Origin of the sequence: Streptomyces luteosporeus, from assembly GCF_039532865.1 — a bacterium.
GTDB classification, from domain to species: domain Bacteria; phylum Actinomycetota; class Actinomycetes; order Streptomycetales; family Streptomycetaceae; genus Streptomyces; species Streptomyces luteosporeus.
Genome location: NZ_BAAASL010000008.1, coordinates 113,889 through 335,333 on the forward strand (window position 1 = coordinate 113,889; position 221,445 = coordinate 335,333).

At 71.6% G+C, this 221,445-nt stretch carries 223 protein-coding genes, 4 tRNA genes and 1 pseudogene (1 of these 228 cut by a window edge); 71 read left to right on the forward strand and 157 right to left on the reverse strand.

All coding sequences use genetic code 11. The features are described from left to right. On the reverse strand, nt 1-132 hold the beginning of the coding sequence (locus ABD361_RS12315) for an LLM class flavin-dependent oxidoreductase (RefSeq protein WP_344435317.1). The gene continues 999 nt to the left of window position 1, outside the view; only the first 132 of its 1,131 coding nucleotides appear in the window; it begins with the start codon at nt 130-132; its stop codon lies beyond the left edge, outside the window. Between the two features lie 183 nt (nt 133-315). Then, a complete protein-coding gene (locus ABD361_RS12320) occupies nt 316-1,536 on the reverse strand; it encodes an amidohydrolase family protein (RefSeq protein WP_344435075.1) in 1,221 nt (406 codons plus the stop codon). Between the two features lie 155 nt (nt 1,537-1,691). On the opposite strand from ABD361_RS12320, the gene afsR reads away from it, so the two are divergent. The 3 genes from afsR (at nt 1,692) to ABD361_RS12335 (ending at nt 5,772) form a co-directional block, all read left to right on the forward strand. Beyond that, nucleotides 1,692-4,625, forward strand: coding sequence for an SARP-family global regulator AfsR (afsR, locus tag ABD361_RS12325; RefSeq protein ID WP_344435076.1), 2,934 nt, complete (start codon nt 1,692-1,694; stop codon nt 4,623-4,625). A 276-nt stretch (nt 4,626-4,901) separates the two neighbouring features. After that, nucleotides 4,902-5,183 (forward strand): hypothetical protein, encoded by a 282-nt coding sequence (locus ABD361_RS12330; protein ID WP_344435077.1) that lies wholly within the window; start codon nt 4,902-4,904, stop codon nt 5,181-5,183. 343 nt (nt 5,184-5,526) lie between these two features. Then, nucleotides 5,527-5,772: a hypothetical protein gene (locus tag ABD361_RS12335; RefSeq protein ID WP_344435078.1), complete on the forward strand. Its 246-nt coding sequence runs from the start codon at nt 5,527-5,529 to the stop codon at nt 5,770-5,772. A gap of 65 nt (nt 5,773-5,837) precedes the next feature. Here the strand turns inward: ABD361_RS12335 and ABD361_RS12340 are convergent, their stop codons facing one another. Then, on the reverse strand, nt 5,838-7,517 hold the full coding sequence (locus ABD361_RS12340) for an AMP-binding protein (protein WP_344435079.1): 1,680 nt from the start codon (nt 7,515-7,517) through the stop codon (nt 5,838-5,840). Between the two features lie 114 nt (nt 7,518-7,631). Between ABD361_RS12340 and ABD361_RS12345 the strand changes: the two genes are divergently transcribed. The 3 genes from ABD361_RS12345 to ABD361_RS12355 are packed head-to-tail and all read left to right on the forward strand — an operon-like array spanning nt 7,632 to nt 10,016. Continuing rightward, nucleotides 7,632-8,783, forward strand: coding sequence for a lipid-transfer protein (locus tag ABD361_RS12345; protein ID WP_344435080.1), 1,152 nt, complete (start codon nt 7,632-7,634; stop codon nt 8,781-8,783). Between the two features lie 4 nt (nt 8,784-8,787). After that, a complete protein-coding gene (locus ABD361_RS12350; RefSeq protein ID WP_344435081.1) occupies nt 8,788-9,252 on the forward strand; it encodes a Zn-ribbon domain-containing OB-fold protein in 465 nt (154 codons plus the stop codon). Continuing rightward, nucleotides 9,249-10,016 carry an enoyl-CoA hydratase/isomerase family protein gene (locus ABD361_RS12355; protein WP_344435082.1) on the forward strand — a complete coding sequence of 256 codons (768 nt, stop codon included), beginning with the start codon at nt 9,249-9,251 and terminating at the stop codon, nt 10,014-10,016. Before ABD361_RS12350 ends, ABD361_RS12355 begins: the two co-directional genes overlap by 4 nt. Before the next feature lie 123 nt (nt 10,017-10,139). Here ABD361_RS12355 and afsK read toward each other — a convergent pair whose 3' ends face one another. Together afsK and ABD361_RS12365 are read right to left on the reverse strand one after the other, a co-directional pair. Further along, complete coding sequence (afsK, locus tag ABD361_RS12360) at nt 10,140-12,686, reverse strand: protein serine/threonine kinase AfsK (RefSeq protein ID WP_425583202.1); 2,547 nt, start codon at nt 12,684-12,686, stop codon at nt 10,140-10,142. A gap of 225 nt (nt 12,687-12,911) precedes the next feature. Further along, nucleotides 12,912-13,715, reverse strand: a complete 804-nt coding sequence (locus tag ABD361_RS12365) for a VOC family protein (protein ID WP_344435083.1) — start codon at nt 13,713-13,715, stop codon at nt 12,912-12,914. A gap of 262 nt (nt 13,716-13,977) precedes the next feature. Between ABD361_RS12365 and ABD361_RS12370 the strand changes: the two genes are divergently transcribed. Further along, nucleotides 13,978-14,625 (forward strand): TetR family transcriptional regulator, encoded by a 648-nt coding sequence (locus ABD361_RS12370; RefSeq protein WP_344435084.1) that lies wholly within the window; start codon nt 13,978-13,980, stop codon nt 14,623-14,625. A 148-nt stretch (nt 14,626-14,773) separates the two neighbouring features. Here ABD361_RS12370 and ABD361_RS12375 read toward each other — a convergent pair whose 3' ends face one another. Together ABD361_RS12375 and ABD361_RS12380 are read right to left on the reverse strand one after the other, a co-directional pair. Further along, nucleotides 14,774-15,307: a nitroreductase family deazaflavin-dependent oxidoreductase gene (locus tag ABD361_RS12375; RefSeq protein ID WP_344435085.1), complete on the reverse strand. Its 534-nt coding sequence runs from the start codon at nt 15,305-15,307 to the stop codon at nt 14,774-14,776. Beyond that, on the reverse strand, nt 15,304-16,494 hold the full coding sequence (locus ABD361_RS12380; RefSeq protein ID WP_344435086.1) for an acyl-CoA dehydrogenase family protein: 1,191 nt from the start codon (nt 16,492-16,494) through the stop codon (nt 15,304-15,306). Before ABD361_RS12380 ends, ABD361_RS12375 begins: the two co-directional genes overlap by 4 nt. Nucleotides 16,495-16,580: 86 nt before the next feature. Here ABD361_RS12380 and ABD361_RS12385 point away from each other — a divergent pair, with 86 nt between their 5' ends. Beyond that, nucleotides 16,581-17,753, forward strand: coding sequence for a thiolase C-terminal domain-containing protein (locus tag ABD361_RS12385; protein ID WP_344435087.1), 1,173 nt, complete (start codon nt 16,581-16,583; stop codon nt 17,751-17,753). A gap of 34 nt (nt 17,754-17,787) precedes the next feature. Here ABD361_RS12385 and ABD361_RS12390 read toward each other — a convergent pair whose 3' ends face one another. After that, nucleotides 17,788-18,228: a Zn-ribbon domain-containing OB-fold protein gene (locus tag ABD361_RS12390; protein WP_344435089.1), complete on the reverse strand. Its 441-nt coding sequence runs from the start codon at nt 18,226-18,228 to the stop codon at nt 17,788-17,790. A 172-nt stretch (nt 18,229-18,400) separates the two neighbouring features. Between ABD361_RS12390 and ABD361_RS12395 the strand changes: the two genes are divergently transcribed. The 3 genes from ABD361_RS12395 to ABD361_RS12405 all read left to right on the forward strand — a co-directional run bounded on the left by ABD361_RS12395 (nt 18,401) and on the right by ABD361_RS12405 (nt 22,187). Then, on the forward strand, nt 18,401-20,626 hold the full coding sequence (locus ABD361_RS12395) for an acetate--CoA ligase family protein (protein WP_344435091.1): 2,226 nt from the start codon (nt 18,401-18,403) through the stop codon (nt 20,624-20,626). Nucleotides 20,627-20,651: 25 nt separating this feature from the next. Next, nucleotides 20,652-21,476: an enoyl-CoA hydratase/isomerase family protein gene (locus tag ABD361_RS12400; protein ID WP_344435092.1), complete on the forward strand. Its 825-nt coding sequence runs from the start codon at nt 20,652-20,654 to the stop codon at nt 21,474-21,476. Between the two features lie 75 nt (nt 21,477-21,551). Further along, complete coding sequence (locus ABD361_RS12405) at nt 21,552-22,187, forward strand: flavin reductase family protein (RefSeq protein WP_344435320.1); 636 nt, start codon at nt 21,552-21,554, stop codon at nt 22,185-22,187. 9 nt (nt 22,188-22,196) lie between these two features. Here ABD361_RS12405 and ABD361_RS12410 read toward each other — a convergent pair whose 3' ends face one another. The 5 genes from ABD361_RS12410 to ABD361_RS12430 form a co-directional block, all read right to left on the reverse strand. Further along, nucleotides 22,197-23,231, reverse strand: coding sequence for a hypothetical protein (locus tag ABD361_RS12410; protein ID WP_344435093.1), 1,035 nt, complete (start codon nt 23,229-23,231; stop codon nt 22,197-22,199). Nucleotides 23,232-23,533: 302 nt separating this feature from the next. Next, nucleotides 23,534-24,649 (reverse strand): alcohol dehydrogenase catalytic domain-containing protein, encoded by a 1,116-nt coding sequence (locus ABD361_RS12415; RefSeq protein ID WP_344435094.1) that lies wholly within the window; start codon nt 24,647-24,649, stop codon nt 23,534-23,536. A gap of 52 nt (nt 24,650-24,701) precedes the next feature. Further along, nucleotides 24,702-26,165, reverse strand: a complete 1,464-nt coding sequence (locus tag ABD361_RS12420; protein ID WP_344435095.1) for an aldehyde dehydrogenase family protein — start codon at nt 26,163-26,165, stop codon at nt 24,702-24,704. Further along, nucleotides 26,162-27,325, reverse strand: coding sequence for an acyl-CoA dehydrogenase family protein (locus ABD361_RS12425; RefSeq protein WP_344435096.1), 1,164 nt, complete (start codon nt 27,323-27,325; stop codon nt 26,162-26,164). The genes ABD361_RS12420 and ABD361_RS12425 overlap by 4 nt, the downstream gene beginning before the upstream one ends. Before the next feature lie 49 nt (nt 27,326-27,374). Continuing rightward, nucleotides 27,375-28,286 carry an SDR family NAD(P)-dependent oxidoreductase gene (locus ABD361_RS12430; protein ID WP_344435097.1) on the reverse strand — a complete coding sequence of 304 codons (912 nt, stop codon included), beginning with the start codon at nt 28,284-28,286 and terminating at the stop codon, nt 27,375-27,377. Nucleotides 28,287-28,410: 124 nt separating this feature from the next. Here ABD361_RS12430 and ABD361_RS12435 point away from each other — a divergent pair, with 124 nt between their 5' ends. Continuing rightward, entirely contained in the window at nt 28,411-29,337 is a 927-nt protein-coding gene (locus tag ABD361_RS12435) for a cyclase family protein (protein ID WP_344435099.1), read from the forward strand. A gap of 277 nt (nt 29,338-29,614) precedes the next feature. On the opposite strand, the gene ABD361_RS12440 is transcribed toward ABD361_RS12435, so the two are convergent. The 4 genes from ABD361_RS12440 to ABD361_RS12455 form a co-directional block, all read right to left on the reverse strand. Next, on the reverse strand, nt 29,615-30,058 hold the full coding sequence (locus ABD361_RS12440) for an ATP-binding protein (RefSeq protein WP_344435100.1): 444 nt from the start codon (nt 30,056-30,058) through the stop codon (nt 29,615-29,617). 412 nt (nt 30,059-30,470) lie between these two features. Next, nucleotides 30,471-31,496 carry an acyl-CoA dehydrogenase family protein gene (locus ABD361_RS12445; RefSeq protein WP_344435102.1) on the reverse strand — a complete coding sequence of 342 codons (1,026 nt, stop codon included), beginning with the start codon at nt 31,494-31,496 and terminating at the stop codon, nt 30,471-30,473. A 6-nt stretch (nt 31,497-31,502) separates the two neighbouring features. Continuing rightward, nucleotides 31,503-32,672 (reverse strand): acyl-CoA dehydrogenase family protein, encoded by a 1,170-nt coding sequence (locus ABD361_RS12450; RefSeq protein ID WP_344435103.1) that lies wholly within the window; start codon nt 32,670-32,672, stop codon nt 31,503-31,505. A 5-nt stretch (nt 32,673-32,677) separates the two neighbouring features. Beyond that, nucleotides 32,678-33,889, reverse strand: a complete 1,212-nt coding sequence (locus ABD361_RS12455) for an amidohydrolase family protein (protein WP_344435105.1) — start codon at nt 33,887-33,889, stop codon at nt 32,678-32,680. Nucleotides 33,890-34,030: 141 nt separating this feature from the next. Between ABD361_RS12455 and ABD361_RS12460 the strand changes: the two genes are divergently transcribed. Further along, nucleotides 34,031-35,644, forward strand: a complete 1,614-nt coding sequence (locus ABD361_RS12460; protein ID WP_344435106.1) for a class I adenylate-forming enzyme family protein — start codon at nt 34,031-34,033, stop codon at nt 35,642-35,644. Here ABD361_RS12460 and ABD361_RS12465 read toward each other — a convergent pair. The 3 genes and pseudogenes from ABD361_RS12465 to ABD361_RS12475 all read right to left on the reverse strand — a co-directional run bounded on the left by ABD361_RS12465 (nt 35,626) and on the right by ABD361_RS12475 (nt 41,570). Next, complete coding sequence (locus tag ABD361_RS12465) at nt 35,626-37,953, reverse strand: protein kinase (protein ID WP_344435107.1); 2,328 nt, start codon at nt 37,951-37,953, stop codon at nt 35,626-35,628. The genes ABD361_RS12460 and ABD361_RS12465 overlap by 19 nt on opposite strands. A 193-nt stretch (nt 37,954-38,146) precedes the next feature. Then, nucleotides 38,147-39,631: pseudogene (locus ABD361_RS12470) on the reverse strand (serine/threonine-protein kinase); the annotation flags it as partial. Between the two features lie 232 nt (nt 39,632-39,863). After that, entirely contained in the window at nt 39,864-41,570 is a 1,707-nt protein-coding gene (locus tag ABD361_RS12475; protein WP_344435108.1) for a glycerol-3-phosphate dehydrogenase/oxidase, read from the reverse strand. A gap of 248 nt (nt 41,571-41,818) precedes the next feature. Here ABD361_RS12475 and ABD361_RS12480 point away from each other — a divergent pair, with 248 nt between their 5' ends. Further along, nucleotides 41,819-43,090, forward strand: coding sequence for a nucleotide sugar dehydrogenase (locus tag ABD361_RS12480; protein WP_344435321.1), 1,272 nt, complete (start codon nt 41,819-41,821; stop codon nt 43,088-43,090). Nucleotides 43,091-43,291: 201 nt separating this feature from the next. Here the strand turns inward: ABD361_RS12480 and ABD361_RS12485 are convergent, their stop codons facing one another. The 5 genes from ABD361_RS12485 to ABD361_RS12505 all read right to left on the reverse strand — a co-directional run bounded on the left by ABD361_RS12485 (nt 43,292) and on the right by ABD361_RS12505 (nt 48,956). Further along, nucleotides 43,292-44,395, reverse strand: a complete 1,104-nt coding sequence (locus ABD361_RS12485) for a rod shape-determining protein (protein ID WP_344435109.1) — start codon at nt 44,393-44,395, stop codon at nt 43,292-43,294. Nucleotides 44,396-44,522: 127 nt separating this feature from the next. After that, nucleotides 44,523-45,650: a GuaB3 family IMP dehydrogenase-related protein gene (locus ABD361_RS12490; RefSeq protein ID WP_344435110.1), complete on the reverse strand. Its 1,128-nt coding sequence runs from the start codon at nt 45,648-45,650 to the stop codon at nt 44,523-44,525. Nucleotides 45,651-45,859: 209 nt separating this feature from the next. Continuing rightward, complete coding sequence (gene guaB, locus ABD361_RS12495; protein ID WP_344435111.1) at nt 45,860-47,362, reverse strand: IMP dehydrogenase; 1,503 nt, start codon at nt 47,360-47,362, stop codon at nt 45,860-45,862. 145 nt (nt 47,363-47,507) lie between these two features. Further along, nucleotides 47,508-48,083: a sigma-70 family RNA polymerase sigma factor gene (locus ABD361_RS12500; protein WP_344435112.1), complete on the reverse strand. Its 576-nt coding sequence runs from the start codon at nt 48,081-48,083 to the stop codon at nt 47,508-47,510. A 261-nt stretch (nt 48,084-48,344) separates the two neighbouring features. Continuing rightward, a complete protein-coding gene (locus tag ABD361_RS12505) occupies nt 48,345-48,956 on the reverse strand; it encodes a response regulator transcription factor (RefSeq protein WP_003948568.1) in 612 nt (203 codons plus the stop codon). Between the two features lie 421 nt (nt 48,957-49,377). On the opposite strand from ABD361_RS12505, the gene ABD361_RS12510 reads away from it, so the two are divergent. Beyond that, nucleotides 49,378-49,704, forward strand: a complete 327-nt coding sequence (locus ABD361_RS12510; protein ID WP_344435113.1) for a WhiB family transcriptional regulator — start codon at nt 49,378-49,380, stop codon at nt 49,702-49,704. 109 nt (nt 49,705-49,813) lie between these two features. Here the strand turns inward: ABD361_RS12510 and ABD361_RS12515 are convergent, their stop codons facing one another. Beyond that, entirely contained in the window at nt 49,814-50,725 is a 912-nt protein-coding gene (locus ABD361_RS12515; RefSeq protein ID WP_344435114.1) for a LysR family transcriptional regulator, read from the reverse strand. A gap of 79 nt (nt 50,726-50,804) precedes the next feature. Between ABD361_RS12515 and ABD361_RS12520 the strand changes: the two genes are divergently transcribed. From ABD361_RS12520 to ABD361_RS12530, 3 genes are all read left to right on the forward strand, one after another. Next, nucleotides 50,805-51,542 carry an MOSC domain-containing protein gene (locus ABD361_RS12520; RefSeq protein WP_344435115.1) on the forward strand — a complete coding sequence of 246 codons (738 nt, stop codon included), beginning with the start codon at nt 50,805-50,807 and terminating at the stop codon, nt 51,540-51,542. Between the two features lie 98 nt (nt 51,543-51,640). Beyond that, entirely contained in the window at nt 51,641-52,414 is a 774-nt protein-coding gene (locus tag ABD361_RS12525) for an SDR family NAD(P)-dependent oxidoreductase (protein ID WP_344435116.1), read from the forward strand. Nucleotides 52,415-52,496: 82 nt separating this feature from the next. After that, the gene (locus tag ABD361_RS12530; protein WP_344435117.1) at nt 52,497-53,216 is read left to right on the forward strand and encodes an ester cyclase; all 720 of its coding nucleotides are present in this window, start codon (nt 52,497-52,499) and stop codon (nt 53,214-53,216) included. A gap of 102 nt (nt 53,217-53,318) precedes the next feature. Here ABD361_RS12530 and groL read toward each other — a convergent pair whose 3' ends face one another. The 3 genes from groL to ABD361_RS12545 all read right to left on the reverse strand — a co-directional run bounded on the left by groL (nt 53,319) and on the right by ABD361_RS12545 (nt 56,260). Beyond that, nucleotides 53,319-54,941 (reverse strand): chaperonin GroEL, encoded by a 1,623-nt coding sequence (gene groL / locus ABD361_RS12535; RefSeq protein WP_344435119.1) that lies wholly within the window; start codon nt 54,939-54,941, stop codon nt 53,319-53,321. Nucleotides 54,942-55,036: 95 nt separating this feature from the next. Further along, complete coding sequence (gene groES, locus ABD361_RS12540; RefSeq protein ID WP_004955293.1) at nt 55,037-55,345, reverse strand: co-chaperone GroES; 309 nt, start codon at nt 55,343-55,345, stop codon at nt 55,037-55,039. Between the two features lie 291 nt (nt 55,346-55,636). Beyond that, nucleotides 55,637-56,260 carry a polysaccharide deacetylase family protein gene (locus tag ABD361_RS12545; protein WP_344435120.1) on the reverse strand — a complete coding sequence of 208 codons (624 nt, stop codon included), beginning with the start codon at nt 56,258-56,260 and terminating at the stop codon, nt 55,637-55,639. Nucleotides 56,261-56,676: 416 nt separating this feature from the next. On the opposite strand from ABD361_RS12545, the gene ABD361_RS12550 reads away from it, so the two are divergent. The 5 genes from ABD361_RS12550 to ABD361_RS12570 all read left to right on the forward strand — a co-directional run bounded on the left by ABD361_RS12550 (nt 56,677) and on the right by ABD361_RS12570 (nt 61,370). Next, nucleotides 56,677-57,891: a class I SAM-dependent methyltransferase gene (locus ABD361_RS12550; RefSeq protein ID WP_344435122.1), complete on the forward strand. Its 1,215-nt coding sequence runs from the start codon at nt 56,677-56,679 to the stop codon at nt 57,889-57,891. Between the two features lie 202 nt (nt 57,892-58,093). Beyond that, the gene (locus ABD361_RS12555) at nt 58,094-58,612 is read left to right on the forward strand and encodes a hypothetical protein (RefSeq protein ID WP_344435123.1); all 519 of its coding nucleotides are present in this window, start codon (nt 58,094-58,096) and stop codon (nt 58,610-58,612) included. A 77-nt stretch (nt 58,613-58,689) separates the two neighbouring features. Beyond that, complete coding sequence (locus ABD361_RS12560) at nt 58,690-59,535, forward strand: DUF4097 family beta strand repeat-containing protein (protein ID WP_344435124.1); 846 nt, start codon at nt 58,690-58,692, stop codon at nt 59,533-59,535. A gap of 69 nt (nt 59,536-59,604) precedes the next feature. Continuing rightward, entirely contained in the window at nt 59,605-60,582 is a 978-nt protein-coding gene (locus ABD361_RS12565) for an ATP-binding cassette domain-containing protein (protein WP_344435126.1), read from the forward strand. Next, a complete protein-coding gene (locus ABD361_RS12570; RefSeq protein ID WP_344435127.1) occupies nt 60,579-61,370 on the forward strand; it encodes an ABC transporter permease in 792 nt (263 codons plus the stop codon). Before ABD361_RS12565 ends, ABD361_RS12570 begins: the two co-directional genes overlap by 4 nt. Here the strand turns inward: ABD361_RS12570 and ABD361_RS12575 are convergent. Next, a complete protein-coding gene (locus tag ABD361_RS12575; RefSeq protein WP_344435128.1) occupies nt 61,351-61,785 on the reverse strand; it encodes a MarR family winged helix-turn-helix transcriptional regulator in 435 nt (144 codons plus the stop codon). The genes ABD361_RS12570 and ABD361_RS12575 overlap by 20 nt on opposite strands. Before the next feature lie 141 nt (nt 61,786-61,926). On the opposite strand from ABD361_RS12575, the gene ABD361_RS12580 reads away from it, so the two are divergent. Beyond that, nucleotides 61,927-62,790: an MBL fold metallo-hydrolase gene (locus ABD361_RS12580; RefSeq protein ID WP_344435129.1), complete on the forward strand. Its 864-nt coding sequence runs from the start codon at nt 61,927-61,929 to the stop codon at nt 62,788-62,790. A gap of 31 nt (nt 62,791-62,821) precedes the next feature. On the opposite strand, the gene ABD361_RS12585 is transcribed toward ABD361_RS12580, so the two are convergent. Both ABD361_RS12585 and ABD361_RS12590 read right to left on the reverse strand, forming a co-directional pair. After that, nucleotides 62,822-63,322: an anthrone oxygenase family protein gene (locus tag ABD361_RS12585; RefSeq protein ID WP_344435130.1), complete on the reverse strand. Its 501-nt coding sequence runs from the start codon at nt 63,320-63,322 to the stop codon at nt 62,822-62,824. A gap of 5 nt (nt 63,323-63,327) precedes the next feature. Beyond that, on the reverse strand, nt 63,328-63,972 hold the full coding sequence (locus ABD361_RS12590; protein WP_344435131.1) for a maleylpyruvate isomerase family mycothiol-dependent enzyme: 645 nt from the start codon (nt 63,970-63,972) through the stop codon (nt 63,328-63,330). 71 nt (nt 63,973-64,043) lie between these two features. Here ABD361_RS12590 and ABD361_RS12595 point away from each other — a divergent pair, with 71 nt between their 5' ends. Together ABD361_RS12595 and ABD361_RS12600 are read left to right on the forward strand one after the other, a co-directional pair. Further along, the gene (locus ABD361_RS12595; RefSeq protein ID WP_344435132.1) at nt 64,044-65,006 is read left to right on the forward strand and encodes a LysR family transcriptional regulator; all 963 of its coding nucleotides are present in this window, start codon (nt 64,044-64,046) and stop codon (nt 65,004-65,006) included. A gap of 307 nt (nt 65,007-65,313) precedes the next feature. Next, nucleotides 65,314-66,579 carry an alpha/beta hydrolase family protein gene (locus ABD361_RS12600; protein ID WP_344435133.1) on the forward strand — a complete coding sequence of 422 codons (1,266 nt, stop codon included), beginning with the start codon at nt 65,314-65,316 and terminating at the stop codon, nt 66,577-66,579. Between the two features lie 30 nt (nt 66,580-66,609). Here the strand turns inward: ABD361_RS12600 and ABD361_RS12605 are convergent, their stop codons facing one another. Together ABD361_RS12605 and ABD361_RS12610 are read right to left on the reverse strand one after the other, a co-directional pair. Further along, nucleotides 66,610-67,050: a hypothetical protein gene (locus ABD361_RS12605; protein ID WP_344435134.1), complete on the reverse strand. Its 441-nt coding sequence runs from the start codon at nt 67,048-67,050 to the stop codon at nt 66,610-66,612. A 272-nt stretch (nt 67,051-67,322) separates the two neighbouring features. Continuing rightward, nucleotides 67,323-68,282, reverse strand: a complete 960-nt coding sequence (locus ABD361_RS12610) for an AraC family transcriptional regulator (RefSeq protein WP_344435135.1) — start codon at nt 68,280-68,282, stop codon at nt 67,323-67,325. A 147-nt stretch (nt 68,283-68,429) separates the two neighbouring features. Between ABD361_RS12610 and ABD361_RS12615 the strand changes: the two genes are divergently transcribed. Both ABD361_RS12615 and ABD361_RS12620 read left to right on the forward strand, forming a co-directional pair. Further along, nucleotides 68,430-68,729: a DUF1330 domain-containing protein gene (locus ABD361_RS12615; protein ID WP_344435137.1), complete on the forward strand. Its 300-nt coding sequence runs from the start codon at nt 68,430-68,432 to the stop codon at nt 68,727-68,729. A 181-nt stretch (nt 68,730-68,910) separates the two neighbouring features. Continuing rightward, a complete protein-coding gene (locus ABD361_RS12620) occupies nt 68,911-69,048 on the forward strand; it encodes a DUF6191 domain-containing protein (RefSeq protein WP_344435138.1) in 138 nt (45 codons plus the stop codon). 129 nt (nt 69,049-69,177) lie between these two features. On the opposite strand, the gene ABD361_RS12625 is transcribed toward ABD361_RS12620, so the two are convergent. The 3 genes from ABD361_RS12625 to ABD361_RS12635 all read right to left on the reverse strand — a co-directional run bounded on the left by ABD361_RS12625 (nt 69,178) and on the right by ABD361_RS12635 (nt 72,451). After that, on the reverse strand, nt 69,178-69,735 hold the full coding sequence (locus ABD361_RS12625; protein ID WP_344435139.1) for a DUF3291 domain-containing protein: 558 nt from the start codon (nt 69,733-69,735) through the stop codon (nt 69,178-69,180). A 769-nt stretch (nt 69,736-70,504) separates the two neighbouring features. Beyond that, nucleotides 70,505-71,308 (reverse strand): helix-turn-helix domain-containing protein, encoded by an 804-nt coding sequence (locus ABD361_RS12630; RefSeq protein ID WP_344435141.1) that lies wholly within the window; start codon nt 71,306-71,308, stop codon nt 70,505-70,507. 435 nt (nt 71,309-71,743) lie between these two features. Then, on the reverse strand, nt 71,744-72,451 hold the full coding sequence (locus ABD361_RS12635) for a flavodoxin family protein (RefSeq protein WP_344435143.1): 708 nt from the start codon (nt 72,449-72,451) through the stop codon (nt 71,744-71,746). 133 nt (nt 72,452-72,584) lie between these two features. Between ABD361_RS12635 and ABD361_RS12640 the strand changes: the two genes are divergently transcribed. Further along, nucleotides 72,585-73,490: a LysR family transcriptional regulator gene (locus ABD361_RS12640; RefSeq protein ID WP_344435144.1), complete on the forward strand. Its 906-nt coding sequence runs from the start codon at nt 72,585-72,587 to the stop codon at nt 73,488-73,490. Between the two features lie 17 nt (nt 73,491-73,507). Here the strand turns inward: ABD361_RS12640 and ABD361_RS12645 are convergent, their stop codons facing one another. Beyond that, nucleotides 73,508-74,449, reverse strand: coding sequence for an NADP-dependent oxidoreductase (locus ABD361_RS12645; protein WP_344435145.1), 942 nt, complete (start codon nt 74,447-74,449; stop codon nt 73,508-73,510). An 81-nt stretch (nt 74,450-74,530) separates the two neighbouring features. Here ABD361_RS12645 and ABD361_RS12650 point away from each other — a divergent pair, with 81 nt between their 5' ends. Then, complete coding sequence (locus tag ABD361_RS12650; protein WP_344435146.1) at nt 74,531-74,941, forward strand: winged helix-turn-helix transcriptional regulator; 411 nt, start codon at nt 74,531-74,533, stop codon at nt 74,939-74,941. A gap of 38 nt (nt 74,942-74,979) precedes the next feature. Next, a complete protein-coding gene (locus ABD361_RS12655) occupies nt 74,980-75,687 on the forward strand; it encodes a GOLPH3/VPS74 family protein (RefSeq protein WP_344435147.1) in 708 nt (235 codons plus the stop codon). A 3-nt stretch (nt 75,688-75,690) separates the two neighbouring features. Here the strand turns inward: ABD361_RS12655 and ABD361_RS12660 are convergent, their stop codons facing one another. From ABD361_RS12660 to tsaB, 6 genes are read right to left on the reverse strand one after another with little or no spacing between them, the layout of a single operon-like run. Further along, nucleotides 75,691-76,500: a PIG-L deacetylase family protein gene (locus ABD361_RS12660; protein WP_344435148.1), complete on the reverse strand. Its 810-nt coding sequence runs from the start codon at nt 76,498-76,500 to the stop codon at nt 75,691-75,693. A gap of 37 nt (nt 76,501-76,537) precedes the next feature. Continuing rightward, the gene (locus ABD361_RS12665; RefSeq protein WP_344435149.1) at nt 76,538-76,996 is read right to left on the reverse strand and encodes a hypothetical protein; all 459 of its coding nucleotides are present in this window, start codon (nt 76,994-76,996) and stop codon (nt 76,538-76,540) included. Between the two features lie 30 nt (nt 76,997-77,026). Next, nucleotides 77,027-77,380 (reverse strand): hypothetical protein, encoded by a 354-nt coding sequence (locus ABD361_RS12670; RefSeq protein ID WP_344435150.1) that lies wholly within the window; start codon nt 77,378-77,380, stop codon nt 77,027-77,029. 47 nt (nt 77,381-77,427) lie between these two features. Further along, entirely contained in the window at nt 77,428-78,591 is a 1,164-nt protein-coding gene (gene tsaD, locus ABD361_RS12675; protein ID WP_344435151.1) for a tRNA (adenosine(37)-N6)-threonylcarbamoyltransferase complex transferase subunit TsaD, read from the reverse strand. After that, the gene (gene rimI, locus ABD361_RS12680) at nt 78,575-79,072 is read right to left on the reverse strand and encodes a ribosomal protein S18-alanine N-acetyltransferase (protein WP_344435322.1); all 498 of its coding nucleotides are present in this window, start codon (nt 79,070-79,072) and stop codon (nt 78,575-78,577) included. Before rimI ends, tsaD begins: the two co-directional genes overlap by 17 nt. A 26-nt stretch (nt 79,073-79,098) precedes the next feature. Further along, nucleotides 79,099-79,767 (reverse strand): tRNA (adenosine(37)-N6)-threonylcarbamoyltransferase complex dimerization subunit type 1 TsaB, encoded by a 669-nt coding sequence (tsaB, locus tag ABD361_RS12685; RefSeq protein WP_344435152.1) that lies wholly within the window; start codon nt 79,765-79,767, stop codon nt 79,099-79,101. 165 nt (nt 79,768-79,932) lie between these two features. Here tsaB and ABD361_RS12690 point away from each other — a divergent pair, with 165 nt between their 5' ends. After that, nucleotides 79,933-80,535: a hypothetical protein gene (locus ABD361_RS12690; RefSeq protein WP_344435153.1), complete on the forward strand. Its 603-nt coding sequence runs from the start codon at nt 79,933-79,935 to the stop codon at nt 80,533-80,535. A 52-nt stretch (nt 80,536-80,587) separates the two neighbouring features. Here ABD361_RS12690 and ABD361_RS12695 read toward each other — a convergent pair whose 3' ends face one another. From ABD361_RS12695 to alr, 4 genes are all read right to left on the reverse strand, one after another. Further along, nucleotides 80,588-80,773 (reverse strand): hypothetical protein, encoded by a 186-nt coding sequence (locus ABD361_RS12695; RefSeq protein WP_344435154.1) that lies wholly within the window; start codon nt 80,771-80,773, stop codon nt 80,588-80,590. Between the two features lie 142 nt (nt 80,774-80,915). After that, entirely contained in the window at nt 80,916-81,434 is a 519-nt protein-coding gene (gene tsaE, locus ABD361_RS12700) for a tRNA (adenosine(37)-N6)-threonylcarbamoyltransferase complex ATPase subunit type 1 TsaE (protein ID WP_344435155.1), read from the reverse strand. Nucleotides 81,435-81,515: 81 nt separating this feature from the next. After that, a complete protein-coding gene (locus tag ABD361_RS12705; protein WP_425583203.1) occupies nt 81,516-82,748 on the reverse strand; it encodes an alpha/beta fold hydrolase in 1,233 nt (410 codons plus the stop codon). 1 nt (nt 82,749) lies between these two features. Beyond that, complete coding sequence (gene alr / locus ABD361_RS12710) at nt 82,750-83,967, reverse strand: alanine racemase (RefSeq protein ID WP_344435157.1); 1,218 nt, start codon at nt 83,965-83,967, stop codon at nt 82,750-82,752. Between the two features lie 83 nt (nt 83,968-84,050). Here alr and ABD361_RS12715 point away from each other — a divergent pair, with 83 nt between their 5' ends. Both ABD361_RS12715 and ABD361_RS12720 read left to right on the forward strand, forming a co-directional pair. After that, entirely contained in the window at nt 84,051-85,490 is a 1,440-nt protein-coding gene (locus ABD361_RS12715; protein ID WP_344435158.1) for an NAD(P)H-hydrate dehydratase, read from the forward strand. Nucleotides 85,491-85,531: 41 nt separating this feature from the next. Continuing rightward, the gene (locus ABD361_RS12720) at nt 85,532-85,711 is read left to right on the forward strand and encodes a hypothetical protein (protein WP_344435159.1); all 180 of its coding nucleotides are present in this window, start codon (nt 85,532-85,534) and stop codon (nt 85,709-85,711) included. 2 nt (nt 85,712-85,713) lie between these two features. On the opposite strand, the gene ABD361_RS12725 is transcribed toward ABD361_RS12720, so the two are convergent. Together ABD361_RS12725 and ABD361_RS12730 are read right to left on the reverse strand one after the other, a co-directional pair. Further along, a complete protein-coding gene (locus ABD361_RS12725; protein ID WP_344435160.1) occupies nt 85,714-89,022 on the reverse strand; it encodes an NACHT domain-containing protein in 3,309 nt (1,102 codons plus the stop codon). 87 nt (nt 89,023-89,109) lie between these two features. After that, entirely contained in the window at nt 89,110-90,054 is a 945-nt protein-coding gene (locus tag ABD361_RS12730) for a MerR family transcriptional regulator (protein ID WP_344435161.1), read from the reverse strand. A 172-nt stretch (nt 90,055-90,226) separates the two neighbouring features. Here ABD361_RS12730 and ABD361_RS12735 point away from each other — a divergent pair, with 172 nt between their 5' ends. Further along, entirely contained in the window at nt 90,227-90,631 is a 405-nt protein-coding gene (locus tag ABD361_RS12735) for a hypothetical protein (RefSeq protein WP_344435162.1), read from the forward strand. Between the two features lie 23 nt (nt 90,632-90,654). Here ABD361_RS12735 and ABD361_RS12740 read toward each other — a convergent pair whose 3' ends face one another. Further along, complete coding sequence (locus tag ABD361_RS12740; protein WP_344435163.1) at nt 90,655-91,035, reverse strand: hypothetical protein; 381 nt, start codon at nt 91,033-91,035, stop codon at nt 90,655-90,657. A gap of 639 nt (nt 91,036-91,674) precedes the next feature. Between ABD361_RS12740 and ABD361_RS12745 the strand changes: the two genes are divergently transcribed. Then, nucleotides 91,675-92,199, forward strand: a complete 525-nt coding sequence (locus tag ABD361_RS12745) for a DUF6624 domain-containing protein (RefSeq protein ID WP_344435164.1) — start codon at nt 91,675-91,677, stop codon at nt 92,197-92,199. An 8-nt stretch (nt 92,200-92,207) separates the two neighbouring features. Here ABD361_RS12745 and ABD361_RS12750 read toward each other — a convergent pair whose 3' ends face one another. Genes ABD361_RS12750 through ABD361_RS12760 form a run of 3 tightly spaced genes read right to left on the reverse strand, consistent with a single transcriptional unit; the run spans nt 92,208 to nt 94,735 of the window. Continuing rightward, nucleotides 92,208-92,576, reverse strand: coding sequence for a holo-ACP synthase (locus tag ABD361_RS12750; RefSeq protein ID WP_344435165.1), 369 nt, complete (start codon nt 92,574-92,576; stop codon nt 92,208-92,210). Then, nucleotides 92,573-94,426, reverse strand: coding sequence for a glutamine--fructose-6-phosphate transaminase (isomerizing) (glmS, locus tag ABD361_RS12755; protein ID WP_344435166.1), 1,854 nt, complete (start codon nt 94,424-94,426; stop codon nt 92,573-92,575). Before glmS ends, ABD361_RS12750 begins: the two co-directional genes overlap by 4 nt. 24 nt (nt 94,427-94,450) lie before the next feature. Then, complete coding sequence (locus ABD361_RS12760; RefSeq protein WP_344435167.1) at nt 94,451-94,735, reverse strand: hypothetical protein; 285 nt, start codon at nt 94,733-94,735, stop codon at nt 94,451-94,453. Between the two features lie 176 nt (nt 94,736-94,911). Here ABD361_RS12760 and coaA point away from each other — a divergent pair, with 176 nt between their 5' ends. Next, nucleotides 94,912-95,910: a type I pantothenate kinase gene (gene coaA / locus ABD361_RS12765; protein WP_344435169.1), complete on the forward strand. Its 999-nt coding sequence runs from the start codon at nt 94,912-94,914 to the stop codon at nt 95,908-95,910. Nucleotides 95,911-96,059: 149 nt separating this feature from the next. Here the strand turns inward: coaA and glmM are convergent, their stop codons facing one another. From glmM to rplM, 3 genes are all read right to left on the reverse strand, one after another. Beyond that, the gene (glmM, locus tag ABD361_RS12770; RefSeq protein WP_344435170.1) at nt 96,060-97,418 is read right to left on the reverse strand and encodes a phosphoglucosamine mutase; all 1,359 of its coding nucleotides are present in this window, start codon (nt 97,416-97,418) and stop codon (nt 96,060-96,062) included. 184 nt (nt 97,419-97,602) lie between these two features. Beyond that, complete coding sequence (rpsI, locus tag ABD361_RS12775) at nt 97,603-98,106, reverse strand: 30S ribosomal protein S9 (protein WP_344435171.1); 504 nt, start codon at nt 98,104-98,106, stop codon at nt 97,603-97,605. A 39-nt stretch (nt 98,107-98,145) separates the two neighbouring features. Then, nucleotides 98,146-98,592 (reverse strand): 50S ribosomal protein L13, encoded by a 447-nt coding sequence (rplM, locus tag ABD361_RS12780; RefSeq protein ID WP_344435172.1) that lies wholly within the window; start codon nt 98,590-98,592, stop codon nt 98,146-98,148. 300 nt (nt 98,593-98,892) lie between these two features. Between rplM and ABD361_RS12785 the strand changes: the two genes are divergently transcribed. Then, nucleotides 98,893-99,942 carry a hypothetical protein gene (locus tag ABD361_RS12785; protein ID WP_344435173.1) on the forward strand — a complete coding sequence of 350 codons (1,050 nt, stop codon included), beginning with the start codon at nt 98,893-98,895 and terminating at the stop codon, nt 99,940-99,942. Nucleotides 99,943-99,966: 24 nt separating this feature from the next. On the opposite strand, the gene ABD361_RS12790 is transcribed toward ABD361_RS12785, so the two are convergent. Next, nucleotides 99,967-100,770 (reverse strand): hypothetical protein, encoded by an 804-nt coding sequence (locus ABD361_RS12790; RefSeq protein ID WP_344435174.1) that lies wholly within the window; start codon nt 100,768-100,770, stop codon nt 99,967-99,969. A gap of 138 nt (nt 100,771-100,908) precedes the next feature. Between ABD361_RS12790 and ABD361_RS12795 the strand changes: the two genes are divergently transcribed. Next, entirely contained in the window at nt 100,909-102,981 is a 2,073-nt protein-coding gene (locus tag ABD361_RS12795) for a glycosyltransferase family 4 protein (protein ID WP_344435175.1), read from the forward strand. 39 nt (nt 102,982-103,020) lie between these two features. Here ABD361_RS12795 and truA read toward each other — a convergent pair whose 3' ends face one another. The 31 genes from truA to rpsJ form a co-directional block, all read right to left on the reverse strand. Continuing rightward, the gene (gene truA, locus ABD361_RS12800) at nt 103,021-103,884 is read right to left on the reverse strand and encodes a tRNA pseudouridine(38-40) synthase TruA (RefSeq protein ID WP_344435176.1); all 864 of its coding nucleotides are present in this window, start codon (nt 103,882-103,884) and stop codon (nt 103,021-103,023) included. 77 nt (nt 103,885-103,961) lie between these two features. Continuing rightward, on the reverse strand, nt 103,962-104,426 hold the full coding sequence (gene rplQ / locus ABD361_RS12805) for a 50S ribosomal protein L17 (protein ID WP_190131333.1): 465 nt from the start codon (nt 104,424-104,426) through the stop codon (nt 103,962-103,964). 187 nt (nt 104,427-104,613) lie between these two features. Further along, nucleotides 104,614-105,636: a DNA-directed RNA polymerase subunit alpha gene (locus tag ABD361_RS12810; RefSeq protein WP_004946635.1), complete on the reverse strand. Its 1,023-nt coding sequence runs from the start codon at nt 105,634-105,636 to the stop codon at nt 104,614-104,616. 119 nt (nt 105,637-105,755) lie between these two features. Continuing rightward, nucleotides 105,756-106,160: a 30S ribosomal protein S11 gene (rpsK, locus tag ABD361_RS12815; protein WP_003948617.1), complete on the reverse strand. Its 405-nt coding sequence runs from the start codon at nt 106,158-106,160 to the stop codon at nt 105,756-105,758. A 72-nt stretch (nt 106,161-106,232) separates the two neighbouring features. Then, a complete protein-coding gene (rpsM, locus tag ABD361_RS12820; protein WP_344435179.1) occupies nt 106,233-106,613 on the reverse strand; it encodes a 30S ribosomal protein S13 in 381 nt (126 codons plus the stop codon). Between the two features lie 184 nt (nt 106,614-106,797). Next, on the reverse strand, nt 106,798-106,911 hold the full coding sequence (rpmJ, locus tag ABD361_RS12825; protein WP_003956441.1) for a 50S ribosomal protein L36: 114 nt from the start codon (nt 106,909-106,911) through the stop codon (nt 106,798-106,800). A 63-nt stretch (nt 106,912-106,974) separates the two neighbouring features. Further along, entirely contained in the window at nt 106,975-107,196 is a 222-nt protein-coding gene (gene infA, locus ABD361_RS12830; protein WP_003956442.1) for a translation initiation factor IF-1, read from the reverse strand. 359 nt (nt 107,197-107,555) lie between these two features. Further along, nucleotides 107,556-108,392, reverse strand: a complete 837-nt coding sequence (map, locus tag ABD361_RS12835; protein WP_344435180.1) for a type I methionyl aminopeptidase — start codon at nt 108,390-108,392, stop codon at nt 107,556-107,558. 108 nt (nt 108,393-108,500) lie between these two features. Then, entirely contained in the window at nt 108,501-109,157 is a 657-nt protein-coding gene (locus tag ABD361_RS12840) for an adenylate kinase (protein ID WP_344435181.1), read from the reverse strand. Beyond that, a complete protein-coding gene (gene secY, locus ABD361_RS12845; protein ID WP_344435182.1) occupies nt 109,157-110,470 on the reverse strand; it encodes a preprotein translocase subunit SecY in 1,314 nt (437 codons plus the stop codon). Before secY ends, ABD361_RS12840 begins: the two co-directional genes overlap by 1 nt. 215 nt (nt 110,471-110,685) lie before the next feature. Then, on the reverse strand, nt 110,686-111,141 hold the full coding sequence (rplO, locus tag ABD361_RS12850; RefSeq protein WP_066930849.1) for a 50S ribosomal protein L15: 456 nt from the start codon (nt 111,139-111,141) through the stop codon (nt 110,686-110,688). A gap of 1 nt (nt 111,142) precedes the next feature. After that, the gene (gene rpmD, locus ABD361_RS12855; RefSeq protein WP_004946653.1) at nt 111,143-111,325 is read right to left on the reverse strand and encodes a 50S ribosomal protein L30; all 183 of its coding nucleotides are present in this window, start codon (nt 111,323-111,325) and stop codon (nt 111,143-111,145) included. After that, nucleotides 111,325-111,927 carry a 30S ribosomal protein S5 gene (gene rpsE / locus ABD361_RS12860; protein WP_344435183.1) on the reverse strand — a complete coding sequence of 201 codons (603 nt, stop codon included), beginning with the start codon at nt 111,925-111,927 and terminating at the stop codon, nt 111,325-111,327. The genes rpmD and rpsE overlap by 1 nt, the downstream gene beginning before the upstream one ends. A gap of 47 nt (nt 111,928-111,974) precedes the next feature. Then, nucleotides 111,975-112,358 carry a 50S ribosomal protein L18 gene (gene rplR, locus ABD361_RS12865; protein ID WP_344435184.1) on the reverse strand — a complete coding sequence of 128 codons (384 nt, stop codon included), beginning with the start codon at nt 112,356-112,358 and terminating at the stop codon, nt 111,975-111,977. Nucleotides 112,359-112,361: 3 nt separating this feature from the next. Next, the gene (gene rplF / locus ABD361_RS12870; protein WP_344435185.1) at nt 112,362-112,901 is read right to left on the reverse strand and encodes a 50S ribosomal protein L6; all 540 of its coding nucleotides are present in this window, start codon (nt 112,899-112,901) and stop codon (nt 112,362-112,364) included. A gap of 21 nt (nt 112,902-112,922) precedes the next feature. Next, the gene (gene rpsH / locus ABD361_RS12875; RefSeq protein ID WP_049718674.1) at nt 112,923-113,321 is read right to left on the reverse strand and encodes a 30S ribosomal protein S8; all 399 of its coding nucleotides are present in this window, start codon (nt 113,319-113,321) and stop codon (nt 112,923-112,925) included. A 211-nt stretch (nt 113,322-113,532) separates the two neighbouring features. Continuing rightward, nucleotides 113,533-113,718: a type Z 30S ribosomal protein S14 gene (locus ABD361_RS12880; RefSeq protein ID WP_344435187.1), complete on the reverse strand. Its 186-nt coding sequence runs from the start codon at nt 113,716-113,718 to the stop codon at nt 113,533-113,535. A gap of 2 nt (nt 113,719-113,720) precedes the next feature. Then, nucleotides 113,721-114,272: a 50S ribosomal protein L5 gene (gene rplE, locus ABD361_RS12885; protein WP_344435188.1), complete on the reverse strand. Its 552-nt coding sequence runs from the start codon at nt 114,270-114,272 to the stop codon at nt 113,721-113,723. After that, nucleotides 114,272-114,595 (reverse strand): 50S ribosomal protein L24, encoded by a 324-nt coding sequence (rplX, locus tag ABD361_RS12890; protein ID WP_344435189.1) that lies wholly within the window; start codon nt 114,593-114,595, stop codon nt 114,272-114,274. The genes rplE and rplX overlap by 1 nt, the downstream gene beginning before the upstream one ends. Before the next feature lie 2 nt (nt 114,596-114,597). Beyond that, the gene (gene rplN / locus ABD361_RS12895) at nt 114,598-114,966 is read right to left on the reverse strand and encodes a 50S ribosomal protein L14 (RefSeq protein ID WP_004946682.1); all 369 of its coding nucleotides are present in this window, start codon (nt 114,964-114,966) and stop codon (nt 114,598-114,600) included. Nucleotides 114,967-115,064: 98 nt separating this feature from the next. Continuing rightward, on the reverse strand, nt 115,065-115,346 hold the full coding sequence (rpsQ, locus tag ABD361_RS12900; RefSeq protein WP_004950457.1) for a 30S ribosomal protein S17: 282 nt from the start codon (nt 115,344-115,346) through the stop codon (nt 115,065-115,067). Further along, nucleotides 115,346-115,570, reverse strand: a complete 225-nt coding sequence (gene rpmC / locus ABD361_RS12905; RefSeq protein ID WP_004950453.1) for a 50S ribosomal protein L29 — start codon at nt 115,568-115,570, stop codon at nt 115,346-115,348. The genes rpsQ and rpmC overlap by 1 nt, the downstream gene beginning before the upstream one ends. Beyond that, nucleotides 115,570-115,989: a 50S ribosomal protein L16 gene (rplP, locus tag ABD361_RS12910; RefSeq protein WP_106677952.1), complete on the reverse strand. Its 420-nt coding sequence runs from the start codon at nt 115,987-115,989 to the stop codon at nt 115,570-115,572. The genes rpmC and rplP overlap by 1 nt, the downstream gene beginning before the upstream one ends. Nucleotides 115,990-115,994: 5 nt before the next feature. Next, entirely contained in the window at nt 115,995-116,813 is an 819-nt protein-coding gene (gene rpsC, locus ABD361_RS12915; protein ID WP_344435191.1) for a 30S ribosomal protein S3, read from the reverse strand. Beyond that, entirely contained in the window at nt 116,813-117,160 is a 348-nt protein-coding gene (gene rplV / locus ABD361_RS12920; protein WP_030685471.1) for a 50S ribosomal protein L22, read from the reverse strand. The genes rpsC and rplV overlap by 1 nt, the downstream gene beginning before the upstream one ends. A 43-nt stretch (nt 117,161-117,203) precedes the next feature. Next, on the reverse strand, nt 117,204-117,485 hold the full coding sequence (rpsS, locus tag ABD361_RS12925; RefSeq protein WP_344435192.1) for a 30S ribosomal protein S19: 282 nt from the start codon (nt 117,483-117,485) through the stop codon (nt 117,204-117,206). A 12-nt stretch (nt 117,486-117,497) separates the two neighbouring features. Further along, a complete protein-coding gene (gene rplB / locus ABD361_RS12930; RefSeq protein ID WP_004950440.1) occupies nt 117,498-118,334 on the reverse strand; it encodes a 50S ribosomal protein L2 in 837 nt (278 codons plus the stop codon). Nucleotides 118,335-118,375: 41 nt separating this feature from the next. Further along, nucleotides 118,376-118,699: a 50S ribosomal protein L23 gene (rplW, locus tag ABD361_RS12935; RefSeq protein WP_344435194.1), complete on the reverse strand. Its 324-nt coding sequence runs from the start codon at nt 118,697-118,699 to the stop codon at nt 118,376-118,378. After that, complete coding sequence (gene rplD, locus ABD361_RS12940; protein ID WP_344435195.1) at nt 118,699-119,349, reverse strand: 50S ribosomal protein L4; 651 nt, start codon at nt 119,347-119,349, stop codon at nt 118,699-118,701. Before rplD ends, rplW begins: the two co-directional genes overlap by 1 nt. A gap of 8 nt (nt 119,350-119,357) precedes the next feature. Next, nucleotides 119,358-120,002, reverse strand: a complete 645-nt coding sequence (gene rplC / locus ABD361_RS12945) for a 50S ribosomal protein L3 (RefSeq protein ID WP_344435197.1) — start codon at nt 120,000-120,002, stop codon at nt 119,358-119,360. Between the two features lie 13 nt (nt 120,003-120,015). Then, nucleotides 120,016-120,324 (reverse strand): 30S ribosomal protein S10, encoded by a 309-nt coding sequence (gene rpsJ / locus ABD361_RS12950; protein WP_003948644.1) that lies wholly within the window; start codon nt 120,322-120,324, stop codon nt 120,016-120,018. 576 nt (nt 120,325-120,900) lie between these two features. Here rpsJ and ABD361_RS12955 point away from each other — a divergent pair. The 3 genes from ABD361_RS12955 to ABD361_RS12965 all read left to right on the forward strand — a co-directional run bounded on the left by ABD361_RS12955 (nt 120,901) and on the right by ABD361_RS12965 (nt 125,104). Beyond that, entirely contained in the window at nt 120,901-122,991 is a 2,091-nt protein-coding gene (locus ABD361_RS12955; RefSeq protein ID WP_344435198.1) for a PIG-L family deacetylase, read from the forward strand. Nucleotides 122,992-123,145: 154 nt separating this feature from the next. Continuing rightward, a complete protein-coding gene (locus ABD361_RS12960) occupies nt 123,146-124,147 on the forward strand; it encodes an ArsR/SmtB family transcription factor (RefSeq protein ID WP_344435199.1) in 1,002 nt (333 codons plus the stop codon). Nucleotides 124,148-124,240: 93 nt separating this feature from the next. Next, entirely contained in the window at nt 124,241-125,104 is an 864-nt protein-coding gene (locus ABD361_RS12965) for a metallophosphoesterase family protein (RefSeq protein WP_344435200.1), read from the forward strand. Between the two features lie 211 nt (nt 125,105-125,315). Here ABD361_RS12965 and tuf read toward each other — a convergent pair whose 3' ends face one another. The 5 genes from tuf to ABD361_RS12990 all read right to left on the reverse strand — a co-directional run bounded on the left by tuf (nt 125,316) and on the right by ABD361_RS12990 (nt 130,530). Beyond that, entirely contained in the window at nt 125,316-126,509 is a 1,194-nt protein-coding gene (gene tuf, locus ABD361_RS12970) for an elongation factor Tu (RefSeq protein ID WP_344435201.1), read from the reverse strand. Nucleotides 126,510-126,688: 179 nt separating this feature from the next. After that, nucleotides 126,689-128,812: an elongation factor G gene (gene fusA / locus ABD361_RS12975; RefSeq protein WP_344435203.1), complete on the reverse strand. Its 2,124-nt coding sequence runs from the start codon at nt 128,810-128,812 to the stop codon at nt 126,689-126,691. 39 nt (nt 128,813-128,851) lie between these two features. Continuing rightward, nucleotides 128,852-129,322: a 30S ribosomal protein S7 gene (rpsG, locus tag ABD361_RS12980; protein WP_344435204.1), complete on the reverse strand. Its 471-nt coding sequence runs from the start codon at nt 129,320-129,322 to the stop codon at nt 128,852-128,854. A gap of 2 nt (nt 129,323-129,324) precedes the next feature. Next, nucleotides 129,325-129,696, reverse strand: a complete 372-nt coding sequence (gene rpsL / locus ABD361_RS12985) for a 30S ribosomal protein S12 (RefSeq protein WP_003948652.1) — start codon at nt 129,694-129,696, stop codon at nt 129,325-129,327. A 363-nt stretch (nt 129,697-130,059) separates the two neighbouring features. Then, nucleotides 130,060-130,530, reverse strand: a complete 471-nt coding sequence (locus tag ABD361_RS12990; RefSeq protein ID WP_344435205.1) for a helix-turn-helix domain-containing protein — start codon at nt 130,528-130,530, stop codon at nt 130,060-130,062. Between the two features lie 342 nt (nt 130,531-130,872). Here ABD361_RS12990 and ABD361_RS12995 point away from each other — a divergent pair, with 342 nt between their 5' ends. The 3 genes from ABD361_RS12995 to ABD361_RS13005 are packed head-to-tail and all read left to right on the forward strand — an operon-like array spanning nt 130,873 to nt 131,986. Next, complete coding sequence (locus ABD361_RS12995) at nt 130,873-131,151, forward strand: hypothetical protein (RefSeq protein WP_344435206.1); 279 nt, start codon at nt 130,873-130,875, stop codon at nt 131,149-131,151. Next, on the forward strand, nt 131,148-131,795 hold the full coding sequence (locus ABD361_RS13000; RefSeq protein WP_344435207.1) for a hypothetical protein: 648 nt from the start codon (nt 131,148-131,150) through the stop codon (nt 131,793-131,795). Before ABD361_RS12995 ends, ABD361_RS13000 begins: the two co-directional genes overlap by 4 nt. After that, nucleotides 131,792-131,986 carry a hypothetical protein gene (locus ABD361_RS13005; RefSeq protein WP_344435208.1) on the forward strand — a complete coding sequence of 65 codons (195 nt, stop codon included), beginning with the start codon at nt 131,792-131,794 and terminating at the stop codon, nt 131,984-131,986. The genes ABD361_RS13000 and ABD361_RS13005 overlap by 4 nt, the downstream gene beginning before the upstream one ends. Nucleotides 131,987-132,101: 115 nt before the next feature. Here ABD361_RS13005 and ABD361_RS13010 read toward each other — a convergent pair whose 3' ends face one another. Further along, nucleotides 132,102-132,401, reverse strand: a complete 300-nt coding sequence (locus ABD361_RS13010; protein ID WP_344435209.1) for a hypothetical protein — start codon at nt 132,399-132,401, stop codon at nt 132,102-132,104. Between the two features lie 433 nt (nt 132,402-132,834). On the opposite strand from ABD361_RS13010, the gene ABD361_RS13015 reads away from it, so the two are divergent. The 5 genes from ABD361_RS13015 to ABD361_RS13035 all read left to right on the forward strand — a co-directional run bounded on the left by ABD361_RS13015 (nt 132,835) and on the right by ABD361_RS13035 (nt 136,158). Further along, the gene (locus ABD361_RS13015; protein WP_344435210.1) at nt 132,835-133,716 is read left to right on the forward strand and encodes a CHAP domain-containing protein; all 882 of its coding nucleotides are present in this window, start codon (nt 132,835-132,837) and stop codon (nt 133,714-133,716) included. Between the two features lie 112 nt (nt 133,717-133,828). Then, nucleotides 133,829-134,719, forward strand: coding sequence for a hypothetical protein (locus ABD361_RS13020; RefSeq protein ID WP_344435211.1), 891 nt, complete (start codon nt 133,829-133,831; stop codon nt 134,717-134,719). A gap of 13 nt (nt 134,720-134,732) precedes the next feature. Beyond that, entirely contained in the window at nt 134,733-135,611 is an 879-nt protein-coding gene (locus ABD361_RS13025; RefSeq protein WP_344435212.1) for a peptidoglycan-binding protein, read from the forward strand. Nucleotides 135,612-135,640: 29 nt separating this feature from the next. After that, a complete protein-coding gene (locus ABD361_RS13030) occupies nt 135,641-135,892 on the forward strand; it encodes a hypothetical protein (RefSeq protein ID WP_344435213.1) in 252 nt (83 codons plus the stop codon). Beyond that, the gene (locus ABD361_RS13035) at nt 135,889-136,158 is read left to right on the forward strand and encodes a hypothetical protein (protein ID WP_344435214.1); all 270 of its coding nucleotides are present in this window, start codon (nt 135,889-135,891) and stop codon (nt 136,156-136,158) included. The genes ABD361_RS13030 and ABD361_RS13035 overlap by 4 nt, the downstream gene beginning before the upstream one ends. Before the next feature lie 64 nt (nt 136,159-136,222). On the opposite strand, the gene ABD361_RS13040 is transcribed toward ABD361_RS13035, so the two are convergent. The 9 genes from ABD361_RS13040 to ABD361_RS13080 all read right to left on the reverse strand — a co-directional run bounded on the left by ABD361_RS13040 (nt 136,223) and on the right by ABD361_RS13080 (nt 148,642). Continuing rightward, a complete protein-coding gene (locus ABD361_RS13040) occupies nt 136,223-140,122 on the reverse strand; it encodes a DNA-directed RNA polymerase subunit beta' (protein WP_344435216.1) in 3,900 nt (1,299 codons plus the stop codon). Between the two features lie 126 nt (nt 140,123-140,248). Further along, complete coding sequence (rpoB, locus tag ABD361_RS13045) at nt 140,249-143,731, reverse strand: DNA-directed RNA polymerase subunit beta (RefSeq protein WP_344435218.1); 3,483 nt, start codon at nt 143,729-143,731, stop codon at nt 140,249-140,251. A gap of 630 nt (nt 143,732-144,361) precedes the next feature. Beyond that, a complete protein-coding gene (gene rplL, locus ABD361_RS13050; RefSeq protein WP_344435219.1) occupies nt 144,362-144,751 on the reverse strand; it encodes a 50S ribosomal protein L7/L12 in 390 nt (129 codons plus the stop codon). Between the two features lie 134 nt (nt 144,752-144,885). Further along, on the reverse strand, nt 144,886-145,413 hold the full coding sequence (gene rplJ, locus ABD361_RS13055; RefSeq protein WP_344435221.1) for a 50S ribosomal protein L10: 528 nt from the start codon (nt 145,411-145,413) through the stop codon (nt 144,886-144,888). Between the two features lie 374 nt (nt 145,414-145,787). Continuing rightward, nucleotides 145,788-146,504: a 50S ribosomal protein L1 gene (rplA, locus tag ABD361_RS13060; RefSeq protein WP_344435223.1), complete on the reverse strand. Its 717-nt coding sequence runs from the start codon at nt 146,502-146,504 to the stop codon at nt 145,788-145,790. Nucleotides 146,505-146,584: 80 nt separating this feature from the next. After that, a complete protein-coding gene (rplK, locus tag ABD361_RS13065) occupies nt 146,585-147,019 on the reverse strand; it encodes a 50S ribosomal protein L11 (RefSeq protein ID WP_344435224.1) in 435 nt (144 codons plus the stop codon). Between the two features lie 186 nt (nt 147,020-147,205). Further along, a complete protein-coding gene (nusG, locus tag ABD361_RS13070) occupies nt 147,206-148,090 on the reverse strand; it encodes a transcription termination/antitermination protein NusG (RefSeq protein ID WP_344435225.1) in 885 nt (294 codons plus the stop codon). 80 nt (nt 148,091-148,170) lie between these two features. Continuing rightward, the gene (gene secE, locus ABD361_RS13075; RefSeq protein ID WP_344435324.1) at nt 148,171-148,461 is read right to left on the reverse strand and encodes a preprotein translocase subunit SecE; all 291 of its coding nucleotides are present in this window, start codon (nt 148,459-148,461) and stop codon (nt 148,171-148,173) included. Between the two features lie 108 nt (nt 148,462-148,569). Further along, nucleotides 148,570-148,642, reverse strand: a tRNA-Trp gene (locus ABD361_RS13080). A 216-nt stretch (nt 148,643-148,858) separates the two neighbouring features. Between ABD361_RS13080 and ABD361_RS13085 the strand changes: the two genes are divergently transcribed. Continuing rightward, nucleotides 148,859-150,106 carry a pyridoxal phosphate-dependent aminotransferase gene (locus ABD361_RS13085; protein WP_344435226.1) on the forward strand — a complete coding sequence of 416 codons (1,248 nt, stop codon included), beginning with the start codon at nt 148,859-148,861 and terminating at the stop codon, nt 150,104-150,106. A gap of 91 nt (nt 150,107-150,197) precedes the next feature. After that, entirely contained in the window at nt 150,198-151,217 is a 1,020-nt protein-coding gene (locus ABD361_RS13090) for an adenosine deaminase (protein WP_344435227.1), read from the forward strand. A gap of 136 nt (nt 151,218-151,353) precedes the next feature. On the opposite strand, the gene ABD361_RS13095 is transcribed toward ABD361_RS13090, so the two are convergent. The 8 genes from ABD361_RS13095 to ABD361_RS13130 all read right to left on the reverse strand — a co-directional run bounded on the left by ABD361_RS13095 (nt 151,354) and on the right by ABD361_RS13130 (nt 156,082). After that, entirely contained in the window at nt 151,354-152,415 is a 1,062-nt protein-coding gene (locus ABD361_RS13095) for a UDP-N-acetylmuramate dehydrogenase (RefSeq protein WP_344435228.1), read from the reverse strand. 19 nt (nt 152,416-152,434) lie between these two features. Next, the gene (locus ABD361_RS13100; RefSeq protein ID WP_344435229.1) at nt 152,435-153,868 is read right to left on the reverse strand and encodes a DHA2 family efflux MFS transporter permease subunit; all 1,434 of its coding nucleotides are present in this window, start codon (nt 153,866-153,868) and stop codon (nt 152,435-152,437) included. 134 nt (nt 153,869-154,002) lie between these two features. Further along, on the reverse strand, nt 154,003-154,551 hold the full coding sequence (locus tag ABD361_RS13105; RefSeq protein WP_344435230.1) for a TetR/AcrR family transcriptional regulator: 549 nt from the start codon (nt 154,549-154,551) through the stop codon (nt 154,003-154,005). A gap of 98 nt (nt 154,552-154,649) precedes the next feature. Then, nucleotides 154,650-155,084 (reverse strand): MaoC family dehydratase, encoded by a 435-nt coding sequence (locus ABD361_RS13110; RefSeq protein WP_344435232.1) that lies wholly within the window; start codon nt 155,082-155,084, stop codon nt 154,650-154,652. A gap of 1 nt (nt 155,085) precedes the next feature. Further along, nucleotides 155,086-155,538 (reverse strand): FAS1-like dehydratase domain-containing protein, encoded by a 453-nt coding sequence (locus ABD361_RS13115; protein ID WP_344435233.1) that lies wholly within the window; start codon nt 155,536-155,538, stop codon nt 155,086-155,088. Nucleotides 155,539-155,636: 98 nt separating this feature from the next. Next, on the reverse strand, nt 155,637-155,801 hold the full coding sequence (rpmG, locus tag ABD361_RS13120; RefSeq protein ID WP_004571794.1) for a 50S ribosomal protein L33: 165 nt from the start codon (nt 155,799-155,801) through the stop codon (nt 155,637-155,639). An 85-nt stretch (nt 155,802-155,886) separates the two neighbouring features. Continuing rightward, nucleotides 155,887-155,959: transfer RNA gene (locus ABD361_RS13125), tRNA-Met, on the reverse strand. Between the two features lie 50 nt (nt 155,960-156,009). Beyond that, nucleotides 156,010-156,082: transfer RNA gene (locus ABD361_RS13130), tRNA-Thr, on the reverse strand. Between the two features lie 297 nt (nt 156,083-156,379). Here ABD361_RS13130 and ABD361_RS13135 point away from each other — a divergent pair. Together ABD361_RS13135 and ABD361_RS13140 are read left to right on the forward strand one after the other, a co-directional pair. After that, entirely contained in the window at nt 156,380-157,765 is a 1,386-nt protein-coding gene (locus ABD361_RS13135) for an amidohydrolase family protein (protein ID WP_344435234.1), read from the forward strand. 56 nt (nt 157,766-157,821) lie between these two features. Then, nucleotides 157,822-158,487 carry an SDR family oxidoreductase gene (locus ABD361_RS13140; protein WP_344435236.1) on the forward strand — a complete coding sequence of 222 codons (666 nt, stop codon included), beginning with the start codon at nt 157,822-157,824 and terminating at the stop codon, nt 158,485-158,487. Between the two features lie 81 nt (nt 158,488-158,568). On the opposite strand, the gene ABD361_RS13145 is transcribed toward ABD361_RS13140, so the two are convergent. Then, a tRNA-Tyr gene (locus tag ABD361_RS13145) sits at nt 158,569-158,650 on the reverse strand. A 188-nt stretch (nt 158,651-158,838) separates the two neighbouring features. Between ABD361_RS13145 and ABD361_RS13150 the strand changes: the two genes are divergently transcribed. Next, nucleotides 158,839-159,327 carry a YajQ family cyclic di-GMP-binding protein gene (locus tag ABD361_RS13150; protein ID WP_344435237.1) on the forward strand — a complete coding sequence of 163 codons (489 nt, stop codon included), beginning with the start codon at nt 158,839-158,841 and terminating at the stop codon, nt 159,325-159,327. A 252-nt stretch (nt 159,328-159,579) separates the two neighbouring features. Here the strand turns inward: ABD361_RS13150 and ABD361_RS13155 are convergent, their stop codons facing one another. Together ABD361_RS13155 and ABD361_RS13160 are read right to left on the reverse strand one after the other, a co-directional pair. Beyond that, entirely contained in the window at nt 159,580-159,948 is a 369-nt protein-coding gene (locus ABD361_RS13155; RefSeq protein ID WP_344435238.1) for a hypothetical protein, read from the reverse strand. A gap of 69 nt (nt 159,949-160,017) precedes the next feature. Further along, entirely contained in the window at nt 160,018-160,797 is a 780-nt protein-coding gene (locus ABD361_RS13160; protein ID WP_344435239.1) for a hypothetical protein, read from the reverse strand. Nucleotides 160,798-161,611: 814 nt separating this feature from the next. On the opposite strand from ABD361_RS13160, the gene ABD361_RS13165 reads away from it, so the two are divergent. Beyond that, a complete protein-coding gene (locus ABD361_RS13165) occupies nt 161,612-162,205 on the forward strand; it encodes a hypothetical protein (RefSeq protein WP_344435240.1) in 594 nt (197 codons plus the stop codon). A 118-nt stretch (nt 162,206-162,323) separates the two neighbouring features. Here ABD361_RS13165 and ABD361_RS13170 read toward each other — a convergent pair whose 3' ends face one another. From ABD361_RS13170 to ABD361_RS13190, 5 genes are all read right to left on the reverse strand, one after another. Continuing rightward, complete coding sequence (locus ABD361_RS13170; protein WP_344435242.1) at nt 162,324-162,716, reverse strand: YccF domain-containing protein; 393 nt, start codon at nt 162,714-162,716, stop codon at nt 162,324-162,326. A 109-nt stretch (nt 162,717-162,825) separates the two neighbouring features. After that, nucleotides 162,826-162,963, reverse strand: a complete 138-nt coding sequence (locus ABD361_RS13175; RefSeq protein ID WP_344435244.1) for a SapB/AmfS family lanthipeptide — start codon at nt 162,961-162,963, stop codon at nt 162,826-162,828. Nucleotides 162,964-163,320: 357 nt separating this feature from the next. Further along, nucleotides 163,321-163,482 (reverse strand): hypothetical protein, encoded by a 162-nt coding sequence (locus ABD361_RS13180; RefSeq protein WP_344435245.1) that lies wholly within the window; start codon nt 163,480-163,482, stop codon nt 163,321-163,323. 9 nt (nt 163,483-163,491) lie between these two features. Continuing rightward, the gene (locus ABD361_RS13185) at nt 163,492-163,680 is read right to left on the reverse strand and encodes a hypothetical protein (protein WP_344435246.1); all 189 of its coding nucleotides are present in this window, start codon (nt 163,678-163,680) and stop codon (nt 163,492-163,494) included. Further along, entirely contained in the window at nt 163,677-164,060 is a 384-nt protein-coding gene (locus tag ABD361_RS13190; protein ID WP_344435248.1) for an ATP-binding protein, read from the reverse strand. Before ABD361_RS13190 ends, ABD361_RS13185 begins: the two co-directional genes overlap by 4 nt. Before the next feature lie 101 nt (nt 164,061-164,161). Here ABD361_RS13190 and ABD361_RS13195 point away from each other — a divergent pair, with 101 nt between their 5' ends. Both ABD361_RS13195 and ABD361_RS13200 read left to right on the forward strand, forming a co-directional pair. Next, nucleotides 164,162-165,367, forward strand: a complete 1,206-nt coding sequence (locus ABD361_RS13195; RefSeq protein ID WP_344435249.1) for an NsdA family TPR-like regulatory protein — start codon at nt 164,162-164,164, stop codon at nt 165,365-165,367. Then, nucleotides 165,364-165,873, forward strand: coding sequence for an NUDIX domain-containing protein (locus tag ABD361_RS13200; protein WP_344435251.1), 510 nt, complete (start codon nt 165,364-165,366; stop codon nt 165,871-165,873). The genes ABD361_RS13195 and ABD361_RS13200 overlap by 4 nt, the downstream gene beginning before the upstream one ends. 194 nt (nt 165,874-166,067) lie before the next feature. Here the strand turns inward: ABD361_RS13200 and ABD361_RS13205 are convergent, their stop codons facing one another. Beyond that, entirely contained in the window at nt 166,068-167,336 is a 1,269-nt protein-coding gene (locus ABD361_RS13205; RefSeq protein WP_344435252.1) for a ricin-type beta-trefoil lectin domain protein, read from the reverse strand. A 140-nt stretch (nt 167,337-167,476) separates the two neighbouring features. Between ABD361_RS13205 and ABD361_RS13210 the strand changes: the two genes are divergently transcribed. Continuing rightward, on the forward strand, nt 167,477-167,698 hold the full coding sequence (locus ABD361_RS13210; RefSeq protein ID WP_344435253.1) for a hypothetical protein: 222 nt from the start codon (nt 167,477-167,479) through the stop codon (nt 167,696-167,698). Here ABD361_RS13210 and htpX read toward each other — a convergent pair. From htpX to ABD361_RS13265, 11 genes are all read right to left on the reverse strand, one after another. After that, nucleotides 167,691-168,563: a zinc metalloprotease HtpX gene (gene htpX / locus ABD361_RS13215; RefSeq protein WP_344435254.1), complete on the reverse strand. Its 873-nt coding sequence runs from the start codon at nt 168,561-168,563 to the stop codon at nt 167,691-167,693. The two genes, ABD361_RS13210 and htpX, sit on opposite strands and share 8 nt — an antisense overlap. A 133-nt stretch (nt 168,564-168,696) precedes the next feature. Next, entirely contained in the window at nt 168,697-170,193 is a 1,497-nt protein-coding gene (locus ABD361_RS13220; protein ID WP_344435255.1) for an NADH-quinone oxidoreductase subunit N, read from the reverse strand. Then, complete coding sequence (locus ABD361_RS13225; protein ID WP_344435325.1) at nt 170,193-171,740, reverse strand: complex I subunit 4 family protein; 1,548 nt, start codon at nt 171,738-171,740, stop codon at nt 170,193-170,195. The genes ABD361_RS13220 and ABD361_RS13225 overlap by 1 nt, the downstream gene beginning before the upstream one ends. Before the next feature lie 25 nt (nt 171,741-171,765). Next, nucleotides 171,766-173,781 carry an NADH-quinone oxidoreductase subunit 5 family protein gene (locus tag ABD361_RS13230; RefSeq protein ID WP_344435256.1) on the reverse strand — a complete coding sequence of 672 codons (2,016 nt, stop codon included), beginning with the start codon at nt 173,779-173,781 and terminating at the stop codon, nt 171,766-171,768. Then, complete coding sequence (nuoK, locus tag ABD361_RS13235) at nt 173,778-174,143, reverse strand: NADH-quinone oxidoreductase subunit NuoK (RefSeq protein WP_344435257.1); 366 nt, start codon at nt 174,141-174,143, stop codon at nt 173,778-173,780. The genes ABD361_RS13230 and nuoK (ABD361_RS13235) overlap by 4 nt, the downstream gene beginning before the upstream one ends. Next, nucleotides 174,143-174,688: an NADH-quinone oxidoreductase subunit J family protein gene (locus ABD361_RS13240; protein ID WP_344435258.1), complete on the reverse strand. Its 546-nt coding sequence runs from the start codon at nt 174,686-174,688 to the stop codon at nt 174,143-174,145. The genes nuoK (ABD361_RS13235) and ABD361_RS13240 overlap by 1 nt, the downstream gene beginning before the upstream one ends. Further along, a complete protein-coding gene (locus ABD361_RS13245; RefSeq protein ID WP_344435259.1) occupies nt 174,685-175,242 on the reverse strand; it encodes a NuoI/complex I 23 kDa subunit family protein in 558 nt (185 codons plus the stop codon). Before ABD361_RS13245 ends, ABD361_RS13240 begins: the two co-directional genes overlap by 4 nt. After that, nucleotides 175,239-176,207, reverse strand: a complete 969-nt coding sequence (locus ABD361_RS13250) for a complex I subunit 1/NuoH family protein (RefSeq protein ID WP_344435260.1) — start codon at nt 176,205-176,207, stop codon at nt 175,239-175,241. The genes ABD361_RS13245 and ABD361_RS13250 overlap by 4 nt, the downstream gene beginning before the upstream one ends. Continuing rightward, entirely contained in the window at nt 176,204-177,487 is a 1,284-nt protein-coding gene (locus ABD361_RS13255; RefSeq protein ID WP_344435262.1) for an NADH-quinone oxidoreductase subunit C, read from the reverse strand. Before ABD361_RS13255 ends, ABD361_RS13250 begins: the two co-directional genes overlap by 4 nt. Further along, nucleotides 177,484-178,047: an NADH-quinone oxidoreductase subunit B gene (locus ABD361_RS13260; protein WP_486387906.1), complete on the reverse strand. Its 564-nt coding sequence runs from the start codon at nt 178,045-178,047 to the stop codon at nt 177,484-177,486. The genes ABD361_RS13255 and ABD361_RS13260 overlap by 4 nt, the downstream gene beginning before the upstream one ends. Beyond that, nucleotides 178,044-178,460 (reverse strand): NADH-quinone oxidoreductase subunit A, encoded by a 417-nt coding sequence (locus tag ABD361_RS13265; protein WP_344435265.1) that lies wholly within the window; start codon nt 178,458-178,460, stop codon nt 178,044-178,046. Before ABD361_RS13265 ends, ABD361_RS13260 begins: the two co-directional genes overlap by 4 nt. 198 nt (nt 178,461-178,658) lie before the next feature. On the opposite strand from ABD361_RS13265, the gene ABD361_RS13270 reads away from it, so the two are divergent. The 5 genes from ABD361_RS13270 (at nt 178,659) to ABD361_RS13290 (ending at nt 185,223) form a co-directional block, all read left to right on the forward strand. Next, nucleotides 178,659-179,828, forward strand: coding sequence for a sensor histidine kinase (locus ABD361_RS13270; protein ID WP_344435267.1), 1,170 nt, complete (start codon nt 178,659-178,661; stop codon nt 179,826-179,828). Between the two features lie 139 nt (nt 179,829-179,967). Next, entirely contained in the window at nt 179,968-181,320 is a 1,353-nt protein-coding gene (locus ABD361_RS13275) for a sensor histidine kinase (protein ID WP_344435268.1), read from the forward strand. A gap of 113 nt (nt 181,321-181,433) precedes the next feature. After that, complete coding sequence (locus ABD361_RS13280) at nt 181,434-182,093, forward strand: LuxR C-terminal-related transcriptional regulator (protein ID WP_344435326.1); 660 nt, start codon at nt 181,434-181,436, stop codon at nt 182,091-182,093. A 176-nt stretch (nt 182,094-182,269) separates the two neighbouring features. Next, nucleotides 182,270-184,174: a 2-oxoacid:acceptor oxidoreductase subunit alpha gene (locus ABD361_RS13285; protein WP_344435270.1), complete on the forward strand. Its 1,905-nt coding sequence runs from the start codon at nt 182,270-182,272 to the stop codon at nt 184,172-184,174. Next, on the forward strand, nt 184,171-185,223 hold the full coding sequence (locus ABD361_RS13290) for a 2-oxoacid:ferredoxin oxidoreductase subunit beta (protein WP_344435271.1): 1,053 nt from the start codon (nt 184,171-184,173) through the stop codon (nt 185,221-185,223). Before ABD361_RS13285 ends, ABD361_RS13290 begins: the two co-directional genes overlap by 4 nt. 154 nt (nt 185,224-185,377) lie before the next feature. Here ABD361_RS13290 and ABD361_RS13295 read toward each other — a convergent pair whose 3' ends face one another. From ABD361_RS13295 to ABD361_RS13335, 9 genes are all read right to left on the reverse strand, one after another. Then, nucleotides 185,378-186,751 carry a M20/M25/M40 family metallo-hydrolase gene (locus tag ABD361_RS13295; protein ID WP_344435272.1) on the reverse strand — a complete coding sequence of 458 codons (1,374 nt, stop codon included), beginning with the start codon at nt 186,749-186,751 and terminating at the stop codon, nt 185,378-185,380. A gap of 111 nt (nt 186,752-186,862) precedes the next feature. Further along, nucleotides 186,863-187,873: an EamA family transporter RarD gene (rarD, locus tag ABD361_RS13300; RefSeq protein ID WP_344435273.1), complete on the reverse strand. Its 1,011-nt coding sequence runs from the start codon at nt 187,871-187,873 to the stop codon at nt 186,863-186,865. Between the two features lie 82 nt (nt 187,874-187,955). Next, nucleotides 187,956-189,950, reverse strand: a complete 1,995-nt coding sequence (locus tag ABD361_RS13305; protein WP_425583204.1) for an APC family permease — start codon at nt 189,948-189,950, stop codon at nt 187,956-187,958. 98 nt (nt 189,951-190,048) lie between these two features. After that, a complete protein-coding gene (locus ABD361_RS13310) occupies nt 190,049-190,885 on the reverse strand; it encodes an ABC transporter permease (RefSeq protein WP_344435275.1) in 837 nt (278 codons plus the stop codon). After that, nucleotides 190,872-191,858, reverse strand: a complete 987-nt coding sequence (locus ABD361_RS13315; protein ID WP_425583205.1) for an ABC transporter ATP-binding protein — start codon at nt 191,856-191,858, stop codon at nt 190,872-190,874. Before ABD361_RS13315 ends, ABD361_RS13310 begins: the two co-directional genes overlap by 14 nt. Continuing rightward, complete coding sequence (locus ABD361_RS13320; RefSeq protein WP_344435276.1) at nt 191,855-193,147, reverse strand: LolA family protein; 1,293 nt, start codon at nt 193,145-193,147, stop codon at nt 191,855-191,857. Before ABD361_RS13320 ends, ABD361_RS13315 begins: the two co-directional genes overlap by 4 nt. Before the next feature lie 170 nt (nt 193,148-193,317). Then, nucleotides 193,318-194,328, reverse strand: a complete 1,011-nt coding sequence (locus ABD361_RS13325; protein ID WP_344435277.1) for a polyprenyl synthetase family protein — start codon at nt 194,326-194,328, stop codon at nt 193,318-193,320. Nucleotides 194,329-194,503: 175 nt separating this feature from the next. Continuing rightward, the gene (locus ABD361_RS13330; protein ID WP_344435278.1) at nt 194,504-195,709 is read right to left on the reverse strand and encodes an FAD-dependent oxidoreductase; all 1,206 of its coding nucleotides are present in this window, start codon (nt 195,707-195,709) and stop codon (nt 194,504-194,506) included. A 352-nt stretch (nt 195,710-196,061) separates the two neighbouring features. Then, nucleotides 196,062-197,321: a carboxylate--amine ligase gene (locus tag ABD361_RS13335; RefSeq protein WP_344435279.1), complete on the reverse strand. Its 1,260-nt coding sequence runs from the start codon at nt 197,319-197,321 to the stop codon at nt 196,062-196,064. A 243-nt stretch (nt 197,322-197,564) separates the two neighbouring features. Here ABD361_RS13335 and fahA point away from each other — a divergent pair, with 243 nt between their 5' ends. After that, complete coding sequence (gene fahA / locus ABD361_RS13340; protein ID WP_344435281.1) at nt 197,565-198,764, forward strand: fumarylacetoacetase; 1,200 nt, start codon at nt 197,565-197,567, stop codon at nt 198,762-198,764. A gap of 48 nt (nt 198,765-198,812) precedes the next feature. Then, nucleotides 198,813-199,322, forward strand: coding sequence for a hypothetical protein (locus ABD361_RS13345; RefSeq protein WP_344435283.1), 510 nt, complete (start codon nt 198,813-198,815; stop codon nt 199,320-199,322). Between the two features lie 144 nt (nt 199,323-199,466). Here the strand turns inward: ABD361_RS13345 and nuoN are convergent, their stop codons facing one another. The 14 genes from nuoN to ABD361_RS13415 are packed head-to-tail and all read right to left on the reverse strand — an operon-like array spanning nt 199,467 to nt 215,553. Next, nucleotides 199,467-201,131 carry an NADH-quinone oxidoreductase subunit NuoN gene (nuoN, locus tag ABD361_RS13350; protein WP_344435284.1) on the reverse strand — a complete coding sequence of 555 codons (1,665 nt, stop codon included), beginning with the start codon at nt 201,129-201,131 and terminating at the stop codon, nt 199,467-199,469. Next, complete coding sequence (locus tag ABD361_RS13355) at nt 201,128-202,750, reverse strand: NADH-quinone oxidoreductase subunit M (protein WP_344435285.1); 1,623 nt, start codon at nt 202,748-202,750, stop codon at nt 201,128-201,130. Before ABD361_RS13355 ends, nuoN begins: the two co-directional genes overlap by 4 nt. Nucleotides 202,751-202,752: 2 nt before the next feature. Then, the gene (nuoL, locus tag ABD361_RS13360; RefSeq protein ID WP_344435287.1) at nt 202,753-204,693 is read right to left on the reverse strand and encodes an NADH-quinone oxidoreductase subunit L; all 1,941 of its coding nucleotides are present in this window, start codon (nt 204,691-204,693) and stop codon (nt 202,753-202,755) included. 13 nt (nt 204,694-204,706) lie between these two features. Next, the gene (gene nuoK, locus ABD361_RS13365) at nt 204,707-205,006 is read right to left on the reverse strand and encodes an NADH-quinone oxidoreductase subunit NuoK (RefSeq protein ID WP_344435289.1); all 300 of its coding nucleotides are present in this window, start codon (nt 205,004-205,006) and stop codon (nt 204,707-204,709) included. After that, nucleotides 205,003-205,836 (reverse strand): NADH-quinone oxidoreductase subunit J, encoded by an 834-nt coding sequence (locus tag ABD361_RS13370; RefSeq protein WP_344435290.1) that lies wholly within the window; start codon nt 205,834-205,836, stop codon nt 205,003-205,005. Before ABD361_RS13370 ends, nuoK (ABD361_RS13365) begins: the two co-directional genes overlap by 4 nt. Further along, complete coding sequence (gene nuoI, locus ABD361_RS13375) at nt 205,833-206,453, reverse strand: NADH-quinone oxidoreductase subunit NuoI (protein ID WP_344435291.1); 621 nt, start codon at nt 206,451-206,453, stop codon at nt 205,833-205,835. Before nuoI ends, ABD361_RS13370 begins: the two co-directional genes overlap by 4 nt. Further along, nucleotides 206,446-207,831, reverse strand: coding sequence for an NADH-quinone oxidoreductase subunit NuoH (gene nuoH, locus ABD361_RS13380; protein ID WP_344435292.1), 1,386 nt, complete (start codon nt 207,829-207,831; stop codon nt 206,446-206,448). Before nuoH ends, nuoI begins: the two co-directional genes overlap by 8 nt. Continuing rightward, complete coding sequence (locus tag ABD361_RS13385) at nt 207,828-210,338, reverse strand: NADH-quinone oxidoreductase subunit G (RefSeq protein WP_344435293.1); 2,511 nt, start codon at nt 210,336-210,338, stop codon at nt 207,828-207,830. The genes nuoH and ABD361_RS13385 overlap by 4 nt, the downstream gene beginning before the upstream one ends. Continuing rightward, nucleotides 210,335-211,705 (reverse strand): NADH-quinone oxidoreductase subunit NuoF, encoded by a 1,371-nt coding sequence (gene nuoF / locus ABD361_RS13390; RefSeq protein WP_344435294.1) that lies wholly within the window; start codon nt 211,703-211,705, stop codon nt 210,335-210,337. Before nuoF ends, ABD361_RS13385 begins: the two co-directional genes overlap by 4 nt. Continuing rightward, nucleotides 211,702-212,514: an NADH-quinone oxidoreductase subunit NuoE gene (gene nuoE, locus ABD361_RS13395; protein WP_344435329.1), complete on the reverse strand. Its 813-nt coding sequence runs from the start codon at nt 212,512-212,514 to the stop codon at nt 211,702-211,704. Before nuoE ends, nuoF begins: the two co-directional genes overlap by 4 nt. Nucleotides 212,515-212,531: 17 nt before the next feature. Next, on the reverse strand, nt 212,532-213,851 hold the full coding sequence (locus tag ABD361_RS13400) for an NADH-quinone oxidoreductase subunit D (RefSeq protein WP_344435295.1): 1,320 nt from the start codon (nt 213,849-213,851) through the stop codon (nt 212,532-212,534). Then, nucleotides 213,851-214,630 (reverse strand): NADH-quinone oxidoreductase subunit C, encoded by a 780-nt coding sequence (locus ABD361_RS13405; RefSeq protein WP_344435296.1) that lies wholly within the window; start codon nt 214,628-214,630, stop codon nt 213,851-213,853. Before ABD361_RS13405 ends, ABD361_RS13400 begins: the two co-directional genes overlap by 1 nt. After that, nucleotides 214,627-215,181 carry a NuoB/complex I 20 kDa subunit family protein gene (locus ABD361_RS13410; RefSeq protein WP_344435297.1) on the reverse strand — a complete coding sequence of 185 codons (555 nt, stop codon included), beginning with the start codon at nt 215,179-215,181 and terminating at the stop codon, nt 214,627-214,629. Before ABD361_RS13410 ends, ABD361_RS13405 begins: the two co-directional genes overlap by 4 nt. A 12-nt stretch (nt 215,182-215,193) precedes the next feature. After that, on the reverse strand, nt 215,194-215,553 hold the full coding sequence (locus ABD361_RS13415; protein ID WP_344435298.1) for an NADH-quinone oxidoreductase subunit A: 360 nt from the start codon (nt 215,551-215,553) through the stop codon (nt 215,194-215,196). A gap of 873 nt (nt 215,554-216,426) precedes the next feature. Here ABD361_RS13415 and ABD361_RS13420 point away from each other — a divergent pair. Further along, nucleotides 216,427-217,242: a C40 family peptidase gene (locus ABD361_RS13420; RefSeq protein ID WP_344435299.1), complete on the forward strand. Its 816-nt coding sequence runs from the start codon at nt 216,427-216,429 to the stop codon at nt 217,240-217,242. Between the two features lie 200 nt (nt 217,243-217,442). On the opposite strand, the gene ABD361_RS13425 is transcribed toward ABD361_RS13420, so the two are convergent. Continuing rightward, entirely contained in the window at nt 217,443-218,696 is a 1,254-nt protein-coding gene (locus ABD361_RS13425; RefSeq protein ID WP_344435300.1) for a hypothetical protein, read from the reverse strand. A gap of 105 nt (nt 218,697-218,801) precedes the next feature. On the opposite strand from ABD361_RS13425, the gene ABD361_RS13430 reads away from it, so the two are divergent. After that, nucleotides 218,802-218,954, forward strand: coding sequence for a hypothetical protein (locus ABD361_RS13430; RefSeq protein ID WP_344435301.1), 153 nt, complete (start codon nt 218,802-218,804; stop codon nt 218,952-218,954). On the opposite strand, the gene ABD361_RS13435 is transcribed toward ABD361_RS13430, so the two are convergent. Next, complete coding sequence (locus ABD361_RS13435) at nt 218,955-219,371, reverse strand: ATP-binding protein (protein WP_344435302.1); 417 nt, start codon at nt 219,369-219,371, stop codon at nt 218,955-218,957. A 250-nt stretch (nt 219,372-219,621) separates the two neighbouring features. On the opposite strand from ABD361_RS13435, the gene ABD361_RS13440 reads away from it, so the two are divergent. Genes ABD361_RS13440 through ABD361_RS13450 form a run of 3 tightly spaced genes read left to right on the forward strand, consistent with a single transcriptional unit; the run spans nt 219,622 to nt 220,852 of the window. Beyond that, entirely contained in the window at nt 219,622-220,473 is an 852-nt protein-coding gene (locus tag ABD361_RS13440) for a helix-turn-helix domain-containing protein (RefSeq protein WP_344435303.1), read from the forward strand. Between the two features lie 11 nt (nt 220,474-220,484). Further along, nucleotides 220,485-220,682 carry a DUF397 domain-containing protein gene (locus ABD361_RS13445; RefSeq protein ID WP_344435304.1) on the forward strand — a complete coding sequence of 66 codons (198 nt, stop codon included), beginning with the start codon at nt 220,485-220,487 and terminating at the stop codon, nt 220,680-220,682. Then, nucleotides 220,679-220,852: a DUF397 domain-containing protein gene (locus tag ABD361_RS13450; protein ID WP_344435305.1), complete on the forward strand. Its 174-nt coding sequence runs from the start codon at nt 220,679-220,681 to the stop codon at nt 220,850-220,852. The genes ABD361_RS13445 and ABD361_RS13450 overlap by 4 nt, the downstream gene beginning before the upstream one ends. Nucleotides 220,853-221,445 lie beyond the last annotated feature (593 nt).

Here is a 221,445-nt window from a genome sequence, read left to right on the forward strand (position 1 = left end):
GTACTTGAAGCCCGACCTGTCCGCCTGGATGACGTATTCGGTCTCTTCCATCAGCGCGTGGTGCTCGGCCTGCGGGTCGGTGCGCGAGCGGCTCGCGGGTACGTAGCCCTGCACGAAGATCCCGAATTCCACGGAGGTCACCGCCTGTCTTCAGGTTTCCCTGTCTACGTATGTGACGTGCCGGACGCACCCGATGTGACGCGCCTGACATGCCGTCAGATGCGCCCCGACTGTGGCACCGGTCACATCGACCGTCAAGGGTGACCGGAGCCCCCTCCTCGGCCGGCTCCCGCCCCTCGGCCGGCCCCGTGTCCCTCAGCCCCCGGCCCACAGCCCCTCGGGGGTCAGCCCCAGCAGCTCGATCGCGTTGCCCCGCACCAGGCGCCGGACCGTCTCCTGCGGCAGGTGCGCCATCTGTTCCTCGGCCACCTCGCGGGAGCGCGGCCAGGTGGAGTCGGAGTGCGGGTAGTCGGTCTCGTACAGGACGTTGGGCTCGCCGATCGCCGCGAGGTTGCGCAGCCCGAAGGCGTCGTCGAAGAAGCAGCCGTACACGTGCCGGGCGAACTGCTCGGACGGCGGGGTGAGCACCTTCTCCGCGACTCCGCCCCAGCCCCGGTTCTCCTCCCAGACGGTGTCCGCCCGCTCCAGGATGTAGGGGATCCACCCGATCTGCCCCTCGGCGTACATGACGCGCAGGCCCGGGAAGCGGTCGAACTTCCCGGACATCAGCCAGTCGACCAGGGAGAAGCAACAGTTGGCGAAGGTGAGCGCCGAGCCGACGGCCGGCGGGGCGTCGGCGGAGGTGGAGGGCATCCGCGAGGAGGAGCCGATGTGCATGGCGACGACCGTGCCGGTCTCGTCGCAGGCGCGCAGGAAGGGGTCCCAGCCGTCGCCGTGGACGGACGGCAGGCCCAGGTGCGGCGGTATCTCGGAGAAGCACACGGCCCGCACGCCCCGGGCGGCGTTGCGCCGCACCTCCTCGGCGGCGAGCTCCGCGTCCCACAGGGGGACGAGAGTCAGCGGGATCAGCCGGCCGGCGGCCGCGGGGCCGCACCATTCCTCGACCATCCAGTCGTTGTAGGCGCGCACGCACGCGAGCGCCAGCTCGCGGTCGGCGGCCTCGGCGAAGGTCTGGCCGCAAAAGCGCGGGAAGGTGGGGAAGCACAGCGAGGACTGGACATGATTCGCGTCCATGTCGGCCAGCCGTTCGGCGACGGCGTACGAGCCCGGCCGCATGTCCTCGTAGGTGATCCCCTCCAGCTTCACCTCGTCCCTGGAGCATCCGACGGCGGAATCCAGCCGCGTCAGAGGGCGGCACAAATCCTCATAGACCCACCAGTCCGCCGGCGGCCCCTCGCCCCCCGGAGCGCCCATCACGGGCGCGAACCGGCCACCGCGGAAGGTCATCCCCTCGACCGGCGCCCGGACGACGCGCGGCCCGGCGCCCCGGAATTTCGCCGGTAGCCGGTCCCGCCAGACGTCGGGGGGCTCGACCACATGGTCGTCCACCGAGATTATCTTGGGGAAGCTCGCCATGGCCGACACGTTAGCGCCGATCTGACGAACCGTCAGTAACCCGGTGCTCCGGTCCACGGCGGGCCGTGTGCAGAGGGCCGGACGCCTTCTGACGCCGAGCCGCGGAACAAGGCAGACTGGCCGGTGCGACCGAGCAGGACAGGCAGGGGGTCACGATGGCCGGCGACACAGGGCACGGGCAGCAGCTGCGCTTCACCGTGCTCGGCCCCGTCCGCGCCTGGCGCGGCGAGGAACCGCTCCACACCGGGTCACCCCAGCAGCGCGCGCTGCTCGCCGCGCTGCTGCTGCGCGGCGGCCGCACCGCCACCGCGCCCGAGCTCGTCGACGCCCTGTGGGGCGAGGAGCCCCCGCACGCCGCCCTCGCCGCGCTGCGCACCTACGCCTCCCGGCTGCGCAAGGCCTTCGGCCCCGACGCGGACGCCCTGGTCAGCGAGGCCGGCGGCTACGCGATACGGGTCCGGCCCGGCGGGCTGGACATCGACCGCGCCGAGCGGCTGGCGGCCGAGGCCGACAAGGCGCGCGGCAACGGCGAGCGCTCCCGCGCCCGCGACCTGATCAACCAGGCCCTCGCCCTGTGGGACGGCGAACCGCTGGCCGGCCTGGCCGGCCCGTACGCCGAGACCCAGCGCGCCCGCCTGGAGGAGTGGCAGCTGACGCTGCTGGAGACCCGCCTCGACCTCGACCTCGAAGTCGGCGGGCACGCGGACGCCGTCTCCGAGCTCACCGCCCTGACCGCCGCCCACCCGCTGCGCGAGCGGCTGCGCGAGCTGCTGATGCTCGCCCTGTACCGCAGCGGCCGCCAGGCCGAGGCCCTGGCCGTCTACGCCGACACCCGCCGCCTGCTGGCCGACGAGCTGGGCGTGGACCCCTGCCAGGAGCTCTCCGAGCTCCAGCAGCGCATCCTCAACGCCGACAGCGCCCTGAACGTGCAGCTCGCGACCGGTGACCGCACCGGCGCCGGGCCCGCCTTCGTACGGCCCGCGCAGCTGCCGGCGACCGTGCCCGACTTCACCGGCCGCACCTCCTTCGTCGACGAGCTCAGCGACCAGCTGGCGACGGCCGACGGCAGCATCATGGCCGTCTCCGCCGTCGCCGGCATCGGCGGCGTGGGCAAGACGACGCTGGCCGTGCACGTCGCCCACGCGGCCCGCAACCACTTCCCCGACGGCCAGCTCTACGTCGACCTGCAGGGCACCGGGCCCGTACCGGCCGAGCCCGAGGCGGTGCTGGGCTCCTTCCTGCGCGCCCTCGGCATCCCGGACTCCGCCATCCCCGAGGGCGTCGACGAGCGCGCCGCCCTCTTCCGCTCCACCCTCGACGGCCGCCGCGTGCTCACCCTGCTCGACAACGCCCGCGACGCCGCCCAGATACGCCCGCTGCTGCCCGGCAACGAGGGCTGCGCCGCCCTCGTCACCAGCCGCAGCCGCATGGTCGACCTCGCCGGCGCCCACCTGGTCGACCTCGACGTGATGAGCCCCGACGAGGCGCTCGTGCTCTTCACCCGCATCGTCGGCCCCGAGCGCGTGGAGTCCGAGCGCGACGCCGCCATGGACGTCGTGGCCGCCTGCGGCTTCCTGCCCCTGGCCATCCGCATCGCCGCCTCCCGCCTCGCCGCCCGGCGCACCTGGACCGTCTCCGTCCTCGCCCGCAAGCTCGCCGACGAACGCCGCCGCCTGGACGAGCTGCGCGCCGGCGACCTCGCCGTCAAGGCCACCTTCGAACTCGGCTACGGCCAGCTCGAACCCGCCCAGGCCCGCGCCTTCCGCCTGCTCGGCCTCGCCGACGGGCCCGACATCTCGCTGGCCGCCGCGGCCGCCGTGCTCGACCTCGGCCACGAGGAGACCGAGGAGCTCCTGGAGTCCCTCGTCGACACCTCCCTGCTGGAGTCCGCCGCCCCCGGCCGCTACCGCTTCCACGACCTCGTCCGCCTCTACGCGCGCTCCTGCGCCGAGCGCGACGAGCACCCGCCGGCCGAGCGGGCCGCCGCCCTCTCCCGCCTGCTCGACTTCTACCTGGCCACCGCCGCCGGCGTGTACGTCCTCGAACGCCCCGGCGACCGCCTGCTGAGCCACCTGACGCCGACCACCCACCCGGGGCTGTCCTTCAGCGACCGCAGCGCCGCGACCGACTGGCTCTTCTCGGAGGCCGGCTGCCTGCTGGCCTGCGCGCGCCAGCACGCGCACAGCGGGGGCGAGACCCTGCGCCGCGCCGTCGACCTGCTGCTGGCCGCCAAGGACCTGGCCGAGTCCGGCGCCGACTCCCGGCAGTACGAACAGGCCGCCAGGGCCCTGCTGGCCGCCACCCGCGCCACCGGCGACAGCCGCGCCGAGGGACGGGCGCGCACCGTCCTCACGCACGTGCTCAACTGGTCCGGCCAGTTCGACCCGGCCGAGGAGGAGGCCCGCCTCGCCGTCCTGCTCGGCCGCTCGAACGGCGATCCCATCCCCTGCTGCTACGCCTCCAACAACCGCGGCATCACCGCCATCTACCAGCACCGCCACGAGGACGCCGAGGCGTACATCAGCGAGGCGCTCGCCGCCTTCCGCGCCGACGGCAACCGGCCCGGCGAGGCCAGCGCCCTGAGCAACCTCTCCCGCGTCCACCAGGACACCGGGCGCGTGCAGTCCGCGGTGCGCCTGGCCGAGCAGGCGCTCACCATCTACCGCGAGGTCAACGTCTCCTGGCGGATGGCCAACGGCCTGTACGCGTACGGGCTGGCCCTCACCCACGTCGGACGGCACCAGGAGGCACTGGACCGCCTCAACGAGGCGCTGACCGTCTTCCGCGACAACCGGCAGCGGCTGTGGGTGGGCCTCACGCTCTTCCGGACGGCCGAGATCTACCTGGCCGCCGGCAAGCCCGCCCAGGGGGCGGCCCAGGCCGAACAGGCCCTGGCCGAGCTGCGCGGCATAGGCGGCGACTGGCGGCGCGGCAACGTGCTGACGGTGCTGGGACGGTGCCTGGACCGGCTGGGGCAGCCCGGCCGCGCCCACGCGTGCTGGACGGAGGCGCTGGCCGCCTTCGAGCGCCTGGACGCCCCGGAGGCGGCCGAGGTGCGCGGGCTGCTCGCGGTCGCCACGGCGGCGTGAGCGCGCCAGGAGTGCCGTCGAAGGGCCGTCGAAGGGCTGCCGAAGGGTCGTGAAAAGCCCTGGACGTGCCCGTTCATCGATCGTTTATCGTGACGCGTCAATCTAAGGGATGTCGATCCGTCGCGTCGGGGGGCAGGCGGGTCGTGGGTGAGGCCTCACCTCAGGGCGTCACAACCCTGAAGATGCCCGTCCGGCGGTTCTCGGGGGAGTCGCCGGGCGGGTCCGCACAACCTCCCCAGAGCCCGTAACGACTCGCACTGCACGGAGTAGATGAAGATGAGCGACGACAACGTACGCAAGGCGCCCGTAGCGGCAACGCCGCAGGACGACCAGGCAACGGGCGCACCGATCAGCACCGCCGCGCAGGCCGCCACGGCGTCCGCGGCGTCCACGGGGGAGACGCCGCAGGACGACCACGCGGGCGGCACCCGCGCGTTCACCATGGCGGACGACCACGCGGGCAGCCCGCCCGTCCTCAAGCTGATGGACGACCACGCGGGCAGCCCGCCGGCCTTCAAGCTGATGGACGACCACGCAGGGTCGGAGAAGCCCTTCTGACCTGAGAGCGGGGCTGCTTCCGGTCGGGGGGCCGGAAGCAGCCTGCACGACCCGGGAGCAGGGGATTCCTGCCGGCCGGCCCGTGGGAGCAACGGGGGGATCCACGGGGGGAACACGGGGGAACACGGGGGGACCCGCGGGCCGGCCGGCAGGAAGAACCGGCGACCGGTGAACGGTAAGGGGAAAACCGCAGGGGCCTGCGTCGGCGGCAGGGAGGGGGAGCCGTCGGCGCCGGCCCCTGCGGCCGCTTCACGCACAGCGTGAGACGAGACAGACCAACGCACGGACAACCGACCCACACGCGTACGCACCGCAGCGCGACCCCCGGACAGAGGAGAGGCCGATGCACCGCACCCCCAAGACCATTCGCACCCTGACGCACGGCAGGAAGGGCCTGGCCGTGCTCGGCCTCGCCGCTGCCGCGGCGGTCCTCGCCACGGTGCCGGCCGCCGCCGACGACCACAGCACCGGGCAGACGCAGGTGAGCACCTTCGTAGCGCCCGTCGCCCCGGACGACCACGCCATGGGCGGCGCCGACGACCACGCGATGGGCGGCGCGGACGACCACGCGAACCTGCCGCCGCAGTAACCGGCTGCCGCAGTAGCCGGCTGCCGTCGTACGACCAGCCCGCCGCCCGGCACGGGCGGCGGGCGTCATCGTGTCCGCTCGCGCAGCCTGCCCTTGAGCACCTTGCCGGCGGCGTTGCGCGGCAGCTCCGACACGAACTCCACGTCGCGCGGCACCTTGTAGTTCGCCATCTCCCGCCGTGCCCAGGCGATCAGCGCCTCGGCAGTGACCGGCTCGGGCAGGCCCGGACGGCGCACGGCGAAGGCCTTGCCGACCTCGCCCAGCCGCGCGTCCGGCACGCCGACGACGGCGACGTCGGCGATGCCCGGGTGCCGGGCCAGCACCTGCTCGATCTCTGCGGGGTAGGCGTTGAAGCCGCCGACGATGAACATGTCCTTCACCCGGTCGGTGACCCGGAGATTGCCGCCGGCGTCCAGGACGCCCACGTCACCGGTGTGCAGCCAGCCTTCGGCGTCCACTGCGCGGGCGGTGGCCCCGGCGTCCTCGAAGTAGCCGGACATCACCTGGGGCCCGCGCACGAGGATCTCCCCGGGCCGGCCGGGCGGCAGGCGCCGCCCGTCGGCGCCGGTCACCTTGACCTCCGTGCCCGGCAGGGGCCGGCCGGACGAACCGGCGACGACCTCCACCGGATCGCCGCGCCGGCACATGGTGACCACGCCCGTGGCCTCGCTCATGCCGTAGGCGGTGAGCACGGTGGCCACGCCCAGCTCGTCGTGGAGCCGCTCGACCAGGCGCCGGGGCACCACGGCGGCACCCGTCACCACCACCCGCAGGGACGACAGGTCGTAGGCGCCGCGCGCCGGATGGTCCAGCAGCGTCTGCAGGACCGTCGGCGGACCGGGCAGCACGGTGACGCGCTCGGCCGCGACGGCGGCCAGCACCGCCTCCGGGGAGAAGACCGGGTGCGGCACCATGGTCGCACCGCGCATCAGGCAGGCGATGACCCCCGCCTTGTAACCGAAGGTGTGGAAGAACGGGTTGACGATGAGGTAGCGGTCTCCTTCCCGCAGCCCGGCCAGCTCGCTCCAGGCGGCGAACGTGCGCAGCGTCTGCCCGTGCGTGATGACGGCGCCCTTGGGCTCGCCCGTGGTGCCCGAGGTGAACAGGATGTCCGAGGGCGCGCCGGCCCCGACGGCGTCGGCCCGGGCCCGTACGGCGGCGGCGGGCACGGTGTGCCCGGCGGCGAGGAACTCCCGCCAGGTGCGCAGGTCCGCCGGTGCGGTGCCGGCCAGGACGACCACGTCGCGCAGGTGCGGCAGCCCGGGCAGCGGCGCGCCCGCCGGCGCGGGGCCGCCCTCGGTGGCACGGCGGCGCGGTGGCCCGGCGGCGGTGGGCGGGCCGGGCGGCTCGCCGGCAGCGCTGCGCAGGGCGGCCACGTAGGAGGTGCCCAGGAAGGTGCCGGTGACGAAGAGCAGCCGGGCCCGGGTCCGCGCCAGCACCTGGGTGGCCTCGGCGCCCTTGAAGCGGGTGTTGACGGGGACGAGCACGGCGCCGGCCGAGACGGCGCCGAGGGCGGCGACGATCCAGTGCAGGCTGTTCGGAGCCCACACGGCGACCCGGTCACCCGGCTCGATCCCGGCGGCGGCGCAGGCGGCGGCCGCCTCCTCCACCCGCTCGCCGAGCTCGCGGTAGGTGATCCGGGTGCGGCCGTCGACGACGGCCTCGTGTGCGGCGTACCGCGCGGCTGCGCCTCGAACGAGCCGGGGTATCGCGTCGGTCTCGTCGGTCTCCAGGTCATCGTGCATCGCACGCCCTCCCCGGTCGGCCGCGGGCGGTACGCTCCGCGCACCACTAGCTGACTGACCGTCAGATTAGCGATAGCCTTCCGCGCTGTCAGCATCGACAGCACGGAGGCGGCGATGACGGCAACGCTCAAGGACACCACCGCGATCGTCGGCATTGGTCAGACCCCCTTCGCCCGGCAACTCCCCGAATCCGAGAAAACACTGGCCTGCCGCGCCATCCTCGCCGCGCTGGACGACGCGGGCATTCCCCCTTCCCAGGTCGACGCCTTCGCCTCCTACACCATGGAGAACACCGACGAGGTCGAAATCGCCAAGGCCATCGGCGCCGGCGACGTCACCTTCTTCTCGCGCGTCGGCTACGGCGGGGGCGGCTCGTGCGCGACCGTCGCCCACCTCGCCGCCGCCATCGCCACCGGGCAGGCGACCGTCGGCGTCGCCTGGCGCTCGCGCAAGCGCGGCTCGGGACCGCGCCCCTGGCGCGACACCGTCAACCAGCTGCCGACCCCGGCACAGTGGACCCGCCCCTACGGCCTACTGCGGCCCGTCGACGAGATCGCCATGCTGGCCCGCCGGTATCTCCACGAGTACGGCGCCACCCGCGACCACCTCTTCAACGTCGCCCTGGCCTGCCGCAACCGCGCCAACCAGAACCCGGCCGCGGTGATGTACGACCGGCCGCTGACCCGCGAGATGTACATGACCTCGCGCTGGATCAGCGAGCCCCTCTGCCTGTTCGACAACTGCCTGGAGACCGACGGAGCCCTGGCCTGCGTCGTCGTCTCCGCCGAACGCGCCCGCGACTGCCGCCGGCGACCCGTCCTCGTGCACGCCGCCGCCCAGGGGCTGCCCGCCCAGCACCACGGCATGGTCAACTACTGGACCGACGACCCCCTGGCCGGCCCCTCCTGGACGGCCGCCCGGCAGCTGTGGAAGAACGCCGACTTCGGCCCGGCGGACGTCCATGTCGCCCAGATCTACGACGCGTTCACCGTGCTCATCCCGCTCTCCCTGGAGGGCTATGGCTTCTGCGGACGCGGCGAGGGCGCGGCCTTCGGCGAAGGCGGTGCGCTCGAACTCGGCGGCCGGCTGCCCCTGAACACCAGCGGGGGCGGCCTGAGCGAGGCGTACGTCCACGGCTTCAACCTCATCAACGAAGGCGTCAGACAACTCCGCGGCACCTCCACCGCGCAGGTGCCCGGCGCCGCGACCTGCCTGGTCACGGCGGGCGAGGGCGTCCCCACGTCGGCTCTGCTGCTGAGGAGTTGAGCTCATGCCCTCCATGATGAGGGGCACCACTGACAACGGCCTGCTGCTGCCCGTGCCGGACGACGACGGCCGCCCGTTCTGGGAGTTCGCGGCGCGCGGCGAACTGCGCGTCCAGTCCTGCGCCGCCTGCCACCGGCTGCGCTTCCCGCCCCGGCCCTGCTGCCCGCACTGCCACTCCTTCGCCGGCGAGTGGCGCCGGATGTCGGGGCGCGGACGCATCTGGTCCTACGTCCTGGCGCACCCTCCCCTGCTGCCCGGCTACGCCGAGCACGCCCCGTACGACGTCGTCCTCGTCGAACTGAGCGACGCCCCCGGCATCCGGCTGGCCGGCAACCTCGTCGCCTCCCCCACCGCCCCGCTCGGCTCCGTCGACCGCTCCCGGCTGCGCATCGGCGCCCCCGTGAAGGTGGTCTTCGCGGAGATCGCCCCGGGGGTGCACCTGCCGCGCTGGCAGCTGGAGCACTCATGACCCTGCGCGTCGAGCGGCGCGACGACGGCGTCGCCCTGGTCACCCTGGACCGCCCCGAGCGGCACAACGCCATCGACCCGGCCACGGCCGAGGAGCTGACCGCCACCTGGCACGGCTTCCGGTACGACGACTCCGTACGGGCGGTGGTCCTCACCGGCGCCGGCGACCGGGCCTTCTGCACCGGCTTCGACCGCTCGGCCGACGTCCCCCAACCGGCCTCGCCCTACTCGGTGGACGATCCGCTGCGCTCGATCGGCCCGAAGTCCTGCGACCTGTGGAAACCGGTGGTTGCCGCGGTCGGCGGCATGGCCTGCGGGGGAGCGTTCTACCTGCTGGGCGAGGCCGAGTTCGTCATCGCCTCGGAGAACGCCTCCTTCTTCGACCCGCACACCACCTACGGCATGGTCAGCGCCTACGAGTCGGTGTACATGGCGCAGCGCATGCCCTTCGGCGAGGCCGCTCGCATGGCGCTGATGGGCACGGCCGAGCGCCTGTCCGCCCGGCGGGCGTACGAGACGGGGCTGGTCACGGAGGTCACCGCGCCGGGCGGGGCCACGACCGCGGCCCTGCGCGCGGCGGCGGTCATCGCCTCGTACCCGACGGAACCGGTGCAGGGCACCGTACGGGCGCTGTGGGCGGCCCAGGAGGCCACCCGGGCACACGCCCTGTCCTTGGCGCCCCACCTGATCGCCCCGGGCAACCTGCCCCCGACCGCCCAGGCCCACAGGTTCGCCTCCCGCACCAACGAACACCGAATGCGCTAGGGCGCCCCGTAGGGGCGCGGGGCAGTGTCGATCTGCGGCTGCCGCCGCGTGGGCGCGATCAACCACCGACGGCCCGCAGCCGACGCACCACCCGCCGCCAGCAGGCCCTGGCCCGCAGGCCCGTCAGCGCCGGGTCTGCCCGGTGCCCTTGGCCGCGTCCAGCGCATAGACGCAGCGGTCCTTGCTGCACGCGTACACCACTCCCCCGGCAGCCACGGGCGAGCCCGTGATCTCCCCGCCGGTGGCCAGCTTCCAGCGCAGCTGACCGCCCGTGGCGTCCAGCGTGTACAGGCAGTGGTCGGCGGAGCCGAAGTGCACGCGGCCGTCGGCGACGACGGGCGTGCCGACGATCTCGCCGCCGGCGGCGAAGCGCCACTTGGGGGTGCCGGTGACGGCGTCCAGCGTGTACAGCGCGCTGCCGCTGCCCAGGTGCACCGCCCCGCCGGTGACGAGCACCGGCTCGGTGGACTGGCGGGCCTCGGTGGCGATGCGCCAGCGGTCGCGGCCGGTGGCGGCGTCGAGGGCGTAGACGGTGCCGAGGTAGTCGGCGATGTACACACCGCCGCCGGTGACGGCGGAGCCGGGGGCGTGGGCGGGCAGGCAGAGGAAGACCGCCGGTGCCTCGAACCGCCAGCGCACGTCGCCGCGGGCCGCGTCGATGGCGAGCACGCGGGTGCCCGCCGCCACGTACACGACGCCGTCGGGCGCGCACAGCAGCCGTACGGGCACACCGCCGCAGGCCGCCGCGTCGCCCACGGGGTAGGACCAGCGCTCGGCGCCGGTGCGGGCCTCCAGGGCGCGCAGCCGGGCGTCGGCCCACACGTAGACCGTGCCGTCGTGGATCTGGGGCCCGCAGTCGGGGGTCTCGAAGTCGGTCTGGGCTCCGCCCATCTCCCACAGCAGCTCGCCGCTGGCCGCCTCCCACGCCTGCACGCCGCCGCCGCGGGTGCCGGTGACGACGGTGCCACGGTCGGCCTTGAGGGAGTAGACCCAGCCGTCGGTGGCCAGCCGCCAGCGCTCGGCGCCGTCGGCCGCGTCCAGCGCGTACAGGGTGGGGCCGTCGGAGGCGTGTATGCGGCCCTCGGTCACCGCCATCGCCCAGGCGACGTCCCGGGTCTTGAACTGCCGCCGTCCGCTGGCCACGTCCAGGGCGTGCACCTCGAAGGAGGTGACGTACAGCAGGTCGCCGGCGACCACGGGCGTGCCCCACACGTCGTTGGACATGCGGAACCTCCAGGGCCGCCACCGCCCCGGCTCGGCCTGCCCGTTGGCGGCGGCCTCGGCGGCCGGGGCGGGGGCCTGTGCGGGCAGGGAGGGGGCCGGAGCGCCGGACGTGGGCAGGCCGGAGGGCGGGCGCACCCAGCCGGTGGCCTGGCCGGTGCCGGCGAGCGCGTGCGGCTCGCGCGCGTCGGCGACGCGCAGCCCGGGACCGATGGGCACCTGAGAGCCGGCCAGGCGCACGACGCCGTCGGGCGCGGGGGCCGGGGCGGCCGCGTGCCGCCCGGAGGCGGCCGCGGGGCCGCTCCCGAGGCCGTGCGGCCCGCTCAGTCCGCTGCGCGGGTCGGGGGTGCCGGCCCGGCCGGGGCCCTGGGCGGGCGGCCGGCCGGCGGCCCAGCCGGTGCCGCCGTGGGCGCCGTGGGCGCCGTGGGCGCCGGAGGGCTCGTACCCCGCGGCGGGCTCGGGGGCCGGCGGCCGGGTCGGGCGGGGCGGCACGGCGGAGCGGCTGCCGCCGCTGCGGCCGCCGGTCGCGGTGCCGGAGGAGGTGGGGCGGTGCCCGGCCCGGCGCTGCTCGATCAGGGTGACGGCGTTGGGGGGCAGCCAGGCGGAGGCCGTACCGCTGTCGTCGTCCCCGTTCGCGGCGAACAGGTGGGGGGCGAGCTGGGACTGCAGGTCGGCCGGGCTGGGCCGGTTCTCCGCGGCGGTCTGCATGCAGGAGTCGATCAGGGGGCGCAGCTCGTCCGGCAGCCCGCCGAGGTCGGGGCCCTCGCGCAGCAGCTGGAAGACCGTCTCGACGGGGTTGGCGCCGTGGTAGGGGGCGTGCCCGGTCGCGGCGAAGACGAGGGTGGAGCCGAGCGAGAAGACGTCGCTGGCGCCGGTGACGCTGCGGGAGTCGCGCGCCTGTTCGGGCGACATGTATGCGGGCGTGCCGACGGCGACGTTGGTCATGGTCAGCCGGGTGTTGGAGACTCCGGAGGCGATGCCGAAGTCGATGACGCGGGGGCCGTCCTCCACGACGAGCACGTTGGAGGGCTTGAGGTCCCGGTGGACCAGGCCGGCGCCGTGGATCGACTGGAGGGCCTCGGCCACGCCGGCGGCGAGCCAGCGCACGGCCTGGGCCGGCAGGGGCCCGCACTCGTTGACGATCTCCTCGAGCGAGGGGGCCGGGACGTACGCGGTGGCCAGCCAGGGCACGGCCGCCCGGGGGTCGGCGTCGACGACGGCGGCGGTGTAGAAGCCGCTGACGGCCCGGGCCGCTTCCACCTCACGGGTGAAGCGGACACGGAAGAGCTGGTCCTCCGCCAGCTCCGTGCGCACCGTCTTGATCGCCACGCGCCGGCCGGACGCCGAGCGGGCGAGATAGACCAGCCCCATGCCGCCGGCGCCGAGACGGCCGAGCACCTCGAACGGGCCGATCCGTCTCGGGTCGTGCTGCGTAAGCTGCTCCACCACTGACCTGCCACCTCCCCGTGGGGCTTGAAAGGTTTTCCAGCCCCGTGCAGCGTCTCACCGCGAAATTATCCCGGGGTACGCACCCTGATTCTTCCTGGCGAAGCCCCCGGTTGCGAACCCGGGGCACGCTTCGCCGTGTCTCCGTCATATGGGGCGAAATCCCGCCATCCGCGACGCCCCGCCCCTCCGGGCCCTTCTCCGTGCCTGTCACTTACTCCTCGGTGTTCACTCCCGTCCCGGAGTGGAGACGTCGATGACGGCGAAGTCGGCTCCCTGGTCGTCGGCGAGCACCGCGAACCGGCCATAGGGGGTGTCCTGGGTCTCCAGGCGCACCCGTCCGTGCAGGCCGAGCGTCCGGCGCACGACCTCGTCGCAGTCGTCGACCACGAAGTAGACGAGGAAGTGGGCGGGCATCTCCCTCGGATAGCGGTCGTCCATGACCACCCGGCCGCCCACCGCCCGGTCGGGCGTCCCCGGCGCCCCGGTGGGCGTCCACAGCGCGAAGTCGGTCGCGGCCTCCTCGCTGACGTCGTGCGTGGTGAAGCCGAAGACCGACTCGTAGAAGGGGTCGACGGCCGCGGCGTCCCACGTCCACACCTCCGTCCAGCCGAAGGAGCCGGGCCCCCCACGCTTCTCGAAGCCTTTGTGGGCGGCCGCCTGCCAGACGCCGAAGACGGCCCCGCCGGGGTCGGCGGCCATGAGCATCGTGCCGAAGGGGCCGATCGCCATGGGCCCCATGACGATCTGGCCGCCGGCGGCGCGGATCCGGTCGCCGGTGGCGGCGGCGTCGGGCGAGGCGAAGTAGACGGACCAGGCCGTCGGCATGCGCCCGTCCGGCTTGGGGGCGAGCGCCGCGACGTTCTTCCCGCCGTGGAAGGCCTGCGTGTAGTGCCCGTACTCGCCGCCGCTGTCCTCGAAGGTCCAGCCGAGGATCTCGCCGTAGAAGCGCTTGCCCGCCTCGACGTCGGCCAGCATGACGTCGGCCCAGCACGGGGTGCCTTCCGGGAATCCGTCCGGTGCTGTGCTCATGTCCCAGCTCCTCTCCTGGTGCCACCGTAGAGCCGGATCACGGATCCCGCGCGGCCTGTGGACAACCGCTCGGCAGGGGCTGTGGACGAGGGGGTCCACAGCGTGTTGATAGGACAATTCACCGGTACGGGCCAATCCGCTTCAACTGTCTCCCCACCCCCGCACACCCCTCCTGACCTGCACTTTCACCCCACTTGGCACCCCCGCCCCCATTTGCATGCGGCCGAATCGCGCTCCGATCACCCCTCGGTAAGCTGACGGCATGACAGGACAAGTACGCACCGTCGACGGCCGGGTGGCCGGCCGCCGCGGGCAGGCGACGCGGCAGAAGTTGCTCGACTGCCTCGGCGAAATGCTCAGCTCGTCGCCGTACCGCGACGTCAAGGTCATCGATGTCGCCCGCCGGGCCGGTACCTCGCCCGCGACCTTCTACCAGTACTTCCCCGACGTCGAGGGCGCCGTCCTCGAGATCGCCGAGGAGATGGCCAAGGAGGGCGCGAGCCTGACCGAGCTGGTGGCCGGGCGCAGCTGGGTCGGGAAGGCCGGATGGCAGGCCGCCGAGGAACTGGTCGACGGCTTCCTCGGCTTCTGGCGCCGGCACGACGCGATCCTGCGCGTCATCGACCTCGGGGCCGCCGAGGGCGACAAGCGGTTCTACAAGATCCGCATGAAGATCCTCAACGCGGTGACCAACTCCCTCACCGACTCGATCAAGGAGCTGCAGACCAAGCGCAAGGTGGACGCGGACGTCAACCCCGCCGCCGTCGCCGGCTCGCTGGTCGCGATGCTCGCCGCCGTGGCCTCCCACCAGAAGGGCTTCCAGAGCTGGGGCGTCAAGCAGGCCGAGCTCAAGCCGAACCTGGCACTCCTGGTGCACCTGGGCGTCACCGGCAAGAAGCCGACGAAGTGACGTCCCGCGGGCGGCACGTCCCGCAGTAACGCTCCGCCACCTGGTACGGCGGACGGTCGAACACCCCTGCGCGTCCTGTCATCACGGCGGCGGGTGGTCCGGGCCGGGCCCCGGACCACCCGCCGCCGGCGCAGTTCGGCCGCCGGCCTCAGGCCCCGCCTTCCGCACCTCCGGTGTCCTGCGCGCCCTCCCCGGCACGCTCGTCCAGGCGGAAGAGCCTGATCTGCCGCTCCACCCGCGCCTGGTAGCGCGCGTACGGCGGCCAGAACCGCAGCACCGCCGCCCAGACCTCCTCGCGTTCCGCGCCGCGCAGCAGGCGCGCCCGGACGGGGACGTCCCGGCCCCGCCAGCTGATCTCGGCCTCCGGGTGGGCGAGGAGGTTCGCCGTCCAGGCCGGATGTCCGGGCCGGCCGAAGTTGCTGCCGATCAGCACCCAGGCGCGCCGTCCGGCCCCCGTCTCCTCGCAGGGCATGCAGGCCAGCGGCGTCCTGCGCGGCAGGCCGCTGCGCGCGCCGGTGGAGGTCAGCACGCAGCCGGGCAGCATGCGGGTGCTCAGCAGCACCCTGCCGCCGGTGATGCGGTGCACCGCGCGGTCCACGGCGGGCACGACGTACGGGGCGATCTTGGCGAAGGTGCGGGTCGAGGAGACCTTCTGCACCAGTTGTTCGACGACAGCCGTCACAGAACCACCGCTTCCCGGTCGTTTTGCGGGTCGAAGAGGCCGGCCAGCTCCGCGGCACAGGCCCGCAGGCCATGAACGGGGCCGAAGAGGAGTTCGTCGGAGCTCACCCGTTTGAAGTACAGCTGCACATCGTGTTCCCAGGTCACTCCGATACCACCGTGCAGCTGCACGCCCTCGGCGGCCACCGTGCGGGCCGTCTCCAGCGCCTGTGCGAGCGCCAGCGCACCGGCTGCGGCCCGCCCGGACCACGCCGCGTAGTACGCCGCCGAGCGGGCGGCGCACACGGCCACGTACAGGTCCGCCAGCCGGTGCTTGATCGCCTGGAACGAGCCGATCGGCCTGCCGAACTGTTCGCGCATGCGCGCGTACTCCACCGTCAGCTCCAGCACGCGCTCCGCCGCCCCCACTGCCTCCGCCGCCAGGGCGGCCGTCACACCGCCGGCGAGCGCCACCAGTGGGGCCCGGGCATCGGCCGCGTCCGGGCCCAGCGGCTCGGCCTCGGCGTCGCGGAACTCCAGCCGCGCCTGGGGCCGCGTCTGGTCCATGGTGACCAGCCGGGTGCGGCGCACCCTGCTCTGCTCCGGGTCGACGGCGAACAGCAGCACGCACGGACGTACGGGGCCGCCGGCGCGTGCGGCGACCAGCAGCAGGCCGGCGCTGTGGCCGTCGAGCACCTGCGGTGCCTCGCCGTACAGCCGCCAGCCGGTGGGGGTACGGCGTGCCTGCACTCCGCCGGAGCGGGCGCCGCCGGCCCACTCGCCGTCCTGCGGGCCGGTCAGGCCCAGGGCGGCGGGCAGGGTGCCGCAGGGCACCACGAGCGTCCCGGTGAGGTCGCCGCCGGCGAGGCGCGGCAGCAGTGCGTCCCGCTGCCGGGACGTACCGAGCGCGGCGACGAGCGGCGCCGCGAGCGCGCACGTGGCGAGCAGCGGCGAGGGCAGCAGCGCCCGCCCGGTCTCCTCGAAGGCCAGGGCCAGCTCGACGGGCCCGCAGCCGGCGCCGCCGTGCTGCCGCTCCACCACGAGGCCGGCCAGGCCCACCTCCTTCGCGAGCCGCCGCCACAGGTCCTCGTCGTACCCGGCCGGGGCCTCGGCCGCCGCTCTGACCTTGGGTGGGGGCGCGTGCCCGGCGAGCAGGTCGCGCAAGGTGCGCTTGATCTGGTGTTGTTCCTCGCTGAGTGCGGCGTCCATGGACAGCACCCCTCCGCGGGCTAGATCTGACGTCTCGTCACATCACGCCGTCATGCTAGGCGTTCACCTGATGTACCGTCAGCTGCATGACTCGGGGCACGCGCAAGGTCGCCGTCGCCGGCGTCGCTCTGTCCGACTGCGGCCGCCTCGACGCGGTCACCCCCTACGCCCTGCACGCGCAGGCCGCCCGCCGCGCGGTGCGCGACGCCGGACTGGACCGCTCGCTGATCGACGGCTTCGCCTCCGCCGGCCTGGGCACCCTGGCCCCGGTGGAGGTGGCGGAGTACCTGGGACTGCGCCCCAGGTGGGTGGACTCGACCTCCGTCGGCGGCGCGACCTGGGAGGTCATGGCGGCCCACGCGGCCGACGCCATCGCCCAGGGGCACGCCAACGCCGTCCTGCTGGTGTACGGCTCGACGGCGCGCGCCGACATCAAGGCGGGCCGTCGCACGTCCGACCTGTCCTTCGGCGCACGCGGTCCGGCGCAGTTCGAGGTGCCGTACGGGCACACGCTCATCGCCAAGTACGCGATGGCCGCCCGCCGTCACATGCACCAGTACGGCACGACGATCGAGCAACTGGCCGACATCGCGGTGCAGGCCCGCGCGAACGCCGCCCACAATCCGTACGCGCTGCACCGCGCCCCCCTCACCATCGACGACGTCCTCGGCAGCCGGATGATCGCCGATCCCTTCACCGCCCTCCACTGCTGCATACGCTCCGACGGCGGCTGTGCGGTCCTGCTGGCCGCCGAGGAGTACGCAGCGGACGCGGCGAAGCCACCGGTATGGGTCCTGGGCAGCGGTACGGCGGTCTCGCACGCGGCCATGTCGCAGTGGGAGGACTTCACCGTCAGCCCGGCGGCCGTCGCGGGACGGCAGGCCTTCGAGCGGGCGGGCGTGAGCCCCCACGAGATCGAGGTGGCGGAGCTGTACGACGCCTTCACGTACATGACGCTGGTGACGCTGGAAGACCTGGGCTTCTGCGCCAAGGGCGAGGGCGGCGCCTTCGCCGCCGGGGGCCGGCTGACGACCGGCGGCGCACTGCCGGTCAACACCGACGGCGGCGGGCTGTCCGCCTGCCACCCGGGCATGCGAGGCCTCTTCCTGCTGGTGGAGGCGGTACGGCAGCTGCGCGGCGAGGCGGAGGAGGGCAGGCAGGTGCGCCGGCCGGACGGCCGCCCGCCGCGGCTCGCCGTCGCCTCGGGGACGGGCGGCTGGTTCTGCTCGGCGGGCACCCTGGTCCTGGGCCGCGACTGAGCCCTGGGTCGTCGGCAGGGGCTGGGGCAGCCGCTCAGCCCGCCGCGTCCGGGCGGAACACCGGCACTGCCACCGGCGCCGTCACCGGGACGTCCGCCTCACGCCGGAAGGCGACCCTCAGGCGCATGCCGATGGCCAACCGGTCCTCCGGGCAGTCCACCACCTCGGTCATCATGCGCGGGCCCTCCGCGAGCACCACCACCGCCGCCGTGTACGGCAGGCGCGCCCCGAAGGGAGCGAGATCGTTGCGGTGGACGACGGACCAGGTGTAGAGCTCCGCCAGGCCGCAGGCCTCCTCCCAGACCACGTCCTCGCTCCAGCAGTGGGGGCAGAACTCCCGGGGGTAGTGGTGAGCCCTGCCGCATGCGGCCGCACAGCAGCGCCGTACGAGCAACCGGCCCTCGGCGGCGGCGTCCCAGTAGGGGCGCGTGAAGTCGTCGATCTCGGGTATGTCGTGGCGTGCCGGACGGTCCACCACCGGGCCCTCCCCTTGTAATGCGGGTATGTGTCGCCGGTCGCTCGCGCCTCTCCTGCCCCGTTCCCCGGAGCCTGCCCGGATCGCTAATCTGACAGGGCATCAGTTTGAACACCACCTTAGCCAACGCTTCGTCGGCATACCCGGCACTGAGCAGGAGTGGGCGAGAACGATGCTCGGATCGACTCACGGCAGCCTCACCACCACCTCCCGTCCCGCCCGCGTAGCGGCCTGCGGCCTGCACCCGGGACCGGCCGTGCACGGCACGGCCACCGACACCGAGGAGGACCTCGACGTCAGCGGTCGCCCCCTGACGCGCGACGTCCCCGACCTGGACCGGCTCTTCCGGCCCGAGACCGTGGCCGTCATCGGCGCCTCCGACAGCGAGGGACGCCCCAACACCGCCATCACCCGGCAGCTCGTCGACTGGGCGGGCCGTGTCGGCGCACGCATCCACCCCGTGCACCCCACGCGCACCACCGTCTTCGGCATCCCCTGCCGTCCCGGCGTCCGCGACCTGCCGGAACCGATCGACCTCGCCGTCGTGCTCGTCGGCGACCCGGCACCGGTGCTGGAGGATCTCGCCCGGCAGCAGGTGAAGTTCGCCGTCGTCTTCGCCTCCGGGTTCGCCGAGACCGGTGCCGAGGGCGCGGCGGCCCAGCGGCGGCTCGCCGCCGCCGTCCGCGGCACCGCCACCCGCCTGCTCGGCCCGAACACCAACCTCAACGCCTTCGAGCGCTTCCGCGACGACCTCACGGGACCCGCCATCGCCCTGATCACCCAGTCGGGCCACCAGGGACGGCCGGTCTTCGCCCTGCAGGAGCTCGGCGTCCGCGTCTCGCACTGGGCCCCGACCGGCAACGAGGCCGACCTGGAGTGCGCGGACTTCGTCTCCTACTTCGCCACCCGGCCCGAGGTCGGGGCCATCGCCGCCTATGTGGAAGGGATCGCCGACGGTCGCTCCTTCCTCCTGGCCGCCGACCGGGCCGCCCGGCACAAGGTGCCCCTGGTGACGGTCAAGGTCGGCCGCACCGAGACGGGCGCCCGGACCGCCGCCACCCACACCGGCAAGCTCACCGGCGCGGACGACGTGGTGGACGCCGCCATGCGGCAGTTCGGCGTCATCCGCGTGGACGGCCTCGACGAGCTGCAGGACACCGCGACGCTCCTCGCCCGTGCCCGCCCCCCGCGAGCCACCGGCGTCGCTGTGTATTCGATCTCCGGAGGCACCGGGGCGCACTTCGCCGATCTGGCCACGGCAGCCGGGCTGGAACTGCCGGCCCTCTCCCCCGCCAAGCAGGCCGAGCTCCATCAGTGGATCCCCGAGTATCTGAGCGTGGCCAACCCCGTCGACAACGGCGGCCACCCGGTCGGCGACTGGCGGGGCCGCAAAATCATCGACGCCCTGCTCGCGGACCCGTCCGTCGGCGTCCTCGTCTGCCCGATCACCGGTCCCTTCCCGCCGCTGAGCGACAAGCTCGCGCAGGACCTGGTGGACGCGGCCGAGAAGACCGACAAGCCGGTGTGCTTGGTGTGGGGCTCGCCCGTGGGCACCGAGGCCGCCTATCGCTCCACCTTGCTGGGCTCCTCGCGCGTGACCACCTTCCGTACCTTCGCCAACTGCGTCGGCGCCATCCGCGCCTACTTCGCCCACCACCGCTTCACCGCCGACTACCGCTCGCCCTTCGAGGACGCGCCCCGCTCGCCGTCCCCCGCCGCGCGCAAGGCCGAGCAACTGCTGCGCCCGGGCGAGCAGCTCAGCGAGCACGCGGCGAAGCAGCTCCTGCGCGCGTACGGCATACGGGTGCCGCGCGAGCAGCTGGTGACCAGCGCCGCGGCGGCCGTGCGGGCCGCCGGCCAGGTCGGCTACCCGGTGGTCATGAAGGCGTCCGGCCCGCGGCTGGCCCACAAGACGGAGCTGGGGCTGGTCAGGCTCGGGCTCGGCTCCGCGAGCCAAGTGCGCGACACCTACCGGGAGCTGTGCGACATCGCCCGCTACGAGAGGCTCCCGCTGGACGGCGTCCTCGTGGGCCAACTGGTGCCGCCGGGAGTCGAGATGGCCGTCGGCATCACCCACGACCGCCTCTTCGGCCCCACGGTGACCGTGGGCATCGGCGGCGTCCTGATGGAAGTCCTCGACGACACCGCCGTCCGCGTACCGCCGTTCCGCGAGGAGCACGCCCGCGAGATGCTCGGCGAACTGCGCGGGCGCGCCCTGCTGGAGGGTGTCCGCGGGGCTCCCCCGGCCGACGTGGACGCCCTCGTCGAGACCGTCCTGCGCGTCCAGCGCATGGCGCTGGAACTCGGCGGCCTCGCCGAGCTGGACGTCAATCCGCTCGTGGTGCTGGAGCGCGGCCAGGGCGCCGTGGCCCTCGACGCGCTCGCCCTCTGCCGCTGAGCCCACGGACCCAAGGAGTCCGCTCATGAGTCCCTCCCCCCAGGAGATCCCCTCCGCTGGTTCATTGGTAGCGCACACCACTGACAACGGGGTGGTCCGGCTGACCCTCAACCGCCCCGAATCCCTCAACGCCATCACGCCCGACCTGCGCGAACAGCTGATTTCCGGCTTCGCCCGGGCCTCGGCCGACCCGGCCGTGCGGGCCGTCGTCCTCACCGGCGCCGGCAAGGGGTTCTGTGCGGGTGCCGACCTGCGTACGGGCGCCGGGGCGCCCCCGCCGGAGCGGGTGCCCGGCGACGTGGCGCGCCTGCTCCGGGAGGGGGCGCAGGGGCTGGTCGGCGCGGTGCTGGACTGCGAGAAGCCCGTGATCGCCGCCGTCAACGGCACGGCCGCCGGTCTTGGGGTGCACCTGGCGCTGGCCTGCGACCTGGTCCTGGCCGCGGAGGGCGCGCGGTTCATGGAGGTCTTCGTCCGGCGCGGGCTGGTGCCCGACGGCGGCGGCGCGTACCTGCTGGCCCGGCTCGTCGGCCCGCAACGCGCCAAGGAGCTGATGTTCTTCGGCGACGCGGTGCCCGCGCCGGAGGCGCAACGGATGGGGCTGGTGAACCGCGTGGTGCCGGACGACGAGCTGGCCGCTGCCGCAATGGCGTGGGCGTCGCGGCTGGCGGGCGGTCCGACCCGGGCCCTGGCGCTGACGAAGCAGTTGGTCAACGCGTCCTTGGAGACCGGTCGTGCGGCCGCGTTCGCGGCCGAGGCGACGGCTCAGGAGATCAACATGACCACGGCGGACGCGGCCGAGGGCATCGCCTCCTTCCGGGAGCGCCGGAACGCCGTCTTCCGGGGGCGCTGACCGCAGGCGCCGCGCGCGAGCCTTCCGATCTCACGGGGCTTCGGATTCAATGTGCGCATGATGGGACACGCCGGTATGGCGGCCGTCGCCATACGCTTCCTGCGGTCGGAGGGGAACACTGCCCCGGTCGCCCCGTATCCCGCCCCGCGAGCCCGCCCGGTCCTGCGGGCCGTCGGACCGGACGAGCGTCCTCCACCGTCGCCGGAGGTGTTCCGCGCCGTTCTGGGGCACTTCGCCAGCGGCGTCACGGTGATCACCGCCCCCGGTACGGACGGGGAGCCTCCGGCCGGCTTCGCCTGTCAGTCGTTCTCGTCCCTCTCCCTAGACCCGCCGCTGGTCGTCTTCATGGTGGCCCGTACCTCCACGACATGGCCCCGCATCGCCCGCGCGGGCGTCTTCTGCGTGAACGTCCTGGGATCCGGACACGGCACCCTGTGCAGGGCTTTCGCCGTCAGTGGCGCGCGAACTGCCGACAAGTTCGACGGAGTTCCCTACGACGCCGCGCCGGTGTCCGGCTCGCCGCGGCTGCGGGACGTGCCGGCGTGGATCGACTGCGCAGTGCACGCGGTGCACACCGCCGGGGACCACCTGGTGGTCGTGGGGCGCGTGGCGGCACTGGGAGCGAACGAGGCCGCGGCGAGCGCCGGCCCCCTGCTCTTCCACCGCGGAGCCTTCGGCACGTTCGACGCCTTCGGCAGCTACGACGGGTAAACGTTTCCGCTAGTGCTTCCCGTGCTTGTCCCTGCTGCCGCCCTTGCCGTGCTTGACGACCTTGGTGAGCACGTAGCGCTTGCCCGAACCCGGCTTGCCGATCTCGTGGTAGATCCGCGGCTCCCGCTTCGTACCGATGAGGCTCCAGTCGCGGGACAGCTCGCACGCGTCGATGCGCAGGGAGACGCCCTGGACGCGCCCGCTGTCCTTGACCGGCGTCCAGGTGCCCGAGCCGTCGCAGTCCCGGGCCCGGTCCTTGCCCGTGCCGTCCCAGGTGAAGTTGTCCAGGCCGTCGGCGACGGCGGCGCCGTCGTCGGCGAGCCGGACGGTGCCGCCCCTGCCGTCGCTCCAGGTGCCGGCGAGGTCCTGCTTGGTCAGCCGCGGCGGCTGGTACACGCTCACCAGACCGGAGGCGTACGCCCCCGTGCCGAGGGCGCCGACGACGAGCCAGGCGACCAGGCCGTCGCGCACGACGCGGCGGGTCACACTGCCGGCGCGACCGGTGCGCACGCGGCGTGCCGCCGCCCGGCCGGCCAGTGCGGCGGGCAGCAGTCCGACGGTGAGACCGCCCCACCAGATGAGGTAGTTGAGCGGGTTCGCGAAGCTGTGACTGCCGAGCGCGGCCACCGCGCCGAAGACGAGGACCGCGGCCGCGGAGACCACGGGCACGGCTGCCGCCGTCCACCAGGCACGGTCCTCGCGGTAGCGGCGGAGGGCGGCCCGCCGCCCCAGCGCCAGCGCGGGCATCACGGCGGCCGCGGTGACGAAGCCACTGATCAGTACGGTGAGGAGCAGGGCGGCCAGCGCGGCCACGGCGGCGAGCAACGGTGACTTGGGCAGGCCGTCGTGCTCGCGGGCGAGCAGGACGAACACCCCGGTGGTGACGGCGACGACCGTCTCCGCGCACAGCGCCGCCATGGAGGCACAGAACGCGGCACCGAAGCCGTCATCGCGCGCCGGACGCTGCGACGCGGCGCAGCACGGCGCGGACGAGGCATCCGTCGCCCCGTCCGGTATCGCGTGCGGCTCAGCCTGCTGTGTCATATCAGCCCCTCTCACCATGAGAGATTCCCCCGAAGGCCGAGAGGTTGCGTCTGATCGGCCCAAGATTTCACCGATTCATCCCGCTTGATCCGCGTGGGGCCCGGGCGCGGTCCGGTTGGACCGCAGGAAGGCCGGACCGGAAGGCCGGACCGAGAAAGGCGGACCAGGAAGGACGCACCCACCTCACACGGACATGCCCGGCGGCGCAAGACCTTCCGTCCAGAACGCACGACAGATCACAGGGCGGCCGTGAGCGGCTCACGATGCGGACCGATCGGACCGATCAGACCGATCGGGCCGGATCAGTCTCCGGATCGTTCAGGTGACTGTGACTCGGAGGACCCGCAGGAGCCGAAGGAGAGGACGCCGCGCGCGACCTTACGGTTGTTCGCGTCGGCCACGGCCCGCTCGAAGTCCTCAACGGGATAGACCTCGGTGACCAGTTCGTCGAGCAGCAGCCGGCCCTCCTCGTACAGCCGCGCGTAGAGGGCCACGTCGTGCTGGGGCCGCGAGGAGCCGTACCGGCAGCCGAGCACTGACTTGTCCATGTACAAGGACGCGACCGGGATCGCGGCCTCGGCCCCGGCGGGCGGCACGCCGAGCAGTACGGCTCGGCCGTGCCGGCCCAGCGCGTCCACCGCCTGCCGGACGAGCCCGGTGTCACCGACGCACTCGAAGGCATGGTCGACCCCTGCAGGAACGATCCTGCGCACCGCGGCCGGCACCTCGTCGGCGGCGGGGACGTGGACGAAGTGGGTGGCCCCGAAGGTGCGTGCCACGGCCTCCTTCTCCGGGTTGGCGTCGGCGGCCACGACGACGGAGGCACCGGCGAGCCGGGCCCCCTGCAGGACGTTGAGCCCGACGCCGCCGGCTCCGATGACCAGGACGGATTCGCCGTGCGCGACGCGGGCGCGGTTGAGGACCGCCCCGACGCCGGTGACGACGCCGCACCCGAGAAGTGCGGCGGAGGCCGGCGGGATGCCGGGCGGGATCCTGACGGCCTGGACGGCCGTGACCACGGTCCGCTCGGCGAAGGCCGAGGTGGACGCGAACTGGAAGAGGGGCGCTCCGCGGCGGGAGAAGGGCCGGCCCGGCCGGCCGATGGAGGTGCGGCACATCGCCGGCCTGCCCAGCGCACAGTCGGGGCAGGTGCCACAGCTGGCCAGGGCGGCCAGGGCGACATGATCGCCTGGTGAGACATGGGTGACGCCGGGGCCCGCACTGCGGACGATGCCGGTGCCCTCGTGTCCCAGGACCAGGGGGACGGGGTGGGCGATGGTGCCGTCGATGACCGAGAGGTCGCTGTGGCACAGGCCGGCGGCCGTGACCTCGACGAGGACCTCGCCGGGCCCCGGGTCCCGGACGTCGAGGTCGTCCACGAACCGGGGGCGCTTGCCGTCGAAGATGACGCCTCTCATGGGTGGTTGTCCTCTCGGCAGCGCGTGTGGGGCCGGCAGGTGTGGGTGACGGTCAGGAGGGCCAGACGACCGACTGCAGTTCGCTGTACGCGGCGAGGCCGAAGGAACCGCCGTCGCGGCCGGTCCCGCTCTCCTTGAAACCGCCGAAAGGCGTCTCGGGGTGGCGCTGGACGGTGTTGATGCCGACGTTGCCGCTGCGCAGCCGGGCGGCCAGGGCCCAGGCCCGGGCGGTGTCGCCGCTGAAGACGTAGTCGTACAGGCCGTACGCGGTGCCGTTGGCGATGCGGACGGCCTCGTCGTCGGTGTCGAAGGGCATGGCCACCACGACCGGGCCGAACAGCTCCTCGCGCGCGACGATCATCGACGGAGTGGCGTCGGCGATGAGCGTGGGGGCGACGTAGAAGCCGGGACGGACGGGGGGACGGGTACCGCCCGTGACGATACGGGCCCCCTCGGCGCGGGCCGCGGCCACGTGCGCCTCGACGCGGTCGCGCTGCGCCGCGGAGATCACCGGGCCGACGATCGTGGAGTTATCCACAGGGTCCCCGACCGTCAGTGACTCGGCGTAGTGTTTCAACCCGGCGACGACCCGCTCGTACAGCGATCGATGGACGAGCACACGGGTCGGAGCCGTGCAAACCTGCCCGCTGTGGAAGGACCAGACCGAACCGACCGCCCCGATCGCCGACCTGATCACCTTGTCGTCGGCGTCCTCGAGAATGACGGCCGCTCCCTTGCCACCCAGCTCCATCAGGGTGCGCTTGAGCGACCTCCCCGCGGTTTCGGCGATCTTCTTTCCCACGGCAGAGGACCCGGTGAAGCTGACCATGTCGACGCCGGGGTGGGTCACCAGTGCCTCCCCGGCCGCCGGGCCCGAACCGGTCACCACGTTGAACACCCCGTCGGGCAGCCCGGCCTCGCGCAGGATCGGGCCCAGTTCCAGGCAGCAGAGGGGGTCCTGCGGGGCCGGCTTGGCCACGACCGTGTTGCCCATGGCCAGGGCGGGGGCGACCTTGCCGGCGAGATTGACGATCGGGAAGTTGTAGGAGGTGATGCACGCGACGACACCCACAGGACGACGAACGGCCGCGGCGCCGAGCAGGCCGCCCGGGGCGAGCGCGCTCGCCCCGACGGCCCGCGGGGCCAGGGGAATGACGTCCGGTTCCACCGCGCCGCGCGCGTAGCGCCGGAAGCGGTCCGCGGCCACCGGCACCTGCATCGTCGAGGCGACGCGCATCGTCGCGCCCGTCTCGGCCTGGAGGAGGGGCACGAGCTCCTTCCCGCGTTCCACGAGGAGATCAGCGATCCGGTCCAGTACGGCCGCGCGCTCGCGCCGAGCCGTACGGGACCAGCCGTCCTGCGCGGCCCGCGCGGCGGCCACGGCGTCGGCCACTTCGGCGGGAGTCGACTCCGGGGCCTCCCCGACGACCTCTTCGGTCGCCGGATTGACAACTGGATAGTGCCCCTTTTCCGGCGCGCGCCAGGCGCCGGCGATCCAGTGGCCGTACGCCGTCATGGCCGGGCCTCCTTCGGCAGACCGAGCACGCGCTCGGCTATGAGGTTGCGCTGGATCTCGTCCGAGCCGCCGTAGACGGTGTCGGCTCGGCTGAAAAGGAACAGGTGTTGCAGGGCGTCCAGCCGGTACGGGCGGCCGGCGCGCCAGTCGTCCGGTCCCAGGGCGGCAGGCGCGCCGCGCACCTGCATCGCCAGTTCGCCGAGCCGCTTGTGCCAGCTGCCCCACAGCAGCTTGGCGACGCTGGGCGCCCCGGGGTCCGCGGCGTCCCCCAGGGTGCGCAGGGCGTTCCAGCGCATGACCTGCAGGTCGGCCCACTGCCGTACGAGCCGGTCCCGTACCACCGGCTCCGCTGCGGCTCCGGTCCGCTGGGCCAGGCGGATCACCCGGCCCAGCTCGGCCGCGAACCCGGTCTGCAGGGCGAGGGTGGCCACGCCGCGTTCCCGGGCGAGCAGGCTCATGGCGACCCGCCAGCCGGCGCCCTCGCCTCCCACGAGGTGCTCGGCCCGGGCCTTCGCGCCGTCGAAGAAGACCTCGTTGAACTCGGCGGCGCCCGTCAGTTGCCGGATGGGGCGGACCTCGATCCGGCCCGGCTGGTCCATCGGCACGAGGAGGAAGGAGAGACCGTGATGGCGCCGGGAGCCCTCGGTGGTGCGGGCCAGCAGGAAGCACCAGTCGGCCTCGTGGGCGTGGGAGGTCCACACCTTCTGCCCGCTGACCCGGTACGTGCGGCCGCCGTCGGCACGGACGGCGGTGGTGCGCAGGGCGGCGAGGTCGGAGCCGGCACCGGGTTCGCTGTAGCCCTGGCACCAGATCTCCTCACCCCGGGCGACGGCGGGCAGGAAGCGGGCGCACTGCGCGTCGTCGCCGTGGGCGAGCAGGGTGGGCGCAAGGAGGTGCTCCCCCATGTGCCCCAGGCGCGGTGGGCCGCCCGCCCGGGCGTACTCCTCGGCCCACACGACCTGTCCGGTCGGGCTCGCCGTGCGGTTGCCGTACGTGCCGCGTGCGGTGCTCCAGCCGAGGCCGATCCAGCCTCCCGCGCCCAGTTCCCGTTCCCAGGCGCGGCCGGCGGGCCGGGGGGTGCCGTCCGTGAGGTGTTCGGTCAGCCAGGCGCGGGCGCGGTGGCGCAGTTCCTCGTCGTCGGGGCCGAATGCGAAGTCCATGCCGTGCGCCTTTCCTCGTGGCGGCTTCCTCGTGGCGGCGCGCTGTCCTTCAGGCGTTGGGCCGGCGGCCGGCGGCGGCAGCGTCGGCCATGGCCTGCACCTGGCCGAGCAGCGGCATGGGGTCGGTGCCGACGGTGCCCGGGAAGAGGTCCGCAATGCGCTGGGGCGTCCAGGGCTCCTCGGCGTACGCGGCGCGCACCTCCCGCGGCTGCGCCCACAGGGCGATCTTCCGGCCGGCGACGGTGTAGACCTGCCCGGTGACGCCCTCGTGGCGGGCGTGGTCGCTGAGAAGGTAGACCACGAAGGCGGCCACGTCCTCGGGGTCGCCGAGGTCCTTGAGCTCCATGGGGACGTTGGCGGACATCCTGGTGCGGGCCACCGGGGCCACACAGTTGGCGGTGACACCGTACTTGTGCAGGCCGAGGGCGGCGCTGCGGACGAGGGAGATGACGCCTCCCTTGGCGGCGGCGTAGTTGGCCTGGGCGACGCTTCCTTGGTGGTTGCCGCTGGTGAAGCCGATGAGCGTGCCGCTGCCCTGCCGGCGCATCACGCCGGAGGCGGCGCGGAAGACGGTGAAGGTGCCCTTGAGGTGGGTGGCGACGACCGAGTCCCACTCCTCCTCGGTCATGTTGAAGATCATGCGCTCGCGCAGGATGCCGGCGCCGCACACGACGCCGTCGAGCCGGCCGTAGCGGGCGAGCGCGGTGTCGACGATCCGTTGCCCGCCGGCCATCGTCGAGACGTCGTCCGCGACGGCGGTGGCCTCCCCGCCCGCCGCCTCGATCTCCTTGGCCACGGCGGTGGCGATCTCGCTCGTGGGCTCGTCTCCGGCGACGGAGACCCCGTAGTCGTTCACCACGACCTTGGCGCCCTCGGCAGCGCAGGCCAGGGCGACGGCTCTGCCGATGCCCCGCCCGGCCCCGGTGACCGCGACCACCTTGTCGTTGAGGAAGTTCGCCACGGCACTGCCCCTTCCCGCAGTTCCTGACGGTCCGTTAGATTTTTGGGCAGCGCGGGCACGAGCACAAGACCCGGCACCGCACCCTCCGGGCGGGGATGCGCGGCCGCGATCAGGAGGGGAACCCATGCCGCTGCCGAGCGAGTTCCACGAGCTGGCCAAGCGCGTGAACAACTGGGGACGCTGGGGCGGAGACGACGAGATCGGAACCCTCAACCTCATCACGGACGCCGTCGTGCGCGAGGCGGCCGAGACCGTCACCAGCGGGCGCCGCATCCCGCTGGCCCTGCCCCTGCAGCAGGACGGGGTGCAGACGGGGGTCATACCGGGCCGCGTCAACCCGCTGCACACCATGGTGGCCATCAACGTCGAGTTCTTCGGCCCGGGGACCGTCGCCACCAGCGACGACGTGGTCACCATGGGCCTGCAGGCGGGCACCCACTGGGACGGGCTCGCGCACGTCTCCCACAGCGGGCGGCTGTACAACGGCCGTCCGGCGGACTCGGTGACCGCCCACGGCCGCGCCGCGTTCAGCGGCGTGGAGAAGGCCGGCCACATCGTCTCGCGGGGCGTCCTGCTGGACGTGGCCCGCGCCCTGGGGGTGGACCGGCTCGACGGTGGGCACGCGGTGACGCCGGAGGACCTGGAGGCCGCGGAGGAGCTTGCCGGGGTCCGGGTGCGATCCGGCGACATCGCGCTGGTGCGCACTGGCCAGATCCAGCTCTACCTCGGCGGCGACAAGCAGGCGTACGCCTATCCCTCGCCCGGCTTTTCGATCCGCGCGCCCGAATGGTTCCACGCCCGCGACGTCGCCGCCGTCGCCAACGACACCCTGACCTTCGAGATCTTCCCGCCCGAGATCGAGAACCTGTGGATGCCGGTGCACGCCCTGGACCTGGTGGAGATGGGCATGCCGCAAGGCCAGAACTGGAATCTGGAGGCACTGTCGGAGGCCTGCGCCGAGCAACGTCGTTACGCGTTCCTGCTGGCAGCGATGCCGGAACCGTTCGTGGGCGGGACGGGCACGCCGGTGGCTCCGGTTGCCGTCCTGTGAGCGCGGGCACGCGGCGCCGGGCGGGCACGGGCATCGAAGCGCGGCACGCGAAGGAACGGGCGGGCGGCGGCGCACCGATGCGCACCCCGAGCACGGCACCTGTGCGCCGCCACCCAGCTCCGGCGCCTTAAGCCCTGTCGTCGCGCCGGCCGCGACCCGCACTCGCCAAGGCAGCCCCGCACAGCCGGGCCTCTCGACGTCCCCTCGCAGCGAATCGCTGCATCCAAGGGTGATCACCCGAACACTTCACGTCAACACCTGGTCTGGACTTTGTCGACTACGCCCGATTTGTCGCGGCGTGTTGTGGCTCGAAAGCACCAGTCCAGCAGGCGGCGCGGCGGTCCACCTCGCACCAGATGCGCTTGCCGGCCCCGTCCCGCTGCCAGCCCCAGCGATCGGCGAGGCCGTCGACCAGCTCCAGCCCCCTGCCGCCGGTGTCCTCACCCTCGGCGTGCCGGCGCCTGGGCGGGCGGGCACTGACATCGGCCACCTCGACCCGCACCGGCCCCGCGCCGGGCAGGAGCATCCGCAGGACCGCCGGACACCCCGTGTGCACCACGGCATTGGTGACCAGCTCCGAGATCAGCAGGATCAGCGTCTCGGCCAGGGGCTCGTCGGCCCCTATCCCCGATCCCGCGAGCCGCGACCGCGCCCACCTGCGAGCCCGTCCCACTTCCGCAGGATCGGCCCCGACCTCCATCTGCACCTGAAGCACCTGCACCGCTCACACCACCCGAACCGGCGGACCCAACGCCTCACGCCTCGACGAGATCACGGACAGTGACCCCCCGTCGACACAGCATGGTTGACGTACGGTTACCTCAACAAGCGCTTCCGGCATATTCCGACGCAACGGCGTATGCGTCCGGCATACTGTGCGGCGCACATGATGAGGGGTCGAACATCGAGGCGCCTTCCGCCCCGGAACGCACGGCGCGAAGGGCACTCCGGCGCCGGTCGTCACCCCTGCGGCGACACCGTTTTTATTGCGCCTCTGAACCACTCGCACCTCACGGAGAGTACCCGAGAGTTGCAACGACTCCACACAGTGACGAGTTACTGGAAGAAAACGAGTCGATATCGACGCTGAGTGACCGTTGATCGGGTCAAGAGCAACAATTCACCCACATCCTTCACAAGGAATCATTTGGGTCATTCGCGATTTCCTGCCCGCAATTCCCGGACTCGTCGAGGAGTGCGCATGCCAGCAGTTCCTCGGCATCACGGGCCGGCTGCCACTGGGCGGCCCGCAGCCAGGCCCGTTTCAGGTACGGATGGACGTCCGCCTCCCAGGTGAACCCGATACCGCCATGCAGTTGCAAACAGTCACGGGCATTGCGGACAGCAGCCTCGTCGGCGAGCAATTTGGCCGCGGCGACCTCACTGTGAGTAGCTGTCAGGGAGGCTGCATAGACGCTACTGCGTGCGATTTCCGTACGCACGAGCATCTGTGCGCACACGTGCTGCACGGCTTGGAAGGCGCCGACAGGGCGCCCGAACTGCCGTCTGTGCGTCACGTGCGTGACTGCCATCTCCAGTGTCCGGGCCGCATTGCCGAGTTGGAGCGCCGCGGTGAGAAGGGCCGCTTCCGCCCTCGTACGGGCCGGATCCCCGGCCATTTCCACGGCCGGTGACCCCTGGTCCGGCAGGGGGAGTTCCACCAGGTGCAGGGAGGTCGTCGGATCGACGGAGTGCAGTGGGCACGCGGAGAGCGCCACCGGTCCCGCCCCGCCGGCGGTCGGCAGCATCCTGACCGCCACGTCGTCGAGGAGCAGGACGGCGTCGGCTGCGGCGAGGTGTTCAACCGTTCCGCAGCCGTCGGGTGCCGTCACGACGGCTCGTCCCTCGGCCGCGCCGGGCACCAGTCCGGCTGCCAGTTGGGTGGCCACCAGGGGACCCGGCAGGAGGCAGCGCCCCGCCTCCTCGAGGACGAGGACGGCCTCCGCAAGTCCCAGGCCGGCCCCGCCGGCCTCCGCCGGCAGCCGCAAGGAGAAGAAGCCGGCCTCGCCCAACTGCTGCCACAGGGCCCGGTCCGGTCCGTTCTGCGGTGCAGCGCTGTCCACTGCTTCACGCAGCCGTTCGCGGGGGAACCGGGCTTCCAGCAGGGCCCGGGCGGCCGACTGCACGGAGCGCTGGTCGTCGTTCAGCCGGAAGTGCAAGGCGGCTCACCGTCCCCGGGGCAGGCCGAGGACGCGCTCGGCGATGATGTTCTGCTGGATCTGCGAGGTGCCCGCGGCGATGGTGTACGAGAGGGACGACAGCCGCCCCGTCGTCCACTCGTGCCCGGCGTCCAGCGCCCTGGGGCCGAGCACCTCGGCAGCCGCGTCGTAGAGCTCCTGGCGTGCCTGCGAGTAGCGCAGCTTGAAGACGGAGCCGCCCACCCCCGGCGCCCCGCTGCCGCCTTCCCGCAGACTCGCCTCGGCCTCGCTGACGTTCCACTGCACCAGGCGCCACAGGGCGGAGAACTCGGCGTTGAGCCTGCCGAGCCTGCGCCGCAGGACGGCGTCCTGCCATCGGCCGTTGTCGTGTGCTTCCCGGGCGAGCCGGACGAGGGTGCGCCGGCAGGCGATCACCTCACCGGCGAACGCCGTGCCGCGCTCGAAGGCGAGGGTGACCATGCACACGCGCCAGCCGTCGTTCTCCGCGCCCACCCGGTTGGCGACGGGCACCCGCACCCCGTCGAGGAAGACCTCGGCGAACTCGGCCGTCCCCGTGAGGGTGCGCAGCGGGCGGACGGTGATGCCGGGGGCATCCATCGGCATCACCAGCCAGGAAAGGCCCTTATGGCCGGGGGCGGCCGGGTCGGTGCGCACCAGCAGTTCGCACCAGTCGGCCACCTGGGCGTGGGAGGTCCACACCTTGCTGCCGGTGACGACGTACGCGTCGCCGTCGCGCACCGCCCGCGTGCGCAGGGAGGCGAGGTCCGAGCCGGCCTCGGGTTCGGAGAAGCCCTGGCACCACACCTCCTCGCCGCGCAGGATCGGCGGCAGCCACCGGGCCTTCTGTGCGGCCGTGCCCTCGGCTGCGATGGTGGGGCCGGCGTGGAGCAGCCCGACGAAGTTCGCTCCGACATAGGGGGCGCCGGCCCGTTCGGTCTCCTCCAGGAAGATCAGGTGCCGGGTGGGGCCGGCACCGCCGCCGCCCGCGTCGGCCGGCCAGTGCAGTCCGGCGTACCCCGCGTCGTGCAACGCCCGCTGCCAGGCGCAGTCGTAGGCGCGGCGGGCGGGCCAGTCGGCCGGGTCCGGCGGGGCGGGCAGTGCGGGCAGCGTCTCGCGCAGCCAGCGCCGCAGCCGCGCCCGGAACGCCTGCTCTTGCGGGGTGCTGGTGAGGTCCACGGCGCTCAGGCCCCCGCACCGTCGGGGCCGCAGGCGAGGTCGAGGCCGAGCATGCGGATGGCGTTGCCGCGCAGGATCTTGTGGACGGTGACGTCGTCGAGGCCCCGGACGTGGTCGAGGGCGACCTGGCGGGTGTGGGGCCAGGTGGAGTCGACGTGGGGGTAGTCGGTCTCGAAGGTGGCGTTGTCGCGTCCGACGGCATCCAGCGAGGCGACGCCGTGCTTGTCGCGGAAGAAGCAGCAGAAGACCTGGCGGTAGTAGTAGCCCGAGGGCGGTTCGGGCACCAGGTCGCGCACCCCGCCCCAGGCCCGGTGCTCGCGCCAGACGTCGTCGGCGCGCTCCAGGGCGTAGGGGATCCAGCCCATCTGTCCCTCGCTGTAGGCGAGCTTGAGGCGGGGGAAGCGGACGAGGACGCCGCTGAAGAGGAAGTCGGCGAGCGAGGCCATGGCGTTGTTGAAGGACAGCGTGGCCTGCACGGCAGGAGGCGCGTCGGGGGAGGCGGCCGGCATCTGCGAGGAGGAGCCGATGTGCATGCACACCACCGTGCCGGTGTCCTGGCAGGCGGCGAAGAAGGGGTCCCAGTAGCCGGTGTGGATGCTGGGCAGGCCCAGGTGGGTGGGCAGCTCGCTGAAGGTGACCGCGCGCACCCCCCGGGCGGCGTTGCGCTCGATCTCGGCCACCGCCAGGCGGACGTCCCACAGCGGGATCAGGCACAGGGGGATCAGCCGGCCACCGCTGTCGCCGCACCACTCCTGGACCATCCAGTCGTTGTAGGCGCGCACGCAGGCGAGCGCGACCTCCTTGTCCGCGGCCTCGGCGAAGGTCTGCCCGCAGAACCGCGGGAACGTCGGGAAGCACAACGAAGCCTCCACGTGCCCCACGTCCATGTCCTTCAGGCGCTCGCCCGGATCCCAGCACCCGGGGCGCATGTCCGCGCGGGTGATGCCCTCCAGCGTCATCGCGTCCCGGTCGAAGCCCACCGCCGCGATCACCCGCTTGTACGGGAAGAGGTTCCCCTCGTACTCCCACCAGTCCGTGGGCTCGCCCTCCGGGTCGGTGGTGAAGCGGTACCGGCCCCCCACGTACGCGAGCTCGCCGATTCCGGCGGTCAGCGGCTTCGGACCCCGCTCGCGGTACTTCGCCGGCAGCCAGGTGTCGAAGAGATGCGCCGGCTCGATGACGTGGTCGTCGACGCTGACGATGCGCGGCAGGTCCATGAGCACACCTCGCAATCTGACGTACCGTCAGTTAATGCGGAGGCTAGCCCGCACCCCCTGGACCGGCAAGGCGCGGCGACCTACGCTCCACGACATTGCTGACGCTTCATCAGGTCTTCGGCCGACGTCTTGGGGGTCGCCGTGCAGCGCGTCATCACCGCTGGGGAGCCCGCCGGGGGCCTCGACCGCTCCCCCACCCTGTGGGAGCTTCTGAGCCGCCGTGCCGCCCTCACCCCGGACGCACCGGCCTTCGTCCAGGCGGACTCCCCGGCCGCCGACGGCCCGGCCGGCGACCGGCGGATCACCTTCGGCGCCCTGCGCACCCGGGCCGAGGCGGTCGCCGCCTGGTTGCACATGCTGGGCGTACGGCCGGGCAGCCGGTTCGTCTGGCAGCTGCCCACGCGTATCGAGACCGTCGTCCTCAGCTTCGCGCTGGCGCGGCTCGGGGCGGTCCAGTCGCCCTTCGTCCCCGCCTACCGCGACCGCGAGGCCGGGCACGCGCTGCGGGCAACAAATGCCGCGTTCCTCGCGGTGCCCGGAGTGCTGCGGGGCTTCGACCACACGGCGATGGCCCGCCGACTGGCCCGCGCCCTGCCCGTGCCCCCGCTCGTCGTGACCGCCTACGACGCCCTGCCGGAAGCGGACCCCGCACCGCTGCCGCCCCCGCCCGCCGACGGCACGGAGGTCCGCTGGATCCACTGGACCTCCGGCACCACGGCCGACCCCAAAGGCGTCCTGCATTCCGACCGGAGCCTGATCGCCGCCGGGGCCCACCTCGCCGAGGCGCTCGGCACCACGGCCGCCGACGTCGGGTCCATGGCCTTCCCGTACGCGCACGTGGCGGGCCCGGACTACACGGTGATGGCGCTGCTGCGCGGCTTCCCGGTGGTGCTCTTCGAGCATTTCGCACTGCCCGGCTCGCTGGGCGCCTACCGCCGCCACGGGGTGACGGTGGCCGGCGGCTCCACCGCGTTCTACGCGATGTTCCTCGCCGAGCAGCGCAAGGATCCCGGCCGCCGGATCATCCCCACCCTCAGGATGCTGGCGGGCGGCGGAGCGCCCAGGCCGCCGCAGCTGTACGGCGAGGTGGTCCGCGAGCTGGGGTGCCGGCTCCTGCACGGCTACGGCATGACCGAGGCCCCCACCATCACCATGGGCCGCCCGGAGGACCCGCAGGAGCGGCTGGCCGGCACCGAGGGGCGGCCACCACGGTCCGGCATGGAAATCCGCATCACCGCGCCGGACAACACCCCGGCACCCGCCGGCACCGACGGGGAGGTGTGCCTGCGCGGGGACGCCGTGTGCCACGGCTACCTCGACCCCACCCATACGGCCGAGGCGTTCGACGCCGACGGCTTCCTGCACACCGGCGACCGCGGGCACCTCACCGACGACGGCTTCCTCGTCCTGACCGGACGCCTGAAGGACGTCATCATCCGCAAAGGGGAGAACATCTCCGCGCAGGAGGTCGAACAGCTCCTTCACCGCCACCCGGGCATCGAGGACTGCGCCGTCATCGGCCTGCCGGACGCCGAGCGCGGCGAGCGCGTGTGCGCCGTCGTCCAGCAACCGGCCGGGGCCCGGCCGCTGGCCCTCCAGGACGTCACGGCCCATCTGCGCGCCGCCGGGCTGGCCGTCCACAAGCTGCCCGAGCAGCTGGAGATCGTCGACGAGCTGCCGCGCAGCGAGACCCTGCGCAAGGTGCTCAAGCAGCCGTTGCGCGAGCGGTTCTCGGCTCAGCCGCCGGCGCGGTAGCTGGAGCGGGCCTGCTCGAAGAAGGTGTCCACCGAGCGCTGTTCGTCGATCGGCCCGCGCACCTGGATGACGTGGTAGCGGTCCCCCATCAGCACGGCCGCGTTGCGCACGTACACCTGACGGCCGCTGCTGTCGTTCCAGTTGAACGCGCCCTCGGCCGCCGCGGTGGTGCCGACGTCGACGCGTTTGAGGCCCGAGGCGCCCGACCACGAGGACGAGCGGTAGGGGGCCAGCTCCGGTTCCTTGTCCTGCTGGTAGGCCATGGGATCGCGACCGAACTCCGCCGCCTTGTCCCTGCCCGGCACCACGATCAGCTCGTAGTCGCCGCCGACGTAGACGACCTGGCCGCGCTCGTTGGCACCGCGGCGCTGCCAGTTCTGGGCGACGGAGACGGAGAAGCCCTCCGGGTCGGTGCGCAGGCCGAAGCCCTTGGCCGGGGCACCGGGGGCGGCGCCGCCCGCGGACGCCTGGTCCAGGGTGTCCGCCGCGGCGCTGTTGCCCGGCGCCGCGCTCACGGCACCGGCCGAACCCGTACGGTCGGTCGGCGCCCGGTCGGCGCTGTCGTCCGCGCGCGGCATGAACAGCAGGGCGTACACCACGGCGCCGATGAGCGTGAGCAGGATGAGGCCCACGAGCAGCCGGCCGAGGCGGTAGGGGGCCGGGGCCGTGCGCACCTCCTCCTGGCGCAGGTGCCCGGTGGTCTCCGCCGGACCGCGCTCCGCCTCACGCGTGGTGCGCTTGTGGCGCCCGTGCCCCACGGCCCGGCCGGCGGCCCCGGCCGGGACCCGGCCGCGGCGACGCCGGACCAGCTCGCCGCGGCGCCGGACGACCGGCAGCCGGCGCGCCTCGGTCGCGGGCGCGCCGATCGAGGGCACCGTGACCGTGCGGCTCCCCAGGTCGGGCTCGGGGGCCGAGCGGATCAGGGAGCGCAGCCAGCCGCGCAGTTCCTCGAAGTCGGGGCGCTCCGCCGGGTCCTTGCGCATGAGGGACTCGACGACGGGCCGCAGCGCGCCGCACTCCTCGGCGTACGCGGGCGGCTCGGCGCACACGACCTGGACGAGCTCGGCCGTGCTGTCCTCCGGGTAGGGGGCGTGCCCCTGCACGGCGCGGAAGAGCAGGGCGCCCAGCGCCCACAGGTCGGCGGCGGGGCCGACGGGCGGGGCGAGCTGCCAGTTCTCCTGCACGGGCCAGGCCTGTTCGGGCGCCCAGCGCTCGGTGACGGCGCCCACGACCAGCATGCGGGCCTGGCGGGCCCGTTCGGCGGCGAGGGCGTCGGCCGGTCCGGCCGGCAGGTCCCAGTTGCCCCCGGCCGCCGGCCCGGGCGATGTGGCCGGCTGCGGGGCGGCGTCCTTGCGGCCCGGCTCCCGCGCCGGGCCCGGCAGCAGGCCGTCCGGCCGGCCCGGTGGGGTGCTCTCGGGCGCGGGGGCGGTGCCGCTGGCAGCACTGCCCCCGCCCCAGGTCGAGGCCCCGGTGGCCGGCGCGGCGCCGGCCCGGGCCGCCGCCTTCGCGGCGGCGGCGCGGGCGGCCGCGTGATAGGCGGCGATGGCCCCGGACCGCACGGCGCGGGGGTCGAGCCCGCCGGTGCGCCCGGGCCCACCGGCGGCGCCCTGGTCGCGGTACGCGGGCCCGCCCTGCCGCGGCACGGCGGCGGCCCCGCCGGCCGTCGCGCCGGCCGTCCCGCCACGGTTCCCGGCAGGGCCGGGGGGTGCGGCGGTCGCCTGCGGCGCCCGGGGGCGGGGGACGGGGTCGTGACCGCAGAGGGCCTCCTCGGCCGCGCCCGCGGCCAGACCGGTGAGAATGGCGCGGCCGTCGTCGCAGATGAGGACCGTGCGGGCGGTGATGTTGCGGTGCGTCCAGCCCTGGTTGTGCAGGGTCCGCAGGGCGGTCAGGACGTCCGCGGCCACCTCGGCCGCCCGGTGCGGGCTCAGGGTGCGCTCGGCGAGCACGGCGGCCAGCGGGCGTGCGGAGACCAGTTCGCTGACGACCCAGAGACTGCCGGCCTCGGCGAAGACGTGGAAGACCTGGTCGAGCCGGGGGTGGTCGGGGATCTGCGCGGCGGCGGTGGCGGCCGTCAGGGCCCGGCGCACCGCGGGGTCGTCGGCGCCCCGGCCACGGCGCGCGCCGTGGCGCGGGGCGTCCTCGCCCACGACCTCCGCGTCGACGACCTCCGGCAGCGGCACCTGCCGGACGAAGACCTCCTGCCCGCTGTAGGTGTCGAAGGCTCTCGTCTCGACGAACTCGTACGCATCGGACGGGGGCTGCGGCAGACGGTAGCGGTCGGCGAGCACCCGGCCCGCGTAGTCGTCCACGACGCCTCCCCGATCGTGCGATCCCCTCGTGCCCACCGTGCGGCCCGGCACTGCCCCGAACGACCGTCAAAGGCGGTCGCCACGCGACGCTTTGACGGGCGCCTCGCGGTCCCGTACGGATGCGTACGGTCCCCGGTCCTTCACGATACGTGCCGGACCGGCCCCTCAGGGCCCGTACGGCTCAGTACGTCCCGGCCGGTCCGCCGGCGGCCGGGGTGCCCGGGGTGGTCAGCACGAGCGCGGCCTTCTTGTGCGGTGCGGGAGAGCCGCCCTTGTCCTCGTCCTTGCCGCCGCTCAGGGAGATCGCGAGCACGGTGCCGATGACGACGAGCACGACGACGACCGCCGCCGCGAGCAGGACCTTGCGCGGGACCACGTCGGTGAGGGAGGCCCGGCCGTACGTCGTGCCGCCGCGCAGGCCCCGGGCGCCCCGGGCGCCGGCGGCGACGCTGCCCACGCGCAGCTTCACGGGCTGCCCGGACTCCTCCGAGCGCGCGGCCGACGCGCTCACCGCGTCGACATCCCGCAGGGGCCGGAAGGCGCCGTGGTGGCGCTGGCCGGAGCCGGAGCCGGAGCGCGCGGCGGACGCGGCGGCGCCCGGGCGGCCGGCCGGGCCGGCCGCCGTGGAGGAGCCCGACCCGCCCTGCGACAGGGAGGGCGCGGAGGACGGCGTGCGCTGCGTGCGCTCCCCGCCGGACTCCCGCTTGCCCGCCTTCGCCGGGGCGGCGGACGCGCCGCCCGCGGGGCGGGCCGGCTTGTCCGGTATCGACGGTATGGCGATCGCCTGCGTCGCCTCCAGGTCCGGGTCGCGCTTCGGCTTCTTCACCTGGTGCTCGTCGGGGGCGTTGACTGCGTCCGTCAGCAGGGCGCGGGCGCCGGGCTCGTCCAGGCGCTTGTGCGCGTCCTTGGCCAGCAGGCCGTACATGACCTCGGCCAGCGGGCCCGCGTTCTTCGGCGGACCCAGCGGCTCGGTCATCACGGCGGTCAGGGTCGCTATGGCCGACCCCTTGTCGTACGGCGGCGCGCCCTCGACGGCCGCGTACAGCAGGCCGCCCAGCGACCACAGGTCGGCCGGCGGGCCCGGCTTCTGGCCGCGGGCGCGCTCGGGGGAGATGTAGGAGGGGGCGCCCACCAGCATGCCGGTGGAGGTGACGGAGGGGTCGCCCTCGACCTGGGCGATGCCGAAGTCGGTGAGGACGACGCGGCCGTCATCGGCGATGAGCACGTTGGACGGCTTCACGTCGCGGTGCAGGATGCCCTCGCGGTGGGCGGCGCGCAGCACGTCGAGGACGGCGAGGCCGACTTCGGCGGCTCTGCGCCAGTGCAGCGGACCGTCCTCGCGGATGACGTCGGCGAGCGAGCGGCCCTCGATGAGCTCCATGACGATCCACGGACGGTCGTCCTCGTGGACGACGTCGTAGACCGTGACGGCGCCGGCGCTGCGGATGCGGGCGATGGCCTTGGCCTCGCGCAGCGTCCGCGTGATGAGGCGTCGCTTCTCGTCCTCGTCGATGTTGGCCGGAAAACGCAGCTCCTTCACCGCGACGACCCGGCCCAGGGTCTCGTCCGTGGCACGCCAGACGGTGCCCATGCCACCGCGTCCGAGGACGCCTCCGAGGCGATAACGCCCGGCGAGGAGGCGCCCTGTCGTGCCCTGCGTCTGCTCCGCCTCCGACATGCGTCCCCTCTGGCAATCAGCTCTGCGACCAACCGACCCTGGCAGAGCGACCATTGTCTCTCATCCGCGGACCGGTGGAAGGCCAGGGTCCGAGAGCCCCGGTGACGAGTGCATGCCGAGGGGCACGGTGGCGCCTCCGCGGCTCCCTTTGTGAGGACTTCCTTCCGGAACGTCCGGTTCCCGTTGCTGCCGCCCTGTCACAAGACGGTCACCGGCAGCCCTTACGCGCCACTCACACCGGCTGGATGTCCGGCGCCCCCAGCCGGGCCGCGTCCGCCGTCAGGTCGTCCGGCTGGCGCTGCGACTCGCGTTCGGCCTCCACGCGCTTCTCGTAGTGCTCGACCTCCTTGTCGACCTGGGAGGCGTCCCAGCCCAGCACCGGCGCGATGAGGTCGGCGACCTCACGGGCGCAGCGCGTTCCGCGGTCGAAGGTCTCGATCGAGATCCGCGTGCGCCGGGTCAGCACGTCGTCCAGGTGCCGCGCCCCCTCGTGCGAGGCCGCGTAGACGACCTCCGCCCGCAGGTAGTCGTCGGCACCCGTCAGGGGTTCGCCCAGCGACGGGTCGGCGGTGACGTAGGCGAGCACCTCGTCGACCAGCGACCCGTAGCGGTTGAGCAGGTGTTCGACGCGGGCCACGTGCAGGCCCGTGCGCACCGCGAGCCGTGCCCGGCCGTTCCACAGCGCCCGGTAGCCCTCGGCGCCCACGAGCGGCACGTCCTCGGTGACGCAGTCGGCGACCCGCTGCGAGAGCCCGTGCACCGCCTCGTCCACGGCGTCCTTGGCCATCACGCGGTACGTGGTGTACTTGCCGCCCGCCACGACCACCAGCCCCGGCACCGGGTGGGCCACCGTGTGCTCGCGCGAGAGCTTGCTCGTCGCGTCCGACTCACCCGCCAGCAGCGGGCGCAGCCCCGCGTAGACGCCCTGCACGTCGTCGCGGGTGAGCGGCACCGCCAGCACCGAGTTGACGTGTTCGAGCAGGTAGTCGATGTCGGCGCTGGAGGCGGCCGGGTGGGCCTTGTCCAGGTCCCAGTCGGTGTCCGTCGTACCGATGATCCAGTGCCTGCCCCAGGGGATGACGAAGAGCACGCTCTTCTCGGTACGCAGGATCAGCCCGGTGGTGGAGTGGATGCGGTCCTTGGGCACCACCAGGTGGATGCCCTTGGACGCCCGCACGTGGAACTGCCCGCGCTCGGCGATGAGCTGCTGGGTGTCGTCCGTCCACACGCCCGTGGCGTTGACGACCTGCCGGGCGCGGATCTCGAACTCGCCGCCCTGTTCGAGGTCGCGCACCCGGGCGCCGACCACCCGCTCGCCCTCGCGCAGGAAGCCCACCACCCGCGCGCGGTTGGCGGCGTCGGCGCCGTAGGCGGCAGCCGTGCGCACGAGGGTGGTGACGTAGCGGGCGTCGTCCATCTGGGCGTCGTAGTACTGCAGGGCGCCCACCAAGGCGTCCTTGCGCAGGCAGGGCGCCACCCGCAGCGCCTTGCTGCGGCTGAGGTGGCGGTGCACCGGCAGCCCGCGGCCGTGCCCGGACGACAGCGACATCGCGTCGTACAGCGCCACGCCCGAGCCGGCGTACAGGCGCTCCCATCCTCTGTGCTGCAGCGGGTAGAGGAAGGGCACCGGCTTGACCAGGTGCGGGGCCAGGCGCTGCAGCAGCAGGCCGCGCTCCTTGAGCGCCTCGCGCACCAGGGCGAAGTCGAGCATCTCCAGGTAGCGCAGACCGCCGTGGATGAGCTTGCTGGAGCGGCTGGAGGTGCCCGCGGCCCAGTCCCGGGCCTCGACGAGGCCGGTCGCGAGCCCGCGGGTGGCCGCGTCCAGCGCGGTGCCGGCGCCCACGACGCCGCCGCCGACCACCAGGATGTCCAGTTCCCGCTCCGCCATCCGGGCGAGCGCCTCGCCGCGCTCGGCCGGCCCGAGTGTCGCTGTCCTCACCACTGCCTCCCGCCTGGCCGCTTCCGCGTACCCGCCGCGCGGGCGAGTACCCGTCCTCTCTTCGATGCTGCCCCAGATCGGCCGCCCGGGCCGTGCGCGAGCCGCCCGGCCGGGGCCCCGGACACCACACCCGGCACAGCTGGGCAATACCGGATATCAGTCATATATCCGCCTAACCTGATGTAACGGCCGAGCCCCGCCGGACGTCCCCCTTCCGGGAAGGACCGCATCGCCCCATGCCCGCCGCCATGCCCGCAGACCTCGCCGTCATCGGCCTAGGCCACCTCGGCCTCCCGCTCGCCCGGGCCGCGACCGACGCCGCCATCCCCACCGTCGGGTACGACACCGACGCCCGCACGGTCGCCGAGCTGCGCGCGGGCCGGGTGCCCTCCGGCGGCGCCGACGGCTTCACCGCGGGAGACGTGCGCCGGATGGTCGCCGCCGGCTTCCGCGCCACCACCGAGGACGCCGAGCTCGGCAGGGTCCGCACGGCCGTGATCTGCGCGCCCACCCGGCTGGGCGAGGACCGGGCACTGGACCTCGGCGCCGTCGGCGACGCCGCCCGCGCCCTGGCGCCCCGGCTGCGGCCGAACACCACTGTTGTTCTGGAGTCCACCGTCTACCCGGGCGCCACGGAGGAATACCTGCGTCCCATCCTCGAAAGCGGCTCCGGGCTGCGCGCGGGCCGCGACTTCCACCTGGCCTACTCCCCCAGCCGCCTGGACCCGGGCAACCGCCTCCACGGCCTGGCCAACACCCCCAAGGTCATCGGCGGCCTGACCCCCGCCTGCACCGAGGCCGCCGCCGCCTTCTACGGGCGGATCTGCGAAAAGGTCGTCCGGGCCCGCGGCCCGCGCGAGGCGGAGGCCGTCAAGATGCTGGAGAGCAACTACCGGCACGTCAACATCGCGCTGGCGAACGAGATGGCTGTCTTCTGCCACGACATCGGCGTCGACCTGTGGGACGTCCTGCGCTGCGCCGAGACCAAGCCGTTCGGCTTCCAGGCCTTCCGCCCCGGCCCCGGCGTCGGCGGCCACGGCGTGCCCATCGACCCCGGCGCCCTGCCCTCCTACCGCAGCCGCGGCCTCGGCGACCCGCTGCGCATGGTGGAACTGGCCCAGGAGATCAACGGACGCATGCCCCGCTACGTCATCCAGCGCTGCGCCGCGCTTCTCAACGAGCACGGCAAGTCCGCGCGCGGCGCCCGCGTCCTGCTGCTGGGCGTCAGCTACAAGCCCGACGTCGCCGACCAGACGGGCTCGCCGGCCCACGAGATCGCGGTCCGGCTGATGAAGATGGGCGCCCTGCTGAGCTACCACGACCCCTACGCCGCCCACTGGCACGTACTGGACCGGCCCGTGCCGCGCGCGGACTGCCTCTACGAGGCCGCGGCCGAGGCGGACCTGACGGTGCTTCTGCAGCACCACCGCACGTACGACCTGCAGGGGCTCGCGGTCAAGGCGCAGCTGCTGCTGGACACCCGGGGCGCGAGCCCCGCCGGCTCGGCGCACCGCCTGTAGGGCGGGCGCGCCGGAAGGCGCCCATGCGGCTGCCGCCGCGTGGGCGCGACACGGCACCCTGTCTGCGGGCACGTCGTGGCTTGTCGCGCAGTTCCCCGCGCCCCTACGGGGCGCCCATCAGGGGCGCGGGGAACTGCGCGATCGGCCACCGACGGCCCGCAGCCGACGCACCACCCCCAGGCCCGGGCCACCGGGCAGGCCCTAGAGGCGGCCGGTGGAGAGCATCCGCGGCTGGGCGTCGAGCACCGTCCGCAGCGAGGCGAAGTTCTCCACGCAGCGGCCCGTGCCCACGGCGACGCAGTCCAGCGGGTCGTCGGCGATGAGCACCGGGATGTCCAGCTCACGGCTCAGCCGCACGTCCAGCCCGCGCAGCAGCGCACCGCCGCCGGTCAGGACGATGCCGCGGTCCATGATGTCGCCGGAGAGCTCCGGCGGCGTCTCGTCGAGGGTCTGACGCACGGCCATCACGATGGCGTCCACCGGCTCGGTGAGCGCGTGACGGATCTCGTCGGCCGTCAGCTCCAGCGTCTTGGGCAGGCCGCTGACCTGGTCGCGGCCGCGGATGGTGGTGCGGTCCGAGGGCGCGAGGCCCTGGGTCTCCTCGGAGTCGCCGACCGCGCCGTTCGCGGGGGCCCAGTAGACCGGCGAGGCCGAGCCGATGGTCATCTTGAGCTCCTCGGCGGTGCGTTCACCGATCGCGAGGGCGTACTCCTTCTTGACGTACGACATGATGGCCGCGTCCATCGCGTCGCCCGCCGTGCGCACCGAGCGGGCGGTGACGATGCCGCCCAGCGAGATGACCGCGACCTCGGTGGTGCCGCCGCCGATGTCGACGACCATGCAGCCGGTCGGCTCGCTGACCGGCAGCCCCGCGCCGATCGCCGCCGCCATGGGCTCCTCCACCAGGTGCACCGCCCGGGCCCCGGCCTGGGAGGCGGCCTCGATGACCGCGCGCCGCTCGACACCGGTGATGCCGGAGGGCACGCACACCACGACCCGCGGCCGCGAGAAGAGGCGGTTGCCCATCACCTTCTTGATGAAGTGCCGCAGCATCCGCTCGGCCACTTCGAAGTCGGCTATGACGCCGTCCCGCAGGGGGCGTATGGCGACGATGTTGGAGGGGGTCCGACCGATGGTCTCCTTGGCTTCCGAGCCGACGGAGAGCACACTGCCGTCTTCGGCGTTGACGGCGACGACCGAGGGCTCGTTGAGCACCACTCCCTTGCCCCGCACGTACACCAGCGTGTTCGCGGTGCCGAGGTCGATGCCCATGTCCCTGCCGCTGAACGACTTGCTTTGCGCCATAAGTCGCCAGTATTCCCTATGATCGAACCTTTATATGGCGCTGACGAACAGCTGACACACAGTTCGGGCAAGACGAAGGGCCCGCACCGCGCCGTGGCGGTACGGGCCCGTTCGAAGCCGGAGGACGTCAGCGGTTGTCGTGCTGCGACGGGGCGACCGTCACCTCGACGCGCTGGAACTCCTTGAGCTCGCTGTAACCGGTGGTGGCCATCGCGCGGCGCAGGGCGCCGAAGAAGTTCATCGAGCCGTCGGGGGTGTGCGACGGGCCGAGCAGGATCTCCTCGGTGCTGCCGACCACGCCCAGGTTCATGCGCTTGCCGCGCGGCACGTCCTCGTGGACGGCCTCCATGCCCCAGTGGTGGCCGCGGCCCGGCGCGTCGGTGGCGCGGGCGAGCGGGGAGCCCATCATCACGGCGTCGGCACCGCAGGCGATGGCCTTGGGCAGGTCGCCGGACCAGCCCACGCCGCCGTCGGCGATGACGTGCACGTAGCGGCCGCCGGACTCGTCCATGTAGTCGCGGCGGGCGGCGGCCACGTCCGCGACGGCGGTGGCCATCGGGACCTGGATGCCCAGGACGTTGCGGGTGGTGTGGGCGGCGCCGCCACCGAAGCCGACGAGCACACCCGCGGCACCGGTGCGCATCAGGTGCAGGGCCGCGGTGTAGGTGGCGCAGCCGCCGACGATGACGGGGACGTCGAGCTCGTAGATGAACTGCTTGAGGTTCAGCGGCTCGGCGGCGGACGAGACGTGCTCGGCGGAGACGGTCGTGCCGCGGATGACGAAGATGTCCACGCCGGCGTCGACGACGGCCTTGGAGAACTGCGCGGTGCGCTGCGGGGAGAGCGCGGCGGCGGTCACGACGCCGGAGTCGCGGACCTCCTTGATGCGCTGCCCGATCAGCTCCTCCTTGATCGGAGCGGCGTAGATCTCCTGCAGGCGGCGGGTCGCGGTGCGCTCGTCCAGCTCGGCGATCTCGGCCAGCAGCGGCTCGGGGTCCTCGTAGCGGGTCCACAGGCCCTCGAGGTTGAGCACGCCCAGGCCGCCCAGCTCACCGATGCGGATGGCGGTCTCGGGCGAGACGACCGAGTCCATGGGGGCGGCCATGAACGGCAGCTCGAAGCGGTAGGCGTCGATCTGCCAGGCGATCGAGACCTCCTTCGGGTCGCGGGTACGGCGACTGGGGACGACGGCGATGTCGTCGAACGCGTACGCCCGGCGCCCGCGCTTGCCGCGCCCGATCTCGATCTCAGTCACGTCTGTGGCCTTTCCAATTGCTCTGGCGCTCCGTCTGCCGCATCCAGTATCCCCGAAGCGGCGGAGCCCGCGGCCTGGCGGTCGCGGGCTCCTGCGGCACTGTAGGAAGCTACGGCACTACTACCGGCGGGAGTAGTTCGGCGCCTCTACGGTCATCTGACGGCATCCTCCGGGGGGCAACCCCCGGACCCCCGGCCGGGGGCGCCGGGCTAGCGGCGGGAGTAGTTCGGCGCCTCTACCGTCATCTGGATGTCGTGCGGGTGGCTCTCCTTCAGGCCCGCGGAGGTGATCCGCACGAAGCGGCCCTTGTCCTTGAGCTCGGGCACGGTGGCGGAGCCGACGTAGCCCATGGAGGCGCGCAGGCCGCCGACGAGCTGGTGGGCCACCGAGGCCAGCGGGCCGCGGTAGGGCACCTGGCCCTCGATGCCCTCGGGCACCAGCTTGTCCTCGGAGAGGACGTTGTCCTGGAAGTAGCGGTCCTTGGAGTACGACCGGGCCTGGCCGCGGGACTGCATCGCGCCCAGCGAGCCCATGCCGCGGTACGACTTGAACTGCTTGCCGTTGATGAAGACCATCTCGCCCGGCGACTCCTCGCAGCCGGCCAGCAGCGAGCCCAGCATCACGGCGTCGGCGCCGGCGGCGATCGCCTTGGCGATGTCGCCGGAGTACTGCAGGCCGCCGTCGCCGATGAGCGGCACGCCGGCCGCGTGGCAGGCCTGGGCGGCCTCGTAGATCGCGGTGACCTGCGGGACGCCGATGCCGGCGACGACGCGGGTGGTGCAGATCGAGCCGGGGCCGACGCCGACCTTGACGCCGTCCGCGCCGGCGTCGATGAGCGCCTGTGCGCCGTCGCGGGTGGCGACGTTGCCGCCGACGACGTCGACGTTGATGTTGGACTTGACCTTGGCGATCATGTCGAGGATGCCGCGGCTGTGGCCGTGGGCGCTGTCCACGACGAGGAAGTCCACGCCGGCCTCGACCAGCGCCTGGGCGCGCTCGTACGCCTCGTCGCCCACGCCCACCGCGGCGCCGACGATCAGGCGGCCGCCCGCGTCCTTGGCGGCGTTCGGGTACTTCTCGGCCTTGACGAAGTCCTTGACCGTGATCAGGCCCTTGAGCACACCGCCGTCGTCGACCAGCGGCAGCTTCTCGATCTTGTGGCGGCGCAGCAGCTCGATGGCGTCCTCGCCGGAGATGCCGACCTTGCCGGTGACCAGCGGCATCGGCGTCATGACCTCGCGCACGGCGCGGCCGCGGTCGGTCTCGAAGGCCATGTCGCGGTTGGTGACGATGCCGAGCAGCTTGCCGGCCTCGTCGGTCACCGGGACGCCGCTGATGCGGAAGCGGGCGCACAGGGCGTCGGCCTCGGCGAGCGTGGCGTCCGGGCGGACGGTGATCGGGTCGGAGACCATGCCGGACTCCGAGCGCTTGACCAGGTCGACCTGGTTGGCCTGGTCCTCGATGGAGAGGTTGCGGTGCAGGACGCCCACGCCGCCCTGGCGGGCCATGGCGATGGCCATGCGGGCCTCGGTGACCTTGTCCATGGCGGCGGACATCAGCGGGATGTTGACCCGCACGTTGCGCGAGACCCGGGAGGAGGTGTCCACGGTGTTCGGCAGGACCTCTGAGGCGCCCGGCATCAGCAGGACGTCGTCGTATGTCAGACCCAGCATCGCGAATTTCCCGGGCAGTCCGTCGACGTTGTCAGTCATGACACCTTCCCAAATGGTCTTGCCCCAGCGAGGACTCCCATGCTAACGGCCGCCGCAAGGTGTCCCATTCCACGAGGAGTGAGGCCCGCATCACTTGGAGCTTCGTACGACGTGCCGTACGAAGACACCGCGCGAGGCGGGCGGCTCACTGTTCGGCGAGCGCCCGCAGCCTGCTCAGCGCCCGGTGCTGGGCGACGCGCACGGCACCGGGCGACATGCCCAGCATCTGTCCCGTCTCCTCGGCCGTCAGCCCCACGGCGACGCGCAGCAGCACGAGCTCCCGCTGGTTCTCCGGGAGGTTGGCGAGCAGTTTCTTGGCCCACTCGGCATCGCTGCTGAGCAGGGCCCTCTCCTCCGGGCCGAGCGAATCGTCCGGCTGCTCCGGCATCTCGTCGGAGGGCACGGCCGTGCTGCCCGGGTGGCGCATCGCGGCGCGCTGCAGGTCGGCGACCTTGTGGGCGGCGATGGCCACCACGAACGCCTCGAAGGGGCGGCCCGTGTCGCGGTAGCGCGGCAGGGCGCACAGCACCGCGAGGCAGACCTCCTGGGCCAGGTCGTCGACGAAGTGCCGGGCATCGCCCGGCAGGCGGGAGAGCCGCGTGCGGCAGTAGCGCAGCGCGAGCGGGTGCACGAGAGCGAGCAGGTCGTGCGTGGCCCGCCGGTCGCCCTCGGCTGCGCGGGCGACGAGCGCGCCAATGGCTGTCGTGTCGTCGTCGCGCATCGGTCCATGGTGCCGTGAAGCCGGATTCTCCGTGGCACCGCATCCATAGTTGTGCACCGAAGCGTTATGAGCGGGTGCGCCGGCGGTCATCTCCCGCACCTTCCCATCACGCCTGCCCGAGCCGTCCCCGAGGAACTCCATACCTCAAGGATGCGGCAGCGCGCGGGAAACGTGCAGCGGGCCGGGTGGCCGGGGCCTCGGGGGCGGAGCGCACGGCGCCCCGCCCCGCCCGCTCGCCCACCGGAACGGTCCGGCTCACGCCTACCGGACCAGTCCCCAGCGGAAACCGAGCGCCACGGCGTGCGCACGGTCCGAGGCGCCCAGCTTCTTGAACAGGCGCCGGGCGTGGGTCTTGACGGTGTCCTCGGAGAGGAACAGCTCGCGGCCGATCTCGGCGTTGGAGCGGCCGTGGCTCATGCCCTCCAGCACCTGGATCTCGCGCGCGGTGAGGGTGGGCGCGGCGCCCATCTCGGCGGAGCGCAGCCGGCGCGGGGCCAGCCGCCAGGTGGGGTCGGCGAGCGCCTGGGTCACGGTGGCCCGCAGCTCGGCGCGCGAGGCGTCCTTGTGCAGGTAGCCGCGGGCGCCGGCGGCGACCGCGAGCGCGACGCCGTCGAGGTCCTCGGCGACCGTGAGCATGATGATCCGGGCGCCGGGGTCGGCGGACAGCAGCCGGCGCACGGTCTCCACTCCGCCGAGCCCGGGCATGCGTACGTCCATGAGAATGAGGTCCGAGCGATCGGCGCCCCAGCGGCGGAGGACTTCCTCGCCGTTGGCCGCCGTCGTCACGCGCTCGACGCCGGGCACGGTCGCCACCGCGCGGCGGAGCGCTTCACGGGCAAGCGGGGAGTCGTCGCAGACGAGGACGGATGTCATGGCCGCCCTCCGCAGCTGATGCGCGTCACCTTGAGCCTCCAGAGGCTGGTATTGGTCGTCACCTTGTGCGGTCGACGGCGCCGGGCCCTGCCACCCGCCCGGCTGCTTCATGCGTCAACCGCCTCCGCCCTCTCAACGACGGTCACCCGAAAGAGTTACGGGCTTGGTCGGCCGTGTTCGGCACTCTACGTGAGGGCGCGGACACGGAGCAGGGCGCACGGGGGGCGCCCTGCTCGCGGGCCAAGCTATGCCCCATTTGCCCGGTCGGACCTGTTTTTCTTCCCATTTGCCAGTGTCTGTGGCTAGATTCGCAATGAGTCATATTTTCATCTGCTCACACGGCAGATGGAGAGGCAGGTACCTGCACGGTTCGCTGCGGATCGCTTCGGCGGATTCGACGATCGCTTCGAGGGGACAAGCCATGGCAGATTTCTCCCGCCTCCCCGGCCCCAACGCCGACCTGTGGGACTGGCAGCTCCTGGCCGCCTGCCGCGGAGTGGACAGCTCGCTCTTCTTCCATCCCGAGGGCGAGCGGGGAGCAGCCCGCAGCGCCCGGGAGAACTCCGCCAAGGAGGTCTGCATGCGCTGCCCGGTACGCGCCGAGTGCGCGGCGCACGCGCTGGCGGTCAGGGAGCCCTACGGCGTGTGGGGCGGCCTGACGGAGGACGAGCGCGAGGAGCTCATGGGGCGCGCACGGCACCGCCCCATCAACGCGAGCGGCGCGGGCGCGGGCGCGATGACCGCCTGAGCGCCCCCTCCGAGCGCCCCTCACCCGCCCGTCGCGGCGCGCGGCTCAGCGCGCTCCGGCCCGGCGTACGGCCGGGCGTACGGCCCGGCGCCCCACCTCGGCGCGCGACTCAGCGCCCCGCCGCGGCCACCAGACGGTCGAGCATGGCCCCGACCGCCGGCACCCGCGCGAGGTCCGGCAGCGTCAGGGCGACGATCTCGCGGTGCACGACGGGCTCGACCGGCACCGTACGAATGCCCTTGGGCCGGACCGACTCCAGGGCCAGCTCCGGCATGACCGCCACGCCCAGTCCGGCGCCCACCAGCCCGAAGACGGCCGGGTAGTCGTCCGTCGCGAAGTCGATGCGCGGCGTGAAGCCCGACTCCTCGCACACCTCCACCAGGTGCCGCCGGCACCGCGGGCAGCCGGCGATCCACGGCTCGCGCTCCAGCTCCTGCATCCCGATGCGCTCCGCGCCCGCCAGGCGGTGTCCCTCGGGCACCACGCCGATGAGGCGGTCGCTGAGCAGGGGCCGTACGACGAGGTCGTCCCACTCGGCACCGGCCGCCGGATCGGCTCCGGGCACCTGGGGGTAGCGGAAGGCCAGCGCGATCTCGCAATCGCCCTCCCGGAGCATCTGCACCGAGCGCGGCGGCTCGGCCTCGACCAGGGAGACACGGGTGCCCGGATGGGCGGCGCGCATCTCCGCGAGCGCGGTGGGCACGAGCGTGGAGCTGCCGCTGGGGAAGGACACCAGGCGCACCCGGCCGGCCCGCAGCCCCGCGATCGCCGCGATCTCCTCCTCGGCCGCGGTCAGCCCGGCAAGGATGCCGGAGGCGTGGCGCACCAGGGCCTCGCCGGCCTCGGTCAGGCGCATCTCCCGGCCGGTGCGGATCAGCAGCGGAGTGCCGGCCGACTGCTCCAGGGCCTTCATCTGCTGGCTGACGGCGGGCTGGGTGCAGCCGAGCTCACGGGCCGCGGCGGAGAAGGAACCGGTGGTGGCCACCGCGCGCAGCACCCTCAGGTGACGAGCCTCGATCATTCTTCGAGCATAAGGCCACCTTGGATCAGGAGGGAAATATCCGTTCGACGCTTTGAGCGATACCCCATAGGCTTCGGCCATGTACGTGATCTCCGTGAACGTCGGCCGGAACGGCACGCACGACCGCCCCGGCCACGAGGGCGCCTTCACCCCCGGCCTGCCCAGCGGCATCGACAAGCGGCCCGTCGACGGGCCCGTCGCCGTCACCGCGCCCGGCCCGCGGGGCGTCGGCGGCAGCGGCCTCGCCGGGGACGCGATCGCCGACCTGCGCTACCACGGCGGCGACCACCAGGCGGTGTACGCCTTCGCCCGCGAGGACCTGGACGGCTGGGAGCGCGAGCTCGGCCGCCCGCTGCCGGCGGGCTCGTTCGGGGAGAATCTGACGACCCGGGGGCTGGACGTCAACGGGGCGCGCATCGGCGAGCGTTGGCGCATAGGTACGGATCTGCTGCTGGAGGTCACCGCCCCGCGCATCCCCTGCCGGAAGTTCGCCGACTGGCTGAACGAGGCGGGCTGGGTGCGCCGCTTCACCCAGCAGGCCGCGCCGGGGGCGTACCTGCGCGTCCTGGTGCCCGGCGCCGTACGGGCGGGCGACCCCGTCACCGTCGAGCACCGCCCCGGCCACCAGGTGACGATCGCGTACGCCTTCCGCGCCCTGACCACGGAGCGGGCCCTGCTGCCCGGCCTGCTGGCGGCCGGCGAGGCGCTGCCACCGCACCTGCGCGAGAAGGCGCTGGCGTACGGCCCGGCATCCGCACCGGCTCCGGCACCGGCACCCGCACCGGCGGAAACAAGGGAAACAATGGCGCGAATGTGACGCACGGGTCGTCAGGAGGAAGCCGTGAGGCGCCCGGAGGGGCGACGGCGCCCCCGGGCGGGCAGCCGGGAGGGCGGCGCGAGCACTAACGTTCCTGTATGACGACTGCACTGATCACGGGAGCCACCGCCGGCATCGGCGCGGCCTTCGCGCGCCGGCTGGCGGCCGACGGACACAACCTGGTCATCGTGGCCCGCGACGAGAAGCGGCTGGGCGAGCAGGCGACCGAGCTGCACGACCGCCACCGCGTCGAGGTGGAGGTGCTCCGCGCCGACCTGTCGCAGGACGAGGGCATCGAGGCGGTCGAGGCACGGCTGTCCGACCGCAAGAACCCGGTGGACCTGCTGGTCAACAACGCCGGCTTCGGCAACAAGGGCCGCTACCTCGAAGTGCCCATGGCCGACGAGCTGACGATGCTCAAGGTGCACTGCGAGGCGGTGCTGCGCCTGACCTCGGCCGCCACGGCGAGCATGCGCGAGCGCCGGCGCGGTGGCGTGATCAACGTGGCCTCGGTGGCGGCGTTCGTGCCGCGCGGCACGTACGGGGCGAGCAAGGCGTGGGTCGTGCAGTTCACCCAGGGCGCCGCGCGCGACCTGGCCGGCAGCGGGGTGCGGCTGATGGCGCTGTGCCCCGGGTTCGTACGGACGGAGTTCCACCAGCGGGCCGGCATGGGCACGGAGAACGTCCCCGGCTGGCTCTGGCTGGACGCCGACAAGCTGGTGGACGCGGCGCTGAAGGACCTGGCGCGCGGCAAGGCGCTGTCCATCCCCGACCCGCGGTACAAGGCGCTGACCGGGCTGCTGAAGCTGGCCCCGCGCCGGGCGGTCTCGCGCGCCAGCGCCACGACGGGCCGCCGCTACGGGCCGAACTGAGCCCGGCCCCGCTGCGCTGCTCCTCCCGGGTGATCCGCCAGGACTAACCTGGACATATCACCCGGGACCGGGGAGGCGTGCCATGACTTTCGTGCAAGTAGTCGACTGCAGGACCCGTCACTTCGACAAGATGAACCGGCTGATGGACGACTGGATCGCGCTCACCGAGGGAAAGCGCACCGCCACCCACTCCGTCGTCGGCCGGGACCACTCCGACAGTGACCACTACATCGAGATCATCGAGTTCCCCTCGTTCGAGAAGGCGATGGAGAACTCGAACCTCCAGGAGACCGACCGGGTCTTCCAGGAGATCGTCTCCCTCTGCGAGGGCCTGCCGTCCTTCACCGACCTCGACGTCGTCCGCGACGAACAGCTGGGCAAGTCGACCGTGCGGCGGTTCTTCGAGGAGGTGGCGGTCGGCGGCGACCTCGCGCTCGTCGACGATCTCTTCGCCGACGGCTACCGCGACCATGACATCGGCAGGGCCGAGCCGATCGTCGGCCACGAGGCGATGAAGCGGAACGTCACCGACTGGCGCGACGCCTTCGACTTCCGCTTCGACCTGCACGACGAGCTCGCCGAGGGCGACCGGGTCGCCGTCCGCTGGACCTGGCACGGCAGCCACCAGGGCGACTTCATGGGCCTGCAGCCCACCGGCCAGGAGGTGCGGATGGCCGGCACCACCGTCTTCCGGCTGGAGGACGGCAGGATCGCCGAGGGCTGGTGGACCTACGACCTGCTGGGCCTGCTGCGGCAGCTGGGCGGGGTGAACCTCCAGCGCCAGGTGCCGGCCGAGGGCTGAGACGCCGGGAGCCGGGAAGCCGGAGGCCGGCGAACGCGGCCGGGGCCCGGCCTCCCCGAAGGGAGGCCGGGCCCCGGCGCGAGCGGATCCGATCCGCAGGGATCAGTGGGCGTGGCCGTGGCCGTGGCCGGCCTCCGCCTTCTCCTCTTCCTTCTTCTCGACGACCAGGGTCTCGGTCGTCAGCAGCAGGGAGGCGATGGAGGCGGCGTTCTCCAGGGCGGAGCGGGTGACCTTGACCGGGTCGATGACGCCGGCCTTCACCAGGTCGCCGTACTCGCCGGTCGCGGCGTTGAAGCCGTGGCCCTTCTCCAGCTCGGCCACCTTCGAGGTGATGACGTAGCCCTCGAGGCCGGCGTTCTCGGCGATCCAGCGCAGCGGCTCGACGACGGCGCGGCGGACGACGGCGACACCGGTGGCCTCGTCGCCCTCCTTGCCCAGGCCGCCCTCCAGCACCTTGGCGGCGTGGACCAGGGCGGAGCCACCACCGGAGACGATGCCCTCCTCGACCGCGGCGCGGGTCGCGGAGATGGCGTCCTCCAGACGGTGCTTCTTCTCCTTGAGCTCGACCTCGGTGGCCGCGCCCACGCGGATGACGCAGACGCCGCCGGCCAGCTTGGCCAGGCGCTCCTGCAGCTTCTCGCGGTCCCAGTCGGAGTCGGTGGTCTCGATCTCGGCCTTGATCTGGGCCACGCGACCGGCGACGTCCGCGCTGTTGCCGCCGCCGTCGACGATGGTGGTGTCGTCCTTGGTGACGGTCACGCGGCGGGCCGTGCCGAGCACGTCCAGACCGGCCTGGTCGAGCTTGAGGCCGACCTCCTCGGCGATGACCGTGGCACCGGTGAGGGTGGCCATGTCGCCCAGCATCGCCTTGCGGCGGTCGCCGAAGCCGGGGGCCTTGACCGCGACGGCGTTGAACGTGCCGCGGATCTTGTTGACGACCAGCGTGGACAGGGCCTCGCCCTCGACGTCCTCGGCGATGATCAGCAGCGGCTTGGAGCCACCACCCTGGATGATCTTCTCCAGCAGCGGGAGCAGGTCCTGGATGGAGGAGATCTTGCCCTGGTGGATGAGGATGTACGGGTCCTCGAGGACGGCCTCCATGCGCTCCTGGTCGGTGACCATGTAGGGCGACAGGTAACCCTTGTCGAACGCCATGCCCTCGGTGAAGTCGAGCTCCAGACCGAAGGTGTTGGACTCCTCGACGGTGATGACACCGTCCTTGCCGACCTTGTCCATCGCCTCGGCGATGAGCTCGCCGACCTGCTTGTCCTGGGCGGACAGCGCGGCGACGGCGGCGATGTCGGACTTCTCGTCGATCGGGCGCGCGGTGGCCAGCAGGTCGTCCGAGACGGCCTTGACCGCGGCGTCGATGCCCTTCTTCAGGGAGGCCGGGGAGGCGCCGGCGGCGACGTTGCGCAGGCCCTCGCGGACCAGCGCCTGGGCCAGCACGGTGGCGGTGGTGGTGCCGTCACCCGCGATGTCGTTGGTCTTGGTCGCCACCTCCTTGACCAGCTGGGCGCCCAGGTTCTCGTAGGCGTCCTCGAGCTCGACCTCACGGGCGATGGTGACGCCGTCGTTGGTGATGGTCGGGGCGCCGAACTTCTTGTCGATGACGACGTTGCGGCCCTTGGGGCCGATCGTCACCTTCACGGTGTCGGCGAGCTTGTTGACGCCGCGCTCGAGCGCGCGACGGGCGTCCTCGTCGAACTTCAGGGTCTTGGCCATGGGTTACGTATCCTCGCGATCTCTCAACGAACTGCGCCCCGGGCGCCCGGCTGAATGGGCGCGGGAGCCAGGGGCGCAGACGTGTTGCTGGTGAATTACTTCTCGATGATCGCGAGCACGTCGCGAGCCGAGAGGACGAGGTACTCGTCGCCGTTGTACTTCACCTCGGTGCCGCCGTACTTGCTGTACAGAACGACGTCGCCGACCTTCACGTCGAGCGGGAGGCGCTCGCCGTTCTCGAAGCGGCCCGGGCCCACGGCCAGGACGGCGCCCTCCTGGGGCTTCTCCTTGGCGGTGTCCGGAATGACCAGGCCGGAGGCCGTGGTCTGCTCGGCGTCGAGCGGCTGGACCACGATGCGGTCCTCGAGCGGCTTGATGGCAACCTTGGAGCTGGCGGTCGTCACGATCCGACCTCCCCCTTCGGAGATCTCACGGGGTTAACTGTCTGAGGTGGCGACCAGGTCGATCCGTCGTCGCGGGTGCCGGACCTGCCCGTCGCTGCGTTTGGCACTCGCCGGTGGAGAGTGCCAACGGAGCCGAGACTATGACGCGGTTAGCACTCGGTCAAGCGGAGTGCCAATTCGCCTGCGGCGAGCCGCACCCTACCCACCGGGCGGTGGGTGTACTCCTGGGCAAGGCCACCGCGAGCCGTCCGGCCCGGCGGCGGGCAACTCCCGTGCGCGCCGGGCGCGGCCTCAGACGTAGTCCTCCAGGCGGCCCACCGTGTAGCCCTGGCGCTCGATGCTGCGCAGCATGTTCGTGACCATCTGCGTCATCGTCGTCCCCTTCAGCTCCTGCGGCCCGCGGAAGTGCGCCAGCACGATGTCGCCCGGCCGCAGCCCGTCCGCCGCCGCGTAGCGCATGTCGTTGATCTGCATCGTGGCCTCCCACAGGACGACCGCCCGCACCCCGCACGCCCTCGCCGCCGCGAGCGTGGCGTCGTTGTAGTTGCCGTACGGCGGCCGGAACAGCGCAGGCCGCTCGCCGAATCGTTTCTGCAGCGTCTCCTGCTGCGTGCAGATCTCCTTCTTCTGCGCCTCCGCCGACAGGGTGCGCAGGTTCGGGTGGTCGATCGTGTGGTTGTCCACGCCGTTGCGCACGTCCCCGCCCGGAGCGTCGCGCAGCTGCTCGAAGTAGCCGTAGCCCTGACCCGTGCGGGCGACGCTGTCCGTCAGGAACATCGTGAACGGCAGCTTCAGGTCCTTGGCCATCTTCACGAACTGCGGATCCTTCTCGGCCCCGTCGTCGAAGGTCAGGAAGACGACCTTGTCCTGGGTGGGGATGCGCTGCACGATCTTCGGAGCGTCCCCCTCCCTCATCCCGTCCGTGATCTTCTTCGCGGGCGGCGCCGGCGGGGCGGACAGCGGCCGCTCCAGCCCCCAGCGCCGGTACGCGGCGGCGTCGGGCGCCGACTCGCCCTTCCCCGGGTGCGGCGTCCCGGTGACAGCCGAGGGAGTCGAGGAGGCCGAGGGGGAACCCGACGGACGCGCCGCGCTCCCCGACCCCGCCGAGGAACACCCGGCTATCAGCATCAGAACGGCAGAACCAGCGGCAGCAGCGGCGGCGGCACGTCGGCGGCCGGAAAAGAAGGGGCTCACGCTGACGATTCTTGTCCACGGGTTCGATCACTGCGAGTGGGGAGTCCCCGGGCAGCGGGCCCCTGCCGTCCTCTGCCGTCCCCGCAGCCGCGATCACGCGCGCGACCAGCGCATGGCGCCGGGGTACGTTGGAGCACGTGCCCGCACCGAACGCCGAGACCGCCCCCGGGACCAGCCCCGAGGCCGACGTCTTCGCCGCCCTCCTCACCGACGAGGGCCGCCGCCTGCTGGACGACCTGCGGGACTACGACCCGGCCCGGGAGCTCGCCACCGCCACCCGGCTGCGCCGCGAGCACCGCGCCGAGCTGGTCTCCGCCGCCCTCGGGCAGGCCCGTCTGCGGCAGCGCGCGGTCGCGAAGTTCGGCGCGGCCGACGCGCACCGCATGTTCTTCACCCCCAACGGCGTCGAACAGGCCACCCGCGCCTCCGTCGCCGCCCACCGCGCCCGTCGCTTCGCCGCCCTCGGCGTACGCCGCCTCGCCGACCTGTGCTGCGGCAACGGCGGGGACGCCATCGCCCTCGCCCGCGCCGGCATCGCCGTCCTGGCCGTCGACCGCGACCCGCTCACGGCCGCGGTCGCCCGCGCCAACGCCGAGGCCCTCGGCCTCGCCGACCTCATCGAGGTCCGCTGCGCCGACGTCACCGACGTCGACACCTCCGGCTACGACGCCGTCTTCGTCGACCCCGCCCGCCGCGGCGGCCGCGGCCGCATCTTCGACCCGGAGGCATACTCCCCGCCCCTGTCCTGGGCGATCGACGCCGCCCGCAGCGCCCCGCACGCCGCCCTGAAGATCGCTCCCGGCATCCCCCACGAGGCCGTCCCGGACGACGCCGAGGCCGAGTGGATCTCCGACGGCGGTGACGTCAAGGAGGCCGTCCTGTGGTTCGGCACCGGGCCCGGCACCCGGCGCGCCACCCTCCTGCCCGCCGGCACCCACCTGACCGGCGCCGACCTCCCCGACCCCGCCGTGCGCCCCGTGGGCCGCTACCTCTACGAACCGGACGGCGCCGTCATCCGCGCCCACCTCGTCGCGGACGTGGCGGCAGCGCTGTCCGACGACGCCGGCCTGATCGACGGCACCATCGCCTACGTCACCAGCGACGAACTGCACCCGACCCCGTACGCCACGGCGTACGAGATCACGGACGTCCTGCCCTTCAACCTCAAGAAACTCAAGGCCCTCGTCCGCGAACGCGGCATCGGCATCGCCGTCATCAAGAAGCGCGGCTCCGCCGTCGAACCCGAGGAGCTCCGCAAGAAGCTCAAGCTCGACGGCCCCCACTCCTGCGTCATCATCCTCACCCGCGCCGCGGGCGCACCGGTGATGCTGCTGGGACAGCCGGCGGCCTGAGGCAGGCGGCCCGGGGCGGCACCGGTGGCACCACCTGGCGCCACATGGCACCAGGTGGCGCCACATGGCACCCCTTGGCGCCACCCGTCACCACCCCGACTCCCCGACATTTCCGCAGGTCAACGCGGGCGCCAACGAAAGTCGACCCCTGTGACACCACGGGGGCTTGCGGATGGCGCCACGATGATGCCATCATGGCGTCATGGACCTCACCCCGTATGTCGACACCCTCCGTCGCGAGCTCGCGGTGGCCGCCGAAGCCGGCGGGGAGGACGCCCGTGAGCTGGCGGAGCGGCTGACCGCCCCCCTGGAGTCGGCGACCCGCCTGACCATGCTCAACGTGCTCTCCGCCGCGATGGACGAGATCACCCGCGAGCTGGCTCCCGGCTCGGTCGACGTACGGCTGCGCGGCCTCGACCCCGACTTCGTCGTCACTCTGCCGCCGGCCGACGCGGGCTCCCCGCAGGTGTCCGCCGCCCCGGCGGATCTGCTGGCGGCGCACGTGCCCGCCGAGGGCGACGAGGGCGGCACCGCCCGCGTCAACCTGCGCCTGCCGGCCCACCTCAAGGCGCGCGCCGAGGAGGCCGCGAGCCGCGAGGGCCTGTCGGTCAACGCCTGGCTGGTACGGGCCGTGTCGGCCGCCGTCGACGGCGGCACCCGGCCGCGTACGCCGCAGAAGACGCGCACCGTCGGACAGAGCATCACCGGCTGGGTGCGCTGACCCGCACCCGCCCCGCTCCACCCACACCACGTCCCACCAGCGGGGACGCTCCCACGACCCAAGAGGACGGCACAGCCATGCCTTCTTTCGACACTCCTGCACCGATCTCGGTCACCGCGCACGTGGAGGCCGGTTCCCTTCGCTTCGCCGCGAGCGACCGCCCCGACACCGTCGTCGAGGTGCGGCCCCGCGACCCGAAGAAGGACCTGGACGTGCGGGCGGCCGACCAGACCGAGGTCACGTACGCGAACGGCGCGCTGACCGTCAGGACGCCCAAGGCGCGCTACCTCGTCGGCCGCACCGGCACCGTCGACGTGACGGTGGAACTGCCCACGGCCTCGCGCGTGGACATGACCGGCGCCTGGGCCCAGGTGCTCGGCGAGGGCCGGCTCGGCGAGGTCCGGGTGAAGACCTCGTCCGGCGACGTCCGCCTCGACACGACCGGCCCGCTGCACCTGAAGGCGTCGCACGGCTCGATCACCGTCGACCGCATCGAGGGCGCGGCCGAGATCACCACCAGCACCGGCAGCCTGCGCGTCGGCTTCGTCGACGGCTCCGCCGTCCTGAAGAACTCGCACGGCACCACGCTCGTCGACACCGCGACCGGCGAGCTGCGGGTGAGCAACGCCAACGGCGACATCGACGTCCGCCGCGCCGGGGGCTCGGTCACCGCCACCACCGCCCACGGCACCGTCCGCGTGGGCGAAGTGCGGCGCGGCACCGTCCAGTTGGAGACCGCCTACGGCGCCATCGAGGTCGGCGTCCGCGAGGGCACCGCCGCCTGGCTCGACGTCAGCTCGGGCGCCGGCCAGGTGCGCAACGCGCTCACCGCGTCCGAGGCCCCGGAGAAGAGCGAGGACACCGTCGAGGTCCGCGCCCGTACCCGGTACGGCAACATCGACATCCTCCGCGCCCGGGTCTGACCCTCCGCCCCTCCCCCACCCCCTGCCACTCCAGCCTTCGACATGGGAGGACCCATGCCGTCTCCTGTCATGCCCACCTCAACACGCTCCGCGATGCCGCCCGCGATCTCCGCCACCGGCCTGCGCAAGTCCTACGGCGACAAGCTCGTCCTCGACGGGATCGACCTGCACGTCCCGGCGGGCAGCGTCTTCGCGCTGCTCGGCCCGAACGGCGCCGGCAAGACCACCGCCGTCAAGATCCTGTCCACCCTCGTCACCGCCGACGGCGGGCAGGCCCGCATCGCCGGCCACGACCTCGCCACCGAGTCCCAGGCGGTCCGCGCCGCCATCGGCGTCACCGGCCAGTTCTCCGCCGTCGACAACCTGATCACCGGCGAGGAGAACATGCTGCTCATGGCGGACCTGCACCACCTCTCCCGCCGCGAGGGCCGCCGCACCGCCGCCGAACTGCTGGAGCGCTTCGACCTCGCCGACGCCGCGAAGAAGCCGGCCTCCACCTACTCCGGCGGCATGAGGCGCCGCCTCGACATCGCCATGACGCTCGTCGGCGACCCGCGCATCATCTTCCTCGACGAGCCGACCACCGGCCTCGACCCGCGCTCCCGCCACACCATGTGGGGCATCGTCCGCGAGCTGGTCGCCGGCGGCGTCACCGTCTTCCTCACCACGCAGTACCTGGACGAGGCCGACGACCTCGCCGACCGCATCGCGGTGCTCCACGACGGCCGGATCGCCGCCGAGGGCACCGCCGGGGAGCTCAAGCGGCTCGTCCCCGGCGGGCACGTCCGCCTCCGCTTCACCGACCCGGCCGCGTACCGCTGCGCCGCCCTCGCCCTGCGCGAGGCCGCCCGCGACGACGAGGCCCTCAGCCTCCGGATCCCCAGCGACGGCAGCCAGCGCGAGCTGCGCTCGATCCTCGACTGGCTGGACGCGGCCGGCGTCCAGGCGGACGAGCTGACCGTGCACACCCCCGACCTCGACGACGTGTTCTTCGCCCTGACCGGCGGCGCCGGCGTCCCCCACCCGTCCGAGGAGACCGTCCGATGAGCTCTCTCTCCCTCGCCGTGCGCGACTCGTCCACGATGCTGCGGCGCAACCTCCTGCACGCCCGGCGCTACCCGTCCATGACCCTGAACCTGCTGCTCACCCCGATCATGCTGCTGTTGCTCTTCGTCTACGTCTTCGGGGACGTGATGAGCGCGGGCATCGGTGGCGGCGGCGCGAACCGCTCCGCGTACATCGCCTATCTCGTCCCCGGCATCCTGCTGATGACCATCGGCGGCACCGTCGTCGGGACCGCGGTGTCCGTCTCCAACGACATGACCGAGGGCGTCATCGCCCGCTTCCGCACGATGCCGATCCACCGCGGTGCGGTGCTCGTCGGGCACGTCGCCGGCAGCGTGCTGCAGTCGGTCCTCAGCGTGGTCCTCGTCGGCGCCGTCGCCGTGGCCATCGGCTTCCGGTCCCATCACGCCGGCGTCCTTGAGTGGCTGGCGGCGTTCGGGCTTCTCGTCCTCTTCGCCCTGGCACTCACCTGGATCGCGGTCGGCATGGGCCTGATCAGCCCGAACGCCGAGGCCGCCAGCAACAACGCGCTGCCGATGATCCTGCTGCCGCTGCTGTCCAGTGCCTTCGTCCCGGTCGACGCGATGCCCGGCTGGTTCCGGCCGTTCGCCGAGTACCAGCCGTTCACGCCGGCCATCGAAACCCTGCGGGGGCTGCTGCTCGGCGGCGGGATCGGCAACAACGGATGGCTGGCCGCCGCCTGGTGCCTGGCCCTGACCGTGCTCGGCTACTTCTGGTCGACGGCGAAGTTCAACCGCGATCCGAAGTGATGGCCCGCTCCAGCAGGCCGTGCAGGACGCCCTGCTCCTCGGGCGAGAGGCCGGCCAGCGGGGAGCCCTCGGCGAGGAGTGCGCGGAGGCGTTCGCGCAGTGCGGTGCCCTCGGCGGTGAGGACGAGGTGCTTCGCGCGGCGGTCGACGGGGTGCGGACGGCGTTCGACGAGGTTCTGCTTCTCCAGCTTGTCGACGACGAAGGTGGCGTTGGAGGGCTCGCAGCACATCCGTTCGGCGAGCTCCCGCATGGTCATCGGCCCGGTCATCTCCCGCAGAGCGGTGGCCTGGGGCGCGGTGAGCCCCAGGACGGCGGCGCGCTCCCGTACGTGGTCCGCGATCCGCTGGGCCAGCCCGTTCACCAGACCGCACAGCTGCCGCTCGGCGATGGCCTGCGACTCCGGTGACGTCGTCATACCGCCAGCCTACCAAGTGCATCAAGCCAACATATTTATAGCTTGAATGATTCGAGCTTGATGCTTATGGTGGGCGCCGTCGCCGAAAGACCCACCGGCCGAAAGGCCCCACCGGTCGCGAGACCCCTCGAAGGAGAACCCATGGCTGACGTGACGACGGATCAGGGCGAACGACTGCGCCGCCCCTCGGGCATCCGTTCGATACGGCTCGGCGAGCTGAAGGTGTCGTACGTACCGGACGGCGACGCACGGCTCCGGCCGCTGCAGGTGCTCCCGGACACCACCGACGAGGTATGGGCCGCGCACCCGGAGTACCTCGACGCCGCGGGACACCTCGTGGTGAGCGTCGGCGCCCTGCTCGTGGAGCACGGCGACCGCGCGCTGCTGATCGACACGGGCATCGGCCCCCAGACGCTCCAGGTTCCCGACGGCCCGCTCGCCACGATCCGCGGCGGCGCGCTCCCGCAGAGCCTGGCCGAGCTCGGCCGCGCCCCCGAGGACGTCGAAGCCGTGGCCTTCACCCACCTCCACGCCGACCACCTGGGCTGGGCCTGCGAGCCCACGTTCGCCCACGCCGACTACCTGATCTCCGAGCCGGAGTGGGAGGGGCGCGACATCCTGGCGGCCCAGGGCATGACCGAGCAGGTCGCCGCCCTCGCGCCGCACGTCCGTACGATCGCCGACGGGCAGGAGATCTTCCCCGGCGTCCGCGTACGGATCACCCCCGGCCACACCGTCGGGCACGCCGAGTACGTCATCACCGGGGGCGGCCGGCGGCTGATCGCCTTCGGCGACGCCATGCACTCGCCGATCCAGGCCGACCACCCCGAGTGGTCCGCGGGCTTCGACCACGACACCGCCCGCACCGCCGACCACCGCCACCGCCTCGTCGCCGAGCTCGCGGAGCCCGGCACGATCGGCTTCGGCGTCCACTTCGCCGACGTGGTCTTCGGCCACGTCCGGCCCGGCGGGACGGGCCCGGCCTGGCGGCCGGTGGACGCCTGAGCCGGGCGCTGTCGCCGGGCGCTGCCGGGCGCTACGCCGATGACGCCTGCGGGGAGCGCCCGGCAGCCGCCGGGGGGAGGGCGAGAAGGACCAGCAGCCCGAAGGCGACGGCCGCGGACAGCGTGCGGGCGTCGTTGAACAGTTCCCAGCGGCGCAGGACGTCCACGTAGCCGGCCGGTGGCGCGGTGGCGGCCCACTGCTTGATGCGGCCGTTGATGGGCACGTTCCCGAACCGCGTGATCAGGAACGACGCGATCACAAGGGCTCCCGCCGCCCCGGCGAGGGCGCGTGCCCGGCCGCGTTCGGCGACGGCCAGGGCGAGGGTGCTCAGGGCCGAGACGGCCATCGCGCTCTGCATGGTGATGCCGTTCTTCGCCATCAGGGCCGTGTGGAAGTCGAGTCGCATGCCGATCGGCACGACATCGAACGTCGGGACGAGGTTGGCGGCTCCGTAGGCGAAGGCGCCGGCCAGCAGCCCGGTGGAGAACAGCGAGAGTGCCTGCAGGAGCCGGGTGCGCGCGGTCGTCGTCACGGCTCTCACCGGCCGGTGCACGTGAAGCGGCCGCTCGGCTCGCCCTGCAGGCGGCCGTACGGGAGCCTGCGGCCGAAGGCGAGCAGGAGCAGATCCTGGGCGGCGCCGTACACCGGGGCGCCGGAACCGTAGGACCAGTCCATGTCCTCGGCGCACAGCCGCACTCCGCGGAGGTCGACGCCGAAGAACTTCAGGCCGCGGGGCTTGATGTCGTCGAGCAGGACGCGCAGCCGGTCCTCGGGGACGCGCCGTTCGAGTCCGAGGGCGACGGTGACGTCCAGTCCGTGCACCACGTCATGGCCGAGGGCCCCGACGAACCCGCCGACCGGTGGCGTCCAGGGGTGGTGGGCGTTGTCCCGCAGAAAGGCGCTGAGCGCGTCAGTGGAGTGGGCGGCCGCGTCCCTGCGGGCGACGCGGTCGGTCATGCGGTGCAGATTCCCGCGCGCCTTGACCAGCTCGCCCAGGGTGACGGGCAGGGAGAGCCGGAACCCCATCGACATGTGGGCGACGACCTCGCGGACCCGCCACCCCTCGCACAGGCTGGGCGCGTTCCACGCATCGGTCTGCAGGCCGTCGAAGAGGTCGGCCAGCTCCCGGCGTTCCGCCGCGATGGCGGCCTTGATGACCGTGATGTCGGTCGCGTTGTGCATGTGATCAAGCGTGCGGGCGGCCGATCCATATTTCCAATAGACAGTTGTGCTGCCATCTAGCATTGCTGCTTATGGAACTCCGCCAGCTGCGCTACTTCGTCACCGTCGTCGAAGAGGGCGGTTTCACGCGCGCAGCCGCCCGCCTGCACCTCGCCCAGCCGGGCCTGAGCGCGCAGATCCGCCAGCTGGAAAAGGAGCTGGGGCAGCCGCTGCTCGACCGCTCCCACCGTTCGGTGACCCTGACCGAGACGGGCCGGGCCGTCCTGCCGTACGCCCGGGCCGCGCTGGCAGCCGCCGATGCGGTACGGCAGACGGCCGACGCGTTCACGGGGCTGCTGCGCGGCCGCGTCTCCCTCGGCCTCGTCTCAGGGGCCACGGGCCACGCGTTCGACATCGCCTCGCTCCTCGCCGACTTCCACGACGCCCACCCCGCGCTGGAAGTCGCCCTCACCGAGGACACCTCGGAGCGGATGCAGGCCGCACTCCTCGCCGGCGAGCTCGACATCGCCCTCCTCGGACCCACCGACGAGGTGCCCCCGCCCGGCCTGTCCCTCCACACCGTCATCGACGTTCCCCTGGCCGTCGTCGCCGCGCCCGGGGACCCGCTCCTCGCCCCCGCCGGCCGTACGAGCGTCCCCCTCGCCGAACTGCGCGACCGCGCGCTGATCTGCCTGCCGCGCGGCACCGGGGTGCGCGCCGCACTCGAACGCGCCTGCGCGGAGGCGGGCTTCCGGCCCCGCGTCGCCTTCGAGGCGGCAGCGCCGCGGGTGCTCGCCCAGCTCGCCGCCCGCGGCCTGGGCGTCGCGGTGCTGCCGGCGGGCGAGGGCGAGGGCAAGGGCGAGGGCGAGGGCGACGGCCCGGCTCCGGGGGATGGCGGGCCCCTGCGGACCCTGACCATCACCCAACCCGCGATTCGCGCGCGCATCGCCCTCGCCTGGCGGGCCACCGGCCCCGCGAGCCCCGCAGCCCGAGCACTCCTCGACCGGCTCCGCGAGGCCCTGCCGACGATCAGCGTGATCCACGGCGCCCCGTAAGGGGCGCGGGGCAGTGTCGATGTGCGGCTACGCCGCGTGGGCGCGACAAGCCACGACGCGCCCGCAGACGGAGTGCCGGGCTGAGCCCGGGCCCCGAGGTGGTGCGTCGGCTGCGGGCCGTCGGTGGCCGATCGCGCCCACGCGGCGGCAGCCGCAGATCGGCACTGCCCCGCGCCCCTGACGGGGCGCTGCATGATCCGCCGGACACGCCCTGGGCGAGCTGGGGCGGGTCCGGGGGATTCCCCCATCACGGCCCCGGGGGATCGCTCCATACCGCGGCAATGCGGCCAACGACCATGATCCAACCATGACTTCACGGCGAACAAGAATGCGCATTCTGGCTGGTGCGGCGGTTCTCGGCAGCGTGTCCGCCCTGGTCGCCCCGGCATCGGCATCGGCATCGCCGTCGGTATCGCCGTCGGTACCGGCATCGGCATCGGCGGCCGGCTCCCACGGCGAGCGGGCACAGGGCGGGGCCGTCGTCTCCGTCGAGCAGGTGGCCGACCTGACAGCGGAGGAAGTGGCCGGGCAACTCCGGGGAGAGATCGACTCGTCCCCGGTCCGCTACGGCGTGACCGCCTACCGGGTCACCTACCGCACCACTGACAGCACGGGCGCCCCCACGACCGCGAGCCAGCTCGTCGTCCTGCCCAGGAACGGGGCACGCCACCTGTCCACCGTTTCCTGGCTGCACGGCACCACCGTCCACCGCAAGGACGTCGCCTCGCAGAACCCGAAGTCGACCGACCGGCTCACCGCGCTGCTGTTCGCCTCGACCGGGCGGGCCGTTTCGGCGCCCGACTACGTCGGACTCGGCTCGGGCGAGGGCTTCCACCCCTACGGCGACCCCCGGGCCACGGTCGCGGCCTCGGTGGACGGCCTGCGCGCAGCCCGTACCATCGCCCACCGCAAGGGCCGGGAGCTGAAGCGGAAGGTGCAGGTCAGCGGGTTCTCGCAAGGCGGCCCCGCGACCATGCTGGTGGGCCGGGCGCTTCAGCAGGAGGACGCCGACCGCTACTTCCGGCTGGGAGCACTCGCCCCGGTCAGCGGCCCCTACGACCTCTCGGCCTTCGAGGCCGCCGCGGCCGACGACAAGATCGCCAAATCCGGCATCTACCTCGCCTACTTCGTCACCGCATGGAACAGGATGTACGGCCTCTACGCATCACCCGGCGACGCCTTCCGCTCTCCCTACGACAAGAAGGTGGAGGGCCTCTTCGACGGCCACCACACCACCGGGCAGATCGTCAGCGCACTCCCGGCAGCCTCCAAGGACCTGTTCACCGAGGACTTCCTCAACAAGATCCGCACGCCCGACGGCGTCTTGAAGGACAAGCTGCGCCCGATGGACAACACCTGCAACTGGCGGCCGAACGTGCCCGTCCAGATCTTCCACGGCCGAGGCGACAAGGACGTCGACTTCGCTCACGCGACGTACTGCGCCGACCAGCTCACGACGAACGGCGCCGCACGCCGGCTGACCGACGTGGGCAACTACGACCACAGCGGATCGCTGCGGCAAGCCCTGCCGCGGATCATCCGGTTCTTCGACGAGTCCGCGAAAACGGAGTGAGAAGACCGACCGAAGCGTGCCGGATCCGGATCACTCGAAGAACATGAAGATCCGCGACCCGTTGTGAAAACGTACTCCGGCACCGGGATACTTGGCCGGAGCCTCCCGGTCGGAGTACCCGTACACCGAGGCGATCTCGGCGTTCCCCGAGTTGACCAAGGCACTCACCAGGTACGGCTCAAGGTCCCGCGGCTCCCGGCGCCCGGTCGAGGGCAGCTCCGGCCACGGCACGGCGGCCGGCGGCTCCCCCTCGACGGGGGACTCCGCAACCGGCGTGCCGTCCGCGTCCTCGAACTTTTCGCCATCGGCCCGCGCGTACGTGATCCCCACCTGCAGCTGTGCGCCGTTCGTGAAGGTGATCTCCAAACCGTGCGGGCGCTCGCCGGGTTCGTTCACCGGCTCGACGGTCCGGATGTACGGCGCCTCGGCCAGCGCCTTGACAGTGAACTCCTGGAAGCGTGCGGGTCGCATCTTTGATCATCCCTTCGATCGCAGCCGTCCACCCTAAAAGCGCGCCGCGCCGCACGGGCCCGAACAAGCCGCAGGAACCCCAACGGTGGACAGCACCGCGTGACCGACCAGCGCGCCCGTCGCCTTGCGTGACCGACCGCACGACCGCGCGACCCGTCGGACACCCTTCAGGCCCGCAGGGCGGCTCGCGCCCGGGCCACTTGGGCCCGTACGTGCTCGGCGGCGGCGGGCGAGGGCCGCGGCGTGGTGGACCGGGGTTGGCAGTCCTGCCGTCAATTCGCGGATGAGGATGAAGTGGAACGAGGCACGGCGCCGTCCTTGCGGAAGGCGCCCGGCGCAGTGCCGAACTCCCGCTTGAAGGCGTTGGCGAAGGCGGACGCCGACCCGTAGCCCACCTGACGCGCGACGGCCGCCAGCGGCGCGTCGCCCTCGCGCAGGAGACGTGCGGCGGTGCTCAGCCGCCACCAGGCGAGGTAGGCCATGGGCGACTGGCCGACGTAGGAGCTGAACCGCGTCGCGAAACCGGAACGGGACAGGCCGACCGACGCGGCCAGGCTCCGCACACTCCAGGCACGTGCCGGCTCGCGGTGCATCCGGTCGAGCGCGGCGGCGACGGCGGGGTCCGTGAGTGCCGCGCACCAGCCCCCGTTCTCCCCCGGGCACTGCTGCTCCAGCCACGCGCGCAGGGCGTAGACGATGAGCAGGTCCAGCAGGGCCGGGAGTGCCGCGTCCGATCCGGCCCGGTCCCGCACGGCGTCGTGGCTCAGCAGTTCGACCGCCGAGCGGAGCTGGGCCTGCCGGCCGGGGTGCGCGGGAAGGTGGATGACCTGGGGCAGTCCCCGCAGGAAGGGATGGACCACCTCCCGGTTGAGCCGGTAGGCGCCGCACAGCAGGACCGTCTGGTCACCGGCCGGCTCCTCGTCACCGACGTCCGTGACCAGGCCCGGCCCGTGCGTCTCCGTCCGGTCCTGGGGGAGCTGGTCCAGCGTCCGGTCGGGACTGTCGCTGACCCCGTGCGCGGCACCGTGCGGCAGGAAGACGACATCGCCGGTCGTCAGCGGCAACGGGGAGCCCTCCGGTGGTATCAGCCAGCAGTCCCCGCTGAGCACGACGTGGAAGCCGGCCCCCGGGTAGGGGCCGAAGCGGCTTCCCCACCGGCCGGAGCGCCGGGCGCGGGTGACCTTGGGACGACCGGTCTTCATCGTCGTCACCACATCGCTCAGTACGTCCATTTCGCGAATCTATCCCGCGCGCTTGGGCGGGTCGGCGGGCCGGACGATGACGCATGTTCGTCGGCGCATGACGCATGGAGGCGACCGCGCCGCGCGCCGTACGGTCGGATCACCGCCCACCGACAGCCTCTTGAAGGAGCTGCCCCCATGACCGCGTACGTAGTGATCGACCTGGACGTCGACGACCCCGCCGGCTTCCAGCAGTACGTCGACGCCGTGACCCCGCTCATCGAAAAGGCCGGAGCGCGCAACCTCCTCATCGACGACGACTGCCTGACGCTGGAGGGGGACTGGCGTCCCCCGACCCTCGTCATCCACGAATTCCCCAGCAAGGAAGCCGTCCGCGCGTTCTGGGACGCCCCGGAGTACCAGCCGCTCAAGGCACTGCGCCGCCGGCACTCCACGGTCCGCGTCGTCGTCGGCGAAGCCGGCCGACCGGGCCACTGACCTCGCGACGGCACATCAGCCCCACCGCCTTCTGCGCACCCGGCTCACCCACCGGGACCGCCTACGGCATGCCCGCCGGCCAGCCCTCCGGAGGCGTGGGGAAGCCGTCGGGCGGGCCGCACGCTCGCCGCATGGCGGCGTCGGTCTGGGCGCCACGGTGACGAAGGAACTGCACGCGTTCATGAATGCCAACAAGCGCGTACAGATCGAGCAGAGGCAGACGGAGCTGGTGCTGCGGGACGACGTCCAGGACGGGGCGCCGCCGCCCATGGGCATCGACCTGGCCGCGGGGACTGCGGTAATCCGGCGGCGCGGGTAGCGGACGGCGTCATGAAGTGAGACGGCGGTAGCCGATGAGGGCTGGCAAGTGGTCGGCTCCGTCCTGAGGCACCGAGCGCCGGATGCGCCGTAGCGCAGACGCATCTGTTCGCCGTCACAGGCTTCCGTGTCAGCGAACCTGGTCGCTCTTCGGCCCGACGCCTTGAACCCTCGTCGGAGTTCCCTCCGGGGCGAACGATTCGCGGAAAGTGAAGGCGTGCGGCGTGGAGCCGTGGTCGTCGAGGTGTTGCAACCTGGAGACCCCGTCCTCCCAGGTGGGTATCACGCCGTCGGAGACCCACCAGAACACGTAATTCGGGTGTGCTGCCCGCTCGAACCAGTCGTAACGCCTGTTCAACGCCTCACGGTGCAGACCGGTGTAGATGGCGTCGAAGGCGGAACGCAGGTCGGTCCAGAGCGAGAGGGTCGCGGCCAGGGCGACAGTCTCCACCGTACGGCCCTTGTCGTACCAGGTCGGTACGACGAACTCTCCCCACGCACCCCAGTCCAAGTCGAAGTGTGCGCCCCCGTCGCGGTCTGTCGGTTCAGCATGACCGAGGTATCCGGGCTGCTGGCTGATCTCCGGGTAGATGGCCTCGCCGCTCTCGTGGAGTTCGCGGGTAAGAGGTGCGGGATCGGCGAGAGGTGCCTTCAGGGCACCGAATGTGTACAGCGCAAGGTGGGGCATACGTCTCTCCCTGGTTCGGGGCGCCTTGGTGTGGACCCGGTTCGCGGGTGGCTCAGCCTGAAGGAACTCCTGCGCGACCGCGGGCGATCGCCGAAGACCAGGTGAAGGTAGCTGCCTCTGCGGGCAATGTCGAAGTTGCGTTTTCCCTGCCCAAGTGCCCTCTTGTAGCGGTCATTCCGGGGTCAGGGGGCGGTGACGGGCCGGGCCGATTGCCGGGTATCGGCGATCCACTTCGGCCGATCGCCGGGGAGCTGGCTGCTGGCGTTGTGGCGTGCGCCGGTGGAGACACTCCGCTCGTTCCACGTGTGATGTGGCTGAGCATCCGGCTGCAGGTTGTGGTGGGTCGCTGCGACGAATGCCGCCCCGGGGCCGAGGGCTCAACCTCGGGTGCGGGTGGTGATCGTGGCCGGGGTCAGAACTTTGGCTGGCTACGAGGGGAGGGGTGGGGGGGCCGGGGTGCGTTTGCGGTCTGCGGGTGGGCTTGGGGTTGGCCGCCGTTCTCGTGCCGTCACGGATGCGGGTGCGTGAGGAGATCGCGCCGTGGGTTTGTGGCTGAGGGGGAGCTGGCTGCTGCCGCGATGTGGCTTGCGCCGGTGGAGACGCTCCGCTCGTTCCACGTGTGGTGTGGCTGAGCGTCCGGCTGCAGGCCGTGGCGTGTGCACACACCAACACGACAGCGGAAGTACTCGGTTCCGACCCGGGCATTCGCTCCAAATCGCGGGCACGTATGCCCCGGCGTCCGGAGCGCACTTCGGCACCGACTCGTCGTTCACAACTGCCTCATCAGGTTCACGATGAAGCGCGTAGAGTCGTCCAGGCTGAGGGAAGCCTGATGGATCAGTGAAAGTCCATGTGCCATGTACCTGATCCGCTCCAGGTCAGTCACCAGGACACCGGCAAAGCTTCCCTCCTGGTAGCCGATCCGCTCAAGTCCCGCCAACTCAAGCAGAACGAACGAGCTTTTGAGCTCCATGAACTCGTCTGTCGGCATTACCTGGACATTCACGTTACGCCGCGCACCGATATCCAGCAGGTAGCGCAGCTGCTCCCTGTGGGTATCCACATCTGCCAGCGGTTTCCGCAGCGGCTCCTCGCCGATGACGAATGAAAACGCTGTCGACTGTTTGTCGAGCACACGCTGGCGCCGCAGCCTGATGGCGACGCGCTCATCGATAGTCTCGTCGTCCACCGGAGGCCAAGCCTTGCCGAACAAGGCTCGGGCAGTGCGCTCCGTCTGCAGCAGGCCTGGGATGAGCGTCGGCTCAAACGAACTGAGCGCTGTCGCCTCCTCCTCGTACCGGAAGAAGTCCTGCGCCGCGGGCCTCCGCGGCTCCGGCTGGAGGTACTGGTGGGCCGCCTCCAGCAAGCCACCCGCCCCGCACAGCTGGTCAGCGATCTGCAGGATCCTCAGGCTCGCCCTTCTCCGCCCCTGCTCGATCGACTTGATCAACTCGACGCCGACACACGCCTCCTTCGCGAGCTCCTCGCGTGAAATGCCCGCCCGCTGGCGCCACCGCTTCAGCTGGTCCCCGCAGTACCGCCAGCCGATCGGCGGCTGGGACTCCAGAGTCATCGGACCACCCCTTCCCATCGCTACTACTCAAAGTAGCCACATGGAAGCTCTCAGGCAGCGCAGATCACACGACCCGGTCGTTCCACTCATCGTCTCCGCCCGCCGATGAAGGTTTCTGCTGCCACCACGAACCATCCGCAGCCGGACGCTCAGCCACACCACACGTGGAACGAGCGGAGCGTCTCCACCGGCGCAAGCCACATCGCGGCAGCAGCCAGCTCCCCCTCAGCCACAAACAAGCGGCGCGATCTCCTCACGCACCCGCATCCGTGACGGCACGAGAACGGCGGCCAACCCCAAGCCCACCCGCAGCCCGGGAACCGGCCCGCGCCCCCCACCCCTCCCCGCGTAGCCAGCCAAAGTTCTGACCCCGGCCACGCACACCACCCGCACCCGCCCACCCGCCCGCCCACCCACCCCACCCCGAATCCGCCCTCAGGCGTCCCTCAGCGACGCCGACAGCGCACGCGCCTCGTGTTCGGTCATCCGGGGGGTCTCGTACGGCACCGCGTTGACCCAGCGCTGCGCCAGCCGGGCGATCCGCTCGCCGTACCGCTCCGCCGTGATCAGGTCGCCGCGCGATCCGGCCTGCTCCGGTCCCAAGTCGGCGTGGCTCTGGCTCATCAGGCCCAGCCACGAGCCGAGCCGGTTCACGTCGTCGCGGCTGCCGCCGCTCCAGTTGTTGCCCGGCATGTCGCCCACGCCGATCCACTGCATGCCCAGCTGGGCGCCGAAGACCGCCAGCTGCTCCAGGACCGCCAGCTTGTCGCCGCTCTGCGAGGCGGACATGGTGAACCCTCCCGCCAGCTTGTCCTTCCACGCCTGCGCGACGAACGGCGTGAACGCCGCCTCCATGAACGCCTTGAACACCGCCGACACGCTGCCCATCAGCGTCGGGCAACCGAAAACGATCGCGTCGGAGCGGTCGAGCAGCGCCAGTACTTCCGCATCGTGCCACCGGCCCGCGATGACGTCCTCGGGCCGTATCTCGACGAGGTGCACCCGGGCGCCCGGCACGAGCCGTGCCCCGTCCGCCAGGTGCTCGGCCAGGACCCGGGTGTGGCCGTGCACCGAGTGGTACACCACCGTCACCGTGACCGTCGGCGCATCGTCCTGCTCGCGGTCAACGTCATTGCCTGTCATTGCTCTTCACTACTTCCCGCGTGGGCGAATCCCTGCTTGCCCACCCATCCCACCCCGCCCCCACCACCGCATCAACGCCGAACATCGCCCCACAGCGATCGGCCGCACCGATCGATCGCGTTAGCCTGCCCCCGTGGACAGGATCGAGCTGGAAGCATTCGTCACCGTCGCGGAAGAGCTGCACTTCGGCCGCGCTGCCGCGCGCCTGCACCGGGGGCAGCCCACCGTCAGCGATGCCGTCAGGCGGCTGGAGAGCAGCCTGGGCGGGCGGCTGTTCCACCGCACCAGCCGCCGGGTGTCATTGACCGATCTCGGCGAGGCGCTGCTGCCCGACGCCCGCGCCGCCCTGGCCCAGCTGCGCCGCTTCCAGCAGCGCGGGCGTTCCCTGGCCGCCGGCGAGGGGGCCCGCACCACCCTCGTCGTCGGGCACGCCGAATACACCGACCAGCAGCTGCTGTTGTGCTGCCTGCCGCAGCTGCGCGACCGTTTCCCCGGCGTGACGATCGTGCCGGAGGCCATGCCGACCACGGCCCAGGTCACCGCCCTACGGGCAGGGACGATCGGGCTGGGCATCGGCTGGGCCACCGGTGACGTCACCGGCGTACGCGCGAGGGTGCTGTCCACCGAGAGGTTCATGGCACTGGTGCCCGCGGCCCACCCCCTGGCCGGGCGGGCCGAGCTGAGCGCGTCCGAACTGTCCACCACCGACCTGCTCACCTGGCCCCACCAGATCAACAGCGGGCTCTGCGACCGCCTCCTGTCCGCCTTCCACATCGGCGGCGCCGACCTGCGCATCATCAGGACCGCCGACAGCGTGCACGCCATCGCCGCTCACGTCGCCGCAGGAACGGGCATCGGCATCACCGTCGAGTCCGCGCTCGACCACGAGCCGCCCGGCCTGCGCGTCATCCCCCTGACCGGCCCGTCGACCACCGCCGACCAGGTCGTCCTCACCCCCGCCGAGCCGTCGGACGCCGCGGAGGCCCTGCGCGACCTGCTCCTGCGCGCCTCGGCGGAGCCCCCTGCCCCCGGCCACTGAGCACTGAGGACCACCGCTCACGGCACCAGCACCACCTTCCCCCGCACGCGTCCCGTCTCGCTCAGCTCGTGGGCCTTCGCCGCCTCGATCAGCGGCAGGACCTCCTGGATCTCCGGGCGCAGCCCGCCCTCCCGTACGAGGTCCGCGAGGCCGCTCAGGTCGGCCGGCGTCGGTTCGAGGTAGAACTCGACGAACCGCTTCCCCTCCCGCTCGGCCTGCGCCGTCACCGCCGTACGGTCGATTCCCACGCCCACCACGTCGATGAGGATGCCGCCAGGATTCATGGTGGCCAGCGACCTGGGCCCGTAGTCGTTGCTGACGGTGTCCACGACCACGTCGATGTCGCGTACGACGGCGGCGAAGTCCGTCACCGTGTAGTCGATGAGTTCATCGGCACCCAGCGACCGTACGAACGCGTGCTTCTCCTTGCGCGCCGTACCGATCACGTACGCGCCCCGCGCCTTGGCGATCTGTACGGCCAGGTGGCCCACGCCGCCTGCCGCGCCGTGCACCAGTACGCGCTCTCCCGCCCGCACCCGTGCGATGCTCACCAGCGCCTGCCAGGCGGTCAGTCCGGCAATGGGCAGGGCCGCCGCCTGCACGTGGCCGATGGTGGACGGCTTGGCCGCCAGTGAGGTCTCCGGGACGACGACGTAGTCCGCGTGGCTGCCGCGGGGCGGGATCACCCACCCGAACACCTCGTCGCCCGGGCCGAAGGCACCGGCGCCCTCACCCGTCGCCGCCACTTCCCCGCTGAACTCGTGCCCCAGCACGAACGGCGGCGCGCCGAACCACTCCACATACCCGGAACGGACCTTCCAATCCGCCGGGTTGACGCCCGTGGCGCGCACCCGCACCAGGACCTCGCCGGGCCCGGGGCTCGGGCGCTCGGCCTCAGGGACTTCCCGTACTTCCAGAACTTCAGGGCCACCAAGAGAACGCTGACTGATCACTCGCATGACTGTGATCCTCGCGGCACTGGTATCCCTTGTACAGTAGGCACCTTTCTGAAAGGTAGGTACCCATTGGATACTGCCCCCGTGGACACTGCCCCCGCGCCCTGGTCCGTCCCGCCCGGCGCATGCCCCTCGCGGACCGTCGTCGAGGTCCTGGCCAACAAGTGGGTGCTGTACGTGCTCGGCGAGTTGGGTGCGCTGGGCGACGGATCGGCGCCCCGGCGGTTCAACGAGCTGCAGCGCTCCATCCCGGGCATCACGCAGAAGATGCTGACCCAGACCCTGCGCACGCTGGAGCGTGACGGCCTCGTCGAGCGCACGGTCTATCCCACGGTCCCGCCGCGGGTCGAGTACGCGCCGACCCCACTGGGGCGCGAGGCGGGGCAACTGGCCGCCGTCATCGGCCACTGGGCGCGCTCCCACGTGCACCAGATCACCACCGCCCGCGAGAAGTTCGACGAGAAGGCCAAGCAGGCGGTCGCTCCCCTGACCTGACCCACCGCAAGCTGCGCAAGCTGCCGCATCATGGACCCATGAACGCGGATCCCGGCGGTCACCTGACGCTGCCCGAAGAGTTGTTGCTCCTCTCCCTCCACCCCTCCACCGGCCGGAGGTTGTGCCGTGCGCGCTTCCTGCAGTACGGCGTGGCCGGCGCCGTGCTCGCCGAGTTGGCGCTCGGCGGGCACGTGGCCGAGGAGCGCGGGCGGGTCGTCGTCACCGGCCCGCTGCCGCCCGCGGATCCGCTGCTGGCCGCCGCCCTCGCCGAGCTCACCACCGGAGCCGCCGGAGCCGCCGGAGCACGCGGCAAGGGGCCCGGTGCCAAGGGGCCGCGGACGCGCGCCTGGGTGCGGCGGGCCGGGCGGCGGCTGGAGGAGCCGTGGCTCGACCGGCTCGTCGAGCGCGGGGCGCTGCGCCGGGAGTCCCGCCGCTTCCTGCGCCTGATCCCCTACCACTGCCACCCCGTCGCGTCGGCCGACCTGACGACGCCGGCGCGCATACGCCTGGACGAGGCGCGCCACGCCGGCTTCCCCGACCCGCGCTCGCGGGCCCTGGGCGCGCTGCTCGGCGCGATCGACGTGCACGCCCGGCTGTACCCGGGCTGGGACGCCCGCCGTACGCGCCGTGAGCTGCGGCGGCTGACGCGACAGGAGTGGCCGGCCGAGGCGGTGTACCGCAACGTGCGGCAGGACAAGTCCTCGGACGGCTCCGCGAGCGCGGGCGCGAGCGCCGGGGCGGGCTGAGCGTCAGCGGCCGCCGGTGACCCGCAGGGGCCGGAAGATGCCGGAGACGACGTCCGGGGCGGAGGCCCCCGTGGCGTCGACGAACCACTCGCGCCCCAGCAACAGCCCGAAGACGGGGGCGGGGAGGCGGATCAGTGCCCGCATCACCGGTGCGAGCCGGCCCGTTCCCCGTACCTGGGTCCGGTGGGTGGCCATGGCCTGCTGCTTCTGGCGGGCGAACCTGCGGGCGTCCACCGCGTGGGTGATGGCCGTGCGCGAGCTGTAGGCGGTGTGCGGTGCGACGGCGTCGTGGCGGACGGGAAGGCGCAGGCGGTCGACGAGCTTGAGGGTCCGGACGACCAGGTCGCGAGGGATCGTCGCTTCGAGGACGCGGTCCACCCCGGCGAGGGCGGCCGCCAGCCGGCCGACCTCGTGCACCCTGACGTGGTCGCGGTGGCCGTAGCCGCCGTTGGCGTCGTAGCTGAGGAGCAGGTCGGCGCGCTCCTCGCGCAGAACGGCGGCCAGCCGCTCGGCGGCGCTGCGGGAGTCGGCGCTGACGAAGCGCTTGCGGTCGGGCGGATCGGGGTACAGCTCCTTGCCGTTGCCGCTGTCCGCGTACCCCAGGTGCACGACGCGGGCCGCGCCGAGGACGGCGGCGCTCGCGCGGAGCTCTCCGAGGCGGACGGGTTCGCCGGGCCCGACGGCGCCCATGGCGCCGTCCGTGGCGACGACGATCACGACGCGGTGGCCCTCGGCGGCGGCGCGGGCGAGGGTGCCGCCGGTCATCAGGGCCTCGTCGTCCGGGTGGGCGTGGAAGGCCACAACGGTTGCCATGCCGGCACATCCTGGCCGATGTGGGTCGCCGCCGGGGTCAGGACGTGTACCAGCCACCCGTACGACCGACCCAGCGCGGTACGCCGCCCACGTGCCGTCTGCGGCTGTGAATGACCGTCTCCCAGGTCAGGAGCGGTTCGGTGGTTCCCCACGCCTCCGCCGCCAGCGCGTTGATGCGGGCCTCCAAGGTACGCAGGTGACCGCCGATGCGCTGGATGCCCCTGTTGATGCCGCGAAGCCAGAGGACGGCGAGCAGGAGTACGCCCGCCGTCACGTACAGACCGGGGCCGTCGAAGGCGAGCGGGTTCGCCACGGCGAGGAACGCGGAGATGACACCGGCGAACCCGATCATCTGCATGCGGGCGGCGACGCGTTGCGCTATCTCCTCGCGCAGCGCACGGTACTCCTCGAAGAGCGCGCCGATCTCCTTCTCACGGTTGCGCGCCGGGGCGCCTGCGGCGACCGGCGGCTGGGTTTGCTCTCCGGCGGAGCCCATGACCGAGTACGTACCCGGCACGCCGACCGCTCATACAGGCCGCACAAGGGCCGGCGGGGAGGCGCCGCGCTCCATCGCTGCGTAGGCGTCGTCGAGGATGCGCCCCAGCTCGGCTGCGGCCCCGCGGACCTGCGCCTCGTCGTCCGAGGCCGCCACCAGGTCCTCCAGCTCACGGAACCGTGCCGCGAGGTGCGGGTGGCGCTGGACGTGCACGTGGGCCGCCCACGAGGCGATGAACACCTGGCGCACCCCGTCGGCCGCCGCGTCCGCTTCCCTGGTGAAGGCGGGCAGGGCGGCCGGGAGCCTCGCGACGGCCCGGCGCAGCGCGGCAACGGTCGCGGGAGGCTGCGGGATCAGCGGGCGCTCGGGGACACCAGCGGTCACGTCTTCTCCTCGGATGAGTCGCCGGACGAGTCTTGACCGCCCGCGCCCTACGAGTACAGGTTGTCCTTGCTCAACTCGTGGAAGTGGTCGTGGTCATGGCCGTGGCCGTGGCCGTGGCCGTGGCCGTCACCGTGCTCGTGCTCGTGGTCGCCGCCGGTCTCGCCCGGGACGTGGGTGTGGGTCACCGGCAGGGAGGAGTCCGCCGAGAGGTCCCACGACGACGCTGCCCGGCCCCGTGCCACCATCTCCGCGCCCAGGGCCGCCACCATGGCGCCGTTGTCGGTGCACAGCTTGGGGCGCGGGACGCGCAGCGTGATGCCGGCGTCCTCGCAGCGGCGTTCGGCCATGGCGCGCAGGCGGGTGTTGGCGGCGACGCCGCCGCCGATCATGAGGTGGTCGACGCCGTGGTCCTTGCAGGCACGGACGGCCTTGCGGGTGAGGACGTCGACGACCGCCTCCTGGAAGGAGGCCGCCACGTCCGCCACGGGGACGTTCTCGCCGGCCGCGCGCTTGGCCTCGATCCAGCGGGCCACGGCCGTCTTCAGGCCGGAGAAGGAGAAGTCGTAGACCGGGTCGCGCGGGCCGGTCAGGCCGCGCGGGAAGCGGATCGCGTCGGGGTCGCCCTCGCGCGCGTAGCGGTCGATGACCGGGCCGCCGGGGAAGCCGAGGTTCAGCACGCGCGCGATCTTGTCGAAGGCCTCGCCCGCCGCGTCGTCGATGGTGGAGCCGAGGGGGCGGACGTCGGAGGTGATGTCCGGGGCGAGGAGGAGGGAGGAGTGGCCGCCGCTGACCAGCAGGGCCATGGTCGGCTCGGGCAGGGCGCCGTGTTCGAGCTGGTCGACGCAGATGTGGGAGGCGAGGTGGTTCACGCCGTACAGCGGCTTGCCGAGGGCGTACGCGTACGCCTTGGCGGCCGAGACGCCCACCAGCAGGGCGCCGGCGAGGCCGGGGCCGGCGGTGACGGCGATGCCGTCGAGGTCCTTGGCGGTGACGCCGGCCTCCTGCAGCGCGCGCTGGATGGTCGGCACCATGGCCTCCAGGTGCGCGCGGCTGGCGACCTCGGGCACGACGCCGCCGAAGCGCGCGTGCTCGTCGACGCTGGAGGCGACGGCGTCGGCCAGCAGCGTGTGGCCGCGGACGATGCCGACACCGGTCTCGTCGCAGGAGGTTTCGATGCCGAGGACGAGGGGTTCGTCAGTCCTGCGAGCCATGGGTCATTCCTTGGACAGCGTTGATCGGATCGGACAGGCGCATGACGAGCGCGTCGACGTTGCCGGGCTGGTAGTAGCCGCGGCGCACGCCCACCGGCTCGAAGCCGAAGCGTTCGTAGAGGCGCTGGGCACGGGTGTTGTCCACGCGCACTTCGAGCAGCACCTCACGGCAGTCGAAGGCGGTGGCCGTGGTGAGCAGTTCGCTCAGCAGGCGGGCGCCGAGGCCGGTGCTCCAGTGCTCCCGGTCCACGGCGATGGTCTGTACGTCGCCGGTGCGGTCGACGGCGGCGAGGCCGGCGTAGCCGACGATGCGGGTGGCCCCGGTGGTCCCGTCGGTGGTCTCGGCCACGACGTAGCGGCGGTTGGCGTGGGCGCCGCGCGCGTGGGCCAGCTCCGACCAGAACAGGCCCTTGGACCAGGCGTCGTGCGGGAAGAGCGCACGCTCCAGTTCCAGCACCGGGGCGATGTCCCACCAGCGCATGTCGCGGACGCGCACTGCGGTGCCGGTCACTGCGGCGTGACCACCTTGTAGTTGGCGGGCACCTGGGCGTCGGGACGGCGCAGGTACAGCGGCCGGTCCGGCAGGAACTCGCCGCCCGTGCGGAGCTTCTCCGCCGCCAGCGCCGCCAGCGCCGCCGCGCTCTGGTGCTGCGGCAGCTCGCCGCGCACGTCGCCGAAGGCGTCCGCGTACAGCACGGCGCCCGCGCCGATCGCCGGCAGGGCCGTCACGTCGGCGGGCAGCTCGGCGGGACGGTCCACGGCGGGCTCGGTGACGCGCGTACGGGCGTCGGCGTAGCGCGCCCAGTACACCTCCTTGCGGCGGGCGTCCGTCGCCACGACGAACCCGCCCTCCATCCCGGCCTGCCCCGCCGCGTACGCGATGCCGTCCAGCGTGCACAGGCCGTGGACGGGCACGGACAGGGCGGCCGCGAACGTCGCGGCGGTCACGATGCCCACCCGCAGACCGGTGTACGGGCCCGGGCCGACGCCCACGACGATGCCGGTCACGGCGTCCAGCGCGGTGCCCGCCTCGCCGAGCACCCGGTGCACGGCGGGCAGCAACAGCTCCCCGTGCCGGCGGGCGTCGATCTGGGTCGACTCGGCGACGACGGTCTCCCCGTCGTGCAGGGCGACCGTGACGGCGGGGGTGGCGGTATCAAGAGCGAGCAACAGCACGTGACAAGCGTACGGCGCGCCGTGGGACCTGTGTGGTGCGGGCGCCGGGACGACGGCGCGACAGCCGTGCGGCACCTGGTGCTACGGTCAGCCGCATAGCCGTACGACGCATCGGTAAGACGCATCGGTAAGACGCATCAGTGGTCGGTAAGGAGTGTGCGCAGCGTGGCACGCAGCAGCTCGGGGGTCATCGTGGCCGCGCTCACCGCGGCGGCCCTCGCAGGGGTCGGCTTCCTGGCGTACCAGGCGGAGGCCGCGCCCGACCGCCTCGCCGCCGCCCACGCAGCGGGCCAGGGCTCCGGCAAGGGCGCCAAGGGCGAGGGCTCCGGCGCCGATGCGGGCAAGGGCGGGGCCGCGGCCGGCCAGGGGCAGGCCACGGCGCCCGACGCGGTGCCGGAGGGCTCCGGCACGGGGCTGCGCGTCGTCTACGCGCTCGCGCAGAAGCGCGTGTGGCTGGTGGGCCAGGACGGCAAGGCCACCCGCACCTTCGAGGTGGCGCCGAGCACGGTCAGCCCGCCGCCGGGCACGTACGCGGTCACCTCGCGCACCCCGACGGTCACCGGCTCCGACGGCACGCCCGTCGAGCACGTGGTGATCTTCCACAAGGACCCGGCCGGGATCGTCTTCGGCTTCAGCGCGGCCGTGGACGGCTCCTCGCCCAACCCGGCGTCGGCGAAGAAGACCGGCGCGATCCGCGAGAAGCCGGCCGACGGGCGGTCGATGTGGGAGTTCGCGGTGACGAACACGAAGGTGGTCGTGATCCCGTAGCCGTCGCGGTTACGGGCGCGGTAGCGGTCGCAGTCGCGGTCGCCCGTTCGGGCTACGCCGCGTCGCGCCGCTCTTCCGGCCCTTCGACCCCTTCGACGGCCGGTTCCGGCGCGCGCGGTGGCGTGGAGACCGCGTCCGCGGCGGCACAGGAGGCCAGCAGGTCGTGCATCGACGGGGTCCGTTCCGGATCGCGCGGCACGGCGGCAGCGGCGGGGGCAGCGGGCTCGTGGGCCGACATGGTGCCTCCTGGGGAGCAGAGCGCGGGCACGCAGGCGTAGGTTAGGTAGACCTAACCAAGCCTCCGTACTCCATGTGACCACGCGCGGCACCACGCGCGCAACATTTTGCCGACGGCCTGTCGGAACGAAGGACGCCCCGGCTCAGGCGAGCGCGGCGAAGTCGGCGTCCGCCCAGCGCGCACCGATGCCCGTGACCGTGACCGTACGCACGTCGTCGGCCTCGTCGCCCGCGTCGAGGGCGGGGGCGTCCGCGCCCACCGCACGCTCGATCACCACGCGCAGCCGGTCCTCCGAGAGGTCCTCCACCTTGCCGTCGCCCCACTCGACGACCACGACGGACTCGGGGAGGGAGACGTCGAGGTCCAGGTCCTCCATCTCGTCCAGGCCGCCGGAGAGCCGGTAGGCGTCGACGTGCACCAGCGCCGGGCCGCCCACCAGGGACGGGTGGACGCGGGCGATGACGAACGTGGGCGACGTCACGGCACCCCGCACGCCGAGGCCCTCGCCGAGACCGCGCGTCAGCGTCGTCTTCCCGGCACCGAGCTCGCCGGAGAGCAGCACGAGGTCACCGGGGCGCAGACACGCGGCGAGGCGGCGGCCCAGGTCGCGCATGGCGTCGGCGGACTTGATCGTCAGCTGGGTGGGAGCGGCGGTGTTCATACCCGACGATGGTACGGGGTGCGCCACGACCTGCGGCGGGTGCCGCATCCGGCCCGTCCGGCGCTTGGGGACACCGCCGCGTCAGCGCCCCGTGCGGCGCGCCGCAGGGCGGCTCGCCGCAGCCGCCGCCGTCGCCGTCTGCAGCAGCGCCGCCAGGTGCGAGTCCACCAGCTCCGGCCGTTCCAGCATCACCAGGTGCCCCGCCCCGGGGACGATGACCAGTTCCGCCGCGCCCGGCAGGGCCTCCGCGATCGTCTCGCTGTGCGAGACCGGCGTGATCAGGTCCTTCTCACCCGCCAGCACCAGCACCGGGACGTCCTCGAACGCCGCCAGCGCCGCCAGCTTGTCGTGTTCGCCGAAGGCCGGGTAGAAGGCGGCGACCACGTCGACGGGCGTGGCCTCGATGAGGCGTTCCGAGAAGCGGGCGACCGCCGGGTCGACGTCCTTGGGGGAGCCGAAGGAGTAGCGCCGGATGATGCCGGCGAGCAGGTCGGCCGTGGCCCGGCGGCCCTTCTCGACGAGTTCCGTCTGCACGGACATCAGCTTGAACGCCCCCGGCAGGACCGTGCGCCGCAGGACGTTCATGCCGGCCGCCGGCAGCCCGTACGTGACGTCCAACAGCCGGCCCGAGGACGTACCGACGAAGGCCGCGCCGACGACGCGCTCGGTGATCAGTTCCGGGTACTGGGCGGCCAGGGCCATCGTCGTCATGCCGCCCATGGAGTGGCCGGCGAGGACCAGCGGCCCGTCGGGGGCCGCGGCGTCTATGACGGCCTTCAGGTCGCGGCCGAGCAGGTCGATGCTGATGGGGGTGGCGGCCGGGGCGCGCCCGGAGCGGCCGTGGCTGCGCTGGTCCCAGAAGACGGCGCGCACGCCGGCCTCGCGCAGGGCGGCGCGCTGGAAGTGCCAGGAGTCCTGGCCGAGGCAGTAGCCGTGGCTGAAGACGACGGTCAGCGGCGGCGCGGCCGGCCGGCGGCCGAGGAACCCCGCGAGGCCGCCGCGCGCCGCGGCGGCGTCCGCGGCCGGCTCGTCGACCTCGTAGTACAGCTTGGTGCCGTCCTCGGCCACCGCCGTGCCGGGGCGGCCGCGCAGGGTGCCGTACGGGCCGGTGGAGTCGAGGGCGAGGCGCGCCTTGCGGCGCATGCCGCGGCCGACGGTCAGGCGTTCGACGGCCACGCCGACCGCGGCTCCCGCGGCCAGCACCCCGACCGCCGCGCCCGCCGCACCGGCACCGCGGCGCCATGCGGCGGCGCCGATGCCGGTGACGCCGGCCTTCATCGCCCCGGTCGTGCTGCCGTCGCCGCCCTCGCTCATGTCAGGCCCCCGTATCGTCCGCGATCACGTCCGTGTCCGGACCGGTGTCCGTACCCGTGTCCGGATCCGTCTCCCCGAGGTAGACGCGGGGTACGCGTGCGGAGATGCGGGTGACGACTTCATAGGCGATGGTTCCGGTCGCCCGGGCCCAGTCCTCGGCGGTCGGTTCTCCCCGGTCGCCGGGGCCGAAAAGCACCGCTTCGTCCCCTGGTGCGGCACTGTCGCCGCCCAGATCGACGACGAACTGGTCCATGGCCACGCGCCCCGCGACCGTGCGCCACTTGCCTCCCACCAGCACCGGACCGGTGCCGGAGCCCGCGCGCGGGATGCCGTCCGCATATCCGACCGGAACCAGCGCCAGCGTCGTCTCGCCCGGCGTGGTGTACGTCAGCCCGTACGACACCCCGTGCCCGCCCGGCACCCGCTTGACCGAGGCGAGGGACGCCGACAGCGTCATGATCGGCCGCAGGCCCAGCTCCTCGGGGCTGCCCACCTCCGGGCTCGGCGAGATCCCGTACATGGCCACGCCGGTACGGACGAGGTCGAAGTGCGCCTCGGGGAGCGTGAGGGTGGCCGGCGAGTTCGCGATGTGCCGCACCTCCGGGTCCAGGCCCTGGGCGCGCGCGTAGGCGACCGCGTCCGTGAAGACGCGCAGCTGCGCCTCGATCGAGGGGTGGCCCGGCTCGTCGGCGCACGCGAAGTGCGACCAGATGCCGGTGACCTTCACCAGGCCCGCGCCCTCGGCGGCACGCGACGCCGCAACCAGGGCCTCCCAGTCGCCTGGCTGGCAGCCGTTGCGGCCCAGACCCGTGTCGATCTTGAGCTGGACGCGGGCCGTCAGCCCGGTGCCGGCGATCGCCGCCGTCAGCTCCTCCAGCGCCCACAGGCCGCTGACCGAGACGTCGATGTCCGCCTCCACGGCCTCCCGCCACGGGTCGCCGGGCGTCCACAGCCAGCACATCAGCCGGCCGGTGTCGCCCGCGGCGCGCAGCGCCAGCGCCTCGTGCGGCGTGGCCGTACCCACCCACCGGGCACCGGCCTGCCGGGCGGCACGCGCACACGGCACGGCGCCGTGCCCGTACGCGTTCGCCTTCACGACGGCCATCAGCTGCGCCCGGGGGGCGCGGGCACGCAGGGCACGGACGTTCGCCCGCAGGGCGGCCAGGTCGACCACTGCCCGGGCGCGCGGAGCCTTCGGAGCCTTCGGTGTATCACTCATCGCAGCCAGTCTCTCAGGATGCTTCCGCTCGGTCCCACCCCTGGGTGGTGTCGCCGACGGGGCGCAGGGGGAGGCTGTGCCCCATGAGGACTGGCTACAGCGTGGAGACCGTACGGGCCGCCGAGCGCGCGCTCATGGCCGAACTGCCCGAGGGCACCCTGATGCAGCGCGCCGCCGCCGGGCTCGCCGCGGCCTGCGCGGACCTCCTCGGGCGGGTGTACGGCGCACGCGTCGCGCTCCTCGTCGGCAGCGGCGACAACGGCGGCGACGCGCTGTACGCCGGGGCCCGGCTGGCCCGGCGCGGCGCGGGCGTCACCGCGGTGCTCCTCGCCCCCGACCGGGCCCACACCGGCGGCCTGCGCGCCCTGCGCGCGGCCGGCGGACGGGCCGTGACCGGCGCGCAGGGGGGCGTACGGGCGGTCGAGCGCGCCGACCTCGTCGTCGACGGCATCGTCGGCATCGGCGGCAAGGGCGGCCTGCGGCCCGAGGCGCAGGAGCTCGTCCGCGCCGCCGAAGGCGCCCTCGTCGTCGCCGTCGACCTGCCCAGCGGCATCGACGCCGACACGGGAGAAGTGCGGGGCGCGGCGGTGCGGGCGGACGCGACCGTCACCTTCGGCACGTACAAGCCCGGGCTGCTGGTCGACCCCGCACGCGAGCACGCCGGAGCCCTGCGGCTCGTCGATATCGGGCTCGGACCGTGGCTGCCCGCCGCACCCGACATCGAAGCGCTCCAGCACGCCGACGTGGCCGGCCTGCTGCCGCGGCCGGAAGCGGAGAGCGACAAATACCGGCGCGGCGTCGTCGGCATCGTGGCCGGCTCCGCCCGCTACCCGGGCGCCGCCGTCCTCGCCGTGGCCGGCGCCCTCGCCGGCGGCGCGGGCGCCGTGCGCTACGCCGGCCCGGCGGCCGACGCGGTCATCGCCCGCTTCCCCGAGACGCTCGTGACCACCGGCCCCCCGTCCAAGGCCGGACGCGTCCAGGCCTGGGTCGTCGGCCCCGGCCTCGGCGACGGCGCCGAGGCGGAGCGCGCGCTCGCGGACGTCCTGGAATCCGACGTCCCCGCCCTCGTCGACGCGGACGGCCTCCGCCTCCTCGACCCCGCGACGGTGCGCGCCCGCACGGCCGAAACCGTCCTCACCCCGCACGCCGGCGAGGCGGCGGCCCTGCTCGGCCTCGCACGCGAGGAAGTCGAATCGGCCCGCGTCGAGGCGGTACGCGCCCTGGCCGCCCGCTTCGGCGTGACGGCCCTGCTCAAGGGCTCGACGACGCTGGTGGCAACCCCCGCCACCCCCCTGCGGGTCAACCCGACCGGCACCCCGTGGCTCGCCACGGCGGGCAGCGGCGACGTCCTCTCGGGCCTGACAGGCTCGCTCCTGGCAACGGGCCTGCCCGGCCGCGACGCGGCGTCGGTGGGCGCATACCTCCACGGCCTGGCGGCCCGCAGGCTGGGGGCGGCGCCGATCACGTCCGTGGCGGTGGCGGAGCGCCTGCGCGAGGTGTGGCGGGACGTCTCGAACGGGTGACGCGGGGGCCGGCCGGGCGCCGGCTCCCCTACGCTCGCCCCGTGACCGACCCCGCTCCCCTCACCCCCGCCGATCTCGCCGCCCGAGCCGAGCACGCCCGCCGCCTCCTGCACGCCTGGAACGGGTACGACCCGAGCCCGGCCGAGCGGGCACGGCTGGACGCGGAGATCGACCGGCGCATGGCGGAGGCACGGCGGATGCCTGGGCAGGCGAGCGGCTGACGTCAGCGCTCCGCCACCGGCCTCCGGCTCTCCCGCAGGGAGACGGTCGAGCCCTCCGGGAGGGCGTCGGCACCGACAACGGAGCCGGAGTAGAAGACCGTCACGTCGAGAGGGCGCCCCAGGTCGCCCAGGGGCGTCAGGTCGACCGACCCGGTGCTCTCGTACCCCGTGGCGATGATCAGTCGTTCCAGACCCGGGTACACGCTGGGCAGATGGTCCAACCCGCCGCCATGGCGGAAGCTCGTCAGGTTCAGGTACTTCACCGTCGGCAGGGGCTCCTCGCCAGGCAGCACGTGCAGGTCATTCCCGACGATGTTCAGCCAGGTGAGGTGGGGCAACGTGCTGAGGCCGAGCTCCTCCCTGGACACACCGCCGCTGTAGTACGTGACGCTTTCGAGAGCCGGGTGATGGTGCACGGCCGAGAGGTCCACCCCCTGGGCCCGGCCGGCGCCCACCTCGAGCCTCCGCAATCCCGAGGGCAGAACGAGCGGTTTGGGCGGCCCCTGGCGGGGTTTGACGAAGCTCACGAACAGCGTCAGGTACTGAAGCCGGGTCATGCCGGCGACGGCTTCCAGTTCCTCCGGCGGGTCTTCCGAGCGGAGTTGGAGTTCTTCCAGGTGTTCGCTGTTCAGCTCGCCCAGGTGCGAAATCGCTCTGCTCAAGATGCAGAGTCCCCGCAGTGGCGGCCGCGCGGACAGGGCGCGCACGTCGAAGGTCTCCAGGATGCCCTGCAGGCTCAGATGCCGCAGCCCCGGCGTGAACAGCAGGTCCAGTTGCTCGTCCGACGGACGTCCCCGGAACTCCACTCGCGGTCTGCCGCCCATGCGCGCCAGCGCCTCAAGGTGCGCCGTCGTCTTCGCGGTGAAGCGGAGCTCAGAACCGGCCTCGTCCGTGTACGGGATCAGGCTGACCACCGCGTCCGCGTAGTGCCGCGTATCGAAGCGGTCCCACGACCACACCAACTGCGCCCGTACCTGCTGGTGCGGATGCGCCGCGTACCGCGCCAGCAGCGGGATCGCCCTGTCGTCGCCGATCGTCGTCGCCGTCACCACCACCGCGTGGGCCACCTCGTCCGGCAGGCCCTCCGGGCCGGGGAGGAGGTCCAGGACGACGTCGCCCGCCTCGGCCAGGGCCTTCGCCGATTCGACGTCCCGGGGTGGGATCAGTGCTGACGCCGCGCGTTCCACGCGCTCGCGGACCGCCGGGTCGACCTCCGTCGCGTGTTCCAGGCAGGCCGCCGCCAGCAGGTGCAGCCGGTGGCGGTTCGCGTCCTCCTTTTCGCCGCGTTCCAGGAGCATGCCCAGCAGTTCCGCCCGCGCTCGCGGGGGCGCGTGGCCTACTGCCATGCGCAAGACGTCCTCCCATTGGGCGTCGTGCGCGTTGTTGACGAGGAGGTCGAAGTCCCAGTCGTCGACGGCGGCCCGGGCGCCCAGGTAGTCCTGGAAGGTGCGGTGGATGAAGTCGAGGGTCTCGCTCGTGGGGCGGCGCAGGAGGCCGCTGCGGACGACGAGGTGGCGCAGGATGTCCTCGGCTCCGCCGAGGGTGGCGACGGCCGGCATGGCGGGGAGGGCGCGTTCGAGGATTTCGACGGCCTTGTGCCATTCGATCTCGGAGCGGCCGTTGCGGACGAGCCAGTAGGCGATCTTCTGCAGGAGAGCGGTCTGGGCCTGTTCGAGTTCGGGGCCTTCGAGGCCGGCGACGATGTCGCGTTCGCGGTCGCGGCGGATGAGGAGCAGGTCGAGGGCGGCGCGGTAGAGCTCCATGCGGCCGTGGGGGAGGTAGCCGCGGCGGGCGCGGTTGAGGGCGCAGATCAGGGCGCACATGAGGGGGTTGGTGGCGAGCCGGCCGAGGTCGCGGGTGGCGACGACGGCGGCGGAGAGGGTGTCGCGGAAGGCGCGCAGGCGTTCGTCGTGCCGGGCGCCTGCGGCTTCGTGCCAGCGGTCGATGAAGGCGAGGACGTCGCCGCGGCTCATGGGCAGCAGTTCGAGTTCGGTGAAGCCGGATTCGGTGAGCCATCCTTCGCGGACGGCGGAGGGCCGGGTGGTGATGACGTAGCGGGCGTCGGGGTAGGCGGCGAGGAGGTCCTTGAGCCAGGTCAGGGTGCGGCGGCGGTCGGCCTCGGGGACTTCGTCGACGCCGTCGACGAGCAGGAGGGCGGTGCCCTCGGTGAGGCGGCGGGTGACCCAGCCGCGGGCGGCGGGCAGCCCGGCGAGGGGGCCGGCTGCGGCGGCGAGGAATTCCTCCGGCTGGGGCAGTGCCCCGCGCCGGATGAGGGTGCGCAGGGGGAGGGTGAGGGGGAGGCATCCGCTGAGGTGGCCGAGGGCGGGTGGGAGGTCGCCGCGTGCGGTGGTGGTGGCGAGCCATTGCAGGAGTGTGGTCTTGCCGGAGCCGGCGACGCCGCGCAGCAGGACGCGGTTGCGGCCGGCCAGTGCGTCTTCGGCGCGTTGGGGCGAGGGCAGGGCGCGGGCGGCGTCGACGGACGTGCCGTCCTGGCCGGTGCCGGTGAGTTCGAGGCTGAGGTAGGCGGTGTCCAGGGGCCAGGTCTCGCCGTCGCCGTCGGTGAGGGTGAGGCCGATGATGGTGAGTTCGCCGGACTTGCCGATGACGTACTCGCGTAACCGGCGCTCGAATTCCTCGACTTCGCGCTGCTGCCGGGAGGCGAGGGAGCGCGATTGCGGCCGGTCGCCGGCGAGGACGCATTCCTGCAGGAAGCGGAAGTCCTGCCACAGGGTTTCCGAGGGGGTGACGGTCAGGCGGCCGTGGGCCCATCCGCCGGGGTCGGCGTGGACGACGCCGGCGAGCAGGCCGCCCACGAAGACGGCGGCCCCCGACATGCCCGCCCAGGGCGAGGTGCCGTCGCCGGGGGCGGCCGGTGCGCCGTGCTCGCAGTCGAGGACGTACCGGCCGCCGAGCAGGTTGCTGCCGGGCTTGAGGGTGCCGACGACCTGCTCGCTGTCGAGTTCGCCGGCGGGGTCGCGCTGGACGTGGGGGTAGCCGATGGCGTGTGCGCCCGGCCAGGCCCGCAGGTCGTAGGCGCGCCCCCACGTCAACGGCTCGAAGTGCTCGGCGACCTCCTCGGGCACGAGGTCCCGGTCGGCGACGAGCAGGGCGACGTCGCAGCGGCGGTTGTCGTCGCGTGCCCAGGCCACCCGGCAGCGCACCTTGCCGGTGCCGCCGGGGACGATCACCGCCGGTTCGGTGCAGTCGGCGACGACGTGGGCCGCGGTGAGCACGGCTCTCGGTGTCAGCAGGTACCCGCTGCCTTGGCTGCTGCCGAGCACCGCCGCGATGCGTTCCCTTGCCGGGTGCACTCCCCCGCCCCCTTCGCCTGTGCCGTACCGCCCGCCGGGCTCGAGGTGACGATACGGCAGCGGGGCGAGGGGGGAAGGGGCAACGGCTCAGGCGGTGCGGGACGCCCGTACCGCCGCGGTCAGCCAGTCGACGGCCGGGCCCATGTCCGGGGCGGGCCAGCCGTTGATGACGGAGATCAGGCGCCAGTAGTGCTCGTAGCGGGAGTCCCTGGCGACGTCGAGGCGCTGCAGCAGCCAGGCGCGGAACTCCGGCCCGTCGCTGCGGCCGCTGAGTTCGGCGCACTGCCGCACGAGCTCGTCGACGACGGGGCGGGCGGCCTGCGACTGCGGTGCGATGCCGGCGGCGCGGGCGTCGGCGGTCCGCTGCCGGATCAGCTCGGCGAGCCGCTCGGCCTCGGAGGGGGCGGGCCGGTCGACGTCCTTCAGGGCCTCGATCTGGTCGATGGCGGCCTTGCGCATGCCGGCGCGGAAGTCGTCGTCCTGGACGAGCTCGGCCAGTTCGACCCAGGCGTCGAGCTGGGCCTGCGTGGGGTCGTCCGGCAGGTCGGGCATGGCGCCGCGCATCGTGGCGAGGAAGCCGGGGTCGACGTCGAGGCCCTGGAAGGCGCTGTCGATGAAGGTGGTGACCAGGTGGCGGCGTTCCCGGTCGGACAGGGTGGCGAGCTTGTGCATGAGTTCCATCTCCTCCGGTGTGGACCCGCGTCCGGCCACCGCGCGCAGGACGGCCCGGCGCAGCCGCAGCGTGCGAATCTGCGTCTCCAGGGCCTCGGCGTGCACCGCGGCGACCTCGGCGACGGTGACCTCGCGCTCCAGTACTTGCCGGATGGTGGCGAGGCCGACCCCGAGGTCGCGCAGGGTCCGCACGAGGCCGAGCCGGGCCAGGGCGTCCTGCCCGTAGCGGCGGTAGCCGGCGGGCGTACGGTCGGCCGGCGGCACCACGCCCGCATCGGACCAGAACCGGATGGTCTTGACCGTCAGGCCGGTCATCCGGGCGAGTTCGCCGATGGAGTACAGGGGGGTGTCGTCGTCCATGTCCGCCACCTTGGGGTCTCCCGTCGCTGGAGGGTCAAACGCAGCCGGTGGGGCCGTGCAGGTGAATGTGGTGTGCAGGCGTTCGGCTGTCCGTGGGTTGCCCGGACCGCGGGCGGCAACCGCAGGACCATACGTCCGGGACCAGCAGGCCGACCGGGCGAGGAGCGGTGTCGTGAAGAGAGTCGTGCGGGCGGTGACGTTCGCCGGGACATGTGGTCTGGCGCTGTTCGGCACCGGTGACGGGGACGCGCAGGCGCAGACGGCCCCGGGCGGCGGCTCGCTGCTGGCCGCCGTGGTCGGCGCGGACCTCGGCACCGTGACGGGCATGGTCTCCGGGGTCGTCTGCGACAACCGCCTGGCCGACTACCACTACCAGTCGCCGGTGACCTATGCGCCGCACCCTTGTATCAACGGTCCGGTCGACAGCGGGAACAGCAGCAACAGCAACAACTTCCTCAACCACGGCAACCCGGTGGACAGCGGCAACATCGAGACCGCGGCGGGCTCGACCAACAGCCTCAACACCGCCAAGGGGTCGATGAACAACAGCGAGAACGACATCGTCGGACCGCGGTAGGCCGTACGCGCGCGCCGCGGGCCTCAGAAGCGCATGTCGCCGCCCCCGTCGAGGCTCTGCTGCTCGTTGGAGCTGCCCGCGGCGGCACCCGTACCGGTCGAGCCGGAGTTCACGGAACCGGCGTTGTTGGTGGGGCTTCCGCTGCTGCTGGGATTCCCGTTCAGCCGGACGTTCTGTGTGTTGCTGGAGTTGCCGCTGTTGACCGGGCCGTTGACGCACGTCCGGGCACGGCCCTCGCACGTGAAGCCGGCGCGGAAGATGATGCGCGTGTCGCCGTCGGCGCCGAACGGCCCGCCGCCGCCCCGGGCCGCGGCGGGCGACGCCCCGGCCCCGACCCCGGCTCCGGCCAGCAGCAGGCCGAGGACGCCGGTGCCCACCGTCTTCATGCGACTGGTTGTCTTCACTGTGCGGTCCTGTCCCTCGCGGCCGGCAACCCCCGCGGACTTGCTACCGGCAGCGCCCCCACCGGCCAAGCCCGCCGGACGCCCGGCCCGCCACGTTCACCCTCTTCGACCACCGGTTTTCACCGTGACGGCCCCTGGCAGGGGGCGGGCGCGGCCCCTGCCGGCTCCGCCGAAAAGGGCTCGGTCTCGGTCACGGCGGCGAGGTCGCCGTCGGACCGCGCTTCCGGGCGCTGGAGGCGGCCTGCCTCGCGGGGCAGCGCCCCGTCAGGGGCGCGGGGAACTGCGCGATCGGCCACCGACGGCCCGCAGTCGAAACGCCACCTCGGGGCCCGGGCGCAGCCCGGCACTTCATCTGCGGGCGCGTCGTGGCTTGTCGCGCAGTTCCCCGCGCCCCTGACGGGGCGCCGTGGTGCCGCGCGACGGAGACCGGCCGGGCACACCCCAGGGGTCCTGTGGGCCGGCGTCCGCTGCGACGCCTTGGTGGCGGCGGGCCGCGAGATCGCCCGCGGCGAGCGGGCACGGGCAGCCGTGAAGCCGTGGCTTCGGTGGCGGTAGATCCATTATCGGAGCGGCGGCCGCCCCCTGTCACCCTCCCCGCGAATGATCTCGGGGCCGGATCGCGCGCCTAGCGTTGAGCGCATGACCTCCCCCGAACACGCCGCCCTGGCGCAAGAACTGACCACCATGGCCGCCGCCGACCACGCCGCCGCACGGCACGGTTACAGCGACGACCCGGCCGAGCAGCTGGCCTGGCGGCGCCTGACCGCGCGGCACGGCGACCGGCTCGCCGGGATCATGGAGGAGTACGGCTGGCCGACGGCGCAGGCCGTCGGCGAGGACGCGGCCCGGGCCGCCTGGCTGATCGCCCAGCACGCCGACCGGCAGCTCGACGTCCAGCGCCGGGCCCTCGCCCTGCTGGAGCAGGCCGTGGCGGCGGGGACGGCGGGCCCGGACGGCCCCCGCCAACTCGCCTTCCTGCGCGACCGCGTACTCGTCAACGAGGGGCGCAAGCAGATCTACGGCACCCAGATTGCGGGCGTGAAGGACGGCGCCCCGGTGCCGTGGCCCTGTGAGGCACCGGAGCGGATGGACGCCCTGCGGGCGCAGGCGGGCATCGAGCCGTACGCCGAGTACGTGGCGAAGCACGCCCCGCCCGCGGTCTGACGCGGCCCCTAGCCCTCCGCGATCACCACCGCCGAGGCCACGCCCGCGTCGTGGCTGAGGGAGAGGTGCCAGGAGCGGATGCCGAGGGCCTCGGCGGCGGCGGCCACCGTGCCGGTGACGACGAGGCCGGGGCGGCCGCGGTCGTCGGTGGTGACCTCCGCGTCCGTCCACAGCAGCCCCGGCGGCGCGCCCAGCGCCTTGGCCAGCGCTTCCTTGGCGGCGAAGCGGGCCGCCAAGGAGGCGATGCCGCGCCGTTCGCCGCTCGGCAGGTACCGCTCGCGTTCGACGAAGAGGCGGTCGGCCATGCCGGGCGTACGCTGCAGGGCCGCGTCGAAGCGCTCGATCTCGGCGACGTCGATGCCGACTCCGACGATCACTCGACCGTCACCGACTTGGCAAGGTTGCGCGGCTGGTCGACCTCGTTGCCGCGGGCCGTGGCGAGTTCGCAGGCGAAGACCTGCAGGGGCACGGTGGCGACGAGGGGCTGCAGGAGCACGGGCGTGGGCGGGATCTCCACGAGGTGGTCGGCGTAGGGGCGTACGGCCTCGTCGCCGCGCTCGGCGATGACGATGGTGCGGGCGCCGCGGGCGCGGATCTCCTGGATGTTGGAGACGATCTTGTCGTGGAGGACGGAGCGTCCGCGCGGCGAGGGGACGACCACGACGACCGGCACGTCCTTCTCGATGAGCGCGATCGGGCCGTGCTTGAGCTCGCCCGCCGCGAAGCCCTCGGCGTGCATGTACGCCAGCTCCTTGAGCTTGAGCGCGCCTTCCAGGGCCACCGGGTAGCCGACGTGGCGGCCGAGGAAGAGGACGGTGTTCTTGTCGGCCAGGGAGCGGGCGAGCTCGCGCACCGGCTCCATGGTCTCCAGGACCTCCTCCACCTCCTGCGCGATCTCGGAGAGCTCGCGGATGACGGAGCGGATCTCGTCGCCCCACTTGGTGCCGCGCACCTGCCCCAGGTAGAGCGCCACCAGGTAGCAGGCGACCAGCTGGGTGAGGAACGCCTTGGTGGAGGCGACGGCGACCTCCGGCCCGGCGTGGGTGTACAGGACGGCGTCGGACTCCCGGGGGATGGTGGAGCCGTTGGTGTTGCAGATGGCCAGCACCTTGGCGCCCTGCTCGCGGGCGTGCCGCAGGGCCATCAGGGTGTCCATGGTCTCGCCGGACTGGCTGATGGCGACGACGAGGGTGCGCTGGTCGAGGATCGGGTCGCGGTAGCGGAACTCGCTGGCGAGCTCGGTCTCGCACGGGATGCGGGTCCAGTGCTCGATGGCGTACTTGGCGATCAGCCCCGCGTGGTAGGCCGTGCCGCAGGCGACGATGACGACCTTGTCGACCTCGCGCAGCACGGAGTCGGGGATGCGGACCTCGTCGAGGGTGAGCGAGCCGGCGGCGTCGATGCGGCCGAGGAGGGTGTCGGCGACGGCGCGCGGCTGCTCGGCGATCTCCTTGAGCATGAAGTAGTCGTAGCCGCCCTTCTCGGCGGCGGAGGCGTCCCAGTCGACGTGGTAGGCGCGCACGGCGTCGTCGGCCGCGTTGCCGTCGAAGTCGGTGACGCTCACGCCGTCGCGGCGCAGCTCGACGACCTGGTCCTGGCCGAGTTCGATGGCCTCGCGGGTGTGGGCGATGAAGGCGGAGACGTCGGAGGCGAGGAAGTTCTCGCCGTCGCCGACGCCGACGACGAGGGGGGAGTTGCGGCGGGCGCCGACGACGACCTCGGGGTCGTCGGCGTGCACGGCGACGAGGGTGAAGGCGCCTTCGAGGCGGCGGCAGACCTGGCGCATGGCCTCGGCGAGGTCGCCGCAGGAGGAGAAGGCCTCGGAGACCAGGTGGGAGACGACCTCGGTGTCGGTCTCGGACTGCAGGCGGTGGCCGCGGTCGGTGAGTTCGGCGCGCAGCTCGGCGAAGTTCTCGATGATGCCGTTGTGGACGACGGCGACGCGGCCGGGGTTGTCGAGGTGGGGGTGGGCGTTGGCGTCGGTGGGCCCGCCGTGGGTGGCCCAGCGGGTGTGGCCGATGCCGGTGGAGCCGGAGGGCAGGGGCCGGTCGGCCAGTTCCTTCTCCAGGTTGGCGAGCTTGCCGGCCTTCTTCGCGGCGGCGAGCCCGCCGTCGGCCAGGACCGCCACGCCGGCCGAGTCGTAGCCGCGGTACTCCAGCCGCCGCAGCCCTGCCAATACGACGTCGAGGGCGCACTGCCCTCCCACATAACCAACGATTCCGCACATGGACTGCAGCGTACGACTCCGGGGTCAACGCCCGCGGTCGATCCGGTCGATGGCGTCCTGCACCATCTCCAGGTACTCGACCTCCTCGCAGCGCGGTTTGCTGCCGAGAACGTAGGCGTCGAGGCAGTCGGAGAGGTCCTGGCCGATGTCCTCGTCCGGCAGTTCGACGGCGAGGTCGCCGCGCACGCGGTCGGCGAAGGCGGCGCGGGCGGCCGGCGTCCCGGAGCTCCTGCGGCGGGCGCGTACGAACCGGAGCACGCCGCTGCAGGCACGGCGGACGCGGCGGGCGGCGAGGCGGAGGACGAACAACGCGACCCCTGGTGCGACAGGTGGGGCAGGAAGCGGGCGGACGCTATTGCGGACTGCCGGGTAAGTACAGAGCCCGGACGAAACTTCACCCACAGGCATCACTCAGTTCACTTGCGTCACGGCGGAAACGGCCACCCGGGCGTGAACCCCGCCCCGCGGACGCGCACAATGGGCCCGTGCCCATCACCACCGAGCAGCCGCAGCAACGACGCCGCGGCGGTGACTCCCCCGCGCAGCAGTCCTCGCCCTTCGTGGACCTGACCAGGGCGCAGTGGAGCGCCCTGCGCGAGAACACGCCGCTGCCGCTGACCGCGGCGGAGGTCGAGCGGCTGCGCGGGCTCGGCGACGTGATCGACCTGGACGAGGTCCGCGACATCTACCTGCCGCTGTCGCGGCTGCTGAACCTGTACGTGGGGGCCACGGGCAGCCTGCGCGGCGCCCTGAACACGTTCCTGGGCGAGAAGGGCGCGCAACGCGGCACGCCGTTCGTCATAGGCGTGGCCGGCAGCGTGGCGGTGGGCAAGTCGACCACGGCCCGGCTGCTGCGGGAGCTGCTGGCCCGCTGGCCCGAGCACCCCCGCGTGGAGCTGGTCACCACGGACGGCTTCCTGCTGCCGAACGCCGAGCTGCACCGGCGCGGGCTGATGTCGCGGAAAGGTTTCCCCGAGTCGTACGACCGCCGGGCCCTGACGCGCTTCGTCGCGGATGTGAAGGCCGGCAAGGACGAGGTCAGCGCGCCGGTCTACTCCCACCTCACGTACGACATCGTCCCCGGCGAGCGGCTGACCGTGCACCGGCCCGACATCCTGATCGTCGAGGGCCTGAACGTGCTGCAGCCCGCCCAGCCCGGCAAGGACGGCCGCACGCGGGTGAGCCTCGGCGACTACTTCGACTTCAGCGTGTACGTCGACGCGCGGGCCGAGGACATCGAGCGGTGGTACTACGAGCGGTTCAAGAAGCTGCGGGCGACGGCCTTCCAGGACCCGAACTCCTACTTCCGCCGGTACACGCAGGTGTCGGAGGAGGAGGCCCTGGACTACGCCCGCCGCAACTGGCGCACCATCAACAAGCCGAACCTGCTGGAGAACGTGGCCCCGACGCGCGGCCGCTCCAACCTCATCCTCCGGAAGGGCGCGGACCACAAGGTCCAGCGGCTGTCCCTGCGGAAGCTGTAGCGCCCCGTCAAGGGCGCGGGGCGGTATCGATCTGCGGCTGCCGCCGCGGGCTTGGCACGTCGACTGCGGGCCGTCGGTGGCAGATCGCGCCCACGCGGCGGCAGCCGCAAATCGACACTGTCCCGCGCCCCTGACGGGGCGCGGGCGGTCTAGCCCAGAGCCGTTCGGACGACCTCGGCCAGGTGCTCGGCCACCTTCGTGGCCTGCTCCTGGTCGGCGGCCTCCACCATGACCCGCACCAGCGGCTCCGTGCCGGAGGAGCGCAGCAGGACGCGGCCGGTGCTGCCCAGCTCGCGCTCGGCGGCGTTGACGGCGGCGGCGAGCTCCTCGGAGGTGCCCACGCGGGACTTGTCGACGCCGCGCACGTTGATCAGGACCTGCGGCAGGCGCTCCATGACGCCGGCCAGCTCCGCCAGCGGGCGGCCGGTGGCGGCCACGCGCGCGGCCAGCATCAGGCCGGTCAGCGTGCCGTCGCCGGTCGTGGCGTGGTCCAGGACGATGACGTGGCCGGACTGCTCGCCGCCGAGGGCGAAGCCGTTCGCCTTCATCTCCTCCAGGACGTAGCGGTCGCCGACCGCGGTCTGGACGAGCTGGACGCCCTCGCGCTCCATGGCGAGCTTGAAGCCCAGGTTGGACATGACGGTGGCGACGACGGTGTTCTTGCGCAGCGCGTCCGCCTCGCGCATGGCCAGGGCCAGGACGGCGAGGATCTGGTCGCCGTCGATCTCGTTGCCCTGCGCGTCCACGGCCAGGCAGCGGTCGGCGTCGCCGTCGTGGGCGACGCCCAGGTCGGCGCCGTGCTCGACGACGGCGGTGCGCAGCTTGGCCAGGTGGGTGGAGCCGCACTCGTGGTTGATGTTGAGGCCGTCGGGCTCGGTGCCGATGGTGACGACCTCGGCGCCGGCGCGGGCGAAGGCCTCGGGCGAGACGCGGGCGGCGGCGCCGTGGGCGCCGTCGATGACGACCTTCAGGCCGTCGAGGCGGTTGGGCAGGACGCCGATGAGGTGGGCGACGTAGTTGTCGAAGCCCTGGTCGTAGTCGCGGACCCGGCCGACGCCGGCGCCGGTGGGCCGGTCCCAGGGCTCGCCGGAGGCGTGGGCGCGGTAGGTCTGCTCGATGCGGTCCTCGAGCTCGTCGGCCAGCTTGTGGCCGCCGCGGGCGAAGAACTTGATGCCGTTGTCGGGCATCGCGTTGTGGCTGGCGGAGAGCATGACGCCGAGGTCGGCGCCGAGCGCGCCGGTGAGGTAGGCGACGGCCGGCGTGGGCAGCACGCCCACCCGCAGGACGTCGACGCCGGCGCTGGCGAGCCCGGCCACCACGGCGGCCTCCAGGAACTCCCCGGACGCACGCGGATCACGGCCGACCACGGCCACCGGGCGATGGCCCTCGAACGTGCCCGCCTCGGCGAGCACGTGCGCCGCCGCGACCGACAGGCCGAGCGCGAGCTCGGCCGTCAGATCGGCGTTGGCGACACCGCGCACGCCGTCCGTACCGAAGAGTCGTCCCACTGGTGTCCTCCGAAAAACGCGGGAGTGCGGGGCCCGGCACGAGCCCCCTTGCTTGAGCTGTCGAGTCTGTGCGGCTTTGACCCCCCGCGCCGCTTTTCATCCTCGGGCCGTCAATGGCCGAACGCCCCGGCGGCACGGGAGAACGTGTCGCCGGGGCGTTCGAGCAGTGCAGCGGAAGCCGCGATTAGCGCTTGCTGTACTGCGGAGCCTTGCGGGCCTTCTTCAGACCGGCCTTCTTGCGCTCGACCGCACGGTCGTCGCGGCTCAGGAAGCCGGCCTTCTTCAGCGGGCCGCGGTTGTTGTCCACGTCCGCCTCGTTCAGGGCGCGGGCCACACCCAGGCGCAGGGCGCCGGCCTGGCCGGAAACGCCGCCACCCGAGATGCGGGCGATGACGTCGTAGCGGTCGTCGAGCTCGAGCACCTTGAAGGGCTCGTTGACTTCCTGCTGGTGCACCTTGTTCGGGAAGTAGTCCTCGAGGGTGCGACCGTTGATCTTCCACTGACCGGTGCCCGGAACGATCCGGACGCGGGCGATGGCGTTCTTGCGACGGCCCAGGCCGGCGGCCGGCTGCGGCTCGCCGAAGCGGGACGCGAGGGACTCGGAGGTGTACTCCGACTCGACGACCTCGGTCTCGGTGGTGTACTGCTCGACGTCCTCGATCGGCGTCTCGGCGGTGGTCTCAGCCACTGGTTCTCCTCAGACTTTCTGGTTCGGCGGTGGCCGGGACTAGCCCTGCTTGACCTGGGTGATCTCGAACGGAACGGGCTGCTGGGCGGCGTGCGGGTGCTGGTCGCCCGAGTAGACCTTCAGCTTGGAGAGCATCTGACGGCCGAGGGAGTTCTTGGGCAGCATGCCCTTGACGGCCTTCTCGACGGCCTTCTCCGGGTTCTTGTCCAGCAGCTCGTCGTAGCGGACGGAGCGCAGACCACCCGGGAAGCCGGAGTGGCGGTAGGCCATCTTCTGGATCTTCTTGTTGCCCGACAGGTGCACCTTGTCGGCGTTGATGATGACGACGAAGTCACCCATGTCCATGTGCGGCGCGTACACGGGCTTGTGCTTGCCGCGGAGCAGCGACGCGGCCGTGGAGGCCAGACGGCCCAGGACGACGTCCTGGGCGTCGATGATGTGCCACTGGCGCTGGACATCGCCGGGCTTGGGGCTGAACGTACGCACGGTCGTAGCCTTCGCTTCGTTAGTGAGTGGGTCCTGACACGGGTCCACCCGGACGATCACACGGTCTTGGCCGCACACGGGGACGCAACCCGCATGCCGGCCCACCGGCGTTCAACCTGGCGGACAAGCGTAAGGGCCCCTCGCGTGAGAACGACCAAGCCAATACGCATAACGAACTCGTAGAGTACCGGGCGGCCCCCACGTGGGTCAAAACGTCCCGCCGGCCCCCACGGGCCGCCCGGCGCCCGGCGTCCGCCGGGCGCTGCCGTGGCCTTGGGGCCCCGGTCTACGATGCACGCCATGAGTTTCGGGCAGGCAGGGCCGCACGGGGGCCAGCAGGAGGGCCGGCACGGGGGCCCGGGGGAAACGCAGCCGGTCACGCCACCGCCGTGGGGGCAGCAACCCCAGCGGCAGGCGCCGCCCCAGGTGCCCCCGCCGCCCGCCGCGAGCCACCTCGGCCCCGGCGGCGCCCCGATGCCGCCCGGCGCGCAGCTGCCCGGCTGGCAGCAGCCCGCCGCCCCGGCGGACACCCCCGACTGGTCCGCCCTCGCCGAATCCGGCGCCGCCCGGGACCGGCGGCGCAAGCTGCTGATGATCGGCGGCGGCGTGCTGGCCACGGCGGCCGTCGCCGGGATCGTCGCCGCGGCCGTGGCGCTTACCGGCAAGGACGACAAGGACCTGCCGCCCGCACAGAAGCTGCCCAGCGCCTCCGCCGGCACCTCGGAGCCGACGTTCTCGCAGAACACGCCCCCGCCGAACCCGCTCGACTTCATATCCAGCGCGGACAAGGACACCGCCCCGCTCAACACCAAGACGATCTTCCCGCACACCAAGCCGTCCATCGACAAGCGGCAGTACGAGCGGGTGGCCACCCACACCGCCCTGACCTGCTCGGACGCCACGCAGGGCGGCCTGGGCCACGTCCTGGCCCGCAACGACTGCCGGCAGGTGATGCGCGCCACCTACGTGCGCGACGGCGTCGCGGTCACCGTCGGCGTGGCCGTCTTCGACACCAAGGTCAAGGCCGACCAGGCCAAGGCCGACTTCACCGGCAACGTCACCCCGCTGACCGGCGGCGACGCGCCCAGCTTCTGCAAGGGCACCGCCTGCCGGCTGACCGCGAACGCGCAGGGCCGCTACGCCTACTTCACCGTCGCCGGCTACACCGACGGCTCCGCGGTGCCGGACAACGACACCAAGGCGCTGCAGGCCGGCCGCGACCTGTCGGGCTACATCTTCCGCCGGATCATGGACCGCGCCAACGCGGCGGCCGCCGGGCAGCCCCAGCCCTCCGGGAAGCCGTCCGACAAGCCGGCGCAGATCCCCTCGGGGCAGCCCTCCAAGAGCTGAGCGGGCCTCCAAGAGCTGGGCGGGCTACTCCTGCGCCTCGCCGGCGCCCGCCTCCCCGCCCTCGTCCGGCGCCTGGACGGGCAGGTGGGAAGCCGGCGGCCGCTCCGCCCGCTCCAGCCTCTCGACCTTCGCCACCTGCGCCGCCACCAGCGCCTGCGGGATCTCCACGGCCGACGGGTCGGACAGGTGCGTGGCGAAGAACATCGACAGCACCGAGCCCGTGCGCACCACCGTCACCAGGCTCGGGGCCCGCTCCGCGGCGTTCACCAGGCGGTACGCCACGGCCTCGTCCCCGATCCGCGGCGCCGGCAGCACGGTCACCGAGGAGAAGCGCTGCGGCTGCCCCTCCCCCGTCCGCATGGCGAAGCCGCCCGCGCAGCCGCCCGCAGCCGTCCGCAGCTCCCGCAGCGTGGTGCGGGCGCCGTCGCCCTCGTACGCCGAGACCCGGATCGTGCCGAGCAGGCCCTGGAAGCGGCGGTCGCCGGTGGTCCGGGAAAAGGTCCTGACCACCGAGGCCACGGGCGCCGGCTGCGGCCGGGAACCCAGCGCGACCACCAGCGGCCGGCAGGCGCTGCTGTGCGTGGTCGGCGTGCCGCTGCCCGCCGCGCCCGCGGACGCGCGCTCGATCGCATACCCCGGCACCTCCCGGGCCCCCAGCTGCACGTGGGCGAGGTGCGCCCGGTCGAGCGCCGCGAGCGCGTGCGGCCCGCCGTCGGCCCGCGGCTCGTCCTTGCCCTCGCCGCCCCTGCCGCCGCCCGCCACGCCGCAGCCGGCCACCAGCGCCAGTACGGCGGCCGCCGTCACGGCCCCGCGCCTCCCAGTACCCACGTAAGTGGCCTCCTCATGAATTCGCGCGGCGTGACCCACGCCACAATGTAGGCTGCGCTGGCGAACGAGAGAGTCCGGACACACCCAGGCCAGGGGGAAGGACGGCCGCGGCGCCCGCGCGCCGCCGCCCACACCGCCATGAAGATCTCTTTCCTTTTGCAGAACGCCTACGGCATCGGCGGAACCATCCGCTCCACCTTCAACGTGGCCGGCGCCCTCGCCGCCCGTCACGAGGTGGAGATCGTCTCCGTCATCAGAAGCGGCGAAAAGCCCCGGCTGGCCCTGCACCCCCGGGTCAGGGTCGTCAACCTCATCGACCAGCGCACCGACAAGGGCCTCGACGTCGACGACCCCCTCCTGCGGCAGGACAGCGAGTACGTCCCGCCCGCCGAGGCCAAGGGCGCCCACTTCAGCGCTCTCACCGACCGCCGGGTCGCCGCCCACCTCGCCGCCACCGACGCCGACGTCGTCATCGCCACCCGCCCCGGCCTCGTGATGTACCTCGCCGAATTCGGCCGGGACCGCCGCTACCTGCGCATCGGCCAGGAACACCGCATCTACGGCACCCACGAGCCGGCCATCCGCGCCTACCAGGACGCCTCCATCCCCCACCTCGACGCGCACACCACCGTCTCCGAGGCCGACGCCGTCACCCACCGCGAAGCCCTGCCCGGCATCACGACGAAGATCGTCTGCATCCCCAACGGCTGCCCGCCCTCCGAGGTCGAACCCGCCGACCCCGCCACCAAGCTCGTCGTCGCCGCCGGCCGGCTCATCCCCGTCAAGCGCTACGACCTGCTCATCGGCGCCTGGGCCCAGGTCGCCGCCGCCCACCCCGACTGGCGGCTGCGCCTGTACGGCCGCGGACCCGAGCACGCCAAACTGCGCGCCCGCATCGACAAGCTCGGCCTCACCGAATCCATCACCCTCATGGGCGCCCACTCCCCCATCGAGACCGAATGGGCCAAGGGCTCCATCGCCGCCGTCACCTCCCGCGAGGAGTCCTTCGGCATGACCATCGTCGAGGCCATGGGCTGCGGCGTCCCCGTCGTCGCCACCGACTGCCCGCACGGCCCCGGCGAGATCATCAGCGACGGCAAGGACGGCCTGCTCGTCCCCGTCGGCGACACCGACGCCATCGCCAAGGGGCTGCTCACCCTCATCGAGGACGATGACCTGCGGCGCACCATGGGCGAGGCCGCACGCCTCTCCGCCCGCCGCTACGCGCCCGAACGCATCGCCGACGCCTACCTGGCGCTCATCGACGACCTCGGCGGCCCCCGCCCGGCCGCCGCCCCCGCCCCCGACCCGGCCCTGCGGCTTCCGCTCAAACGGCGCCTGCGCCGCCTCGCCGGACGACTCCACCGCGCCCTGCGCCCGCGCCCCGCGACGAGCCCGCCCCCGGCGAAGAAGGTGCTCAAGGACGTCGTCGTCCGCAAACCGCTGCGCCCCGTCGCCTCCTGCCGCGTCGACGCCGCCGGCGACATCCGGGTCTCCGTCGACCCCGCAGGCGTCAGCGGCAACAAGCTCTCCCTCACCGTCACCCGGCGCAAGGAGGGCAAGCCGCTCACCGTCCCCCTCGACCCCCCGGCCGACGGCACCGGCCCCTGGACGGCCGTCCTGCGCCGCTCACAGCTGCGGCTGGCCGAAGGCCGCTGGGACCTGCACGTCGTCCGCGCCGAGGACAAGGCCCGCCGCCGCGTCGTCGCCCACCTGCCCGAAGGCCGCCGCCTCCTCGCCCTCGACCCCCTGCCCGGCTCCCCCTTCACCTGGTGGATCCCCTACTCAACCGTCGACGGCTACCTCGCCGTACGCGCCTGGCACCGCGAGGCCCACGCCGAGGCCCGCGCGGTACGGGTGCGCGACGACGCGTTCACGGTGGAGGGCACGCTGCACGGCGCCGCAGAGCTCGCCCCCGGGGCGAGCGTGCTCGGCCGCCCGCGCGGCGAGGGGGCCGGCACGGAGGTGACGGCGGACGTGGAGGTCCTCGCCCCCACGGAGTTCCGCTTCACCCTCCCCCACGAGCACCTGACACCCCGCCCCGCCACGTGGGACCTCTTCCTGCGCCCCTCGGCCTCCGCGGACCCGATCCGCATCGGCCGCCTGACGGGCGACATCGTGGACCGCAACAAGACGGACGTGTACCCGACGGTGTCGGGCGTCCGCCCGTACTTCACGGTGACGAGCGACCTGGCGGTGACGGCCGAGTAGAAGTGGGGGTCCGGGGGCGGAGCCCCCGGGAAGCCCCCCTCAGCAGCAGCCGCCCCCGGCAGCCCCCGGCAGGCTTCGCTTGTTGCGCGCCTCCCGGTTCCGCGCCGCCAGTTCGGAGTCCGCCGGGTAGCCGACCTCCTCCAGCGTCAGCCCGTGCGGCCGCACCACGTGCACGGCCGAGTCGCGCACGCCCGCGGCCAGCACCTTGCCCGGCCATTCGACCGGCCGGTGCCCGTCGCCGACGAAGAGCAGCGCGCCCACCAGCGAGCGCACCATGTTGTGGCAGAAGGCGTCCGCCCGCACCGTGGCGGTGATGATGCCCGACGCGTCGCGCTCCCAGCTCAGTTGCTGCAGGGTGCGGATCGTCGTGGCGCCCTCGCGCCGCTTGCAGTAGGCCGCGAAGTCGTGTTCGCCGAGCAGCGCCTGCGAGGCGGCGTTCATGGCCTCGACGTCCAGCGGCCAGTCGTGCCACAGCACGTGACCGCGCAGCAGGGGGTCGACGCCGCCCGGGTGGTCGACCACCCGGTAGGCGTACCGGCGCCAGATCGCCGAGAAGCGCGCGTTGAAGCCGGCCGGGGCGGGCGCCGCGCGCCACACCCGGACGTCGTGCGGGAGCCGCCCGGCCAGCCTGCGCAGCAGCTTGTCCTCGTGCTCGGCCCACAGCTCCGCCGGCAGGTCGACGTGCGCGACCTGGCCGCGGGCGTGGACGCCGGCGTCCGTACGGCCGGCGACCGTCAGCTCGAAGGTCTCCTTCGAGCGGGTCACGGTGCGCAGGGCGTCCTCGATCTCGCCCTGCACCGTGCGCTGGCCCTCGCGCTGCCGGGCCCAGCCGGAGAAGTCCTTGCCGTCGTACGACAGGTCCAGCCGCACCCGCACGTACCCGGGCTCCACCTCGTCACTCACCGAGTGCTTCCTCTCAGAATGCGGGACGGGCCCGCCCCCGAAAAAGGGGCGGGCCCGTCACTGACACGTCAGACGCGTCAGGCGTCCTTCGACTCCTCGGCCGGAGCCTCGGCGGCGGCCTCGGACTCCTTGACCGCACGCTTGGTGGCGGCCTCGGCCTCGGCGACGGTCGCCTTCTTGGCGATCTCGCCCTCGACCAGCTCGATCACGGCCATCGGGGCGTTGTCGCCACGACGGTTGCCGATCTTGGTGATGCGGGTGTAGCCACCCGGACGCTCGGCGAAGCGCGGAGCGATCTCGGTGAAGAGGGTGTGGACGACGCCCTTGTCGGTGATCGTCTGCAGCACCTGGCGACGGTTGTGGATGTCGCCCTTCTTCGCCTTGGTGATCAGGCGCTCGGCGACCGGACGCAGGCGGCGGGCCTTGGCCTCGGTCGTCGTGATGCGGCCGTGCTCGAAGAGCGCCTTGGCGAGGTTCGCCAGCAGCAGCTTCTCGTGCGCGGCGCTGCCGCCGAAACGGGCACCCTTGGTGGGACGCGGCATGGTGTTTCTCCTAGGTGTCTGCCCCGGCCGTATCAGGTACCGGAGTCAGTATCCGAGCGAGCGGTTGCCCGTCGGAGACCCGCGCCCCCGAAGGGGCGCGGGAGGTGTCAATCTGCGGCTGCCGCCGCGTGGGCCCGACCAGCCGAAGCCGGTCCGCAGCCAAGATCAGGCCTTGCGGCCCGAGCTCTTAGTACTGCTCGGTCTCGACGAACCCGGCATCCGCGTCGTCGTCCGCGCCAAACGCGTCGGCGGCAGCGGTCGGGTCGAATCCGGGCGGGCTGTCCTTGAGGGCCAGGCCCATGCCGGCCAGCTTCGCCTTGACCTCGTCGATCGACTTCGCACCGAAGTTGCGGATGTCGAGCAGGTCGGCCTCGGAGCGGGCGACGAGCTCACCCACGGAGTGGATGCCCTCGCGCTTGAGGCAGTTGTAGGAGCGAACGGTGAGCTCGAGCTCCTCGATCGGCAGCGCCAGGTCGGCGGCCAGGGCGGCGTCCGTCGGGGACGGGCCCATGTCGATGCCCTCGGCGTCGATGTTCAGCTCGCGGGCCAGGCCGAACAGCTCGACCAGGGTCTTGCCGGCGGACGCCATGGCGTCGCGCGGGCGCATGGCCTGCTTGGTCTCGACGTCGACGATCAGCTTGTCGAAGTCGGTGCGCTGCTCGACACGGGTCGCCTCGACCTTGTAGGTGACCTTGAGCACCGGCGAGTAGATGGAGTCGACCGGGATGCGGCCGATCTCCTGGCCCACCTGCTTGTTCTGGACGGCGGAGACGTAGCCGCGACCGCGCTCGACGGTCAGCTCCATCTCCAGCTTGCCCTTGGCGTTCAGCGTCGCCAGGACCAGGTCGGGGTTGTGCACCTCGACGCCGGCCGGCGGGGCGATGTCGGCGGCGGTGACCAGGCCCGGGCCCTGCTTGCGCAGGTACATCACGACCGGCTCGTCGTGCTCGGAGGAGACGACCAGCTGCTTGATGTTCAGGATGAGGTCGGTGACGTCCTCCTTGACGCCCGGCACGGTGGTGAACTCGTGCAGGACACCGTCGATGCGGATGGACGTGACCGCCGCACCCGGGATCGAGGAGAGGAGCGTACGACGCAGGGAGTTGCCGAGGGTGTAGCCGAAGCCCGGCTCCAGCGGCTCGATGACGAACCGGGAACGGAACTCGTCCACGACCTCTTCGGTCAGAGAGGGGCGCTGAGCGATCAGCATGTGTGGATCAGATCCTTCAGTCGTGGGCGCCCGCTATTTGACGCCCGTCTGTACTGCAAGGGTACGGGCGGCACGCCCCGAAAGGGGTGTGCCGCCCGGAAGCACGAGAGTGCCTGGCCTCAGACGCGGCGGCGCTTCGGCGGACGGCAGCCGTTGTGCGGCGTGGGGGTGACGTCCTGGATCGAGCCGACCTCGAGGCCGGTGGCCTGGAGGGAGCGGATCGCGGTCTCACGGCCGGAGCCGGGACCCTTGACGAAGACGTCGACCTTGCGCATGCCGTGCTCCTGCGCACGACGGGCAGCCGACTCGGCGGCCATCTGCGCGGCGAACGGCGTGGACTTCCGGGAGCCCTTGAAGCCGACGTGGCCGGCGGAGGCCCAGGAGATCACGTTGCCGGTCGGGTCCGTGATGGACACGATCGTGTTGTTGAACGTGCTCTTGATGTGCGCGTGGCCGTGAGCGACGTTCTTCTTTTCCTTGCGGCGCACCTTCTTGGCAGCGCCCTGACGTCCCTTGGGGGGCATGTCTTAACTCCTACTGGAGGGAGGTGGTCGGTCCTACAGCGAAGACCGCTTGGTGAGCGAGTCCGCTGCGGACTACTTCTTGCCCGGCTTCTTCTTGCCGGCGATGGCGCGACGCGGGCCCTTGCGGGTACGAGCGTTCGTGCTGGTGCGCTGACCGTGGACGGGCAGGCCACGACGGTGACGCAGACCCTGGTAGCAGCCGATCTCGACCTTGCGGCGGATGTCGGCCTGAACCTCACGACGGAGGTCACCCTCGGTCTTGATGTTGGCGTCCACGTACTCGCGGATCGCGACGAGCTCCTCCTCGGAGAGGTCGCGAACGCGGGTGTTCGGGTTCACGCCGGTGGCAGCCAGCGTCTGCTTCGAGAGGGTCCGGCCGATGCCGAACACGTAGGTGAGGGCGACCTCCACGCGCTTTTCGCGCGGGATGTCAACACCGGAAACGCGTGCCATTCAATGGCTCCAGTTGATCGTTCGGAGGTCTTCCACAGGGCCACTCCCGGGGGCCGTATGAGGTACCCATCGGGTCCCCGGCCTCCGACCGGGGGTGTCGCCCTCCGTTACAGAGAGGGACGAGTCCTGCGTATGTACGTTTTCGCTTGCGTCGCGCGAAGAATCTGCGGGTGCAGGTTCTGCGTCAGCCCTGGCGCTGCTTGTGGCGCAGGTTGTCGCAGATGACCATGACCCGGCCGTGGCGGCGGATCACCTTGCACTTGTCGCAGATCTTCTTGACGCTCGGCTTGACCTTCATGGGATGTGAGGTTCTCCGGGTCAGTGCCGCTGTCCGTCACGCAACGTGACGGAAGGGCAAGATCTACTTGTAGCGGTAGACGATCCGACCGCGCGTGAGGTCGTAGGGAGAGAGCTCCACGACGACCCGGTCATCCGGAAGGATGCGGATGTAGTGCATACGCATCTTGCCGCTGATGTGCGCGAGGACCTTGTGACCGTTCTGGAGCTCCACCTTGAACATGGCGTTCGGCAGAGACTCGATCACGGTGCCCTCAATCTCGATGGCACCTTGCTTCTTGGCCACGCTTCGCCTTTCGAATCGGCTACCTTGATCGACTCCGATGATCCGATTACCCATTTGGAGGACGGGCATGCGGATACACGAGAGCCGACGCATCAGTCTACGTCAGGGAAACGGGAAAGCCTAATCCAGGGATCAAGCTCGGGTGTCCCCAACCCTTCGGGGTCCGGCGGATCACGCGGCGCCCCCTAGGGGCGCGGGGAACTGCGCGGCAAGCCACGACGCGCCCGCGGACGAAGTGCCGTGCTCCCCGGCCCCGGAGTGGCGCACTTCGGCTGCGGGCCGTCGTGGCCGATCGCGCAGTTCCCCGCGCCCCTACGGGGCGCCGCGGCGCCGAGTGACGAAGATCCGCCGGTCAGGCCCTACGCCAGCGGATCCGGGGCCGCTGCGATGCCCAGCTGGGCCAGCTTCGCCTTGCCGCCGTCGGGGGCCGTGAGGACCAGGGGGCCCTCCTCCGTCAGGGCGATGGAGTGCTCCCAGTGGGAGGACCAGGTCATGTCGTTCGTCAGGACCGTCCAGTCGTCCTCCAGCACGTGCGTCTTCGCCGTGCCGAGGCTGACCATCGGCTCGATCGCGATGCAGAAGCCGGGCACCAGCTTCGGGCCCTTGCCGCGCTTGCGGGAGACGTAGTTCAGCAGGTGGGGGTCCATGTGCATCTCGGAGCCGATGCCGTGGCCGCCGTAGTCCTCGATGATCCCGTACTTGCCGCTGGCGGGGCGGGGCTGGCGGCGGATGTAGCCCTCGATGGCCTTGGAGATGTCGACGAGGCGGTTGCCGTTGCGCACGGCCGCGATGCCGGCCCACATCGACTCCTCGGTCACCCGGGAGAGCTCGTGCAGCTCGGGGGCGTGGCCGGAGCCGACGAAGGCCGTGAAGGCGGCGTCCGCGTGCCAGCCGTCGATGATGGCGCCGGCGTCGATGGAGATGATGTCGCCGTCCTTGAGGACGGTCTTGTCGTCCGGGATGCCGTGGACGACGACCTCGTTCACGGAGGTGCAGATCGTGGCGGGGAAGCCCCCGTAGCCGAGGAAGTTCGACTTCGCGCCGTGGTCGGCGATCACCTTGCGGGCGACCTGGTCCAGATCCCTGGTCGTGGCCCCCGGCACGGCCGCCTCCCGGGTGGCCGCGTGGATGGCGGCGACGACCAGCCCGGCCTCGCGCATCTTCGCGATCTGCTCGGGGGTCTTGATCTCGACCATGGGGAGTGCCTTCCTCGGTTCCTACGTCTCCGGGCGCCCGCGGGCGCGTAGAACAACACTACGGCCGCGATGCCCCGGGGGGCATCGCGGCCGTCGTTACAGCAGTGATCAGGCGGCTTCGCGCTTGAGCGCGGCCATCGCGCGGTCCGTGACCTCGGCGACCTTGCCGAGGGCCGAGATCGTCACCACGAGGTCCTGGGCCTTGTAGTAGTCGATGATCGGCTCGGTCTCGCTGTGGTAGACCTCCAGCCGCTTGCGGACGGTCTCCTCGCTGTCGTCCTCGCGCTGGTACAGCTCGCCGCCGCAGGTGTCGCAGACACCCTCCGCGGCCGGCGGGTTGTAGATCACGTGGAAGATGTGGGAGCTGTCCTTGCGGCACATCCGGCGGCCGGCGATGCGCTTGACGACCTCGTCCTCGGGGACCTCGAGGTCGAGGACGGCGTCCAGCTTCAGGCCCTCGGCCTGGAGGAGCTCGTCCAGCGCCTTGGCCTGGGCCAGGTTGCGCGGGAACCCGTCGAGCAGGAAGCCGCCCTCGGCGTCCGCCTGCTGCATGCGGTCCTTGGCCATGCCGATGGTGATCTCGTCGGGGACGAGCTGGCCGGCCCGCATGTACTCCTGGGCCTTCTTGCCCAGCGGCGTGCCCTGGCTGATGTTCGCCCGGAACAGGTCGCCCGTCGAAATGTGCGGGATCGCGAGGTTCTTGGCGAGGTACGCGGCCTGCGTACCCTTGCCGGCGCCGGGCGGCCCGACGAGGACGATTCGCATCAGCGGAGGAACCCTTCGTAGTTGCGCTGCTGAAGCTGGCTCTCGATCTGCTTCACAGTCTCCAGACCGACACCCACGATGATCAGGATGCTGGTTCCCCCGAACGGGAAGTTCTGGTTTGCGTTGAGTGTGACCAGTGCCACCGTGGGAACCAGGGCGATCAGACCCAGGTAGAGCGAGCCGGGCCACGTGATGCGGTTCAGCACGTAGCTCAGGTACTCGGCCGTGGGGCGACCTGCCCGGATGCCCGGGATGAATCCACCATACTTCTTCATATTGTCGGCAACTTCTTCGGGGTTGAAGGAGATGGCGACGTAGAAGAACGCGAAGAAGACGATCAGCAGGAAGTACGTGACCATGTAGATCGGGTGGTCACCCTTGACCAGGTTGGCCTGCACCCACTGCGCCCAGTCCGCCTTGGAGCCGGTGAACTGCACCAGCAGCGCCGGGATGTAGAGCAGCGACGAGGCGAAGATGACCGGGATCACACCCGCCTGGTTCACCTTCAGCGGGATGTAGGTCGAGGTGCCGCCGTAGGACCGGCGACCGATCATGCGCTTCGCGTACTGCACGGGGATGCGGCGCTGGGCCTGCTCGACGAAGACCACCAGCGCGACCATCGCGAGGCCGCACAGGATCACCAGGCCGAACTCCAGCCAGCCACCGACCAGCTTGCCCTGCATCTTGATGGCCCACAGGGCGCCGGGGAAGCCGGCGGCGATGGAGGTGAACATGAGGATCGACATGCCGTTGCCGATGCCGCGGTCGGTGATGAGCTCACCGAGCCACATGATCACCGAGGTGCCGGCGGTCATGGTGATGACCATGACGACCGTGGTGAAGATCGACTGGTTGGGGACGATCTGGTTGCCGACCGTGCAGTTCCCGAAGAGCGCACCGCTGCGCGCGGTGGCCACGAGGCCGGTGCCCTGGAGCACGGCGAGGGCGACGGTCAGATAGCGCGTGTACTGCGTGATCTTGGCCTGGCCCGCCTGGCCCTCCTTCTTGAGGGCTTCCAGGCGCGGGATCACCACGGTGAGCAGCTGGAGGATGATGCTCGCCGTGATGTACGGCATGATCCCCAGCGCGAAGATCGTGATCTGCAGCAGCGCACCGCCGCTGAACATGTTCACGAGGCCGAAGAGGCCCTGCCCACTCTTGGCCTGGTCCATACACGTCTGGACGTTGCGATAGTCCACTCCCGGCACGGGGATGTGCGCCCCCAGCCGGAAGAGCACCATGATGCCCAACGTGAACAGCAGCTTCTTGCGCAGGTCGGGCGTCTTGAACGCCCGGGCGAACGCGGTGAGCACGGTGCCTCCTGCGGCGCCCCCCACGTGGTTGCGCGAGGGGTGACGGTCTTGAGAATCGACGAATGCTGGCTAATACGTAACGGTCAAAGTCCGCGAGGGCATGGGCCGCGCGAAAGTTAACAGTGCACGCCACCTTACCGGCGACCGTGCCCCCCTTGGAACGACCAACCGGGGATGCCCCAGTTGGGACATCCCCGGTCGTCGGATCAACGAACTCAGATGAGCTCGGTGACGGTGCCGCCGGCGGCGGCAATCTTCTCCTTGGCGGAGCCGGAGACGGCGTCGACCGTCACCTGCAGCGCCACGGAGATCTCGCCCTGGCCCAGGACCTTGACGAGCTCGTTCTTGCGAACAGCACCCTTGGCGACCAGGTCGGCCACCGTGACCTCGCCACCCTGCGGGTAGAGCGCGGCCAGCTTCTCCAGGTTCACGACCTGGAACTGCTTGTGGGCGGGGTTCTTGAAGCCCTTCAGCTTCGGGAGGCGCATGTGGAGCGGCATCTGGCCACCCTCGAAGCGCTCCGGAACCTGGTAGCGGGCCTTCGTACCCTTGGTACCGCGACCAGCCGTCTTACCCTTCGACGCCTCACCACGACCCACACGGGTCTTGGCGGTCTTGGCGCCCGGGGCGGGACGGAGGTTGTGGACCTTCAGCGGGTTGGTCTCCGCCATGTCAGTCGACCTCCTCGACCGTGACGAGGTGGCGGACGGTGTGCACCATGCCGCGAATCTCGGGACGGTCCTCCTTGACAACCACGTCGTTGATCTTCTTCAGACCAAGCGAGCGCAGGGTGTCGCGGTGGTTCTGCTTGCTGCCGATGTAGGACTTCGTCTGCGTGACCTTGAGGCGAGCCATTACGCACCCGCCCCTGCACGCGCCCGCAGCAGAGCGGCGGGAGCGACGTCCTCGAGCGGCAGACCACGACGGGCGGCGATCTCCTCGGGACGCTGCAGTCCCTTGAGGGCCTCCACCGTGGCGTGCACGATGTTGATCGGGTTCGAAGAACCGAGCGACTTCGACAGGATGTCGTGGATGCCGGCGCACTCGAGCACCGCACGCACCGGACCACCGGCGATAACACCGGTACCCGGGGTGGCGGGCTTGAGCAGGACGACACCGGCCGCCTTCTCGCCCTGGATCGGGTGCGGGATGGTACCGGCGATACGGGGGACCTTGAAGAAGTTCTTCTTGGCCTCTTCCACGCCCTTGGCGATGGCAGCCGGAACTTCCTTGGCCTTGCCGTAACCGACACCCACGGTGCCCTCGCCGTCGCCCACCACGACCAGCGCGGTGAAGCTGAAGCGACGGCCACCCTTGACAACCTTGGCGACGCGGTTGATCGCGACTACGCGCTCAACGTACGCGGTCTTCTCGGCGGCAGCGCCACCGTCACGGCCCTTCCGGTCCCGCCGCTCGCCGCCACCGGCGCCGCCACCGCGGCGCTGGGGTCCAGCCATTGGAATTACCTCTCTCTGTTACGTCCGCTAGCTCCGGAACCGGGGCTTTAGAACTTCAGCCCGGCTTCGCGGGCGGCGTCCGCCAGAGCGGCAATGCGCCCGGCGTACTGGTTGCCACCGCGGTCGAACACGACGGCCTCGACACCGGCGGCCTTGGCACGCTCGGCGACCAGGGCGCCAACCTTCTTGGCCTGGGCGCTCTTGTCGCCCTCGCCACCACGGATCGACGCGTCCAGGTGCGACGCCGACGCCAGGGTGTGACCCTTGATGTCGTCGATGACCTGGGCGGTGATGCCACGGTTGCTGCGCGTCACGACGAGGCGCGGACGCTCCGCCGTGCCGGAGATGTTCTTCCGGATGCGGATGTGGCGACGGGCCTTGGCGGCGCGCTTGTACGCGTCACCCTTGGCGATCTTCACACCGTATGCCATGGCTTACTTACCCGCCTTTCCGACCTTGCGGCGGATGACTTCGCCCTCGTACTTGACGCCCTTGGCCTTGTACGGGTCGGGCTTCCGCAGCTTGCGGATGTTCGCGGCGACCTCGCCGACCTTCTGCTTGTCGATGCCCTCGACCGAGAACTTGGTCGGGCTCTCCACCTTGAAGGAGATGCCCTCGGGGGCCTCGATCAGGATCGGGTGGCTGTAACCGAGGGAGAACTCCAGGTTGGAGCCCTTCGCGGCCACGCGGTAACCGACACCGCTGATCTCGAGCTTCTTCACGTAGCCCTGGGTCACGCCGGTGATCATGTTCGCCACCAGCGTGCGGGAAAGGCCGTGCAGGGCCTTGTTCTGACGCTCGTCGTTCGGGCGGGAGACGACGATGGTGCCGTCCTCAGCCTTGGCGACCTCGATGGGGGCGGCCACGGTGTGGCTCAGGGCGCCCTTGGGGCCCTTCACCTGGACCGTACGGCCATCGATGGTGACGTCCACGCCGGCGGGAACCTGGACGGGCTGCTTGCCAATACGCGACATAGCCTTACCTTCCTGTTCCCGTTACCAGACGTAGGCGAGGACTTCCCCACCCACGCCCTTCTTCTGCGCCTGCTGGCCGGTCAGGAGACCGTGGGACGTGGAGATGATCGCCACGCCCAGGCCGCCGAGGACCTTCGGCAGGTTGGTGGACTTTGCGTAGACCCGCAGGCCCGGCTTCGAGATCCGCTTGATGCCCGCGATGGAGCGCTCACGGTTCGGACCGAACTTCAGGTCGATGACGAGGGACTTGCCGACCTCGGCGTCCTCGACCTTCCAGCCGGCGATGTAGCCCTCCTGCTGCAGGATCTCGGCGATGTGCGCCTTGATCTTGCTGTGGGGCATGGCCACGGTGTCGTGGTAAGCCGAGTTCGCGTTCCGCAGACGGGTCAGCATGTCTGCGATCGGATCGGTCATGGTCATGTTTGGCCTTCGGCCTCTCTCGCCGGGGTTTCCTATCTGCGCCATCCCTCTCCCCGAACTGGGTCGGGACGGGTGCGGCGCGGGGACCTACGGCGTAGTAAGACGATTGCGGGCGGCGGGGAGCCCAACCCCTCAACTCTATGTGAGGAGCGAGGCGGGGCTCCCGCCGTCCAGCTTGCTTACCGAGAGCCTGGGCAGCCCAACTGGGCTGTTACCAGGAGCTCTTGGTCACGCCCGGCAGCTCGCCACGGTGAGCCATCTCACGAAGGCACACGCGGCACAGGCCGAACTTGCGGTACACGGAGTGCGGCCGACCGCAGCGGTTGCAGCGGGTGTACGCGCGGACACCGAACTTCGGCTTGCGCGCGGCCTTAGCGATCAGAGCCTTCTTCGCCACGGTCAGTTCTCCTTGAACGGGAAGCCGAGGTGACGAAGCAGGGCGCGGCCCTCGTCGTCGTTGGTCGCCGTGGTGACCACGGTGATGTCCATGCCCCGGACCCGGTCGATCTTGTCCTGGTCGATCTCGTGGAACATGACCTGCTCCGTGAGACCGAAGGTGTAGTTGCCACGACCGTCGAACTGCTTCGGGGACAGACCACGGAAGTCGCGGATGCGCGGGAGCGCGAGCGACAGGGTGCGGTCCAGGAACTCCCACATGCGGTCGCCACGCAGGGTGACGTGGGCACCGATCGGCTGGCCCTCACGCAGCTTGAACTGCGCGATGGACTTGCGGGCCTTGGTGACGGCCGGCTTCTGGCCGGTGATCGTGGTGAGGTCGCGGATGGCGCCCTCGATCAGCTTGGAGTCGCGGGCGGCGTCGCCCACACCCATGTTGACCACGATCTTCGTGAGGCCGGGAACCTGCATGACGTTCTCGTAGGAGAACTCCTCACGCAGCTTGCCCGTGATCTCCTCGCGGTACTTCGTCTTGAGACGCGGAGCGGTAGCCATCAGATGTCCTCACCCGTCCGCTTGGCAACGCGGATCTTGTTGCCGTTCTCGTCGAAGCGGTAACCGACGCGGGTCACGACCTTCTTGCCGTCCTTCTCCACGATGAGCTGAACGTTGCTCACGTGGATGGGGGCCTCGGTGGTGACGATGCCGCCGGTCTTGGCACCGCGAGCGGTCTGGCCGGCCTTGGTGTGCTTCTTGACCCGGTTGACACCCTCGACCAGGACGCGGTCGTCGGCGGGGAAGGCCTGGATGACCTTGCCCTGCTTGCCCTTGTCCTTACCGGTGATGACCTGGACCAGGTCGCCCTTCTTGATCTTCATGCTTACAGCACCTCCGGCGCGAGCGAGACGATCTTCATGAACTTCTTCTCGCGCAGTTCCCGGCCCACGGGGCCGAAGATGCGGGTGCCGCGGGGGTCACCGTCGTTCTTGAGGATGACGGCCGCGTTCTCGTCGAAACGGATGTACGAGCCGTCCGGACGGCGGCGCTCCTTGACGGTGCGAACGACGACCGCCTTGACGACGTCGCCCTTCTTCACGTTGCCACCGGGGATCGCGTCCTTGACGGTGGCGACGATGACGTCACCGATGCCCGCGTAGCGGCGACCCGAGCCACCGAGAACACGGATGCAAAGGATCTCCTTGGCACCAGTGTTGTCGGCGACGCGCAGTCGCGACTCCTGCTGGATCACGTCTATCTCCTGATTGTCTGCCGGTTCCCGGCAGGGGCTCCGTGAAGAGCCCCTGCCGAGCCTGGCGGAACTGTCCTAAGGGCGAACGCCCCTAGGAATTACTTGGCCTTCTCGAGGATCTCGACGACGCGCCAGCGCTTCGTCGCGGACAGCGGCCGGGTCTCCATGAGGAGGACGCGGTCGCCGACACCCGCGGCGTTCTGCTCGTCGTGCGCCTTGAGCTTGTTGGTACGGCGGATGACCTTGCCGTACAGCGCGTGCTTGACGCGGTCCTCGACAGCGACGACGACGGTCTTGTCCATCTTGTCGCTGACGACGAGGCCCTCACGGGTCTTGCGGAAGCCGCGCTCGTTCGTCTCAGTCATGTTCTTCTCGCTCATCAGGCGCTCTCCACCGTCTCGATGCCGAGCTCGCGCTCACGCATCAGGGTGTAGATCCGGGCGATGTCCTTGCGGACGGCCTTCAGCCGGCCGTGGTTCTCAAGCTGTCCGGTCGCCGCCTGGAAGCGGAGGTTGAACAGCTCTTCCTTGGCCTCGCGCAGCTTGGCAACGAGGTCCTCGTTGTTCAGCTCACGCAGCTCGGTCGCCTTGGTACCGGCAGCCATCACGACTCACCTGCCTCGCGCCGAACAATGCGGCACTTCATCGGAAGCTTGTGGGCGGCTCGGGTGAGCGCCTCACGCGCAACCTTCTCGTTCGGGAAGGACAGCTCGAACATCACCCGACCGGGCTTGACGTTCGCGATCCACCACTCGGGGGAACCCTTACCGGAACCCATGCGGGTCTCGGCCGGCTTCTTCGTCAGCGGACGGTCCGGGTAGATGTTGATCCACACCTTGCCGCCACGCTTGATGTGACGGGTCATGGCGATACGAGCGGACTCGATCTGCCGGTTCGTCACGTAGGCCGGGGTCAGGGCCTGGATGCCGTACTCACCGAAGGCGAGCTCGGTGCCACCCTTGGCCATGCCGTTCCGCTTGGGGTGGTGCTGCTTGCGGTGCTTGACCCTGCGAGGGATCAGCATGTCGGTCAGGCCTCCGTTCCGGTGGTCTCAGCCGGAGCAGCGGTGGCCTCGGCCTTGGGGGCCTCGGCGTTCTGCTGCGGCTTGCGGCCGCGGCCGCCACGCTCGCCGCCACGGCCACCACGGGCCGGGCGCTCGCCGGCGCCACGGGACGGGCGGTTGCCCGCACGGGCGGCGGCGTTCTCGGCGCGGACCTCGGCGATGTTCTTGACGTCGCCCTTGTAGATCCAGACCTTCACGCCGATGCGGCCGAAGGTGGTCTTGGCCTCGAAGAAGCCGTAGTCGACGTTCGCGCGGAGCGTGTGCAGGGGCACACGGCCCTCGCGGTAGAACTCCGAGCGGGACATCTCGGCGCCGCCGAGACGGCCACCGCACTGGATCTTGATGCCCTTGGCACCGGCCTTCATCGTCGACTGCATGCTCTTGCGCATGGCGCGACGGAAGGAGACGCGGGAGGACAGCTGCTCGGCGACGGCCTGGGCCACCAGCTGAGCGTCGACCTCGGGGTTCTTGACCTCGAGGATGTTCAGCTGGACCTGCTTGCCGGTCAGCTTCTCCAGCTCGCCACGGATGCGGTCGGCCTCGGCGCCACGGCGGCCGATGACGATGCCCGGGCGGGCGGTGTGGATGTCAACGCGGACGCGGTCGCGGGTGCGCTCGATCTCAACCTTCGAGATACCGGCGCGCTCCATGCCCTTCGTCATCATGCGACGAATGGCAACGTCTTCCTTGACGTAGTCCTTGTACAGCTTGTCGGCGTACCAGCGGGACTTGAAGTCCGTGGTCACACCGAGCCGGAACCCGTGCGGGTTAACCTTCTGGCCCATTACCGGGTTCCTTCCTTGCTGCTGACGACCACGGTGATGTGGCTGGTCCGCTTGCGGATCCGGTAGGCACGGCCCTGGGCGCGCGGACGGAACCGCTTCAGGGTCGGGCCCTCGTCGACGTACGCCTCGCTGATGTACAGCGAGGAGGCGTCAGTGTGGTCGTAGTTGTGCGCGGCGTTGGCGATGGCGCTGTCCAGCACCTTGCCGACCGGCACGCTAGCGGCCTGCGGGGCGAAACGCAGGACCGCCTGAGCCTCCGTGGCGTCCATGCCACGGATGAGGTCCACCACGCGGCGGGCCTTCATGGGCGTGACGCGGATGTACCGCGCCTGGGCCCTGGCTTCCATGGTTGTCCCTTCGGTGTCAGTCATAGTCGTTCACACCCCGCGATTAGCGGCGCTTCGACTTCCGGTCGTCCTTGACGTGGCCGCGGAAGGTGCGGGTCGGCGAGAACTCGCCGAGCTTGTGGCCGACCATCGACTCGGTGACGAACACCGGGACGTGGGTCTTGCCGTTGTGCACCGCCAGCGTGTGGCCGAGCATGGCCGGCACGATCATGGAGCGGCGGGACCAGGTCTTGATGACGTTCTTGGTACCGGCTTCGTTCTGAGCATCCACCTTCTTGATGAGGTGCTCGTCGACGAAGGGTCCCTTCTTGAGACTACGCGGCATCTAAACCCGCTCCTAGCGCTTCTTGTTCGTCTTGCGGCGGCGGACGATGTACTTGTTGCTCGCCTTCTTGGGAGAACGAGTACGACCCTCCTTCTGACCCCACGGGGAGACCGGGTGGCGACCACCGGAGGTCTTGCCCTCACCACCACCGTGCGGGTGGTCAACCGGGTTCATCGCGACACCGCGGACGGTCGGGCGGACGCCCTTCCAGCGCATGCGGCCGGCCTTGCCCCAGTTGATGTTCGACTGCTCGGCGTTGCCGACCTCGCCGACAGTGGCGCGGCAGCGGACGTCGACCAGGCGGATCTCACCGGACGGCATACGAAGGTGGGCCATGGTGCCCTCCTTCGCCAGCAGCTGCACGGAGGAACCGGCGGAGCGGGCGATCTTCGCACCGCCACCGGGACGCAGCTCGATGGCGTGGATGGTCGTACCGACCGGGATGTTGCGCAGCGGCAGGTTGTTGCCCGGCTTGATGTCGGCCCCGGGGCCGTTCTCGATCCGGTCACCCTGGCCGAGGCCACGGGGGGCGATGATGTAGCGCTTCTCGCCGTCCACGTAGTGGAGCAGCGCGATGCGCGCGGTGCGGTTCGGGTCGTACTCGATGTGAGCGACCTTGGCCGGCACGCCGTCCTTGTCGTGACGACGGAAGTCGATCACACGGTAGGCGCGCTTGTGGCCACCGCCCTGGTGACGGACGGTCACACGACCGGCGTTGTTACGGCCACCCTTGCTGTGCAGCGGGCGGACCAGCGACTTCTCCGGCGTGGACCGCGTGATCTCGACGAAGTCGGCGACGCTGGAGCCACGACGGCCCGGAGTCGTCGGCTTGTACTTGCGGATACCCATTTCTCAGTCCTCGTCCGATATTCGGACGACTCGGCACTCCGTTAGGAGACCGGGCCGCCGAAGATGTCGATACGGTCGCCCTCGGCGAGGGTCACGATGGCGCGCTTGGTGTTGGCGCGCTTGCCGAAACCGGTCTTGGTGCGCTTGCGCTTACCCTGACGGTTGATCGTGTTGACCCCGGTGACCTTGACCGAGAAGACCGCCTCGACGGCCTGCTTGATCTGGGTCTTGTTGGCGCGCGGGTCGACGACGAACGTGTACTTGTTCTCGTCCAGCAGCGCGTAGCTCTTCTCGGAGACAACCGGCTTGACCAGCAGGTCGCGCGGGTCCGAGAAGGTCTTGCTGGTGACGGAAGCCTCAGTCATCAGGCCTCGCTCCCTTCGGTCTCAACGGCCTTGGGGCCAGACACGAAGGACTCGAAGGCGGCCTGGGTGAAGACCACGTCGTCGGAGACGAGCACGTCGTACGTGTTCAGCTGGCCCGGCTCCAGGATGTGAACCTGGGGCAGGTTGCGGGCGGACAGCCACGCGGCCTCGTCGGACCGGTCGGCGACCAGGAGCAGGTTCTTGCGCTCCGAGATCTTGCCGAACAGGGTCTTGGCGGCCTTGGTGGAAACCGCACCCTCGACCACGCCGGAGACGACGTGGATGCGGGAGTGGCGGGCCCGGTCGGTGAGGGCGCCACGCAGGGCGGCGGCCTTCATCTTCTTGGGGGTCCGCTGCGAGTAGTCACGCGGCACGGGACCGTGCACGACGCCACCACCGGCGAACTGCGGCGCGCGGGTCGAACCCTGACGGGCGCGACCGGTGCCCTTCTGGCGGTACGGCTTCTTGCCACCGCCGCGGACCTCGCCACGAGTCTTCGTCTTGTGCGTGCCCTGACGGGCAGCGGCCAGCTGCGCGACGACGACCTGGTGGATCAGCGGAACGCTGACCTTCGCGTCGAAGATCTCCGCGGGGAGCTCGACGGTCCCGGCCTTGTCGCCTGCCGGCGAAAGGATGTCAATGGTGCTCATCGGTTACCTCAGGCCCCCTTGGCCGCGGTACGGACCAGGACGAGGCCGCCGTTCGGACCAGGAACCGCGCCCTTGATCAGGAGCAGGCCCTTCTCCGCGTCAACGGCGTGGACGGTCAGGTTCTGGGTGGTGACCCGCTCGTTGCCCATACGGCCCGCCATGCGGAGGCCCTTGAACACACGGCCCGGGGTGGCACAGCCACCGATGGAACCGGGGGAGCGGTGCTTGCGCTGGGTGCCGTGCCCGGCGCCGAGGCCACGGAAGTTGTGGCGCTTCATGACACCGGCGAAGCCCTTGCCCTTGCTCTTGCCGGTCACGTCGACCTTGATGCCCGCCTCGAAGACGGTGGCGTCGAGCTCCTGGCCGAGGGTGTACTCGGAGGCGTCCGCGGTGCGGATCTCCACCAGGTGGCGGCGCGGGGTCACGTCGGCCTTGGCGAAGTGGCCCTTGAGGGGCTTGTTCACCTTGCGCGGGTCGATCTCGCCGAAGGCGATCTGGACCGACTCGTAGCCGTCGGTGTCGTTGGTGCGGACCTGGGTAACGACGCAGGGCCCGGCCTTGACGACGGTCACCGGGACGACACGGTTGTTCTCGTCCCAGACCTGAGTCATGCCGAGCTTCTCGCCCAGGATGCCCTTGATCTGCTTAGCCATCTCGCGCGTCACCTCAGAGCTTGATCTCGATGTCGACGCCGGCCGGCAGGTCGAGACGCATCAGCGAGTCAACCGTCTTCGGCGTGGGGTCGAGAATGTCGATGAGGCGCTTGTGCGTGCGCATCTCGAAGTGCTCGCGCGAGTCCTTGTACTTGTGCGGCGACTTGATGACGCAGTACACGTTCTTCTCAGTGGGCAGCGGCACCGGGCCCGCGACCGACGCACCAGTACGCGTCACCGTCTCGACGATCTTCTTCGCCGAGGAGTCGATGACCTCGTGGTCGTAGGCCTTGAGCCGGATGCGGATCTTCTGTCCCGCCATGGCTACTTCGTAGTCCTGTCTCTCGTAACGCTCCGGAACTCGGTGAGCTGCGCCTTTGCCGTCGGCAAGGCACTGCCGTTCCCCACTCCACCTCCGACCCACGCGGTCGGGCGTGTCGCGCCCCTTCCAGCAGATCTCCCAAGGGAGATTCCCTGATGAAGGGGTTTGTGGGGGAAAAACACCCACCGAGTGCCTGGCTGGGGCCCCGCTGACACTTCCCGGAAGATTCCCGTACTTCCACCCCTGAGAAGGGATGACGAGTACTGCGGGACTCGCTTCCAGTCCTCCCGGCGGGAGGCGCGCAGCATCGGCACTCAACCGAGCAACCTGAACAGTGTGCCATACGGGCGCGAAGGGGCGCCAATCGAAGCAGAAGAAGGTACCCCGAGCGGCGCACTTGTCAAACCACCCCGCCGACACACGGGACACTATGGCGGTGAACGGTCCGCCACCGAGCCATCACTCTCCGGCAGGCTTTGACCGGGCTCGAGCAACCCGAGGGAGCCCCCGGTCGTCCCCTATCACATCCGGGGCAGCCGGGGACTGCGCGCCGGCCGACGGGACGGAGTCACTCTGTTGAACATCTCACACCGCGGGGGACCGGCCCGCCGGTCCGTGCTCACCGGCCTCGCCCTCGCCACGGCGGCGACGGTCGCGGGCTGCAGCGGCGACGCCGACCGGCTTTCATCCTCCCCCGGCGGGATCCCCGCTGTCGAGCCCGGTGCCGCACACGCGTTCACCACCTCCGGCGCGCCCCTGCTCCTGCAGGTCCTGGCGCACCCCGACGACGACCTGTTCTTCATGAACCCCGACGCCCAGCACCTCGTCGACGCCGGCGTCCCGGTCGTCTCCGTCTACGTCACCGCCGGCGAGTCCGTCGGCCAGAACTGGATCAACGGCATGCCCCGGCGGCAGCCCGACAAGGCCGCCTACTCCTCCGCCCGCCACCAGGGGCTGCGCCAGGCGTACGCCGAGATGATCGGCCGCGACAAGTTCACCCCCTGGAGAAAGTCGGTCATGGACCTTCCGGGTGGTGTGCGCGCCGAGGTCGACGAGCTCGACAACGGCGCCCGCAAGGCCCGGCTGGTCTTCCTCAACATCGCCATGTTCTCCGCCGGCGGCACCCGGCTGCCGCAGCTGTGGGACGAGCCGTATGCGGTCATGGAGAGCCTCGTCGCCACCGGCTCGCCCTGCACCTCGGTCAGCACCTACCGGCACGCCACCCTCGTCGACGTCCTGGCCGCCGTCATGGCCCGCTACCGCCCCACGGTCGTGCACACCATGGACCCCGACCCCGACTACCAGGTGCACGACGCCACCCACCCCAAGGACAACGACTACGGGGCGTGCTCGGACCACCGCGACCACACGCCGACCGCCCTGTTCACCTGGAAGGCCATGACCCAGTGGGTCGCCGACGAGACCCGCAGGAACGGGCACCCGCCGCGCTTCGCCACGGTCTCCTTCCGCGGCTACTACAACCAGCGCTGGCCCTTCAACCTCCCCCCGGAGGTCGTCGACGGCAAGCACCGCCTCATCGCCGCCTACGGCGGCGACCCCCTGTGGAACTGCGGCAACGCCGGCGGCTGCGGCGACTACGGGCAGGGCGGCGAGCGCCCCATGCAGAACCGCAAGGGCTGGATCCGCTCCACCCACTACCGCTACCCCGCCCCCGCCGTCCACGCCGCCCCCGACCGCAGCGGGCGCCTGGAGGCGTACGGCGTGCTCGGGCTGCAGGCGGTGCGCTGGGTCGAGAGCGCGCCCGGCAGCGGACGCTGGGGCGCCCCGCAGAACCTCGGGGGCGGCCCGCTGGCCCCCGCCCTGGCCTGCGTCCGGGACGCCCACGGCCACCGGCTGCTGTTCGCCCTGCGCTTCTCCTCCCTGGAGGGCCACGGCCGCTCCAACAGCCGCGAGATCGTCGTACTGGAGGAAGGCAGGGAGTGGCACAGCCTCGGCAACCCCGAGTACCGCACCGAACGCGGCCGCCGCGTCGGCGTCCCCGTCGCCGTCGCCGTCCCCGACGGGCGGGTCCACCTCTTCGTCCGCAACGCCGGCAAGGGCCTGTCCACGCGCGTGCGCGAGGCCGACGGCACCTGGGGCGGCTGGAGGAGCCTGCACGGGCAGGACATACAGGAAGGACTCACCGCCGCCCTCGACAAGGACCGGCGCGTCCACGTCTTCGGCCTCGGCCGGGACACCGTCCACCACTGGAGCCAGGACGCACCGGGCCAGCCCGTACGGCTCATGCCGCTGGAGGGCCTGCCGGGCCCCGGCGGCAACCAGATGGGCGCCGCCCCCGGGCCCGACGGGGCCCTGACCCTCGTCTACCGCACCCCCACGGCGGCGGAACCGGTGGCGTACCGCCTGACGCCCGAGGGCGGCACCGAGGAGCTCCGCGCAGGCGGCCTGCGCGCCCTCGCCGGCTACGGCCCCCTGGCGGCGGCCACGGTGCCGCGGCGGGGCGGCAAGGAGTCCCTGATGCTCCTGAGCCGCTCCCTGACGGGCGCCCTGCGGCTGGCGGACGCGTCCGCCGACACGACGGCGCCGGTGACGGCGGTGGCGGCCGCCGGCCTGACCCTGGACGCGGACCACCGCCCGTGCGTGGTCGGCCTGGCGCCCGACGCAACGCCATGGGCCTGGCGCCCCGCACCGGGCACGGGCCTGTGAGGGTTGCGGCACCCTCCAGCCCGTCCGGGGCCCCTCCCAGGGGCGGGGTGGGGGAAAGGCCCGCCGCAGGCGCATCCCGCACCCCCTGGCGCGAAGCACCACCCCCACGGGTGACCCCGCGTTCAAATGAGCCCGGGAAGGGCAAGGGCACACCGTGCGCATTCACTTCACCAGCGTCGACCTCGGCCGCATCCGCCTGGCCGCCGAGCCCGACCCCCTGTGGGAGACGCTGCTGGCCGCTCACATGCTGCAGACCGCCCAGGGCCCGCTCGTCTTCGACGCCTGGCGGGCCAGGGTGCGGCCGCGCCTGACGGACCCGATGCGCCGCGTGCTCGCGCTCGCCCCGCCCCGTGGCTACTCCCCCGACTTCCTGACGCCGCCTGAGACGGCCGAGGGGGGCCTGGCGGGCGGCATCGACGCGATGCTCTCGCTGCCGCGGCAGCGGTTGTGCGCCGAGCTGGAGCTGCTCTCCGCGGACCGCCGGGAGCTGCGCTTCGTGCGCGGCCTGGCGGAGGGCGGAGCTGCGTCCCTGCGGGCGCTGGGCGAGGGGCTGACGGCGCTGCACGACGCCGCCATCGGTCCGTACCTGGGCAAGGTGCGGGAGCACATCGAGGCCGACCGGGCGGCGAGGTCGCAGACGATCCTGCTGCACGGGATGGAGCACCTGCTGGCGACGCTGCACCCGGCGATCCGCTGGAGCCCACCGGTTCTGGAAGTGGCCGTTCCAGGGACGGCGGAGGACCTCTACCTGGAGGGGCGCGGGCTGCGGCTCGTGCCCTCCTTCTTTTGCTGGCGCGCCCCCACCGTGCTGCGTGATCCGGAGCTTCCGCCGGTACTGGTGTACCCGATCGTGCACGATCCCGCCTGGCTGCCGCCGGCGCCCGGGCGCGTGGTGCCCGAGCAGCGCCGGGAGCCGCCGCTGGCGGCGCTGCTGGGGCGCACGCGTGCCGAGGTGCTGGAGGCGACGGCGCGCGGCTGCACCACCAGTGAGCTGGCGCGGCGGGTGCGGATCGCCATGGCCACGGCCAGCCACCACGCCTCGGTGCTGCGGGAGGCGGGGCTCATCACGACGCACCGGGCCAACGGGCGGGCGTACCACACGCTCAGCGTGCTGGGCCGGGAGCTGCTGAACGGTCGCCCGCTGCTCGGGCAGTGACGGGAAACGATCATTTCCGTACCGTTGTCGACGGAACGTCGACAGAACAGCACGGCAGCACCCCCCCCGTAGCCACCGCGAGTCTGGGAACCGATGCAGCAGCCGAACACGCCCCGCCCCGGCCGACGCCTCCTGGCCGTCAGCGACCTGCACACCGGCATGAGCGCGAACGTGCCCATCGCCGAATCACTGCGCCCGACGACGGCGGACGACTGGCTGATCGTCGCGGGTGACGTGGCCGAACGCTTCGAGGACGTCGAGCGCACGCTGGAACTGCTGGCCGGCCGCTTCGCCCGGGTGCTGTGGGCGCCCGGCAACCACGAGCTGTGGACGCCCGCCGGCGACCCCGTCCAGCTGCGCGGGCAGGCCCGCTACGAGCGCCTGGTGGAGCTCTGCCGCGGCCTGGGCATCGACACGCCCGAGGACCCCTGGCCGGTGTGGGAGGGCGAGGGCGGCCCGGTCGCGGTGGCGCCGCTCTTCACGCTGTACGACTACACCTTCCGCACGCCCGGCGCGCGGACGAAGAAGGAGTCGCTGGAGCAGGCCCACGAGGCGGGCATCGTGTGCACCGACGAGTACCTGCTGCACCCGGAGCCGTACGAGGGCATCGACGACTGGTGCCGGGCCCGGGTCGCCGCGACCGAGGAGCGGCTGGCGGCGCACGACCCGTCCATACCCCTGGTACTGGCCGGCCACTGGCCGCTGGTGCGCCAGCCGACCGACATCCTGCACTTCCCGGAGTTCGCCCAGTGGTGCGGCACGGTCCTCACGCACGACTGGCACACCCGCTTCAACGTGGCGGCGGTGGTCTACGGGCACCTGCACATCCCGCGCACGACGTTCTACGACGGCGTGCGGTTCGAGGAGGTGTCGGTCGGCTACCCGCGCGAATGGCGCCGCCGCGGCCACCCACGCGGCCTCCTGCGCCAGGTACTGCCGTACGAGGGCGCCCAATAGGGGCGCGGGGAACTGCGCGATCGGCCACCGGCGGCCCGCAGTCGACGTCCATCTGCAGGCGCGTCGTGGCTTGTCGCGCAGTTCCCCGCGCCCCTGCAGGGCGCTGCCCCAGCCGCCGGTCAGGCACCAGGACATGCGAAAGGGCCCGCACATCGAAGCGATGTGCGGGCCCTTTGCGACCGTCAGGTCAGACCTTCAGGCAAGCCGGAGCTTACTTGTTGATCTTGGTGACCTGGCCGGCGCCGACGGTGCGGCCGCCCTCACGGATGGTGAAGCGCAGGCCCTCCTCCATGGCGACGGGCTGGATCAGGGACACGGTCATCTCGGCGTTGTCGCCGGGCATGACCATCTCCGTGCCCTCCTTGAGGGTCACAACACCGGTCACGTCAGTCGTACGGAAGTAGAACTGCGGACGGTAGTTGTTGAAGAACGGGGTGTGGCGGCCACCCTCGTCCTTGGAGAGGATGTACGCCGTGGCCTCGAACTCGGTGTGCGGGGTGACCGAACCCGGCTTGATGATGCACTGGCCGCGCTCGACGTCCTCGCGCTTGATGCCGCGGAGCAGCAGACCGACGTTCTCACCGGCCTGGCCCTCGTCGAGCAGCTTGCGGAACATCTCGATACCGGTGACGGTGGTCGAGGTCTTCTCGTTCTTGATGCCGATGATGTCGACGGTCTCGTTGACCTTCAGGACACCACGCTCGATACGACCGGTGACGACGGTGCCACGACCGGTGATCGTGAAGACGTCCTCGATCGGCATCAGGAACGGCTTGTCGACGGCGCGCTCCGGCTGCGGGATGAACTCGTCGACAGCCTTCATCAGGCCGAGGAGCTTCTCGCCCCACTCCTTGTCGCCCTCCAGCGCCTTGAGCGCGGAGACGCGGACGACCGGAGCGTTGTCGCCGTCGAACTCGTACTCGCTGAGGAGCTCACGGACCTCGAGCTCGACGAGCTCCAGGATCTCCTCGTCGTCCACCATGTCGGCCTTGTTCAGGGCGACGACGATGTACGGAACGCCGGACTGGCGGGCCAGGAGCACGTGCTCCTTGGTCTGCGGCATCGGACCGTCGGTCGCGGCGACCACGAGGATCGCGCCGTCCATCTGGGCGGCACCGGTGATCATGTTCTTGATGTAGTCCGCGTGACCGGGGCAGTCGACGTGGGCGTAGTGACGCGACTCGGTCTGGTACTCGACGTGCGCGATGGAGATGGTGATACCGCGCTGACGCTCCTCCGGCGCCTTGTCGATCTCGTCGAACGGCGTGAAGGGGTTCAGGTCCGGGTACGCGTCGTGCAGCACCTTGGTGATCGCCGCGGTAAGGGTCGTCTTACCGTGGTCGACGTGACCGATGGTGCCGATGTTGACGTGCGGCTTAGTCCGCTCGAACTTCGCCTTCGCCACTGGGGTCCTCCTGTGGAGTGGTTCTGGTACGCCTTACTTCGATCGGCGCCAGGGATCTTTGCTGGGGTGCCGTCCGCCGGGGCGTTCCCGTGCAGAACCCGGAGGTTATGCGCGGGAATGCCCCGACAGCCGGTGTCAAGCCTAAAGCGTGTGCTCAGCCCGCTGAACGCGGGATTCGCTTACTCGCCCTTGGCCTTCGCGATGATCTCCTCGGCGACGTTCCGCGGAACCTCGGCGTAGGAGTCGAACTGCATCGAGTAGCTTGCGCGACCCGAGGTCTTGCTGCGGAGGTCGCCGACGTAGCCGAACATCTCCGACAGCGGCACCAGGCCCTTGACGACCTTGGCGCCGGCCCGGTCCTCCATGGCCTGGATCTGGCCACGGCGGGAGTTGATGTCGCCGATCACGTCACCCATGTAGTCCTCGGGCGTGGTGACCTCGACGGCCATCATCGGCTCGAGCAGGGCGGGCGACGCCTTGCGGGCCGCCTCCTTGAACGCCATGGAACCGGCGATCTTGAACGCGAGCTCCGAGGAGTCGACGTCGTGGTAGGCACCGTCGAGCAGCGTCACCTTGACGCCGGTCAGCGGGTAGCCGGCCAGAACACCGAACTCCATGGCCTCCTGGCAACCCGCGTCCACGGACGGGATGTACTCCCGCGGGATGCGGCCACCGGTGACCTTGTTCTCGAACTCGTAGCCGTCGCCCTCGAGGGGCTCGACCGCGATCTGCACCTTGGCGAACTGGCCGGAACCACCAGTCTGCTTCTTGTGCGTGTAGTCGATGCGCTCGACCGCCTTGCGGATGGTCTCGCGGTACGCGACCTGCGGCTTGCCGACGTTGGCCTCGACCTTGAACTCGCGCTTCATGCGGTCGACCAGCACCTCGAGGTGCAGCTCGCCCATGCCCGCGATGATGGTCTGGCCCGTCTCCTCGTCCGTGTGGACCTGGAAGGACGGGTCCTCCTCGGCCAGACGCTGGATCGCGACGCCGAGCTTCTCCTGGTCGCCCTTCGACTTGGGCTCGATGGCGACCTGGATGACCGGGGCCGGGAAGTCCATGGACTCGAGGATGACCGGGTTGGCGGAGTCGCAGAGCGTCTCACCGGTGGTGGTCTGCTTCAGGCCCATGACGGCGACGATGTCGCCGGCGCCCACCGACTCGATCTCCTCACGCTTGTTGGCGTGCATGCGGTAGATCTTGCCGATGCGCTCCTTCTTGCCCTTGACGGAGTTCTGGACCTGGGATCCAGACTCCAGGCGACCGGAGTACACGCGGACGAAGGTGAGCTTGCCGAGGTGCGGGTCGCTCATGATCTTGAACGCCAGCGCCGCGAGGGGCTCCTCGTCGGACGGCTTGCGCTTGACGACCTCGTCCGGGTTGTTGACCGCGTGGCCCTCGATGGCCTCGATGTCGAGCGGCGAGGGGAGGTAGCGCACGACCGCGTCGAGCAGGGGCTGGACGCCCTTGTTCTTGAACGCGGTACCGCAGAACACCGGGGTGACCGTGGTGCCCTCGGTGGTGCGGCCGGACTCGATCGTGATGCGACGGATCGCGGTCATCAGCTGCTCCTCGGTGGGCTCCTGGCCCTCGAGGAACAGCTCCATGATCTCTTCGTCGTTCTCGGCGACGGCCTCGACCAGCTTGTTGTGCCACTCCTCGGCGGCCTCAACGTGCGTGTCGGGGATGTCGACGACGTCGTACATCTCGCCCTTGGCGGCCTCGGCGGACCACACCAGAGCCTTCATGCGGACGAGGTCGATGACGCCCTTGAAGTCGGCCTCGGCACCGATCGGGAGCTGCATGACCAGCGGCTGAGCACCCAGGCGGTCGACGATCATGTCGACACAGCGGTGGAACTCGGCACCGGTGCGGTCCAGCTTGTTCACGAAGCAGATGCGCGGCACGCCGTAACGGTCGGCCTGACGCCACACCGTCTCGGACTGGGGCTCGACACCGGCGACACCGTCGAACACGGTCACGGCACCGTCGAGCACGCGCAGGGAGCGCTCCACCTCGACGGTGAAGTCGACGTGACCCGGGGTGTCGATGATGTTGATCGTGTGATCGACGTTCTCGAGCGGCCAGTGGCAGGTCGTCGCGGCAGACGTGATCGTGATGCCGCGCTCCTGCTCCTGCTCCATCCAGTCCATCGTGGCAGCGCCGTCGTGGACCTCACCGATCTTGTAGGAAACACCGGTGTAGAAGAGGATGCGCTCGGTGGTGGTCGTCTTGCCCGCGTCGATGTGGGCCATGATCCCGATGTTGCGGACCTTGGCCAGGTCAAGCGAAGTGGTGGCCATATGGCTCAGTCTTCTCTCGGTTCTCGATGGGGTTTGCGACTACCAGCGGTAGTGCGCGAAGGCCTTGTTGGACTCGGCCATCTTGTGCGTGTCCTCACGCTTCTTGACCGAGGCGCCGAGACCGTTCGAGGCGTCCAGCAGCTCGTTCATGAGGCGCTCGGTCATGGTCTTCTCGCGACGGGCGCGGGAGTAACCGACCAGCCAGCGCAGCGCCAGCGTGGAGGCGCGGCCGGGCTTGACCTCGACCGGCACCTGGTAGGTGGCGCCACCGACGCGGCGGGACTTGACCTCGAGAGCCGGCTTGACGTTCTCGAGGGCGCGCTTGAGCGTGATGACCGGGTCCTGGCCGGTCTTCTCGCGCAGACCCTCCATGGCGCCGTACACGATGCGCTCGGCGGTGGAGCGCTTGCCGTGCAGCAGGATCTTGTTGATCAGCGAGGTGACAAGAGGAGAACCGTAAACCGGGTCGATGATGACCGGGCGCTTCGGGGCGGGGCCCTTACGAGGCATTCTTACTTCTCCTTCTTGGCGCCGTAGCGGCTGCGAGCCTGCTTGCGGTTCTTGACGCCCTGGGTGTCGAGCGAGCCACGGATGATCTTGTAGCGAACGCCCGGCAGGTCCTTCACACGGCCACCGCGGACGAGCACGATGGAGTGCTCCTGCAGGTTGTGGCCCTCACCCGGAATGTAAGCGGTGACCTCGATGCCGGAGGTCAGACGCACACGCGCGACCTTACGGAGGGCCGAGTTCGGCTTCTTCGGGGTGGTCGTGAACACGCGCGTGCAGACGCCACGGCGCTGGGGCGAACCCTCGAGTGCGGGCGTCTTGTTCTTCTCGACCTTGTCCTGCCGGCCCTTCCGGACCAGCTGCTGGATCGTAGGCACCGTTTCTCCGGTTTCTGTGTGCCGATCACGATAAAACTAACCTGGAACCCAGCTCCGACCCACGCGGTCGGGCGTGTCGAATACTGCAGACCTCCGCCGCATGGCGGATCGCGCAGATTTCGGTGTCTCCCGGCGGTACGGAAACCGCCCGGTTCCGGGCCTCCCGTGCGGTCTGACGGCACGCACAAGAGCCCAGGGACACCCCAGGCACAAGGTCAGAGCGTACCTACAGCATGAGCTGCGGTCAAAACAAATGCGCACGCGCAGGACACCCCGATGTGCGGCATAAGTCGCAGATCATGGGACCTCGCCCGGACCTGCGCGACTCGGTCCCTGCTCCGGCGGTACGGGCCGGGGCGGGCCTCAGCGGCCGGCGGCCGCGCCCCGGTAGGCGGCGCGCGGGTCACCCGACTGCGCCCCGCTGACCGTGAGGATCATTTCGGCCATCTCGACGAACTGACGCCGGTGGCTCTCGGGGATGCCGAGCAGGCCGGCCGCCTCCGCCGGGGTGACCCGCTTGCCGCCGCCGGCGGACCCGCCGGCGGCGGGCGCCGCCCCGGGCAGCGGCAGGTCCTCGGCCGCGACCCGGCCCGACTTGATCAGCATGTCGCGCAGGCCGACGCCCAGCACGCGCGCCAGCGCGCGCATGGTGTCCAGGTCCGGCAGGCTCTGCCGCTGCAACAGCCGGGTCACCGCCGCCCGGTGCACCCCGGCGTCCTCCGCGAGGCGCGACCTGCCGCCGCCGCGCGGGCTGTCGATGTCGTATCCGCGGTCCCGCATGAGGTCTTCGACCCAGCTCGCGAACCGCTCCACGTCCGAGCTCTTCTCGCCCATCACACGCTCCCTCCAGGGCGAAACCCTACCGTCCGTTCGCGCGCGCAATAAACAGGATGCTGCGCGCATGCACAACTTGGCCAGTCGAACGCCCGCCGTGGCCCACCGGAACCGGGCCCAGGTGCGTGGAATCGCACCGTCCAGCAGCTTTGCTCCCCTGTTCGCGGACGTGGGCGTTCGGGAGACGCCCCTCCGGAAGCTGATCGACTTTGTTGCGCGTTCGCACGCACCGTCGCTAGTGTTCATTGCGTAGCCGCAACAAGCCTCCCTCCGTCCACGCTTGTCACGGCTCTCCGCACCGCACCCTCCGCACCGTCCGCGCCCGACAGGGAGCCGCCCCGCATGCCATCCGCCCCGGGCCCCGCCACCGACTGGCGCGACCTCGCCGCCTGCGCGGGACTGCCCGACCACGTCGTCTTCGCCCGCCGCCCCAAGGCCGCGCTCCCCGCCCTGCGGGCGTGCGCCGGGTGCGCGGTGCGGCACCCCTGCCTGGAGGTCGTCGACCCGCGGGCGAGCTGGTTCGACGGGGTCTGTGCGGGGCGCCTGTGGCGCAACGGCCGGGAGGTGCGGATATCCGCCGACGCCCGGACCGCCGTTCGAGTGAAGGAGCAGCAGCCATGACCCCTCGACCCGACCGTGCCGCCGTATGGCTGGGCATCCTGCTCCGCCAGTTCCCCGAGCTGGTCCGTGAGCTGGCCCCCAGCCGCGCCGCGCGCCCCTCCCCCGCCGGGCGTACGCGCTCCACCTCCCCCTCCGCACCGATCCGCCTCTTCGTCTCGGACACCCTTCGCGACATCACCGACGGCGTGGTCGAACTGGAGGAAGCCGTGTGCGAGCGGCTCCGCGTGCCGAAGCCGCCCCGCGGCTCCGTCGAACAGCGGCTGACGCGCCTGATCGCCCTGCTCGACCGCGTCGGTGCGCACCCCGACCCCTCCCTCGCCGAGCACGTGCGCAGCGAGGCGCGGCGCATGGCGCGGCGCTGCTCGCTCGCCCTCGGCGACGTGGAGACGCCCGTCCGGGTGCACGGCCGCTGCCTGCACTGCGACTCCGTCTCCCTGCGGGTCTTCCCGCACCGCGAGACCGTCCTGTGCGTCAACCCCGGGTGCCGTTGCGCCGACGCGCAGTGCCGCTGTCACTCCGACGGCGGACACCGGCACGCATGGGTGCGGGCCGAGTGGCAGCAGCTGGCCGACGCCGTCGAGGCGGATCCGGCCGAACTGACCGCCGCACAGGACGAACCCCACACGGAAGGAACCGCCCGATGACGACCCTGGTCACCGCCGCCCTGGCCGCCCAGGAGGCCGCGGTCGTTCCCGACACCATCCGCAAGTGGGTGCAGCTGGGACACCTGGCCCCGGCCGGCCGCAGGGGCCGGGCCCATCTCTTCCGCCTGGAGGACGTCTTCGCGGCCGAGCGGGCCACGCGCCGGGCGCACGAGCGGCGCAGAGGCGACTGAGCCCGCCGGCCCCGCAGCCACAGCCCGCACGCCCCCACAGCCGCACAACGATGCAGCCCCCGCACCGGACACCGGTTGCGGGGGCTCACGCGTACTGCCTCGGGATGCCGGCGCCTCAGGCGTCCCTCCCGTCAGGGGAGTCGTGCCCGTTCCCCCACACCGGCATCCGGTAGACCTGCGCGCCGGCGGCCACGGCCTTGCCGTCGGCGGCCTGGGCCGTCTCGACGGCTTCCTGCCATCCGCTGACGAACCCCCTGACCTGAGCCGCGTCGACGGCCTTGGCGGCCACCTTGCCCACGACCGAGGTGAGGGCCCGGGCGACCTCGTCGGTGAAGACGCCGGCCTGCCCCGACTCGGCGGCCACTTCCACCGTTGCGGACACGACGTCCGCGAAGTGCTGACCGTAGGCATTCACCGAGCGCCACTCCCGGCGGCCACGAGGTGCTTGCCCACGCCACCCACGTGCGTTTCCCGTCGACTCATATGTCCCTCCGTGAATCCCCCCACGGCATCTGTCGCGAGATACCCAGGAGTGTGCGCGATGCCCCTCAACCTATCCCCTTCATCTGACACTCAGTAGCGATCCGCGACAAAGGGAAACCCATGGGAAACTCCGCCCCGAGCCGGGCGGATGTTGCGCGCGAACAATCCCTGGTTGCGCTCGCGCTCGATCTCGTTCACAATAGCTGCAGCGGCGGAGCTGTGCCCACAACTCGGGTACGGCCTCCGCCGCTTCGCGTTGGGCGAGCAGTGCCCGACAGCAGCCAGGCGAACGGCCCCGTCCCCTCTCCCCAGGGGGCGGGGCCGTTCGCATATCCGACGTCACCCCATGGAGGGTGTATTTCCCGATGGCCAATACCGCATCGGCCTTGCTGAAAGAGGCCGCAACACATATCGGGTACAAGGAGGGGCCGAACAACGACAACATGTTCGGCAGCTGGTACGGAATGCCCAACCAGCCCTGGTGCGCGATGTTCATCTCCTACTGCGCCGCGAAGTCGGACAACGCCGACATCATCCCTCGTTACTCGTACTGCCCCGTCGGCGTCTCCTGGTTCAAGGAGCGCGGCCTGTGGTCACGTACGCCGTCGGTCGGCGCCATCGTGTTCTACGGAAGCGAGGGCCAGGACCACACCGAAATAGTCGAGTCCTTCACGGACTCCGAAATCACCACCATCGGCGGCAACACCAGCAACAGCGGCTCGTCCAACGGTGACGGCGTCTACCGCCGCCACGTCAGCCGCAGCTCCGAGCGTATCTACGGATACGGCCACCCCAACTACAAGCCCGAAGAGGACCCTGACATGCCGAAGCGCGTGAGCCTTGCCCGTAAGACCGAGCTGGCCCTGAAGCGGAACACCCCGACCCAGATCCCGTTCCTCGACGAGTACTCCGACGGCGGCGACCAGCACCCCGACAAGGGCGGCCCGGCCTTCATCGCCAGCAACGCCGACTACATCGCCACCGCCGCAGCCACCCTCGCCGACGTCGCCTCCGGCACCACCATCCAGACCCGCTTCCTGGAGATCGACGCCAAGGGCGCCACGGTGAAGGAGGGCCCCATCGAGGAGCACATCGCCACCGGCGGCAACACCTACATCTCCCAGACCCGCTCCGGCGCCGTCTGCGACCCCGGCAACCGCGTCGTCTGGACCATCGAACTCGTCAACGGCCCCACCGACGGCAAGGTCACCTACGCCGAGGTCCAGGCCAACTACTGGCCGCGATAAAGCCCTTCCGCGCCACTGAGCCGGACATTTCCTGACGGGGGTGCCCCGCATGCCGTTCGCGGCTGCGGGGCACCCCCGTTTCTCCGTTCATCCCCGGAAAGGACCTATCAGCATGGTCGCCTATACCGACCTCCTGCCGTACAAGCTGACCTTCACGCAGATCCCCTGGAACATCGACGCCGACCAGCGCAAGAACGCCCAGGCCATTCTCGAAGAGGCGCTCAAGGCCGGCCTCGGTTACCGCGGCGGCGTCATCGGTGTCGCCACATCGATGCAGGAGTCGGCACTCAAGAACATCGGGTACGGCGACGCGACGAGCGTCGGCCTCTTCCAGCAGCAGGACGACTGGGGCTCCTTCGAGCAGCGGATGGATCCGCACTGGGCCTCGGCCAAGTTCTTCTCGGTGATGAAGAGCGACTGTCCGCGGAAGTTCGGACCGAACTACCTCACCTCGACCCAGCTCTACGAGGTCGCCCAGGAGGTGCAGCGCAGCAGGTTCCCCACCTATTACGCCAAGCACGAGGAGGCCGCCGCCCGGCTCGTCGCCGACCTGGCCAACTCCGGCATCGGTGACGAGTCCCCGAAGCGCGTGAGCCTTGCCCGCAAGAGCGACCTGGCCCTGAAGCGGAACACCCCGACCCAGATCCCCTTCGACGCCGAGTACTCCGACGGCGGCGACCAGCACCCCGACAAGGGCGGCCCGGCCTTCATCGCCAGCAACGCCGACTACATCGCCACCGCCGCAGCCACCCTCGCCGACGTCGCCTCCGGCACCACCATCCAGACCCGCTTCCTGGAGATCGACGCCAAGGGCGCCACGGTGAAGGAGGGCCCCATCGAGGAGCACATCGCCACCGGCGGCAACACCTACATCTCCCAGACCCGCTCCGGCGCCGTCTGCGACCCCGGCAACCGCGTCGTCTGGACCATCGAACTCGTCAACGGCCCCACCGACGGCAAGGTCACCTACGCCGAGGTCCAGGCCAACTACTGGCCCCGGTGAGGAGTCCCTGCCCATGGCCACTCCCCTCACCGCCGACCAGTTCGCAGGCGCGCTCCGCGCGGAGGGCGTCGACGTCGTCGAGACCGACGGCTGGCGCGAGCACAACCGCAACCACAAGGGCGCCTGGGGCCCGGTGCACGGCGTGATCATCCATCACACGGTCACCTCGGGCACCGCTTCCTCCGTCGAGCTCTGCTACGACGGCTACGAGGAGCTGCCCGGCCCGCTGTGCCACGGCGTCATCGACAAGTCCGGCACGGTCCACCTGGTCGGCTACGGCCGCGCCAACCACGCGGGCACCGGTGACGGCGCCGTGCTGGCGGCCGTCGTCGACGAGACGCCCCTGCCCGGCCCGACCGCCGACGACACCGACGGCAACGCCCGTTTCTACGGCTTCGAGTGCATCAACCTCGGGGACGGCGAGGATCCCTGGCCCGCCGAGCAGCTGGCGGCCATCGAGCGCGTCGCGGCCGCGCTGTGCCGGGCGCACGGCTGGGGCGCCGGATCGGTGATCGGCCACAAGGAGTGGACGAACACCAAGGTCGACCCCGTCGGCTTCGAGATGGCCGACCTGCGCGACCGCGTGGCCGCCCGCCTCGGCGCCTCCCCGGCCGACCGGAACCGCGTGCACCGGGACACCGCCTGCGAGCCCTTCCCCGGCGAGGCCTTCTTCCACGGCGCGCCCGACTCGCCCGTCGTCACGGCCATGGGCCGGCGCCTGGTCGAGGAGGGCTGTTCGGCGTACTCCCAGGGGCCCGGCGACCGGTGGACGGACGCCGACCGGCAGTCGTACGCCCGCTGGCAGCGCAAGCTCGGCTTCGCGGGCGCGGACGCCGACGGATGGCCGGGGCGGGTCTCCTGGGACGCGCTGAAGGTCCCGCGCGTGTCCTGACGACACCTCGCACCACAGAAAGGATCACCGTGTCCGACGCCACCCGGCGGATGCTCCGCACCGTCCTGCAGACCGCCGTGGCCCTCGCGCTCGCCCTGCCCGCGATCGTCGACGCCTCCGGCATCCCGGCAAGCCTGCCGTGGGTGGCCGGGGCGCTGGCCGTCGCCGGCGGGCTCGCCCGCGTCATGGCCCTGCCCGCCGTCCAGGCCCTGCTGCCGGCCTGGCTGCGCACCGGGCCGTCCGCAGGCCGCGGCACCGACGACTCCCGGGGCCGCGCATGAGGGACGCGCACACCACCACCGGCGAGGCGTCCGCCGTGGCCGTCGAGCTGGAGCGGCTGCGCGGCACGATGGAGGCCGGCTTCGCCCGGGCCGACGGGTCGCTCGCACTGCTCGTCCAGCGCAGCGACCAGACGGACAAGCAGCTCGCCGATCACGAGGCCCGGCTCGACGCCCTGGAGCGCACCCGGTGGCCGCTCACGAGCGTGGCGGCCCTGGCCGCGGTCGGCGGTGTCGTCGTGGCCGCCTTCCAGCTGACCGTTCGATGAGCGGAACGCCGCAGGGCGGCCACCCCCGAAGGGGTGACCGCCCTGTGCGCGATCAGCTGCTCGCCTACTGGTTGTACGGACCGTAGTCGTAGTCCTCCAGCGGGACGGCCTGGCCGGAGCCGGTGCCGAAGGGCGAGTAGTCGATGTCGTCGTAACCGACGGCCGAGTACATCGCGGCCTTGGCCTCCTCGGTGGGCTCCACCCGGATGTTGCGGTAGCGGGACAGGCCCGTACCGGCCGGGATGAGCTTACCGATGATGACGTTCTCCTTGAGGCCGATGAGGCTGTCGGACTTGGCGTTGATCGCCGCATCCGTCAGGACTCGGGTCGTCTCCTGGAAGGAGGCGGCCGACAGCCAGGACTCCGTCGCCAGCGAGGCCTTGGTGATACCCATCAGCTGCGGACGGCCGGAGGCGGGGTGACCGCCCTCGGTGACCACACGACGGTTCTCGGACTCGAAGCGCGAGCGCTCCACGAGCTCGCCCGGCAGCAGCTCGGCGTCGCCGGACTCGATGATCGTCACGCGGCGGAGCATCTGCCGGATGATGATCTCGATGTGCTTGTCGTGGATCGACACGCCCTGCGAGTTGTAGACCTTCTGGACTTCCGCGACCAGGTGGACCTGGACGGCCCGCTGACCGAGGATGCGCAGCACGTCGTGCGGGTTGGTGGCACCCACGGTGAGCTTCTGGCCCACCTCGACGTGGTCGCCCTCGCCCACCAGCAGACGGGCTCGCTTGGAGATCGCGTAGGCGGTCTCGTCGGAGCCGTCGTCCGGGGTGACGACGATCTTCTTGGTCTTCTCGGTCTCCTCGATGCGGACGCGGCCGGCCGCCTCCGAGATCGGGGCGACACCCTTGGGCGTACGGGCCTCGAAGAGCTCGACGACACGGGGCAGACCCTGGGTGATGTCGTCACCGGCCACACCACCGGTGTGGAAGGTACGCATCGTCAGCTGGGTACCGGGCTCACCGATGGACTGGGCGGCGATGATGCCGACGGCCTCGCCGATGTCCACCAGCTTGCCGGTCGCCAGGGAGCGGCCGTAGCAGAAGGCGCAGGTGCCGACGGCGGACTCGCAGGTGAGGACCGAGCGGGTCTTGACCGTCTCCACGCCGTGCTGGATCAGCTGGTCGATGAGCACGTCACCGAGGTCGACGTTGGCCGGCGCGATGACCTTGCCGTCGACGACGACGTCCTCGGCCAGCATGCGGGCGTAGACGCTCGTCTCGACGTCGTCGGCCTTGCGCAGGACGCCGGCCTCGTCGCGGACGCCGATCGTCAGCTTGAGGCCACGGTCGGTGCCGCAGTCCTCCTCGCGGATGATCACGTCCTGGGAGACGTCGACCAGACGACGGGTGAGGTAACCCGAGTCGGCGGTACGCAGAGCGGTGTCCGCGAGACCCTTACGGGCACCGTGCGTGGAGATGAAGTACTCCAGCACGGACAGACCCTCGCGGAAGGACGCCTTGATCGGACGCGGGATGGTCTCGTTCTTCGCGTTCGACACCAGACCACGCATACCGGCGATCTGCCGCATCTGCATCATGTTTCCTCGGGCACCCGAGTCAACCATCATGAAGATGGGGTTGGTCTTGGGGAAGTTCGCGTTCATCGCCTCGGCGACCTCGTTGGTCGCCTTGGTCCAGATCGCGATGAGCTCCTGCGTGCGCTCGTCCTTGGTGATCAGACCGCGCTCGTACTGCTTCTGGACCTTCTCGTCCTGGGCCTCGTAGCCCGCGACGATCTCCTTCTTGGCCTCGGGGACCACGACGTCGGAGATGGCCACGGTGACGCCGGAACGGGTCGCCCAGTAGAAGCCGGCCGCCTTCAGGTTGTCGAGCGTCGCCGCCACGATGACCTTGGGGTAGCGCTCGGCGAGGTCGTTGACGATCTCGGAGAGCTGCTTCTTGCCGACCGAGTAGTCGACGAACGGGTAGTCCTCGGGCAGCAGCTCGTTGAACAGCGCCCGGCCCAGCGTGGTGCGCAGGCGGAAGCTGTCGCCCTGCTGCCAGGTGGTCTCGCCGTTCTCGTCGGCGGCCGGGGTCCAGCCGCGCGGCGGCACGGTGCCGATCGGGAAGCGGATGTCGACCTTCGCCTGGAGCGAGAGCTCCCGGGCGTCGAACGCCATGATCGCCTCGGCGACGGACGCGAAGGACCGGCCCTCGCCGATGACCTCGCGCTCCTCCTCGTCGGTGGTGAGGAAGAACAGACCGAGCACCATGTCCTGGGTCGGCATGGTGACCGGACGGCCGTCGGCCGGCTTGAGGATGTTGTTCGAGGACAGCATCAGGATGCGGGCCTCGGCCTGCGCCTCCGCGGAGAGCGGCAGGTGGACGGCCATCTGGTCACCGTCGAAGTCCGCGTTGAACGCGGTGCACACGAGCGGGTGGATCTGGATGGCCTTGCCCTCGACCAGCTGCGGCTCGAAGGCCTGGATGCCGAGGCGGTGCAGCGTGGGCGCACGGTTCAGCAGCACCGGGTGCTCGGCGATGACCTCTTCGAGGACGTCGTACACGACGGTGCGGCCGCGCTCGACCATGCGCTTGGCCGACTTGATGTTCTGCGCGTGGTTCAGGTCGACCAGGCGCTTCATCACGAACGGCTTGAAGAGCTCCAGCGCCATGGCCTTGGGCAGACCGCACTGGTGCAGCTTCAGCTGCGGACCGACGACGATGACGGAACGGGCCGAGTAGTCGACGCGCTTACCGAGCAGGTTCTGACGGAAGCGACCCTGCTTGCCCTTGAGCATGTCGGACAGCGACTTCAGCGGACGGTTGCCGGGGCCCGTGACCGGGCGACCACGACGGCCGTTGTCGAAGAGCGCGTCGACGGCCTCCTGAAGCATGCGCTTCTCGTTGTTCACGATGATCTCGGGCGCGCCGAGGTCAAGGAGTCGCTTGAGGCGGTTGTTGCGGTTGATGACGCGGCGGTACAGGTCGTTCAGGTCGGAGGTCGCGAAGCGGCCACCGTCCAGCTGCACCATCGGACGCAGGTCCGGCGGGATCACCGGGATGCAGTCCAGCACCATGCCGCTGGGGCTGTTGCGGGTCTGCAGGAAGGCGGAGACGACCTTGAGGCGCTTGAGCGCACGGGTCTTCTTCTGGCCCTTGCCGGTACGGATGATCTCGCGGAGGCGCTCGGCCTCCTCGTCGAGGTCGAAGGACTCCAGGCGCTTCTGCAGCGCGGCGGCGCCCATCGCACCCATGAAGTAGGTGCCGAAGCGGTCGCGCAGCTCGCGGTAGAGCAGCTCGTCGCCCTCCAGGTCCTGGACCTTGAGGTTCTTGAAGCGGTTCCAGACCTCGTCGAGACGGTCGATCTCGCGCTGCGCACGGTCGCGCAGCTGCTTCATCTCACGCTCGGCGCCCTCGCGCACCTTGCGGCGCACGTCGGCCTTGGCGCCCTCGGCCTCCAGCTCGGCCAGGTCGGACTCGAGCTTCTTGGCGCGGGCCTCCAGGTCGGCGTCGCGGCGCTGCTCGATCTGCTGACGCTCGACGGAGACGTGGGCCTCCAGCGACGGCAGGTCGCGCGTGCGGCGCTCCTCGTCCACCCACGTGATCATGTAGGCGGCGAAGTAGATGACCTTCTCGAGGTCCTTCGGGGCGAGGTCGAGCAGGTAGCCCAGGCGCGACGGGACGCCCTTGAAGTACCAGATGTGGGTGACGGGAGCGGCAAGCTCGATGTGGCCCATCCGCTCACGGCGCACCTTGGCGCGCGTGACCTCGACGCCACAGCGCTCACAGATGATGCCCTTGAAGCGGACACGCTTGTACTTGCCGCAGTAGCACTCCCAGTCCCGGGTGGGGCCGAAGATCTTCTCGCAGAAGAGTCCGTCCTTTTCCGGCTTCAGGGTGCGGTAGTTGATGGTCTCCGGCTTCTTGACCTCGCCGTGGGACCAGGTTCGGATGTCGTCCGCGGTCGCCAGGCCGATCCGCAGCTCGTCGAAGAAGTTGACGTCGAGCACTTTGTCGTCAATCCCTCTTTCAGGGTTCGTGCGCCCTCCCGCCGGAGCGGGACATGGGCTCTACATCAGTGGTCTGGGGGTCCGGGGACTGCCGGGGGCCTCAGGAGAGGCCCCCGGCCAGACCCGTCAGACCTCTTCGACGCTGCTCGGCTCGCGCCGGGACAGGTCGATACCGAGCTCCTCCGCGGCGCGGAAGACGTCCTCGTCGGTGTCGCGCATCTCGATGGACATGCCGTCCGAGGACAGCACCTCCACGTTGAGGCACAGGGACTGCATCTCCTTGATGAGCACCTTGAAGGACTCGGGGATGCCGGGCTCGGGGATGTTCTCGCCCTTGACGATCGCCTCGTAGACCTTCACACGGCCGGTGACGTCGTCGGACTTGATGGTGAGGAGCTCCTGCAGGGCGTAGGCGGCGCCGTACGCCTCCAGGGCCCAGACCTCCATCTCACCGAAGCGCTGGCCACCGAACTGAGCCTTACCACCCAGCGGCTGCTGGGTGATCATCGAGTACGGACCGGTCGAACGGGCGTGCAGCTTGTCGTCGACCAGGTGGTGCAGCTTGAGGATGTACATGTACCCGACCGAGATCGGGTCCGGGAACGGCTCGCCGGAGCGGCCGTCGAACAGCCGGGCCTTGCCGGACGGGAGCACCATGCGCTCGCCGTCGCGGTTGGGCACGGTGTGCTCGAACAGGCCGGCCAGCTCGTCCTCGCGGGCACCGTCGAAGACCGGGGTCGCGACGTTGGTGCCCGGGGCGACCTCGTCGGCGCCGATCGCCTGGAGCCGCTTCATCCACTCCTCGTCGCCCTCGACCTTCCAGCCCTGGCTGGCGAGCCAGCCGAGGTGGATCTCGAGGACCTGTCCCGGGTTCATTCGGGACGGGACACCGAGCGGGTTGAGGATGATGTCGACCGGGGTGCCGTCCTCGAGGAACGGCATGTCCTCGACCGGGAGGATCTTGGAGATGACACCCTTGTTGCCGTGACGGCCGGCGAGCTTGTCACCGTCGGTGATCTTGCGCTTCTGCGCGACGTAGACGCGGACCAGCTGGTTCACGCCCGGGGGCAGCTCGTCGCCCTCCTCGCGGTCGAAGACGCGCACGCCGATGACCTTGCCGATCTCGCCGTGCGGCACCTTCAGCGAGGTGTCACGGACCTCACGGGCCTTCTCACCGAAGATCGCGCGGAGCAGGCGCTCCTCCGGGGTCAGCTCGGTCTCACCCTTCGGGGTGACCTTGCCGACCAGGATGTCGCCGGCCACGACCTCGGCACCGATGCGGATGATGCCGCGCTCGTCGAGGTCGGCGAGGACCTCCTCGGAGACGTTCGGGATGTCCCGGGTGATCTCCTCGGGGCCCAGCTTGGTGTCACGGGCGTCGACCTCGTGCTCCTCGATGTGGATCGAGGAGAGGACGTCGTCCTGCACGAGGCGCTGCGACAGGATGATCGCGTCCTCGTAGTTGTGGCCCTCCCACGGCATGAACGCCACGAGCAGGTTCTTGCCGAGCGCCATCTCGCCCTCGTCCGTGGACGGACCGTCGGCGAGCACCTGGCCGGCCACCACGCGGGCGCCCTCGTCCACGACGACCTTCTGGTTGAAGGACGTGCCCTGGTTGGAGCGGGAGAACTTGGCGACGCGGTACGTGTTGTACGTGCCGTCGTCGTTGGCCACGGTGACGTAGTCGGCGGAGACCTCCTGGACGACACCGTCCTTCTCGGCCTTGATGACGTCGCCGGCGTCGACCGCGCAGCGGTACTCCATGCCGGTGCCGACCAGCGGCGCCTCGGCCTTGATCAGCGGCACGGCCTGGCGCATCATGTTCGATCCCATGAGCGCGCGGTTGGCGTCGTCGTGCTCGAGGAACGGGATCATGGCGGTCGCGACCGACACCATCTGGCGCGGCGAGACGTCCATGTAGTCGACCTCGTCCGGCGCGATGTAGTCGATCTCGCCGCCACGGCGGCGGACCAGCACGCGGGCCTCGGCGAAGCGCATGTCCTCGTTGAGGGCGGCGTTCGCCTGGGCGATGACGAAGCGGTCCTCCTCGTCGGCGGTCAGGTAGTGCACCTCGTCGGTGACCTGGCCCTCGACGACCTTGCGGTACGGCGTCTCGACGAAGCCGAACGCGTTGACCCGGCCGTAGGAGGCGAGCGAGCCGATCAGACCGATGTTCGGGCCTTCGGGCGTCTCGATCGGGCACATGCGGCCGTAGTGCGAGGGGTGCACGTCACGGACCTCGAAGCCGGCCCGCTCACGGGAGAGACCACCCGGGCCCAGCGCCGACAGACGACGCTTGTGGGTCAGACCCGACAGCGGGTTGGTCTGGTCCATGAACTGGGACAGCTGGCTGGTGCCGAAGAACTCCTTGATGGAGGCGACGACCGGCCGGATGTTGATCAGGGTCTGCGGCGTGATCGCCTCGACGTCCTGGGTGGTCATCCGCTCGCGGACGACGCGCTCCATACGAGCCAGACCCGTGCGGACCTGGTTCTGGATGAGCTCGCCGACGTTGCGCAGACGACGGTTGCCGAAGTGGTCGATGTCGTCGGTCTCGACGACGATCGTGGTGCCGTTCTCGCCGACGGTCTCGGTCTCACCGGCGTGCAGCTTGACCAGGTACTTGATCGTCGCGATGACGTCGTCGACGGTCAGCACACCGGCGTCGAGCGGGGCGTCCGCGCCCAGCTTCTTGTTGACCTTGTAGCGGCCGACCTTGGCCAGGTCGTAGCGCTTGGGGTTGAAGTAGAGGTTCTCGAGCAGCGTCTGCGCGGCCTCACGGGTCGGGGGCTCGCCCGGGCGCAGCTTGCGGTAGATGTCGAGCAGCGCGTCGTCCTGGCCCTGGGTGTGGTCCTTCTCCAGGGTGGCGCGCATGGACTCGTACTCGCCGAACTCCTCGAGGATCTGCTCGGTGGTCCAGCCGAGCGCCTTCAGGAGGACGGTGACGGACTGCTTGCGCTTGCGGTCGATGCGCACACCGACCATGTCGCGCTTGTCGACCTCCATCTCCAGCCAGGCACCCCGGGACGGGATGATCTTGGCGGTGAAGATGTCCTTGTCGGACGTCTTGTCGATGGAGGAGTCGAAGTAGACACCGGGCGAACGGACCAGCTGCGAGACCACGACACGCTCGGTGCCGTTGATGCAGAAGGTGCCCTTCGGCGTCATGAGCGGGAAGTCGCCCATGAAGACCGTCTGGGACTTGATCTCACCGGTCTCGTTGTTGGTGAACTCGGCCGTGACGAAGAGCGGAGCCGCGTACGTGAAGTCGCGCTCCTTGCACTCGTCGATGGAGTTCTTCGGGGGCTCGAAACGGTGGTCGCGGAAAGTCAGCGACATCGACCCGCTGAAGTCCTCGATCGGGGAGATCTCCTCGAAGATCTCCTCCAGACCGGACTTGGTGGGGACGTCCTGACCGGACTCCAGCGCAGCCTCGACGCGAGCCTTCCAGGCGGCGTTGCCGAGCAGCCAGTCGAAGCTCTCGGTCTGCAGCGCAAGGAGGTTCGGAACCTCGAGGGGCTCCTTGATCTTCGCAAAGGAGATGCGCAGCGGGGCGGTGCTGGCGCCGTTGTTCGTATTGGCGGTCGAGGCGTTGCGCGAGGCGGCCAAGAGGGGGTCCTTCCGAGGGCTCGGACTCACTACGCGCGTACCGGTCCCACTCCGTCCAGAGGAGAGAATTCCCAGGTCAGGGGGCTTCTTTCGACTGTGCTATGAAGTGGGCATGCCCCTGGTGACGGGCAGGGAGCAGCTAACAGGCAGCGCAAAGGGTCAGTGTAGCCACTTGGCCCACTGATGTCCAGAGCGGGTATCCCGAGACCGGTGCGATACCAATCTCTCCCTCCGGGATCCTTTTGTTCCTCGCTGTACGGCGCCTGCCCGCGCCCGTCCGACGCAAGTCCTGCGCTGGAAGCGCATGACCATACTTCCCCCTCCGCCTGCGATCCATGCCTCGGACGGAGGACCGATGCGGCGGGGCGTCGTGGGACGCGTCCTGAGAATCGCGCGCGGCGTGCCGTTCGTCAAGGCCCCTCGGCCCCCGGCCGCCCGTCACGGAGGGCGGATGCCCTGCTCGGAGCGGGTCCCGGCCACCGGGAGGGCAACGAAGATCACCATACTCGCCCTGCGGCCCTGCCGCGCGCACCCGTCCCGGGAACGCCCGAGGGCGACCACCCGTGCGGGTGATCGCCCTCGGTTTTTCCGACGATCGTCGGAAGGAGAGTCCTCGCGGACCCGGAGGTCTTACTTGACCTCGACGGAGGCGCCGGCGCCCTCGAGGGCCTCCTTGGCCTTGTCCGCGGCGTCCTTGGCGACCTTCTCGAGGACCGGCTTCGGGGTGCCGTCGACGAGGTCCTTGGCCTCCTTCAGACCCAGGGAGGTCAGCTCACGCACGACCTTGATGACCTGGATCTTCTTGTCACCGGCGGCGGTGAGGATGACGTCGAACTCGTCCTTCTCCTCGACGGCCTCGGCGGCAGCGCCACCGGCAACGCCGCCGGCCATGACGACCGGGGCGGCCGCAGCGGCGGTGACGTCGAACTTCTCCTCGAAGGCGGAGACGAACTCGGCCAGCTCGATGAGGGTCATCTCCTCGAACTGCGCGAGCAGCTCGTCCTTGGTCAGCTTCGCCATGATGGCGGTCCTTCCACTAAATCGGCAGGTGCCGGAATGTACATGTCGGCGGGCGTCTGCCTTGACGGCAGTTCTTACGAAAGACGGCCCGCTGCGACCGGTGCCGGGTGGCACCGATCAATGCGCGAGCCGAATTACTCGGCACCGCCCTGCTCGGCGAGCTTGGCGCGCAGCGCGTCCGCAGTGCGGACGAACTTCGTCGGCAGCGCCTGGAAGAGGGAGGCAGCCTGGGACTGCTTGCCCTTCATGGCACCGGCCAGCTTGCTGAGCAGAACCTCGCGGGACTCGAGGTCCGCAAGCTTCTTGATCTCGTCAGCGGAGAGCGTCTTGCCCTCGAGCACGCCGCCCTTGATGACGAGGTTGGGGTTCTCCTTGGCGAAGTCACGAAGACCCTTCGCCGCCTCGACCGGATCCCCGGTCACGAAGGCGACAGCGGTCGAGCCCTTCAGGTGCTCGTCCAGCTGGATCCCGACCTCATTGGCCGCGATCTTGGTCAGCGTGTTCTTCACCACACGGTACTGAGCGTTGTCACCGAGCGAACGGCGCAGCTGCTTGATCTGCGCAACGGACAGCCCGGTGTACGCGGTCACGACGGCCGCGTTGGAGTTACGGAACTTCTCCGTAATCTCCGCAACGGCGGTGACCTTCTCGGCCTTCGCCATGAGCCTCGGCCTCCTTCCGGGTGATGAAGACCGCAGTGGCGCGCGAGAAGGGGCCTGGGCAAAACGAAACGCCCCGGCACAGGCGCACGGGGCGTGACTCGACCGCGGGGGCGTAATTCGCATTCACGCCTCGGCGGGAGTTCTTCCACAGTCACCTGCGCAGGTCGTCCGCAGCTAGCGGATCCTTCGGCCGCCGTGCCCCCATTACGGACGCACGGCAACGACCAGCGGTCTTTGGCTTCCCCGGTACGGTACGGGATGGGGGGCAACATACGCAAATCGAGCCGGGCCCCGCCTCCCGGAAGGGAAGCGGGGCCCGGCCCGTGGTTCACGCGCTCCGCGCAAAGGGCCTCTCAGAGGCCCTCAGGCCGTCCTCAGACGGCCTCGTCCTCGACGAGGAGGTTGCGGGTGCGGTTCGGGTCCAGGGCGATGCCCGGGCCCATCGTGGTGGTCAGGGTCGCCTTCTTGACGTAGCGGCCCTTGGCGGCGGACGGCTTCAGACGGAGGATCTCCTCCAGCGCCGCGGCGTAGTTCTCCACCAGCTTGGTGTCGTCGAACGAGACCTTGCCGATGATGAAGTGCAGGTTCGAGTGCTTGTCGACGCGGAACTCGATCTTGCCGCCCTTGATGTCGGTCACGGCCTTGGCCGTGTCCGGGGTGACCGTGCCGGTCTTCGGGTTCGGCATCAGACCACGGGGGCCGAGGACGCGGCCGAGGCGGCCGACCTTGCCCATGAGGTCCGGGGTGGCGACGACGGCGTCGAAGTCCAGACGGCCCTTCGCGACCTCGTCGATCAGCTCGTCGGCACCGACGATGTCGGCGCCCGCGGCACGCGCGGCCTCGGCACGGTCGCCGGTCGCGAAGACCAGGACCCGGGCGGTCTTACCGGTGCCGTGCGGAAGGTTCACGGTGCCGCGGACCATCTGGTCGGCCTTGCGCGGGTCGACACCCAGGCGGAAGGCAACCTCGACGGTCGCGTCGAACTTGGTGGTGGAGGTCTCCTTGGCGAGACGGACGGCCTCGAGCGGGGCGTACAGGCGCTCCGCCTCGACCTTGGCGTCCGCAGCGCGGAGAGTCTTGCTGCGCTTCACTTCTGCTCCTGAATGGTTGAGCGTGGAGTCGTGGTCCGGGCCAGCGCTTGGCCCTGCCACTGGGGGTCAGCGGGAGCTGATCAGCCCTCGACCGTGATGCCCATGGAACGGGCGGTGCCGGCGATGATCTTCGCGGCGGCGTCCAGGTCGTTGGCGTTCAGGTCGGGCATCTTGGTGGTGGCGATCTCGCGGACCTGCGCCTCGGTGATCTTGGCGACCTTGGTCTTGTGCGGCTCGCCGGAGCCCTTCTCCACGCCCGCGGCCTTGAGGATCAGCTTGGCGGCCGGCGGAGTCTTGGTGACGAAGGTGAAGGAACGGTCCTCGTAGACCGTGATCTCCACCGGCACGACCATGCCACGCTGCGACTCGGTCGCGGCGTTGTAGGCCTTGCAGAACTCCATGATGTTGACGCCGTGCTGACCCAGCGCGGGGCCGACCGGCGGAGCCGGGTTGGCGGCACCGGCCTGGATCTGGAGCTTGATGAGCCCCGTGACCTTCTTCTTCTTGGGAGGCATTGCTCTCTCCGGGTCCTAGTGAGAGTTTTTTGCCCACGCACACTGCACGCAGGCATACCGCACCACGATAACGGGTATCGGGGCGGGACCGAAAACCGAATGGTCAGGCCCGCCTCGAGAGGCGGGCCTGACCGGTTCGGAAGCGTTCGGCCGGAAGATCCGTTCTGCTGGATCGGACCTTCCGGATCAGTTCTTCTGGATCTGGTCGAAGCTCAGCTCGACCGGGGTCTCGCGACCGAAGATCTCGACGAGGCCCTTGACCTTCTTCGAGTCGGCGTTGATCTCGTTGATCGTCGCCTGCAGCGTCGCGAACGGACCGTCGGTGACGGTGACGGAGTCGCCGACCTCGAAGTCCAGGACCTGGACCTCGACCTTGCGGGACGGCGCCGGACGGCCCTCGGCCTCGGCGGCCTCCTTGGCGGCCTTGGCCTCCGCCTCCGGGGCGAGCATCTTGACGATCTCGTCCAGGGTCAGCGGGTACGGGTCGTAGGCGTTGCCGACGAAGCCGGTGACACCGGGGGTGTTGCGCACGACGCCCCAGGACTCGTTCGTCAGGTCCATGCGCACCAGCACGTAGCCGGGGAGCTTGTTCTGGCGGACGGTGCGGCGGTCGCCGTTCTTGATCTGGACGACCTCTTCCTGCGGCACCTCGGCCTGGAAGATGTAGTCCTCGACGTTCAGCGAGACGGCGCGCTGCTCGAGGTTGGTCTTCACGCGGTTCTCGTAGCCCGCGTAGGTGTGGATGACGTACCACTCGCCGGGCAGGCCGCGCAGCTCCTCGCGGAGCGCGGCGACCGGGTCGACCGGGGCGGCCTCCTCGGCCTCGCCGTCCTCCTCGGGCTCCTCGTCCTCGGCGGCAACCTCGGCGTCGCTCTCGACGCGCAGCGCGGCCTCCTCGGCCGGCTCGCCGGCGGCGGCCTCCTCGGCGTCGAGCTCGTCGATGGCGTCGGCGCCCTCGACGATCTCCTGCGGGGTGTCGTCGCCCTGGACCTCGGCCGAGACAGCCGCGTCCACGTCGGCCTCTGCGGCCGCGACGGGCTCGGCGGCGTCGTTCAGGTTCGGGTCAGACACTTGGCTGCTTCTTCCTGGCTTCAAGGGGTGGAACGTGCGAAAGGGCGGACCTCCGCACGGAGGCCGCCTTGCGCGGGGGCTCAGCCGAAGACGTACTTGACGGCCTGCTGGAACCCATAGTCAATCACGGTAACCAGACCGATGACGATGGCGACGAACGCGATCACCACGGTGGTGTAGGTCGACAACTGGCCTCTGGTGGGCCACACGACCTTGCGGAGTTCGGCGACGACCTGGCGGTAGAACAGTGCGAGCCGGCCCAGCGGGCCCTTCTTGGCGCGCTTTCCGCCCCGGCGGCCCTTCTTGCCGGCCACCTCGTCCTCGGGACGACCGCTTTCAGGCGTCGCGGTGGAGCCAAGGGCTTCCGTCACTACGTCCTCACCTGAATCCGGGTCGTGGCCGTGCCGCGCCCGGGTGAGCCGCACGGCGGTGCATTTCAGTACGTACGCACGCACGCACCCTGGTGACGATGCGTGTAGCAGGGCCGAAGGGACTTGAACCCCCAACCGCTGGTTTTGGAGACCAGTGCTCTACCAATTGAGCTACGACCCTTTGTGTTCCCCCAACGTACCGCATCCGCCCGGACGCACGGTGTGTGCGAGGCCGGATTCGCTGCTGGAGGCCAACGAGGGATGAGTGTACGTGGTCCGGCGCGGATCGTCGAACAGCCTTTGTCGCGGCGTTCCCGGACAGGGCCCGGTTCACCCTTTCTGACAGGGGCACGCAAACGGTGTGCCACCGTTCCGGCGGGTCTGCGACGATGCCCTCATGACCGCTGCGACTCCTCCCGTTCCTCCTCGCCAGTCCCCCACCGAGCGCCGGGTCTCCGCCCGCGTCGGTTCGATCTCCGAGTCGGCGACCCTCGCCGTGGACGCCAAGGCCAAGGCCCTCAAGGCCGCCGGGCGCCCGGTCATCGGCTTCGGCGCCGGCGAGCCGGACTTCCCCACCCCCGGCTACATCGTCGACGCCGCCGTCGAGGCCTGCCGCGACCCGCGCTACCACCGCTACACGCCGGCCGGCGGCCTGCCCGAGCTGAAGGCCGCCATCGCCGCCAAGACCCTGCGCGACTCCGGCTACGAGGTCGACGCCTCCCAGGTGCTCGTCACCAACGGCGGCAAGCAGGCGATCTACGAGGCGTTCGCCGCGATCCTGGACCCGGGCGACGAGGTCATCGTCCCCGCCCCGTACTGGACCACCTACCCCGAGTCGATCCGCCTGGCCGGCGGCGTCCCGGTGGAGGTCGTCGCCGACGAGACCACCGGCTACCGGGTCTCCGTCGAGCAGTTGGAGGCGGCGCGCACGGAGCGCACGAAGGTGCTGCTCTTCGTCTCCCCGTCGAACCCGACGGGTGCGGTCTACACGCGCGAGCAGGTCGAGGCGATCGGCCGCTGGGCCGCCGAGCACGGCCTGTGGGTCCTGACGGACGAGATCTACGAGCACCTGGTCTACGGCGACGCCGAGTTCTGCTCGCTGCCGGTCGTCGTCCCCGAGCTGCGCGACAAGTGCATCGTCGTCAACGGCGTCGCCAAGACGTACGCCATGACCGGCTGGCGCGTGGGCTGGGTCATCGGCCCCAAGGACGTCGTCAAGGCCGCCACCAACCTGCAGTCGCACGCCACGTCCAACGTGTCGAACGTCGCGCAGGTGGCCGCCCTCGCGGCCGTCTCCGGCGACCTGACCGCCGTCGACGAGATGAAGGTCGCCTTCGACCGCCGCCGCCGGAAGATCGTCTCCATGCTGAACGAGATCGACGGCGTGGTCTGCCCCGAGCCGGAGGGCGCGTTCTACGTCTACCCGTCGGTCAAGGCCCTGCTCGGCAAGGAGATCCGCGGCAAGCGCCCGGCCACCTCGGTCGAGCTGGCCGCGCTCATCCTGGACGAGGCCGAGGTCGCGGTCGTCCCGGGCGAGGCCTTCGGCACCCCGGGCTACCTGCGGCTGTCCTACGCGCTCGGCGACGAGGACCTCGTCGAGGGCGTCTCCCGCATCCAGAAGCTCCTGGCGGAGGCGAAGGCGTAAGCGGCCCCGCCGCCCCGCACCTGTTTTCGGCCCCTTCCCCCTGCGGGGAAGGGGCCTTCCGGTTGACGGGCCGGTACGGCAAAATCCCTGAATGGAGAACGTTCGGGACGTCCGTAAGCTGCCGAAGGCCCACCTGCACCTGCACTTCACCGGGTCGATGCGACCCTCGACCCTGCTGGAACTGGCCGACAAGTACGGCGTGCACCTGCCCGAGGCACTCAGCAGCGGCGAACCGCCCAGGCTCCGGGCGACGGACGAACGCGGCTGGTTCCGCTTCCAGCGGCTCTACGACATCGCCCGCTCCTGCCTGCGCTCCCCCGACGACATCCGGCGCCTGGTGCGCGAAGCCGCCGAGGAGGACGTCAAGGACGGCTCCGGCTGGCTGGAGATCCAGGTCGACCCCACCTCGTACGCCCCCCGCCTCGGCGGCCTCATCCCCGCCATGGAGATCATCCTCGACGCCGTCGCGAGCGCGTCGAAGGAGACCGGGCTCGGCATGCGCGTCCTCGTCGCCGCCAACCGCATGAAACACCCCCTCGAAGCCCGCACCCTCGCCCGCCTCGCCGTGCGCTACGCCGACCACGGCGTGATCGGCTTCGGCCTCTCCAACGACGAGCGCCGCGGCCTCGCCCGCGACTTCGACCGCGCCTTCGAGATCGCCCGCGAAGGCGGCCTCCTCGCCGCCCCCCACGGCGGCGAACTGTCGGGCCCCGGCAGCGTCCGCGACTGCCTCGACGACCTCCACGCGGCCCGCATCGGCCACGGCGTCCGCGCCGCGGAGGACCCCCGCCTGCTGCGCAAACTCGCCGAACGCGGCGTGACGTGCGAGGTCTGCCCGGCCTCCAACGTCGCCCTCGGCGTCTACGACAAGCCGGCCGACGTGCCGCTGCGCACGCTGTACGACGCGGGCGTACCGATGGCGCTGGGCGCCGACGACCCCCTGCTGTTCGGCTCGCGCCTGGCGGCCCAGTACGAGCTGGCGCGGGAGCACCACGCGTTCACGGACGCGGAGCTGGCGGAGGTGGCCCGACAGTCGATCCGCGCCTCGGCTGCGCCCCCTGATGCCCGTGACCGCCTCTTGGCGGGCGTGGAGGCGTGGCTGGCGTCCTGAGCGCTGCCGCGCAATTCAGCCCGTCTGGGGGCCCCTCCCAGCGGTAGCTGGGGGAGTTTGAGGACCGGGGGTCCGGGGGCGGAGCCCCCGGTTTCGGGAAGGGGCGGGGTGGGGGAAAGGGCCGCCGCAGGCGCCCCTACAGCGCCACCCCGACGGTGACGGGTTCGTTCACCAGCGTCACGCCGAACGCCTCGCGCACCCCGTCCCGCACCTCCCGCGCAAGGGCCAGCAGATCCTCCGTCGTCGCGGAGCCCCGGTTCGTCAGCGCCAGCGTGTGCTTCGTCGAGATCCGCGCCGGCCCCTCCCCGTACCCCTTCGTGAAGCCGGCCCGGTCGATCAGCCACGCCGCCGACGTCTTCACCGCACCGTCGCCCGCCGGGTAGGCGGGCGGCTGCACGTCCGCTCCGAGGCGCTCGGCGACGCGCGCGAGGAAGGCCGCGTGCTCGTCCGCCGTGAGGACGGGGTTGGTGAAGAAGGAGCCGGCGGACCACGTGTCGTGGTCGTCCGGGTCGAGCACCATGCCCTTGCCGGCGCGCAGCTTGAGCACGGTCTCGCGGGCCTGGGCGACGGGTACGCGGTCGCCCTGGGCGACGCCGAGGGCGCGGGCGGTCTCGGCGTACTTCAGGGGCGCGGAGAGCCCGTCCGCGTCCTCCAGCTCGAAGCGCACGCGCAGCACGACGTGGCGTGCCGGGTCGGCCTTGAAGCGGCTGTGGCGGTAGGAGAAGGCGCACTCGGCGTTGGTGAGGGTGACGATCTCGTCGGTGTGCCGGTCGTAGGCCACGACCTCGGTGATCGTCTGGGCGACGTCCTGGCCGTAGGCGCCGACGTTCTGGATGGGGGTGGCGCCGGCGGAGCCGGGGATGCCGGCGAGGCATTCGACGCCGGCGAGGCCGGCGTCGACGGTGCGGACGACGGCGTCGGACCAGTTCTCGCCGGCGGCGAGCTCCAGGCGGGTGCCCTCCAGCGTGAAGCCGCTGGTGGCGATGCGCAGGGCGGTGCCCTCGAAGCCCTTGTCGGAGATGACGAGGTTGCTGCCGCCGCCGATGATCAGCAGCGGCGTCCCGGCGCGGTCGGCCTCGCGCACGGCCTCGATCACCTCGGCGTCCGTCGTGGCCGTGATCAGGCGGCTCGCGGGGCCGCCGAGGCGGAAGGTGGTCAGGGGGGCGAGGGGGGCGTCGTGTCGTTCCTGCACGGGCACAAGGGTACGGGTGCGCGGGTCAGCGCCCGGCGGCCGTGGGGGCGGGCGCGGGGGCCGCTGCCGTGGCCGCCATGGTTGCCGGCTCGCGCCGGCGCGAGGCCGGTATCGCGAGTGCCGCCAGTGCGGCGACGGTCACCATGGCCGCGCCCGTCCACAGGGCGGGGGTGAGGCCGTCGGTGAAGCGGGAGGGCGATTCGTAGCCGCCGTGGGAGGAGAAGACGGTGCTCAGGACGGCGATGCCGAGGGCACCGCCCACTTCGCGCAGGGCGTTGTTGGCGCCGGAGGCCATGCCCTGCTCGGCCGGGCGGACGCTGGACATCACGAGCTTGGCGGCGGGCGCGAAGAACAGGCCCATGCCGATGCCGCTGACGATCAGCGCCGGCAGCTGTGTGGTGTACGTGACACCGGGGTCGATCACGACGGCGAACCAGGCGAGCCCCGTGGCCTGCAGGACCAGGCCGGCGGCGACCACCGGGCGGCTGCCGATCCGGTCGGCGAGGATGCCGGACAGCGGGGCGGCGACCATCGGCATGGCCGTCCAGGGCAGCATGCGCAGGCCGGCCTCGGTGGGCGAGTAGTGGAGCACGTTCTGCAGGAACTGGCTGAGCAGGAAGATCGAGCCGAACATGCCGAAGAACATCAGCAGGCTGGCCGAGTTGATCCCGCTGAAGGCGCGGCTGCGGAAGAGGCGCATGGGCAGCATGGGGTTCTTCGCCCGCGTGCCGTGAACGGCGAAGGCGGCCAGGAGCACCCCGCCCGCACCCAGGCTGACCAGGACCTTCGTGCCCGTCCAGCCGGAGGAGTGGGAGCTGATCAGGCCGTAGACGATGCCGAAGAGGCCGCCGCTGACCAGCAGCGTGCCGATGACGTCGAGGCGGGCGCCGGAGCCGCGGGACTCGCGCAGGCGCAGCCGGGCGAGGGGCACGAGGGCGATGCCGAGCGGCACGTTGAGCCAGAAGATCCACTGCCAGGAGATGTGCTCGGTGAGGGTGCCGCCGATCAGGGGGCCGGTGGCCACGGCGAGGCCGTCGACGGCGCCCTTGATGCCGTACGCCATGCCGCGGCGGGCGGCCGGTACGGCGTCGGTGAGCAGGGTGAGGGTCAGGGGCATCATCACGGCCGCGCCGACGCCCTGGACGGCCCGGGCGGCGACGAGGGCCTCGATGCCGGGGGCGAGGGCGGCCGCGGCGGAGGCGCCCGTGAAGATCGTCACACCGATGACGAAGAGCCGGCGGCGGCCGAACCGGTCGCCGAGGGCGGCGCCCAGCATGAGCAGGACCGCGAAGGTGAGGGTGTAGGCGTTGACGGTCCATTCGAGGTCCTCCAGCGCCCCGCCGAGGTCCTTGCGGATGGCCGGCAGGGCGGTGGTGACGACGAGGTTGTCGAGCGCGGCCATGAAGCCGGCGATGCCGGTGATGACGAGGGCCCAGGCGGCCCTGGAGCGGTCGTTCACGGAAATCCCCCCGTGGAGAGTCGGTGTGTGGGTGTCAGGTATGCGGTCGGGGTCGTTTAGTGAGTGATTACTAACTTCTCAGGGCAGCAGGGAGCCCGCCCCGATCGTGATCGCTCGCCCGGGACGGCTCCGGCTCAGCAGCCCTCGTCGTCGAAGCCGCCCCACACGCGGTGGCCGGCCGGGAAGCCGAGGGCGAGCAGGGTGTTGATGAGCATGCCTTCGGACAGGAAGCGGCTCGAGACCTTCTCGTCGGCGCCGAGCGCGAGGTGGATCGTGTCCCGCAGCTCCAGCCAGCCCTCGCGGATGGGCTGACCGAACTCGTGGTCGCCGGCAGCCTCGGCGGACGCGACCGCGACGTACATCTGCATCTGCATGAGCAGTTTTTCGCGGTCGCGCTCGATCATGTCGGAGTAGGCGGCCCCCATGGCGGCCGGAATGCCGCCGGGAGGAGCGTTCTTCGCGGCGTCCGCGAAGACCCTGGCGGTCTCCTCCAGGCAACGGGTGGCCGCGGCCAGGAAGATCGCACGCTTGCCGGGGAAGAGCCGGAAGAGGTACGGCTGCGAGACGCCCACGCGGCGGGCGATCGCCTCGGTGGACGTGCCTTCGTACCCGCCGCGCGCGAACTCCGAGATCGCGGCGCGGATGACGCTCTCGCGGCGCTCCTCGGCGCTCATCCTGACCATGGCGGGTAAGTTAGTGGTCACTCACTAACGTGTCAAGGACGGCGTAAGGGGCGCCCGATCATGGCGGGCGCCCCTTACGCGACGCATGACGCGCAGGCTCAGGCCAGCCGGACGACTGCCCGGGCCATGCCCAGCACCTTCTGCCCCTCGCAGGTGGCCACCAGGTCCACCCGCACCGTACGGGCCTCGTCGTCCAGCTTGGCCGCGACCTTGGCGGCGACCTCGACGACCGCGCCCTTGTCGTCGTTCGGCACGACGACGGGCTTGGTGAAGCGCACGCCGTAGTCGACCAGGGCGCCCGGGTCGCCCACCCAGTCGGTGACCACGCGGACGGCCTCGGCCATGGTCCACATGCCGTGGGCGATCACGTCCGGGAGCCCGACCTCCTTGGCGAACTTCTCGTTCCAGTGGATCGGGTTGAAGTCGCCCGAGGCGCCCGCGTAGCGCACCAGCGTGGCGCGGGTCACGGGGAAGGACTGCGCCGGCAGCTCGGTGCCGACCTCGACCTCGTCGTAGGAAACCGCGGCAGCCATCTCACGCCTCCTCGGCGGCACGCGCCACCAGCTTCGTGTGCGCGGTCACGACCAGCTCGCCGTCCGCGTCGTGCACCTCGCCGCGGACCGTCACCACGTCGTTGCCCGCCAGCGACTTGATCGAGTCGATGGTGGAGGTGACCGTCAGCAGGTCGCCGGCGCGCACCGGGCGGACGTACTCGAACCGCTGATCGCCGTGGACCACGCGGTCGTAGTCCAGCCCCAGCTTCGGATCCCGGACGACCTGGCCGGCGGCCTGGAAGGTGATCGCGAACACAAAGGTCGGCGGGGCGATCACATCGGGGTGGCCGAGCGCCCTGGCGGCCTCGGGGTCGGTGTACACCGGGTTGGCGTCGCCGACGGCCTCGGCGAACTCGCGGATCTTCTCCCGGCCGACCTCGTAGGGGTCGGTCGCCGGATAGGTCCGCCCGACGAAGGACTGGTCGAGCGCCATGGCTCGGAACCTCCTGAGTGGACTGGGCTTGCGTACGTGCATACGCCATGAGGCCGCCCCCGGGAGCCGGGGGCGGCCTCATGAGCGACCTGTTGCGCTTAGCGCGTCTCGCGGTGCGCCGTGTGGGCGTTGCAGCGAGGGCAGTGCTTCTTCATCTCAAGACGGTCCGGGTCGTTACGCCGGTTCTTCTTGGTGATGTAGTTCCGCTCCTTGCACTCCACGCAGGCCAGCGTGATCTTCGGGCGGACGTCGGTGGCAGCCACGTGAGTGCTCCTTGACGGATGGACGGATTCAACGCAGAAAAGAGTAGCCGATCGGAGGACCGACCCCACAATCGGCTACTGTGTGTAGCGGCGACCGGACTTGAACCGGTGACACAGCGATTATGAGCCGCTTGCTCTACCGACTGAGCTACGCCGCTTTGATGAGGTTGATTCCCCCGTCCGAAGACGGGGGAACCTTCCCCACCAGAGCCCCAAAACGGAATCGAACCGTTGACCTTCTCCTTACCATGGAGACGCTCTGCCGACTGAGCTATTGGGGCGAGCGAGGAAGACATTACACGGTCTGCGGCCGAAGGTGAAATCCGTACCCGGCGGCCCCCTGCCAGCGCGTTCTTCCGGCGCGCCGGTGCCCGCCGGATCCCCCGCCGCATCCTCCACCGGATCCCCCGCAGGCGACCCGTGAAACCGCTGCCGATGCGGGCGCGCACACCGGCATCGGTACGAGCGCCGGTACGACTATTCAACGACTACCCGCCGCCTGCGCGAACCGGCTTCGCGCGCGGCCTACGCTCGGACAGCCGCGTGATCATGCCTGCCCCGGCCACCGGAGGATCGCGATGCCCGACAGTCAGCCGCAGCCCGCCGGCCACGGCGACGCCGCCGCCCCGGCGCCCGGCGAGGGCGCGCTGGTGCTGTGCGGTGCCCGCCTCGCCGACGGGCGCGTGGTCGACGTACGCCTCAGCGGCGGCCGCATCGAGGCCGTCGGCACCGCCGGCAGCCTCGCCCCCGGCCCGCGCGTCGACCTCACCGGCTACCTGCTGCTGCCCGCACCCGCCGAGCCCCACGCGCACTACGACACCGCCCTGACCGCCGACATCGGCGGCCCCGCCGCCCACGCCCCCGAGGACGTCCAGCGCCGCGCCACCGAGGCCGCCCTGCTGCAGCTCGGCCACGGCGTCACGGCCGTCCGCAGCCACGTGCGCGTCGGCGACGTGGCGGGGCTGCGGGCGCTCGAGGGCGTCCTGGCCGCGCGCCGGGCCCTGCAGACCCTCACCGACCTCACCGTCGTCGCCGTCCCCCGGCTGCTGACCGGCGCCGCGGGCGCCGACGGGCTCGCCGTGCTGCGCGACGCGGTCGCCATGGGCGCCACCGTCGTCGGCGGCTGCCCCGACCTCGACCCCGACCCCGCCGGCTACGCCGAGGCCGTGCTCGCCCTCGCCGCCGACCACGGCTGCGCCGTCGACCTGCACACGGACGGCGGCGACCCGGCCCGGCTCGCCCGGCTCGCCGCCATGGCCGGCGGCCTGCGGCCCGGCGTCACCGTGGGCCCCTGCGGCGCCCTCGCCCGCCTCCCCCGCGACCAGGCCGCCCGCGCGGGCCGGCAGCTCGCCGCGGCCGGCGTCACCGTCGTCTGCCTGCCCCAGGGCGACTGCGGCGCCCTCAGCGGCGGCCGCAGCGCCTGGTGCGCCCCCGTACGGCTGCTGCGCGCCGTGGGCGTCCAGGTCGCCGCCGGCAGCGGCGCCCTGCGCGACGCGGCCAACCCCGTCGGGCGGGGCGACCCCCTGGAGGCCGCGTTCCTGCTGGCCTCGCACGCCGAGCTGTCCCCCGCGCAGGCGTACGAGGCGGTGAGCGCCCGGGCCCGTACGGCCATGGGGCTGCCCGAGGTACGCGTCGAGGCGGGCTTCCCCGCCGAACTCCTGGCCGTCCGGGGCACCGGCATCGCGAGCGCCCTGTCCCTGGGCTACAGCCGCCTGGTCGTCCACCAGGGGCGCGTGGTCGCCCGGACCAGCGCGGTGCGCGAGTACGGCGACCACGGGGGCGGGAGCGGGGGCGGGGGCGGGGGCGGGATCGGCGGTGGTGCGTCCGAGGCGTCGGGCGAGACGTACGGTGCGGCGGCCCTGGAGCTGCCCCGGCAGTCGCCCCGGCAATCGCCCCGGGGGGACGGGCCGGGGAGCGGGTCGGCGAACGGGCCGGGGGGCGGGTCCGGGAACGGGCCGGCGTAGGAGCCCCGCGACGGGAGTCCCGCGACGGGAGCACTACGTTCGGTTACGGTCGGATCATGCGCATTGTCATCGCTGGAGGACACGGTCAGATCGCGCTGCGGCTGGAGCGGCTGCTCGCCGCGCGCGGAGACGAGGTGGCGGGGCTCATCCGCCGCCCTGAACAAGCAGGTGACCTACTGGCGGCGGGCGCCGAACCCGTCGTGTGCGACCTGGAATCCGCGACGGTGGCGGACGTCGCCCGGCACCTGGAGAGCGCCGACGCCGCCGTCTTCGCCGCCGGCGCCGGGCCGGGCAGCGGCACGGACCGCAAGGAGACCGTCGACCGGGGCGCCGCGGTGCTCTTCGCGGACGCCGCCGAGGCCGCCGGCGTCCGGCGGTTCGTGGTCGTCTCGTCCATGGGCGCCGACCGCGAACCACCCGAGGGCACGGACCCCGTCTTCGCCGCCTACCTGCGGGCCAAGGGCGCCGCGGACGCGGACATCCGCTCGCGCGCCGGCCTGGACTGGACGATCCTGCGCCCGGGCCGGCTGACGAACGAGCCGGGTACGGGCCGGGTGACCCTGTCGGCGGGCTCCACGGGCCGCGGCGAGGTCTCCCGGGACGACGTGGCGGCGGTGCTGGCGGCCCTGCTGGACGAGCCGGAGCGCGGGGCGATGGGCCTGACCCTGGAGCTCATCGGCGGCGACACGCCGGTGGCGGAGGCGGTGAAGGCGCTCGGCTGAGGCCGAGACCGTCCTCGGTGAACGACCGCACTCGGTGAACGAAAGAGGCCCCCGACCGTGAAGGTCAGGGGCCTCGTTCCGTGGCGGCGCCAGGATTCGAACCTGGGTAGGCTAAGCCGACGGATTTACAGTCCGCTCCCATTGGCCACTCGGGCACACCGCCATGGGAGTCACCTCGGTCGCTCTTTCGAGCTGCTCCGTGGCAACGACGTAAACCATACCCGATGACCTGGGGTGGTCCGCCACTCGGTTCACAGCCGGTCGACCGGGCCCCGGATGACTAGGCTGGCAGCGCGGCCCCCCGTAGGGCCGCGCCCCCTGATGGATCTACGTACGAGGAGCCAACTCAATATGGCCGACTCCAGTTTCGACATCGTCTCGAAGGTCGAGCGGCAGGAGGTCGACAACGCCCTCAACCAGGCCGCCAAGGAGATCTCCACGCGCTACGACTTCAAGGGCGTCGGCGCCTCCATCGCATGGTCCGGCGACAAGATCGAGATGCGCGCCAACGGCGAGGACCGGGTCAAGGCTGTCCTCGACATCTTCCAGTCCAAGCTGATCAAGCGCGGCATCTCGCTCAAGGTCCTGGACGCCGGTGAGCCGCAGCTCTCCGGCAAGGAGTACAAGATCTTCGCCTCCATCCAGGAGGGCATCTCCCAGGAGAACGCCAAGAAGGTCGCCAAGATCATCCGCGATGAGGGCCCCAAGGGCGTCAAGGCCCAGGTCCAGGGCGAGGAGCTGCGGGTCAGCTCCAAGAGCCGCGACGACCTGCAGACCGTGATCGCGCTGCTGAAGGGCAAGGACTTCGACTTCGCGCTGCAGTTCACGAACTACCGCTAGGCGCGGCGGAGCACCACGGCAACCGACTGACGAGGGCGCGTCCGGGACGGTTCGTACGAACCGATCCGTCCCGGACGCGCCCTCGTCGTCGACCGGCCGGCCCCGGCGGGTGACCACGGCGGGTGACCACAGCGGGTGACCACGGCGGGCAGCAGTGCTGCGGTGCCGGCCGTGGCGCAGGCAGCGGCGCACGCACCCGCGTCGACGCGGGTGCGTGCCCTCAGCAGGACCGGCTCGCTCAGTGGCCGCCGACTACGGCTTCGGGTCCTCCAGGTCGGCGATGACCAGGACTTCGACGGTTCCCTGGTACGTCCACTTCTGGTTTCGCGCCTCGTCCGGGCGCGGGGCCAGCTGGGCCTCCACCACGACCTCGCCGGACGTGTGACCACTGCTCCGCCACGACGCGGACACCTTCTGGACGCCGATCTCGAAGTCCTCCAGCCGGCCGTTGTCCCGGACCTCGAAGGCGAACCCCTTGATCGCGACGTCGACGACCTTGTTGTCGTTCCCGTCCTTGCGGATCCTGCGGGAGAACGACACCGGCGTCGGCTCCGTCGTCGCCATGGTCGCGGCATAGGTGGAGCGTACGGGCAGGGTGAACTTCCGGAATTCGAGCGCCACGGCGCTTCCCCTCTCTGTTCTCTGCGTTGCTCTCTACGTTGCTCGCCCGGGTGCCGGCACCAGCGGCGGTCAGGGCTCCAGTTCGGCGATGACCAGGACCTCGACGCTCCCCTGAAAGGTCCAGCCCTGGTTCCGCGCCTCGTCCGGGCGCGGCGTCAACTGGGCCTCCACCACGACCTCGCCGGACCTGTGGCCACTGTTCCGCCACGACACGGACACCCTCTGGGCGCCGATCTCGAAGTCCTCGGGACGGCCGTCCCTACGGACCTCGAACTCGAACCCCTTGAGCAGGACATCGATGATCTTGTTGTCGTCCTCGTCCTTGCGGATCCTGCCCGGAAACTCCACGGCGCGCGTGGCCGTGGCCACGCTCGCGACGTGGGTGGACTGGATGGGCAGCGTGTACGTCCGGAATGCCGGCACCCCTGCGCTCCTCCCGCCGACGATGTCGATGACCACGTCGTTCTGCACCCCGCCGATCTCCATCCGGCCGTGCACGGTGCCCTGTTGGGCCTCGTCGTCCGCCCTGACGTCGACCGCGTAGAAGCAGCCGGACGGCGGGCCGGGCACGAGGTCCGCCACGGTCCGGAAGCGCAGCGTCCGGGCCTTCGGGTCCCACACGTGCGTGGGCTGCGGCTCCGGCCGCCGGGACCCGCAGACATAGCCGACCCGGCCGCCCCCCTCCTGGGGGAAGGACACCCCCCGAGGGAACGTGATCTGGACCCACTCCCCCTTCCGCACCGGCTCCTGGGTGTCCGGAGTCAGACCCACGTCGACGACGAGGGAGCCGACCGTACCGGGCCGCAGGCTCTCCGGAGTCCCCTTTCCCTGACTGATGGTGAAAGGCATTCCCGTCCTTCCTGTCGGACCGCACAACAATGCGCATGCCGCTGCCAAGGAGTTCTTTGCCGGCATGCCCCGAGCGGAACGACGACCACCCTCGCACGGCCTTCCACGATCGTCATGCATGCGCCGCGAGAATTACGCCAACGCCTCGAAAGCAGCGCCGCTCCAGGGAAGACGCGGAGGAAAGTGCAGGTGATCGGAGCGGGGAGGGCCCGTCGCAAGGCCGGTTGGCCCGCACCCGCTCCCACGGCGATGCGGCGGCACGGCGACGCGAAATCGCCGAGTGGTGGGGAGGGGTGCGGGCTTGCCCGGCGGCGGCCACGGGCCGGTCGGCGACCGGGCCGAGGGCGCCTCGGAGCACGAACAGTGCAGGTGGAGGCAGCGTTCGGGTCGATCTCCCGGCGGAGTCGTGCGGAGGAACGCTGGTTCGGGACGCCTTGATCCTGGCGGTGCGTTTCGGTCACCGAGAAGTGCTGGTGCGCACGGCTGTCAACGATCGTTCAACGCTCACATCCGAAGGGGCGCTATTGACATCGTGCAGCAATGGATGGCGACGCAATAATTGCGCTGGTGCGATGGGGACGGTCGCTGGCCGGGCGAGCATTCCGCCGCCATTTGCCGGCGGGGCGTGCGTCGGAATGCCGGGAAACGCGTTCATCCACGCGCATCCGCGTTTCCCGGCCGATCCCCCAGGGGGCAGTTCTCTCTTCGCGGCGCCGGTGCCAGTGCTGCGCCCCCACCACCGACCATCACTTGGCGTGATTCTGCCGTTACATGGTGCACGAGGACGCTTGTAGTCTCCAGCTGATCTTGGGAATTGATCAAGACAGAGAGGCAACTGATGCGTCGGATTCGTACCGGGCTTCTGGGCATAGCGGCATTCACCCTGGCAGCTACGGGACTGGCCACGGGTGCAGCCTCCGCCGCCCCGGCCGCTGGCCTCGCTTCCGAGACCGTCAAGTGCGATCCCGCAGGGGGGTCCGCGACGTTCTTCTCGCCCAACAAGTGGTCCAAGGTCAACGTGCAGTGGTGCGTGAAGACGTTCCACAACAGTGACGGGACCTACGCCGTGCAGCCGTTCGTCACGGGCGATGCCTACTACTACTGGGGCGCCGCCTGGTATCACGACAAGGCCCAAGTCAACGGGGACTCCGCGTTCATGGGGGGCACCATCGCAACCGCCGTGAACGGCAAGACACTCGCCTCCGGCTCCTACAACTCCGGTCGCACGCAGGATGGCACGCTCCTCGTGACGGGTGCGCGCACTCAGGTGCCGTCCGGGACCTTCAAGGTCACCTTTACCGACATGGCGAAGCACGAGGGCTACTGGTCCACCCACAGCGGCGGGGATGTGCGGCCCTCGACCCAGGTCGAGTTCAGCGACCACACGGTGGAAGGCACCATTCCGTAGGGCCCGGACAGCAATGATGCCCAGCGGATCCCCTGGGCTCTGGGCACGTTCCACAGAGAGGGCAGGGGCCACATGCCCCTGCCCTCTCCCTGTGAACCTTCACTGGCCTCCAGCTCGATCAACGAGTGGCGAACGGCCGGTCGGAAGGGACGATCTCGCGGCCGAGCGGCATGAGCGAGATCGGGATCAGCTTGAAGTTCGCGATGCCCAGCGGGATGCCGATGATCGACAGGCACAGCGCGATGCCGGTGACGATGTGCCCCAGCGCCAGCCACCAGCCGGCGAAGACGAACCAGATCACGTTCCCGATGAGGGAGCCCGCGCCCGCATCCCTGCGCTCGACGGTCGTCCGCCCGAAGGGCCAGAACGCGTAGGCGGCGATGCGGAAGGAGGCGATGCCGAAGGGGATCGTGACGATCAGCAGACAGCAGATGAGCCCCGCGACCAGATAGCCCACCGCCATCCAGAACCCGCAGAGCACCAGCCAGACGACGTTCAGGATCAACCTCATGATTCAAGCCTCTCACCAGCATGGGTTCCGTGCTTCATGAGACGCCGAGGCTTCGAATCCCAGTTCCTGAGCGCGGCCGGCCGGTGACCCTGAATGAACCCTTAGGGGGTCACTCGCCGCCAAGGCACAGAAGCAGGCTGACGTCACTGGTGCCGTCGCCGATGCTGCGGCCCAGTTCGAGCCGCGCTTCCTCGCCGTCCTCGACCCCCATGACCTGCAAATCCAGCAGAACCATCGTCGCGCTCACCTCCCTTTCCCTCCCCGGAAGGCTTTCCGGCAGGTGCGGGGCACAGGCCTGGCATGCCGGGAAATCACGGCAATGGGGGAGGGGGTGCGGGTGGTTGTACGTAGGTGCAGGTCAGAGCTTTGGCTGGCTACGAGGGGAGGGGTGGGGGGCGGGGGCCGGTTCTCGGGCTGCGGGTGGGTGGGAGGTCGGCCGCCGTTCTCGTGCCGTCGCGGATGCGGGTGCGTGAGGAGATCGCGCCGCCCGGCCGTGGCTGAGGGGGAGCCGGCTGCTGCCGCGATGGGGCTCGGGCCGGTGGAGACGCTCCGCTCGTTGCCGGTCGAGGGTGGCTGGGCGTCCGGGTGCGGGCGGTGGTCGGTGCTACTTCAAAAAGTCGGGAATGTCGTCGAACTCGTCCTCCGGCTCGGGGGACGGGCGCCTCATGAGGTTGGGGCAAGGCGGGTAGTGGGTGTCGGCGGACGCGGGGAAGAGGAGGTTCGGCCCGGCGTACACCCACTTGACGTCGTTCACTTCGGATTCCATGCGCCAACCTTACGAGCGCGGCGGCGGCCAGGTGCGGCGTACGTGCAGGGAATGGGTGGGTGAGGTGCGGAGAGTCCGTCCGTCTGCGAAAACCACCGTGACCGTGCGCTGTTGGTGAAGGATCGCGCCGACACGATGGGCCTGCTGCCCGTCGAGGACGACGTCGCCGCGCTGCAGCATGTAGGCGAGGAGGATCACGCAGGACGCTCCGCCCGGAGGACGGCCCAGACGCGCTTGCCCACGCCGTTGCGGCCGCTGACTCCCCAGCTGGAGGACAGCGCGGCGACGAGGGCGAGCCCTCGGCCAGGGTGCGGGTGGGTGGGATCCGCGTCGTCGACGGAGATGCGTACGGTGTCGCGGTCCGGGTGCTCGAAACGGGTCTCGATCCGGCGGTCGCGCGGCACGCGGGCGTGGACGACGGCGTTCGTCAGCAGCTCGGAGAGGGCGACGAGGGATTCGTCCTCGATGGCCGCCAGACGCCAGTCCGCCAGCACTTTCCTCAACTCCGCGCGGGCCAGGGGGACGGAACGCGCGGTGTGACGCCAACGGTGGGTGACGGCGGGGGATTTGGTGAGCATGGGCCCATGCTCGTTGCGGCGAGTGGGCGCATGATTCCCCCTGCCGGTCTCCCTGCGATGGGTAGACTGGGCATGTCGAACCGCCGTCCGGGAGTACCGAGTTGACCGCAGTTCCCGAAGCTGTGCTCGCCCGCGAGGACGTGCGGGCCGCCCTGGCACGTCATGACTTCGGGACGTTCTTCGCCCTGGTGCGCAAGTGGGCCGGGATCAGCTTCATGCGGATCGCGGACGCGTGCGACATGAAGCCGGAACGGGTGGGCAAGCTGGCGCGGGGCGAGGGTCGCGTCACCAGCGTCGAGAAGATGGAACGCATCGCCGACGGTCTCCGCATCCCCGGTGCGCTCGTCCGCCTTGCGCCGCGGCCCTGGGAGTCGGCCGCCGTTCCGGCGGGGCCGTCGGCGGTGCCCCCGGGGCCCGACATGGCCGCCGTGGAGTCCTTCCGTGCTGCCGACCGCCGGCTCGGGGGTGGGCATCTCTATGGTTCCGTCCTGCACTACCTGCACCACAGTCTGGCGCCCAGGTTGTTCGGCTGCGAGGCCGGCCATGGTGCGGGGCAGGTGTTCCGGGCAGCGGCGTCCCTGACGGAGATGGCCGGCTGGATGGCCCACGACTCGGGCCGGGACGGGCGGGCCCGCGAACACTTCGAGCAGGCGCTGGCCCTGGCGACCGCCGGAGCCGATTCTGCTCTCGGGGCCAACATCATGGCCAGCATGAGCCACCTGGCCCTGCAGGGCGGACGGCCGCGGGAAGCGGTCTCGCTGGCCCGTGCCGGCCGGACACGCCTGGACGTGCCCGTGCCGATGCTGTCGGCGCGGCTGCATGCCATGGAGGCCCGGGCACTCGCCCGGCTGGGGCACGAACGCGCTGCTCAGCAGGCGCTGGAGGCCGCAGAGCGGGAGCTCGGCGCGGCTGAGGAGTCCGCGGGCTGGCTGAGCTCGTTCGATGCTGCTGCCCTGGCCAGTGAGAGGGCCTTGGTCCTGCAGGACCTGGGGCAGCTGGCCGAGGCCGCCGTGTCGGCGGAACGTGCTGTCGCTCTGCGTTCGGCAGAGCGGGCCAGGAGTCGGGTGTTCGGGCAGATCGCGCTGGCCACCATCCGCGCGCAGCAGCGGGAGCTGGAGGCGGCGTGCGAGACGGGACACCGCGTGTTGAACGCCTGTGGGCCGCTCGGATCGGCGCGGATCACCCAGCAGCTGGCGGCGCTCGCGGCGGCGATGGCTCCCCATCGGGGGTACGTGGTTGTGGCCGACTTCCTCGCCGCCCATGCCGACGTCCACCGCCGTCGCACGCTCTTCATGGCTACGGGATGAGCAGCGCGCCGCGTCCGGGTACGGCCGAGTGGGACGCCTACCTCGCGGAGGGCAACGCGAAGCAGGCCAGGAAGCGCGTGGCTGCCGACGTGCTCCTTCGGGACGACGCCGGGCGGGTGCTGCTGGTCAAGCCGACCTACAAGGAGGCGTGGGACCTGCCCGGCGGAATGGCCGAGGCCAACGAGTCGCCGCGGGAAGCGGCGAGACGCGAGCTGCGGGAGGAGCTGGGTCTCGCGGTGGACCTCCACGGGCTGCTGTGTGTCGACTGGGTGCCGCCGCACGGCCCGTGGGACGACCAACTCGCGTTCATATTCGACGGGGGCGAGCTCGGGGCCGAGCAGCGCCGGACTCTTGGCCCGACGGACGACGAACTGTCCGCGTGCGCCTTCTTCGTCCCGGACGAAGCCCTCCGCCTGTTGCCCCCGCGCACAAGGATGCGCGCTGCCGCGGCGATGGAGGCGCTGGGGGACGCGGTCCCCCGCTACCTGGAAGCCGGCCGGGCCTAGGGCCTGGCCGGCGGATCGGGCAGCGCCCCGTCAGGGGCGCGGGGAACTGCGCGATCGGCCACTGACGGCCTGCAGTCGACGTGCCGTCGTGGCTTGTCGCGCCCGCGCGGCGGAGCCGCAGATCGGCAGGGCCCCGCGCCCCTTCGAGGCGATCCGGCCGGACAGGCCCTGGGCGTCGGCCGGCTTCTGGGGGCCTACTTCGGAACCGTCCAGAGCTGGCGCTTGTTCGTGTTCGGGGTGGCGAGCTGGATCTTCGTGCCGTTGGTCGTGCTGCCGCCCGTCACGTCGAGGACCTTGCCGGAGGCGGCGTGGGCGATCTGGCCCTTCGCGTTGACCGACCAGCGCTGGGCGGCGTTGTTCTTGCAGTCGGAGAGCTGGACGTTGGTGCCGTCGGTGGTGAGGCACTTGCCGAGGGCGCGGATGCTGCCGTCCTGGGCGAGGATCCAGGACTGGGCGACGGTGCCGTTGCAGGTGTAGAGCTGGATCTGGGTGCCGTTGTCGGGCTTGGCGCCCTTGACGTCGAGGCACTTGCCGCCGAGGCCGGTGACGGTGCCCTGGGGCGGGACGGCGACGCCTGCGGCGGCGGCGAGGTGGCGCAGGCCCTGGACGTCGAACTGCTGGACGTAGGTGCCGGCGCGGCCGTCGGTGTAGCCGTGGTTGTCGGTGCACATGATCGGCTTCTCGCCGGAGTCCTTGCCGACGGCGCAGTCGCCGCGCTTGGGGCTGCGGTCGGCGTGGGTGAGGCCCATGGTGTGGCCGAGTTCGTGGCTGATGTGGTTGCGCAGGAACGTCTCGCCCCAGGTGGGCAGGGGCTTGCCGTCGGCGGTGAAGAAGGAGCTGTCGATGTAGGCGTGGCCGCTGGTGACGGTCTGCGGGAGGGAGGAGGAGATGAAGCCGCAGCTGAGGTTGAGGGTGCCGGAGCCGTCGTGGACGACCTTCCAGCCCTTCTGGCCGTTGTCGGCGGGCGGTACGCAGGGGCGCTTGAGGACGCCGATGACGATCTCGCCGCGGGGGCGGGAGTAGTTCCAGCCGACGGGCTTGGTGTCGACGGAGATGGGAAGGTTGGTGATGCGCTTGAGGTCGGCGGCGGTGGCCTTGACGTAGCGGCCGAGCCAGTCGACGGACTGCTGGTCGTAGAACTTGATGGTGTAGCCGGTGGCGAGCGACTTGGCCATGCCGTCGGCCACCTTCCAGCCCTCGCCCTGGGGGGCGGCAGCCGCTGCGGCGAGCGCGGACCGGGTGGGGGCGGCTGGGGCGTCGAGCGACATGACACCGTTCTGGAAAGCGGTGTTGTCGGTGGTGGAGACGGCGGTGTCCTGCGGGTCGGCGGTCGTCGGTGCCGCCGTGGCCGGTGTGGTGGTGCCCTCGGTGCCGAAGGCGCTGGGTGTGATCTGCGCGGTGACGGCGATGGCCGCCACGGCGCCCGCGGCGGCGACGGCTATGCGCTTGCCGGTGAGTCGCATGTCCTGTTCGGACCTTTCCCCGTTGGTTCAGTTGTGGGGAGTGATCCTAGGGTCACCCGAACGGAGCAGTGCAACGCGCCCCCCGGGGCGTGGCGTGGCCATGGTGGGTGCTCCGACGTCACGACAGGACGGGGAGTGCCATGCGTTCCGGTTCCAGGTTGCTTTTCTCGGCAGTCATATCCGCGGTTGTTCTCGTCGGGGGCGTTGCCACTCAGGCGTATGCGGCGCCTTCCGACACCGATCTGAAGACCTGTATCGACGGGGGCGGGCTGCCGGATGTGAAGGTGGGCGGTGGGGTGCTGTCGTTCACGGTCACCAAGGTGTGCAAGGGCGGGACGCAGGACGGTCAGACCATCAGCTGAGGCGGCCGTCGTGGCCCGCCATCTGCTCCAGGCGGGCGATGCGTTCGCGCATGGGCGGGTGGGTGGAGAAGAGCTTCGACAGGCCCTCGCCCGGCCGGAACGGGTTGGCGATCATCATGTGGCTCGCCGTCTCCAGGCGCGGCTCGGGGGGCAGGGGCAGGCGCTGGGTGCCCAGTTCGAGCTTGCGGAGGGCGCCGGCGAGGGCCAGGGGGTCGCCGGTGAGGCGGGAGCCGGAGGCGTCGGCCTCGTACTCGCGGGAGCGGCTGACGGCGAGCTGGATGAGGGAGGCCGCGATGGGGCCCAGCAGCATGATCATGATCATGCCGACGAGGCCGGGGCCCTCGTCGTCCTCGGAGCGGCCGAAGGGGATCAGCCAGGCGAAGTTGACCAGGAACATCACCACCGAGGCGAGCGCGCCGGCCACGGAGGAGATGAGGATGTCGCGGTTGTAGACGTGGCTGAGCTCGTGGCCGATGACGCCGCGCAGCTCGCGCTCGTCGAGCAGGCGCAGGATGCCCTCCGTGCAGCAGACGGCGGCGTTGCGCGGGTTGCGGCCGGTGGCGAAGGCGTTGGGGGCCTCGGTCGGGGAGATGTACAGGCGCGGCATCGGCTGGCGTGCGGCGGTGGAGAGCTCGCGCACCATGCGGTAGAGCTGGGGGGCCTCGAATTCGCTGACGGGCCGGGCGCGCATGGCGCGCAGGGCCAGCTTGTCGCTGTTCCAGTAGGCGTAGGCGTTGGTGCCCACGGCGACGAGCACGGCGATGATCAGGCCCGCGCGGCCGAAGACGCTGCCGATGGCGATGATGAGGGCGGACAGTCCGCCGAGGAGTACGGCGGTCCTGAGCCCGTTGTGCCGGCGGTGCACGGTACGCCCTCCAAGTGGTGCGGCAGGGGAACCCTTGAACCTGGTTTAACCAGTGGAACCTTTCGTACTGGTCAACGCCAGGCGAGGGCCGCTAGTTCCCTTGTGCACGGTGGGCGCGGGGCGGCGCTCGCCCCTACAGGAGCGCTCCGGCGGCGAAGCGCAGCACCAGTTGCGGGGCGCCCGAGAGGGCGACGCCCAGTACGGCCGCCAGGGTGATGGCCGCCGTGAGGGGGGCGGGGATGCGGAGCTTCGCGGGGGCCGCCGCCTCGGCCGGGCGGAACAGCAGCGCCGTCCACTGCAGGTAGTAGTACAGGGCGATCACGACGTTGACGGCCATGACGACCGCCAGCCAGCCGAGCCCCGCGTCCACGGCGGCCGAGAAGACGGTCACCTTGGCGAACAGGCCGATGATCCCCGGCGGCAGTCCGGCCAGGCACAGCAGGAAGAAGGCCAGGGCGAGGGCCGCCAGCGGGCTGCGGGCGTACAGGCCGCGGTAGTCGGCGAGGCGGTTGGCCGGGCTGGTGCGGGCGACGAGGGCGGCCACCGCGAAGGCGCCGAGGTTCACGGCCGCGTACATCAGGGCGTAGGCGACGGTGGAGCCGATGGCGTGGCCGGGGCGGTCGGTGTAGCCGGCGGCGGCGACGGGGACGAGGAGGTAGCCCGCCTGGCCGACGGAGGACCAGGCCAGCAGGCGGACGGCGCTGTGGGCACGGTCGGGACGCTGGCGCAGGGCGGCGACGTTGCCGGCGGTCATGGTGAGGGCGGCGAGGACGGCGAGGACGGGGCCCCACACGTTCGCGTACGACGGGAAGGCGACGACCGTCACGAGGATGAGGCCGGTGAAGCCGACGGCCTTGCCGACAACCGACAGGTACGCGGCGACGGGCACGGGGGCGCCGACGTAGGTGTCGGGCACCCAGAAGTGGAAGGGCGCGGCGGCGGTCTTGAAGGCGAAGCCGACGAGGGTGAGGGCGATGCCGGCCTTGGCGAGGACGGCCAGGCGCGGGTCGGTGTGGCCGAGGCCGGCGGCGATGCCGTTCAGGTGCAGGGTGCCGGTGGCGGCGTAGACGAAGCTCGCGCCCAGCAGCGTGACCGCGGTGGCGGTGACGGAGGACAGGAAGAACTTCAGGGCCGCTTCGGAGGAGCGGGCGTCGCCGCGGCGCATGCCGACGAGGGCGAAGGCGGGCAGCGAGGCCACTTCGAGGGCGACGACGAGGGTGGCGAGGTCGCGGGAGGCGGGCAGCAGGGCGGCGCCGGCGGCCGAGGACAGCAGCAGGAACCAGAATTCGCCGGCGGGCAGCTTGTGGTCGGCGATCGCGCTCAGGGACAGCAGGGCCGTCAGCAGGGCACCGCCGAGGACGAGGAACTGCACGACGAGCGTGAAGTGGTCGGCCACGTAGCTGCAGGAGGAACTGCGTCCGACGATGCAGAACGTGGAGCGGTCGCCGTCCAGCAGCGGCAGCAGGGCGAGTCCGGCGGCGAGGAGTCCGCCGAGGGACAGCCAGCCGAGGAGCGGCTTGCGCTCCTCGGGCAGGAAGAGGTCGGCGACCAGGACGACGAGCGCGACGAGCGCCGCGATGGTCGGCGGGGCGATGGCGAGCCAGTCGACGGACTGGACCAGCGAACCCATCACTTGCCTCCTGCGAGGAGCTGCTGAACGGCAGGGTCGGTGAGGCCGATGAGGGCCGCGGGCCACAGCCCGGCGAGGACGGTGAGGGCCACGAGCGGGGTCCAGGCGGCGAACTCGTAGCCGTGGACGTCGGCCAGGGCCGGGACCTCGTCGCGCTTGTCGCCCATGCACACCCGGCGCACCACGACCAGCAGGTACGCGGCGGTGAGCAGGGTGCCGAGGCCGGCGAGGGCCATGAAGACGAGGAACGCGGGGCGGCTGAGCCCGTCGGCGGGGCGGAAGGAGGCGAACATGGCGAGCATCTCGCCCCAGAACCCGGCGAGCCCCGGCAGGCCCAGCGAGGCGACCGCGCCGAAGGCGAGCAGGCCGCCCAGGCGGGGGGCGCGGCCGTACAGGGCCGCGCCGGTGGTGCCGGAGAGGCTGTCGAGGTCGGAGGTGCCGTAGCGGTCCTTCAGGGCGCCGACGAGGAAGAAGAGCAGACCGGTGATCAGGCCGTGGGCGACGTTGGCGAACAGCGCGCCGTTGACGCCGGTCGGGGTGAGGGTGGCGATGCCCAGGAGCACGAAGCCCATGTGGCCGACCGAGGAGTAGGCGATCAGGCGCTTGAGGTCGCCCTTGCCGCCCGAGCGGGCCAGGGCCAGGCAGACCAGGGAGCCGTAGACGATGCCGACGGCCGCGAGGGCGGCCAGGTAGGGCGCGAAGGTGTGCGCGCCGTCCGGCACGATCGGCAGCAGGATGCGCACGAACCCGTAGGTGCCCATCTTCAGCAGGACGCCCGCCAGCAGCACCGAGCCGACCGTGGGGGCGGAGGTGTGGGCGTCCGGCAGCCAGGTGTGCAGGGGCCACATCGGGGCCTTGACGGCCAGCCCGACGCCGATGGCCAGCGCGGCGACGAGCTGCGTGGTGTGGCTGAGCGAGGAGCCATTGTCAGTGGCGAGTGCCACCATGTCGAACGTGCCGCCCTTGATCCCGACCAGGAGGAGGCCGAGCAGCATCACCACGGAGCCGAGCAGCGTGTAGAGGATGAACCGCCACGCGGCGGGTCCCCGCCCCTCGCCGCCCCAGCGGGCGATGAGGAAGTACATCGGGATGAGCACCATCTCGAAGGCGAGGAAGAACAGCATCAGGTCGAGGACGGCGAAGGTCGCGAGGGTGCCGGCCTCCAGGACGAGCAGCAGCGCCACGAATGCCTTGGGAGACGGGCCCTGCGGCATGCGGTGGTAGCTGTAGAGCGCGCTGAGGAAGGTCAGCAGCGCGGTCAGCACGAGGAGGGGGAGCGAGACGCCGTCCACGCCGAGGTGGATGCGGATGTGCAGCGCGGGGATCCAGCTGACGTCCGTCGTCGCCTGCATGCGCGCCGGGTGGCCGTGGTCGAAGCCGGCGGCGAGGGCCACGGCCAGGGCGAGGACGGCACCGGTGACGGTGACGCCGTGCCGCAGCACGGCCTGCTCGGGGCTCTTGCCCTTCAGGCCGGGCGGGGCCGGCAGCAGGGCGGCGACGGCGCCGAGCAGGGGCAGGACGACGATCGCGGCGAGGAGGATCTGCATGACGGTGTGACTCATGGTCTTGCGCTCACGCTCCCGTGGCGAGCAGCACGGCGGCGACGGCCAGGACGACGGAACCGGCGAGGAGGGCGCCGAGGTAGGTCTGCACGTTGCCGGTCTGCGCCCGGCGGACGGCCGCGCCCAGCAGACCGGGGGCGGTGCCGGCCCCGCGCACGTACCCGTCCACGACCTCGCGGTCGAGGAAGCGGGCGAGCCGCGCGGCACCGCGCGCGGGCCGCACGAGGAGCGCGGAGTACACGGCGTCCAGGTGGAAGCCGCTGACGGCGTGCCGGTGCAGGGGGCCCAGCAGGAGCCGGCCGGGGTCGGCCGGGTCCGGGGCGCCGGCGATGCCGCCGTAGGCGGCCTCGTGGGTGGCGATGCTCTCCTCCTCGGAGACGTACGGCGCCTCGTCCGGGTCGGCGGCGACCGCGCCGAGCGGCGTACGGGCGGCCAGCGCGGCGCTGCGCCGCCAGGCCGCGTACGTGACGAGCACGCCGGCGAGCGCGCAGCCGGTGGACAGCACGGAGGTGGTGAGCGTCGGGGTCAGCGACCGCCCGTCGAACCAGCCGGGCAGCTGCCAGGCGGCCAGGCCGAAGGCGGCGGTGGGCACGAACAGCACCCACAGCACCGTGGTCATGGCCGCCGGTTCCCTGCCGTGGTCCGGGGCCTGCGTGCCGCGCCCGTGGAAGGCGAGCAGCCACAGGCGGGCGGCGTAGGCGGCGGTGAGCACGGCGGTGAGCAGCCCGGCGACGAGCACCGTCCAGCCGGCCGGGCCGGCCGCGGCGGCGGGGATGCCGTGGGCCTCGCCCGCGGTGGCCCGCTCGGCGGCGCCCAGGACGGCCTCCTTGGAGAAGAAGCCGCTGAACGGCGGGATCGCGGCCAGCGCCAGCAGGCCGACGGTCATCGTCCAGTACGCGTCCGGGACGCGCCGGGCCAGGCCGCTCATGCGGGAGGTCGCGGCCAGCGAGTTGGTGCCGGCCGCGTGGATGACCACGCCCGCCCCGAGGAACAGCAGCGCCTTGAAGGCGCCGTGCGACAGGAGGTGGAAGACGGCGGCGCCGCGGTCGCCGACGGCCAGGGCGCCGGTCATGTAGCCGAGCTGGCCGACGGTCGAGTAGGCGAGGACGCGTTTGATGTCGTCCTGGGCGAGCGCGGCCAGGGCCGAGCCGACCATGGTGACCGCGGCCGTCACGGCGAGCACGACCAGTGCCGCCGCGGAGGCGGCGAAGACGGGCAGCAGCCGGGCGACGAGGTAGACGCCGGCCGCGACCATCGTCGCGGCGTGGATCAGCGCGGAGACGGGCGTCGGGCCCGCCATCGCGTCGGGCAGCCACGTGTGCAGCGGGAACTGCGCCGACTTGCCCGCCACGCCCGCGAGCAGCAGCAGCGCCTCCAGCGTGGGGTGCGTGAGGTGGCCGGCCGCGGCCGTGGTGAGGATGCCGTTGATCCGGAACGTTCCGGCGTCGGCGGCCAGCGCAAAGACGCCGATCAGGAAGGGGACGTCGCCCAGCTTCGTGACCAGGAACGCCTTCAGGGACGCCGCCCGGGCGGCCTCGGTCTCCCAGTAGTGGCCGACCAGGAAGTACGAGCAGATGCCCATGACCTCCCAGCCGACCAGCAGCACCATCAGGTCGCCCGAGTAGACGACGAGGAGCATCGCGGACGTGAAGAGGGAGACCAGCGCCGCGTACGAGGGATAGCGGGGGTCGTCGCGCAGGTACGCCGTCGAGTACAGCTGCACGCAGGTGGCCACCACGCCGACCAGCACCGCCACCAGCACGGCGAAGCCGTCCAGGTGCAGGGCCAGGTCGATCGGCACCGAGCCGGTCGGGGTCAGCCGCGTGGCGGCGTCGATCGCCTCGCCCGGGCCGCTGCCGCCGCCCTGCCGGCAGGCGACGACGACCGCGAGCACGGCCGCCGCCAGCGTCGGCAGCACGGCCAGCGGCCGTACGAAACCGGGCGCGCGGCGGCCCGTCAGCAGGCCGGCGACGGCACCGAGGAAGGGCAGCAGGGGAACGAGGACGGCGGTGGTCGTGGTGCTCACGCGGCGGCCTCCGCCTTCTCCTGCGCCCCGGCCGCGGGCCCGGGCTCCTCCGGCGCGTCGTCGCGCAGGTCGCGCAGCCGGTCGACGTCGGCGGTGCCGCGGTTGCGGTACACCATCAGAACGATCGCCAGGCCGATGCCGATCTCGGCGGCGGCGATGGCGATGGTGAACAGGGTCAGCGCCTGGCCGGCGTGCAGCGCGTCGTGCAGCCACACGTCGAAGGCGACGAGGTTGAGGTTGACGGCGTTGAGCATCAGCTCGACGGACATCAGCACCAGGATGGCGTTGCGCCGGGCCAGCACGCCGTACAGGCCCGTGCAGAAGAGGAGGGCGGCCAGCACGGCCGGGTACACCAGGTGCATCAGCGCTGCTCCTCCTTCTTCCTGCGGGACAGCACGATGGCACCCACCAGCGCCGCCAGCAGCAGCACCGACAGCGCCTCGAACGGCAGCACCCAGTGCCGGAAGAGGATCTCCCCCGACACCTTCGTGGTGCCCTGCGGCGCGCCGTCCAGGTCGATCCACGTCGTACGGAAGGCGTCGACGACCACCCACACCAGGGCCGCGGCCGCGGCGCCCGCGACGGCCAGGGCCGCCCAGCGGTTGCCGGAGTCGGCGTCCGGGGAACGGCCGATGGGAGCCCTGGTGAGCATGAGCCCGAAGAGCAGCAGCACCACCACCGAGCCGACGTAGATCAGCACCTGCACCCAGGCGATGAACTCCGCCGTCAGCAGCAGGTACTCCACGGCCAGCCCGCCCAGCGCCACGACCAGCCACAGGGCCGCGTGCACCAGCTGCCGGGTCGTGACGGTGACCGCCGCGGCGCCCAGGGTCACGACGCCGACGAGCAGGAAGGCGATCTCCACGCCGGAAGGGGAGAGGAAGCCGGGGGCGGCTGCCGCGCTCATGCGCCCTCCTCCTTCTGCTGCTCCTGTGCCTGCTGGGCTGCCAGTTTCTCGGCCGTCTTGCGCGCCGCCACGATCTCCTTCGGCTCCTCCGCCGCCGGGTCGAGCGCCGGCGGCTCCGGAACCGTCCACATCCACTCGCGGAGCTTGTCCCGCTCGTGGGTCAGCTCCTGGATGTCGGTCTCCGCGTACTCGAACTCCGGCGACCAGAACAACGCGTCGAACGGACACACCTCGATGCAGATGCCGCAGTACATGCACAGCGCGAAGTCGATCGCGAAGCGGTCCAGCACGTTGCGGCTGCGCTCGCGGCCGCCCGGCACCGCCGCCGGCACCGTCTCCTTGTGGGAGTCGATGTAGATGCACCAGTCCGGGCACTCGCGGGCGCACAGCATGCACACCGTGCAGTTCTCCTCGAACAGCCCGATCACACCGCGCGTGCGCGGCGGCAGCTCCGGCTGCGCATCCGGGTACTGCACGGTCTGCGCGCGCCGCGTCATCGTCCGCAGCGTGACCGCCAGCCCCTTGGCCAGACCCGATCCGGGAACGCCCATCACTGCATCACCACCTTCACGACACCCGTGAGCGCGATCTGCGCGAGAGCCAGCGGGATCAGCACCGTCCAGGCCAGCTTCTGCAGCTGGTCCTCGCGCAGCCGCGGATAGCTCACCCGCAGCCAGATCACGACGAAGGCGAGGACGGCCGTCTTCAGCAGCGTCCACAGCCAGCCCAGCCCGTCGGCCCCGAACGGGCCGTGCCACCCGCCGAGGAACAGCACGGTCGTCAGACCGCACAGCACCACGATGCCGGCGTACTCGGCGAGCAGGAACATCGCGAACCGCAGACCCGTGTACTCGGTGTACGCGCCGAAGATGATCTCCGAATCGGCCACCGGCATGTCGAACGGCGGCCGCTGCAGCTCGGCCAGCCCCGCCGTGAAGAACACCAGCCCGCCCACGATCTGCCACGGCACCCACCACCAGTGGAAGGCCTCCACGATGCCCGGCAGCGACACCGTGCCCGCCGCCATCGCGACGGACGCCGCCGCCAGCAGCATCGGCAACTCGTACGCCAGCAGCTGCGCGGCCGTGCGCAAGCCGCCCAGCAAGGAGAACTTGTTCGCCGACGCCCAGCCCGCCATCAGCGAACCGAGCACGCCCACGCCCATCACGGCCAGCACGAAGAAGATGCCGGCGTCGACGACCTGGCCGACGGCATTGCCGGGACCGAGCGGCAGGGCCACCAGGACCAGCAGGTACGGCAGCAACGCCACGGCCGGCGCCAACTGGAACACGCGCCGGTCGGCGTCCCTGGGGACGACGTCCTCCTTCTGCGCGAACTTCACCCCGTCCGCCACCAGCTGGGCCCACCCGTGGAACCCACCGGCGTACATCGGACCCAGCCGGCCCTGCATGTGCGCCATCACCTTGTGCTCGGTCTGCCCGATGACGAGCGGGAGCACGAGGAAGACGACGAAGACGGCGAGCAGACGCAGCACGACGTCGACGGTCTCGCTGCTCATGCGCTCTCGCCTCCGGCGGGGTTCGTACGTGTCTGGGGCCCGGCCCCGGGTTCCTCGCCGTCCGCCGGCGGAGCGGGAGCCGGCGAAGCCGGCGGCCCGGACCGGTCATCGTCGCCCGGTGCGGGCGCGTCCGGCTCCGCCGGGGGCGGCGGTTCGGGCTGGGCGCCGTCGCGGCGGGGAGTGGACGCTGCGGCCGGTGCAGCCGGTGCGGCCTCACCGCCCTCGCCCGCGGGCTGGCGTGCCTCCGATTCCGCCGGACCCGGCCGCTCGGGCTGAGCGCCGTCGCGGCGGGAAGGGGTGGCGGCGCCGTCGGTCGGCTCCGCCGGGGGCGGGCTTTCGGGCCGGGTGCCCGTGGTGGGCTCGTCGAAGGCCGGACGGGCGTGGTGCCAGGGGGCGTCCGACGAGCGCGGGGCCGGGCGCGGCGCGGGCGCCGCGCCCTCCGCCTGCTGGCTCGCCGAGCCCTCGCTCGCACTGCGCACACGCCGCGGAGCGGCTTGGCTCGCCGAGCCCTCGCTGGCACTGCGCGCTCGCCGCGGAGCGGCCTGGCTGGCGGAGCCCTCCGCCGCCGAGCGGGCGCGGCGCGGCGCCGCCGGCGCCTGGCTCGCCGAGCCCTCGCCCGCGGTGCGGGCGCGGCGGGGGGCCGCCGCGGCGTCACCCGTCGCTGCGCGGCGGGTGGGACGTTCGGGGCGGGTCGGGGCCGGGGGGAGTTGGCCCTTGAGGGGGCCCCATTCGTTGGGGTCGGGGACGCCGGGCGGGAGCATCTGGCGGCGCTTGGGGCCGCCCTCCGCCGACTCGCCGGGTTCCTTGGCGCCGGGCCAGGCCTTGACCACGCGCGCGGCGAGGACGAAGTCCTTGCGCAGGGGGTGGCCCTCGAAGCCGTCGGGGAGCAGCAGCGGCTCCAGGTGCGGGTGGCCGGCGAAGTCGACGCCGAACATTTCGTGCGTCTCGCGCTCGTGCCATGCCGCGCCGGCGTAGACGCCGGTCACCGTCGGCAGGGTGGCGGCGTCGTGGGGGACGGTCGTCCGCAGGAGCAGGCGGTGCACGGCGTCGCCGTGCTGCGCGGGCAGGGCGGCGACGTGGGCGGAGACGCGCAGGCCGGTGCCGGGTTCGTCGACGGCGCTGAGCCAGTCGAAGAAGGTGCAGCCGAGCGTGTCGCGCGCGGTGGTCAGTGCGGGGAGCCACGCCTGGGCGGGGACGTCGACCGTGAGCAGGTCGTAGGCCTCCTCGGCGGTCGCGTCTTCGCCGAAGAGTTCGGTGACCGTCTGCGGCAGCCAGCTCATCGGGCCGTACCCTCCGTACCCGGCGCCGGTGGCGGGGTCACCAGGCCGCTGCTCAGGGCGGCGGCGGACGGCTGGGAGTAGCGCTCGCCGAGGGACTCCTGGGCGATCTTCTCCTGCAGCTTGATGATGCCCTGCAGCAGCGCTTCGGGCCGGGGCGGGCAGCCGGGTACGTAGACGTCGACGGGGATGATCTGGTCGACGCCCTTGGTGACGGAGTAGGAGTCCCAGTAGGGCCCGCCGCAGTTGGAGCAGGCGCCGAAGGAGATCACGTACTTCGGTTCGGGCATCTGTTCGTACAGCCGCTTGACCGCGGGCGCCATCTTGTCCGTCACCGTGCCGGAGACGATCATGAGGTCGGCCTGGCGCGGCCCGGGGGCGAAGGGGATGACGCCGAGCCGGATGAAGTCGTGGCGGGCCATGGATGCGGCGATGAATTCGATCGCGCAGCAGGCGAGACCGAAGTTGAACACCCACAGGCTGTAGCGGCGTCCCCAGTTGAGGACGACCTTCATGGGCTCGGGGGCCAGCCGGGCGAGCGGCCCGAGGCTCCTGCGTGTCACGTCCATTCCAGGACGCCCTTCTTCCATGCGTACAACAGGCCCACGGCGAGGAAGCCGAGGAAGACGAACATCTCCACCAGCGTCGCTCCGCCGAAGCCCGGTGCGGCGAACACCGTCGCCCAGGGGAACAGGAAGATCGAGTCCACCGCGAAGATCACGTACAGGAAGGCGTAGACGTAGTAGCGCACCTGCGTGTGCGCCCAGCCCTCCCCGACCGGGTCGACGCCGCACTCGTACGTCAGCAGTTTCTCCGGCGTCGGCACCACCGGCCGCAGCAGCCGGCCCGCGGTGAACGCGACGACGACGAAGAGCACGCCGATCGCCGCGAGCAGCCCGACCACGGCGTAGCCGTGGAAGTAGTCCGCCGCGAGCTGGACCTCGGCGCCGCTGGTGCGCACGGTCGCCTTCGGCACGTCCGCCCCTCGCTCCCTGTCCTGTTTGTTCGACGATCTGTACGCACGCGAGTCTAGGCCCTGCCCGGGCCGGGGTGGGCCGCCGCGGTCCGTGGGGCGGGCGGGGCAGGGGGTGGGGCGGGGGGTGGGGCTGTCCCCACCGGAGGCCCCCCACGGCCCCCATGGCGGTGGGGGGCGGGGCCGGGGCAGGCTTGCGCCATGACCGCCCGCACCACCTCGGACCCCAGCGGCGACGAGGCGCTTCCGCCCGTCCGCCCTTCCTTCTCCGCCACCACATGGAAGGAGGTCGTCCACCTGCTGCTGAACCTCGCGGCGGGCATCGGCGGCTTCCTCTACGTCTCCCTGTGGCTCTACGCCGGCGTGGCTCTGTCGGTGACCGTGGTGGGGCTGCCGCTGCTGGCGGCCGGCCTGACGGGCGCGCGGCGGCTCGGGCGGATGGAGCGCCGGCGGGCGCGCGCCCTGCTGGGCGTGCGCGTCGACGAGCCGAGCCGGCTGCGGCAGCTGGGCGCCCAGGGGGCGCTCGCCCGGATGTGGACGGCGCTGCGGGACCCGGTGGCGTGGCGCTGCACGCTGTACGCGTTCATCAGATTGCCATGGGGAATTCTCACGTTCACCCTCACGCTGGTCTCGCTCCTGGTCGCCTGGCCGCTGCTGGGCTGGATCACGCGGGGCCTGTCGAACGTGGACCGGGCGATGGTGCGCGGTCTGCTGTCGCCCTCCAGCGAGCTGGAGCGGCGGATCGCGGAGCTGGAGGAGGACCGCGGCGTCGTCGTGGACACCGCGGCCGCCGACCTGCGCCGCATCGAGCGCGACCTGCACGACGGCGCCCAGGCGCGGCTGGTCGCCCTGGCGATGGGGCTGGGCCTGGCGAAGGAGAAGGTGCTGGAGGACCCGGACGCGGCGGCCCGCATGGTGGACGAGGCGCACGGCGAGGTGAAGCTGGCCCTGCAGGAGCTGCGCGACCTGGCCCGCGGCATCCACCCCGCGATCCTCACCGACCGGGGTCTGGGCCCGGCCCTGTCCTCGGTCGCCGCCCGCTGCACCGTCCCCGTCACGGTCACCGTCGACCTCCCGGACCGGCCGGCACCCGCCATCGAGGGCATCGCCTACTTCACGGTTTCCGAGCTCCTGCAGAACATCAGCAAGCACAGCCAGGCCACCAAAGCCGGGATCCGCGTCGACAAGAACGGCGACCGCCTCCACCTGCGCGTCACCGACAACGGCCGCGGCGGCGCCTCCCCCGCGAACGGCAGCGGACTCGCCGGCCTCGCCGAACGCCTCGGCTCCGTCGACGGCGCCCTCACCGTTAACTCCCCCACCGGCGGACCCACCACCGTCACCGCCGAACTCCCCTGGCGCAGCCGCTGACGCTCCGGGGGTGGGGAATCCCCCACCCCCAGGACGCCCGCTCCCCTCATGGCCCGGGCGGCCCCGTCCCGGGAGCCTGGAAGGGACGACGACAGCCGCGCCCGACCCGGCGCGCCACCCCAGGAGAACGGACGACGACATGGCCCTCCCCCACGGACACACCGCGCCGGCGGCGCCCCGGCGGTCGCGGGTGCCGGCCGCGCTGCGCGCCCCAGTGGCGGGCCGCACCTGGCGCGAGTTCCTGTACGTGATGCTCGGCCTGCCGATCGCGGTGTTCACCTTCGCGTACGGGGCGGTCATGACCACCCTCAGCGTGGGCCTGCTGGTGACCTTCCTCGGCGTGCCGCTGCTGGCGGGCACCCTGGCGGGGGCGCGCGGGCTGGGCGCGCTGGAGCGGGCGCGGGCCCGGGCGCTGCTGGGCCTGCGGGTCGGCGAGCCGGAGCCCGTACGCCCGCGGCCCGCCCGTACCGGGCGAAAGGCCCGCGGCGGCCTGATGACCTGGGTGGGCGCGCTGCTCAGGAGCGGGGCGTCCTGGCGGCACCTGCTCTACACGGTGCTGTGCCTGCCGTGGGCGATCTTCTCCTTCGTCGTGGCGCTCGTGGTCACCGCGGTGGGCTGGATGCTGTTCCTGTACCCGGTGTGGCTGTGGGTGCCGAAGACCTACCTCGGCCATCCCGGCATCCAGCTGTACGGCGACTCGGACGGCCACGCGTACTACGTCGAGACCCCGCTCGAGGTCGGGGCGACCTGCGTCCTCGGCCTGCTGCTGGTGCTGGCGACGCCGGGGTTGCTGCACGGCCTGACGACCGTCAACCGGCTGCTGGTGTCGGGGCTGCTGGGCCCCTCGCCGCTGGCCGCGCGCGTGTCGGAGCTGGAGGAGGACCGCGGCGTGGCCGTGGACACCGCGGCCGCCGACCTGCGCCGCATCGAGCGCGACCTGCACGACGGCGCCCAGGCCCGGCTGGCCGCCCTCGCCATGGACCTGGGGATGGCGAAGGACAAGGCGCACTCCGATCCGCAGGCCGCCGCCCGTCTGGTGGACGAGGCGCACGGCGAAGTGAAGCTGGCCCTGCAGGAGCTGCGCGACCTGGCCCGCGGCATCCACCCCGCGATCCTCACCGACCGGGGTCTGGGCCCGGCCCTCTCCTCGGTCGCCGCCCGCTGCACCGTCCCCGTCACGGTCACCGTCGACCTCCCGGACCGGCCGGCACCCGCCATCGAGGGCATCGCCTACTTCACGGTTTCCGAGCTCCTGCAGAACATCAGCAAGCACAGCCAGGCCACCCAGGCCGGGATCCGCGTCGACAAGATCGGCGACCGCCTCCACCTGCGCGTCACCGACAACGGCCGCGGCGGCGCCTCCCCCGCGAACGGCAGCGGACTCGCCGGCCTCGCCGAACGCCTCGGCTCCGTCGACGGCGCCCTCACCGTTAACTCCCCCACCGGCGGACCCACCACCGTCACCGCCGAACTCCCCTGGCGCAGCCGCTGACGGCGCTCCGTCACCCGGGCTGCGATGCTGGTGGGCAGTCGGCAGGGCTGCCCACGGGGGGTGGCGTCGCCAGGGTGACCGGAGGTCGGATCGTGCAGGACGCGGTGCAGCGGGTGCGGGTGGTCATCGCCGAGGACTCGGTGCTGCTGCGAGAGGGCCTGACCCGGCTGCTGACCGACCGCGGTCACGAGGTCGTGGCCGGCGTGGGCGACGCCGAGGCCCTGCTCAAGACGGTCGGCGAGCTGGCGGCCGAGGGCGCGCTGCCCGACGTCGTGGTCGCCGACGTGCGGATGCCCCCCACCCACACCGACGAGGGCGTGCGCGCGGCGGTGCGGCTGCGCGGCGAGCACCCGGAGCTGGGCGTGCTGGTGCTCTCGCAGTACGTCGAGGAGCAGTACGCCACGGAACTGCTGGCCAGCAGCAGCCGGGGCGTGGGCTACCTGCTGAAGGACCGGGTCGCCGACGTGCGCGAGTTCGTGGACGCGGTGGTGCGGGTGGCCGGCGGGGGCACCGCGCTGGACCCGGAGGTCGTCGCCCAGCTGCTGGGGCGCAGCCGCAAGCAGGACGTCCTGGCGGGGCTCACCCCGCGGGAGCGGGAGGTGCTGGGCCTGATGGCCGAGGGCCGTACGAATTCGGCCATCGCCCAGCAGCTGGTGGTCAGCGACGGCGCGGTGGAGAAGCACATCAGCAACATCTTCCTCAAGCTGGGGCTCGCGCCGAGCGTGGGCGACCACCGCCGGGTGCTGGCGGTACTGACGTACCTGCGCTCGTGACCCGCGGGCCCGGCCCGGGCCTGTCCGAAGAGCGGTCCCGCCGGGCGGAGCGCTGGCCTCCGCTGTTGATTCGTTGATCCATCCAAGGAAGGCTGACCTTGCCACCGTAGGATGGCGGGGGAAGGCCGGACGCGCCACCATGTGGCCCGGCTCCGCCACAAGGGAGGTCCGAAGCAGTGACCAGCGAGGTCAGCAGCCCGGCCGAGCAGGCCGGCGGCGCGCCCGCCGCCAAGGAGATCCGTCGGTTGGACCGGGTCATCATCCGCTTCGCGGGTGACTCCGGTGATGGCATGCAGCTGACGGGAGACCGGTTCACGTCGGAGACGGCATCGTTCGGCAACGACTTGTCGACGCTGCCGAACTTCCCCGCCGAGATCCGTGCTCCTGCCGGAACGCTGCCGGGAGTGTCGTCCTTCCAGCTCCACTTCGCCGACCACGACATCCTCACGCCCGGTGACGCGCCGGACGTCCTGGTGGCGATGAACCCGGCGGCGCTGAAGGCGAACGTGGGCGACCTGCCGCGGGGCGCGCAGATCATCGTCAACACCGACGAGTTCGCCAAGCGCCCGATGGCGAAGGTGGGCTACGACAGCAACCCGCTGGAGGACGGCTCGCTGGACGCCTACCACCTGCACAAGGTGCCGCTGACGACGCTGACGATCGAGGCGCTCAAGGAGTTCGGGCTCTCCCGCAAGGAGGCCGAGCGCAGCAAGAACATGTTCGCGCTGGGCCTGCTGTCGTGGATGTACCACCGGCCGACGGAGTCGACCGAGGCGTTCCTGCGGAAGAAGTTCGCGAAGAAGCCGCAGATCGCCGAGGCGAACGTGGCCGCGTTCCGGGCGGGCTGGAACTTCGGCGAGACCACGGAGGACTTCGCCGTCTCCTACGAGGTGGCCCCCGCCACCTCCGCGTTCCCGCCGGGCACCTACCGCAACATCTCCGGCAACCTCGCCCTGGCGTACGGCCTGATCGCCGCCGCCCAGCAGGCGGACCTGCCGCTGTTCCTGGGCTCGTACCCGATCACGCCGGCCTCCGACATCCTGCACGAGCTGTCGAAGCACAAGAACTTCGGCGTGCGCACCTTCCAGGCCGAGGACGAGATCGCCGGCATCGGTGCCGCGCTCGGCGCGGCCTTCGGCGGCTCCCTGGCGGTGACCACCACCTCGGGCCCGGGCGTGGCGCTGAAGTCCGAGACGATCGGCCTCGCGGTGTCGCTGGAGCTGCCGCTGCTGGTCGTCGACATCCAGCGCGGCGGCCCCTCGACCGGTCTGCCCACCAAGACCGAGCAGGCCGACCTGCTGCAGGCGATGTACGGGCGCAACGGCGAGGCCCCCGTGCCGGTCGTCGCCCCGAGGACGCCCGCGGACTGCTTCGACGCGGCACTGGACGCGGCCCGCATCGCGCTGACCTACCGCACCCCCGTCTTCCTGCTCTCCGACGGCTACCTGGCCAACGGCTCCGAGCCGTGGCGGATCCCCGAGCTCGACGAACTGCCCGACCTGCGCGTGCAGTTCGCCACCGGCCCGAACCACACCCTCGCCGACGGCACCGAGGTCTTCTGGCCGTACAAGCGCGACCCGCAGACCCTGGCCCGGCCGTGGGCCGTGCCCGGCACGCCCGGGCTGGAGCACCGCATCGGTGGCATCGAGAAGCAGGACGGCACCGGCAACATCTCCTACGACCCGGCCAACCACGACCTGATGGTCCGCACCCGCCAGGCCAAGACCGACGGCATCGCCGTCCCCGGCGTCGAGGTCGACGACCCCTCGGGGCAGGCCCGCACGCTGGTGCTCGGCTGGGGCTCGACGTACGGGCCGATCACCGCCGCCGTACGGCGCGTACGCGGCGGCGGGCAGCACCTCGCCCAGGCTCACCTGCGCCACCTCAACCCCTTCCCCGCGAACCTGGGCGAGATCCTGCGCGCGTACGACACCGTGGTCGTGCCGGAGATGAACCTCGGCCAGCTCGCCACCCTGCTGCGGGCGAAATACCTCGTCGACGTCCGCTCCCACACCCAGGTCAGCGGCATGCCGTTCAAGGCCGAGCAGCTCGCCACCGTGTTCAAGGAGGCCATCCGATGACCATCGAGGCACTCTCCCTGGTCCCCAAGGCCGACGCCGCGCAATCCATGAAGGACTTCAAGTCCGACCAGGAAGTGCGCTGGTGCCCCGGCTGCGGCGACTACGCCGTCCTCGCCGCCGTCCAGGGCTTCCTGCCCGACCTCGGCCTGGCGAAGGAGAACATCGTCTTCATCTCCGGCATCGGCTGCTCCTCCCGCTTCCCGTACTACATGAACACCTACGGGATGCACTCCATCCACGGGCGTGCCCCGGCCATCGCCACCGGCCTGGCCGCCTCCCGGCGGGATTTGTCGGTGTGGGTCGTCACCGGCGACGGCGACGCGCTGTCGATCGGCGGCAACCACCTCATCCACGCGCTGCGGCGCAACGTCAACCTCAAGATCCTGCTGTTCAACAACCGGATCTACGGGCTGACCAAGGGGCAGTACTCGCCGACCTCCGAGGTCGGCAAGATCACCAAGTCCACGCCGATGGGCTCGCTGGACGCCCCCTTCAACCCCGTCTCCCTCGCGCTGGGCGCCGAGGCCTCCTTCGTGGCCCGCACCATCGACTCCGACCGCAAGCACCTCACCGAGGTGCTGCGGCAGGCGGCCGCCCACCCCGGCACCGCGCTCGTGGAGATCTACCAGAACTGCAACATCTTCAACGACGGCGCGTTCGAGGCCCTGAAGGACAAGGAGCAGGCCCAGGAGGCCGTCATCCGCCTGGAGCACGGCGAGCCCATCCGCTTCGGCGCGGACGGCAGCAAGGGCGTCGTGCGCGACCACGCCACGGGCGACCTGAAGGTCGTCGAGGTGACGCCGGAGAACGAGGCGTCCGTCCTCGTCCACGACGCGCACGCCGCGTCCCCGACGACGGCCTTCGCGCTCTCCCGCCTGGCCGACCCGGACACGCTCCACCGCACGCCGGTGGGCGTCTTCCGCAGCGTCGAACGCCCCGTGTACGAGGCGCAGATGGCCCGTCAGCTGGAGGCGGCGGTGGAGCAGCGCGGCAAGGGCGACCTGGCGGCCCTGCTGTCCGGCAACGACACGTGGACGGTGGTGGGGTAGGCACCCCGAAACCCCGCCGGCCGGGCTGACGGATGTCAGCCCGGCCGGCGTTTGAGGCCACCGGGCGAAGCCCGGTCCGGGGGTGCGAGGGGGCGCAGCCCCCTGGGAAACGGAGAAAGGGCGGGGTGGGGGCTCGGCCGCCCGCAGGGCCGCGTCAGAACGTGAGCTTCCAGCCCGCCACGTAGCCGTCGTCCTGCGCCGCCACGTCCTGCACGCGCAGCTTCCAGACGCCGTTCGCCGTCTCCGACGACGCGTCGACCGTGTACGTCGCCACGACGTCCGCGCCCGAGTCGTTCGCGCTGGAGGACTTCAGCCGGTACGTGCGCCCGCTCGGTCCGACCAGGTCGATCACCAGGTCGCCGCGGTAGCTGTGCTTGATGTCGACGCCGACCTTGAGGGCGGAGGGCGCGTTGCCGGTCAGGCCCGAGACGGTGAGCGGGGAGTCCACCGCCGGCCCCGCGTCGGGGATGTCGACGGTCGTCGTGCTCTCGAAGACCTTGCCGCCGCTCGGCGGCGTCGTGGAGCCGCCGCTCAGGGTCCACAGCCCGTAGGCGATGGCGTCGCTGTTGTTGTCGAGGGCGGTGTCGTCGATGTTGGCGATGGTGTCGCACGACTGGTGGTAGCAGCGGTCGAAGGCCTGGCCCGCGGTGCCGCCCCACTTCTGGGCCTGGGCGGCGGTCTTGGTGTAGTCGGCGCCGCTGAAGAGGCCGCCGACCCGCACGCCGGCGTTCTTGAAGGGGGCGTGGTCGGAGCGGCCGTCGCCCTCGGTCTCGATCTCGGTGGGGATCTTGCGGGTGGCGAAGAAGTCCTTGAAGACGCCTTCGAGCTGCGGGTCGTCGTCGTAGACGAAGTAGCCGGGGTTGGGCGAGCCGATCATGTCGAAGTTCAGGTACGCGTCGATCTTGCCGCGTTCGGCGGCGGGGAGCTGGCGTACGTAGTTCTGCGAGCCGACCAGGCCCAGTTCCTCGGCTCCCCACCAGGCGAACCGCAGGTGCTTGTCGGGCTTGTAGCCCTGCTTGGCGACGGTCAGGGCGACTTCGAGGATGCCGGCGGTGCCGGAGCCGTTGTCGTTGATGCCGGGGCCGCGGCCGACGGAGTCGAGGTGGGCGCCGGCGAAGATCACGTGGTTGGGGTCGCCGCCGGGCCAGTCGGCGACGAGGTTGTAGCCGGTGGCGCCGCTGGAGGTGAACTGCTGGACGCTGGTGGTGAAGCCGGCCGCGTCCAGCTTGCCCTTGACGTAGTCGAGGGACGCCTTGTAGCCGCTGCGCCCGTGGGCGCGGTTGCCGCCGTTGGCGTTGGCTATGGACTGCAGCTGGTTCAGGTGCGCCTTGACGTTGGCGACGGATATGTCGGGGGCCGCGGGTGCACTCGCCCCGTTCCGCCCGGCGGTCGCGGTGGTGGGTGCCGCGGTCGCCGGGACGGAGGAGGCGCCGAGCAGCGCGGCGGTTGCGGCCGCGCCGGCGGCGAGGAGAACGGCACCGCGTGATCTTCGCGGCGCCGTGCGCAGGGTTGGTCCGTGGAGGGGCATGGGGGGCTCCCAACTCTGTTTGACGTGGCCATGATGCTGAGGTGCACCTGACGTAGCGTCAAGAGCGGGTTCAGGACACCGATCACCGGTTTCCGGATACCGGGCGCCCGTTCACCCCCGCTGAGCTGTGGTTTCCGTGTCCTGCGGGGCAATTGTTTTTTCTGTGTTACCAACGGCCGCCCGGCTCCGGGCCGTTTGCACCTGCACCCGCGCGTGACGGGCCGTACGCAGCGCGTCCCCCGTGAGCACCGCCAGCGCCACCCACACCAGCGCGAAGCCCGCCCACCGCTCGGGCGGCATCGCCTCGTGGAAGACCACCAGCCCGAGCGTGAACTGGAAGACCGGCGCGAGGTACTGCAGCATGCCGATCACCGACAGCGGCAGCCGCACGGCCGCCGCGCCGAAGGAGACCAGCGGCACCGCGGTGATCACACCGGTGCCCATCAGCAGCAGCGCGTGCCCGGCGCCCTCGGAGGTGAACGTCGACTCCCCCCGGCCCCCCAGGAACAGCAGCACGCCGAGCGCCGGCAGGAACTGCACGGCCGTCTCCACGGCCATCGACTCCAGCCCGCCCAGGCCCACCTTCTTCTTCACCAGGCTGTACGTGCTGAAGGTCGCCGCGATCGTCAGCGCGATCCACGGCGGCTTGCCGTACCCGATGGTGAGCACCGCCACCGCCACCGCGCCGGCCCCGACGGCCACCCACTGCGCCCTGCGCAGCCGCTCGCGCAGGACGAGGACGCCGAGAGCGATGGTGGCGAGCGGGTTGACGAAGTAGCCGAGCGACGTCTCGACGACGTGCCCGGAGTTCACGGCCCAGATGTAGACCCACCAGTTGACGGAGATCACGGCGGCGCCGAGCGCCGCCACGGCCAGGCGTTTGGGCTGCCGCAGCAGCGGGCGTATCCACTGCCACCGGCGGGTGACGGCGAGCACGACGGCGACGGTGACCAGGGACCACACCATGCGGTGGGCGAGGATCTCGACCGCCCCGGCGGGTTCGAGGAGCGGCCAGTACAACGGGAAGAGGCCCCAGATGCCGTAGGCGGCGACGCCGCACAGCAGGCCGGTGCGGCTCTCGCTGCGCTGCGGCCGGGGCGGGGCGGGCGGTGTGGACGGCATGGCGGCCCCCGTTCTCGGTGACGTCGACCATGCGACGGTAGTCCGCCCGGCCGGTGGTGTGCATGTGCGTATCGCATGACGGTCATGACCCGTCCGTCCCGCCCGTGCTCCCCTCCCCCTGTGTCTCCCCCTGCCCGGCGTGGGCGTGCTGCTGCTCGATGGCCCGCGTCACGTCGAACGGCAGGATCGTCACGGCCACGTTGGGCAGCTGCTCCAGGACGCGGGCGAGCTCCTCGGCCGTGCCCCGGTGCAGCAGCCGGCCCAGCGGGGTGGAGTACGTGCGCCGGGGCACCAGCAGCGTCAGGGCCGTCGTGGCGTCCGCCGTCGTACGGGCCGCGTGGTCGGCAACCGCGTGCCGCAGCCGGCGGTCGGGGCAGTCGACGAGCTCCAGGGGGACGGTGGTGCCGCTGGAGCGGTCCCAGCGCTCAGTCAGCCGGCGCGCCCGTTCCGCGTCGATGACGAAGTGCACGGCCCGCACCTCGTCCGGGTGCAGCTCGTGGGCGTAGCGCAGCGCCTTGATCGTGGCCAGGTCGAGGCTGTCGACGAGGACGTGCACGACGTGGCGCCGCCAGCGGGGCCGGTCGGTGGTGAAGGCCGGGACGTTCTCCAGCGCCGCGGCCTCCTGCCGGTACTGGCGGTTGATGCGGATCAGCGCCCACACGCCCAGCGGGAAGACCACGACCACCAGCCAGGCGCCCTCGGTGAACTTCGTGATCGCGAAGATGACCACGACCGCCGCCGAGACGACGGCGGCCAGCAGGTTCGCCACCGTCTTCCAGTGCGCGGGGCCGCTGCGCTCCCGCCAGTGGTGGGCCGTCATGCCGGCGGCGGCCATCGTGAAGCCGGTGAAGACGCCGATGGCGTACAGCGCCACCAGCTTGTCGACGTTCGCGCCCGTCACCAGCAGCAGCGCCAGCGAGACGACGGTCAGGCAGATGATGCCGTTGGAGAAGGCCAGCCGGTGGCCGCGGCGGGTCAGCTGCCGGGGCAGGAAGCGGTCCTCGGCGACGAAGCTGGCGAGGAAGGGGAAGCCGGTGAAGGGCGTGTTGGCGCCGGTGTAGAGGATCAGGGCGGTCGCCAGCTGCACGAACACCAGCCCTGCCGTGCCCGCCCAGCCGTCGCCGAAGACCAGGTGGGCCTCCTGGGCCAGGACGGTGGGGTTGCCGTCCTCGTAGGGAATGGCGTGCGTGTAGTGGGCCAGCAGCGAGACGCCGAAGACCATCGCGCCCAGGATGCAGCTCATCGTGGTGAGCGTGCGGCGGGCGTTGACGCCCTCGGGGTGGCGGAAGGCGGAGACGCTGTTGGAGATCGCCTCCAGGCCCGTCAGCGACGAACCGCCGTTGGCGAAGGCGCGCAGCACCATGAACAGCGTCGCGCCGTACAGCCAGCCGTTGCCCGTGCCCAGCGGCACGGCCCCGGCCGCGTGCACGTCCGCGTGCGGCAGACCGCTGCCGGCCACGGCCCGCACCAGGCCGACGCACAGCACCAGGGCGATGGCGAGCATGAACAGGTACGCGGGCGCGGCGAAGGTGCGCCCGGCCTCGCGCAGGCCGCGCAGGTTGCCGTACATGAGCAGCACGACGATGCCCGCGGTGATCGGCAGCTTGAGGTGGTCGATGCCCGTGTAGCCGTCGCCGGTCAGGTGCGCGAGGGAGACCAGCGCGTCGGTGCCGGCGGCCGTCTGCACGGCGACGGTGACGATGTAGTCGACCAGCAGCGCGACCGCGGCGATCTGCGCGATGCGCGGCCCGAAGTTTTCGCGGGCGACGACGTAGGAGCCGCCGGCGCGGGTGTAGACGGAGACGACGTCGCGGTAGGAGAGGGTGAGCAGCAGGAGGACGAACAGGATCGCGCCCGTGACGGGCAGGATGAGCGTGAAGGCGGCCGTCCCCGCGACGGGCACGAGGATGCGCAGCATCTCCTCGGGGCCGTACGCGGTCGACGACATGCAGTCGGAGGCGAGGACGCCGAGCGCCAGGGGGTTGGACAGCTTCTCCCGGGACAGCCGCCCGGTGACGAGCGGCGGACCGAGCAGGAACCGCTTGATCCGGTACGCGGGACGGTCGCGGACGGGCATGGCCATAGGAGACGGGTGCCCGGGCACGCGCAAGGCCAGACGGCCCAGTGGGGTGCAGTTTGGTCCTGGGCCCGGAAGGGCCCGCCGCAGGCGCCCCGCTACGCCGTCACGTCACGGGAGGTGAACCGCGCCCACGCCGCCGAGCCGAAGACCGCCGCGTACAGCCCCTGCAGCCCCATGTTGCGCAGCACCTCGTCCCAGTACACCGGCTGCCGCAGCAGATCCGCGAAGCTCAGCCAGTAGTGCGGGAAGAGATACGCCCGCACCGCGCCCACCTGCGGGAACTGGTCGAGGATCTGGACGGTGATCAGCAGGCCCACCGTCGTGGCCATCGCCGCGATGCCGCTGTCGGTCAGCGTGGAGACGAACAGGCCCAGCGCCGCCAGCCCCACCAGCGACAGCGCCACCACGCCCGCGATCGCCAGGGCCCGCAGCAGCCCCTCCCCGAACGACACGGTCGTGCCGCTGATCAGCGTGACCTCCCCCAGCGGGAAGAGCACGGCCCCCACCGCCAGCGCGGAGAGCGCGACGACGAGGGTCGCGGCGCCGCAGAACAGGACGGTCGTCGCGAACTTCACCAGCAGCAGCCGGGTGCGCCCGGCCGGGGCGACCAGCAGGTACCGCAGCGTGCCCGGTCCGGCCTCGCCGGCCACCGCGTCGCCTGCGACGACGCCGATGGCCATGGGCAGGAAGAACGGCAGGGTCACGGCGAGCGAGGTGAAGACGAGGAAGAGGCCGTTGTTCGTGACCTGGCTGATGAAGGCCGGCCCGCCCCCGCCGTGCCCGGCGCGCCCGCCGTCGGCGGTCTCGATCCGCACGGCGATGCCCACCAGCACCGGTACGGCCGCGAGGACGCCGAGCAGGGCGAGGGTGCGCCACCGCCGGAAGGTCGTGGTCACCTCGTTGCCCAGCAGCGAGAGGTCAGCCCGCGACATCGAATCCCTCCCCGGTCAGGGCGACGAACGCGTCCTCCAGCGAGGCCCGCTCGGCGCCGAAGGCCCGTACGCGCACGCCGGCGCGGACGAGGGCGGCGACGAGGTCGGCGGGCTCGGCGAGGCCGGCCGGGGGCTCCCCGGTGACGCGGTCGCCGGTGACCGTGAGGTCGTGCACGCCGTGCTCCTTCAGTACGCGCACGGCCTCGGCCGTGTCGGGGGTGGTGACGGCCAGCCGGCCCCGGGCGGAGGCGGCGAGCTCGGCGACCGTGCCCTGGGTGAGCAGGCGGCCGCGGGCCATGACGGCCACGTGGGTGCAGACCTGCTCGATCTCGTCGAGGAGGTGGGAGGAGAGGAAGACGGTGGTGCCCTCGGCGGCCAGGGAGCGCACCAGGGAGCGGATCTCGCGCATGCCCTGCGGGTCGAGGCCGTTGGTGGGCTCGTCGAGGACGAGGAGCTCGCGGGGCTGCAGCAGGGCGGCGGCCAGGCCGAGGCGCTGCTTCATGCCGAGGGAGTACGCGCGGGCCTTGCGGCCCGCGGCCGCGCCGAGCCCGACGCGGTCGAGGGCGGCGCCGACGCGGGCGGCCCGGGTGCGGGGGTCGGCGGCCGGGTCGGCGGCGTCGAGGCGTACGAGGTTGTCGCGGCCGGAGAGGAAGCCGTACAGGGCGGGGCCCTCGATGAGGGCGCCCACCTTGGGCAGCACCCGGCGCACGGCGCGCGGCATCTCCTCGCCGAGCACGCGGGCGGTGCCGGAGGTGGGCTCGATGAGGCCCATGAGCATCCGGATGGTGGTGGTCTTCCCCGAGCCGTTGGGCCCGAGGAAGCCGAAGACGCTGCCGCGCGGCACGACGAGGTCGAGGCCGTCGACGGCGAGCCGGCCGCCGCGGTAGCGCTTGGCGAGCCCGTGCGTCTCGATCACGGGGTCGCCGGCGCCGGCGGCCGGCTCCTGCACGGTCGTCCCTCCCCTGTCGCTCACTTGGTGGTGCTGGCGGCCTTGACCAGGGCGTCCTTGGTGACGGCGCCGGCGTAGACCTTGCCGTCGTCGGTCATGAGGACGTTGACGATGCGGGTGCTGAACAGGCGCCCGGTGCCGAAGTCGCCGGAGACCTTGGTGCCGAAGCTGTCGAGCAGGGCCTGGGCGTCCTCGCCGTTCTTGCCGTTCTTGCCGGCGTCCTTCTTGGCCTGGGCGGCCTTGGCCTGCGTGGCCGCGTCCTTGCCGGCGTCGATGCGCACGATCGAGCCCCAGCCCTTGCCGAGGACCGTGCTCCGGCCGCCCTCGGCACCCTCCGTGCCCCCGAGGTCGGGCATGCCGGGCAGCTCGGGCAGGGCCTTGTCGTGGCGGCCGGCGGCGTCCTTGGCGTCGCCCTCGGTCACCTTGGCGCCCTTGGGCGGGGTGAAGGCGAACGTGCCGGCGGCCGGGGCCCCGAAGTCGACCTTGGTGAAGGCCGCGTCGACGACCGCCTTGCCGCCGCCCTTCGGGGCGAGGGTGAACTTCAGCGGCACGCCGGTCTTCGCGTCCACGGCGATGCGCACGGCCTCGACGGTGGAGTCGCCCTGCTTGGGCTTGACCGCCAGCTGGTAGGTGTCGCGGCCCGCCACCTTGGCCGTGCCGTCGACGGTGATCGCGGTGGTGCCGTCGGCCGCGGCGAGGACCTTCCTGGCGAGCTCCTGCGGGGAGACCGCGGCGGCGTCCGACGGGGCCTTGTGGCCGGGCTTCCTCGCGTCCTGCGGGGCCTTGGCGTGGTACGCGGTGTTGCTGGCGCTGTCGTACGCCCAGACCTCGCCGGCGTTGTGGACGACGCTGTACTCGGCGGCGGACTCGACGATGGACAGCCGCTGCTTGTCCGGGCCGTCGACGGCGATGCGCAGCGTGTGGGTGCCGGCGGCCAGCTCGGTGAGCCTGGCCTGCGGGGAGGCGTCCCCGCCGCCCTTGCCGCCGGCGCTCTTGCCGCCGAGGTCGCCCAGGGAGGCGCCGCCGGGCAGGGAGGGCAGCCCCAGGTCGGTGCTGATCTTGACCGTGCCGGACATGCGCTGGGTGTCGGAAGCGGCCATCTTGGCTATGAGGTCCTGCGCGCTGATCTTCGGCAGGTCCGGGTCGCCGGTGCTGGCGAGCGCGGAGCCGATGCCGATGGTGGCGGCGGCGACACCGGCCACCGCGACCGGGACCGCGTAGCGGACCGCCTTGCGCCGCCGGCGGGCGCCGGCGGCGGACGCCTCGGCCCCGTCCGTACCGTCGGTGCCGGGTGCCGGGTGGATCCCTGCCATTGCTCTACCTCCGTCGTGTGACCGACCGCTCGGGAAGACGCTCGGGAAGACCCTTCAATTGCATCAAAGGGACCGCGTCCAGTCGTCAGCCGACGGGATCAGGTCGTCGTACGCCTGCGGTATGACGACCCGTAAGGGCGCACCGGCCGGGGGGCGGAGCCGCGTACGCCTCAGCCGGCCCGGTGGACCACCGCGTCGCACAGGTCCTCCAGCGCCGCCTTGGCCGCGCAGTCGGGCAGCGGCGCCAGCGTCGCGCGGGCCTCCTGGGCGTAGCGGACGGTGTCGCGCCGGGCCTGCTCCAGGGCCGGGTGGACGCGCAGCCGGCGCAGCACCTCCGCGTGCCGGGCGTCGTCGGTGAGGTCGCCCGCGAGCAGCTCGCACAGCTCGAGGTCCTCGGGGGCGCCGGTGGCCTCGGCGCGGGCGCGCAGGTGCAGCACCGGGAGGGTGGCGATGCCCTCGCGCAGGTCCGTGCCCGGCGTCTTGCCGGACTCGTGGGAGTCGCTGGCGATGTCCAGGACGTCGTCGGCGAGCTGGAAGGCGATGCCCAGGCGCTCGCCGTAGTGGGTGAGGATCTCCACGACGCGCTCGTCGGCACCGGACATCATGGCGCCGTAGCGGCCGGAGACGGCGATCAGCGAGCCGGTCTTGCCGGCCAGCACGTCGAGGTAGTGCTCGATGGGGTCGCGGCCGTCGCGCGGGCCCGCGGTCTCCAGGATCTGGCCGGTGACCAGGCGCTCGAAGGCCTCGGCCTGGATGCGCACGGCCTCCGGGCCCAGGTCGGCGAGTATCCGCGAGGCGCGGGAGAAGAGGAAGTCGCCGGTGAGGACGGCCACGGAGTTGCCCCAGCGGGCGTTGGCGCTGGGCACCCCGCGCCGCACGTCGGCCTCGTCCATGACGTCGTCGTGGTAGAGCGTGGCGAGGTGGGTGAGCTCGACGACGACGGCCGAGGGCACCACCCGGGGCGCGTACGGGTCGCCGAACTGGGCGGCCAGCATCACCAGCAGCGGACGGAACCGCTTGCCGCCGGCCTTGACCAGGTGCTGGGCCGCCTCGGTGATGAAGGGCACCCCGCTCTTGGTGGCCTCCAGGAGGCCCTCCTCGACAGCGGCCAACCCGGCCTGGACATCGGCTTCAAGAGCCTGGTCCCGCACGTTCAGCCCAAAAGGCTCGACGACGGTCACGAGGGGTACTCCTGTCTGCCTGCGAACACGGGGATTGTCGATGTGTCGCTGTCTCCACCAAAAGTCAGCGTATCCGGTCGACAGTCGATCACTCCCCGTAGGGGTGTGGGCAGTCGTCCCAGCGGGGCGTGACGACTGCCCCCTTCCCTCGCGTTCCCCTCGTGTACCCCCGGTACTACAGCGCTGCCACCGCCCTCGCCAGCCGCGGCGAGGCGTACTCCGTACCGCACACGAACCGCATCACCGGGCCGTAGCTGGCGGCGGCCGGCAGGCCGGTGAAGAACAGGCCCGGCACCGAGGAGTGGTAGCCGGCGCCGAGCCGGGGCCCGCCCGCGCTCACCGCGAGCCGGGTGCGCAGGCCGGTGCCCAGGAAGTCCAGGGCGGCCACGTCCATCCGGTAGCCGGTGGCGGCGATGACGTGGTCGGCGCGCAGCTCGCTCTCGGTGCCCCCGCCGTCGCCACCGAGGGTGAGCACCGGCCGCCCCGCCTCCACGCGGGCGCGCAGGACGCGCTTGCCCTCGGTGACCTGCACCTTGCCGATGAACCGCTCCCGCAGCCACCAGGCGCCCAGCGGGCCGAGCACCCGGCGCACCAGGTACTGCCGGGTGGGCGCGGGCAGCATGCGGAAGCCGTCGGCGTGGTACGAGAACGCGTACAGCGACCAGGCCCGGCCGAAGGGCGTGTCGGGCTTGAACAGCGGCTGCCCGTCGGGCGCCGCACCGAAGCGCACGGCGCCCCGGCGCCGGGCCAGCACGCGCACGGACGCCGCGCCCGCCTCGGCCAGCAGCACGGCGCTCTCCAGCGCCGACTGGCCGGCGCCGACGACCACCACGTGCTTGCCGGCGAAGCCCGCGAGGTCGCGGTGCTGGGAGCTGTGCGAGATCGGCCCGGTCGCGGACGGGCCCGCCGGCACGGCGGCGGCCAGCTCCGGCGGCAGCTGGGCGAGGTTGGTCAGGCCGGTGGCGACGACCACGGCCCGGGCGGCGAACTGCTCACCGGAGTCCAGCTTGATCTCGAAGCCGCCGGAGCCGCGGCGGTCGACGGAGACCACGCGCTCCTTCTCCAGCTGGGGCACCAGACGCTGCTGGAACCACAGGCCGTAGGCGGCGAAGGTCTCGACGGGGATGATGTCCCAGTCGGACTCGAAGCGCCGCCGCTCCCCCACGTCCTGGCAGTAGTCGAAGAGGGTGTGGCCGGGCTGCGGGGCGTCGATGTCGGAGGCGCTGGGGGTCGACTTCAGCAGCATCCCGGCGGGCATGTTCTCGCGCCAGCTCACCATGGGCGCGCCGAAGACGCGGGTGGGCACGGCCCGGGCTTTGAGGTGGGCGGCGGTCGAGAGGCCGTACGGTCCGGCCCCGATGACGGCTACGGGAAGTGTCACGGGTCCCCTCCCAGGGCACACGATGGTTCGCGTCGGACGGACTTGCTCAGGACTTGCTCAGGACTTGTTCGGGACGTGGTCAGGACGTGTCCGGGCAGACGGGACGGGCTGCACGGACGGGTGGACTGGTGGTGGCAGGGGCCGCCGGGTCGCTGTCAGCCACCGGCGGGGCCGGGGGAGCCGGCCGCGGCGCTCCCGGGGCATCTCGCGGGACGTCTCGGGCATCTCCCGGGACGTCTGCCCGGGCGCCCCGCGGGACGTCGCGCAGCGCATATCGCGACACGTGCGGCCGGTCGTCGTCCCGGCCCGGTGGACGGGTGCGGGCCCGCGGGGCCCGCGGCGGTGACCGCCGTCATCCCGCCGCCGCGACCGCGGCCCGGCGCCGGGAGCGCCACAGCTGCCACAGGTGGCGCATGCCCGGCCGGACGAACCGCGCCAGCATCGTGAAGAACGGCTTCATGTCGTCGCGCGCCACCCACGCCAGCTCCGTGCCGCTCGCCCGGGCCGGGGCGTGCGGGGTGGTGTAGCCGCTGCGGCGGTAGGCGGCGAGGGCGGGCAGGTCGATGTTCTCCACGACGAACCGGCGGCCGGTCAGCTGCTCGGCCTCCGGCACCGCCCGCCCGGTCAGGTCCAGGTGCAGGGCCCGGACGACGTCGATGCCCGCCTCGTTCTCGAACAGGCGGAACTGCGCGCCCATCCGGGGGTTGAAGTCCAGCAGCTTGTACTGCCCGTCGCGGCGGTCGAAGCGCCAGTCCAGGTCGATGATCCCGCAGAAGCCGATCTGCTTGATGAATTGCGCGGCCATCGCCGCCAGTTCCGGGTTGTCGACGACGTAGGCGTTGGCCGTCATGCCCGCGTGCGGCGGCCAGGAGCGCACCTTCACGCCGGTGAACATCGCCAGCGGGGTGGAATCGGCGTCGAAGTAGGCGTGGACGATCCAGTCCTCGGCCTCCTCGCGCGGCAAGTACTCCTGGAGGATCACCCCGGGGGCCGGGCCCCAGCCGCGGGCCAGGTCCAGCAGCTCCCGCGGGCCGCCGATGCGGGTCGTGCCGTGCACCGCCGGGTGCCGGCGCCGCTCGAACGCCTCGCGGTTCTTGGCCACGACGGGGAAGGCCGCCTCCGAGGCGTACTTCTCGATCTCCTCGTACGAGGCCGGGAAGAGCGTCGCGGGGGCCGGCACCCCGTGCTCGGTGCACAGCTCGTACAGGCCCTGCTTGCTGGCCAGCCGGCGCGGCAGGGCGGGCTCGACGGGCGGGAAGAGGAACGGGCCGGCGAGGGCGTCCGCGTGCTCGGCGATGAGCACCGCCGCCTCCTCGTCCGTGGGCACCAGCACGGTGGGCCGGCCGATCCGCCGGCCGATCCGCAGCAGCCCGGCCACCAGCTCCTCGGGCCGCTCCGTACCCGTCGTCGGCCACACGAAGCACCGCTGCAGGTAGCGCGAGAGCGCGGCGGGGGTCCATCTGTCCTCGGTGATGGCGTACATCGGCACGCCCAACCTGCCCAGGCTGCGGATGGCACCGACGCCGCCATGGTGCAGGGGATAGTCGCCGATCTTCACAATCAGCCCGGGTACGGACCGGTCCGCCGCCACGGGCGCGATCCTGCTCGCCACCAGCACCCCCCTCGGCCACCCAGCCTCAGCGGCCCCCCACTGTGTGTGACCCGACTTAGGACGCTACTTCGGAATCGACGGCTCCCACAAGGAGTTACCGGACATTGCCCTCCCTTTAGCCAGCGGTCGGACACGTGTCGGAACAACCGCCGAGTGATCCCTGCGAACACTTGCCCGCGTGCTGACAGCACGTAATCTGGCGTGACCGTTGGACTGTCCAGGACGAAGGCGAGGCAGCCTCCCATGCCCCAGCACAGCCCCCGCGACCTGCCCGAAGGCGACCCCTTCGGCGCGGCCGCGCTCCCGTACGGCATCTTCACCACCCCCGACGCCCCCGACCGCCCCCGCGTGGGCGTGCGCTACGGCGCGTACGTCCTGGACGCCGCCGCCGCGGCCGCCGCGCACGGCTCGCCCCACGCGCCCCTGCTCGCCCGGCCCACGCTGAACGCCCTCATGGCCGCCGGCCGGCCCACCTGGCAGGCGGTGCGCGCCGAGATCCGCACCTGGCTCGACGGCTCCGAGGACCACTTCCACCCGCTGGACGAGGTGACCCTCCACCTCCCCTTCGAGGTCGCCGACTACGTCGACTTCTACGCCAGCGAGCACCACGCCTCCAACGTCGGCCGCATCTTCCGCCCCGGCGCCGAACCCCTGACCCCCAACTGGAAGCACCTGCCCATCGGCTACCACGGGCGCGCCGGCACGATCGTCGTCTCCGGCACCGACGTCGTGCGCCCCCAGGGCCAGCGCAAGGCCCCCGCCGACGAGGCGCCCACCTTCGGGCCCTCCCTGCGCCTGGACATCGAGGCCGAGGTCGGCTTCGTCGTCGGCACCCCCGCCCCGGAGAACACGCCCGTCACGCTGGACGGCTTCCGTGACCACGTCTTCGGCGTGTGCCTGGTCAACGACTGGTCCGCCCGCGACATCCAGGCCTGGGAGTACGTGCCGCTGGGCCCCTTCCTCGGCAAGTCCTTCGCCACCTCCGTCTCCGCCTGGATCACCCCCCTCGAAGCCCTCGACGCCGCCCGCACGGCGCCGCCGGAGCGCACCCACGCCCTGCTGCCCTACCTGGACGACTCGACCGCCGAGCCCGGCGGCATCGACCTGCGCCTCGAAGTGACGATCAACGGCGAGGTCGTCTCCCGCCCGCCGTTCTCCGCCATGTACTGGACGGCCGCCCAGCAGCTGGCCCACATGACCGTCAACGGCGCCTCCCTGCGCACGGGCGACTTCTACGCCTCCGGCACGGTCAGCGGCCCCGAACCCGACCAGCTCGGCTGCCTCCTCGAACTCACCGCCGGCAAGGGCCCCTACCTGGCCGACGGCGACGTCGTCACCATCACGGCCTGGGCCCCGGGCCCGGACGGCACGCGCGTGGGCCTGGGCGAGGTCACGGGCCGTATCGTCCCGGCGCGGGACGGAAGCGGAACCGAGCGCTGCTAATTTGTCGTGTCCAGTTCGACGGACGAACGAGAGAGAGCAGAGAGCTCAGTGCGCAAGGCAGTACAGATCACGGGGGCGGCCGTCGTGGCCGCTGTGCTGATGACCGGTTGCTCCAAGAGCAGTGACGACAAGAAGACGGACCCCGCCGCGAAGCCCTCGGGCGCCGCGTCCTCGGCGCCGGCCGCCGACCCGGCGGCGTCGCAGGCGCCCATCGGTTCCGGCAACGTCACCGCCGCGCAGCTCAAGGGCGGCTGGTCGAAGGGCAAGCTGTCCGACCAGAGCCTGATGGTCATGTCCTTCGCGGGCGACCAGGTGATGCTGAGCGCCAAGACGGCGTGCACCGGCAAGGTCGTCGACAACGCGCAGCCGGTGACGGTGGAGATCACCCACTGCCAGGACGGCAGCACGGACTACTCCAAGGGCACGATCAAGAAGTTCGACGGCAAGTCGCTGACGATCGCCTGGGCGTCCGGCAAGGAGGACACCCTCACCAAGACGGTCGGCGGCGACGGCAAGCCGGCAATCAACATCCCCGTCCCAACCAAGCCGCGCAGCTGACCCTCAAAAACGCCGGACGGGCTGCATATGCAGCCCGTCCGGCGTTTGAGGACACCGGGCGGAGCCCGGTCCGGGGTGCTAGGGGGCGCAGCCCCGCTAGGAGACGGGGAGAGGGCGGGGCTGGGGAACAGCTCGCCGCAGGCGTTACCGCACGAACGTGCCCGCCTGGCCCGCCAAATCCAGGAAGTACTGCGGCGCAACCCCGAGCAGCAACGTCACCACCACCCCGATCGCGATCGCCGACGACGTCAGGACGCTCGGCACCGCCACCGTCGGCCCCTCCGCCCGCGGTTCGCTGAAGAACATCAGCACGATGACCCTGATGTAGAAGAACGCCGCGATCGCCGACGACAGCACGCCGACGATGACCAGCGGCACCGCCCCACCCTGGGCCGCCGCCTTGAACACCGCGAACTTCCCCGCGAAGCCGCTCGTCAGCGGGATGCCGGCGAAGGCGAGCAGGAAGACCGCGAAGACCGCCGCGACCAGCGGCGAACGGCGTCCGAGGCCGGCCCACTTGGACAGGTGCGTGGCCTCCCCGCCCGCGTCCCGTACGAGCGTGACGACCGCGAACGCGCCGAGCGTGACGAACGAATAGGCGGCCAGGTAGAAGAGCACCGAGGAGACGCCGTCCGCCGTCGCGGCGATGGCGCCGGCGAGGATGAAGCCGGCGTGGGCGATGGAGGAGTAGGCCAGCAGCCGCTTGACGTCCGTCTGGGTGACGGCCACGATCGCGCCGACGAGCATGGTGACGATGGCGACGCCCCACATCACGGGCCGCCAGTCCCACCGCATGCCCGGCAGGACGACGTACAGCACGCGCAGGAGCGCCCCGAAGGCGGCGACCTTCGTGGCGGCGGCCATGAAGCCGGTGACGGGTGTCGGTGCGCCCTGGTAGACGTCCGGCGTCCACATGTGGAACGGCACGGCGCCGACCTTGAACAGCAGCCCCATCAGCACCATCGCACTGCCGATGAGCAGCAGCGCGTCGTTGCCGGTGGAGGAGGCGAGCGCCGGGTCGACGCTCTGGACGGTTCCGCTGACGACGTCGGCGATGCCGGCGTAGGTGACGGTGCCGGCGTAGCCGTAGAGCAGGGCGATGCCGAAGAGCAGGAATGCCGAGGAGAAGGCGCCCAGCAGGAAGTACTTGATGGCGGCTTCCTGTGACAGCAGCCGCTGGCGGCGGGCGAGGGCGCACAGCACGTACAGCGGGAGCGAGAAGACTTCGAGGGCGACGAACAGGGTCAGCAGGTCGTTCGCCGCGGGGAAGACGAGCATGCCGCCGACGGCGAAGAGCAGGACGGGGAAGACCTCGGTGGTGGTCAGGCCGGCGGCCACGGCCTCGCGCTCGGCGGCGCCTCCGGGGACGGCGGCGGCCTGGGGGACGAAGGAGTCGACGGGCCGGCCGTGGGCGGCGGGGTCGAGGCGGCGCTCGGCGAAGGTGAGCACGGCGACGAGGGCGACGAGCAGGATCGTGCCCTGCAGGAAGAGCGCGGGGCCGTCGACGGCGAGGGCGCCCATGGCGGCGGTGGCGGCCTTGTCGGTGCCGTGGCCGCCGGCGGCGAGGGCGATGACGGCGGCGAAGGCCGCGGCCAGGCCGACCACGGCGAGCCCGGCCTGGGCGTGGTGGCGGGCGCGGCGCGGCACGAACGCCTCCAGCAGGACGCCGACGAGGGCGGCGCCGAGCACGATGAGGGTGGGCGAGAGCTGCGCGTACTCGATGTGCGGCGCGGGGATCTTCCGCGGCGGCTCGGCCGCCGCGACTGTCCACAGGCTGTGGACAGTCTCCAGGGATGCTGCGTGGCTCACTTCGCGGCCTCCACATCGTTCGCACTGCTGGTATTCACGCGGATGGCGGGTGCCGGGTCGCTCTTGTGCACCTGCGAGAGCGTGTGGTCGACGGCGGGGTCGAGGATCCGGGTCAGGGGCTTGGGGTAGACGCCGAGGAAGAGCAGGAGCGCGATCAGCGGGGCGACCACGGCCAGTTCGCGCGCCCGCAGGTCGGGCATCTTCCGTACGGGTTCGGCCACGGGCCCGGTCATCGTGCGCTGGTAGAGCACGAGGACGTACAGCGCGGCGAGCACGATGCCCGCGCTGGCGACGATTCCGACGGCCGGGTAGCGGCTGAACGTGCCGACCAGGACGAGGAATTCGGAGACGAACGGCGCGAGCCCGGGCAGTGACAGGGTGGCCAGGCCGCCCACGAGGAAGGTGCCGGCGAGGAGCGGGGCGACCTTCTGCACGCCGCCGTAGTCGGCGATGAGGCGCGAGCCGCGGCGGGAGATGAGGAAGCCGGCGACGAGCATCAACGCGGCCGTGGACAGGCCGTGGTTGACCATGTAGAGGGTCGCGCCGCTCTGGCCCTGGCTGGTCATCGCGAAGACGCCGAGGATGATGAAGCCGAAGTGGGAGATCGACGCGTAGGCGATCAGGCGCTTGATGTCGCGCTGCCCGACGGCCAGCAGGGCCCCGTAGAGGATGCTGATCAGCGACAGGACGAGGATGACGGGCGTCGCCCACTTCGAGGCCTCGGGGAAGAGCTGGAGGCAGAAGCGCAGCATCGCGAAGGTGCCGACCTTGTCGACGACCGCGGTGATCAGCACGGCGACGGGGGCGGTGGCCTCGCTCATGGCGTTGGGCAGCCAGGTGTGCAGGGGCCACAGCGGCGCCTTGACGGCGAAGGCGAAGAAGAAGCCGAGGAACAGGGCGCGTTCGGTGGTGGTGGCGAGCTCCAGCCGGCCGTCGGCGCGGGCCTGGACGATCTCCGTCAGGGAGAAGGTGCCGGTGCCGAGCTGGTGGGCGGTGACGGCGTACAGGCCGATGACGGCGGCCAGCATGATCAGGCCGCCGACGAGGTTGTAGAGCAGGAACTTCACGGCCGCGTAGGAGCGCTGGGCGGCGCTCTCGTCCTCGGTGCGCTCGCCGGCGCGGTCGCCGAAGCCGCCGATGAGGAAGTACATCGGCACGAGCATGGCTTCGAAGAAGATGTAGAAGAGGAAGACGTCGGTGGCCTCGAAGGCGATGACCACCATGGCCTCGACCATGAGGATCAGAGCGAAGAAGCCCTGGGTGGGCCGCCAGCGCGTCGACTTCGTCTCCAGAGGATCGGCGTCGTGCCAGCCGGCGAGGATCACGAACGGCACCAGGACCGCGGTCAGGGCGATGAGCAGCACCGAGATCCCGTCGACGCCCAGGTCGTAGCGGACCCCGAAGTCCTTGATCCAGGCGTGGGACTCGGTGAGCTGGAAGGGGCCCTTGGCCCCGGGGTCGAAGCGCACGAGCGCCGCCGCGGCCAGCGCCAGCGTGGCGAGGGAGGCGCCGAGCGCGAGCCATTTGGCGGCCGTGCGCCGTGCGGCCGGCACGGCGGCGGTGGCCACCGCGCCGAGCGCGGGCACCACGGCGGTGGCCGTGAGCAGGGGAAATGACATCTCTAGACCGCCCTCATCAGCAGGGTCGCGGCGATGAGCACCGCCGCACCGCCGAACATCGAGACCGCGTACGACCGCGCGAAGCCGTTCTGCAGCCTGCGCATCCGGCCGGAGAGCCCGCCGACGGCGGCGGCGGTGCCGTTGACGACGCCGTCGACCAGGCTGTGGTCGACGTACACCAGGCTGCGGGTGAGGTGCTGCCCGCCGCGGACGAGCACGACGTGGTTGAAGTCGTCCTGGAGCAGGTCGCGGCGGGCGATGCGCACCGGCAGGCTGCCGCGCGGTGCGGTGACGGGCACCGGGCCGCGTCCGTACTGGGCCCAGGCGAGCGCGACGCCGATGAACAGCACCACCAGGGTGGCCGCGGTGACCTGCACGGCGGTGACCGGCGAGTGGCCCTCCTCGTGGCCGGTGACGGGCTGCAGCCACTTCAGGAAGGCGTCGTTGATGCTGAACAGCCCGCCCGCGAGCACCGAGCCGACGGCCAGCACGATCATCGGGATCGTCATGACCTTGGGCGACTCGTGCGGGTGGGGCAGCTCGCCGCGGCCGCGCGTCTCGGCGGCCGGCTCGGCGCTGGGCTCCTCGGGCGAGGGTGCGGGGCGCCAGCGCTTCTCGCCGAAGAAGGTCAGGATCATCACGCGCGTCATGTAGTACGCGGTGATGGCCGCGCCCAGCAGCGCGGCGCCGCCCAGGATCCAGCCCTCGGTGCCGCCGCGGGCGAAGGCCGCCTCGATGATCTTGTCCTTGGAGAAGAAGCCCGACAGGCCCGGGAAGCCGATGATGGCGAGGTAGCCGAGGCCGAAGGTGACGAAGGTGATGGGCATGTACGACCGCAGGCCGCCGTAGCGGCGCATGTCGACCTCGTCGTTCATGGCGTGCATCACCGAGCCGGCGCCGAGGAAGAGCCCGGCCTTGAAGAAGCCGTGGGTGACCAGGTGCATGATGGCGAACGGGTAGCCGACGGGGCCGAGCCCGGCCGCGAGGATCATGTAGCCGATCTGCGACATGGTCGAGCCGGCGAGGGCCTTTTTGATGTCGTCCTTCGCGCACCCGACGATCGCACCGAAGAGCAGCGTGACCGCGCCGACCGTCACCACGGCCGTCTGCGCGTCGGGGGCGGCGTCGAAGATCGCGCCGGAGCGGGTGATCAGGTAGACGCCGGCGGTCACCATGGTGGCCGCGTGGATGAGGGCGGAGACCGGGGTCGGGCCCTCCATGGCGTCGCCGAGCCAGCTCTGCAGCGGCACCTGGGCCGACTTGCCGCAGGCGGCCAGCAGCAGCACCAGCCCGATGGCGGTGAGCCTGCCCTCGCCGGCCTTGTCGGCGTTCTCCAGCACCGGGCCGAAGGCGAAGGTGCCGAAGGTGGTGAACATCAGCATGACGGCGATGGACAGCCCGACGTCGCCGACGCGGTTGACCAGGAAGGCCTTCTTGGCGGCGGTGGCCGCGCTCGGCTTGTGCTGCCAGAAGCCGATCAGCAGGTAGGAGGCGAGGCCGACGCCCTCCCACCCGACGTACAGCAGCAGGTAGTTGTCCGCGAGGACCAGCAGCAGCATCGCGGCGAGGAAGAGGTTGAGGTAGCCGAAGAAGCGCCGTCGCCGCTCGTCGTGGGCCATGTAGCCGACCGAGTACAGATGGATCAGCGAGCCCACGCCGGTGATCAGCAGGACGAAGGTCATGGACAGCTGGTCGAGCTGGAAGCCGACGTCGGCGCGGAAGCCGCCGACGGGCACCCAGCTGAAGACCGTCGCGCCCATCTCGCGGTCGTCGCCGGCGCGGCCGAGCATGCCGGCGAAGAGCACCGCGCCGATGACGAACGACAGGGCGGCGACCAGCGTGCCGATCCAGTGTCCGGTGCGATCCAGCCGGCGTCCGCCGCACAGGAGCACGGCGGCGCCCAGCAGGGGCACCAGGACGAGCAGGCCGATGAGATTCTCCACCGTCAGTGTCCCCTTACAGCTTCAGCAGACTGGCGTCGTCGACCGAGGCGGAGTGGCGGGAGCGGAAGATCATCACGATGATCGCGAGGCCCACCACGACTTCGGCGGCGGCCACGACCATCGTGAAGAAGGCGATGATCTGGCCGTCGAGGTTGCCGTGCATCCGGGAGAAGGTGACGAACGCCAGGTTGCAGGCGTTGAGCATCAGCTCGACGCACATGAAGACGACGATCGCATTCCGCCGGATGAGCACACCGGCGGCACCGATGCTGAACAAGAGGGCCGCCAGATAGAGGTAGTTGACGGGGTTCACTGGGCACCCTCCTGTGTGCGCCCCTTGCGCCCCTTGCGCTGCTCCAGCCACTCCGCCGAGCGCTGTTCCACTGCGGCGAGGTCGGCGAGCGCCTCCTGCGAGACGTCCCGGATCTGGCCGCGCGCTCGCAGGGTGGCGTTGACCGACAGGTCGGACGGGCTGCCGTCGGGCAGCAGGGCGGGGACGTCGACGGCGTTGTGCCGGGCGTAGACGCCCGGCGCGGGCAGCGGCGGCAGGTGCTTGCCCTGCCGCACCCGCTGCTCGGCGAGCTCCCGCTGGGTGGCGGCCCGCTGGGTGCGCTCGCGGTGGGTGAGCACCATCGCGCCGACGGCGGCCGTGATCAGCAGGGCGCCGGTGATCTCGAAGGCGAAGACGTACTTGGTGAACAGCAGGGCGGCCAGCCCCTGGACGTTGCCGCCGGCGTTGGCCCGGCCCAGGCCGTCGAAGTCGCGCAGGGAGGCGTTGGCGATGCCGGCCATCAGCAGGATGCCGAAGCCCAGCACGCACAGCCCGGCCAGCAGGCGCTGGCCGCGGATGGTCTCCTTGAGCGAGTCGGCGGCGGTGACGCCCACCAGCATCACCACGAACAGGAACAGCATCATGATCGCGCCGGTGTAGACGACGACCTGCACGACGCCCAGGAAGTAGGCGCCGTTGGCGAGGTAGAAGACCGCCAGGACGATCATGGTGCCGGCCAGCGAGAGGGCGCTGTGCACGGCCTTCTTCATCAGCACCGTGCCCAGCGCGCCGGCCACGGCGACCACGCCCAGCAGCCAGAACTGCACCTCCTCGCCGGTGGAGGTCACCGAGGCGGAAGCGGCGAGGCTCATGCCTCCACCTCCTTGGAAGACGCCTCGTCGGCGGGCTTCTCGCCCTTGGAGCGGGCCACTTGGCGCTCCGTGCCCGGCGCCGCCTCGGTCACCAGGCCGCGGTAGTAGTCCTCCTCGGTCATCCCGGGGAAGATCGCGTGCGGCGTGTCGACCATGCCCTCCTCCAGCCCGGCCAGCAGCTGCTCCTTGGTGTAGATCAGCGACTCGCGGCTGGCATCGGCCAGTTCGTACTCGTTGGTCATCGTCAGGGCCCGGGTCGGGCACGCCTCGATGCACAGGCCGCACAGGATGCAGCGCAGGTAGTTGATCTGGTAGACGCGGCCGTAGCGCTCGCCCGGCGAGTAGCGCTCCTCGTCGGTGTTGTCCGCGCCCTCGACGTAGATGGCGTCCGCCGGGCAGGCCCAGGCGCACAGCTCGCAGCCGATGCACTTCTCCAGGCCGTCGGGGTGACGGTTGAGCTGGTGGCGGCCGTGGAAGCGCGGCGCGGTGGGCTTCTTGTACTCCGGGTACTGCTCGGTCAGCCGCTTCTTGAACATGGCCTTGAAGGTCACGCCGAAGCCGGCCACCGGATTGAGACGCTCGGGCCGGGGATCCTCCCGGGACGGCTTGTCAGTCACCGCGGGCCTCCTTTTCGTCACGCACAGTGTCCACCCCGCCACTGACAATGAGCTCGCCCTGCCCGCGCGGCCGGCGCCGGGGCACGGGCGGCAGGCTCTGGCCGGGCAGCGGCGGCACGGGGAAGCCGCCGGCCATGGGGTCGAACGCCGGCGGCGGGCCCGCGGCCCCCTCGGCGGCCCCCTCGCCGTCCTTGCCCTTGCCGGCGCCGTGGAAGAGGTCGACGAGCACCGACAGCAGCAGGATCGCCAGCACCGCCCCGCCGACGTACAGCACGATGTCCTGGAAGTCGTAGTTCTCGTTGCGCAGCGCCCGTACGGTCGCGACCAGCATCAGCCAGGTCACCGAGACGGGGATGAGCACCTTCCAGCCCAGCTTCATCAGCTGGTCGTAGCGCACGCGCGGCAGCGTGCCGCGCAGCCAGATGAAGAAGAACAGCAGCAGCTGCACCTTGACCACGAACCACAGCAGCGGCCACCAGCCGTGGTTGGCGCCCTCCCAGAAGGCGGAGACCGGGTACGGCGCGCGCCAGCCGCCCAGGAAGAGCGTGGTGGCCACCGCCGAGACCGTCACCATGTTCACGTACTCGGCGAGCATGAACATCGCGAACTTGATGGAGGAGTACTCGGTGTTGAAGCCGCCGACCAGGTCGCCCTCGGACTCCGGCATGTCGAACGGCGCCCGGTTGGTCTCCCCCACCATCGTCGCGATGTAGACGAGGAAGGACACCGGCAGCAGCAGCACGTACCACCGGTCGTGCTGCGCCTCGACGATGGCCGAGGTCGACATCGAGCCGGAGTAGAGGAAGACGGAGGCGAAGGCGGCGCCCATCGCGATCTCGTACGAGATCATCTGCGCGCACGAGCGCAGGCCCCCCAGCAGCGGGTACGTCGAGCCGGACGACCAACCGGCCAGCACGATGCCGTAGATGCCCACCGAGGCCACCGCGAGGATGTAGAGCACGGCGATCGGCAGGTCGGTCAGTTGCATCGCGGTGCGGTGGCCGAAGACCGAGACCTCGCCCCCGGATGGGCCGAAGGGGATCACCGCGATCGCCATGAACGCCGGGATCGCGGCCACGACCGGCGCCAGGACGTAGACGACCTTGTCGGCGCGGCGGACGACCACGTCCTCCTTGAGCATCAGCTTGATGCCGTCGGCCAGCGACTGCAGCAGGCCCCAGGGGCCGTGCCGGTTGGGGCCGATGCGCAGCTGCATCCAGGCGACGACCTTGCGCTCCCAGACGATGGAGAACAGCACGGTCAGCATCAGGAACGCGAAGCAGAAGACCGCCTTGAGGACGATCAGCCACCACGGGTCGGTGCCGAACACCGACAGGTCCTCGGCGGCCAGGGTGACCGCGGACGTCTGCGGGATCACGGCCGTACCTCCCGTCCCTCGTCGTCGGCGGCCTCGGGGACGTACGCCCCGATGCGCACCACGTCGCCCGGCACCGCACCCGTCGCGGAGGCGACGGAGGTGCCGGCGGAGTTCAGCGGCAGCCACACCACGCGGTCCGGCATGGGCGTGACCTGCACCGGCAGCCGCAGCGTGCCGGCCGGGCCGGTGACGGCCAGCTGCGCGCCGTCGCGCACGCCCGCCTCGGCGGCCGTCGCGGCCGACAGGCGGGCCACGGCGGGCTTGCGGGTGGCGGCCAGCGCGTCGTCCCCGTCCTGCAGCCGGCCGCGGTCCAGCAGCAGCCGGTGCCCGGCCAGGACCGCCTCGCCCGGGCCGGGCCGGGCCGGCGGCCGGGCGGGCTCGGCCGGGCCGGCCGCCCGCTCGCCGTCCCACGGGCCCAGCCGCGTGAGCTCCGCGCGGGCCTCGCGCAGGCCCGGCAGGCCGAGCGGGACGTCCATGGCGTCGGCCAGCATGTGCAGCACCCGGTGGTCGGGCAGCAGCTGCCGGCCGGTGAGCTGGTCGGGTTTGAGCGCCACCTCGAACGGCCGGGCGCGGCCCTCCCAGTTCAGGAACGTCCCCGCCTTCTCGGCGACCGCGGCCACCGGCAGCACCACGTCCGCCCGGTCCGACACCTCGCTGGGCCGCATCTCCAGGCTGACCAGGAAGCCCACCGCCTCCAGCGCCTCCCGGGCCCTTGCCGGATCCGGCAGGTCCACGACCTCGACGCCGCCCACCAGCAGGGCGCCCAGCTCGCCGCGGGCGGCGGCCTGCAGGATCTGCCCGGTGTCGCGGCCGGGGCTGCGCGGCAGCTCCGGCACGCCCCACACGGCCGCCGTCTCCTCGCGTGCCCGCGGGTCGGTGGCCGGCCGGCCACCGGGCAGCAGCCCGGGCAGCGCGCCCGCCTCCAGCGCGCCCCGCTCGCCGGCCCGGCGCGGCAGCCACACCAGGCGGGCGCCCGTCGCCGCGGCCAGCTCCACGGCCGCCGTGGGCCCGCCCGCGACGCCCGCGAGCCGCTCGCCGACGGCGAGCACCGCGCCCGGTGCGCGCAGCGCGTCGGCCGCGGCCTGCCCGGCCGCGTCCAGGCCCGAGCCGGCGGCCAGCGCCCGCAGCCATTCCGGCTCGGTGCCGGGGGCCGCCGGCAGCAGCGTGCCGCCGGCCTTGGTCAGTCCCGGTGTCGCGTGCGTGGCCAGCGAGAACAGCCGCTGCCCGTGCCCGCGCCAGGCCTTGCGCAGCCGCAGGAAGACGCCCGGCGCCTCCTCCTCGGCCTCCAGGCCCACCAGCAGCACGGCGGGGGCCCCTTCCAGCGCGGCGTACGTCACGCCGCCGCCATCAAGGTCCTTGCCGCGGCCGGCGACGTGGGCGGCCAGGAAGTCGGCCTCCTCACCGCTGTGCACGCGGGCCCGGAAGTCCACGTCGTGCGTCTGCAGCACCACCCGGGCGAACTTGGCGTACGCGTACGCGTCCTCGACCGTCAGCCGGCCGCCCGTGAGGACACCGGCCCGGCCGCGCGCCGCGGCCAGCCCGCGGGCGGCCGCCTGAAGCGCCTCCGGCCAGCTCGCCGGCTCCAGCACGCCGCTCTTGCCGCGCACCAGCGGCGTGGTGAAGCGCTCCGGCCGCTGCGCGTAGCGGAACGCGAAGCGCCCCTTGTCGCACACCCACTCCTCGTTGACCTCGGGGTCCTCGGCGGCGAGCCGGCGCATCACCTTGCCGCGCCGGTGGTCGGTGCGCAGGGCGCAGCCGCCCGCGCAGTGCTCGCACACCGACGGCGAGGAGACCAGGTCGAAGGGACGGGCGCGGAAGCGGTACGCCGCCGACGTCAGCGCGCCCACCGGGCAGATCTGGATGGTGTTGCCGGAGAAGTACGACTGGAAGGGGTCGCCCTCGCCGGTGCCGACCTGCTCCAGCGCGCCCCGCTCCAGCAGCTCGATCATCGGGTCGCCGGCGATCTGCTCGGAGAAGCGGGTGCAGCGCGCGCACAGCACGCAGCGCTCGCGGTCCAGCAGGATCTGCGGCGAGATCGGCAGCGGCTTGGCGTACGTGCGCTTCCTGCCCTCGAAGCGGGAGTCGGCGCGGCCGGTGCTCATGGCCTGGTTCTGCAGCGGGCACTCGCCGCCCTTGTCGCAGACCGGGCAGTCCAGCGGGTGGTTGATCAGCAGCAGCTCCATCACGCCGCGCTGCGCCTTCTCGGCGGCGGGCGAGGTGAGCTGGGTGTGGACGACCATGCCGTCGGTGCAGGTGATGGTGCACGAGGCCATGGGCTTGCGCTGGCCTTCGACCTCGACCATGCACTGCCGGCAGGCGCCGACCGGGTCCAGCAGCGGGTGGTCGCAGAACCGCGGGATCTCGATGCCCAGCATCTCCGCGGCGCGGATGACCAGCGTGCCCTTGGGCACGGAGAGCTCGATGCCGTCGATGGTGACGGACACCAGGTCCTCAGGTGGCACGGCCGCGGGCCCGGACCCGGAGGGGGCGGGCGTGGTGACTGTCATGCGTTCACCCCCAGGTGAGCGTGCTGGTTGCCGACGCCCTCGTCGGCCCAGACCGTGGACTTGGCCGGGTCGAAGGGGCAGCCGCGCCCCTTGATGTGCTGCTCGTACTCGCCGCGGAAGTACTTGAGCGAGGAGAAGATGGGGCTCGCCGCGCCGTCGCCGAGGGCGCAGAACGACTTGCCGTTGATGTTGTCGGCGATGTCGGCGAGCTTGTCGAGGTCGCTCATGCGGCCCTTGCCGGCCTCGATGTCGCGCAGCAACTGCACCAGCCAGTAGGTGCCTTCGCGGCAGGGCGTGCACTTGCCGCACGACTCGTGCGCGTAGAACTCCGTCCAGCGGGTGACCGCGCGCACCACGCACGTGGTCTCGTCGAAGCACTGCAGCGCCTTGGTGCCCAGCATCGAGCCGGCGGCGCCGACGCCCTCGTAGTCCAGCGGCACGTCGAGGTGCTCGTCGGTGAGGATCGGGGTCGAGGAGCCGCCCGGCGTCCAGAACTTCAGCCGGTGGCCGGGGCGCATGCCGCCGCTCATGCCGAGCAGCTGGCGCAGGGTGATGCCCAGCGGCGCCTCGTACTGCCCCGGGCTCGCGACGTGGCCGCTGAGCGAGTACAGCGTGAAGCCGGGGGACTTCTCGCTGCCCATCGAACGGAACCACTCCTTGCCCCGGGCCAGGATCGCCGGGACCGAGGCGATGGACTCGACGTTGTTGACCACCGTCGGGCAGGCGTACAGGCCGGCGACGGCCGGGAAGGGCGGGCGCAGCCGGGGCTGGCCGCGGCGGCCTTCGAGGGAGTCGAGCAGGGCCGTCTCCTCGCCGCAGATGTAGGCGCCCGCGCCCGCGTGCACGGTGATGTCGAGGTCGAGCCCCTTGCCGAGGGCGTCCTTGCCCAGGTAGCCGGCCGCGTACGCCTCGCGGACGGCCTCGTGCAGGCGCCGCAGCACGGGCACGGTCTCGCCGCGCAGGTAGATGAACGCGCGGCTGGAGCGGATCGCGTAGCAGGCGATCAGCATGCCCTCGATGAGCACGTGCGGATTGGCGAAGAGCAGCGGGATGTCCTTGCAGGTGCCCGGCTCGGACTCGTCGGCGTTGACGACGAGGTAGTGCGGCTTGCCGTCGCCCTGCGGGATGAACTGCCACTTCATCCCGGTGGGGAAGCCGGCGCCGCCGCGCCCGCGCAGGCCGGAGTCCTTGACGTAGCCGATGACCTCGTCGGGGGTCATCTCCAGGGCCTTGCGCAGCCCCGCGTAGCCGTCGTGCCGCAGGTAGGTCTCCAGCGTCCACGAGCGCGGCTCGTCCCAGAAGGCGCTGAGCACGGGCGCGAGCAGCTTCTCGGGGCTGGTCTCGAAGATCTCGGGTGCCACGGTCATCCCTCCCCCTCCTCGGTGACCGGGCCGTGGGGGTGGTCCGGGTCCGATGCGGATGTGGGCTGCGGTGCGTCGTGGGAGCTGGGGTGCTCCGGCGGACGCTCGCCCTGCGGCGGCTCGCCGCGCGGCGGCCCGACGCGGGCCGGGGCCGCGGCCTCGCCCCGGGCCAGCCGCAGCCCGGCCAGCGTGGCGTGTCCGGCGCTGCCGCCCGCCTCGACGGCGCCGGGCCGCGGGTCGGGGAAGCCGGCGAGGATGCGGGCGGTCTCCCGGTACGTGCACAGGGGCGCGCCGCGGGTGGGTTCGACGGGCCGGCCGGCGCGCAGGTCGTCGACGAGGCGGATGGCGCTCTCGGGCGTCTGGTCGTCGAAGAACTCCCAGTTGACCATCACCACGGGCGCGTAGTCGCAGGCGGCGTTGCACTCGATGTGTTCGAGGGTGACCTTGCCGTCCTCGGTCGTGCCGCCGTTCCCGACGCCGAGGTGGCGCTGGAGGGTCTCGAAGATGGCGTCGCCGCCGAGCACCGCGCACAGGGTGTTGGTGCACACGCCGACCTGGTAGTCGCCGCCCTGCTTGCGGCGGTACATGGTGTAGAAGGTCGACACCGCGGTCACCTCGGCCGTGGTCAGCCCCAGCTGCTCGGCGCAGAAGCGGATGCCGGTGCGGGTGACGTACCCCTCCTCGGCCTGCACCAGGTGCAGCAGCGGCAGCAGGGCGCTGCGGCTGTCGGGGTAGCGGGCGATGATGTCCCCGGCGTCCGCCTCCAGCCGCTCCCTGACCTCCTGGGGGTAGTCGGGCGCCGGTAGCTGGGGCATCCCCAGCTGTACCTCAGTCACCGGTCAACGCCTCCCATCACGGGGTCGATGGACGCGACGGCCACGATCACGTCGGCGACCATGCCGCCCTCGCACATCGCCGCCACGGCCTGGAGGTTGGTGAAGGACGGGTCGCGGAAGTGGACCCGGTACGGGCGGGTTCCGCCGTCGCTGACGACGTGCACGCCGAGCTCGCCCTTGGGGGACTCCACGGCCGTGTACGCCTGCCCCGGGGACACCCGGAAGCCCTCCGTCACCAGCTTGAAGTGGTGGATCAGGGCTTCCATCGAGGTGCCCATGATCTTCTTGATGTGGTCGAGGGAGTTGCCGAGCCCGTCCGGGCCGAGGGCCAGCTGCGCGGGCCAGGCGATCTTCTTGTCGGCGACCATGACCGGGCCCGGGGCGAGCCGGTCCAGGCACTGGTCGACGATGCGCAGCGACTGGCGCATCTCCTCGATGCGGATGAGGAAGCGGCCGTAGGCGTCGGCGGTGTCGGCCGTGGCGACGTCGAAGTCGTAGGTCTCGTAGCCGCAGTAGGGCTGGGCCTTGCGCAGGTCGTGGGGCAGGCCGGTGGAGCGCAGGATGGGGCCGGTGACGCCGAGCGCCATGCAGCCGGCCAGGTCGAGGTGGCCGATGCCCTGCATGCGGCCCTTGAAGATGGGGTTGCCGGTGGCGAGCTTGTCGTACTCCGGCAGGTTCTTGCGCATCTTCTTCACGAATTCGCGCACCACGTCCACCGCGCCCGGCGGGAGGTCCTGGGCCAGGCCGCCGGGGCGGACGTAGGCGTGGTTCATCCGCAGGCCGGTGATCAGCTCGAAGATGTCGAGGATCATCTCCCGGTCGCGGAAGCCGTAGATCATGATCGTGGTGGCGCCGAGCTCCATGCCGCCGGTGGCGATGGCCACCAGGTGTGAGGAGATTCGGTTCAGCTCCATGAGCATGACGCGGATGACGGAGGCGCGGTCGGGCACCTGCTCCTCGATGCCCAGCAGCTTCTCCACGCCCAGGCAGTACGCCGCCTCGTTGAAGAACGGCGTCAGGTAATCCATGCGCGTGACGAAGGTGGTGCCCTGCGTCCAGGTGCGGAATTCGAGGTTCTTCTCGATGCCGGTGTGCAGGTAGCCGATGCCGCAGCGGGCCTCGGTCACCGTCTCGCCGTCGATCTCCAGGATGAGCCGGAGCACGCCGTGGGTGGAGGGGTGCTGGGGGCCCATGTTGACGACGATGCGCTCGTCGTCGGCCTGCCGCGCGGCAGCGGCGACCTCCTCCCAGTCGCCGCCGGTGACGGTGTAGACGGCGCCCTCGGTGGTCTCGCGGGGGCTGGTTGGTGTCGACATCAGCTGTACGACCTCCGCTGGTCCGGAGCCGGGATCTGGGCGCCCTTGTACTCGACGGGAATGCCGCCGAGGGGGTAGTCCTTGCGCTGCGGGAAGCCCTGCCAGTCGTCCGGCATCATGATCCGGGTGAGCGCCGGGTGGCCGTCGAAGACCAGGCCGAAGAAGTCGTAGGTCTCGCGCTCGTGCCAGTCGTTGGTCGGGTAGACCTCGACGAGCGAGGGCACGTGCGGATCGGCGTCCGGGGCACCGACCTCCAGCCGGATCAGGCGATTGTGGGTGATCGAGCGCAGGTGGTAGACCGCGTGCAGCTCGCGCCCCTTGTCCCCGGGCAGGTGCACCCCGCTGACCCCGGTGCACAGCTCGAAGCGCAGGGCCGGGTCGTCGCGCAGGGTGCGGGCCACGACGGGCAGGTGCTCGCGGGCGATGTGGAAGGTGATCTCCCCGCGGTCGACGACCGTCTTCTCGATCGCGTTCTCGGGGACGAGCCCCTGCTCCTCCAGCGCGCCTTCCAGTTCGTCGGCGACCTCGTCGAACCAGCCGCCGTACGGCCGGCTCGTGGCGCCCGGCAGCCGTACGGTCCGCACCAGCCGGCCGTAGCCGGTGGTGTCGCCGCCGTTGTTGGCCCCGAACATCCCCCGGCGCACGCCGATGACCTCGCCGCCGGCGAGCCGCTGGCCGGGCAGGTTCTGCGCGTCGAGGTCCTTGTCAGGGTTGACGCCGTTGGCGCTGACCGGGGGCTCCTGCGGGCCGCCGGGGCCCTTGCCGTTCGCCTCGCTCATTGCAGCAGCCCCTTCATGTCGATCAGCGGCAGCTCCTTGAGCGCGGTCTCCTCCGCCTCGCGCTCCGCCTTCTCCCGGTGCGGGCCGAGCTTCTCGCCCTGGATCTTTTGATGGAGCTTGAGGATCGCGTCCAGGAGCATCTCGGGCCGCGGCGGACAACCGGGCAGGTAGATGTCGACCGGCACGATGTGGTCGACGCCCTGCACGATGGCGTAGTTGTTGAACATGCCGCCGGTGGACGCGCAGACACCCATGGAGATCACCCACTTGGGGTTGGGCATCTGGTCGTAGACCTGGCGCAGCACCGGCGCCATCTTCTGGCTCACCCGCCCCGCCACGATCATCAGATCGGCCTGCCGGGGAGAGCCGCGGAAGACCTCCATGCCGAAGCGGGCCATGTCGTAGCGCCCCGCGCCGGTGGTCATCATCTCGATGGCACAGCAGGCCAGGCCGAAGGTCGCGGGGAAGACGGACGCCTTGCGCACCCATCCCGCGGCCTGTTCGACGGTGGTCAGCAGAAAGCCGCTGGGCAGCTTCTCTTCAAGCCCCATGCGTCCTGCCCCCTAATCCCATTCCAGGCCGCCGCGCCGCCACACGTACGCGTAGGCGACGAAGACGGTCAGCACGAAGAGGAGCATCTCCACGAGCCCGAACATCCCCAGCGAGTCGAAGGTGACCGCCCAGGGGTAGAGGAAGACGACCTCGATGTCGAAGACGATGAAGAGCATCGCCGTCAGGTAGTACTTGATCGGGAAGCGACCGCCACCGGCCGGGTGCGGCGTGGGTTCGATGCCGCACTCGTACGCCTCGAGCTTCGCGCGGTTGTACCGCTTGGGCCCGATGATCGATGCCATGACCACGGAGAAGATCGCGAAGCCCGCGGCGAGGGCTCCCAGTACGAGGATGGGCGCGTAGGCGTTCACCGCTCCTCGCTCCTTCCAGTCTGTCGACGCTGACTGCTGGCTGACCGGACCCGGTGGCGGAGGCCCCTGGCGGAGATCACCAGCATGTGAGGCAGTTCACAAGCCCGGGTCGCTTGCATCCTATGCCCGTCGCTCTGTGATCTGCGACACGGCGTACGCGCCCATGTTTGTGATCTCCACCACCTGGCGAACGATCATCAAGTCGGATGATCAGCGATCTTCATACGCAAAGCGGTTGAGCGATCACCAGAGGTGACATTCCGCGGCTGCGCCGCTGGTCGGAGCGGGGTTGCATTATCAAGTGCGACCCGTTCCAGGCAAATTGGCGAGATCATTCGTCAACTGATATATGGCGGTAACCCGCCGGGGCGACGCCGGTCAGCACGCACGCCGGGGGTGGCGCGACGGTGGGCCGCGGGTGACGGACGGGACGGGTGGTCCGGCAAGCGCACCCGTTCACGAGCCGGCCCGTCGGGCCGGGCGGGACGGGCGGATACCTGCTCGGTGAATCGACCCGGCGAATCGGCCCGTTTTGCGCGCTTGACGTGCTTCGCTGGTTTCGCGTGAGTCACCAGGGCCGTCAGTCCCGAGCCGAGCCGGGCGATGCGTGAGTTGCGCCACGCGCCGGGAGGTTCGGGGGCCGGATTTCCTGGGTAGCCTCGACGTGCACGCTGTAAAAGTGATAAGACGTCCGGCGGATGATCAATCATGGCGCAAATGCCATGCTGAGGCGGCTGTTCGCCCCTTCCCGCCGAGTCCGCGCCGTGACCCTCCCGTGATCCGAAACCCGGAAAACTCGGCGCGTCCACGCCAATTGTGGCGCACGTCACTTATGTTGAACTCAACCAGCGCGGGCTGGTAGTCCGTTGTCCCATGTCCCCCAACGCGCACATAACCAGCCACCGGAAGCCCCGTCGCCCCGCGACCCAGTCCTGGGTCGTGCGCACGGGTGTGGCCGGTGGCGTCCTTGGCACCCTGGCCGTGGCCGGGACCGCGTCCGCCGCCTCGAACACGGCCGAGAAGCCGGCCGAGCAGACGGTCGAGATCCCCGCCCTCAACGCCGCCCTCTCCGGCTCCATCGCGCAGAGCGCCGACGCCACGCAGCAGGCAGCCGTCGAGTACCAGGTCCGTGCGCAGGTGGACGAGGCCGTCGAGGCCGCCAAGGCCGGCGCCAAGAAGGCCAAGGAAGAAGCCGAGCGCAAGGCCGAGGCCGAGCGCAAGGTCGCCGAGGCCGAGGCCCGCAAGGCCCAGGAGCGCGCCTCCCGCGGCGGCGACCGCACCGACATCAGCGGCAAGTCGACCTCCGCCTCCGACGAGTCGACCTCCACCGCCACCGGCAGCACCGCCACCCTCCTGAGCTTCCTGCGCGCCCAGCTGGGCAAGGCGTACGTCATGGGCTCCACCGGCCCCTCCTCGTACGACTGCTCCGGCCTGGTCATGGCCGCCTACAACCAGATCGGCGTCAGCCTGCCGCGCGTCTCCCAGGACCAGTCCACGGCCGGCACCCAGGTCTCCCTGAGCAACCTCCAGGCCGGCGACATCCTCTACTGGGGCCCCGCGGGCAGCGCCTACCACGTCGCCGTCTACATCGGCGGCGGCAAGTTCATCGGCGCCCAGAACCCCAGCACCGGCATCGTCGAGCGCGACCTCAGCTACTCCCAGCCGTCGGGCGCCGTGCGCGTCCTCTGACCCGCGCCTCTTTCGCCTCCACGGCACGCAAGGGCCGCCGTTCCCCCCGCTCGGAACGGCGGCCTTTCGGCATGCCCGGGTGCCCACCCCCGTTGCTCACGGGCACCCGGCCCCCCTGTGCCGGTACGGCGAGTCTGCGCGCCGGTGCGGTGGCCGGCAAACCCCTTCGGGTGGGATCGAAACCGCGGGGTGGGGGGCGGTTACTGCGCGGTGCCGGTGCCAACGGCAGCCAGGCTGCGGAAGGCGCTGACAGGAGTGAGCAGGCCCAGCGAACGTTGCTCGTACCAGGCGCTCACCAGCCCCGCGAACAGTCCCGTACCGGCCTGGAACGCCGGAGCCCCGCCAAGCCCGCCCACGAACTCCCCCTGGGCACGGAGCCAGCCGCCCGTTCTCCCACGGATCTCCAGCCGGCAGGAGTAGGGACCCCACGCCTTCGCGAGTCCGAAGCCGTACGCGCAGACAACCAGCTGGGTGCCGGGGGCGGGAACCCACCCCGGGTCGAGTCCCGGATACGGCGTGTAGGTCACCACCGGGGAGAGCAAACGCACCACGGCCAGGTTCGGGAACGGCCACAGCTCCTTCGGGTCCTCAGGCTCCGGAGGCTGACGCTCGACCAGGACGCCACGGACGTGCTTGTCCATCCAGCCGACGTCGACCTCGTCCGAGGCGTCGAAGGAGTGCGCCACCCGAGCGGTGGTCACCACGGTCCCGGGATCGAGGAGCAGCCCGTTGCCCAGCGGTCGGCCGTCCCCTGTGATCTGCACCGTCAACGCCTCGGCGAGCGCCTCGCCCCGAGCCCACGAGTCCGCGGCCAGCAGCACGGCATCGCCCGCCGTGACAGGCGCCGGATCCGTGACCTTCAACCGTCCTTCCGCCTCCACCAGCTGCCCCTCCAACCACGCACACCGCTCCTCCGCACGCCGGTGCAGCTCCCTGGCCTCCGCCAGCTCCTCCTGCAGCTGCCGGATCTCCTCCCGAAGACGCGCTGCTTCCCCGTCGAGGGGACCGGCCCCGAGCTGCAGCTGCAGCTGCAGATCCCGGATGCGGTGCTCGCGGTCCCGGAGCGTGTCCTCCAACCACCGCTCCCGCTGCGCGGCGCGCAACGCCTCCTGATCAGCGGCGGCCAGCCGCTGCTGCAGCAGCTGCACCCGGTGGCCGGGGCTCTTGCCCGCCGCCAGGGCAGCGTTGTGCAGCCCTCGCAGCATTTCCATCGTTTCCGGCGTCGGCACGGTGCCGCGTTTCTCCGCCACGTCATGCAGCAGGTTGAGCACGAACTCCCACCGCGGCAGCCGTTGCCCGCTCAGGTAGCGGGAGACGGTGGACGAGTCGTAGCTGCGGCGCGCGGCATACCGCCGCGTGGACACACCGAGCCCGGCGAACAGGTCCCGCAGCGCCTGCGCCAGGGCCCGGACCTCCGGGCCGAGCTCGTCGTCGAATGCCTGTAACTCGCCCATCGCTCCCCCGCTGCCGTCCCGTTGGCAACACCGCTGCACCTGCCGCAGCGGTGCGGCTCCCATCGAGCCTCAGTGGTACACCACTCACCACGGGAGCGGAGCCCTATGCGATTCCACGACCTCATCGCCTTCCTCGCCGTCCTGACGGCGGGCGTCACGCTCGTCTGCGTGGGCGTGCCGCCGCAGTCCCTCGCGGCGATCGCCATCGCCCTCTCGGGCCTGTACGCGACGTGGCGCGGCGGCGGCCGCACTCGCTGATCACGGGGCGCGCAGCTCGAACCACACGCGCTTGCCGACGACGTCGAGCCCGTCCCAGATCAGGCTCACGCCGGAGGCGTGCGACAGATCCCGTACGAGGGCGAGCCCCCGCCCCCGCTCGTCGTCCGGCCGCGCCGGCCCCCGCCGGTACGGCCGCCTGACCGGGTCCCCGTCGCGAACGGCGATGGTGGCCCGGTCCCGCCCGTGCACGGTCACCTCGACGGCAACGGTCGGCACGCGTGCGTGCTGCACGACGTTGGTGACGGCGTCGGACACGCACACGCACGCGTCGTCGATCAGTGCGGAGTGGCCCGTTGCTTCGAGCGTTCCACTGACGAACTGCCGCGCGAGACGCGGGGTGGTGAGGCTGGCCGGTGCGGCCAATTCGTAGAAGTTTTCGGGCAGTACGGATTCCATGGGGCGACTCCCTGGTCAGCCGATGACTCCCGCGCGCCCCCAGTCGTCCGTGGCCCGGCCATCCGCGGTGCGCCCAATGGGCGTGCGGACAGCTGCACTTCGGGTCTTCCCGACCTGATGCGCGGCGTTGGCAGGACGGTAGGGCACAAAACTGTGCCGTTGCAACGCTGTGACACGATCCAGTGACGGACGGTAGACCTGTGGGAAGGTGGCGCGGGAGACTCGGAAGCACCGAACGGAGGGGCGATCCATGCCGCCGAGAAGCAACCCGACGGCCCGACAGGCCCGCCTGGGCACCGAGTTGCGCAAGCTGCGCGAGGCGGCCGGCATGTCCGCACGCGAAGCGGGCGGGCTGCTCGGCGGCGGTGCGGCGCAGATCAGCCACATCGAGGCGGGCCGCTGGGGCGTCAGCGCCGAGAGGGTGCGCAGGCTCGCCACCTACTACAAGGCGGACAATGCCCGGCTGATCGACGAACTGTGCACGATGGCGGACGAACGCGTGCGCGGATGGTGGGAGAAATACCGCGGCATCCTCACGCCCGGATTCCTGGACGTGTCGGAGCTGGAGTACCACGCGCGCGGGCTGCACTTGTTCCAGACGAATTACGTGCCCGGGATCTTCCAGATCGAGGAATACGCACGGGCACTGTTCGGCAGCGGCGTTCCGCCTCTACCGGAAAGAGAACTGAACGCGCGAGTCGAGCACCGGATGCAACGCCGCGACATCTACAGTCGCAAGACGCCTCCCGAGACCGTGGCAATCGTCCATGAGGCCGCCCTGCGCATGTGCTACGGAAGCCGTGGAGTCCAGCGGGCGCAGCTGAAGTTCCTGGCGGAAGCCGCCGAATGGCCGAGCGTGACGCTGCGAGTCGTTCCGTTCGGCATTGAGCACCTCGTCGGAACGGCCCAATCGATGTTGTACGCCCTTGGCCCCATCCCCGAGCTGGACACCGTCCAGATCGACAACGCCTTCCGCGGGGGCCTCATCAGCGCCAACGCGCTGCTGTCCATGTACGCCAAGCTGTTCCACGTCCTCGCGGAAACGGCGCTGAGCGGCGACGACTCGAAGAAGTACATCCAGCAGATGATTCAGGAAACGTGAGAAGCAGCATCATGGACCACTACACAACCGGTGCATGGCAGAAGTCGACCTTCTCCGGTGGAGGACAGGACAACAGCTGCGTCGAGGTGAGACACCTGGGCGCGGCGATAGCGTTACGCGAGGGCGACGAGCCCGAGCTCGTCCTGCTCCCCAGCCGAGCGGCGCTCGGCGCCCTGCTGGGCGCGGTCAAGCAGGGCGGGCTGCGGTGACCGCAACGTTGCGGTGGCAGAAGTCGTCGTTCTCGGGCGGTAATGGCGAAAACTGCATCGAAGTAGCAGCGCAGGGCGAGGGCATCGTCGTACGGGAAAGGGACGCACCCCGCACCGTGCTCACCCTGAGCCCAACGCAGCTGAGGGCACTGCTCCGCACCCTCAAATAGGCGAGCCGCCTCTGGTGCGGAGTGTGCGCTGCGCCGCTTCGCGGCTTGGGGGGCGGAGGGCCGGGCTGCGCCCTCGGCGGCCCACCCGCTGCGCGGCTGGAAGCGCGCACCCGGAAAGGGATCGGTGCCCGGCACCGGTGTGGGTGATGAAGCGAAGCTGCGCCGCTGCGCGGCTGAAGAGCAAGCCCCGTAAGGAGCAAGACACTCCGGGATCGCAGTGAAGCCCGCCGCTGCGCGGCTTGGCAGCGTTACCCCTCACCGCGAGGGCACCCTCAACGAGTGCTTCCGCTGCCAAGACGGCACCCGGCCCCAGTACGGGCATCCTGACAGCGCAGCGAAGCGGAGCAGCCAGCCCACGAGGAAGGGAAACGCCGCCACCACGGGGCAACCCCCTCAAGCCGCGCAGCGGCGGGCTTCACTTCGCCAGGCAAACGATTCCGCGCACCCCCACCATCCCGGGCTCGCCCTTCCAGCCGCGCAGCGGGTGGGCCCCCAGGGCGCAGCCCGGCCCTCCGCCCCCCAAGCCGCGCAGCGGCGCAGCGCACACTCCCCCACCCCGCGCAGCGAAGCGGAGCGACCACCCCACAAGAAAG

Coding starts and splice junctions, on each gene's coding strand:
- ABD361_RS12320 (WP_344435075.1), bottom strand. CDS start 1,536: ATGGCGAGCTTCCCCAAGATAATCTCGGTGGACGACCATGTGGTCGAG.
- afsR (WP_344435076.1), top strand. CDS start 1,692: ATGGCCGGCGACACAGGGCACGGGCAGCAGCTGCGCTTCACCGTGCTC.
- ABD361_RS12330 (WP_344435077.1), top strand. CDS start 4,902: ATGAGCGACGACAACGTACGCAAGGCGCCCGTAGCGGCAACGCCGCAG.
- ABD361_RS12335 (WP_344435078.1), top strand. CDS start 5,527: ATGCACCGCACCCCCAAGACCATTCGCACCCTGACGCACGGCAGGAAG.
- ABD361_RS12340 (WP_344435079.1), bottom strand. CDS start 7,517: ATGCACGATGACCTGGAGACCGACGAGACCGACGCGATACCCCGGCTC.
- ABD361_RS12345 (WP_344435080.1), top strand. CDS start 7,632: ATGACGGCAACGCTCAAGGACACCACCGCGATCGTCGGCATTGGTCAG.
- ABD361_RS12350 (WP_344435081.1), top strand. CDS start 8,788: ATGCCCTCCATGATGAGGGGCACCACTGACAACGGCCTGCTGCTGCCC.
- ABD361_RS12355 (WP_344435082.1), top strand. CDS start 9,249: ATGACCCTGCGCGTCGAGCGGCGCGACGACGGCGTCGCCCTGGTCACC.
- ABD361_RS12365 (WP_344435083.1), bottom strand. CDS start 13,715: ATGAGCACAGCACCGGACGGATTCCCGGAAGGCACCCCGTGCTGGGCC.
- ABD361_RS12370 (WP_344435084.1), top strand. CDS start 13,978: ATGACAGGACAAGTACGCACCGTCGACGGCCGGGTGGCCGGCCGCCGC.
- ABD361_RS12380 (WP_344435086.1), bottom strand. CDS start 16,494: ATGGACGCCGCACTCAGCGAGGAACAACACCAGATCAAGCGCACCTTG.
- ABD361_RS12385 (WP_344435087.1), top strand. CDS start 16,581: ATGACTCGGGGCACGCGCAAGGTCGCCGTCGCCGGCGTCGCTCTGTCC.
- ABD361_RS12395 (WP_344435091.1), top strand. CDS start 18,401: ATGCTCGGATCGACTCACGGCAGCCTCACCACCACCTCCCGTCCCGCC.
- ABD361_RS12400 (WP_344435092.1), top strand. CDS start 20,652: ATGAGTCCCTCCCCCCAGGAGATCCCCTCCGCTGGTTCATTGGTAGCG.
- ABD361_RS12405 (WP_344435320.1), top strand. CDS start 21,552: ATGGCGGCCGTCGCCATACGCTTCCTGCGGTCGGAGGGGAACACTGCC.
- ABD361_RS12410 (WP_344435093.1), bottom strand. CDS start 23,231: ATGACACAGCAGGCTGAGCCGCACGCGATACCGGACGGGGCGACGGAT.
- ABD361_RS12415 (WP_344435094.1), bottom strand. CDS start 24,649: ATGAGAGGCGTCATCTTCGACGGCAAGCGCCCCCGGTTCGTGGACGAC.
- ABD361_RS12420 (WP_344435095.1), bottom strand. CDS start 26,165: ATGACGGCGTACGGCCACTGGATCGCCGGCGCCTGGCGCGCGCCGGAA.
- ABD361_RS12425 (WP_344435096.1), bottom strand. CDS start 27,325: ATGGACTTCGCATTCGGCCCCGACGACGAGGAACTGCGCCACCGCGCC.
- ABD361_RS12435 (WP_344435099.1), top strand. CDS start 28,411: ATGCCGCTGCCGAGCGAGTTCCACGAGCTGGCCAAGCGCGTGAACAAC.
- ABD361_RS12455 (WP_344435105.1), bottom strand. CDS start 33,889: ATGGACCTGCCGCGCATCGTCAGCGTCGACGACCACGTCATCGAGCCG.
- ABD361_RS12480 (WP_344435321.1), top strand. CDS start 41,819: ATGCCCGCAGACCTCGCCGTCATCGGCCTAGGCCACCTCGGCCTCCCG.
- ABD361_RS12485 (WP_344435109.1), bottom strand. CDS start 44,395: ATGGCGCAAAGCAAGTCGTTCAGCGGCAGGGACATGGGCATCGACCTC.
- guaB (WP_344435111.1), bottom strand. CDS start 47,362: ATGACTGACAACGTCGACGGACTGCCCGGGAAATTCGCGATGCTGGGT.
- ABD361_RS12500 (WP_344435112.1), bottom strand. CDS start 48,083: ATGCGCGACGACGACACGACAGCCATTGGCGCGCTCGTCGCCCGCGCA.
- ABD361_RS12505 (WP_003948568.1), bottom strand. CDS start 48,956: ATGACATCCGTCCTCGTCTGCGACGACTCCCCGCTTGCCCGTGAAGCG.
- ABD361_RS12510 (WP_344435113.1), top strand. CDS start 49,378: ATGGCAGATTTCTCCCGCCTCCCCGGCCCCAACGCCGACCTGTGGGAC.
- ABD361_RS12515 (WP_344435114.1), bottom strand. CDS start 50,725: ATGATCGAGGCTCGTCACCTGAGGGTGCTGCGCGCGGTGGCCACCACC.
- ABD361_RS12520 (WP_344435115.1), top strand. CDS start 50,805: ATGTACGTGATCTCCGTGAACGTCGGCCGGAACGGCACGCACGACCGC.
- ABD361_RS12525 (WP_344435116.1), top strand. CDS start 51,641: ATGACGACTGCACTGATCACGGGAGCCACCGCCGGCATCGGCGCGGCC.
- ABD361_RS12530 (WP_344435117.1), top strand. CDS start 52,497: ATGACTTTCGTGCAAGTAGTCGACTGCAGGACCCGTCACTTCGACAAG.
- groL (WP_344435119.1), bottom strand. CDS start 54,941: ATGGCCAAGACCCTGAAGTTCGACGAGGACGCCCGTCGCGCGCTCGAG.
- ABD361_RS12545 (WP_344435120.1), bottom strand. CDS start 56,260: ATGAGGGAGGGGGACGCTCCGAAGATCGTGCAGCGCATCCCCACCCAG.
- ABD361_RS12555 (WP_344435123.1), top strand. CDS start 58,094: ATGGACCTCACCCCGTATGTCGACACCCTCCGTCGCGAGCTCGCGGTG.
- ABD361_RS12560 (WP_344435124.1), top strand. CDS start 58,690: ATGCCTTCTTTCGACACTCCTGCACCGATCTCGGTCACCGCGCACGTG.
- ABD361_RS12565 (WP_344435126.1), top strand. CDS start 59,605: ATGCCCACCTCAACACGCTCCGCGATGCCGCCCGCGATCTCCGCCACC.
- ABD361_RS12570 (WP_344435127.1), top strand. CDS start 60,579: ATGAGCTCTCTCTCCCTCGCCGTGCGCGACTCGTCCACGATGCTGCGG.
- ABD361_RS12575 (WP_344435128.1), bottom strand. CDS start 61,785: ATGACGACGTCACCGGAGTCGCAGGCCATCGCCGAGCGGCAGCTGTGC.
- ABD361_RS12580 (WP_344435129.1), top strand. CDS start 61,927: ATGGCTGACGTGACGACGGATCAGGGCGAACGACTGCGCCGCCCCTCG.
- ABD361_RS12590 (WP_344435131.1), bottom strand. CDS start 63,972: ATGCACAACGCGACCGACATCACGGTCATCAAGGCCGCCATCGCGGCG.
- ABD361_RS12595 (WP_344435132.1), top strand. CDS start 64,044: ATGGAACTCCGCCAGCTGCGCTACTTCGTCACCGTCGTCGAAGAGGGC.
- ABD361_RS12600 (WP_344435133.1), top strand. CDS start 65,314: ATGACTTCACGGCGAACAAGAATGCGCATTCTGGCTGGTGCGGCGGTT.
- ABD361_RS12605 (WP_344435134.1), bottom strand. CDS start 67,050: ATGCGACCCGCACGCTTCCAGGAGTTCACTGTCAAGGCGCTGGCCGAG.
- ABD361_RS12610 (WP_344435135.1), bottom strand. CDS start 68,282: ATGGACGTACTGAGCGATGTGGTGACGACGATGAAGACCGGTCGTCCC.
- ABD361_RS12615 (WP_344435137.1), top strand. CDS start 68,430: ATGACCGCGTACGTAGTGATCGACCTGGACGTCGACGACCCCGCCGGC.
- ABD361_RS12620 (WP_344435138.1), top strand. CDS start 68,911: ATGAATGCCAACAAGCGCGTACAGATCGAGCAGAGGCAGACGGAGCTG.
- ABD361_RS12625 (WP_344435139.1), bottom strand. CDS start 69,735: ATGCCCCACCTTGCGCTGTACACATTCGGTGCCCTGAAGGCACCTCTC.
- ABD361_RS12630 (WP_344435141.1), bottom strand. CDS start 71,308: ATGACTCTGGAGTCCCAGCCGCCGATCGGCTGGCGGTACTGCGGGGAC.
- ABD361_RS12635 (WP_344435143.1), bottom strand. CDS start 72,451: ATGACAGGCAATGACGTTGACCGCGAGCAGGACGATGCGCCGACGGTC.
- ABD361_RS12645 (WP_344435145.1), bottom strand. CDS start 74,449: ATGCGAGTGATCAGTCAGCGTTCTCTTGGTGGCCCTGAAGTTCTGGAA.
- ABD361_RS12655 (WP_344435147.1), top strand. CDS start 74,980: ATGAACGCGGATCCCGGCGGTCACCTGACGCTGCCCGAAGAGTTGTTG.
- ABD361_RS12660 (WP_344435148.1), bottom strand. CDS start 76,500: ATGGCAACCGTTGTGGCCTTCCACGCCCACCCGGACGACGAGGCCCTG.
- ABD361_RS12665 (WP_344435149.1), bottom strand. CDS start 76,996: ATGGGCTCCGCCGGAGAGCAAACCCAGCCGCCGGTCGCCGCAGGCGCC.
- tsaD (WP_344435151.1), bottom strand. CDS start 78,591: ATGGCTCGCAGGACTGACGAACCCCTCGTCCTCGGCATCGAAACCTCC.
- rimI (WP_344435322.1), bottom strand. CDS start 79,072: ATGCGCTGGTGGGACATCGCCCCGGTGCTGGAACTGGAGCGTGCGCTC.
- ABD361_RS12695 (WP_344435154.1), bottom strand. CDS start 80,773: ATGTCGGCCCACGAGCCCGCTGCCCCCGCCGCTGCCGCCGTGCCGCGC.
- tsaE (WP_344435155.1), bottom strand. CDS start 81,434: ATGAACACCGCCGCTCCCACCCAGCTGACGATCAAGTCCGCCGACGCC.
- ABD361_RS12705 (WP_425583203.1), bottom strand. CDS start 82,748: ATGAGCGAGGGCGGCGACGGCAGCACGACCGGGGCGATGAAGGCCGGC.
- alr (WP_344435157.1), bottom strand. CDS start 83,967: ATGAGTGATACACCGAAGGCTCCGAAGGCTCCGCGCGCCCGGGCAGTG.
- ABD361_RS12715 (WP_344435158.1), top strand. CDS start 84,051: ATGAGGACTGGCTACAGCGTGGAGACCGTACGGGCCGCCGAGCGCGCG.
- ABD361_RS12730 (WP_344435161.1), bottom strand. CDS start 90,054: ATGGACGACGACACCCCCCTGTACTCCATCGGCGAACTCGCCCGGATG.
- ABD361_RS12745 (WP_344435164.1), top strand. CDS start 91,675: ATGACCTCCCCCGAACACGCCGCCCTGGCGCAAGAACTGACCACCATG.
- glmS (WP_344435166.1), bottom strand. CDS start 94,426: ATGTGCGGAATCGTTGGTTATGTGGGAGGGCAGTGCGCCCTCGACGTC.
- ABD361_RS12785 (WP_344435173.1), top strand. CDS start 98,893: ATGAGTTTCGGGCAGGCAGGGCCGCACGGGGGCCAGCAGGAGGGCCGG.
- ABD361_RS12795 (WP_344435175.1), top strand. CDS start 100,909: ATGAAGATCTCTTTCCTTTTGCAGAACGCCTACGGCATCGGCGGAACC.
- rplQ (WP_190131333.1), bottom strand. CDS start 104,426: ATGCCGCGTCCCACCAAGGGTGCCCGTTTCGGCGGCAGCGCCGCGCAC.
- ABD361_RS12810 (WP_004946635.1), bottom strand. CDS start 105,636: ATGCTGATCGCTCAGCGCCCCTCTCTGACCGAAGAGGTCGTGGACGAG.
- rpsK (WP_003948617.1), bottom strand. CDS start 106,160: ATGCCCCCCAAGGGACGTCAGGGCGCTGCCAAGAAGGTGCGCCGCAAG.
- rpsM (WP_344435179.1), bottom strand. CDS start 106,613: ATGGCACGCGTTTCCGGTGTTGACATCCCGCGCGAAAAGCGCGTGGAG.
- rpmJ (WP_003956441.1), bottom strand. CDS start 106,911: ATGAAGGTCAAGCCGAGCGTCAAGAAGATCTGCGACAAGTGCAAGGTG.
- map (WP_344435180.1), bottom strand. CDS start 108,392: ATGGTCGAGATCAAGACCCCCGAGCAGATCGCGAAGATGCGCGAGGCC.
- ABD361_RS12840 (WP_344435181.1), bottom strand. CDS start 109,157: ATGCGAATCGTCCTCGTCGGGCCGCCCGGCGCCGGCAAGGGTACGCAG.
- rplO (WP_066930849.1), bottom strand. CDS start 111,141: ATGGCGGAGACCAACCCGCTGAAGGTCCACAACCTCCGTCCCGCCCCG.
- rpmD (WP_004946653.1), bottom strand. CDS start 111,325: ATGGCTCGCCTCAAGGTCACGCAGACGAAGTCCTACATCGGCAGCAAG.
- rpsE (WP_344435183.1), bottom strand. CDS start 111,927: ATGGCTGGACCCCAGCGCCGCGGTGGCGGCGCCGGTGGCGGCGAGCGG.
- rplR (WP_344435184.1), bottom strand. CDS start 112,358: ATGGCATACGGTGTGAAGATCGCCAAGGGTGACGCGTACAAGCGCGCC.
- rplF (WP_344435185.1), bottom strand. CDS start 112,901: ATGTCGCGTATTGGCAAGCAGCCCGTCCAGGTTCCCGCCGGCGTGGAC.
- rpsH (WP_049718674.1), bottom strand. CDS start 113,321: ATGACCATGACCGATCCGATCGCAGACATGCTGACCCGTCTGCGGAAC.
- rplE (WP_344435188.1), bottom strand. CDS start 114,272: ATGGCTACCGCTCCGCGTCTCAAGACGAAGTACCGCGAGGAGATCACG.
- rplX (WP_344435189.1), bottom strand. CDS start 114,595: ATGAAGATCAAGAAGGGCGACCTGGTCCAGGTCATCACCGGTAAGGAC.
- rpsQ (WP_004950457.1), bottom strand. CDS start 115,346: ATGAGCGAGAAGAACATGACTGAGACGAACGAGCGCGGCTTCCGCAAG.
- rpmC (WP_004950453.1), bottom strand. CDS start 115,570: ATGGCTGCCGGTACCAAGGCGACCGAGCTGCGTGAGCTGAACAACGAG.
- rplP (WP_106677952.1), bottom strand. CDS start 115,989: ATGCTGATCCCTCGCAGGGTCAAGCACCGCAAGCAGCACCACCCCAAG.
- rpsC (WP_344435191.1), bottom strand. CDS start 116,813: ATGGGCCAGAAGGTTAACCCGCACGGGTTCCGGCTCGGTGTGACCACG.
- rplV (WP_030685471.1), bottom strand. CDS start 117,160: ATGGAAGCCAGGGCCCAGGCGCGGTACATCCGCGTCACGCCCATGAAG.
- rpsS (WP_344435192.1), bottom strand. CDS start 117,485: ATGCCGCGTAGTCTCAAGAAGGGACCCTTCGTCGACGAGCACCTCATC.
- rplB (WP_004950440.1), bottom strand. CDS start 118,334: ATGGGTATCCGCAAGTACAAGCCGACGACTCCGGGCCGTCGTGGCTCC.
- rplW (WP_344435194.1), bottom strand. CDS start 118,699: ATGACTGAGGCTTCCGTCACCAGCAAGACCTTCTCGGACCCGCGCGAC.
- rplD (WP_344435195.1), bottom strand. CDS start 119,349: ATGAGCACCATTGACATCCTTTCGCCGGCAGGCGACAAGGCCGGGACC.
- rplC (WP_344435197.1), bottom strand. CDS start 120,002: ATGGCTAAGCAGATCAAGGGCATCCTGGGCGAGAAGCTCGGCATGACT.
- rpsJ (WP_003948644.1), bottom strand. CDS start 120,324: ATGGCGGGACAGAAGATCCGCATCCGGCTCAAGGCCTACGACCACGAG.
- ABD361_RS12965 (WP_344435200.1), top strand. CDS start 124,241: ATGCAGCAGCCGAACACGCCCCGCCCCGGCCGACGCCTCCTGGCCGTC.
- fusA (WP_344435203.1), bottom strand. CDS start 128,812: ATGGCCACCACTTCGCTTGACCTGGCCAAGGTCCGCAACATCGGGATC.
- rpsG (WP_344435204.1), bottom strand. CDS start 129,322: ATGCCTCGTAAGGGCCCCGCCCCGAAGCGCCCGGTCATCATCGACCCG.
- ABD361_RS12990 (WP_344435205.1), bottom strand. CDS start 130,530: ATGGGCGAGAAGAGCTCGGACGTGGAGCGGTTCGCGAGCTGGGTCGAA.
- ABD361_RS12995 (WP_344435206.1), top strand. CDS start 130,873: ATGCCATCCGCCCCGGGCCCCGCCACCGACTGGCGCGACCTCGCCGCC.
- ABD361_RS13000 (WP_344435207.1), top strand. CDS start 131,148: ATGACCCCTCGACCCGACCGTGCCGCCGTATGGCTGGGCATCCTGCTC.
- ABD361_RS13005 (WP_344435208.1), top strand. CDS start 131,792: ATGACGACCCTGGTCACCGCCGCCCTGGCCGCCCAGGAGGCCGCGGTC.
- ABD361_RS13015 (WP_344435210.1), top strand. CDS start 132,835: ATGGCCAATACCGCATCGGCCTTGCTGAAAGAGGCCGCAACACATATC.
- ABD361_RS13020 (WP_344435211.1), top strand. CDS start 133,829: ATGGTCGCCTATACCGACCTCCTGCCGTACAAGCTGACCTTCACGCAG.
- ABD361_RS13025 (WP_344435212.1), top strand. CDS start 134,733: ATGGCCACTCCCCTCACCGCCGACCAGTTCGCAGGCGCGCTCCGCGCG.
- ABD361_RS13035 (WP_344435214.1), top strand. CDS start 135,889: ATGAGGGACGCGCACACCACCACCGGCGAGGCGTCCGCCGTGGCCGTC.
- rplL (WP_344435219.1), bottom strand. CDS start 144,751: ATGGCGAAGCTGACCAAGGACGAGCTGCTCGCGCAGTTCGAGGAGATG.
- rplJ (WP_344435221.1), bottom strand. CDS start 145,413: ATGGCGAAGGCCGAGAAGGTCACCGCCGTTGCGGAGATTACGGAGAAG.
- rplK (WP_344435224.1), bottom strand. CDS start 147,019: ATGCCTCCCAAGAAGAAGAAGGTCACGGGGCTCATCAAGCTCCAGATC.
- ABD361_RS13085 (WP_344435226.1), top strand. CDS start 148,859: ATGACCGCTGCGACTCCTCCCGTTCCTCCTCGCCAGTCCCCCACCGAG.
- ABD361_RS13090 (WP_344435227.1), top strand. CDS start 150,198: ATGGAGAACGTTCGGGACGTCCGTAAGCTGCCGAAGGCCCACCTGCAC.
- ABD361_RS13105 (WP_344435230.1), bottom strand. CDS start 154,551: ATGGTCAGGATGAGCGCCGAGGAGCGCCGCGAGAGCGTCATCCGCGCC.
- ABD361_RS13110 (WP_344435232.1), bottom strand. CDS start 155,084: ATGGCTGCCGCGGTTTCCTACGACGAGGTCGAGGTCGGCACCGAGCTG.
- ABD361_RS13115 (WP_344435233.1), bottom strand. CDS start 155,538: ATGGCGCTCGACCAGTCCTTCGTCGGGCGGACCTATCCGGCGACCGAC.
- ABD361_RS13135 (WP_344435234.1), top strand. CDS start 156,380: ATGCCCGACAGTCAGCCGCAGCCCGCCGGCCACGGCGACGCCGCCGCC.
- ABD361_RS13140 (WP_344435236.1), top strand. CDS start 157,822: ATGCGCATTGTCATCGCTGGAGGACACGGTCAGATCGCGCTGCGGCTG.
- ABD361_RS13150 (WP_344435237.1), top strand. CDS start 158,839: ATGGCCGACTCCAGTTTCGACATCGTCTCGAAGGTCGAGCGGCAGGAG.
- ABD361_RS13160 (WP_344435239.1), bottom strand. CDS start 160,797: ATGCCTTTCACCATCAGTCAGGGAAAGGGGACTCCGGAGAGCCTGCGG.
- ABD361_RS13170 (WP_344435242.1), bottom strand. CDS start 162,716: ATGAGGTTGATCCTGAACGTCGTCTGGCTGGTGCTCTGCGGGTTCTGG.
- ABD361_RS13180 (WP_344435245.1), bottom strand. CDS start 163,482: ATGGAATCCGAAGTGAACGACGTCAAGTGGGTGTACGCCGGGCCGAAC.
- ABD361_RS13190 (WP_344435248.1), bottom strand. CDS start 164,060: ATGCTCACCAAATCCCCCGCCGTCACCCACCGTTGGCGTCACACCGCG.
- ABD361_RS13200 (WP_344435251.1), top strand. CDS start 165,364: ATGAGCAGCGCGCCGCGTCCGGGTACGGCCGAGTGGGACGCCTACCTC.
- ABD361_RS13205 (WP_344435252.1), bottom strand. CDS start 167,336: ATGCGACTCACCGGCAAGCGCATAGCCGTCGCCGCCGCGGGCGCCGTG.
- ABD361_RS13210 (WP_344435253.1), top strand. CDS start 167,477: ATGCGTTCCGGTTCCAGGTTGCTTTTCTCGGCAGTCATATCCGCGGTT.
- ABD361_RS13220 (WP_344435255.1), bottom strand. CDS start 170,193: ATGGGTTCGCTGGTCCAGTCCGTCGACTGGCTCGCCATCGCCCCGCCG.
- ABD361_RS13225 (WP_344435325.1), bottom strand. CDS start 171,740: ATGCAGATCCTCCTCGCCGCGATCGTCGTCCTGCCCCTGCTCGGCGCC.
- nuoK (WP_344435257.1), bottom strand. CDS start 174,143: ATGCACCTGGTGTACCCGGCCGTGCTGGCCGCCCTCCTCTTCTGCACG.
- ABD361_RS13240 (WP_344435258.1), bottom strand. CDS start 174,688: ATGAGCGCGGCAGCCGCCCCCGGCTTCCTCTCCCCTTCCGGCGTGGAG.
- ABD361_RS13250 (WP_344435260.1), bottom strand. CDS start 176,207: ATGAGCAGCGAGACCGTCGACGTCGTGCTGCGTCTGCTCGCCGTCTTC.
- ABD361_RS13255 (WP_344435262.1), bottom strand. CDS start 177,487: ATGAGCTGGCTGCCGCAGACGGTCACCGAACTCTTCGGCGAAGACGCG.
- ABD361_RS13270 (WP_344435267.1), top strand. CDS start 178,659: ATGACCGCCCGCACCACCTCGGACCCCAGCGGCGACGAGGCGCTTCCG.
- ABD361_RS13275 (WP_344435268.1), top strand. CDS start 179,968: ATGGCCCTCCCCCACGGACACACCGCGCCGGCGGCGCCCCGGCGGTCG.
- ABD361_RS13290 (WP_344435271.1), top strand. CDS start 184,171: ATGACCATCGAGGCACTCTCCCTGGTCCCCAAGGCCGACGCCGCGCAA.
- ABD361_RS13295 (WP_344435272.1), bottom strand. CDS start 186,751: ATGCCCCTCCACGGACCAACCCTGCGCACGGCGCCGCGAAGATCACGC.
- rarD (WP_344435273.1), bottom strand. CDS start 187,873: ATGCCGTCCACACCGCCCGCCCCGCCCCGGCCGCAGCGCAGCGAGAGC.
- ABD361_RS13305 (WP_425583204.1), bottom strand. CDS start 189,950: ATGCCCGTCCGCGACCGTCCCGCGTACCGGATCAAGCGGTTCCTGCTC.
- ABD361_RS13310 (WP_344435275.1), bottom strand. CDS start 190,885: ATGTCGCGGGCTGACCTCTCGCTGCTGGGCAACGAGGTGACCACGACC.
- ABD361_RS13320 (WP_344435276.1), bottom strand. CDS start 193,147: ATGGCAGGGATCCACCCGGCACCCGGCACCGACGGTACGGACGGGGCC.
- fahA (WP_344435281.1), top strand. CDS start 197,565: ATGCCCCAGCACAGCCCCCGCGACCTGCCCGAAGGCGACCCCTTCGGC.
- ABD361_RS13355 (WP_344435285.1), bottom strand. CDS start 202,750: ATGTCATTTCCCCTGCTCACGGCCACCGCCGTGGTGCCCGCGCTCGGC.
- ABD361_RS13370 (WP_344435290.1), bottom strand. CDS start 205,836: ATGAGCCTCGCCGCTTCCGCCTCGGTGACCTCCACCGGCGAGGAGGTG.
- ABD361_RS13385 (WP_344435293.1), bottom strand. CDS start 210,338: ATGACAGTCACCACGCCCGCCCCCTCCGGGTCCGGGCCCGCGGCCGTG.
- nuoF (WP_344435294.1), bottom strand. CDS start 211,705: ATGACCGTGGCACCCGAGATCTTCGAGACCAGCCCCGAGAAGCTGCTC.
- nuoE (WP_344435329.1), bottom strand. CDS start 212,514: ATGCCCCAGCTACCGGCGCCCGACTACCCCCAGGAGGTCAGGGAGCGG.
- ABD361_RS13400 (WP_344435295.1), bottom strand. CDS start 213,851: ATGTCGACACCAACCAGCCCCCGCGAGACCACCGAGGGCGCCGTCTAC.
- ABD361_RS13405 (WP_344435296.1), bottom strand. CDS start 214,630: ATGAGCGAGGCGAACGGCAAGGGCCCCGGCGGCCCGCAGGAGCCCCCG.
- ABD361_RS13410 (WP_344435297.1), bottom strand. CDS start 215,181: ATGGGGCTTGAAGAGAAGCTGCCCAGCGGCTTTCTGCTGACCACCGTC.
- ABD361_RS13420 (WP_344435299.1), top strand. CDS start 216,427: ATGTCCCCCAACGCGCACATAACCAGCCACCGGAAGCCCCGTCGCCCC.
- ABD361_RS13425 (WP_344435300.1), bottom strand. CDS start 218,696: ATGGGCGAGTTACAGGCATTCGACGACGAGCTCGGCCCGGAGGTCCGG.
- ABD361_RS13430 (WP_344435301.1), top strand. CDS start 218,802: ATGCGATTCCACGACCTCATCGCCTTCCTCGCCGTCCTGACGGCGGGC.
- ABD361_RS13435 (WP_344435302.1), bottom strand. CDS start 219,371: ATGGAATCCGTACTGCCCGAAAACTTCTACGAATTGGCCGCACCGGCC.
- ABD361_RS13440 (WP_344435303.1), top strand. CDS start 219,622: ATGCCGCCGAGAAGCAACCCGACGGCCCGACAGGCCCGCCTGGGCACC.
- ABD361_RS13445 (WP_344435304.1), top strand. CDS start 220,485: ATGGACCACTACACAACCGGTGCATGGCAGAAGTCGACCTTCTCCGGT.